This is a genomic window from Shewanella sp. NFH-SH190041 (assembly GCF_024363255.1).
Classification (GTDB): Bacteria; Pseudomonadota; Gammaproteobacteria; order Enterobacterales; family Shewanellaceae; genus Shewanella.
Genome location: NZ_AP026070.1, coordinates 2,649,662 through 2,880,347 on the forward strand (window position 1 = coordinate 2,649,662; position 230,686 = coordinate 2,880,347).

Here is a 230,686-nt window from a genome sequence, read left to right on the forward strand (position 1 = left end):
GTTGAAAGCTTATTTGCTACTTATGATACTATTTTTCGTTATTTCCATATTCCATGGATGAGTCATATCATCACCTCATGTATTGCTATTGGAGTTTTTGGACAAGTAACTGTTATCGTCGCTGGCCCTTCTACAGGACTCTTTGCTGTTGGCCAACAGGGGTATTTACCAACGTTACTACAGAAATTTAATAAACATAATGTGCAAATGCCGATTTTATATATACAAGGTATTATTGTTACCGTTTTATCTTTATTACTAATTATATTACCTTCAGTACAATCAACTTTTCAGATATTAGGTCAATTGGCAGCAATATTATATTTATCCATGTATATGCTTATGTTTTTATCTGTTATTTATCTTAGATATAAAGAACCAGAAACACCTAGACCATATAAAATCCCTGGTGGAAAATTTGGAATATGGGTTATAGCTGGAGTAGGTTTTATTGCCAGTTTATTAGCCTTCATTCTAAGCTTTATTCCACCATCACAAATTAATACCGGAAATAGCATTAATTACATTTTCATATTGTTCATATCTACTTTATTATTTATTTCAATTCCATTTGTCATTTTAAAATATAAGAAAAAGAGCTGGTTGAATAATTAGGAACTATTCTGAAACAAGGATGTTTATTTAATTTAGTTATATCAACGTTATCGCTAACATACTCCAACCTTCTGTAATGTGATAAAAATCACACTCGTTAAATAGGTTAAGTCAATAAATCAATTGACTCGCTAAGAAAAAATCAATACCGTAATGTCGAAACAGTACAAAGGTACAGCCATACAATCCGCCAAAAAATGTCAAGCATAGCTTGCTTTTGTGGATGTTAGCTTCTCAATGACAACAACACTCAATACTGATGATTACGCAATGATAAAAACACCTTATTACTATCTGCAGCCACAATGGCGTAGGTAGATTCTCTCCCATCGCCGTTGTGGCCTAAACCGTCCGGTTCAGGGCTTTTCGGCATGTCAATGACACCCTTGCTCTTAACCATCTTTCGCTTTCTATTGGGTTACAAGGGATCTGAAATGCAAAATAATCGATTTTTCGGCAGCTTACTGATTATCTCCGGTACTACCATCGGGGCTGGTATGCTGGCGCTGCCATTGGCCTCAGCAGGCCTTGGTTTTCCACTGGCGGCTCTGCTCATGGTGATTATCTGGGCGCTAATGAGTTATACCGCATTGTTAATGTTGGAACTGCATCAACATGCTCCAGCTGACGCCACACTGCATACCTTAGCCAAACAACATCTGGGCCGGAGCGGACAACTGATCGCCGGCTGCGCCATGTTATTTCTGTTCTACGCCCTGTGCGCGGCCTATATTGCCGGGGGGGCAGAGCAATTATCCGCTAAATTCACCTTTTTCAGCGATACTGGCATACCCCATTGGTTCAGCGCCCTGCTATTAACCGCCATTGTCGCGGGCCTTATCACGCTGGGAACCCGTTCCGTAGATATGATTAACCGGGGGCTGTTCAGTCTGAAAATAATCGCGTTGATCATGATGTTGGCGCTCCTCATGCCTAAAGTCACCCTGCCAAATCTTATCCAAGCACCCGCAGAACAAGGGTTAATTTGGGCCGCCTTACCTGTAGTATTTACCTCTTTTGGCTTTCACGGCTCCATTCCATCAGTGGTGAAATATGTGGGTCTAGATATCCGGGCATTAAAAAAAGTGCTGTTACTTGGTTCTGCCCTGCCGCTAGTTATTTACTGCCTCTGGCTCGGTGCCAGTCAGGGGACATTAGGACAAGCCACCTTGCTGGCTCATCCTGGTCTTAATGGGTTGATCACTGATCTTAGCCAACAAGTACACACCTCTTTTATGGGGAGTATTATCAGTGGCTTTGCCGACTTAGCACTCGCCACATCCTTTCTGGGCGTGGCGCTGGGATTATTTGACTTTATTGCCGATATGAGCAAAAAAAGCCGCCCAATGACTGCACTGCTAACCTTTGTGCCACCACTAGCCTTTGCGCTGTTTTACCCCAATGGCTTTATTACCGCCTTAGGCTACGCCGCCATCGCCTTAGTGGTATTAGCCATATTTTTACCGGTTGCCATGGTATGGCATCAGCGACGCTGCCAGACTGACACTCACGGTCAATATCGCGTATGGGGGGGAAAGCCGGCGCTAACCTGTGCTGTCTTGCTGGGCGTGATTATCATAGCGGCGCAGCTGAGTTAGTCATGATAAGGGAATTATCGGCGGGTAAATAAGCCCGTCAGTTAAACATAAAAAAGCGGGGCAAAGAGTATGCTTTGCCCCGCTCAATTGATAAACATGTTAGCTATTAACCAGATGGGATAACGCCATAGCATTGTCGCTATCACTTGTCAGGTTATGCCATGCGATGATGTTTCTGCCGATACATGGCTTCATCCGCTCGGCGCAACAAACTGTCCAGTCCGCTGAAACTATCTGGGGTAAAGGATGCCTCGCCAATACTGCATGCTAATTGCCAACGGTGACCGGCTGTTGCATTAAAGTTCGTCATCAGGTCTTGCAAACGCGCAATAACCCGCTGGGCAGCAGGCGCGCCGGTTTCATGGGTTAATAACACCACAAATTCGTCCCCGGCTAAACGCGCCACTAAATCAGACTCTCGCACCGCGCGGCTAAGCAGACCAGCAAAGCTCACTAACGCCTCATCCCCAGCGCTATGGCCAAAATTGTCATTGATGATTTTAAAACGGTCCAGATCCAGATAAAGCAAGGTGGCCGACCGACCAGCCCGACGGCATAAGGGCAAGAGGTGCTCAGTTAAATTGGTAAACCCCAATCGGTTATAGAGCCCGGTTAAACTATCAACGGTCGCTAGATGAATACTGGTGATTTCCGATTCAATCAATCGGCCAAAATCAGTCAGATAGCGTTGCTGTTGGCAGGAGAGTTTTCTGGGTCTATGGTCGATCAGGCACAGAGTACCTAAATTAAACCCATCGAATGATTGCAACGGATAGCCGGCATAAAAACGCACAAAAGGGCTACCTGTCACCAAAGGGTTATCGCAAAAACGGGGATCTTTCTTCGCATCAGGCACTACCATGACCTCTCGGCCAGCTATGGCATGGCCACAAAAAGAAATATCTCGGGGTGTCTGCTGACAGTCCGGCAATCCCGTATTGGATTTAAACCACTGTCGATCTTCATCCACTAGGCTCACCAAACAGATGGGTACATTAAAAAAATGCCGCGCCAAACGGGTGATACGGTCAAAACGCTCATCGCCAAAAGTATCCAGTAATCGGGTACTGCGTAAGCGGGCCAGACGCAGAGAATCTTCAATTAATGCCGGGGCGGGCTGCATAGTATTTCACTGATAATAAAGCAAACAGGTCAACAGAATACCACCAGCACCTTGACTCAAGTGATGGGTGTATCGCAAAGATACATTTTGATAAGGCTATCTTTGCACTGTTAAGTAACAGCACAGATAACACCTATGTTCAACATAGCAGAGTGTCTTGTTGCACTTACGATTTGAAGGGCAAACTGCCCACACGCCGCCATCACATATGGTATTTACAAAGTCGCGCTTACCATTTACGCCAATATATAATCCGAACGAATATGTCAGCCTAATTCAGATCAGAAAAATGTTAGCTAAAGATAACGAGTGAGTAGATAGAAAGGGTTAGCAGCTATCCTCTGCAATATATTATTCAGCAATGGCTAATGAAAATACCACAATAATTGTTGGCAATAATATTAATATATAAATCTCATTATAAGACGCAGAGATTTGACATAGATAATTTGCAGTTATATTTTAATGAAAAACAAATATGTCAAGTGGATTCAAGGCGAAAACTCGGTATCTTTAATAAAAACTTACCATCGCGAAATGATATCAATTTGGTATTCATCATTTTTTATATTTTATTTCATTCATCACCAAATCAGAGGTAAACATCGCACAGCAAGCAGATTTCAGCGTTTAACACTGCAATCAATGAAAATCCTGACCAATAACACCAATCAATCGCAAACAAAATATAAAACAAAATCCCGCCAAAATAGCCTAACATTGATAAGGAAATCAATAAAAAAACTATCAAGATGATAATATTTAAATAATAAGATCTTGATCATTTTTTCTAAATAAAAACCCCTTCATATTATTCCTGACCAGATTAAAAGATTACCGGTTGTGTGCGGCTTACCATTCAATTTTCTAGCTGAAAAACAATCTGATTTTATCTGAAAACCGGCAATTTAAATCATCACATTAAAAACATATTAAAAAGGGAATAAATCTATATGACCAGCGGTATCATTAAAAATTCAAGAAACACGGAGCAGGCACCGTTAAATGCAGCCTTCACCCAAACTGTCGCTTTCTCTCACTACAACAATATTTCGGCCCAGTTACCTGTTGATGCAACCAGCGGCAAATTAGTTGAAGGTGGCGTAAAGGTGCAAGCGGCTCAGTGTCTGGCCAATATCCAAGCGATTGTAGAAAGCATCGGTCACGGCCTGCACGATGTGGTACGGGTAAACGTTTATCTGCAAAATATCACTGATTTAGAAGCCGTTAACGAAGTTTATGCCAGCTTCTTTGCCAGCTATCAGCCTACCCGCACCGTTCTGGCGGTTGCTGCCCTACCACTGACTGGCGCGTTGGTACAAATGGATGCCGTTATCACCAATGGTGAAGGTTCAGGTACTCAGGCACCATGCGATCTGGTGAAAATTGTACGTAATGCCGCCGCAGTGCCTGCGAGCACACTGGCTAGCCACAGCGTTGCCTTCTCGCACTACAACCATATCTCAGCCCAGCTGCCGATTGATGCCAGAACCGGCAATATCGTCACCGGTGGCGCAAAAGAGCAAGCGACTCAGTGTCTGAAAAACATCAAAGCCATTATGGAAGGCATTGATGTGCCATTTGATGACATCGTTAAAATCAATATTCATCTGCGCGATCTGGCTGATCTGGATGCAGTTAACCAAGCCTATACCACTTTCTTCCCTGACAGCGGTATTGCAAGAACAGTTGGCTATATGCCGGCCCGTGCTGTCGTCGTGGCAAGTGGTCTGCCTATGGATGCACTGGTACAAATCGATGCGACCGTTTCCCACGGTGATGGCACACCACCACAAGCTGTTGAAGATCGCCACGGTATCGTGATCAAGCCAAACAACACTGAGCTGGCACCTCGCAGCCCAGTGTCAACTCAGACTGTTGCCTTCTCTCACTACAACAATATCTCTGCCCAACTGCCAATCGATCTGCAGACAGGTAATATCGTTGCAGGCGGTGTACATGAGCAGGCCAGACAGTGCTTAAGCCATATCAAAGCCATTGTTGAAAGCATCAACCATGTGATGGACGATATCGTTAAAATCAATATTCAGGTCAGCAATGTAGCCGATCTGGATGCCATCAATGATGTATATGCCACATTCTTCAGCGGTGATCTGCCAGCCAGAACCGTTATCGGTGTCGCAGCAATGCCCCATGGCGCACTGGTACAGATGGATGCCATCGTTTCTAACGGCGAAGGTACGCCTCCTGCGGTGAGATAATCCGGCTTTAGCCCGGCCGGTAGGTTATACCGGTAAGCAAAAGGCGGAAGCACTCGCTTCCGCCTTTTTTATATTCACGCTAAACCTAATTGGGATCAGCGTTTATTTTACTCAGCGAAATTAATCCACCTTAAGGGTTCCCAAGTACAACCACTCGTTATTACTGCGTTTGTTGGTGGGGAAATAACCATAGTTACCGTCCCGACGAAGCATAAAGAGCTCATCATCTCCGGTGTAGCGATTCTGATACAAGTACAGACTTCCCTGCTTTTTGTCACCCGCCTCACCGTCTTTCCAACGATTCAGGGCAATACTTTCCCAATCACTGTTACTGGTACCGGCTGTAGGCAATGCCGCCCGATAATCTCCGGCCAGACGGAACAGCTCAACTTTACCGGTATTGGCATTGTTATAGCGATAAATATCACCTGTGTTACCGGCCTGCCCGGGTGTCCTCATTCCCAGATACTCCCAGTAACGGTTAGAGCGAGCATTCGTTGGGTAATACCAATACCAAGACGTTTTTAGGCGAAAGAACTCAATTTTCTTGCTGTAAGGATTGGCATAAACATATAAATCACCAACCTGTCCCCGCTTAGAACCTGACCATGTTTTCACCGACAATTTGGCGACTTGATCATTACAGTCGTCACAGTCGCCACCTTTATTTGTGGCCAAAATATCGGCACGATTATTGGTACGGATAATATTATCGACTAGCTCACCACCGGGGAAATCCGCAACGACAACCCCCAAGTTACCGCCCAATTTGCCTTTGGCTATCCACTGGCTGGTTAGCTGATTCGTGCCAGCATAATAGACATAACAATACTGCCACCAGCAATGCCAACGGGGAAAGTCCGCCATATGGTTACGATTCCAAGTCAATACACCTGTCCACATTTGCCAGGCATTATTGCTGGTACCAGATTTACCACTGGCAACAAAAAAAGGCGCAGCACCACCATTGCCAGACAGATAATTCAGTGAAATGCGACCACTACTCACGGTGCGAAAATGTGCTTTAACGCTTTCCCACTTGCTATACAAGGCTCTGGGATTAGCAACCCGATACTTATCCTGAATATGCAGCGCCCCACGCTCAATGCCGATATGGTTGCCAAACACATTAAAATCGCGAATAAAAACAAACTTGCCACGCACATCCCCCAAAGTTGGGTTATTACCGGAAGGCACGGTATTATTGTGTCGATATTGATTCAGTACCGCATTGAAACGGCGGAAAAAATCATGCTGATATTCTGCTGCGCCACCTTCATTCTGCATGCGGATCAGTACCGTTTCAGTCGGGTAGGCATCAAGGAAGTTCGATACTGTTTGCAGGAAGTCCTCAAAGGTCTGATATTGAGGCACAAAGCCATGGTAAGCCTGTAATTTTCCGTTGCGGTACTTAAACCTGACGTCTAAATAACGAACCCCCATATCCAATTGATCAGCAACGCTCAAAGACTGGGTCTGGGCATACGTGCCACCATAGCGGGATAGGGAATTATGGGTACCGGGAATGGAGATATTGGCCAAGCGAACATTATCGCTAAGCGCCGACATCCAATCCTGATTGCGGTAACCTGCGGTGGAATCATGGTTATATGGCACCTTGTAACCGGGAGTCATGTCGCCATCCAAAGCAGCCATTGCCGGCAACGTCACTGCGCCGGTCAGGGAAACGATAGTACCATATAATAAATTCAGAACTTTTTTCTTTAAAATCATATTACTATTCTATCTCTCTGGTTGGTTTGACTTACGACGCTGCCTGGGTTGGCAGTATGTCCGGCGCCCCGATACCGGTAGAAACACCCGATTACAGCACATAAACCGTTCACATATTGATAACACAGCCAATTCAACCAACTCAACAGTCAAAATCAGTCAGTTAGATATAGTAAAAACAAAAATCTCCACAGAAAGTGCAGAGTTATGAAAGAAAACAGGGAATTGCGACCAGACCGGCTGAGGCTAACTTATGATCCGGCGCTTACTAGAACAAATCTGCATATTACTATCACAGATAGAACTTGACCTTATCAATCGACTTAAATCCTGCAGCTTTAAACCGCAAAATAACACCAGACAAGACGCCAGAGAACATAGCGTAAAACACGACTTGCCAACATTAACTTGCCCGCACTTATAGGCATGTGACAGCAACATTGACGCTGCTGTCACATGCTAAAACGTAACATTCACCGTTAACTGACCAGCAAACGGTTAAAACGCTGCAACAGGTTCAATGCTGTGGTATGACGGTATTGCGCCGTTGAGCGTTGATCATCAATCGGCCGGACCACCTGCCCATAGGCGTGCAGCAACTCCTGGCATAATCCCGTTTCTGGATGACTCAACTGCGAAACAGGCTGCCCAATAACCAATGCCTCGAGCGCCCTATCCCGCACCACAGTGGGTGCCACAGCACCAAACGCCACGCGCCAGTCAGTTACAATCCCCGCTTCAATTCGAGCCAGCCCGGCAAATGCAACTTTGGTCAAGGCATTGGCCGCCCGCGTACCCACCTTATGGTAATGGCACAAAGGCAACTCAGATGGTTGCGGCAGTTCGATATGAGTCAGCATTTCCCCTTGTGTCAGCGCCGTCTTGCCGGGGGAAAGAATAAACTCACTGATGGGCAGCGTGCGCTGCTCGCCAAGTTTTGCCAGCACCACACGGGCATCAAGCAGGTATAACGGCGGCAAGGTATCCGCAGCAGGCGAGGCATTACAAATATTCCCTGCCAAGGTGGCGCGATTACGTAGCGCTGGCGCAGCAATGCCACTTAAACTCTGCTTTAGCAAATTGGGCACCAGTGGACTGCGCAGCGCCTCAGCCATAGTCACCGCTGCCCCAATACGGACAAGGTTACCATCAGCCGACATAGCGGGTGAGATCTGCTTTAATTCCGCGACACGATCAGTAAACACCACATGGTGGTGAAACTCGGCAGGCACATTGGGACGCACCCGGCAACGCACCATCAGATCTGTGCCGCCGGCAAACAATATATGCTCACCGCTGGCCAAAGTATCAAGCGCCTGTGCCAGCGTGGTAGGATAGGATACAGCTACCATAATCCTGCTCCTTTTTCAGCGGCAATACGGGCAGCATCCACAATCATGCCGTAACCCGTACATCGACACAGGTTGCCAGAAATCGCCGTGCGGATCTCCGTCTCACTTGGGTGCGGATTTTCCACCAGCAAAGCATAAAGGGCCAATACCATTCCCGGCGTGCAGAAACCACACTGTACCCCTTTGGCTTTCAGCAGCGACTCAATCACCAACATACCTTTAGGATCTTTTTTCAGCCCTTCTAAGGTCATTAGCTTAGCCCCGGCCACCTGACTGATGGGGATCAAGCAGGCATTCACCAACTGATCGTTCATCAAAATGGAACAGGCCCCGCACTCGCCCTCATTGCAACCATCTTTGGCCGACACGGCACCTAACTGATGGCGCAGGGTATAGAGTAGTGATTGCATCGGCTCCGCTTTGACAGTCACCGACTCACCATTAAGCACAAATTTAATGTCCATATTTGCCTCCCCCATTGTGACTGACAGTTTCACCCTCACTGTGATACATGGCCGCAGAAATGCGCTCCGGCGTCACGGGCAAGGCGTTAAAGTGCAAACCACAGGCAGCTTCCACGGCAGACACAAAGGCCGGCGCGCCACCATTATGGGTCAATTCCCCGCCCCCTTTGGCCCCCTGTGGCCCATAGGGATATGGGTTTTCAACCAACTCAGAATGGATATAGGGCACATCCAGTGCCGTGGGGATCACATAGTCCGCCATACTCTGCTGCGCGAAAGTGCCATCGGCAGTCAACTCCAGTTTTTCCATGGCGCCAAAGCCCAAAGCCTGCACGGTACCGCCATCAATCTGGCCGCGGAAAATTTGGGCATCAATGGCATGACCCACATCAAAGGCACTCCATACCCCGGTGATACGGGCTTCGCAACTGGCGGTATCAAGGGAGACTTCCACCACATTGATGCCATAACTGGTGCTCTGATAAGCATTGCCCTGATAACAAGTTTGATCCCAGACATGGTATGAAGGCTTTTTGTAAACCTCTTCGACTTCCTGATGCTCCCGGGCGTGCCAGCGATCTTTCAGTTTTAACGCTGCCCGCTCCAGGATATACCCAACAATCACAATCGAGCGACTGGCCACAGTCGGCCCTGAGTCCGGAACCCAGTCAGTATCCGGCACGGCGATATGGACATTATCAATATCGGTTTTCAAGGTGGAGGCCACAATCTCACGAAACGTCAAAGACAACCCCTGACCAATATCGGTATTGGACACACAAATCGTGACCTGATCGTCACTGTCCTTGACCAGCTTAGCTCGCGCTTTTACCAAGGTATCTTCCAGATCTCCGGCAAAGCCGCAGCCATGCTGGAAAAAGGCCAACCCGATCCCCCGGCGTTTACCGTCAACTTCCCCTTCCTTGGCAAACTGAGCAGCCTTGGCATGGTAATCGGAAGCCTGTAACACCCGCGCGAGCATATTCTCTAGTACTAACTCACCGAAAATCGGCGCGCCGGTCAGGCTGACGGAGTCAGATTTCAACAGATGGGCCTGCTTGAAGGTCAGAGGATCTCGCCCCAACTGTTTTGCCACATGGCTCATATGGGTCTCAATGCAGAAGCAGGTCTGGGGCGAGCCAAAACCACGAAAAGCCCCTGTAGGCACAGTATTGGTCGCCCAGGCTTTGCCGCTGATGCGCACATTAGGAATGTCATAGACATTGGTGCCCGTGGTAATAGCGCGTTGCAACACAATGCCGGACAGGCTGAAATACGCCCCGGAATTTAAATCAAATTCGATATCCATGGCGATAATACGGCCATCGGCATCCACCCCGGTACGATAGCGAAACTCCACCGGATGGCGCTTAGAGCTGGCACAAATATCTTCCCGGCGCTCCAGCAATACCCTCACTGGTTGCTGCAGTTTTTCCACCGCCACGGCCAAGGGGCCGGCCAAAATGGACGGGTAATCCTCCTTACCGCCAAAACCACCGCCAGTAGGGCACTGGATCACCCGTACATTGTCATGTCCCAGCACGGTTCGGGCACAATGGTGCACATACCAAGGGCATTGCATTGAGCCCTCAATCACCACCTTGCCATCTTTGACATATCCCACGCAGCCTTGGGTCTCAATATACAGATGTTCCTGATATCCAGTGGTCAGGGTTTCTTCAATCACGTGATGGGCACGCTGCAACGCGGTATCCACATCTCCTTTGGTGACCACATGGTCATCATAAAGATTGGGTACACCATCGGCTTGGGGAGCAAAGGCATTGAAACTGATGGCGCCATCAAGGGCGGCTTTGGACTGGCTAAGTGTAAAGGCGGGGGTTAACGGGTGGTAATCAACGCTGATTTGGCTGAGCAACTGCTCAAGTAACACAGGATCTGGCCCCACCAGCAGCAAAATCACCTGGCCGATATAGCGCACCTCAGTATCGGCGAAGGCCGGCCAGTCACTGGTGACGATGGGCACCTGATTCTCCCCCGGCACATCGGCGGCAGAAAATACATGATAACCCTCTGGTAGCGGGGGAAGATGGACTGCCGTTATCTTGCCCCGGGCGCAGGATGAGCGATAAAAGCGCCCTTCAAGCAGACCGGGATACTGGCGGTCGGCAACATACTTCGCTTCCCCTGTGGCTTCCGGCCACTTGAATCGAGCATTAAGCCTTTCCATACGTACGTCTCCATACGAACTCTGTCTCTGGCATACCTGTTATGCCGCTTGCTGCCGGGGCAGCCGGGCGATACAGGCGGTAAAAACAGTGTGCAAAGCAGCACTGCATCAGATCAGCAAAGGGCAGAAACCTGCGTCCCTGCCCTGTCCGGTCAACCGGACTGCGCTTAGCTTGCATCGCCACTGACATAGCAGTGATATAACAAACTAATCTCAGCTGACCCTAGGGGATAACCCCATAGCCCGGACGACATCCCTGCCGACCGAGCCGCATCCTACTAGAGGGCGTCCATCGCTTTCCATACCCGCTGTGCCACTTTGGCCGCTTCGGCATAAATTGGCGCAATATCAAATGGGAAGGCGCGATCTTCATACACAAAGCGACCTTCAACCACCACACTGTTAACCAGGCCGGAGTTCATACCAAAGGCCATATGACCCGGCAGATTTTCCGCCACCAGCGGTGTTGGACTGGTGTAGTCAAGGATGGTCAGATCGGCCTTATATCCGGCTTCCAGTCGGCCAAATTGTGCGCCGAAGTTACGGGCCAGCACTTCATTGCCGTTATGCAACTGGGCAACAAAACTGTCCGGCCATAATGGGCCACCAGCATCACGGTGTTTAAAGAAGGCAAATTTAAGCTCTTCAAACATATCCGCGCCGATACCATCAGTGCCGAGTACCACATTTTTGAACCGGGTCAGCTGCTGGTTGTAGCCGACATTGTTGTTCATATTGGAGCGGGCATTGTGGGCCAGGAAACCATCACGGGTATTGAGGATCTCCACATCACTGTCAGACAGGAACAGACCATGAGCTAACAGGGTTTTTTCATTGATAAGCCCAAAGCTGTCCAGCCGCGCAACAATATCCTGACCATAGTGATGGTGGCTGAAGGCCACATCATACTTATCCTCAGCCACATGGATATGCACGCCGCGTCCCGTGGCTTTGACCGCCTCAGCCATCATCGACAGCCCTTCGTTAGTGACTGTAAATGGCGCGTGGGCACCGATATGCGCTTCCACCAAATAAGGCTCTTCCCCTTTGACTTTGGCCGCATCAATCAGCTTGGCGAACTCGATGTTCTCCTCAACCCCCAGCGCCATCTCCTTGTTGCCGCCGTTTCGGTCGGTAACTTCGTAACAGGTCATGCCCCGCAGCCCCGTCTCGATAAAGCCTTTTCTCAGGGTATTAAGCGAGCCCTTGATAAAGCTGGGAGATGCGTGGTGGTCAATCACAGCGCTGCAACCACTGCGAATGGCTTCCAACGAACAGATAAGGCCGGAGTAATAGGTCGCCTCTTCATCCAGCGCGCGGTCCATCCGCCACCAGAGGTTTTTCAATATGGAGATAAAGTCCGGGCTGGGGGCGATATTGGCAATCACCCCACGGGACAGGCCAGAGTAGAAGTGATTATGGGAACAAACGATCCCCGGCATTACCAATTTACCTGCCATATCCTTAACCTGAGCCTGAGGGTATTTCTGCGCCAAATTGGTGCCGACTTCCTTAATCAAGCTGCCGTCAATCAGGATATCTACCCCAGCTTTTACCATGGCCGGTGCGAATTGCACCGCGGTTGCGTTTTTCAGTAACAACATGCTGCAATTCCCCCGTTAGAGTTCCACTTTACCCAACAGATACTTATGGTTGGTGTAGACATAGCTGATGATCCGCCCTTGATCCGCCATGGTTTCTGGCAGTTCAATCTCGCCGTCATCGGCAATCATGGTGGTGAACACCTCACCTTGATGGCGCACTTGCACCTTGTGGCCGTCGACAAAGAAGCCAGGATTAGTGCTGGTGGCAAAGTCCTCTGCCAAGTTAAAGATGGTGAACTTGTCCTTGTAAGGCTTGGCATCCCATGGGCAGAACTGAGCACAGTTACCACATTCGTTACAGTAGGCATCCAGGTGCAGCGTTTGGTACTGATCGTGGAAGCCGGGAACGGGTAAAGAGATATTGGCGCGGTTCGGGCACACATCGACACACTTGCTGCAGACGTAGTTACATTGCAGACAACGTTTGACTTCCTGCTCAACGAACTCGCCGGTATTCGCTGCCTGACGCTGCTCAGCGGCAATCATGCGCACATCAATGTCGCCCTTACGGCCATAGACTTCTGCCGCTTTCACCTCACAACGCCTGTCTCCTACAAACTCAGCGATATCCGCTTCGGTAACGGCTTCACGGGCCAAAATGGCAGATGCTGCTTTGTGGCCACCATTGATGGCTGACACAATGGAAGACGGTCCGGTCTTGGCATCCCCCATCAGGAACACATTCTCAACACCCGTTTCACCAGTCTCAGCATTTACCTGTGGCCAGCCGTCTTCGCCCATCGGGATCCCCATGGCGCTCAGTACATCACGGTTGGTCTGCTCACCCACAGCCGTGACCATGGCATCAATCTTCAGCTCAAAGGTGGTATCGGTCGCCACTGGGCGGCGGCGACCTTTTTCATCTGGCTCACCCAAGGTCATTTCCCGGGCCACCAAGGTGCCATCGGCGTGGAAGGCTTCTGGATTTGTGAGGAAGCGGAACTGAACGCCATCTTTCAAGGCTTCATCGTACTCTTCTTTATAAGCTGGCATTTCAGCTACAGTGCGGCGATACAGCACAGTCACCTGCTCAACCCCAGGCACTTTCAACGCAGCGCGGGCACTGTCCATCGCCGTGTTACCGGCACCAATCACAGCCACATGTTTACCCAAAGAGCCGGGCTCAAACCCGCCGTCATTAAAGCGACGCAGGAACTCCAGTGATTTATGGATATTGCTGTTATCACCACTGATGGCAATCGGGTTGCCCTTATCAGCGCCGATACCCAAGCAAACATAGCCATAACCACTTTGTTTCAGCACCTCGATATTCAGATCAGCCTTGCAGCCATACTCAATATTCACCCCATGGGCGGTGACAAAGTCGATATCATGCTGAATGGTTTCAGCCGGAATACGGAAGCGAGGAATAATATTGTTTACCACGCCGCCAGCGCTTTGCTCTTTTTCAAAAATGGTCACAGGGTGGCCGGCGCGTGCAAGGAAGTAAGCGGCAGATAAGCCTGCAGGACCAGCACCTAATACGGCAACCGGCTGCTTATCCCCTTTGATGGTGGGCTGATGCCATTTCGCCTTATAGCCATCCCAGCCTTTTTCCAGCGCCACTTTCTTCATTTCACGAATGTTCAGCGCGCCTTCATAATCGCGGCGGGTACAGTTGTACTGACACTGGTGATCACAAATATGGCCGGTAATGGCAGGCAGCGCATTGCGGGCGTAGATGACCTCCAATGCTTCAGTGTATTTCTGCTCGCCCATCAAGCGCATATATTCAGGAATATCCTGGCTGATAGGGCAAGCCGCCACACAGGGCGCGACATAACAGTCGGTCAAGGGCACAGGTTGATTGACGGAGATCTCTTCTGGGCCACGCCAAGCTTTCTGGGTGTATTCCGCCACTAATGACTTGGCCGCCAGCGCTTCAAGCTTCACCAGATCAACCTGCTCCATACCCCACTGAGTGCTGTCATCCAGCACTTGGGCACACTGGCTCATGCGCAGGTAGCCACCGGGCTTAAGCAGATCAGTCGCCATGGTGATAGGACGAATACCGGTTTCAAAGATTTCCTGAATATTGAACTTAGAAGCACCACCAGAATAAGAGATTGGCAACTGGCCATTAAATTCCCGGCTCAGCTCCAGCGCCACATTGATAGACAGCGGGAACAGCGCGCGGCCAGACATGTACATCTCTTTATCTGGCAGGCGACCTTTGCCGTTTAATGTTCCCAGAGTATTGGTCAGCTTAACGCCAAACCCGACGCCCAATTGTTTCCCCAGATCCCGCAGGCGATGCAGCATGGCTTTGGCATCATTGATCTGCAGGTCATGGCTGAAAGACTCTTCACTGAGCTGCACATAATCAAACCCGGCACTGTCGAGGATTTCCCGCACCCGCTTAAAGCCCAGCAGTGTTGGATTCAACTTCACAAAGGTATTAATGCGCCGCTCTTCAATCATATAACGGCAGATGGCTTCAATTTCATTCGGCGGGCAACCGTGCATGGTTGACAGGGTTACACCGCGGGCAATTCTAGGGCAAATACTGTCCATCACCCGGTGCAATACATTTTTTGCCTGACCGGGGAACAGCTCGTTAATCATGGGGTTAGAATCGATAAAGGCTTTTGCCTGACCGATATAAGCGCTGAACTTGGCATGCTTGCTCGCATCGAGCATATTGTCGATATATTGCTGCATTGGGTCGGTTAAAATCCCGGCCAAATCATAACCAACACTCATATTGAAGATAAAACGGCGGGGTTTGACATCACCCTTGGCAGCATTGCCCTCTTCAGGGAAAATCTGCTCCAGCAGGTGCAGGGCAACCCAGGCTTTCAGATACTCATCATAGGCTTTCACCAAGGTAAATTCAGTCGACCACTCAGTGTTGAAGCATTCATCTTCCGCATCAATACAAGGCTTGGCGATTTCCAGAGTGTCGAGCTTCTGAACGGTTTTCAGCTCCATAAAGCGGCCACCGGCCAACCAGGAGGTGATGATATTCTGAGCCAGCTGGGTGTGTGGACCGGCTGCCGGGCCGATGGCGGTCTCGCAACGCTCATCCCACACTGACATGCCTTTGTTGTTGTCTTTACGGTAAAACTGTTTCGATGGGATCCCAAAAATAGACCGGCTTTCCTTAAACTCGCTAAACATACGGTTAAGCAACTCGCCGAATGGGACAGGACGCATGATGTCTCCCATGGTAAATCTCCTTTTACTGTATTTTGTTTTTATCTTCACAGTCAGAACAATTCATCTTGCAAATTCATAGTGCAATGAGATGGCCTTGCGGCCAGTAATAACCCTGAGATAAAAACCAAACAGCAACTCCCGCGCCAAGGATTAAGAGATTTAGATTATTAATGTTTTTTCGTGAGCCATATCAAGTTAATGAAAAAACCTGTGTACTAGCGCTTTAGATTATTCCTCCATTATATTGTCCCAAAATAAGACTAAATGAGTTTAATTCTTACTCCCAAATAGAAAACTATCAATTTAATATTGCACTATCACAACGATAGAAAAATGACTTATCAATTTAATTTTGTGACCCTCTCATCGCAGAATCTAAAAATCAAAATTGCGTATATCAAATAATAATGATGCATGAATGATAATCAGCAAATGATGCAGTTATCACAAATACTCTTAGGTATTACTCAGCTCTGCACTCCTATCATCCCGGTACAAATAATCCTGGTACATAATAAAATATCGTGGCTATGTTAATTGTTTTTATAAAGAAACAATTCGAAGAAAAACCGTGCCAGTTCCCCCTTTAATCGCGTAAGCCCTTTTCCATGGCTGTAGACTCATGCTGTAATCCAGATAATTGCTGCTGCACTGCGCTAAGTGCCTCCCAAGCGCATTCTGGCTGCCGCAACAGATATTGCCTTAACAGACGATAAGCGGCCGGGGTATCAACATCAAAATACAGTCCATCATCATTCAGTTGCAGCCAATGGGTCCGCAATGGTGCCAATAAAGGTTTAATGCGATGACCTGGAGCGGCGTTGATTACCGCTTGGCAGGCCATCGGGCTTAGCAGTACCGGATGACCGGCAACATGCGCCGTGGCATTGTCTGTTGTATTGCCTGTTGTATAAGGCATATCTCCGTTGTCAGAGATGGGGTGTACTCCGGCGATATTATTACGCAGCAGCGTATCAGACGGGCGCCCAGGGTTAGCAGTCAGCTGCGAACGGCCGGGAAACACCACCTCTGCGCCCTGTTTTATTGCCAGCATGGCCGCATTAAGCTGTCGGTAGATACGTTGCCCCACCAATGGCATATCGCCATGGGCTATCAAACACGCGCCCATAGGTTGGCTATGTTGTTGAGCAAGCAAGCTTAAATATGTCAGTCCAGCCTGCACCGACCCTGTCATCCCCTGCTGATATTGTGGATGGTACACCAGCGCCAACCGGGCAATGTTGCCATAACGACGGGCCAGTATTTGATGGCCGCGGCCAGTCACCAGCACCACCCGGGGGCAAGCCGATAATGCCTGCGCCAAGGCGACATCCAATAAGGTATATACAGGGCCAGCGCTGGCCATATGATTATCCGGCCAGGGAAACGGCAACATCATTTTCCACTGGCCCATTCGGCTAGATAAACCGGCGGCAGGGATCACACAATCGGGAAGTCGGCATGATTTATTCATAAATCTCTTTATATTCTCGTTATATTCGATAATTAAATCAGCATAAGGGGTTAAGGATGTTCCCCAGAATATTACTGCCAGGATACAAAGCCTGTCATGGAGATAATGACAAAAGCGCGAACAGTACCCCAAAGCCCAGTATGGTTATTTCTCTGATTGGTGCCGGTGGCAAAACGTCAACCTTATTTTGGCTCGCCAACCAATATCGTCAGCGGCAATTATCCGTACTGGTGACAACCACGACTAAAATGTATTTACCGTCATCACAACAGGCGGATTATATTATTTCTCTGTCCACATCACAGAATATTCCCCTCCCGCGGCGCAGTTCACAAATCGAATATTTAACTGGCCAACATCAGCTACACATTGCTCGGTCAGGTATCAGCTTTGCATATCAATCACTGATACCTGAACAGTGCAATACCAATAACAGCTTGGCGCAGGATGTTACGCCACTAAAAGTACAAGGGGTCGCGCCACAAGATATTGATGCGCTGGCTGCGATGGGACTCTTTGATGTGATTTTGGTGGAAGCTGATGGCGCTAAACATAGATGGGTTAAATGTCCTGACAGCCATGAACCCGCCCTGCCCCGGCACAGTGATATTGTCATTGCTGTCACCGGCGCTGAGGCTTTAGGCAAACCTGTCAGTGACAGACATATTCATCGTCTGGCGCGATTTAGCCGCATTACCGGTTGCAAGGCTGGCGAGAGACTGACACTGATGCATCTTGCTCGGCTTATTCGCCACCCCGACGGCATGTTTAAACAGGTGCCTACGGGCTGTCGTTGCATCTGGCTGCTAAATAAAGCCTGTCAGTGCAACTTATGGCAAGGCGAAGGATGCAGTGACAAAGCGCTGGCTCCCGCCCGGCTGCGGCAATTATTAAATAGCCACCGGCAACTGGATGCCATTTGGCTGGCAGATATGGATATACCCGCGCTGTATCAGGTGATCACCCCCTAATTTGCAGCAGGTTAAGGACTTACTATGAGCATTTTCGAACACGCGGCCCGTTTGGAGCAGGACAACCAGGCCTTTGCCCTCGCCAGCATTATCGAAACCCGAGGCTCTGCGCCGCGACATCAAGGCAAGATGATCGTCAAAGCCGATGGCAATATTATCGGTACGGTCGGTGGCGGTATGATTGAGCGCTACATTATTGATCAAGCAATAGAAGCTATTAAAGCAGGCGAATCCCGCACAGTAACCGGGCGAATGGCGCGCACAGGTCACAATGCCATGGATATGGATTGCGGTGGTGCCATGACGGTCTTTATTGAGGTGATAGGCAATAAACCGGCTCTGGTGCTGGTTGGTGCTGGTCATGTTAACCGGGCACTCGCGCAGGCCGCCCATGTATTGGGGTTTGCGATTACGGTTGCAGACTGTTATAGCGAAAGCTTAAAAGAGCAGCACTTTCCCAACGGCACACAGCGCATTCTCGGTGCCACCATGGAGCAGGCTATTGAGCAACTTACCATTACCCCTGAGAGCTTTGTGGTGATCGCCACCAACCATCAGGATCAAGACGCTATCAGTAAACTGGTAGATTGCGACTGCCGTTATATCGGGTTGATGGCCAGCCGCCGCAAAGTACAGGTGCTATTTTCCCATTTGCGCACCTTGGGTGTCAGTGAGCAGCGCATCAGCCAAATTCATTCCCCGGTGGGCTTTAATATCGGGGCCGAAACCCCAGAAGAGATCGCCATCAGTATTCTGGCCGAAATTCTTACGGTAAAACATCAAGCCAGCGGCGCCCAACTCAAGCAAGAAGTCGCCGGTATAGGGCATAAACGGGTGCTGATCCGGGGCGCAGGTGATATGGCCAGTGGTGTGGCAGTACGCCTGCACCGCGCCGGATTTGAAGTGATTATGACGGATATCCCACTGCCAACTCATATCCGCCGCACCGTGGCGTTTGCCCAGTGTCTTTATGATGGTGAAATGACGCTAGAAGGCATTACTGCCCGGCGCGCCGACAGCCTTGACTGTATCAATGATATTCTCAAACAAGGCGCCATCCCGGTTCTGGCCGATCCTGACTGTGAATTACTGCCTCAGTTAGCACCTCGCTATCTGGTGGATGCCATTTTAGCCAAGCGTAATCTGGGAACCCATATGGCCATGGCGCCTTTCACTATCGGCCTTGGCCCGGGCTTTAACGCCGGTAAAGATTGCCATTGTGTGGTGGAAACTAACCGTGGTCACCAGCTTGGTCGGTTAGTGTATCAGGGCGAAAGCAGCGCTAATACCGGTATACCCGGCGATATCTGCGGCTATACCCATGAGCGGGTGATGCGCGCGCCTCACGCAGGCACCTTCCACACAGTTGTAGCGCTGGGAGACATAGTCAATGAAGGGGATGTGGTGGCCTATATTGACGAAACGCCGGTAACCGCGCCCCTCAGTGGCATGGTGCGCGGGTTACTTAATAGTGAGTTACCTGTCGGCACCGGCTTTAAGATTGGTGATATTGACCCCAGAGGCGAGCTAGCCGACTGCACGACAGTATCAGACAAAGCCCGCGCCATTGGCGGCAGTGTGTTAGAAGCCATACTCAATTTTAATTTATCAAAAATATAGAAAAACAAGATTTTAAGTTACTGTAAATAAACTAAATAACCGCACCGATTTATATATACTTTCTAGAACAAATAAAATCGGTGCTCTACTAAAAAAAACAATTTAAATATAACCAATTCTTTTAGTTATCATATTGACAAAAATGTAAGACCTTGAGACCAATCATTATTAACGATTAAAACATGAATTTATTGCTATTTATCTTCTAACCGTTAATTTTATAAAGTTAAATAATAGAGTGTTGAAATATATACGTTTTTAAGAAACTTAAAACACGCCAAGTCTTATGCTTGCATTTGCTCCCCAAAAACATTACCGTGTCAATAATATTACAAATAATATACATTCCACGTCTCGTTAGAGGTAACTCATCATAATTTTTCCGATAAATAGGTCGGATGTAATGTAAAAATATATATTTATTACAACAATATGTACTAACAGCAGGATTAATTTAAAGAAATGGAGTAATGACCTATGATGAAGGCTAAAATTTTTATTTCTATGTCTCTGTTAGCCATTAGTACCTCGTCTTATGCGGTTGTTCACAAAAATATCACCTTCAAGCGGGAATGTGTATATCCTGAAATCAAATTTCCTGTTGCGGATGTCAAAGATAATATGAGCTTCTTCCGTCAAAATATGGGGCGGTGGCAAATCACAGAGTTAGCAGGTAATTATGTTATTATGGGTAGTGGTTATAACTATCAGATAAAAAAAGGCCGGGCGGGCTATACTTTTTGTGTTAGTGATGGCGTTATTACTCAACAATCTCAAATGAATGATATGTATAACAATCCACAATACTTCAAAAATTTACTATTAGAATACAATCCACTTACCGTTATTACCTCTGATGGGAATTGGTTAAGGCAGTTTACTTTACCTCAACTGGATAATAATAATAATAAAAACACCTTTGTCATTAACAGAAAATCCACATACCCGGTCAGAATAAATTTTTTATTTAATGATAAAGAACCATATATAGAAGTACCTAAAAATACCTCTTTATATTTTTATTTCAATGGTAATAATTGGTTACCTAGTCCCAAATGGAGTGCGCACAGACAACATCAATTAAATGAAATAAAAAATAACGTTCAAATATTCACTAATAACATCAATAAATATGGGGTTTATCAAGCTGCTACATCAGATGGAAACTGGGTAAATAATTTGACGCTTCCAGAGTCAGGCATCAACAATGGTCGAGTATTCATGTTTAATCGTAGAGCGACTTGGGCGACAACGATTAAATTTGATGGTAGGACTATAACACCCGGAAAAGATACTACAACTTATATAATAAGACTTAATGATAAATGGGCCATTTTAGGCGAAAAAGAAGTGATTAAGGCAAGATTATTTCAACATGGTTCTTATAAAGGTCAACAACTACCATTAACAGGAAATATCACTGATTTAGGAAGTTTCAATAAGCAAATGTCTGCAATTAAAGTTGAAGATGGCTGGCGAGCCATTATTTATTCAGGGCGTAATTATACAGGAGAGTCAAGAACGATTAGCGCACAGCATTTATCTTGGATAGGTAGTAATTGGAATGATCGAGTTCAATCAGTAAGGTTTGAGAAACGTAGCCACATTTGGTAAATATGTCTTATCTCTGTAAATAGTCATGACGCCTATTTTCAGAGCATTAGCTATTGATTTTTAATCATGTTTAACTATACATGTTTTAATTGAATAAGTTGACTGTTATATCCTATACGTAACAATGAACAGAACATAACAGTCAACAAATTATTAAGGTTATCTGGTTAAACATACAGCGCTAATATTAACTAATATCTTTTTGGAGAGATATCTCTATGAGGCAATTGAAAAAAATATTTCTTTTTAGCGTATCTATATTCTCTATAGGTATAAGCAATGCTAATGCTAAAGTTTATGACGATATTACCTTTCACTATGGTAATTGTCCCCAAGGGAGAGTTCTATTTCCAACAAAAGATGTTCCAGATAATATGAGTTATTTTAGAGGTCATATGGGGAAATGGCAGATTACTAAAATTTCTGATGGTAATGTGATTATGGGAAGGCGCTATGGCCATCAAGTAAAAAAAGGCTCAGCTAATAGCTCTTTTTGCATCACAGTCGAAGAACAGGGGATAAAATATAATCGGATCACTTACGAAAGACAGTGTTTGCCAGGCTCCAAACCTATTCCTTTGATCGATGTACCTGCTAATATGGATTTTTTCCGTAGCAATATGGGCAAGTGGCAAATAACCCAAATCGCTGATCGACATGTGATTATGGGGGCAGGCTATGGATTTGCCGTGAAATCCGGTACCGCTGGTTATTTTTACTGTGCCAATGATGGGATTATCAGAGATCAGGCAGATATGACCAGAATAGTTAATAGCCCTGATTTTTTCAAACAGTTAATTAACAAATACACCTCACTAGTTGTTATTACTTCTAATGGTAACTGGGAACCTAAATTTACCTTACCGGCCCCAGTTAAAGAAGGGCATAAATTTTCACTGGAACGAAATTCTGATGAAAATGTTCAAATCGAGTTTAAAAACATAGACTATGATTATTCCGGTAATATTGTTACAGATATACCTAAAGGGCTAAGATTACCATTTAGGTATAGTGGGGGAAACTGGTATTTTGTTCCGCTTTATTTTGCCACAACCCAGCTTAAATTACAGCTAGTGGAAAAACCTGATAAGCTTAATGCAATATTAAACCAATATAGAGCGATTTATGTACGTACTGATTTTATTAGAACACTCCCCAAATTAATCTTAAATAATGATGCACCTGATGGTTCTTCCATTGAATTCAGACGAGAAAATAAGGACAGTGCTACTGTGATTACCTACTCAGGTATCACAATTACCCCTGATAATAAAACCACGACGCGTTTTGTTAAACAAAATGGTACTTGGTATAGCGATCGACCGTCTGCAAAGATTGTTGATAATAATACTCTTATCAGACAAATGGGCAACGACCCCAGTATTCTTGCTGGCTTCCTTAAAGATTACCGTAGAGTCATAGTCAAAACTTGGAATGGTAATTGGACCAGAAGTCTGAAGCTACCCAACGCGGCAGATACAGGTGAAGGTCACTTATTCGAGTTGGATCGAAAATCAGGCTGGGGACTTTTACTCCAATTTCCAGGACATACAGTTGAACCACGTTTTGGTAGTAAAACCAAGTTCGCAGCTGTAAACAATAAATGGATAATGCAAGGGCAAAAGCTAATTAATTCCAGAGCTGAGATCCCCACTATTTCCACTGCAGACGGTATTAAAAATTTGCTGGATCAGTACGGAAATATCAGCATCCAAATGAGCGATGGTATTTACACCAGAAATGTCTATCTTCCAGATGATGCACGAAATGGTGAGTTTGTCAGTGTGAAACGCGATTCAAGCTGGGCTGTTACTGTGCGTTATTCAGGACAGCAAACTGTAATCGGACGCGGTGATGAAAAGCTATTCTATTTCTCAGGAAATAAATGGCATCTGATTGATATCAATTAATCTTCTTTGCTGTATATCTAAGCCTGACCTTTTCAATTGATAGTGGATAGGGTCAGGCTTAAGTTCTTATCAAAATAAACATTGCCTAAGATATTGTGATAGTATCAATGAGCTATTTCTTAAGATCTTATACAAAATAAAACAGCGTTATTAAATAATTATTCATTACCGAATAGACATACTAAGTCTTATAACCTTATTTAATCCATTAGCGTCCGCTAAGCCATTGCTTACTTTTTTATTACAGTCGCTTAGACTTATAGCAATACATGCTTATTTTAGGCAAGGAATACTAATGGCTGTAATTAATCAACTCCATTATGTCAAGTATCCATCTTTAATCTCATTCACAATCTCATAGCAAAAATATCCAAACGTCAACATCCAGCATTTAAATGGGAAATATAGCTCACTATGTCAAATATTAATCACTGCCACAACATTCGCTAATAACACACCGTAATTTTACGACTGTTATCAATATCAATACAGGGGGTTAAATCGTCATGTAATAAATCTGGCATAGGATAATCTTTAGGCAATTTCAGTTGAGTATGATACGGCACAGGTAACGTCAAATAACAAGACGCTTGACCACAACAACAGTGAGTAGGAGTACACCCTCGGTAAATTAGCTCACCGGTAACTAGGTTAAAATCGACATAATTATCATTATAACCACACTCTTGATGCTACTGAGTTACCCCAATCATGGGACAATCTTTACCATTGAAACGAAATCGCTCTATCTGGGAAAATGATCCAATCACTAAAGCTCCTCTGTGTCGGACGCGTATTCAACCCCGAAGTGCACCACTCGCTTCATTAAGCTGCTTTTCGTAATTCATCGAATACTACAGCAGGCTGTTTGAAACCAAGGCACTTTCTCGGACGTGAGTTAAGTGCTCGTTCGATGTCAGCAATTTGCTTATCCGTTACCGTGCGTAAATCAGTTCCCTTGCGGATATACTGCCGCAACAGACCATTGAAATTCTCATTCAACCCACGTTCCCATGATGAGTATGGGTTGGCGAAATAGATATCTACCTTCAGTGCTTGTGCAACCTTTTGATGGTCACAGAACTCGCTGCCATTGTCCGCTGTGATAGTGTGAACGTGACTGCGATACCGCCAAAGCATGCCTATCATGGCTCGGCTCACATCGGCTGCGCTTTTGGCGGGCACTTTACGGATTAGATACAGTTTGCTTTTGCGTTCAACCAAACTGACTATAGCGCCAGTGCCTTGTTTTCCCAACACCGTATCGGCTTCCCAATCACCTAATCGTGCTTTTTCGTCGACAACTGCCGGCCGGTGTTCAATACCTATGCGATTTGGAATGATAACCCGTTTCGCACGACAGCCTTTGCGGTATTTACGATGACCGCGTCTCAGCGCTTTATAGAGCTTTCCGCCACGCTGCTTGTCCTGCTGAACAAAGCCATAAATCCATGCATGACTGACAGGGTAACCGATAAGTTGACCTACGCCCGCGATTTGTTCTGGACTCCACTTTTGCTTCAGTCCGAACTCAACGAAAGTGACGGTCGTTACAGACACTCGATTTTTGGCAGCCTGGCAGCGGCGCTTAACTGTCTTGGCCTGTGCAACTTCAGGCAAATAATGATTGTCACGAATACGGTTACGACGAACCTCTCTACTCACCGTGCTGTGGCTCACTTTTAAGCGTTTGCCGATTGCTCGATAGCTGAAGCCCTCGCGTAGGTAGGCTTCGATCTGGTATCGTTGCCCTTCGATCAACTGCTTGTAACTCATGGTAATGACTTCTATTTGTTTGGCGACGATAGAGTACCACCTACAGGCAGTTGATCTCTTCTTACCGTTTAACCATGAGTGGTGCACTTATTATCTGAATTCAAGGATAACCAATGCACCGCGAACAATATTTATATCTTGAAACCAATCTCGACCACCATCACCGCTATCCATGATATGAAATGCTGATGACTGCCATAATTGCCATTGATGATGACGATATTGATAAATATGAATCTCCCGGTTGCCGTCAATATTTACCACCACAACCTGCTCAACATGACCATCACGATTTAAATCGCCCAATGCTTTTGTGATAATAGTCCCCCGAGCTTGTTTTGGCACAGTATTCAACGCTTGTGTGGGAATGCTTTCCTGTATATGAGTCTTTTCTAGCTGGCCCGCTACCGCTGATACAGGCCTTATCCACATTAACTAAATAAATATCCCAGTAACCTTTCTGCGCCACAATTTAAATTTGATCACAATTATTTCTCCATAAGAAGGAGTTCAGTAAAAATATTAAGCACTTTTAGATTGCTTTTCTATGCTCAAATAACAGGTAATTAAGTTATTATTATCAAGTTACATAAATACAACATAACTTAAGCATGTTCACTATTTATTCCTATATTTTATTAGTAATAATTTAGATTAATGTTTTATTCTGCGATACCAATTCTTAGCTGGAATATTATTCCAATCTAAAGAGTATTGTTTTCCGTTAAATCGTAGCACTGTCTGATAAGAGGTCGCTTTACCTTTATAAAAGTTGCCATTTTTAACCACCTCCTCTTGCCCATGGGTTAACAGTTTCAAATCGTATAACCCATGTGATACTGAGGGTAACACCTGTAATATTGCTTTAGCATTTTCGCTAATCGCACGCTCACTTCCACCACAAGCAACACCTTCACTCATAGACCAATAAGACATAGGCAATTTTTGAATTAAGGGCTGCAACTCACTCTGAACTATCTTATCGCTAAACAAAGTCAGATAAATATTCTGTCCAGCATCACCGCAATTATGGCTATTTGCAATGTCAAGTCGTACTCCAAATGCGCGATGTCCCGGCGCAATGATATAAGGTGCCGTATCTAACCAGATACTGTCATCTTCAATATCAACTGTGGCATCCTGTAAAATAAACTCCTTGTACTTGGCTACGATCCGCCAATTGTGAGTATCAATCAACATCACCATCCAGTGGTGATCATGCTCATCCTCATACAAGGGTGTATCTTCCGTATCAGCAAAAATGGCTGAAGCCAACAATATTCCGGGGCGATCCGGTAATACTTTACAAGCTGAAGCCTCTATCTGACCGACAGATGTTGTTAACTCTGCACGTCCCCCAGATGTTAATGTAGCCAAGGCCACATCACTACAATTTTGCTGCGCATATAGATAAGGAGATAGTAATAAGCCTACAAGCAATAGCCCTTGGCTATAAACAACCTTTTTATAATTCATAGCCTCTTCCAGTACCGAAGCACATTGCAACGGCAATATTTTAATTTTCAAACCAATTAATGTGATAAAAGTAATAAATAACTGTTACTCATTATTCTCATTAATGTGGTGCTCCATAACGAAGGTCGAATAAACAATAGGCGACGTAATATTGCTGGAAATAAAATATCCCAACACCTAAATATTATATTTTTAATTAGCATTCAACACAATATAGCTCATAAGCAAATCCACCTAAGTAAACTTGCATTTATACAATAAAAATATGCTATTTCTGGATATTCATTACATAACCATTAGCGCCAAATAAACCATATTCTTGAGCGACTTGAAAAGTTATCGTCCGTCCGGCCGATTATTTTTATCCCGCGCATTAACAAGATAACGGCATGATTTATGTAATATCTGCTGCAGCCTGACTCACGCTGGCGTCAGAAACAGAGACAGGGATCGTCATATGGAGTTTTCATTTACCCAAGAACAAATGTTAATCCGCGACATGGCCAGTACATTTCTGGCAGATATCAGCCCAATCAGCGCTGTGCGGGATGCCATGGCCAGTGAAAGCGGTATGCAGGCAGAGATTTGGCCGCAAATTTGCCAACAAATGGGCTGGCAGGCACTGGTGATCCCTGAATGTTACGGCGGCCTGGCACTGGGTTGGGTAGAGCTTGCCAGTGTGCTGGAGCAAATGGGTAAAACCCTGCTCTGTGCGCCGTTTTTTTCTACGGCAGTCCTCGCCACTAATGCGCTGCTACACTGCGCATCAGAGTCAGCCAAACAGCGCTATCTGCCGGCAATTGCGGCCGGGGAACTCACTGCAACACTGGGCTGGCTCAGCGCAGATGCACCGACTAACCGGCAATGGGATAACCATGTGGTGCAAGCGATCGCCACCCCAACCACTGATGGCTATAGCCTAAGCGGGAATTGGCAACAGGTGATTGATGGCGACAGCGCACAACTGCTGATACTGGCTGCTCGCGATCCCCAACACAAACTGCTCCTGTTTGCCTTACCGGGCGATACTCCGGGGTTGTCCCGCCGGTTTATCCCTGCTCTGGAACAGACCCGCCGCTCTGCCAACATTCACTGTGAGCAACTCCAGCTCACTCCTGATACCTTAATCTCTGTCGTCGACCAGCAAGCACTGCTAACGGGGTTTGATCGGGTTCTGGCACTGGCCGCCATTGCCCTTGCGGCGGAGCAGACCGGCGGCGCGCGGCAGATCATGCAAATGGCGGTGGATTACAGTCAAACCAGGCAACAATTTGGCCAGCCAATTGCTGCTTTTCAGGCCTTAAAGCACCGCGCCGCCGATATGATGTTAGAAGTCGAATCGGCAACCTCGGCGCTATATTATGCGGCCTGCTGCGCAGACGATGCCCTGCTGCAACCTGATAATGCGACACTGCACACCCAACTGACACAGGCCTCGGCGCTGGCTCAGGCCCAGTGCAGCCCTACCTTTTTCCATTGCGCTGCCGAGGCGCTGCAATTTCATGGCGGCGTTGGATTTACATGGGAATATGATGTTCACCTGTACTTTAAACGTGCCAAAGCCAGTCAATTATTGTTGGGAGATGCGCCGCTGCATTTGGAGCGTATAGCGCAGCAGCTACTTGATGACTCACCGGCACCCCCTTGCGCAGCGATGGCAAGCTCTGATACGTCACTGACAGCCACACCGCATACAGCACTAGATCCCGCCTCATCTGCCCTGCAAGACCACAGCGCAAGGAGTCAAAAATGAAGCTGCGTTTTACCCCAGAAGACGAAGCTTTTCGGCATGACATTGCCTGCTGGTTGGCCCGTAAATTATGTGGGCCATTTGCCCAACTGAAATACCGCGGAGGCCCGGGCGATGAGCACAGTTTTGTTGCTGAGCGCAAAGTCTGGGAGCAGCATATGGCGCGGGATAACTGGCTCTGTGTCGGCTGGCCGAAAGCCTGGGGGGGACGTGAACTGTCTATCAGTCAGCAGGTTATTTTCCATGAGGAATATGCTAAAGCCGGCGGGCCTGGGTTACTTGGTCATATTGGCGCTGGGCTGGCGGGGCCGACGCTTATCGCATTTGGCTCTGACAGCCAGAAACAGCGCTTTTTGCCTGGCATTTTAACTGGCGAACAATATTGGTGTCAGGGCTACTCTGAGCCAGGGGCTGGCTCAGATTTGGCTAATGTCCGCACCAAAGCAGAGCTGGACAACAAAAGTGGTCAATGGCGCATCAATGGTCAGAAAATCTGGACGTCCTTAGCCCATGAAGCCGACTGGTGTTTTATGCTGGTCCGTACAGAGCCGGGCAGCCGCGGGCACAAAGGGCTGTCCTTTTTACTGGTGCCGATGAAACAAGCGGGAGTCACCATCAGGCCTATCCAACAAATCACCGCCACCAGCGAATTTAATGAAGTTTTTTTTGATGACGCAGTGACTGACAGCAATAACCTTGTTGGTCAACCCGGCCAAGGTTGGCACATTGCCATGGTGCTGTTGGGGTTTGAACGCGGCGTCTCCACGCTGGGGCAACAGATGCAGTTTGCCAACGAACTCAAGGATATTATCGCCATTGCCAAAAGCAATGGTGCCGCCCAGGATGCCAGCATCCGCCAGCGTATCGCAAAAGCGTGGTCAGGCCTGACTATAATGCGTCATCATGCCCTGCGGCATGCTCAGCGGACCACAAGATGGTAGCCTGCCGCCAGAGGCGATGATCTACAAATTGCACTGGGCGAACTGGCAATGGATGTGTTGGGGCCAGAGGCGATGGCGCTGGCTGCTGCCCCCTATGAGCTAACTCGATTACAGTCACTGTTTCTGTTTTCCCGCAGCGACACCATTTATGGCGGCAGCAATGAAATTCAGCGCAATATTATTGCTGAGCGCGCATTAGGCATGCCCAAGGCGCCAAAACCGGGATAATCATAAGTAGCGAATGGCAGCATTGTTTTACCAAAGTAAGTGCCCACTGCAGGCGACAAGCAGCATGGTAAGGCGCAGAGCCCGCCACTAAAGCCCAATATGCCCACCGCGTAGCTGTTATCACTGCTGTGCTTTGGGTATCATAGCCAACTAAATTTGCTTATTCCCTGAGTCATGGAACATTTTACTATTCCGCCGATCAGCGTCCCTGATGGGCAAGAGCAGGTACTGCTGCACGCCTGCTGCGCCCCCTGCTCCACCGCCATTATTGAAGCTTGTGTGCACTCGGGTATCCGCCCGACCGTCTATTTTTATAACCCTAATATTTACCCCGAAACAGAGTACCTGCTGCGTAAAAACGAATGCGTTCGTTTCTGCGAGGCTATGGGGCTGGATTATATTGACGGCGACTATGACACCAAAGCGTGGAAAAAACATACTGCGGGTTATGAACAAGAGCCAGAACGCGGTAAACGTTGCCAACTGTGTTTTGATCTGCGCCTAGCCAGCAGTGCTAAAACTGCAGCGGAACATGGCTTTAGTCTGTTTGCCACCACACTGAGTAGCTCCCGTTGGAAAGATTTAGCACAGATCACCCGGGCAGGTGAGCAGGCGGCGGATAGCTACCCGGGCGTCAGCTACTGGCTACAGGACTGGCGTAAAAAAGGGCTGGCGGCCCGCAAGGATTTTCTGGTACGTCAATCTGACTTTTATCAGCAGGAATATTGTGGCTGCTTCTACAGCCTCCGCGACAGTAATCTTTGGCGGCAAAAAAATAATAAGCCACTGATCCAACGTTGAACATCTAGCGTTCTGGCGCGAACACTAAGGAGCCCAATGTAAACGTTATAGGCTGCTAATACAAATATTAAAGGCTTGGGCATAATTAGGTTAGATTATGCCCTATTTAGCAATATTTTCTGTTAATTTTTAACCATTAGCAGCTGAATTTATTATGGCGAAATTAGCTAAAACTACTTTTTTATCAATCAAATAATTAATATCAGAGAGGACTGTCACGCAATGATATAAACAGGTAGGCGGAGATCACAAATTGATACGAAATTGGTGGAGAAACAAACAGAAACACATAAGATACATGCCGATTAAGGAGGGATCTTATGTCAACGAAAATTGTCTCAAATACGCCTAAATTTGTGATATTTGACCTACAGAAGTTAACCGAAACCCAGCATCTGATTTTCGGCGCAGACTATGTGCTTATCAGGCCACATACACCTGGATGTACTCTGCATCTAACTAACTCCAGCTTTAAGCTCAGCAGCGGACAAATCGTGCTGCTGGCACCATTCAACCCATTCCGCCTGTCACTGGATAAAAAGCACCTGAGCCAAGGAAACGAGATCGACTGCGATGTACTGCATTTCCGTCTCAATGGTTTCGGGTTGACCTTTGTGAACAGCCAGCAGTTTGGTAACGTTCGCGCCATGCTCGACGAAGCCAAATTTGCTCTGCTGTATGAAGCAGAACACACCCAAGAAATCGGCAATATTCTGAGTACCATGGAGAACTCATTTGATTTTTGCCAAATTATTAACTTTTTAAATGTGCTGGATAATTTATCGCAGATAAGCCAAAAAACCTGTCTGTTAGAAAGCGTGCAAGAAATCAGTTGTACCAAAAAAGCGGAAGACAAATTAAAAACCAGCATCCAGTTTATCCAGAATCATTTAACCGAGCCGCTCACTGTTGCTTTGGTTGCCAGCCAAATCTATATGGCTGAAAGCACTTTTTCCCGTTTCTTCAATGCCAATATGGGGATCACGTTTTGGCAATATGTGATTGAGCAACGGGTCCGCAAAGCGACTCACTTATTGGTGGAGACGGATAACAGCATCTCTTATATCAGCGCCGAGGTAGGATTTTCATCAATATCCTGCTTTAACACCAAATTTAAAGAGCTGCTCAATGTAACCCCAAAGCAATACCGCAAAAATCATATCAATATGCGTGTTGATGTTACCCACACCAGTTAAGTGATGACCTCCGGATGACCGTGATCCGGAGTCGTTTTATGTCACTTACCCATATCGCCCACCCTTAAACGCAATTACGCAGCAAATTTACTGTGGAATATGCTCCTTAAATAATCGCCTTAATTCGTCAAGCGATTGCGCATATTTAGTGCCCCGCATAAGGTAAACCTTGTTATTTATCAGACTCTATACAAGATGATGCGTGAGCGGATAAGTGTGGTGCGGCGCAGTCCGACCCGGTTCTGGTTCATGTTTTAAGGCCGGACTGCCCCGAAGTTGAGAGCAAAACCCGCGCTCAAATGCGCTCAAATGCCAACATGCGTTTTTCCACCAGCGACATCATCAGCGTCAGCATCAGGTTCAGCCCCAAATACAGTAAACCGGCGCAGAAAAATACCAATAAGGTGTCATAGGTTTGCGCATTAACCCGCTGCGCCCACCCCATGATATCCATAATGGTGATAGTCGATGCTAAGGCAGATCCCTTAAGTAGTAGCACCACTTCATTGGAATAGGCCGGTAAGGCCCGTTTCAGGGCATACGGCAGCAACACTTTCAAGGTCTGCCAATGGTTCATCCCTAGCGCGGCACAAGCGCCCCACTGCCCCTTGCCGATACTCTGCAACGCGCCATAAAACAGCAATGTGGTGTACGCGGCGCAATTTAGCGACAGCGCTAATACCGCGCAAAAAAACGGATCCGAGAACAACAGCCATAAACTGCTGTCTTTGAGCCACTGGAACTGACCGGGGCCATAATAGATAAGAAAAATCTGCACCAGCAATGGCGTGCCAGTAAACAGCGTCAGGTAAGTTTTCACACTGTAGTACACCGCCCGGTTTTCCAGCGTCAGCGCTACTGTGTTAATCACTGCCAGCGCAGAGCCGATAATCAGGGCGATAAAGGTCAGCACCAGCGTCAGCAGCAAACCGTTACTCAGGGTACTTATGGTGGTTAGTAGTCCATCTAACATATCAGGCTTCTCCCCGTTCATGGCGGGTCACATACCAGTTCATCCGCTTCAGGCCGTACTGGCTAATCAAGGTGATCAGCAAATAAATCAACGCCGCACAGGAAAACCAGGTAAAAGGCTCCCAAGTGGAAGAGGCGATAATCTGGGTCTGTTTCATCAGGTCATTGACCCCAATCAGTGACACCAGCGCCGTATCTTTTAGCAATACCAGCCACTGGTTTCCCATAGCCGGTAAGGCATGACGCCATACCTGAGGCAGTAACAGACGAAAGAAAATTCCCAGTCGCCCCATCCCCAGCGCAAGTCCTGCCTCCCACTGTCCTTTGGGGATGGCCAGCAGGGCACCGCGCAAAATCTGCGACACATACACAGCAAAAATGCTGCTTAGGGCCAGCACGCCACAGAAAAAGGCACTGATCTCCACAAACTGCCCGGTTAGCAGAAACAACACATGGCTGGAGCCGAAATACACCAGCAGCACAATCAACAACTCCGGTAAGCCGCGCATGATGAGGATATATCCCCGGGTCAGCATACTTATCCAACGTACCGGGGTTGATTCCAGTAGCGCCAGCACAATGGCCATCACCAAGCCCACCAGCGCCGAGGTGACGGCCAACCCGATGGTCAGGGTCGAGGCCGACAGTAATAGCAGTAGAAAATCAGTCACATTCCCCTCCCCGCTATCCGTTTAACGAAACCAGCGCTGGTAAATACTATCGTAGGTGCCGTCTGCAACGACCTGCTCCAGCGCCTGGTTCAGATCATCCCGTAACTGCGGATTATGCAAATTTACGGCAATGCCATAGCCACGACCAAAGTAGGACACATCCTTCACCACCTCACCCACCGCGCCGTAAGCGGCAGCTTTGGTCAGCCAGGCATTGATCACCGCCGTGTCACCAAATACCGCATCCACCCGGCCGTTCTGTAAATCAATAAAAGCATGCTGCACACTGGTATAAGAAGCTGTCTGCTGGCGGGGGAATTTATCGTGGATGTATTTTTGGTGGGTGGAGCCGTTCTGAATGCCCACCTTCAGTCTGGCCAATTGGCTAATATCGCTAAAACGACCCTTTTTCGCCACAAAGACTGCGGCATTGTCATAATATGGCCGGGTAAATAGCACCTGTTTTTCCCGCTCTGCGGTAATGTCCATGCCGGAGATAACCGCATCAAACCGCCGGAACTTTAAGCTGGTGATCAAGCTGTCAAATGACTGGATATGGAAACTGCATTGCCGTTTAAGTACCTGACATAACGCATTGGCCAGATCCACATCAAACCCTATCACCTCATTTTTTTCATTGGTAAATTCAAACGGTGGGTAAGTAGCCTCCATGGCAAAGCGGATTTCTTTCGCCTGAGCGCTGACACAGTACAGCAGTGCTCCCAGGATGATAATCATGCATCCCCGATTCATAACCGGCTCCTTCATATTGCTTTTTTATTGGAATAAATAGTTCGATAAATCAGCAGTTTTCGGCTGAGATAAAATAGAAACGTCACCCTGTTCAACCACCCTACCGGCTTCAAGAAAGACCACGGTGTCGGCCACTTTACGGGCCAAAGCCACCTCATGGGTTACGATGATCTGGGTGATCCCTGTTGCACTGAGTTCCCTGACAATTTCGGCAAACTGCGCCGTCATTTGCGGATCTAACGCCGCAGTCGGCTCGTCATACAGCATCACTTTGGGGGACATCATCAGCGCCCGGGCAATTGCCACCCGTTGCTGCTGACCACCGGATAACTGCACCGGATAACGGTGCTCTAAATCATGCAGCCGCAAGCGCAGGATCAGTTCCATGGCTTTTTGCTCTGCCTGCTGCCGGTCCACCTTCAGCACCTTGCAAGGCGCCTCGATCAGATTCTCCAATACGGTAAAATGCGGCCATAAGTGATATTGCTGAAACACCATACCAACATCGGTACGCAGGCGGCGCACCGCATCGGCAGCGGGTTTTTGACTGAAATTAAACTGGTGTTCTCCCACTGTGTATTCCCCGTCTGCGGGCATTTCCATCAGATTAAACACCCGCAGCAGAGAACTTTTTCCAGCGCCACTGGCACCGAGCAGGGCGATCACTGCGCCGGCAGGTGCGCAGAAATCAATATCAAACAGGGACTGTGATATGCCGTAAAAACAATTGATTCCCTTCAGGTTAATCTCACTCATAACCGGCACTCTTCTCCATCAGTTTAGGAACGTCCTTAACACTATCAGGCTACCTTGATATCAACCGTTTTTTTATTCAGGTGTTTTCTCACGGCGCCCACCGCCATTTCACAGGTGCCGCCCACGATAATCAAAATACCGCCAATCACCTGCATGGCAGACAAAGGCTCGTGGAAAATCACTATGCCGATAATAGAGGCCACCACACACTCCCAGTAGGAAATGGTGGCAAATTCCACCGCCAGCAAATTCTTGGTGGCAATGGTGCATAAAGACAGGGCGCCAAAACCACATACAACACCAATACCTATCCACCATGCCCAATCACTGGCAGTCATTTGCGCAACAGTGGGCTTACTGAACATAAACATGATGCAAATGGCAATAAGGGCAAAAAAGAAGTTCCAGAATGAACGCACATCACCCGGCACATCCTGACGAAAACGGCCCAGAAACAGGAAAAGACCAAAACCCACACCGGACGCCAGCGCCAGCATATCCCCGGCAAAAGTGGCTTTATTAAAAGTAATACCGAAGGAAATACCACCGTCATTGAACTTAATCAATCCCACAATCAACAGCATACCCACAAAGACAATACCGATGGAAAACATGGTGATAGGCTTAAATGGCTCTTTTAAGAAAATAATAGCCAACAGAGTCGAAATAATGGGGCCCACATAGATAAAGAACACGGCATTGGCAATAGTGGTCATTTGGGTCGCTGCTATATAGGCTGAGAGGCAGGCTCCCATAAATAAACCACTGAACACCATAGCCGGGGACAGACGGTATTTCCTCAGATCTCGGATACGGCCAAGGCCCAACAAAATGAAAAAGAACAGCAAAGCACCACAAAACATACGGGAAAATGCAATTACATCTCCCTGAGCATTAATATGGCGGGCAAAAAAACCCACAAATCCCATCAGTGTTGCCGCGCCAAACGCAGCTAAAAATCCAATTGTTTTTGTCTTGTCCATCTCTACATCCTCAGCGAATACCAATTCCATTAATCACTTGTTTGAGTATCAAGCCAATGATTTAAGAGAAATGTTTATTATCGAAAGTAATAGAATTGGCATAATCTACAGAAAAAGATGCTAACCTGAGTCAGGTTAGCATCCGATCAAGGCTATGCTCCCAGAGTCGCGACCATCACAGCCTTGATGGTATGCATGCGGTTTTCTGCTTCGTCAAACACGATAGAGTGATGAGATTCAAACACTTCATCAGTAACTTCCAGACCCTTCATGCCGTAAGCTTCTTCAATTTCCTTACCCATGGTGGTGTTTTCGTCGTGGAATGCTGGCAGACAGTGCAGGAATTTCACCTGTGGGTTACCGGTTGCCTTGATAACATCCATGTTCACCTGATATGGCGTCATCACACGTACACGCTCAGCCCAAGCTTCTTTTGGCTCACCCATGGAGACCCATACATCGGTATAGATGAAATCAACCCCTTCAACACCAGACTTCACATCTTCAGTCAGGATGATCTTGGCACCGGTTGTTTCAGCGATATCCAGACACTGACGAACTAACTCTTCGTTAGGCCAGAAAGCCTTAGGTGCAACCAGACGGATTTCCATACCCATTTTCGCAGCGCCAACCATCAAAGAGTTACCCATATTGAAGCGGGCATCACCCATGTAAGCAAACTTCATCTTGTTTAATGGGACGCCTGGTAGGTGCTCCATCATGGTCATAAAGTCAGCCAGGATTTGAGTTGGGTGGAATTCATCAGTCAGACCGTTCCATACTGGTACGCCGGCATACTGACCCAGCTCTTCAACGATTTCCTGACCAAAACCACGGTATTCAATCCCATCATACATGCGGCCCAGTACGCGCGCTGTGTCTTTCATGGATTCTTTGTGACCAATTTGAGAGCCGCTGGGGCCGAGGTAAGTCACTAAAGCGCCTTGGTCAAATGCTGCAACTTCAAAAGCACAACGGGTACGGGTAGATGTTTTTTCAAAAATCAGCGCAATGTTCTTACCCACCAGTTTCTTCTGCTCAACACCGGCATATTTGGCCTTTTTCAGATCAATGGACAGATTCAGTAGGAAATTGATCTCAGCAGGGGTGAAGTCCAGTAGCTTGAGGAAGTTTCGATTTTTCAGATTGAAAGCCATGATATAAATCCTTTTTATATTAAGTAATTAACTAAGTAAGAAAAATGGGAAAGACAATTACATTTTCAGCTTATAAATGCTCTGAGTCTGAGACTTATCCATAATTAGGGTGCCACACTCCCCTTTTAAGATATCGGCGCCATCGGTCAGACAACCGATACCCACCTGCCCTTTAGTGGCATTAACGAATTCACAGGCAGCGGTGATTTTAGGGCCCATGGAACCCGCATCGAACTCCATTTCAGCCAGTGTTTCTGGGTGAGTAATGCGCAGCGCTTCTTGCTGCTCAGTGCCCCAGTTCAGGTATACAGCGTCAGCATCAGTCAGAATCAACAGGGCATCAGCGTTAATTTGCTTGGCCAGGAATGCTGCGGACAAATCTTTGTCGATAACCGCTTCAACACCGATCAGTTTCTCATCCTGACGCGTCACCGGAATACCACCGCCACCGGAACAGATCACCAGGTTGCCCTGATCAATCAGCTGACGAATGCTATCAGATTCAACAATGTTCAATGGCTTAGGTGACGGCACCACGCGACGGATGTATTTACCGTCATTCTTGAACTCCCAACCTTTGTCCAGCGCCAGCTGGTCTGCTTCGGCTTTGTCATACACAGGGCCGATATACTTGGTTGGCATCAAAAACGCAGGGTCTTTGCTGTCTACTTCCACCTGGGTCAGCATGGTCACAACAGGTGTGCCTGGCAGAATATTTTGTAACTCCTGCTGCAGCATGTAACCGATCATGCCCTGGGTTTCAGCCACGAGGATATCCAGTGGATAGGGCTTCACTTCTTTGAATGCTGAATTCTGCAGGGCCAGCAGACCAACCTGAGGGCCATTACCGTGCACCAATACTACGTTCCAATCCTGAGTCATTTTGGCGATAGCTTTGGCCGCACAGCAAACGTTAATACGCTGAACATCGGCTTCCAGAGGCTCACCGCGACACAGTAGTGCGTTACCGCCCAGTGCCACGACTACAGTAGGTTTAGTCATGATTTTTTCCTTAAAAATTAACTGAGTTAGATTCCATCTCGTTCGATTGGGCAGCTCATACAGCGGGCGCCGCCACGGCCGCGGCCTAATTGCTCACCGGCAAAGCTCAGTACTTCAATGCCTGCTTCGGTGTATTTCTCATTGGTTAAGGTGTTGCATTCGTAGCCGATAACCACACCTGGGCGGATAGTCAGTACGTTGTTAGCATCATTCCACTGCTCACGTTCCTGGCCGTAGATGTCACCGCCGGTGGTGATGATCTTGATGTCACTCAGTGACAGGGCAGACATAATGGCTTCGCGGTAATTACGCTCTTCTTTCACCTGCAGGCCGTCGCCAACGCCCGGAGTCAGCGTCCAGGCACGGGTGTTTTCATTAATAACCGCAGGGTAAACAGAGAACACATCCACATTCAGCTGGGTCAGTACCGTATCTAAGTGCATACAAGCGCGGTCTTTTGGCAGCTCCAGTACCACAACTTTTTCTGCCTGGCCGGTTCTGAACAAAGCACGGCTCAGCGCTTCAATACCTTCTGGCGATGTCCGCTCAGACAGACCGATTAATACCGCACCGCGACCGATAACTAACACGTCACCGCCTTCAATGGTGGAATTATCGTAATTAACGCTTTCATTACCGAGGTAATAATTAAACTCTTGGCTAGCAAATAATGGATGCCAACGGTAAATCGCTTTTAAATTGTTTGATTCACGACGACGAACCGCTTTTGCCATTGGGTTAATTGATACGCCGTTATATATCCAGCATGATGTATCGCGGGTAAATAAGTGATTAGGTAAAGGCTTTAAAATAAAGTGTTCCCAATCGTAAGAATCAAATAAAGGCTTGAAATACTGATCTGGAATTTCTTTAAATGCCAAGCCACCAATTAAATATTTTGCAATCACATCCTGAGGTAATTCATTTAGCCAGGATTTAATGCTTGATGCCAAACTAGCACCGAGGCGGAAGTCACTCAGCTGTTGGTTGAACAACCACTCACGCGCTTCAGGAATTGCCAGGGTATCGCCCAGCAACTGGTTCAGATACAGCACGTTAACGCCTTGCTGCTCGAGGATGCCAGCAAATTGCTGATGTTCTTCAGCCGCCTTGGTAACAGACAGCACATCATCAAATAATAACTCGTGGCAATTTGATGGTGTCAGGCGTTCAAACGCTAGACTGTCATAGTGTAATAACACACTTCTTAATTGGCCGACTTCCGAACCCACATAATGTTTAACCATGATCTATTCTCTTTCTTATATGATAAATTGAATATTTACAGGATTAACTCGTTGAGAATTAAGTTTTCACTGCTGACTCGTTCTACAACCTTTGACTCTATTTTGCCCAATATGGGGTTGGTTAATATCGAATTTACGCTTTCAACCTACGAATTTCTGCCAACAAATATTAAGTTTGAACTAGGTATTTTTAATAAAAAAGGCCTCTTGGAAAGAGGCCTTTAATATTATATCTCAAGGGTGTTAATGAACGCTTAGATTAATATTCCCAGTGTTCAACATTGTGAGTGCCGGCGAATTGATTGCTGAAGTAATCTTCACAAGTACCTTCACGGTGTACGTCAGCTGTTGCACAGTGCAGACCACCACCGAAGGCATAAGCGCCACGCAGATCCACAGGGATAACTTCAAAGCCCAGTCTGTCGAACTGTTCCATTTGCCCAGTTTCTGAAGCTTCAACACACACTGTTTTGTGGTCAAGGATCAGGGTGTTCATGGACAACCAAGTGCTTGAGTAGCACAGTGCTGGTGGCTCATCCCAAGCTGGATTAACAGCTTCAACGATTTGCCAATCGTTCTTCTCGAAGATTTCACGCTGACCTTCGAACAGAGGACGATGTGGGTTCAACAGCATCAAACCTGGACGCAGAGGACAGAAAGTAGCGTCGATGTGGATTGGATGGTTGTCTTTGAAGCTTAAGGTATGAACGCGGAAACCTTGTGGCTCATACTTACGCTTGATCCAGCGGATACCAGCCAGGTTAGTGGTCAGACCGTGCTGAACAAAGATATCTTTACCCAGACGCATTACGTCAGCAGCATCGAACAGGATATCAGTTTCTTTGGTTGAGTACTCTTTACGGCAAGAACGAGCCATAGTCTCTTCGTCAGACAGATACTCGTAAGCTGCTACATAGTCCATACGGAAGCTGTCATCAGACAGACGTGGGCGTGGAGCTTGTTCGATCATACACTCAGGGTCAGATTCGAAGTATTCACGCAGCAGGTCAACATACGCCAGATATTCGAAGTAGCGGCTACGGAAGCTCATAGGCGCCATCAGAATGCTCTTGCCCATAGTCAGTAAACAGTCACGAGGAGGCATTACACCGAAACCAGAGCTGATGGTGAAATCAGGAGTGGTGATACGTTGGTGCCAATCAACACCGCCTGGACGGTCAACGATAATGCCACGCTTTCTCAAAGTATCTGCAAAACCATTCAACAGCTCGTTGGCTTCATCGATACTTTCCTGAGTACGACGACCAGCTTTACCACCACGCATTGGAGAGTCAGCTGGGATTTTTTCATTACTGGCAGGACAGGCTTCTGGAATATGCTGGTTATCAGCAATACCAACGATAACGTGCTTCAGTGGATCGAAGTCGTTATAAGATTCAACTTTCAGCCCTGGGCGAACAAAAGGAACACCGGATTCTTTGCGTTGCAATGGCAAGGATGCATTAGGATATAAATCGTTAGATACACTCATTTAAAGCTCTCCAAACACGAAACATCATGACAAATTAATTGAGAGATATTTTTTATTATTTATTCCAGCTAAGAAATAAACATATTAATACAAGATAAAATATCTATTTATGTTGGACCAAATAATATTAAAATATGACAATATAAAATTGAAATGGTTTTATCGCTCCCTTTCAATGTCGACTATATTCCTCCCATTACCCTCAGGTTAATATCGAATTCTTGCCAGAAACTGTCGAAAACCTGCCAACGACATAAGTAACTGTTATTTAAAGAAAACACACCAAAAAATATGAACAAATCTCAGTTTTACTGCGCATTTTCGCTCAAATAAATTCTGACTTCACTTTTAAATTAGGGTTTTCTGCAGTGAATTTTCGAAAAACTGCCAGTAGCAAAACCATTATTTTTTATTAGTCATTAATTTTTAGACTAACAATATTCACTCGGCATTTAAATACCGAAAAACTTATTTATTAATAGCATTGATTTTGGCCTAAACTTAATCACTTATTGCATAGTTAAATAATATGCATATTTATAATTACCGGCAGATATTGGCTTGAATTCGCGGATTAAGCAAAGCGTAAATACCCTATTGCTCAGCGCACCCGACCCCACAACTACCCGCCAGACACCCAACATTGACCAGCATGGGTATGCTGTACTCTCAGCGCCCGCGTTTGAGCCGTCGAGTACAACCTAATATGCGTAATTATGCAGTTTCAGTGGGATATTCTCAGCGCAACAAGGTTTAAACCGCCCACAATGACACCGGAAAGCGGCCTGTAATCTAACTAGCTCACTCGTAAGTATTGGGAGCAGGTGACAAGCGTGATACTCACCCCCGTAACCACTTAGAGCATAAGAATTCTGGACAGACAAGGTTATTGGGCAACAGGGACAAACGGACAACTAGTGCGCCTAGCGATTAACTGCACGCTATTTTCCGCTTGTCATTTAACTGCTAATAGCCAAGCCTTTCGGGTCTGTTGACCTTTCAAGTTTGTTTTTACCCCGGTTTGTGGATGCTTCATACAAAACAGAGGCTTTGATAGATAGTTGCGCTACCTGATAAGCCGATAACGCCGTAGAAAGGAGACTTAAACGCTGCCAGACGGGTTCGGCTAAAAGCGTTTTACGCTTTGTTTAGCGGTTCTTGCTTAGATAACCAGGCGGCAAACCACTCGCTGCGATTTAAACGCTTTTATCTCGAACAAAATTTAATCACGAAAACAGACCCTGCTTCTGAGCAAAATTGCTGTTGTGTATGCTTGGATAACAATTTGCATAACAGCTTGGATTAAAGCTGACATAAACACTGGATTCATAGCTTATATTACAGCTTAAATAAGAGCTTAAATTAGCCCGTTAGTCGTTCTTTGGGTAACTGCCTGACCGAGTCATACTCAGCGACATCAGCTAAGCAGTTACCCATATGATTATTCTGCGCTGTCCTCTGGCTCAGTGGTAATATTTAAACGGCCACTGAGGGTCTTATGCACCGGACACAGATCTGCAATTTCCAACAGCCGCTGACGCTGTGCATCTGTTAAGTTACCAATCAGGCGGACTTTGCGGGCCAGAACTTCCACCCGGGAATCGGCTTGATCACAATCGCGGCAATCTTCGCCATGCTGGCGACTATGTTGTAGCGTCACAGTCACATCCTGCAAATCTAGCCCCTTACGATTAGCATACATTCGTAACGTCATAGAGGTGCAGGCCCCTAAGGATGCCAACAGCATCTCGTAAGGATCCGGCCCCAATTCATCCCCGCCAACTTTGCGCGGTTCATCGGCCAGCCACTGCTGATCATCCGTGACAATAGTGCGAGCAAACTTATGGTTATATTCATAAACGGCCACCTGCCCGGCGGCGGGTTTCACCAGGGGCGTGGTCGATTCAGCCATTTGTTTGAGCGGTAAATAACGGCTGGCCCAGGCAGCAATAACGCTCGCAACATAAATAGCATCATCTTTATTGGTCAAAAGATGGTTGGCATTATCCAGTGAGACAAAACTCTTGGGATGTTTAGCCCGCTGATAAATCTTTTCCGCTTGAGCAATCGACACTAAATTATCCACCGGAGAGTGCATCACCAACAGTGCCGCTTTGAGCTGCTCAATATCCCGGTTTTCCTGGCGGATATCATCCAAAAATTGCTTTTTAATGGTAAATGGCCGCCCCGCCAGAGACACATGCGCTTCCCCCTGTTGCTCAATTTCAGCCACATCGGCGGCAAACTGCTTACTGACATGGTCCGGATCTGCCGGGGCGCCTATGGTAACCACCGCCGTCACTTCAGGGATTTGTCCCGCAGCAGACAATACTGCCCGTCCCCCGAGGCTGTGCCCCACCAGTAGGGAGGGAGCCTGATATTCCTTACGCAGATAATCAGCCGCAGCGACTAAATCCGCCACATTGGAAGAAAAATTACTATTGGCAAAGTCCCCATCACTACTACCAAGCCCGGTAAAATCAAACCTTAGAACTGCAAAGCCTTTTTCCACCAAAGCCTTAGAAATGCGACTGGCTGCCACTGAACTTTTCCCACAGGTAAAACAATGGGCAAATAAGGCAACCCCCTGAGGTGGGGATGATGGCTGCTCCAGCAAACCTGACAGCATAAGTTCACCACTGGGAAATGAAACCTGCATGGAAAAACGCCTCCTGACGGATGGTATGACTGAAAGAAATCAGACCGTTGAGGATTACGCTATCTCACAATGCCAAGTGCTATTGCACCGCGAAACCATTAACAGTCCAGAATTGTCCAGCATGTTCCATCCTGAGCGGTACAACAAGCCATTATCTGCCCCTTATCTGTTAGCGATTGAAATAGCAAAAGAAATAGTTTCTAGGGCGTGTTGACCTTTCGAGTTTGTTTTTGCAGCGATTTGAGGCTTCTTTATACAAGGCAGAGGCTTTGATAGGTAGTTGCGCTACCTGATAAGCCGATAACGCAGTAGAAAGGAGCCTCAAACGCTGCCCGCAGGGTTCGGCTAAAAGCGTTTTACTCTTTGTTGAGCGGTTCTTGCTTAGAATAACTAGGCGACAAACCTCTCGCCGCGATTAAAACGCTTTTATCTCGAACAAAATTTAATCACGAACCGTCAACACGCCCTAGGGTCTGTTGACCTTTCATGCTTGTTTTTGCAGCGATTTGAAGGGGATTTATTCAAACCAGAGGCGTTGAGGTGACGTTGCGCTACCTGATAAGCCGATAATGCAGTAGCAAGACGCCTCAAACGCTGCCAGCTCAAAACGCCATGCTAAAACAAATACATTAACCTTCAGTGAGATTGCAGGCATAAAAAAGACAGCTCAGATGAGCTGCCTTTTCGTTAAATCCATTCAGGTATCGCGCGTGGCATACTGTTTATTACAGTTTCAGCCCATTACAACTGCTGTAAATAACGCTTACCCATATTGTCAGCGGTTAAGATGGCGTTATACACCTCAGTCACAGTCACACCGCCTAAGGTATTGTGAATGGTTTCACCTTCTTTACAGGCCGCTTCTGCCACTTTCATAATTTCAGCAGCATCAAACCGAGCTAAACCAATCTGTTCTAAATTGATTGGCAGCCCAACAGAGAGGCAGAAATCAATCACATCTTCAATTTCTTCAATCGGACTGTCTTCCAGGATTAATTGCACCAAAGTACCAAAGGCAACAATTTCGCCATGCATGGTTTTTTCACACGCTTCCAGCACAGTAAATCCGTTATAGATAGAGTGCGCAGCCGCCAGGCCACCATTTTCAGCCCCGACACCACTTAAATAAGTCGCCGCTTCCAGTACTTTTTCAAAGGCAGGCGTTACAACGCCCTGCTCTGCTGCCAATTTAGCTTTAAACCCGTAGTCTTTCAGGGTTTCATAACAAAGTTTGGACAGGGCAAAACCAGCCTGAGACACTGCGCCGCCAACGAGGTTAAGCGATTTAGAATTCAGACAGGTACGGGCTTCAAAATAAGTACCCAGTGCATCCCCCATACCAGCAACCAAGAAGCGTACAGGTGCTTTGGCAACCAAAGCAGAATCCACCAATACCAGATCCGGGTTTTTAGGGTAAAACAGGTATTCACTGAACGAACCATCATCATTGTACATAACTGATAATGCAGTACATGGCGCATCAGTTGCCGCAATGGTTGGCACAATAATGACTGGAATATTCGCAAAATACGCAACCGCTTTTACGGTATCAAAGGTCCGGCCACCGCCTACGCCTACAATGGCATCACAGCCGCTTTGCTCTAGCAGCTCTTGCAGACGGCGCACTTCTGACATGGTGCACTGGCCATTAAACTCTTCAAATCTGAGCTTATTTTGATCGCCCTGCATCCCCTGCAGTAATTTGTCCCGGGTCATATTCATTACAAACCCATCGGCAACCACGAAAAATTTTTGCCCCAGCGCCGCAGCATGAACATCCAGAGATAAAATGGCATCTACACCTTGAACATAGCGGGATGGCGCTCTCATTACTGTTAACATAATACGTTCCATATTCAGCTAATTTAATTGTCAATTAACTTACCTATATTTATCAGCTATCAATATGAAAGCGATCACAGAAATGGATTGTTGTTTGAATACTCACTAATTTAGTTTTAAGTTTATATATTTATTACTTATTCTTAATGAAAATAACTTAGCGACAAACTAAAATATGATGTTACTCACACTAAAATAATCGTGATTTATATTCATTTTATGATTATTTTCTCAGTTATGAAATTATTTATAATTTTATTTACCTCTTTGCTGTAATAGGAACTGTGACTTCTCTTTGTCATCAACCGGTGTCACTAATAGACTTGGCATCAATGACACCGGCGAATCAATCATAATTAGTGTTTATAAGTGTTACGTAGCCAACCCAAACCACCGAGGAGCAATATACTCCACAGACCTAAAGAGCCGCCGCTATCTTTAGATTTAGTCTGAGTATCTGACACAGCTTTCGGTAAATTGTAATTTAAATCAATAATGACGGGGTCATGGTCTGTCGATGAATAAGCATTCTCCGATTTATGTAACTGATTACCGTATTTATGCCCATATTCAAATTGATTTGATTCTGTCGAGTTGATATGCCAATCACTAACATTCACAACTTTTTTTATTAAACTCTCATTACCCAATGCATGGTCTAGACTACCTAGCGCATTAGCATAACTATAAGAAAATACCTTTTCATCCGGATGTAATGCTTTTACCTGAGGTAATTCACTTAAGTTGTGATATCCATAGCCCTTAGTTATGACGCTACCAGCGCTGGCTAGAGGCTTACCGTCAATAGTAGTATATGATGCAGTCTTCAATACCCGGTTATGTCCGTCTGCAATATAATCTGTCAATATCCAGATAGGATCTTCTTTCGCATAAGAGTTCATATCACCAATTAATAATACATCCCCTTTAATCGGCTCTAATGCTTCTGCAATTGTTTGAACCGCAGAAATTCTAAATTCAGCACAATGTCCCTGTAAATCCGCCGGGAGATTTTCTTTGCGTCCTTCAAAATTTTTCCAATCTTCAAAACAATCAGACCCCTTTGATTTGAGGTGATTCACGACAACCGTTAGAGGATGACCACCATTTTTCAAGGTAAAAGTTTGCCCCAAGCTCCACCGTTGATATGCGCCTTTGCTTGCAGGGTAGGCTTCCTGTTCATTGGTTTTCAGATTTAATCTCGTTTCAGTATTCGCAGGGACATGCTGTTCCGGTGTCTTAATCACTAATGCTGTTGAAGCTAACTCCACCATTGCAGGGCGATACAATAAACCAACGGTGATCGCATCTCGCCCAAAGAATCGGCTATCAACCATATCTTTATCTGCTATACGAACAAATTTATAAGCCTGTTGTGGATCTTTAAACTGAGCATTAATGGCATTAGTCAGATTATTAATCGCACTATCATCAGCAAAACCATTATTTTCCAACTCCATTAGACCAATAATATCAGCATCAATCTCAGTAATGGCATTTACAATTTTAGTTTGTTGTAATTTGAAATCATTAATCTCTTTTGCCCCTCGGTTTGTCCCTAAAGGATTTTTGGCGCCAGAATCAATTTCATTGAAATAATTTAAAACATTGAAACTCGCAATACGCAGATCTGAACTATCCTGTCGAGAAGGCGCAGTGACTCTATCTATGTTATGGACAATATCGGCTTTACTGATGGTATTAATAGGGATTAGACGGTATACACCATGATCATAAGATATAACCCCTTCCAAATTATTGAGATTATCACCTAAACGAAGATAGCCATCATCAGCATTAAAATCTGGGAAGTAAGGAATTTTACTGTGTTTTGATTTAGGTTCAGAGTCAACAACCAACCTATTCTCCTGATTAGTTTTAGCCAAGGCCATCGCTTCAGGCGTTAATGGATGATGTAATTGGGTTGGCTGCATCAATAAAGAGTGATGAGATAAAGTTAAATTAGGTCGAAAATCATCAAAATTAAAGCTGAAATTGCGGCTAAGTACCATATCGCTCTGAGGAATAAGCTTGACTTTCATTCCCTCATAACGCTCCATCGCTGCTGGTAAGGATTCATTATCTTCAATCATTAAATCTGTTGCTGGCGTGACACCATAATGCCCTAGTACATGATAATGCGCTGAGTTTGGGCTCATATCGATTTGGGTCATCCCGTAGTGTTCTTTCACTTTGCCAGACACGCAGAGTAAATCGCCTTCTTTAATACCAGCTAAGGACTTTTTACCTGTATAAACAAACAGGCCATCAGATGTATCACTCTGGCCATCACCTTCTTGTTCTTGGATAAAAAATCCTTTCCCTAATGAAGATAATTTAGCAGTAACAACCCCTTTGATTTGAATATCAGCTGCTGACTCATACTGTCCCTTCAATACAAAAGGACTGGAATAGCCACTCCCCTGTACTTGATAAATAGGAATCGCATCGCATTCTTCTAAAGCGTAAGCAGATAAAGATGTAGCCAATACGCCTAAACCGGTCAACATCAAATTTACATACTTCGTTCGTCTTATCATTCTCATACCATCCATATTATTAATTGTAGGCGAACGAATAATTACAGCAGATACATTTAGTTACATAGGGTCAAATCACAACTTTGAATAATTATAAATTTTTTATAATTGCCATTAGTATCATTAAATACATTAGCAGCTAAAAAAGTTATCTCTTATTTACAAATCTATTTAATTTTAATGGATGAAATAATTGAAAAATTGCATTATTTAATATTGATATCGACGAAATATTGTTTAATTCTTTATAAAAACATTTCATTATCCCGTAGTTTTAATATCAAGATGTAAATAAATTCGCTCTTATTGATGCCGTTGACTACGGAGTTTTGTCTAATCTGGTAACGAGCAAGGCGCCATCAAAAATAATGATAAAAGCATCATAAAAGTCAATTACAGCAAAGAAAACAAGGAATCTGCCACAGAGTTAGCGCCTATGCATCTTGTTAGAACACACGCCAGTTTCAACAACTGAACTGCGTAATATACTAACACAACAGCCAAACCATACTACCTCTATACCACGCCATTATAGAGGACTACAGAAATCTGTATTTACGCCAATAACGACTCCTAGACCAATCAAAAGTAAGAGGCTGATTACCGCAATCATTAAGTGAATAACCTCATTGATAATAAGAAATGTAAAAAAACTTACAGAACAGATATTTGTAACGTGATAACGTCTCGTTTTCCATTCATTGAAACAGGAAATAATTAACCTATTTAGTTAGGGCAACTGAAACGCTACCCCCCCCCAGAATCCTAAATAGCTATTCCTAAATGTAGGTCACTTACCTTAATGTCTATGAGTCCAGACTGTTTTGTATGGTTAAGTCTAAAGCTTGATGGTACTGTGTCGTAAGACGACATGGCTGCAACTTCAGCAATCATGTGGAGTCTTGCAATGTGTAGTACAATTAGGAACACTTATTTAGGTGATAGCATATCCCAAATCAATGTAAGAAACTGCCAGAAAGAAGTAACCAAGCTTTTCAGGTAAACCACCTTTCAAGGGCACACTATTCAAATGTTAGACTTCAGGAACTACGTAGCTTTAAATGAATCAAGATCAATTATATTCTCTCGTGCAACTAATTAGTGCGAAGTGTATTACTCCAGCTGAATACATTGCGTGGAGCGAAAGTAAAATATTAACTTCAGATAACCCAGAAGAATGGATTGTGGACCTTTGCTTAATACGACGTTATAACGAAGCGGCAAAAAGAGTGCGAACCCAGCTGTTGGAAATATCTGATATTGATTTAAGGATATTTGACTTCTGTAGTGCTCAGGTATGTTTTGACTTTATTCAATTTCAATTAGGACTTATAAGCTGGGATCTTTTCTTAGAAAAAGCCATAGCCTTAAGCAGTGTTCATCCATGTGGTTGGCCTAGTAATGATTTTAAAAAACTCCTTGATGCATTTCTTGAAAATGAGAAGCATGAGAGTATCGAAAAAGCCCAGTCAGAGTACTTTGAGGGCGCATTTGAAGAAGATTTACAACCCGTAAGATTTTATATCAGTCATTTAAATAGGCATATATGATGACCTCACTAACTACGAGGCCAAGGTCTACTTTTATTTGATTATGTATATGTCTTCGATAGCTCACCTTCCACAGTAAGGCATGATTGCTAATGGTTGGCGGTCTTGCGACATATCTCCGATATGTGAGCTTGGCTATGCGCTTTAATGAGATCCCAATTGACGTCTTACTCTTCTTAGCAGCCAAAAGACCTCTAAAATCTATGTCCCGTACAGGTTTTGAGTAAAACAAACCGTTTAACGCATTAATATCATTATCGCTATTGTGTTTTTATAATTTATCACACAAAAAAACCAATCAGTTATGCTGAGCGCATTGCCGCTGAACAAGCTTCTTGTATATCTAAATCCTGTTATTGGCTCATTACTGCCCACACCATATATGCCAATTTATTGACCAGTTCCCCGTCACTTTGCAAAGATGGATGCGCGCTTAAGTTGCTGTAATATCAGGCTAAAAAATAATCGTTCTTATCACACCAAGCCAATATGCTGCGAGCACCATGTATCACGACAAATAACTTATCAACGCCAAATTGAGCCTATGTGCCTACAACGAATAAATGGGTGAAGCATTAGCTGGCGTCAAAGCATTAAATAAAATCATCAGACTTGGTATGACTATTCGCCAGCTAATCTCGTAAAGCGGCTGAAAACCCCGGAACATTTGCATTTAAGCAAATGATTTGATTAACAGCCCCCCCCCAAGGCTGCCAATGCTCGCGAGCCTTATCCGCTGGAAATGATGTTGCGTATTCACTGCATACCGCAGTGATATACCCTAAGCGATGAGACCACGGAAGATGCCCTCCAGGAAATCGCCTCTATCCGCCAGTTTGCTCACCTATCCCGGGATAAGGCCATTCCGAACCGCACTACCATAATGAATTTCAAGCACTTGTTGGAACAACATGAGCTCGCACCCAAAATCTTCAGAACCATTAATCAATGGCTTGCAGAGAGTGGTGTACTGATGACTCAGGGGACATTGGTTAACGCCACTATCATTCAAGCCCCCTGTTCAATCAAAAACAAAGACAATACTCGCCATAAAGAAATGCATCAAACCAAGAAAGGTAACCAGTGGTATTTCGGCATGAAAGCGCACATAGGTATGGACGCCAAAAGCAGTCTAACCCACAGCCTAGTGACGACGGTGGCCAACGAGCACGACCTCAACCAAGTAGGACATTTATTACACGGAGAGGAGGAATTTATCTCGGCAGACGCGGGTTTCAGGGGCTAAAAACGTGAAGAACTGATCCATGTCCGCGCAAAATAGGTTATCGCCAAGTGCCCAAGTAAGGTGAATACACTGAAAAAACAAATTGGCTATCCATTATAAGTACCTAAAAGCCAGTATCAGAGCCAAGGTTGAACATCCATTTCGGAGCATCAAATGTCAGTTCGGCTTTGTCAAAGCTAGATACAATGGACTGGCTAAAAACGACAGTCAATTGGCGATGTTATTCACACTGACCAACTTGGTGCGGAACGACCAAATGATACGGGCACAGATAAGATCCTGGGAATTAGCCAGAAAAAGGGCCTAAATCAGCAGAATAAAGCCGATTTTTGGATGGAAATTGAAAAATTGAGTAACAGTATGTCGAAAAATTACTGTTGGGCATCAACTCTGAAAGTGGGGGCGACTTATATAGCGGCTTGCTTGTTCTATAAAAAATTGACCATCTTATTAATTCGATGTGATCTTATTCAAAAGCTTTAAGATACATAAAATTACATCGTTGTATGCATTTATATTGGCATGCTAGCTTGCTCATTTTTTACACGACATTGATATGAAGGGACTTAACGAATGAGGCAAGCTTTAACTAGATTTGGTATTACACACATCTGGCACTTTACTGATAGTGAAAACATACAGAATATCATCGCTCAGGGAGGGCTGCTTTCTTGGGTTTCTCTGAATCAACGGGGTATGCAAGTTAGGCCTGGAGGAAATGATTGGAGTCATGATGCAGATGAAATAGCGGGTGTTGATACATACGTACATCTTGCTTTTAATAAGGAGCACCCGATGCTGTATCGTGCTATAGAAGAAGGAAGAATCACTGAACCTAAATGGTTGAAAATCTGCGCTTCAATTCTAGACGATCCCGAAGTTATGTATACTGCTGATGTTTCAAATAAGGCTGGAGTGGAGTTACTGACAAATGAGCAAGCGAAAAACACTCTTGATTTAGAGATCTTGTTTACACGCACGGATTGGAGAGCCCCAGAGATTCAACACCGGCTAAGGAATGCTAGAAAAAGTGAGATTCTTGTTCCCAACTTCATTCCTATTAACAGAATTCTAAAGGTAATTTGATGGCTAAACGCCCAGTTTTTTCCCCACTAGCAAAGCGTGAACATCTGGTTCAGGAAACTCTAGTAGATTTTCCTTGGTCTCCCGGTTTTGCAGCGTCTCAGAAGAAAAAAAATGTAATGGCACTTCATGAGGCGGCAGGGGCATCGGGGCTGTTTCCATTACTTGAGGTTTCATCAAAATCTGAGTTCGAGATGGGGCGTCGCCTGAGTGCATTCAGTTTAATGGTTCCAACTGAACTTGGTGATATATCTGTAGAAAGTGCATTTCAAGGTAGTAAGATCTTTGAAGATGATGGGCCGTTTACTGATATCTATATGATGGATTCTCTATCTGCAAAAAGAGATGAAAGATTAAAAAAATCAGGCAACTTGATCGGTTTCGAGTTCTTTGGAGTTAAATGGCCTTTGGAGCCAAAAACTGCTTTTTATGATTGGCTGTACTTGACTTCACTAAGGCCTCACAAGGAATACTTGAAAGAAAAACTCTCTGTTTTTAATGGATTTACAGATATAGAATTTAACCCTGAACGATCAATCAACTGTCAAGCTCGTACTTGTGCGTTGCTTATCTCTCTGATTAAACTTGATTTATTTGAGCAGGCATTGAGATCTCAGGAAGACTTTATTGGTATTGTAAGTGCTGACTCTTTTAAGCAATCACATTCGGATGACTTAAAACAGGGAAACCTTATTTAATTTTGAAATACATCTCAAAGAATAAACATAACAACCAATCCTTTGAAGCGATATCGCTAACCAAAGCCGCCTTCGAAGAAGGCGGCTTATTTACAACTTATCAGCGCTGCTGATTAATGCGCCAACTTACCAGCCTCGTTATCAACAATCGGTAACTCGACAAAAGGCGCGACCTTCACCGGGCTGCGGCGGGCCATTTCTTCATACAGTTCCCATTTACTGCGCGCCACCTGTTGCGCATGGGCAGTAATTTCCGCAGCAACGACTGGCTGGCTACGTTGCAGAATTTGGTAACGGGCCTCATTACTGCGGTACTGAGCCAGTGGCACAGTGGGGCGCAGGGTATCGAGGGAGAAAGGATTTTCCCCGGCGTCACGCAAATCAGGATTGTAACGGAACAGCGGCCAGTGGCCGGATTTCACCGCCAGTTGCTGCTGCTTTAAGCCATCTTCCATATTGATGCCATGGGCAATACAGTGGCTGTAGGCAATCACAATGGATGGTCCCCGGTATGCTTCGGCCTCACGCATCGCCAGTAGCACCTGCTGTGGATCAGCACCCAAAGCCACCCGCGCCACATAGACGTTGTTATAGGCAATGGCCTGCATCGCCAGGTCTTTTTTGGTGGAACGCTTACCGGCAGTGGCAAACTTGGCAACCGCCCCCAGAGGGGTCGATTTTGACATCTGACCGCCGGTATTGGAGTACACCTCGGTATCCATCACCAACACATTGACATCCGCGCCGCTGGCCAATACATGATCCAGCCCGCTGGAGCCAATATCGTATGCCCAGCCATCACCGCCCACAATCCAGATTGAGCGGCGAATTAGCTGATCGGCCACCGAAATCAGGTTAAGGGCGGCCTCATTACCTATCTCGGCCAATTTGGCTTTCAGGGTATCAACCCGGCGGATCTGCGCCTGAATTTCAGTCTCAGTTAACTGTTCAGCATGCAGCAGTTGATCCACCAGCGCAGGCTCCAATCGATCAGCCAATGTTTTCAACAGTTGCTCAGCCATTTCATGCTGTTTTACTGCGGCTAGGCGGAAGCCAAAACCAAACTCGGCATTATCCTCAAACAAGGAGTTCGCCCAGGCTGGCCCCCTGCCCTCAGCATTTTTTGCCCACGGCGTAGTCGGTAAGTTACCACCATAGATGGATGAACAACCGGTGGCATTGGCGATCATCAGGCGATCACCAAACAGCTGAGACATCAATTTCAAATAAGGCGTTTCACCACAGCCGGCGCAAGCCCCGGAGAATTCAAACAGGGGTTGCAGGAACTGAGCGCCGCGCACATGGGAGAAGTCCACCCGCGCCCGCTCGTTATATGGCAAGGTTTCAAAGAAGGCCAGATTCGCTTTTTCCCGAGCCAGATGCGGTGTTTTCAACTCCATATTGATGGCCTTGCGGTGCGGCGCATCCGGAGTATCCCCCACAATGTCCCCATTCTGTACAACCATAGGGCAGGCATCCACACACAAACTGCAACCTGTGCAATCTTCCGGATACAGTTGCAGGGTATAGCGGGTATCAGGGAAGCCACGGGCAGTAATCCCGGCAGACTTAAAGCCATCAGGCGCATCAGCCAATTTCGAGACGTCGTAGAACTTGGCGCGAATCGCCGCATGAGGGCAAACCATCACACAGTTACCACACTGGATACAGTCATCATTGGCCCAAATGGGCAGTTTCTGGGCAATATTGCGCTTTTCGTACTGAGTGGTGCCACTGGGGTAAGTGCCATCCACCGGCAGCATGGATACCGGGATCAAATCCCCTTTACCGGCCATCATTTGCGCAGTGACTTGTTTAACAAAATCCGGCGCATGCTCGGCCACTACAGGTTTGGCTTCCTGCTGCTGGCACACATCACCTAATTGAATTTCATACAGGTGCGCCAAGGTATGATCGACTGCCGCAAAGTTTTTCTGCACGATTTCTGGCCCTTTACGGGCATAGGTTTTCTCAATGGCATGTTTAATTTTGGCAATGGCTAAATCCTTATCCATTACCCCGGACAAGGCAAAGAAGCAGGTCTGCATAATGGTATTAATGCGACTGCCCATGCCGGTTTCCCGCGCCACTTTATAGGCATCAATGGCATAGAGCTTCATATGGCGATTCACCATAATCTGCTGCATAGCGGCAGGTAAGCGCTGCCAGATCTCATCCTGAGGGGCTGAGGAATTAAGCAGGAATACCGCGCCATCGGCAGCCTTATCCAACATATCCACCGCGCCCACAAACGTCGACTGGTGACAGGCTATAAAATTGGCAGACTGCAACAGGTAAGGGCTGTTAATCGGTTGGCGGCCAAAGCGCAGGTGGGATTCTGTGCGGGAGCCGGACTTTTTCGAGTCATACACAAAATAACCCTGAGCAAAATACTGCGGATCATCACCGATGATCTTAATGGTATTTTTATTCGCCCCGACAGTGCCATCGGCGCCCAGACCATAGAACATGGCCCGCACCACCTTATGGGACTCAATATCAAAGTCCGGGTCATAGGCCAGATGTGACTGGCTGACATCATCAATAATACCAAGGGTAAAGTGGTGTCTTGGCGTATCAGCGGCGGCATTATCAAATACCGCTTTGGCCATGGCCGGGGTAAATTCTTTAGAAGATAAACCATAACGCCCGGCAATCAGACGTGGCATTGGCAAGTTCAGTTTCTGGGCTAACTCGGGCTGTTTGTCCATCAAGGCCGTCAATACATCTTGGTACAGAGGATCTGCCCCCGCCCCCGGCTCTTTGGTGCGATCCAGCACTGTAATCGTACGCACGGTACTTGGCAGAGCCGCCAGCAGATGAGTGGCTGATAATGGTCGATACAAACGTACCTGTAACACACCGGTTTTACCGCCATGCTGATTCAGCCAACTGACAGTCTCTTTTACGGTTTCCACCCCAGAGCCCATGGCAATAGCCACATGCTCGGCATCGTCACAGCCAAAATACTCAATCAGTTTATACTGCCGGCCAGTCAAGCTTGCCAGCTTGTCCATCTGCGCCTGCACAATATCCGGCACGGCGGCATAGAAAGGATTAACGGTTTCCCGCCCCTGGAAATACACATCCGGGTTCTGGGCTGTCCCCCGGATAAAGGGGGTATCTGGGCTTAAACCACGTTCACGGTGTTGACGTACCAGCTCGTCACTGATCATTTCCCGCACGCAAGCATCAGGGATCAAGGCGATTTTATTCACTTCGTGTGAGGTACGGAAACCATCAAAGAAGTGCATAAAGGGTATGCGGGATTCCAGCGTGGCAGCATGGGCTACCATCGCCATATCATGGGCTTCTTGCACCCCGGATGATGCCAGCAGCGCAAAACCTGTGCCTCTGGCCGCCATCACGTCTTGATGATCACCGAAAATCGACAATCCCTGTGCCGCCAACGAGCGGGCAGCCACATGAAACACCGCCGAGGTCAGTTCACCGGCAATCTTATACATATTGGGCAACATCAACATCAAGCCCTGGGAGGCGGTAAACGTGGTGGTCAAGGCGCCACTTTGCAGCGCTCCATGAACCGTACCGGCCGCGCCGCCTTCACTTTGCATCTCAGCAATTAACGGCACATTGCCCCAGATATTGCGCTTGTCTTCTGCCGCCCACTGATCGGCAAATTCTGCCATGGTGGATGAAGGGGTGATGGGGTAGATGGCGCAGACTTCGCTGACCCGGTAAGCAATATGGGCCGCCGCTTCGTTGCCGTCACAGGTGTGCATGTGCACTTTGGTGTTATTTTCCATATCCATATTACTCCTGATGAGCCGGCTCATCGGCCGCCAGCGACTTAACTACGTCGTTATTTTCCAGCGAAATCATCTCCAGCGCATGGCAAGGACATTGAGACGCGCAAGCTTCACAACCGGTGCATTTTTCATAATCCACCCGGTAACCTTTACCCGGACCAAGGCGGGTAATCGCACCTTGAGGGCAAGCGCCATAACAGCCATTACACTCAAAACAGTTGCCGCAGGAATAACAGCGCTGGGCTTCATACTGCGCCTGCTGAGCCGTCAGGCCACCGACCACTTCATCAAATGTCCGCGCCCGGCGCTCCACTGGAATGGCTGGTTGCGCACTTTGATCCGCATCGGTTTTGTACCACAGGTGCAATTTATCGTATTGGATCAGCGGCTTTTTGCTGATCTTGGTAAATTTGCGCCCTTTCAGGAAGGCATCAATGTGGGCCGCAGCTTTCTTACCATGGCCCACGGCAATGGTCACAGTACGGTCACTGGGCACCATATCGCCACCCGCGAACAGACCGCGGTAGCCCGTCATCATCTGCTCACTGACGATAACAGTGCCGTCAGCTTTATGTTCAACACCCGGAATACCGCGGGTCAGCTTGGTATCAATATTCTGCCCCAGTGCCAAAATTAATGAATCGGCTTCCAGCGTTTCAGTCTGCCCGGTGGGCTGTGGCCGGCCATTGTCATCAATCGCCATTTTTTCTAAGGTGAAGCTAGTACCATCAATGCTTTGGATGGTGCGCAACCAATGGAACGTCACCCCCTCCTCCATGGCTTCTACACACTCAAAATCATGGGCAGGCATATGGTCACGGTCACGGCGATAGATCACCATCACCTCACTGCCAAAGCGCCGTGCGGTGCGGGCAGCATCCATTGCGGTATTACCACCGCCATACACGGCAACTCGCTTGCCCAGTGCCGGGGCCGTCCCCAGCTCGACATCGCGTAAATAAGTCACGGCATCACAGACTTTTTCCGGGTTATCGTTAGGAATATCGACCCCACGGCCAACATGGGCGCCAATGGCAAGGAATACCGCATCAAAGCGGCCTTTGACTTTCTCTGCCAGCAAATCATCAACTTTGTGGTTCAGCACAATCTTGATGCCCATATTCTCAATACGCTGAATTTCTTTATCGAGAATTTCCCGCGGCAAACGATATGCCGGAATACCAAAGTGCATCATCCCGCCGGCCATGGGCGCCGCTTCGCGAATTTCCACCTCATGGCCTTTAAGTTTTAGATGATAGGCGGTGGCTAACCCGGAAGGGCCTGCGCCAACAATCAGTACCCGCTTACCACTTGGCTCGGCATTGAAGCGAACTTGCCAGTTTTGCGCCAGGGCTTCATCCCCTAAGAATCGCTCTACCGCATGGATACTGACCGACTCATCCACATTGGCACGGTTACAGGCAGATTCACAAGGGTGGTAACAGACCCGACCATGGATGGCGGGCATAGGGTTATTTTTAATCAGCGCCTGAAAAGCCGGTTCAAATTCACCGGACTGGGCGAGGGAAAGCCATTCCTGAATATTACTGCCAGTAGGGCAAGCATGGTTACAGGGAGGCAGGGAATTACAGTATACGGGAACTTTGCTGCGCACCGGGCCTGAGCCTTTTTTGGCTTTGAGATCGGGTGGCAAGGTCATATCAGCAAAAGGTGTTGTCATTTTGATTTTCCTGTCCGTTGACAGGCCGGGACAGGGCCTTGACCCTGGGTCCCCGGCCGGGATGGGGCGGCATCCGCTGACGCCCCGGGCACAGCTACATCAGCAATAAACGGCTGGCTGATGTTTCAACACACAGCACAGCAGTTACTGCACATTCACCACACAGGTACCGGCCTGGCCGCCAAGGACATCCAGTCCCTGCTCCAGTGCGCCGATGTAGGCTTGGCCGCCGAATTTCGCAAAGTCAATCACAGCCTCAACTTTGGGTCCCATAGAACCGGCTGGGAAGTTGTACTGACTCAGCTCTGCTGGTGTAGTCTGATGAATGGCACGCTGCTTTTCTGTGCCCCAGTCCAGATAAACGGCATCTGCATCGGTGAGGATCAACAGCTTGTCAGCTTGTAATTGTTTAGCCAGCAAGGCGGCTGATAAATCCTTATCAATCACCCCTTCTACCCCCTGATATCCCATCTGGGTATGACAGACAGGGATCCCACCGCCACCACAGCAGATAACAATGTGGCCAGCTTCCAGCAGGGTATCGATAGAAGTTTTATCCAGAATATTCATCGGGCGTGGTGATGGCACCACCCGGCGCAGGTACTCGCCGTCGGGCTTCATGGTCCAGTTATGGGCCTCGGCCAGAATGGTTGCTTCTTCACGGTCATAAACAGGGCCAACAAACTTGGTGGGGTCCTGCATTGATGGATCATGGGGATCGACCTCAATACGGGTCAACAGACTGCTGACCTGGGTCTCGGGCATCAGATTTTGCAGTTCCTGGGCCAGCATGTAACCAATCATGCCTTCACTTTCAGCGCCCAGTACATCTAACGGATAAGGAGATACCTGTTTGTAGGCCAGATTCTGCAGTGCCAGCAAGCCAACCTGAGGGCCGTTTCCATGCACAATGGCAACTCGGTATTCTTTGGCAATTTCCGCAATGGCTTTAGCGGCAATTTTGATATTGGCCAGCTGATTAGCAAACGTCAGTGCGTCCCCACGACGCAGTAGCGCGTTGCCACCTAGGGCGATTACAGCAGTCGGTTTCATACTCACTCCATGTTACTTCAAATCCTTGCAGTAGCTGTCCGGCCGATACCGGGCCACAGTGTAGGATGTATTGTTATTAAAATGCGTTCATTCTTTTGCTTGCCCTAATTCCCGATAACATGCCGGCGTCTGAAGACGGGCTCAGGGCTTGACCAACCGTTAGCTCAAAGCAGGCTGTGCCGGTGCTTTAAATGGCTGGCGGTAAATAAAGCGGCCATAACCCGCTTCGCCGGTAAATTGTCCCTGCTCAGCCACTATCCGGCCCCGGCAAATGGTCATCACTGGCCAGCCGGTTACCGGGATATTTTCAAACGGGGAATAATCGGTATTGTCATTCAGTTCACTGTGGTGCACAGCGCGCTCACAACTGGGGTCAAACAGCACCAAGTCAGCATCGGCTCCAACCGCTAAGCAGCCCTTTTGTGGGTACAGGCCAAATAACTTCGCTGGCAGGGTACTGGTGAGCTCCACAAAGCGGCTGGCACTGATACGGCCTTTGGCCACCCCTTCGGAAAACATCAGTGGCATGCGGGTTTCCACCCCGGGCAAGCCATTGGGGCAGGCTTTAAAATCATCCCGCCCGGCCTGTTTCTGCTCACCATAGGTAAAAGCACAGTGATCGGTGGCTAGGGTATCGATACTGCCATCCATCAGCCCCTGCCATAATTTGCCCTGCTCTGCTCTGGGCCGCAGTGGCGGGCTTAGGGTGTATTTCAGCGCATCTTCCTGCTCATAACAGCTGTCATCTAATAGCAGGTACTGGGGACAAGTTTCAGCCCATACAGGCTGACCGGCGCGGCGGGCTAAGCGGATATAATCCAGCCCTAACCCATTGGATAAGTGCACAATGTATAAGGGTGCATTGCCGGCCAGTTTGGCCAGATTGATCATGCGGGCAATGGCTTCAGCTTCACATTCCAGTGGCCGACTGACACCAAGATAACGGGGCGTGATTTTACCTTCTGCCTCCAAGGTGTGGCGGATATTCACAATCGCCGCATCATTTTCCGGATGCACTGTGGTCAGAGCCCCCACTTCCGCTAGGCGGGAAACAGCTTTAAATACCGCGTCATCATCGAGCTTGTAGCCATAGGTGAGATACAACTTAAACGAGCTGATCCCCTCTTCGCGAACCATGGCTTGCATCTCAGCCAAAATGTCATCATTAATATGCTGTACCACGCCGTGGAAACTGTAATCAATCACCGCCCGGTCCCGGGCATGGGCTTTATATACCCCTAGCTGGTGATGCAAATTGCAGCCTCGGGGGCCAAACCCCATATGATCAACCACACAGGTGGTGCCACCACAGGCAGCACTGCGGGTGCCGGTAAAAAAGTCATCCACACTCTGGGCGATGCCCACATTAATATTGAAATGGGTATGGACATCAATGCCACCTGGCATCACCAGTAATCCGGCGGCATCAACCACTTGTGCAGTAGGCCAGTCACTGGCACTGATGGCTGGGGCAATTTGCTCAATGCGGCCCTCCCGGATCAGGATATCGCTCAGATACTGGCTTTTATCATCCACCAGCGTGCCATTTTTAATAATCATATCCATAACTTGTATCCATGATGCCCGCAGGCTCATCAACTTGGGGTAGGTATTGCCTGAACGTTCAACTCCATTAAACGGTCAGGTAATGCCTACAGTCTGGGGAGACTGTCTGCCGACTGGCAGTTGGGGTATCTGGCAGGAAAAATATCCCGGGGGAGAGATGCATGAACAACTCCGAGGCTAATGCCAATACGGGCGGTCTAGATCTGAGCCGGTGACTGATAAACCGGTTACTGCGCTGCCTGTCCGTGTCAGCGGGAAGAGTTGAAACTCCCCCGGGATAAAACTTTCCCTTGCGGGTGGCGCAGGGGTTAACTGCACTGGATAACCTCAACGCGGGGGTGTGTGCCGCTATTGTCCGTAAATGATGTGGTTATCCGGAATATTCCCCGGGGCAGTGGCTTACCCCAGGAAAAGTCTGCTCTCAAGAGTGATGAGCGGATAAGAACAGACTCAGCCACTGCCCTGGGCCGGGGAATAAATTTGGGTTACTTCTCCAGTTTTTGCAGGTAAACCTGTGGGATAACTGCGTACATAGCGGCACAGGTCACCAGATGATCTTTCCACGTCTTCTCATTAGGCGCGTGGGCTTCAGGCTCTTTACCTGGGCCAAAACCAATCACAGGGATACCGTAGCGGCCCATAATGGAAACGCCATTGGTTGAGAAGGTCCACTTGTCCACGGTTGGCTTCTTGTCGAACAGTAATTCGTAAGAGGCTTCCAGTGTCTTGGTGGCAACGTGCTCAGAGTCAATCTTCCAGGTTGGGAAGTAACATTCAGTGGGGTAAACCAGTCCGGTGTAAGCTGGACGGCTGTATTCATACATGGAGACCACAGCGCCGGTTTCCTGCACTGCTGGCAGGGCGCGGATTTCTTCCAGGGCCCCTTCCCATGTTTCGCCCCAAGTCAAACGGCGGTCGATAGAGATGGCGCAGCTGTCGGCAACTGCGCAGCGGCTTGGCGAGGTGAAGAAAATTTCTGACACAGTCAAAGTGCCTTTGCCGAGGAACTCATCATCACCCAAGTTGTGAGACAGTTCTTCCAGTTGGCCCAGTACGCGACCCATTTTGAAAATGGCGTTATCACCGCGCTCAGGGGCTGAGCCGTGGCAGCTAACACCGGCCATATCAACACGGATTTCCATGCGGCCACGCTGGCCACGATAGATTTGACAATCAGTTGGCTCAGTAGAAACTACAAACTCAGGGCGGATTTTGCTTTCTTCAATAATGTACTGCCAGCACAGACCGTCACAGTCTTCTTCTTGCACAGTACCGGTCACCAGCAGGGTAAACTCGCCTTCCAGGCCCAGGTCTTTGATGATTTTGCCGGCATACACCATAGATGCCATGCCGCCTTCCTGATCAGATGCGCCGCGGCCACCAATCACTTCATCATCTTCCATGCCTTCATAGGGATCGAAGGTCCAGTTATCCATGTTACCCACGCCCACGGTATCAATGTGAGCATCCATCGCAATCAGGTGCGGGCCATGGCCAATCCAACCCAGTACGTTACCCATAGGGTCGATTTCAACTTTGTCAAAACCGACTTTTTCCATCTCTTCCTTGATACGCAATACCACTTTTTCTTCGTCACAGCTTTCGCTGGGGATGGCGATCATATCGCGCAGGAACTTTGTCATATCTGCTTTGTATTCCTGGGCTTTTGCCAACACATCAGTAAATGGAACCTTCATGATATTTCTCCTTCACCGCCCGGAGGTCACCGCAGGCGGTGTGATACAGGGTGCTAAGGTTACGGGGCTTGGGGATGACATTGGCCGCCGTAACAGATTTTTATGCGTTAAGGTGTTACTTAAATTCGGTCAGCTCTTTTACGCTGTGGTGGGGTGTTTGCCTTCCCAGACCACTTCACGGTAATGCTTGACGTCTGTATCCCCTTCAGTGCTGATCACCAGCACGACTGAGTCTTTATCCAGTTTGAGTTGCTGCATCAATGCCGCTTTTTCAGGGTGGAAATGCACGGCAGCCAGCAATCCTGTGCCCACAGCACCTGACTCACCGGAAATCACCCGAGGATCTGTGCCTAATGGATTACCCAGCACCCGCATACCCAGCGCAGCGACGCTGTCTTGGCAAGAAATAAACTGGGTGGTGCAATCACGCAGCAGCGGCCAACCGATAGGGTTTGGTTCACCGCAGGCCAGCCCCACCATGATGGTGGCCATATCGCCGTCGACATTGACCATCTCGCCCTTGGCATCGATACCAGAGCGATAAATACAGTCAGCCAGTTCTGGCTCAACAATGGCGGTATGAATATTGTCGGCCCCATACAGGTCAACAAAGTAGCCCAGCATGCCGCCCGCCATGGCCCCCACACCGGCTTGCAGGAAGATATGAGTCGGCTTGTCGATGCCAAGCTGTTTCATCTGCTCAACCGCTTCCACACCCATGGTGGCGTAACCTTGCATAATCCAGGTGGGGATCTGTTCATAGCCTTCCCAAGCAGTGTCCTGCACCACTTTCCAGCCGTTTTCTTCTGCGTTTTTAATCGCCAGACGTACCGCATCGTCATAGTTCAGATCAGTGACGATACATTCAGCGCCCAGCGCACGGATATTCTCTACCCGTTCAGCCGCGGCGCCCTTAGGCATATACACCACAGCGTTTTGCCCCAGCTGGTGGGCCGCCCAGGCCACCCCGCGGCCGTGGTTGCCGTCCGTAGCGGTGGCGAAAGTCATTTTTTCTTTGATGTCATTTTTCAATGTGTCGAAGTTGAAGCTGTTGATATCCAGCCCATATTCTTCACACAACAAGCGAGCGATGGCGTATGCGCCGCCCAACATCTTGAAGGCATTGAGGTCGAAGCGGAAAGATTCATCCTTGACCAGGATTTTACCTATGCCGATTTCTGCTGCTAGGCAGTCCAGTGACTGCAGCGGAGTAGGTTGATAACCGGCAATTTTGGAATGAAACGCATGGGCTTTATGGGCCTCTGCAACTGTAAAGAGTGAAGATGGCTGACCGTTATAGTGGCGGTTATCGGCTATCTCCATTTTAAGAGAGAATGTAGACACGGCAGACCTCGTTGATTCGAAGAGGGTAAGGGAGGGGGATGAAGGGAGCATTCCCCCTCGCCTTGTGGCCCCGCGCCAGCGGGGCATTTTTTGTCAAACCTATTGCATATTGGCTACCCCAGAGACGGAATAGCCGGGTTGGGTTATTTCACCCGCTTGGCGCCTTCATCCAGCAGTTGCTGCAGGACTTCACCTGGGTTTTGATACTTACGGTTCAGGATCATCGCGGCAATGATGTATGGCTTCCAGCTGGCTTCTTTGTAAGTGGCGATGCGGTATTTCTCAAATACTGAGTCTTCCACTTCCCCTTCCTTACAAGACACGCCGGTGATATCGGCTGGCAGGCAGTGCATATACAGCGCTTCGCCGCCTTTGGTCAGCTTCATCATCTCTTCAGTACAGTGCCAATCTTTGTGGTTTGCGTTTTGTGCCAGGCAAGCTTGCTCCAACGCTTTCAGCCCTTCGTGGTCATTGGCGCGCAGCAGCTCAGTACGCTTGCCCATAACCTGATAAGGTGCCCAAGACTTTGGATAAACAATGTCTGCATCTTTAAAGGCTTCAGCCATGCTGGCTACTTGAGTGAAGCTACCGCCAGAGGCCTCGGCATTCGCTTTTGCGGTTTCAACCACTTCAGGGATCAGGTCATACCCTTCAGGGTGAGCCAGGGTGACATCCATACCAAAGCGGGTCATCAGACCGATAATGCCCTGAGGCACAGACAGTGGCTTACCATAGCTAGGGGAATAAGCCCAAGTCATCGCAATCTTTTTACCTTTGAGGTTTTCCAAGCCACCGAAGTGCTCTTCCAACCAAGCCAGATCAGCCATAGACTGAGTTGGGTGATCGATATCACATTGCAGGTTGATCAGTGCTGGGCGGTGTGGCAGTACGCCTTCTTTTACGCCTTCATCCAGCGCTTCACCCACTTCACGCATGTAAGCGTTACCCGCACCTAGGTACATATCGTCACGGATACCGATAGCATCGGCGCAGAAGGAGATCATGTTAGCGGTTTCACGCACGGTTTCACCGTGGGCGATTTGCGATTTGCCTTCGTCCAGATCCTGTTGTGCCAGACCTAACATGTTGATAGCAGAAGCATAAGAGAAACGGGTACGGGTAGAATTGTCACGGAACAGGGAGATACCCAGACCATTATTGAATACGTTGGTGGCGATATTTTCATTGCGCATGGACTTGAGGGCAGCGGCGGTTTTCAGTACCCGCTCCAACTCTTCCGGTGTCTGTTCCCAGGTCAACAGAAAGTCTTTATCATGCAACTTTGATTCTAATGCATTGATTTCCTCGATAAGTGTATTGATGCTTTTCATTGGTCGTCCCTAATTCGTCAAGGTGTATAATTTTTCCGGGGATTGGCGGGATTTACCGCCATCTGACCTAGATAATCCACAAACCGTGCCAACCCGAAAAAATGGCCGTAAATGACATGAATTCAGGTAATTAAAGTTAATTAGCCTGCAATATGGCGATAAATTGCGAGCAGGATCACTGTTAGCTTTTTGGTGCTTGGCGGCCAAAGTGATAGTCCTAGCGTGGGAATTATCATTCTGATAACCCGCTTATTCAGAATTGATAGCCATGATTGCTATCTGATAGTCAGCGAGAAATAAACTGACTGGACAGTAGAAAATACCGTTGAATTGAAAAATGAAAAAAGCGCCCTTAAGGCGCTTTTATTAGTAGCAATATGCTGGTTTATTCAGGCTGAGGCAGCCTTTATTCTGTCTGCCACTGTCAGTAAAACCGATTAACCGTACGGTTAAAGCTGATACTTTTTAATTTTACGGTACAGGGTAGCAATACCAATACCCAACTCCTGCGCCACAAGATTACGATTTTTCAGCCGCCCCAGACATTCTTCAATTTTCAACCGCTCCATTTCTTCCAGGCTCATATTACCGGTATCCAGAACTGACGGCGTCTCAGCTTTAGTTTGCACCTCCACCTTAGTGAAATAAGGCGGGAGTAAATCTTCATCAATCATGTCCCCTTCTGGCACGATATTGACCAGATACTCAATCAGGTTGGACAGTTCTCGAATATTTCCCGGCCAATGGTAGGCTTTTAATCTGGACATCACTGTCTCTGTCATGCCGGGATACGGCACGCCAATACGCCGTGTATGCAGCTCTAAAAAATGCTGAATAAATAATTCCACATCCCCATGACGGTCTTTTAGTGCCGGAAGGTGAATTGGAATAACATTCAGGCGATAATACAAATCTTCGCGAAATTCATTACTAGCGATAAGTTCGGGGAAGTTTTTATTGGTGGCGGAAATAACCCGAATATCCACATAGGTACTTTTATTGGAGCCAATGGACATTACCCGACGCTCTTCAAGCACGCGCAGTAATTTTGCTTGCAGCTTAAGCGGCATATCCCCGATTTCATCCAAAAACAGCGTGCCTTTATTCGCTGCTTGGATCAGACCCTTATTCCCCTTCGCTGAGGCGCCGGTAAATGCACCCTTTTCATAACCAAACAGCTCACTTTCCAGCAATTGCTCCGGAATAGCGGCGCAGTTAATGGCAATAAAAGGATGCTCAGCTCTGTCACTGAGATCATGAATGGCATGGGCAATCACATCTTTACCCGTACCACTCTCGCCACTTATCAACACACTGGAAGGACTTTTTGAAATGCGTGACAACAGCACCTTCAATTGGCGCATTTTCTCTGATTCACCAATGACCTTATCCACCCGGCTTTGCAGATGACCACTGATGGTTGTGGTGCTTTTATTTTGATGAAAGGCCATTAAAAATAGCTGGTTATTATTAGCCTCATGGAACTGCCCTACCAGCAGTTTTTCCTCTTTGCCAAAGGCAATAATATGCTGCTGATACCCTTTTAAGTTGTTATCCAAATATATTGGGCGGATATCAACTTGGCTATGCTCCAATTCATCTTCGGTAATTTCCAGATGTTTCAGCGCCGGTTTATTACCAAATTTCACCCGGTTTTGTTTATCCAGCACCAATACGCCCTGATCCATATTTTCAATCAGATTGACCAGAACCGTATCCACCGGGGATTTTGCGTGGCGACTGTCGGCAATTTTGGCTACGAAGATTTGTGAGATATGGCGAATATAATCAGAAAAGAGTGCGACATTTTCTTTGATTCGAGTACGAGAGGCTTCATCAAACGCCACTATGCTGATCACACCGATACAGCGCTCAGCCACCATAATGGGCACACCGAGAAAGGCGGTTTCCTGACAATCCGATTTATTGGGGCAATCAGCACAGACGGGGTCCTGCGCCGCTGAATCAACCACTTTTTCCTGATGGGTTTCCAGAATATGCTGAAAAATTCCTGAGCCCGTATGGGGCTTTTCCCCTAAACAGCGGCTGTAACGCCCGGTGCCTGCGACCCGGACCAGATTTTCATCGACAACTTCGGCATCTAACTTGAGCACAGATGCCAACATTTGGGTGAACTTTAAAATCGTAGGTTGGAGCTTCATTAGCTCAGAACTATCAGAACAACTCAACATAGGTAACCAGTTCTCCGACTGTCTTCTTCCTTAAGCGTCCTACGGAGTTGATACCATAGGCAAATAATTCCCTACAATATTCAGATGCATCACTGTTACCTTCCTGGAAACAGGCAAAACCGGGAACGATGCCATCCATCCAATTCCGTTCAGACAAATCCCATTCATATTGCATGGCTTTAGTTGGTTAAAGGTTGATACAGGTCTAGTTCTGCGCGATTGTTTATTTTTATACCAATTTTTGTGAAATCGATACGTCCCTGCCACGCTATGCCACAAAAATAAAGCTCAGAAATAAGGTTGGGCAATAACGCCTGTTCGCGGACACAAATAATCTGCTATGGCAGAAATACCTATATCGCCTACTTGGCGGGGATTAAACCTTAGTGAGAAATCATCTCGATGGGCAATATTAAAAACAGTGAAAGGACGACATCAATCCAGCGATCATCACCACACTCGAAGCTAATGAGGGCAACATCACCACCTGTTAGCAATTAACCCCACAAATTTAGCGAGATCAGTCAATTGATTTAAACAGTTGTCGTAAGAGAAATACTGGCGCAATCACCATATAGATAATAAAGACAGGAATTAAGCCATCCCGCTAAGGTCGAATAATGGGGCCGAATAATGGCCGCATTGAAATAATGATGAATTCTTTAACTAGAGCGGGTAGCGCGAGGACTGAAAACAAAAAAGCCCGCTTTAATAAGCGGGCTTTTCCGTAAAATATGGCGGAGGAGCAGGGATTTGAACCCTGGATGGGCTATTAACCCATGCCGGTTTTCAAGACCGGTGCATTCAACCACTCTGCCACCCCTCCGGAACGAGGCGAATAATATTCTTCACTCTACCGATTGTAAAGCAAAAACTCTGCTTAAACATATCATTTGATCACATAAGCACCTAATGGCGTTAAAAACAAGCAATCTCATTCTATGCCCTACTTCTAAAAAATTTTTATATGTATCCCAGATAAAATAAATCCGTCTGTAACAAGTATCACAGTTTCACTTTTAAGTTACATAGGTAACAACTTGTGTAATATCTCACGTTATCTCTTGTTTATATCGCTTTATATTCTAAACACCATAGCTGCCGCCTAGATCTTCCAGCTTGACTGTATACCCAACAAATACTGTTCTGGGACCAAGTCATCATGCGGCATCACCAAGAGAGATAACATAATGAATAAGCTTGATGAAACCTATCGCCGTCTACGCTGGCAGATCATTATCACCACCTTTCTCACTTACACAGTGATGTACATATCTCGCAAAGCCTATGCAGCCGCAGCACCACTGTTAATGGAAGATTTAGGGATGACCGCAGTGCAATTCGGCACCGCATCTTCTATCTATTATATTCTCTATGGCCTATCAAAATTTAGCTCTGGATTGCTGGCCGATAGGATCAACCCAAGACTATTTCTTGTACCGGTACTATTTTTAATTGCAGTGATCAACGTTGGCATTGGTATGGCTGACAGTGTCAATATGCTGCTAGGACTATATTGTTTAACTGCAATAGCTCAGGGCTGTGGCTTCCCCCCTATTGCAAAGGCTATCAGTGAATGGTATTCCAAATCCGAACGGGGGGGCTGGTATTCCCTATGGAACACATCTCACAATGTCGGGGGCGCACTGGCTCCTTTGATCGCATCAGCAGTTATCGCGACCACTCACAACTGGCGTTACGCATTTTATGTACCAGCCGCCATTACGGCTATTCAAGCTCTGATTGCTGCCGTATATATGCGAGGTAAGCCTGAAAAATATGGCCTACCAAATGTCGGTGAATGGAAAAAAGACAAGCAACAACTGGATATCAACAAACGTTCGGCCTCAGGGTTAACGCTATGGCAAATGTTTCGCAGTTATATCTTAAATAATCCGATTATCTGGTTAGCTATCAGCGGTGATCTCTGTATTTATATTATCCGAACTGTAACCAACGACTGGGTTAGTGTGTATTTTTTCAAAGAGCTACACTGGGATCTAATACAGTCTAACTCTCTCGTTGCTTGGTTTGAGGCCGGGGGGATTATCGGTGGGCTGACTTCTGGCATTATTTCAGACAAACTATTCAATGCCGACCGTTGGAAAACCATTTTTATTTATTGCTTTGTCCTAATTGCGGGTATGGCTGGCGTGGCTATGACTGTACACATTAGCTATCTCTTAGTTGCATTGTGCTTCTTTATTATTGGAGCTGGGATCTATGCGCCACAAATGCTGTTCGCACTCGGGATTATTGAAGCATCTCATGCTGATGGTGCAGGTGCAGCAACTGGGCTGAAAGGTGGGATAACCTATCTTGGGGCTGCACTGGCAGGCGCCCCTATAGCACTAGTACAAAAAGCCTACTCTTGGAGTGGTGTATTTACTTTACTAGGTTCCATCGCCATTATTCTGCTACTGCTAACGATGTTAATTATCAAAGTAGACAGCAGAAAACGTAAGATTTAGATAGCAAAACGCCCACAGCATCTGCTGTGGGCGTTTCTCAAATATGGCGGAGGAGCAGGGATTTGAACCCTGGATGGGCTATTAACCCATGCCGGTTTTCAAGACCGGTGCATTCAACCACTCTGCCACCCCTCCGAACGAGACGCATAATAGTGTTAGCGACTGAAAGTGTAAAGCAAAATTTTAAAGCCATTGTTTTATTTGCTGCTTTTGTCTACACCATGATTAACATAACGACAAAACGCTGTATTTATCAGCACGGCAACTCTGATAAAGGCACTGATACAGACGTTTATATAAGCGCAAATACTGGTGGATATTATTTCCTAGCCAGCTCTTAAGATAAAAAATATCTAAGATTCAGCACAACTATCATTCACCGGAGCTTCTTATATCGTTTGTCTCGGTCTTAAACAGCATAAAGAAGAGGAACATGATGGCGCGCTGAAAACAATGAAATGCTATTGGACTAGCATGGTATAAAAGAAAATCATCGCCTCAAGTTAAAGTCGTATCCATCTGAATGACCTATTACCTAGTGCCTAGTGCCTAGTGCCTAGTGCCTAGTGCCGTTAAATCAGTTTTATGGCAACTGACATACTGTCCTAGCAAAGCGACAAGTGAACTAACGTAATAAAAGAAGGATTTAAGTGCAAAAACAAAGATGGTTAAGGGGCAAACCAATGCGTGACACCAGCAAATATGTGATACCCGCAAACTTGCTAATAATTATGCAGGTGATAGACAAACAAAAAAGCCCGCTTTAATAAGCGGGCTTTTCCGTAAAATATGGCGGAGGAGCAGGGATTTGAACCCTGGATGGGCTATTAACCCATGCCGGTTTTCAAGACCGGTGCATTCGACCACTCTGCCACCCCTCCGAACGCGGCGAATATTACTGAGGGTGACGAAGTTTGTAAAGCCTATTTTGTTCTCCAAAGGCACAAGTGAACAATTAAGCGGCACATATACTGATTTATGAGCTAAAAATCGATTTAAGATTACTATTTGTTCAGGCAGTCACTTGTAACCAACAATGATTAAGTCCCCCTATGCTGCATTATGGTAATATCAATTAACTTTTCGAGCGCTATCGATTCGAATCACTTATAAAACGACACCAAGCCATGATCCCATCCCGCATTCCTGTGTCTCAATTGGCACCGCGTTTTACCCTTTCTCAAGCGATCCCCCACAGTGCACCGATAACCAGTTTACTGCTCGGTCAACAGCGACTGCTCAGTGCGATTCGCATGGCAGCAAAACTGCCGCAGCAACGCCTGTATATTGCTGACTTTCCCGGCATCAACCGTTCACTGCTGTTGCAAGCGCTCGTCGCCGAGCAACAGGTGCAACACTGGCAATATCTTTCAGGCCAACTCACTCGTCAGCAACTGATTGGCCAACGGGATAAGCTGGGGCAATGGCAAAATGGTGCGCTAGCCAAACCTCAATGGCTATTTATTTGTGCTGAATCATTAATGCGACGCGAAAATCTGTGGGAATTATTACTGCATTGTCTGGAACAGGGTGCCATTGAGCTGTCTGATGGCAGTCGTATTCCGATACAAGCCAAACTGGTGCTGATCGGCGGGGCAGAAATCTATGCGGGATTAAAATATCAGGAAGGCAGATTCAATCAGTTCTTCCCTCTGTTGGGTGAATTAGCCCAGGAAGTTGATATCAATCAGCATCCCGTAGAAGACTACTGCAATTTTCTGGTGGCATTGGCCAATGCGCAGCAATTAACCTTAAACAAAGATGCCATTGCCCCACTGTTGGCCTTTAGCGCTAAATTAACTGAACACCAACAGCGCCTGTCGTTAATGACAGATGAGCTGGTACAAGTGTTAGCCCAGGCAGCTAGCTTCTGTGAACAGCAGAGCCTTAGCGCAGAGCAGATTGAGCAAGCTTTAGCTGCAAAAATTTTTCGCCATAACACCTCTGAGCAGTTTTCTGCCCAGAGTTTTGATGATGCCTTTATTAACCTGCCAACCGAAGGGGAAGCCATCGGGCAGATCAATGGCCTGACTGTCATTGATTCCGTTGACTTTAGCTATGGTGAGCCCGCACGTATCACGGCATCAGTGCATTATGGTGATGGTGAGGTGGCCGACATTGAACGTAAATCTGAATTAGGCGGGAATATTCACGCCAAAGGCATGATGATTTTGTCCGCCTGCCTCTACCGAATTTTTGGTCGAGATGCCCCACTCCACCTCAGTGCCAATATTGTGTTCGAACAGTCCTATCAAGAAATTGATGGCGACAGTGCTTCACTGGCTGAATACTGCTGCTTAATGTCAGCTATCGCAGAAAAACCTATTTTACAATCATTTGCCGTAACCGGTGCATTGGATCAGCAAGGTAATGTACAGGCCATTGGTGGGGTAAATGAAAAAATCGAAGGTTTCTTTAATCTGTGCCAGCGCCGTGGCTTGACCGGCAGCCAAGGGGTATTGTTACCCAGAGCGAACCTGTTACAGTTGAACCTGCCTAAACGGATTATTGATGCCGTAGCGGATGGTAAGTTCCACCTATTCCAAATCTCCCATATGGATGAAGCCGTTGAGCTCTTAATGCAATTACCAGCAGGTAAGGCAGATGCTGAAAATGACTTCCCCCCAGAGACATTATATGGTCTGGTGCAACAGCGGCTGGATAAGTTAGCTGGTAATGATGACGAGATGCCATTGAGCTTTTGGCAGCGGATTGGTGCAAAACTTGGATTTTTAAGCTGGTAGGAGTTGTTTAGCGTACACCTGTTCGCTAACCTGTCGTCACGAATCTCAGGAGTACGTAAAACAATGACTAAAGCAAACAGTTTCAGCAAAGAAGAGCTTATCGCTTGCGGCCACGGAGAATTGCTTGGTAAGAACTCTCCCCGCCTGCCTATCGACAATATGTTGATGATCGATCGCGTCGTCACGATTAACGATGACGGTGGCACTTTTGGCAAGGGCGAAATTGTTGCGGAACTGGATATCAATCCGGATTTATGGTTTTTTGGCTGTCATTTTGCTGATGACCCTGTGATGCCGGGCTGTCTGGGACTGGATGCCATGTGGCAACTGGTTGGTTTCTATTTGGCATGGGAAGGCGCAGAAGGTAAAGGCCGTGCACTGGGCGTAGGTGAAGTTAAATTTACCGGTCAAGTACTGCCAGGGGCAAAGAAAGTCACTTATCGCCTCAATATCAAGCGTACCATTCATCGCAAGCTGATCATGGGTATTGCTGATGCAACATTAGAAGTGGATGGCCGTGAAATTTACAGTGCCACCGATTTGAAAGTCGGCGTGTTTGCAGACACTTCAACATTCTAATGTGCGCTAAACTAAAATTGCCCTCAATATTGAGGGCAATAAGTTACTGCAAACCATGAAAGTTACTTATTAAACAACCCGTTAAGTCGGCCTTCTACCCCTTCTCGCCAACCACCAAGCCATTGCGACTTGGAATCTAGACTAGAATATGGACAATTTTCTTTGGAACGTCCGCCGACGCCCGCCTGAAACCCTTTCGAAAAAGCCCTGTCCAACTTATCTCGTTTTTGTCTTTTCATGTAAGCATCCTCTGTTCTACACAAAAGGAAAACCGTGAAACCACGGCCTCAAGACTAGAAATAGAACGTTTCAGTCATAAGATCAATGGCCAAAAAGATGTATTTTTCAGTCAAAAATTTAACTCGTTGAGAGGACAATAAAAAGCCAGTCAGGCTGTGACTGGCTTAATTAGTATTTTTTGTCCTAAGCCTTAGCTTACGCTAGCTCACGCTTAACAGCTCTACGGCGTAACATTGCCAATGGTGTCAGTAATAAAAGCCCCCATCCCCACGCGCCCCCTTGACGCTCATAAGGTGGCTCAGGCTCCACATAATCACATACCGCTTGGTTACTCTGTTTCAGCAGCACCGCTGTTGGCACAAAGCCAGTTAGCGGCTGACCATCGGCATTCAAGACAAACATCGGCCGGCCATTGTCGCCAATCACCATGTTATTACTGCCATCTAACTCAAACAGCGGATAGTTCACCAAAGCTGTACCGGCAATATACATACCGTCATCTGTGATGCTCTTGGCTTCAATCAGCTTGATCACCCGCTCATACTCATAGGTTTTACCACTGCCATCTACCGCGCTGATGCGTTGTCGCTGCCACTGATTTTCGCCGTGAGGCACCAAGCCTTTTGACTCACAAGTCAGCACAGTATTGAGATCGATAAACGCCTCTGTGCCAGAATGGCTGCCGGTATCATACAAAAATGCCGCCCGCTCGCGACTATTGAATTGATCATGGCTGATTTCAACCGAGCCAACGACCAGCCCCTGATTGTTAATATCACTTGGGCTACTGCTCAAATCTGAGGTGTAATCATAAAAATCATTCGGCGTAATGGCGACCTCACCACTTTTAGTATCAAAGACAAAGAATTTAGTGGGGAAATAACCACTGATATTGGTGCGATAACTGCCCACCAACAAACCATTATCGTTGATGTCATTTGCCATTGAACTGTATTCCGTCTGACTACCAAATGGCACGGCATGGAAGCCATAGTCTGATGCGGGATCGGCAGGATCCGTTAACTGCCAATAGGCCGCGTGTAAGTCGGTGCGGTCTTCAATATGGCTGTGGCCAGCAACACTGCCTTCACTGTTGATGCCAAACCCTTGAGCTAAATAGGTTGTGGTACTGTCTTCTGGCGGCACTAGCCCTAAGGGTAATGTTTTTGCCTCAAGTGGTTGAGCATTATTGGTGTTCCACACCATCGCCCTAACCTGATAGCCATCTTCACCATTAAACTGCTTAATCTGCACGCACAATGGCAAGGGGAGCGTTTGTCCCTCGGCAAAGCAGCTATTTATCGCAGCCTCACCATTAGTATTCATCGCGGTCGTGCCGTAACCGGCAACTAACCCCGCAGCGTTAATAGCCGCAGCTACTGAGCGCCCACCAAGATTAACGGGGATCGGGGCTTTTGCTGTATCTTTAGGCTGATAAATATAGGTGGTGAACGGTGGTGGCAGCTCCACTTCTCCCGTTGGCAGGGTAACAATGCCACGCTGCTCAAAATCCCGGTAATAACCGGTTTTCTGCTCAGGCTTTTCCTCTGTGCCGCCAGTGTATTCCATGCTCTTTTGTGCGCTGGAGACTTCACCCACTTTAATGCCCGCAGCATTGATGCCATATACCACAGCTTGAATACTGTTTGCCGGGGTTGCATCCGGGGCAACTGAGCCCCCCAGTGAATCAAATTCAACCCCATTTCCCCCTGCAGGCTCTGCATTTAATTTACTGGTAAAGTTATTGGCAACTAAAGGCGTGCTGATTGAAGGTGCAACAGCAAGTTCAGGGGCAATACCACCTGTGACATCCACCACAGGATCAGTATCCTCCCGAGGGGGTAACGCAGGACGACCTTGGGACAGGCCAATCATCTGACCGGTAGCATTGACGCCCATACCGTAAGCCCGTTGCGTACCTTTCAGGGTGCCTTTAACCTCAGCGTCTTCTAAATTGATAATTTCGTAGGCCTGCTCCTGAATCGTCGCATTGGCCGGCAGGGTACCGAGCGCACCCAATACACTGATAGAAACCAGTGACAGGGTCTTGTCCAGTGTTAACTTCATTCAGATTGTTCCTGTTTATTTTTATGATGACCAATTCCATTAGTGCTATATCTGATATTGCCGCAGCATAATTCATCGGCAATGTACTGTGGCAGGGTGACCCCCAAGCCACAGTAACCGATGAGTGTTGAACACATCATCGGCTGCAGCAGACTGCCCTCTGTAGGGATAAGGCAGTCTGACCGCGGTTAACGCTCAATTACTGATTGGAATTGGCATTACTTCATTGATTCCAGTTCTTCCCAACGCTCGAAGTACTGTTCCAGCAGTTGTTCCTTTTCGGCCAGCTCACTCAAGCGACTGTTAACCTGATCGCTAGGTTGACTGTAAAAATCCGGTTCACTGACAGCTTGTTGCAAAGATTCAATTTCCGTTTCCAGCGTTTCCATTAACTGGGGTAATGAATCTAATTCACGCTGTAATTTATAAGACAGCTTTTTAGCTTGCTTAACAACTACTTCTGGCTTTTTCTCTACCTGTGCTTTCACTTCGACCGCTTTTTCGGCTTCAGGTTCCTCACGGTAAAAACGTGCGCCCTGATCGACAGCATCCTGATAGCCCCCAAGGAATTCACTCCAGTGACCATTGCCGGCATACCACCAACTGCTGGTCGCGGTGTTGTCAATAAATGCCCGGTCATGGCTAACGATAATCAGGGTGCCCTGATACTCAGCCAACATGGACTCTAGCAATTCCAGTGTCTCAATATCAAGATCATTGGTCGGTTCGTCGAGGATGATCAAATTTGCTGGGCGCAATAGCAGTCTGGCCAGCAGCAAACGGTTCTTTTCCCCACCGGATAATGCCTTCACTGGTGTACGGGCTCGGGCAGGAGAAAACAGGAAATCCTGCAGATAACTGAGGATATGCCGGTCTTTACCGTTAACCGTGACCGTCTGCTTGCCTTCACCGACGTTTTCTTCCACGGTTTGCTCTGGATCCAACGCTTCGCGATATTGGTCAAAATACGCGACCTGCAACTTGGTACCGCAACGGACATTACCTGACTGAGGCTGAATTTTATCCAACAGCAGCTTAATCAGGGTCGATTTACCACACCCGTTCGGGCCGATAATGGCAATCCGATCACCGCGCATCACCGCCGTGTTGAAGTTTTTCACCAGATTTAAGTCTGGCAAGTTGTAATTTAAGTCGGTTACCTCGAACACCAGCTTACCGCTGCGTTCAGATTCAGACACCGCCATATTGACATTACCCTGCCGGTTGATGCGCTCTTTACGCTCCATCCGCAGGGCTTTTAATGCCCTCACCCGACCTTCGTTACGGGTACGACGCGCCTTGATACCCTGACGGATCCAAGCTTCTTCTTCTGCCAGTTTCTTATCAAAGCTGGCATTGTGTTCTTCTTGAACCCGCAACCATTCCGCTTTACCGTCAAGGTAAGCCTGATAATTGCCAGGCCAAGAAGTCACGACTCCTCGGTCAAGATCGACAATTCGAGTTGCCATCCGGCTAATAAAGCCCCGGTCGTGACTGATAAAGACAATGGCGCCTTTATAAGCCAGCAAATATTGCTCCAGCCATTCAATGGTGTCGATATCCAGGTGGTTAGTTGGCTCATCCAACAACAGAAGATCTGGCTCGCTCACTAGCGCCCGGGCTAATGCAACTTTACGTTGCCAGCCACCGGACAGCTCAGACAGCGGCGTGGCCGGATCCAGCCCTAACCGTTTACAGTGACCATTAATCCGGGTATCGAGCAGCCAACCATCAAGATGATCCAATTCATTTTGCAGTCGCTCCATCTGCTTAAGCATCCGCTCCATCTCAGCAGGCTCTGCTTGGCCGATAGTAGCGGAGAGCTGATGGTAACGCTCCAGGGTTTCCCCCACCTGCTGCAAACCACCGGCAATATAGGCATACACGGTACCGGTTTCCTGCTTAGGCGGATCTTGCTGCAAACGACTGACCTTCACGTCAGTGGCAATATTAAACTCACCATCATCCAGCAACACATCGCCAGACAACACTTTTAATAGGCTAGATTTACCCGCGCCATTACGGCCAACAATACAAACCCGCTCACCGGGCTCAATGGTAAAATCAGCATTTTGCAACAAAGGGATATAGCCATAGGCCAGTGATCCTTTGTTAATTCGAACCAAACTCAAAGTTATCTCCCAAAAATTTCTTCACGGCCTGTTGATCAAACGGCCAATTCAGCTCTCGGCCATCGGCCTGTCTGAGTACGGGAATACGGGTGCCATAACGCACAGCCAATGTCTCATCATCACAGATATCCACCCGTGCTACGGAGAGGCCAAGCGGCAACAGCAGCTCAAACGCCAGCTCACACAAGTGGCAACCATCGGTGTGGTACAGCACCAAAGACTCAGGCATGGGTGATCAGCCAGACATTATGGATCTGAGCATTGCGCTTGTAATCCATCGGCAACAACTGAGCATCGATATTTTTTGCACTCAACCCCGCATTGGCGAGCTGTTCCATATCCATTTTGAACTTGCGCTTGTTGTTGGAGAAAATAATCTCACCACCGGGTCTGAGCAGTTTTTTCAGATCAATCAGCACTTGAGCGTGATCCCGCTGCACATCCCAAGAATCTTCCATTCGCTTGGAGTTAGAGAAGGTTGGCGGATCGATAAAGATAAGATCAAACTGTTGCTCGCAATCACGCACCCACTGCAGACAATCGGCTTGGATAAACTGATACTGGCGTCCCATCAGCTTATTGAGCATAAAGTTATCTTTAGCCCAGTTAAGATAGGTATTAGACATATCCACTGTGGTAACAGACTTAGCACCACCTTTTGCCGCATGCACAGAGGCCGAGCCGGTATAAGAAAACAGGTTCAGTACATCACGACCTTTAGATTTTTCGCCAACCAACTTACGGGTCAGACGATGATCTAAAAATAGGCCAGTATCCAGATAGTCAGTCAGGTTAACGCGGAACTGACACCCATATTCAGTGGTAATAAGCTCCAGTTTTTCTTTATCCAGCTTCTGATACTGACTGGTGCCTTTTTGCCGCTCGCGGGTTTTGAGTACAATTTTTTCTGGATCCACGCCTGCTGCCGCAGGCAGTGCCAACAGCATATCTGTCATGCGACGCTTAGTGACATTTTCAGGAATTTTAGCTGGCGCAGCATATTCCTGAACCACCACATAATCCTGATAACGGTCAACAGCAACATTGTATTCTGGAATATCAGCATCATAAATGCGGTAGCAGTCTAATCCTTCTTTCTTGGCCCACTTATCCAGCTGCTTAATATTCTTTTTCAAACGGTTAGCAAACGGCTCGGCAACCTTAGTGATATCAACACCTTCTGCTGACGGCATTTCCCGGCGGGTTGATTTTGCATGCAAGGTATAAAGATTAAAACCACATTCCAGCGCACCGTTAAACATCTTCATCTGTTTATCGGCTTTAAGCTTAATGGCTGACATCAGCTCAATATCGGAACACAGCATGGCCACTTTCCAGCCGCCAAATTCTCGCTTCAGTTTGTCACCCAACTGGTAATACAACTGCAGCAACTCAGACATATTGCCCAGTCGCTCACCATAAGGAGGGTTAGTCACCAGATAGCCAGTGTCGGCTGCCGGAGTCACATTCAGCGCATTGCTTACTTTAAAATCAATCAGATGCGCGACACCAGCCAATTGGGCATTGCGCTTAGCCAGTGCAACCACCCGGGAGTCAATGTCTGACGCATAAAAGTGGATATCGCACTGCTGCAACCCGCGATTAGCACGGACATCTGCCTCTGTTTTGATTTCCAGCCACATCTCTTCTTTATGACGGCGCCAGTGCTCAAAACCAAATTTACGCCGCTTTAATGCTGGCGCCACATCGGCTGCAATCAATGCCGCTTCGATCACCACGGTACCACTGCCGCAGAAAGGGTCCATCAAGGTCTGCATTGACTGCGCCCAGCCACTGCGGACCAACATGTTAGCCGCTAAGTTTTCTTTCAACGGCGCTTCACCGGTACGATCACGGTAGCCACGCTGATGTAAGGCAGGACCGGAAAAGTTCAACCCGATAGTGATCTGATTATTGCGGTAATGGGCATCAATGCGGATATCAGCATCAGTGCGGCTGACGTCAGGACGACGATCAAAATCATCACGGAAACGGTCAACTACCGCATCCTTAATTTTTAATGCCCCGAACTGAGAGTTATTGATAAAGCCGCCAGTACCATGAAAATCAATGGCAAAACTGCAACGGTAATCAAAATGGCTGGGCCAATCGATACAGTAGGCCGCATCATACAATTGCTGGGCAGACTCACAGGCACCTTTATAGATAATCAGTACCACCCGGCTGGCCAAACGGCTCCACAGGGTAATACGGTAGGCCTGCTCCAGTGTGGCAGAGAAATACACCCCGGCTACACTCTCTTTAATTTCGCTGGCGCCCAGAGCGGCCAGTTCACCCGCCAGGGCATATTCAAAGCCCTTCGGGGCTGCGGCAAAAAATGAAAACATGTATCAATCGTTACGCTAGCTTATAAAATTGGCAGCCATTATACCCTTTGGCCGCCACAAAAGATAAACAGATCTGCGCCCCACTGATATTCAGCTAAATGGGCAAATATCACTCACCCGTTAATGCCGTAATCGTAAGGTACGAATACAGATTTACCTTGCGAAAGGTATCTAGCGAAGCGTACCTGTCGCAGAACAGCTATCGCGCCTCCTCCCACACTTTCCCCTCAGCCAGCCATGCCCGGTGTAACTTGTGACTGAATCGCTTAAAAGCTACATGATGCTACAACCCGAAAATCAATGTGCCGTAATCAGGTACTACCCCATATGGACTGGCCGGTAATGATGAAAAAGTAAGCAAACTGGCATATTGCTAGACGCCTTTTTTCTTTAACCATTTTAAAAGTAGGGATTAAGCCACAGGATCGGCTAGCCATTATGAGCGCTATGTGACAATAGGGATAAATTGAGATAGAAAAGAGAACAAAATCTAAAAATTGGATGGTGACAATATCACGATTTCAGAATATAACATTTTGAGGCAGGAAATTACTCTTAGAATATGGTGCAGACAAGCGCAAAGAGATAGAGAAGGTAAAGAAAATAAAGTAAGAAATAAGACTAGATAAACTAACAATCGTCGACATTTGATAAGAAATCGTGTCGAATTGCATTTATCAGTTTGACTTCATAATAAAGGAGGTTGTTGCTAATACTGGATTTGAACCAATAACCTTCGACGCTTTATAAGAAATAGGAGCCAGACAGGCTACCTTGTTGCATTATACTGCTGTCAAATTGTAGTTATCAGTTTAACTTCATAATAAAGGAAGTTGTTGCTGAAACTGGATTTGAACCAACAACCTTCGACGCTTTATAAGAAATAAGAGCCCGACAGGCTACCTTGTTGCATTATACTGCTGTCAAATTGTAGTTATCAGTTTAACTTCATAATAAAGGAAGTGGTTGCGGGAGCTGGATTTGAACCAACGACCTTCGGGTTATGAGCCCGACGAGCTACCATGCTGCTCCATCCCGCGTCCGATTTGTTTTTATCAGTTTAACTTCATAATAAAGGAAGTGGTTGCGGGAGCTGGATTTGAACCAACGACCTTCGGGTTATGAGCCCGACGAGCTACCATGCTGCTCCATCCCGCGTCCGAATTGTATTTATCAGTTTGACTTCGTAATAAAGGAAGTGGTTGCGGGAGCTGGATTTGAACCAACGACCTTCGGGTTATGAGCCCGACGAGCTACCATGCTGCTCCATCCCGCGTCCGATTTGTTTTTATCAGTTTGACTTCATAATAAAGGAAGTGGTTGCGGGAGCTGGATTTGAACCAACGACCTTCGGGTTATGAGCCCGACGAGCTACCATGCTGCTCCATCCCGCGTCCGATTTGTTTTTATCAGTTTGACTTCATAATAAAGGAAGTGGTTGCGGGAGCTGGATTTGAACCAACGACCTTCGGGTTATGAGCCCGACGAGCTACCATGCTGCTCCATCCCGCGTCCGATTTGTTTTTATCAGTTTGACTTCATAATAAAGGAAGTGGTTGCGGGAGCTGGATTTGAACCAACGACCTTCGGGTTATGAGCCCGACGAGCTACCATGCTGCTCCATCCCGCGTCCGATTTGTTTTTATCAGTTTGACTTCATAATAAAGGAAGTGGTTGCGGGAGCTGGATTTGAACCAACGACCTTCGGGTTATGAGCCCGACGAGCTACCATGCTGCTCCATCCCGCGTCCGATTTTCGTCTGTAACACTGTGTGTCCGTCGAAAGCGGGGCGAACTATATCGATGGCAATCATACTTGGCAAGTGATATTTCAAAATAGTGATTTAATTGCTGCAATATCCAACAAATGTGTCTAATTTTCAGCAAATTGACTGAGTTGTTAATACTGAAATCATAAATTCTTAGTAAAAAGCAGCAATACCCTCGCGCTATACTTAATCAGATATTTTGTTCACAAAACAATCTCCATACAGCCTCAATACATTTAAATGCTATATACAGCACAGTTTACCAACATGAGATTATCTGACCGGATTTTTACGTGACACCCGTCACCGGGATCAGGCAAAATTAGCTTCTTTTGGCTGTTTTCCGGTGTACTCATGATTTTCCCTTTCCGCTCTAAACGTACCCTCAGTGCCCTACTCTTTTCTCTGACACTGTCAGCTGCGCTGCCAGTAATGGCTGCCCAATCAGGCAAAGATATGTCGATCTGGTTTGATGTTGGCGGCCCCGTTGGCGGACCTTATGCCCGAGTCGTGCAGACGGGAGCCCAGCAAGCGGCAGAAGATTTGGGGGTGGATTTGCGAGTCATGTACTCAGATTGGCAGCCACAGAAAATGATTGAAAACTTCAAACAAGCATTGGCCGCTGATCCATCTGGCATTGTGGTTATGGGTCATCCGGGAGATGCCGCTTATCAACCACTGATTGATGAAGCATTGAATAAAGGCATTCAGGTAACTTCTGTCGATACCGCCTTGCCACAAACACTAGCAGCTGATCAGGCTCGCGGCTTTGGTTATGTTGGCGTCAGCAATGCAGACCGTGGCATTGCACTGGCAACTCAGGCATTGCGCCGCAGCCACCTTAAAGCTGGTGACAAAGCGTTAGTTTGGGGGATTAAAGATATTGCCGAGCGCAGTGATTCGACTCGCGGCTTAATTTCTACCCTGAAAAAAGCCGGGATCAAGGTGGATTTTCTGCAAATTTCACCAGAAACCGATAAAGATCCAAGCCTAGGTACCAGTGCCATTACGGCGTATCTAGCCCGCACCCCTGATGTAAAGATGATCTTGGTCGATCACGGCGCGTTAACCGCCCAGATGGGTAACTTTTTACGTAATGCCGGCGTGCGCCCAGGTGAGATTTATGTTGCAGGCTTCAGCCTGTCACCGGCCACAGCGGACGCAATCAAAACCGGTTATGTTCAGCTGGTTGCAGACAGCCAACCTTACTTGATGGGATATCTCTCCGTGGTGCAGTTGGTTCTGAGCAAACGTTATGGTTTCTCCGGGCTGGATATTAATACTGGTGCCGGATTTGTCAGTAAAGAGAATATCAATCTGATCGCTCCACTGGCTGCTAAAGGGATCCGTTAATGACCCAAGCAGTTCTGAACATTCAAGGCCTAAACAAATGGTTTGGGCCTGTTCATGCCCTGCGTGACATCAACTTCAGCCTGAAAAGTGGTGAAGTTTGTGCCCTGCTGGGGGATAACGGTGCTGGCAAGTCGACCTTGATTAAACTTATCGCTGGGGCTGAAAGCCTAGATGAAGGGGATATGTATATTGATGGTCATCGGGTGGATATCCGGCGTTACGGGGTCAATCAAGCCAGAAAGTTGGGCATTGAAACCGTGTATCAGTCCGGCTCTTTGGGCGAGCAACAGCCACTATGGCGCAACTTATTTCTTGGTCGCCACCTGACTACCCGGCTGGGGTTTATTGATCATAAAGCGGAGTGGGCTCAGGCAGAAGCGTTATTACGTAAACTGGCGTTTCATGGTGTAGGTGCCAATATCGATGCCTGTGTTAGTCAACTGTCTGGCGGTGAACGCCAAGGTCTGGCGATCGGCCGGGCGATGCTATTTGATGCCAAAGTCGTGATCTTAGATGAGCCTACCACAGCGCTCTCTTTGGGTGAGGTAGAAAAAGTGCTGTGCTTTATTGAAACCCTCAAAGCTCAGGGGCGCGCCTGTTTGCTAATCACCCACAATATGAATGATGCGTTTCGGGTGGCGGACCGCTTTGTGATGATGGACCGCGGTCATATTGTGGCCCAATATCAAAAATCTGACATGACCGAAACCGAACTGCAACGCGCCCTGCTCAATGCAATCGGCCGCGGCGCTGCCTGATCTAACCATTGGCTTGTATCCATGACCCGTTTTTTCCGTGATCATAAAATTCCGACCCTGACAGGGGTAATATTACTGCTGCTCTGGGGGCTATTTGTGCTTACCAGTCCACAGACATTTCTGCATCCGCGTATCTATACCTCGCTGATGTCGACCATTCCATTTACTGCCATGCTGGCATTTGCCATGACGCTGCTGGTCATCGCCCGGGAAATTGATATGAGTTTTCCCGCTGTGGTCGCACTGGGGGGCTATGCCTTTGCCGCTGTCTTTAGTGCAACCCAATCACCATTATTAGCGCTTCTGGCGGCGTTACTGGCCGGCTCCCTATGTGGACTACTCAATGGTGTATTAGTCGTTTGTTTTAATATTCCTTCAATTATTGCCACCATAGGCACACAGTTTTTCCTTGGCGGCCTGACAACTGTCATTGCTGACGGTATTGCTCTGAGTATTCCCCAAGTACGAGAAACCTGGCTACATACTCTGCTGGTCGGACGCATTGATGGCTGGATCCCGGCACAAATGCTCTGGGCGCTAGCTATGCTGGCACTGCTATGGTGGCTGCTGGCACGCCATGTACTGGGCGATAATATTAATTTTATCGGCGATAACCCCGCAGCGGCCCGCATGATGGGGGTCAATGTTGGCGCCAACCGTATCTGGCTATTTATCCTCATGGGGCTGATTGCGGCCTTTGTCGGGGTCTTTGTCAGCCTAGAGATGAGCAGTTGGTGGCCGAACCAAGGCCAAGGTTATATGCTGCTGGTCTTTGCATCCGTATTTATCGGCGGCACCTCTGTGCTGGGGGGGAAAGGCACATTACTGGGCACCCTGTTTGGGGCCTGTATTATCGGTATTTTGGAAGCCGGTATTATTTCCGCCGGACTGGCCGGGTTTTGGACTCGGTTAATCTACGGCATCATTATTCTGCTAGCGCTGATTGTCCATAGCCTGCTGCTAAAACAGCATAAGGGCACCTGGCGGACACTGTTTAATTTAGGTTAAGACTTATGCACCACGCTCCCAATATCACCATCATAGGTGCCGGTTCTATTATGTTTACCCGGCAAATTATCTCTGCATTGTTGGCCTATCCGGCCATGAATGGCATGCAGATCACCCTCATGGATATTAATCCAGCTATGCTGGGCCGCTGCCAGACCTTGATAGAAAAAATGGTGCAACAATCCGGCATGCAGGTGCAGGTTCACGCTACCACTGATAGGCAAGCGGCGCTACGGGGTGCCAACTTTGTCATTAGCACCATTCAGGTGGGTGGGCTGAAACCGTGGCAACTGGATATGGACATTCCAGCAAAATACGGCGTGATCCAAGAAGTGGGTGATACCATGGGGCCGGGCGGTATTTTCCGCGCGCTGCGTCATATTCCCCCTATGCTGGCGATTTTACGGGATATGGAAACCCTCTGCCCGGATGCCCTGTTTATCAACTATGCCAATCCACTGGCCCCACTGACCTGGGCGGCTAAGGATTTTAGCGATATCAAATCCATTGGGTTGTGCTATGGCGTTCGTTACACCGTTGCCCAGTTATGCGGCTATCTTGGCGTTGGCCCTTGGGTCGATCACCCCTATACCCCCGAGCTATGGCAGGCACTGATGTACCATGATGTGCCGGCCGATGTGGATTATGAATTTGCCGGCATTAACCATATGACTTGGATCACCAAGCTCAGTGCGGGCGGAACGGATTTACTGCCCCGGTTACAAGCGATGGCTAAAGATGACAAGGTTTATGCTGCCGATGGTGTGCGCTGTGAAGTGCTGAAATTCTTCGGCCATTGGTGCACAGAAAACCACTGGCATTGCAGTGATTATCTGCCTTATTTCCGTAAAAATGAGGCGATGATCAATGCCTTTTTACCACAGCGTTGGAACCTGCTGGCACTGGAAGAACAGGTGCGCGCTGCTGGGGAAGCCGAAATTACTGCTCAGCTAGCGGGTGAGCAGGATTTTGTGATCCGAGAGAATATGCTCAATGCCCCTAAGCTTATCCATGCCATGGTCAGCAATGAGCGCACCCGCATCAATGGCAACCAAGCCAATGCCCAGCCAACCGGACTACTGATTGATAATCTGCCGCAAAACTGTGTAGTGGAAGTGCCTATTTGGGTCGACGGTAATGGGCTGCACCCTCAAGCGATGGGCACACTGCCGACACAATGTGCCAGTCTGATCAAAACCAATACCGCAGTGCAAGAGCTCATTGTGCAGGCAGCGCTGACAAATGATCTGGACGCTGCCCGTTATGCCCTGTCTCTGGATCCGGTAACGGCCACCAATTGTACCCTAAGCCAAATTCAAGCCATGTTTGATGAGCTGTATCAGGCGCAGAAAATCTGGCTGCCACAATTTGCTGACTAAGCTAGTTTGCCCTATGCCGAGATCCTTATTTCGGCATGGGGATAATTTTCAACATAACTTCGATCGTTCTTTCATCAGTAGAACGTTGCCATTCCTGAAATATACCTAATGCTAAATCAGCGTTATCTTTACCAAGCGTTTTAGAGAATTTTTCAATAAACAATTGCGCCAAATTAGCGCTGCAACCAGCTAGAAGAAGTTGTGTATATAAATAGTCCCACGCTCCGCCTTGTGAGCAGTAACTTCTAATTAATTGTTCGATATTCACACGCACCACCAACACAAAAAATTTTAGGCTGGAGACTAATTGCACACCTACTACATGTAAATACCTTATTTCGGCATGGGGCCTACAACTGTGGCCGGGTCTAGCCGCATCTGAAACCAATTAATCCGCCAGTCTAGATGAGGCCCGGTTGAGCGGCCACTGGAGCCAACATTCGCCACAATTTGACCTTGCTTGACCTTGTCCCCCACCTTCGCCCGTAATTGGCTTAAATGTAGGAAGCTGGAGCTGACACCATAACCATGATCAATAATCATGGTGCCGCCAGAATAGAACATATCCGCAACGGCTAAGGTCACCACGCCATCGGCCGGAGCATTAACGCCAGTGCCCCGCGGCGCAGCAATATCTATCCCATAATGTGGTCGTCCAGGCTCGCCGTTATAAACCCGCTGACTACCATAAACACCGCTAATGCGGCCAGTCACAGGCCAAATAAATGTCTGGGCGAAACCATCACCATTAGACACTTCATTACGCGCGGCGCGCACTTGTGCGGCATCTTGTTTAGCCCGGGTAATACTTGCCTTCGAAGGCTGCATGATCTGCTTAGCAATACCAGTGACATGCTGAATACGGTAGTGCTGCGGCGTAATGGCCAATTCCAGCTGCTGCTGGCGGCCATCAGGATAGTGAATACTGAGTGTTTGTTTTGCTGCCGCTTCTCGCTCAAAGCCAAATGCCAATAAGCCGCTAGGACTGACCTTAAGTGGTTGCCCATTAAGCTGCACCTCACTGCCGGGGGTAACACTGGCACGAATAAGCGCCCCTTGACGTAACGTGCCATGCAGTACAATGGTATCTCCGCGCTTAGCTGCAACGGCCTGCAGTTCATCATCCGCCGCCATTATCTGTGCAGGGAAAATCGGGGCGATATGCTTAGATGAAGCGTCAACAGTGCCTTGGCCTAGGGATAAGTCAGCTAACGATGAAGAGGAGGATATCAGCTCTGGTAGTGCTTGCGTTAAAAAGGGCACCGATATGGGCTGAGCATTCACTGTCGCAGATAAAGCCATACTGAGCCACAGTGCTACAGTCAGACTGTGGCTAGCAGCTCGGTAATTTCCCGCCTTCACCACGTCTTTTTGTCTTGCGGCTACACTATCTTGCCAACTCATGATTTCTCCCTGAAAAAAGCTATGACTAGACTCTGTTGACTTTCCACGATTATATTTTGTGCAAGATAAAAGCGTTTTAATCGCAAAGTGAGGATTTCTACCCAGTCATGCTAAGCAAAACCTATCAACAAAGTGTAAAACGCTGTTAACCGAACCCCACTAACAGCGTTTGAGATTACTTTTTACTGCATTTTGCATTATTGGCTTATCTGCTAGTGCGACTCAATATCAAGCTGCTGCCTTGTATATCAAACGCTCAAACTGTTGTCTAAACAGGCCTGAAGGTCAACCGCCGCTAAAAAGGTAACAGCCTGACAGTCAATGATTATGCCTTTGGTGCAGTTGCTTGATTGCCCGGTTCACAAACAATGGCGCCCTTACCTACTCCTTCATAAGCAATGACGCGAAATTCACTCTCTGGTATTTCAGCTTGCAATTCACGGGCAATAAATTGCGCCAATAATTCGACCGTGGTGTCGTGAGGAATTAACTCACAACGTGCCTTAGGCATGGCTAACTGAAAATGTCCCTGCGGCGCAGTATAAGCAAAACCATAATGGCTATTATCATCTACCTGAGCTTGCGGAGATAAAGCCAATGTTGCTACCGAGGCTAAATCCTCTTCGCCACCTAAGTAAATATCCTGCCAACGCTCTGCCCAACGCTGCTCCAGAGCTGGTTCTGCCTGGCCATCACGGAAAATACTGATAGGGCTGCGATGGCCGTGAGCAATGCGCTGACAATTACCGTCATGTTTTTTCAACCCGTGGCTGTAGTGGTAATAAGCCCCTTCCAGTAACTGATGGCGCAGGATCAGGCTGATATGGGCAACATTCTGTGGCAGCACATGTTGCAGAGCCTGAATCAGGAAGCGGTTAACACTTTCAAAATCAATGATATCAGTTTCAATCCGGGCAAAAGCTTGCTCTGGGCAAGCCAAATGGATAGGCCCCATCGCACTGGCAAAATCCAACATCACCTGTTCCCCCTGTTGTAACCAGCGCACAGCATCATTGGCAACAGGAACTAATAATCTGTGATCACAGACATTATCAATGGTCTGTTTGATACTGCGTTTTACCTTGGCAAAATCCAGCACCATATTCTGCTCATCGAGCCCACCATCGAGTACTACATCCACTATCCAGCTTTCCCCGACCATGCCGCGCACCGGGCACAGGTAAGAAAAGTCGATAACAGTCAGATCATTGACGAATAATTGCATTTTTACTCCAGTGCAGAGAAACAGTCTGCAGTTTGCTATTTCACTCCGGCTAACCCGGCGAAAGTCATTAAGTTGCGGCTATTCTAATGGATACTTGCGGCGGCTGCGAGAGAAGATCATGCCTCAACAAACCTTAAGCTGTAAGCTCAGTCTTTCACGTTTCAGTTATCGGGATAACAATAGGTAGCGTAGTTAACACTAACCACGCTTTAATATTATTCAGGCATTAATTCAAAAACCGCATATTGTATATATATCAAACAATCCACTTACAATAATCATTTTTACAAGCCTAATAACACACTAGGTATTGCTAACAATGTGTAAAAATGCTTGTTAAGCATCCATTTATAGGTAGGTAAATTTATAATTTTCAACGTAAAAATATATTTTTGTGACATTAATCATGTTTTAATTTACCTCTGCTTAAGATAATAAATATAACTCTTTGTTATAAAAGCAATCAAAGTCGTCATTTTGATTACATCCAATCTGACACTTAAAAAATACAAAGAGCAATGTTCACCAAATAATCAAAAACATTTTGTGTGTTAATTTAAAACTAATGTCTTCTAGTTCAATTTTCCTACTTATTGTTTGCGATTCCATTATTTCTACCAAGCAATATCCATCACATTAAATTTTGCTTGTTTTATAAGGTTATTTATGCGTTTCAGACATTTGTCCATCAGCAAAAAACTGGCGATAATATTTTCGATATGTGGCATAGCGTTAGTCTTTCTTGGCCTCTCCTCTCTTTTCTTATTTAATAGAATGAATGACACGCTACAGGAAATTACAACTAAAAATATTCCTATAACGGATACTATCAGTCAGATCCGTTATGATATTACTGATTTCAGGCGTTATCAGTTAGGATATTTATTATCTGAAAATGATGACAAACTAAAAAATGAATACACAGAATCTCTTCAAATAGACAGAGAGAGATTAAATTCAAGACTCGAAAGTTACAAATCTCTGGTAGTAGACCAAAATGAACTACAAGTTATCAACAGGATAGCTCAAGGTTGGCAGCAATATGCCCACACACATGATAATATAATGTTGTTATTAGCGAATGGAGAAACAAATCAAGCTAAAAATATTCTCTTAAATGATAGCTATGAAAAATTCAGAGATATTTTGCTCGATGTTGAAAGTCTGGTAAAAATTTCCCGTAAATTTAATGCACAAAACCGTGACCTTGCAGAAAATAGTTATTTTTCAGCTAAAGTAAGCATCATAGTAATTACTATTTTAGATATATTGTTCCTCATCGTATTTTCTACATTATTAACACGTCAAATCTGTCATCCGCTAAAGATGCTGGTTGAACAAGCAATGGCCATTGCAAAAGGTAATCTGGGGCGAGGAGTGCTATGCGAATGGATAGAACAAGACCGTATCAATCATGATGAAACAGGCCAATTAGCTGTCGCTATTCGGGACATGAAAGATAGCCTCAATGCGTTAGTTACAGATATTACCACTTCAGTGGGCCAGTTAAGTACTGCGGCTAAAGACATGAGTACTATCTCAGAGCAATCAGCCGATGGAATGTCTCAACAGTTGAATGAAATCAATCAAGTTGCAACAGCAATGAATCAAATGCAATCAACATTGCAAGAAGTTGCCAGTAATACCACGGCAGCTGCCGAAGCTGCAAACCATGCTTTATCCGCATCAAAAGAGGGAACTGACATTGTCCAAAATACTGTGCTGAGTATTGATGGCGTTGCGAAACAATTAACCTCAGCATCTGACGTGGTACAACAATTAGAGCAAGACAGTAAAAATATCAGTATCGTACTGGATGTTATCCGAGGAATTGCAGAGCAAACCAATCTGTTAGCCTTAAATGCCGCTATTGAAGCTGCGCGGGCGGGTGAACAAGGACGGGGATTTGCTGTTGTCGCAGATGAAGTGCGAACATTAGCTCAACGCACCCAAAAATCGACTGAAGAAATTAGCCATACCATTGAAATGCTACAAAACCGCACTGCGCAAGCGGATCAAGCCATGCAATTAAGTCAAGAGCAAATGAAAAGCTCACTAACGTTAGCTGAAGATGCCGGAAAAAGTATTCTCAGCATTAATCATGCCGTGAATATTATTACCGATATGAATAATCAAATTGCTAGCGCGACAGAAGAGCAAAACGTTGTCGCCAATGAGCTCAACCGAAACATCACTATTATTCAATCTTATGCAGATGATAATACACAGGGAACCCAGAAAACAGCATCGACTTGCCAAGACTTAAATAGATTGGCAACTGATTTAATCGGTTCAATTAGAAGTTTTGATTTGATTTAAATAAAACGTTATAACCGCATATTAATCAAGGCGGTTAAACCGCCTTGATCGCCCCTAATATGTCCTGATATAAAATGCAGCATTAACAAAATGGATAGTACTATCTACTTCAACTAAACACTATCTGAGCTAGTCAAAACTCTTGCTATTAAGTGTGTGATTCATAGAGATCGTTTCAATCTTCTCAGCTCCAATTCAAGCCTGTAGTTTTGTTCTTGAAGGGGTTCTTTTGCTGGTTCATAAAGCTCCTGAACCTCTTCAGAATAAGGCGTTTGCTCAGCCATTTCGAAGTATCGCTCCATGGGTGTTTTCCCATGGTGTGCGCTATGAGGCCTCTCCCAGTTGTAGTAATGCTGCCACTCAGCAAGCAGGTTATCTAAATCGTCTGATGCTAACTCTACCGTTGCATAAAACTCAGCTTTATCCGTTTTCTGCGAGCGCTCTACTTTGCCATTTAGGTGAGGTGAAGCAGGTTTATTTGGTCTGAATTTGATTCCATGGATCTTCAATTTCTCTTGGACTTTAAAGGCAAAGAACTCGCGGCCACGATCTGTTTGAATACGCTGAATTGGAAATGGCATTTCATCAATAACGCAATCAATGAAATCCAGTGTGTTAGCAGCAGTTCTGCGGCTATACAGCCTTAAAACCCTATAGCGGGTGCAATCGTCAATCGAGGTGTATTGATAGAGATTCGGCCCTATCTTGCAGGTATCCATTTGTATTCTATCGCCAGGAACTGGGCGAACATACCTGATGTAATCTGGTTTCTTACGATAGGTAACAACAGGCTTTACCTCATTCCGCGTCAAAATCTTATGAATAGTTGCAATTCCAAGAGAGAGCCCATGTAGGCGGCCAAGTTCACTTTGAATACGCCTAGCTCCAAGGTTTCGAGAGCATCGCAAAGATAAAATTAACTGCTCTTCTGTCTCACCAACCTTGGTTGAAGGTGAACTCTTAGGACGTCTGCTTTGACTGACCAGACCATCTACACTGTCTTTCTGATAACGCTGCCACCATTTTCTTAAGGTAGGTCTGGATATGCCACAACGACGACAGACCAAGCCCGCATCACGGGTCTCTTCGTATAGCTTAATCCACTGTAAACGCTGTTGTATTTCTCTGTTCATAGACACTCATTATATTGAAATGATGTCTATGAATCACACATATTAAGCGTAATAAAAAAATCCCGCCGAAAGGCGGGATTTTTACAGTGACATTTACTCAGTCATCTTAATATCACAATATATTATTTACCGTAAGTCACAGTTGCAACAGCAACAGGTGTCTCATGGGTATTTTGGAAGTTAGACTGATTAGCCCCCCCAAGTCCCATCACCCCTTTGGCAATATCCATCACATTGGCATTGATCTTACGATGTTGATCCACGCCCTGAATATCCTGCTGTTGTACAGAAGCAGACTTAATCTGACCGGCTTGAGCATTCACTTGTGCGCCGGTTACCTGCATAGCGCCCGCAACATTCAGATCAGCATTGCCGGCCTGAATAGCGGACGATGTAGCAACTTTATCACTGTAAGTGCGTTCATAAGCGCCGGAAACATCAGTATCTTTGAACTTTTTAGCAAAATCCATCGCCTGATCTTTCAGACTTGGCTTAGGCTCATCAGCTTTCGCTTGAGCTCCGGCCTTTTTCGCTTCAGCCGCTTCCACTGAATTCACATTGCTGCTGATCTTCGGCACAGACAATTTACCGCTAACACTGGTGCTGTCAGTCAAATCTTTTTGTGACGCAAGGGTCAAATTACCACCGATCTGGCCAGACAACTTGTCAGCTTTAACTGTACCGCCCGCAATAGCGACATCCCCTTTCGTTTGGATGGTCAGATTATCAGCCTGAATCCCTGCCAGTGTGTGGCTACGGTTATTATGCTGACCATAGTCAAACTCCACCCCACCTTGGCCTTCGCGGCTATGATCCACACCTTTAAACGGATCATCATTTAGGGTATGGCTGCTTTCTGTGTCCACAGAGCCGGCCACATTCCAGCTATTCCCCTGCTGAGTGCTTACACCAGCATGAATATCCACCCCACCATTGGCAGCATTGATATTGGCCTGCTGGGCTTGCAATTGACCGCCTTCAATACGGATAGCATCATTTCCCTGACCGGCAGCGCTTAATGCCATGTTACCTTTCGCGGTTAGCTGACCACCAGTGACCGTTGTACTGCTGTCAGTGGTATGACCTAATTCCAATCCGCCACCGATGCTGCCACCATATTCATTGGTTTTGCTGTTACGGTTTTTACCGGCATGAATATCTGCACCATAATGCTGAGATGATTCACTGTGGCTGGCAGTCGCACCATCCAACTGCAGTTTGCCACCAGCCTGCATCGCCAAATTATCAGCTTGAACATTAACACCTTGAGCACGGATATCTGCACCGGATTGAATATGGACATTACTACCGCTCAAGGAGCCTGTAACCGCTTCACTGTCATGGCTAGCAGAGTCTTTATAATGGCCGCCTAACTCACCGCCCATATCCCGGGTGTCACCCGTGGTTGTGACATCAAAGCCGACATTAGCGGTCACATCCATGCTGCTCTTAGCATGGGTACTGTTAGCCTGCTCCATTGCAACGCCTTGCTTGGCGGCAATGCTCACGCTGTCAGAGCCATTAACGGCTGTTCCTTGCAGCATGGCAGTGTTCGCCGCATCAATGCTAATCTGTTTGCCTTTCAGGCTGCCTGCAGTGGCCAGGTTATCTGTGGTATTTGCCTGTTCATAGTGCACATCAGCTTTACCATGCAGTCCAACATCCACCCCGGTTTTAGTACCAACGGCACCGCTAACGGTCACATCCACTTTATTGTGGTAGGTGTCATTATGTGCGTTAGCAGCTTCATTACGGTAAGTGTCACTGTGGATCGCAACTGTGTCTTGCGCATCATAAGCAGTGGCCTGATCCCGCACCTGCCCCTTAGCATTGATCATCACATTACCGGCATGGATCTCACTGGCTGAGACAGTGCTCTGTACACCGCCATTGCTCTCATGTTGGGTATTCACCGCGGCACCAACCTGAACCTCGGTTAAGTCCAGCTTGGTTTCTTTTGCTGTATCAATTGCGCCTTTTACATCACCGTGGATCAATTTCTCGGCGCCATCGATCAGTGGGCGGGTTGTCGCACTATAATCGGCACCCAGTGTCACTTTCACACCAACAGTCGTTTTATTACCGTCTTGACGCTGCTCATGTTGACCGGCTGTGGTTGTAACCTGCTCAGCATTAACCTGATAATCACCACCAACCTGATGGTTAACACCAGTCTGAGATAAGCTGTTTTCAGCATTAATGGTCAGATTGCCCCCGATTTGGGTACGGCTGCCTTGATCGTCAGACTTTACCATCACATCATGACTATGAGTCACGCTGCCACCGGCACTGATTTCGCCTTTATCGGCCCCACCTGTAACATCAATGCCCAACTTGACACTGTTATCTGTGGTGTCCTGATGCAGGGTATCTTTTACCGCGCCAAAACTGACGTTAGTGGCATTGATGTTGGCATCTTTGCTCGCAGTCATACTGGAGCCATTAATCGCAACTGTCTGGCCGGCATTGATGGCAACAGTTCCGCCATTCAGGCTGGCACCTTTGTGTTCAACCTGCTGACTTTCCTGATGATGATGGGTCTGTTCAATGCCAACACCCGCGGCATATTGTTTATCACTGACTTTCTCAGCATGAGCTGTGCCGTGCAGTGAAGTGGTATCATTCACCTTATCCGTGGTGTGCTGACCTGAGGTGACAGTGATATTGCCGTTAGACTCCAGTCCCAGCTGTTGTTTGGCTGAGATATCAGAGCCACTGATATGAATATTTTTTTCACCATTCAATACCAAATTGGTATCTGACACCACGTGGCTACCACTGACTTGATGTTCACTGGCGGCATCATAAGCTGAATGACCGGTGATATTGAACGCACCACCACTGCGGGTATACAGGGTATCGGATGAGGTATCGGTCGCATTATCTACACTGACCTGACCTTCACGGGCCTGTACATAACCGCCCTGTTTAGCATGTAATTGGCTGCCTTTAATATTGACACCGTGATCAGCTGACACTACCAGTTTGCCATCAGCAGCAATGTCAGTCGCCACACTGTGGGTTGCATCGTGCTGTTTTTTGTCATCAGCACCACCACCAATGCCGCCCCACGCGGTATAGTGATTTTCATTTAATTGATGATTTGTCAGTGCGCCGGTACCAATATTCACAGTACGCTCGCCACTTATATTCAGATCGCTACCTGCATGCACCTGAGCACCGGCAGTATGAATATCACGACCCGCAGTTAAATTAACGCCTTGGGCGGCATTCAAATAAGCAGCAACATAGGTTTGCTGTTTATCATTTTGCTCTAGATGGCCACTGAGCAGAGCACTGGTCTCATTTTTGCGCGTCATGGTATGGCTTTGCAGCGCCTGATTCACAGCGGCGCCCAGATGCACATCCTGTTTAGCATTAATGTTCATTTGGCCAGCACTGAGGTTTGCCGCTTCCAAATTCACATCTTTACTATCAGCAGAGATAGTCAGCCCTTGTTTAGCCTTAACCTCGGTTTGTACCTGACGGGTCTGCTCATTATGCTTGCTATCGTTATGGAACCAAGAATAAAACCAGCGATTATTCCGCTCAGATTCAGCATTTTTCAGTTGTTGCGCATCTAAAGTGACATTACCGCCACGCACAGTCACATCATCGCCCTGAATATCTGCCGCAGTAATATGGTTATCACCATAACCTACTAAGGTAATATTTTTACCCGCAAGTTTGGTTTGTTCTAAACGTTCAGTGTGAGTTGTTTTCTCATGATCAATCGCACCACGATAATTGTGGTAATTCTCAGGATCCTGCCACTGATTCTCGGTGGCAATAACCTTGCCATGAATATTCAAATCACCGCCGGCAATATTAATATCGCCACCATGAATATCTGCACCTTCAACCTGAACTTGACCTTTACCATCAACTGACAATTTATTGGCAGCGTCAATATTCCCTTTCAGGTTAATACCACTACCCATATCAGTGTTAACCAAATTAATGGTATCGGATTTCATACTGCCCAGATAATAACTGTCCAAATTCCCCACTGGATTTGGATTAGTCGCAATAATATTGCCGTTGTAGTCAACCTTATTTTGGCCTGCAATAGCTTGTATTGCTTGCCCAGCGGCAACAGGGCCACGTACATCAATACGAGGGGCAATTAAATTTAAAGCGGTATTGGTTACCAAACCTTTATTACCAACGTATAAGCCCTGTTTATTAGCCATGGTATTAAACCCAGCTAAATTGCCATCTTTCAGCATAGGGTTACCGACTACCAGTGAGTTTTTACTGGTATTGATAAAACCACAGCCATTACAGGTAATACCATTGGGGTTAGCCAATACATAATCTGCAACCATACCAAATACTTCCTGCTTACCCAGCAGCAGAGAAGGATTTCGGCTAATGACTTCATTCAAAATAATTTTAGCATTATGCCCATGCAGGTTGCTGTTAGCCCCTAAATGCCCAGCCAATTGGGAATTACCAGCCTTAAGACTGTTATTCAATACAGCACCGGGCTGATTAACATCATAATTATTATAGGTGTTATGGGATAATCCCCGCTGATTCGGGGTGACAATATTAACGACTTGGGCACCATTGCCCGCTGTGGAAATCGTTGCCTGGTGAGCACTGTCGCCCCCAGCTACAATGCCACCTGCATATACGGGATAAGAAAGGGCAAGGGATACCAGAACGGTAAGTTTGCCGGCCTCGGAAAGTTTGAACTTATTACTCATAGTCATATACTCCAAAGCTGTCAGCAGTTCATATTTATTCTGACAACTTATCGCTATAAACGTATCACATTCTATATAATGGACATCCTGTGTATAGATTCCCTATTAATGTTATATGTCAAATAATAGATGCATCATTTATTGTATGTTTAATAACGATGCGGGTGATAATGTATTTCATACCTCTTAACATATGTAACATTAATGCCATTGTGCTACAGCTTTATATTTAGGTAAAGCTAACACAAGTGAACTTGTGAGATATGTATCAAATGTATCATATGTTTTTATTGATATTTAAGAAATGAAAATATGCTGTCGAATAGTTTAATAATTAAGCACATTGCAAAATGTTTATAAAATATCGCCATTATGGATATTGTGCTCAAGAAAGATAAATAAAAAACAAATCAAATTGTATAAATAAAAGGCGGACTATTATTGTCCGCCTTTTAGTACTCAATGCAATTTACATAACGAAATACGTAACCCACGAGATAAAACTAACATCCAAAATAAATTTTAAATATTATCTGTCTCGCAATAACTCATCCAGTACGCGCTTAAAGTGCCACACTGACTTGCACCAAACATTGCCAGGTCTCTGGTAAATAACGACTAGGCCCTAATGGCAGTGCTCTGTTTAGCATAATATCGGCAGCTATCTGCCGGTAGCTATAGCTCACCCCGGCACTCAATCCTAATGCCGCTTGGTTAGCTGGATGACTACCGGGAAAGTAGACTTGGCCGATATCAATCCCGATTCTTGGGGTAAAGCCACCCAAGGCTGAATCAAAATAACGACTCAGGGTATTTTGCCAATATAAACCACTGCTCGCTGACATACTGTTAATGTGCAATCCGCGGATCGCACTGGGATCGGCTAAGTCTAACGACTCTCCGCCCCACAACGGCTGAGCACTGTACTGCCCATAAACGCTGCTGTTAAACAGATAATTAGCTTGTCCTAGTAATAACCAACGACTGAAATTAACCCCACCAGTAAATTTCCAAAAATCAGACAATCGTGCCACCGCATCCCGCCCGCTGTGATGAAACTGCCAGTCTGGCAGCCCTTTCTCCAATGCAAGATTGGCCCCCACACTGCCATAACGCATTTGACGGGTATAACTGCCACCCAATTCTAAGGTTGAATAGTTAAAGCTACTGATGGCCAATTTGTCATGATCAAAATAATTGTTGGACTGTTTTTGGCTTATCTGGAAATAACTGCGATAAATCTGGTTTTGATCGCGAAACATCACATAATCCAGTTTGGCACCGAACTCTTGGCTGTCACCACTGAGGCGCACCGAGCTATATGCCAGCTGCTGATTAATGCCATATTCTGACGCGCTATAAAAACCGCTTAGGGTAAAAAAGCCATAAGGAATACTATAAAGCAGATTATAGCTGCGGCTTAATCCCCGAGATGGTGCCCGTAACGATTGCGTAAGCGCCACATTAAGGTAATCATCGATACCCAGTAAATCATCCCAGCCTAACCCCAAGGTCAAACGTTGGATACCGGTATTAGCCTGACCATAATTGTCTATCACCGCAGAAGCATGCCAATGGGAGAGCGGATTATTTTTCAATTGAATAATACTGCCGCCAAACTGATCACCTGGCACAATTTCCATCGTCAGATGGTTAGAGCTGAGCCGATTCGCCTGATCAATCCCCTGCTCCAGTTGACGCAGGTTTAACGGTTTACCCACAGTATGGGGAAATAACAGTGCAATATGGGTAGCATCATCCCCGGTAATTTTCTCAATATGTCCTTCAACGACATTCAGTAACAACTGTCCATGAGGATCCACACCCCCAACTAATACCCTTGCGGTGATATAACCTTTCAGCAAATACAACCGGGTGATCTCATCAATCAAACGGTTAACGGCTGCGGCAGTAATACAGTGATTATCCAGTGGTGTTAATTGCTGTAAATCTGCCGGGGTTAACAGGCTAATCCCGCGAATGGCGACATCATTTAGCGCTAAGCACTGCGCCGATTTAGGTAATGGATTCGCATCCTTTTTTGGCGTCGCTATCGCGCTATCGCGTAACTCAGCCCGTTGATTTTGCTGCATCCAATGGTGAATTTGTTGCTGATTTTGCTGAAAATGATGTGATGAAGCTTGGTCAACTACCTTATCGACCTGCGCAGGGAAATCCCGGCCACAGACATTACCAGCTCCCAATAACACCAAACAGGCCAGCAGACGTAATTTATCTGACCGCATGACAGAGATTTATACTCAAAAAACGAAGCGGCTATGTTACTTGATCGCATCCTAGATTGATACAAGTTGTATCAAGGCAACTTTTACCCCATAGAGAGTAAATACTGCGTGATTAAGTACAAAGATAAGCACCGGAAAAGACTCCACAATTATCCTGTAATTAAGGTAAGATAAGATTCCGGAAAGAAAGGCTTTCTCCGTTTGGAGTCAGCAAAGGGGTGGAGTCCCCGCGCACTGTCACAGGACTGACAGTTCCGGTCACATCCTTTCGCCTGCTCCAGACCAACGTCAATAACAATGGTAAACAGGTATCCTATGAAAACCCTTATTTGTAATGCTCATCTGGTTAATGAAGGCAAAATTACCCAGGGAGATCTGCTGATTGAACATGGCCGGATCAGCCAAATTGCTGCCGGGATCACCCCGCCAACAGGCGCTAAGGTTATTGATGCCAACGGCCAGTACCTGTTACCCGGTATGATTGATGATCAGGTTCATTTCCGCGAGCCGGGTTTTCCGAATAAAGGCACCATTGCCAGTGAATCTCGCGCAGCGGTAGCGGGCGGTATCACCAGCTTTATGGAGATGCCTAACGTCAATCCCCAAACCACTAACCTGCAAGCGCTGAAAGATAAATATCAGCGCGCCTCACAATGCTCATTGGCAAACTTTAGTTTTTACCTCGGGGCGACCAATGACAATCTGGACCAAATTAAACAACTCGATCCCCACGCGGCTTGTGGGGTAAAAGTCTTTATGGGCGCCTCTACCGGTAATATGTTGGTTGATAATCGCGATACTCTGGATGGCATTTTTGCCAACGCCCCCACTGTTATTGCCACACACTGCGAAGACAGCCCAACCATTGCGATTAATGAAGCCCAAGCCAAAGCACAATATGGTGATGCCGTGCCAATGGCTTTGCATGGTGAAATCCGCTCCCGAGAGGCTTGCCTAAAATCATCCCAATTGGCCACTGAGCTGGCCATTAAGCATGGTGCCCGCCTGCATGTACTGCATCTGACCACAGCCGATGAGTTATACCTGTTTAAAAAGGGCAAAACCTTGGTAGAATTAGCGGGTGCCAATATCACCGCAGAAGTGTGTGTTCACCACCTGTTTTTCAATGATACGGATTATGCCCGGCTTGGCAGCCAGATAAAATGTAATCCCGCAGTGAAAACGCAAGCGGATCAGCTGGCATTAATTCAAGCGGTCAAAGACAATGTAATTGATATTATTGCCACCGATCATGCCCCGCACACCTGGGAAGAAAAGCAGGCGGCCAGTTACTTCAGCAATCCATCTGGTGTGCCACTGGTTCAGCACGCTTTGCTCAGTTTGTTAGATATGCACCACAGAGGTATTTTCAGCTTGGAACAAATCGTTCAGAAAACAAGCCATGCCGTTGCGGAGCGTTTCCAACTGAAAGAACGCGGTTATTTGCGCGAAGGCTATATGGCTGACTTGGTGATGGTCGATCTTAACCGTCCCTTCACAGTAGCAGATAACAATATCCGTTATCACTGTGGTTGGAGTCCATTTAAAGGCCACACCTTCCCGGCCACCATTGCTGGCACCTGGGTCAATGGTCAGCACTTGTTTGATGGTGAAAAATTTATCGATAACACCTTAGGCCAACGTCTCAGATTTAACCGTTAAACTAATATCATCATGATGCTCAATCGGTTACGGTAAAGCGCAACACTGCAGCGTGGCGCAAACCACGCTGCGATTATTTCCCCACAGTCATCGTGCTATTGGCCGCCAGCGATTACTCACCCCAAGACCAATATTCGTCTCTCAACGTCATGTACTTTTACTAAGAATCACCATCGGTAATCATCAGTTTACTTTCCAATTTCAATCATCAGACAGTAACCAAGTCACATGTCAGGAACGGCTATTAATAGCGCCAGCATATCTTTAAATGCGTTATCAATGATGAGCACCCACCTACATGCCATCAGCGCGAAGTATTTTAACTATGCGCTAACGGTCGGTTACTATCTCTGACTATTGCGATATACCGCAACATCCGGCAATAACACGGTTTGTCACTACAATGACTAATCCGTTATGCTATCAGCAATTTTTTACACTCAGCGGAGTTCTGTGTGCCTACACCATTTAAAGCCGAACCCCGGCACTGGATCCTGATCCTGGCACTGTGTGTCGCAGCTTATGCCTGTTATCTGCTAATTGCCCCTTATCTGGGGTCAATCGTACTGGGATTTATTGTGTCATTGCTGTTTTTGCCGGTACACAGCCGGATTAACCATGCCATGCCCCGTAGCCCTAATCTGGCATCATTTTTATCCTGTACCTTACTCACGGTTATTGTATTGATCCCTCTGCTGGTCGTGGCTATTGCTATTGTCGATCAAGGTATTACTTTTTTTAGCTCCAGCTATCACTGGCTGACTGATGGGGGAGCCAAAGAGCTACTCAATCACCCTTGGGTACAAACCGGGTTCCACTTTGTCAATAAGTGGCTGCCCTTTGATACGATAAAACCAGAAGAATTTATACAAAAAGCCGCAACAATGGCGACCAACATCAGCACCGAGTTAGTCGGGGCCAGCACCAAAATTCTCGGGGATATAACCGGAGTATTAGTAGACTTTTCCCTGATGCTATTTGTCCTATTTTTCTTTTTGCGCGATAACGACAAGCTTATCGATGCTCTGCGCCACGTAGTACCGCTGTCCCGCAGTCAGGAAGATCAGATTTTTACTGAAGTGGAACAAGTGGCTAAATCGGCAGTATTAGGATCATTTCTCACCGCAATTGCCCAAGGTATTGCCGGCGGGGTCGCCATGGCATTGGCCGGATTCCCCGGATTATTCTGGGGCTCAATTATGGCCTTTGCTTCCTTTATTCCTTTTGTTGGCACTGCACTTATCTGGTTACCCGCAGCCCTCTACCTCGCGCTTACCGGTGACTGGAACTGGGCAATCTTCTTGGTGGCTTGGGGAGTATTAGTGGTGGGCTCAATTGATAACTTCTTGCGGCCACTATTGATGCAGGGCGATTCGGGCATGAATACCCTAATGCTGTTTTTCTCCCTGCTGGGCGGATTGCAATTATTTGGGTTAATTGGCCTGATTTATGGTCCGATCATTTTTGCTGTGACGCTGGTACTGTTCCGCTTATATGAAGCTGAATTCAAAGATTTCCTACAACAACAGGATAATCAGTAATCACCTAGCACTCGTCACTGATATCATATCGTCATCGATGTACTGACTCAGTATCCGGGTCAGTACATCGACGCTAAACCGGCATACTGTAAATTACCTGTTCATCCTCAAATAATGGATCACTGACAATATCCCGGCGTAAAAAACGCATGCCTAACTTGGCCATTACCCGCATGGAAGGCAAGTTATCCTCTTGGGCAATCGCACACAGGCTTGTTACCTCCGGCATCGCAGCCAATCGCAGAGCAACCGCTTGCGCCGCTTCTGTTGCAAAACCTTTTCCCCAGCAGTGACGTTTAAAGCGCCATCCCATCTCCAGATTGTGATGTTCAGGAGTAGCGGTAAAAAACGCCCAAGGGCGGACTAAAATCCAGCCGTAATATTCTCCACTGGTTTTGTCTGAGACTTTCCAAATACCCCACCCCAATGCCGGGTTACGATATTGCCGCATCCGGGGGATCAATTTGGTTTCCAGCATTTGCATGCTGGTGACTTTGCCACCCGTCACATAACGCATAACTTCCGGGTCTTGATCCAACTCGAATAATACTTGTTTATGTTGTGGGTTTGCCTCAGCATCCATCAGCTCAAAACACAATCTCGCCGAAGCCGGAATATGCACTGTCGTGGGTTCAACTGCCATGTTGCCTCCTATCCTTTCTCTATTCCCCAAATCTATCTGCAGATAATGATGATATCCCTTCAGGCCTTACACTCTGATCAAGTAGGATTGTGATTAATCGCCATATTCAAGCAAGCATTATATTTAACCAATAAGTTCGATAGCTACTGCCAATAAAACACCAAGCTTATAGTTATCAAACACAAGGTAATGAGTTATGTCGCGTAACCTAACGCTGTACGCAGGGGCTGTAATGGCTATGGACTTCATCCTGCTTATTCAATTTCAGCCTTATTTGAATCATCGCTATGGCGGTTACTGGCCGAGAGATATTTCCCCCGCAAAGCCCATGACACAAATGATGGAGACACCTTGTGAACGACTCGGTTTAGACCTTTCAGTTACTTGCTATTTTGAGCATAAAAAAACCGCTGAGAACAGCGGCTTTTGTCTGATAACCGGGTTATTCCCCTTTCAGACGACGATCTAACTGTTCTTTCAAATTAGCTGGCACCTTTTTAATCAATAAGGTATCTGAGACAGGGTCATAAATCACCCGTTCCCCCAAATGTACCCCATCAAAACTGATACTCACCCCGCCACCAGTACCAGAGAATTTTTTCAACTGACGCAATGTGGTTTTATCCGCTGGAAACTCTTCATCCAGCTCATATTCACCACCCTTGGCAAAATCATAAAAGGAATCCATACCGGAATCAGCCAGTTCATCGGCCAGATCTTTTAGCTGAATATCATTGCCACTATCAAATTTATCAGCACAGAAGGTAAAGACTTTTTCCCGACATTCTTGCCGTTCTTCTTTTGTTAATTCACTGCCAGCAACAAAGTCTTCTACCGCATTCATCAGCTTTTTATTCTGCGCTTTAGGATCAACCCCTGTCACACACCCCATAAAATCAAGGAAGAAATCAGCCACTTTGCGGCCAGCCCGCCCGCGGATAAAAGAGATATATTTGTGTGAGTCAGCGTCCATCTGCCATTCGGTTAGATCGATTCTTGCTGCTAACTGCATATTAGACAGATCCAGCGAATTGACTTGCGTCAGTTCCATATCGTCTAACACTGTCATAGAGGATTTGGCATTGAGCAACGCAACAAACAGATAATCACTGGCTAATGCGGTGTAACTCGCCATCAGCAAAAAGCCACCATGACTAAAGTCATATTTTGCTAATTCATCTTGCAGCAAACGGCCCGCTTGAGCTGAAAAATCAACAAACCCCGTCGCATTACTGCGATACTGCGCTAATGCATCAGCAAATGCAGTATTCGCTTCGCCATCACCTTCTGGCACGCCAAAATAGCCAAAACCTTTCCCACTTTTACTGGTGTAAGTACTGTGTAATTCCTCCAGCATGGCTTCAACGGCGGGGCCGTTTAACAATGGCTGGGGACGCAGGCGGCAGGTCAGCTGTCCATCGCTGTTTTGGGCGATCTCGTGGATAATCGCTTGTTCGATCTGAATACTCATAAGCCCTGATAGTGATACGGTTGGAAATCCGTTATTATATGCCGCTAATCCTTTCCTATGTGAATCATTTTTTATTTATGGCTATCCAATCAAAATACACCAACGCACAAGTTGAATCCCTTATCGCCGAGCTGCTGATGGTACTGGAAAAACACCAGTCGCCAACGGATCTGAGCCTGATGGTATTGGGTAACTGTGTGTCTCATCTGCTGCAAACCAAGGTCGGTGAACAGTCCCGCGCCCAAGTTGCCCAGCAGTTTGCTAAGGCACTGGAACAATCCGTTAAGCAGTAATTGCCTGTAAACCAGTAATTTACTGGTAATAAATAAAGCAATAAACATAAGATACACAGGTTCTTCGGGAAACAGCGCAATATTATGGTAGAGCGACAGAAACAGATGAGCCGGGATAAAATTTCCCGCCTGGTGAATTGGGGTCACTGGTTTGCGTTTTTTAACGGCATACTGGCGATGATTATCGGCAGCCGTTATATCGAGAGTATTGGTTATCCCGATACTTGGTTAAGCTGGGGCTATTTGGCCATCAGCACCATAGGCCAATTCAGTTTTCTGGCCTTTATGGTGTACTTGGTATTCCTGTTTCCCATCAGTACCCTGATGCCGTATTCAAAAATACTACGGGGTTATGGCGCCACTGTGGCAACAGTCGCGCTGTGTATCTTACTGTATGACACCATTGTCTATGATGACTATGGTATGCATTTAAGCCCGTTCGCCTTTGATTTAGCATGGGCAGATCTTAGCGCTTTATTACATGGCACATCTTACATTATCACCCCCATCGCAATTTTAGCGCTGGAGCTCACTGCCGCAAACTTTCTTTGGAAGCGGATTGAGAAAATCCAGCGGCGTAATGTTGGGCCTAAAGTCGTGGTGTTTGTTGGCCTGTGTTTTGTCGCCAGCCATGTGATCCATATTTGGGCTGATGCGAATGACGTCACCCAGATCACCCGCTTTGATGACAGTTACCCGTTGTCTTACCCCGCTACAGCTAAAACCTTTATGGAAACCCATGGGCTGGAAAGTCACCTCCGTCATCAGCCCAAAGAGGATATAGCGACCCTGCACTATCCCAAAAACCCGCTGCAGTGCCATGCCAACAGTAAACCCAATGTACTGCTCATTACCATTGATAGCTTACGTTATGACATGGTCAACCGGGATACCATGCCATTTTTGACCCGGTATGCCGGGCAGAATCAGAATTTCACTCACCATCTCAGTGGCGGGAATCACTATGCATCAGGGCTGTTTTCGCTACTGTATGGTTTGCAGGGTAATTACAAAGAAGCGGTGGATTTTAACTTCACACCACCCTTGCTGACGCAAACGTTCAAACGGGAAGGTTATCAACTAAGACTGTTTATCAGCCGCTCTGATATGGACAAAATGAAACCTGCTGCCATGGTGGCTAACTTTGTGCCTGTGGTTGCGAATGATAAACACAGTAATGCGGCAGCAGATATTCAACTTGCGCAAGCCTTTGACCAGTGGCAACAAAAGCAAACTGCCCCTTGGTTTGCTATGTTAGATTTAAAATCACCCGAAAATTATGACACGCCAGTGGGATTCCTTGGCGTCGAAACAATCAAGGCGCCGGATAACTTTATGCCGGCACAACGGGTATTATTCAACCAATATCGTCAGTCACTGAATTTTATTGATCACCTTTTGGCTCAGACGTTAAAACAGGTGCCAGATAATACTGTCATCATTATTACTGGCATTAAAGGCAAAGCATTTACCAGCAATAATGTAGAAGCGAGACAGGATCTGTCTCCTGGTAATGTCAAAGTCCCCATGATTATCCATTGGCCCCATGGTAAACCACAGCAAATCAGCTACCGTACCAGTCATTATGGCTTAGTACCTACCCTGATGAACCAAGTATTAGGCTGTAGTAATGCCGCCACCGACTACAGTGCAGGGCGATATCTGTTACAACCCAATAAGCAAAATTGGACCTATATCGGTGATAACAAGGTATTTGCTATCTATCAGCCCAAAGAGATCACTGTGATTAACCGTCATGGGCAATATTACATCTACGATCGCAAATATCAGCACCGGCTGAAGAAAAAGCTCAGTGCACCGGAATTAATCCAGGTGATGCGTGAAAGCCGCAGACTGTACAAAGAGTGACCTGCAACCAGATAGAGCTAACCGGCCGATTATAAACTAATCAAACGGTTAACTTTATCTGCTAAGAGGCTTGCACTCATCTGACGCTCTTGTTAAAGTTCGCCACATCGGAACGGCACAATAAATGAGCCGATCGGTTTGTCTCGGTATGTAGCGCAGCCCGGTAGCGCACTGTCATGGGGTGTCAGGGGTCGGAGGTTCGAATCCTCTCATACCGACCAAATTCAAATCGAAAAAGCCTGCAATATTAATGTATTGCAGGCTTTTTTGTTTGGGTCGTATTTTTGAGCGGGATGAAACTTGGGGAAAATGCTTATCTGATTAATCCTCTTGCGTGGGGAATAAACAAAGCTAGTCAGTTATCAAGACGCTCCCAATAGCTTACAAATCACCCATATACCGCCATTTCACCTTAGATATACCCTGATAAGCCCAAGTAATTAAAAGGTATACAATTAGTGGGAGGCAATCCTCTCGCTATTAACTCAAGCTCACCCCTCGCTATAACTGGATTATTCATCAACAATAAACGTAGGCCACAAAGAATTTCCAATAAATAAATTTATAAATCAATGTGATGACTTCAATGCACATTGTTCTTTATGACATAAAAAAGCGCCCATGACTGAGCGCTTGAAATATATGGCTATGCTATCAATTTAAGCTGACTATCTGCCACTTATTATTGTCAAAATAAAACAGCGTATCTAACCCTAAACTAAGCTGATGTTGTTTACCGGAATAACGCACCTTGACAGGTTTAACCGTTCGACGAGTGATATTAATCATTTCACCATTCGTTGCATTATCAGGTAGGTTGATTTCTGATAAATAAGCGCCGTCAGTTAGGCTGATATTAAGATTACCATAACGATCCAATAGCGACTTTATACTGCTACTCTGCGCGGCAAGTTGTACATCAGCATTCGAATCCAATGATCTTTGTGCCTGCAAACTCCAGTCATCGAACGCAATAAATTGCATCGTTGATCCTTTCCGGGGTCTTAAGGTCACCCCAGGGAATTTCAACCCTACCCACCAACTGGAGTAACGGATCAATATAATATTACGGATATTGCCAATGTCAGTCGCTTTGGGAATGGTGAAATTACGTGTCCAGTTACCATCAGATGTCTGCAATTTCAATGTACTGTAATCATTAATAAAACGCTTCAATAAAGCGGGCTCTCCACCTAATTTTCTCAATGTTGCATTATCCCTTACTGATTTATCACTAATTACAAACCAACTTCCCCCACGCTTAATAAAAACCGTTTTAGTTCCTTTAGGGGGTACTATTGTCGTAGATGAATAATTAAACTTTACGCTATACGTTGAGTTACGAACAAAGCTCACCATGGTTCCATCAGGTGCATCTCGTGAAAGTTCAATCACAGGAGTCCATTCTCCATCTTGAGTTTTAATTTCTACAGCACGGTGCTCTGTCAATAATTGGTTTAATACGCCACTATCTTTACCTATGCGGGATAACTCTGTTTGACTGGAAACCATTTTTGCTGGCTTCATAAGCCACTGGTAACCATCAAATTTAAATGTCACAGTCTTCCCTTTAGGAATAACAGTATCAAACCCATAGGGAAAGCTGACCGTTCGTTTACCAAATTTAATTTTAATCGCTGCATCGGCCTGACGTTCAACAACAAATTCCTGTCCAGCTGATGATTTAGGTGGCATAGTCAATTCAGCAATACTATTGCCATTCGAAGTGATCATGGTCAATGGGTTGTACTTGGACAACAGTTCTTCAAACAATGCTGGATCACGAGCAATCGCATCCATGGTTTTCTGATCACGAATAACCGTATCATGGGCACAGAAGAAATGACCCGCCGTGCCTTTTTTCACTTGGAAACCATAACCAGAGCCAGTAATAACATGTTTATTACCAATTTCAGTAATCTGCCAACGCCCCATATTGTTTTTAAAGAAATTTAGATTGGCTGGCACATCTTCAGGTGGTACAGGAAATGAGAGCGGCGGACATTCACGATTAAATGTAATTTTATCATAAGTCACTGGTGCCTGAGATTTTGGCACACAAAATATACCAAAAGCCCTACCTGGTTTTACTGTAAAATTATAACCATAACCCATAATGACATGATTATTACCAATCTGAGATATTTGCCATTTACTTAAATTGTAACGGAAGAAATCCATATTATCAGCAATATCTGAAGGTAATATTGGTACCATCTCATCAGGACACTCTCTCGAATATGCATATTTAATTTCATCATAAACAACAGCCTTGGCTGAACCTGTCGCCAATATCAATAAAGCTAAGCAAAGTTTTGGGTTAATCATTTTGTGTCAACTCCGTACAGTTTTATTTTAGCCCGATAGAACATGAGCAGCGTTGACGCAGCAGGTGATATCTGCAGCATATACCTACATTACCGAAACAAATTATTTTGCTCCAATACCATATTTTTATAGCTAATTATTTCTTATAACCGAGTAATTGATGGATAAATTATATTTAAATGATAAAAATATTATTAACACTCAAAAACAACCAATTGATATTAAATAAATTGACTTATAGACAGCCAATTTAAAACAAAAGCGCCTCGAAAATCGAGGCGCTTTTTATATCACAACTTAACGATTGATTTAGTTCAGTGTAATAATCTTCCACTTATTATTTTCAAAGTAAAATAATAGTGGCTCAACTAACCCTGTGGTAATTGTCTGTCCTGAGTAATGTACCTTTAATGATTTACGATACGTGCTACGGGTAATCTCAACCAATTCACCATTAGTCGCATTATCCGGTAAATAAATGACAGGCACATACGCATCATCAGAGATATTAATTGACAGGCTGGCATATTTATCCAACATTTGCTTCACGCCTGCGGCAGTGGCAATAGCCTGCACATCATCATTTCTGAAGATAGACTTACGCCCTTGCATATCCCATTTATCAAAAGCAATAAAGCGAGTGATACTACCGCGACGCGGATAAATGGTCACCCCTGGGAATTTTAACCCTACTCGCCAACTTGAATAACGCTTAAGGGTAATATTACGAATATCTCCAATTGAGGTTGCCTTAGGTACTTCAAACGAACGGGTCCAATTACCATCTGATGTCTGTAACGTCAGTGAGCTATAATCATTAATCATTTGACGAACTAAATTAGGCTTACTTCCCAACATCCGCAGCGTACGGTTATCACGCACTAGCTTGTCACTCAGAACAAACCATGATCCACCACTCTTGATAAAGACGGTTTTTGTTCCCCGAGGCGGCACAATGCTGGTTGAAGAATAATTTAATCTCACACTATAAGTCGAGTTACGAATGAAAGTAACCATAGTACCGTGGGGGGCGTGACGTGACAGATTAATTGTCGGCGTCCATCCACCGTCAAAAGTACGAATCTCAACTGACCTGTGTTGCTCCAATAACTTATTGAGCTCACCTTCATTTTTACCAATTTTACTCAGATCTTTTTGTGTCTTAACAATATAGCCAGGTTTCATTTCCCAGAAATTGCCATTGTAACGGAAGGTCAGCTTTTTACCTTTAGCCACGTCCGTATCAGTACCATAAGTAAAACCTATGGCTCTTCTGGCGTAATTCACCTTTATATCGGCCGCGGCCTGACGTTCAATAATAAACTCCTGACCTTTGGCAACCCCTAATGGCAGCGTCACTTTCGGAATAGTATTGCCATCAGAAGTAATCATTGTTAGTGGATTGTATCTAGATAACAGATCTTTAAATAGCTGAGGGTCACCGGCAATGCCATCCATCGTTTTTTGGTCACGAATAACTGAGCTATGGGCACAGTAGAAATAACCGGCTGTACCTTTTTTTACTTGAAAGCCATAGCCAGAACCCGTAATGACATGTTTATTACCAATCTGGGTAATCTGCCAACGGCCCATATTATTTTTGAAAAAATTCAAATTGGCCGGCACATCTTCAGGTGGTACAGGAAATGACAGTGGTGGACACTCTCTATTTAACGTAATGCGATCATATTTAACCGCAACATGTGGTTCAACAGGTTTAGGTACACAATACACACTACCTGCATGACCCCGCTTTACAGCAAAGCCATAACCAGATCCCATGATTACATGGTTATTAGCGATTCGAGTAATTTGCCAGCGCCCCATATTATTGCGGAAAAAATTCATATTATCCGCCACATCTGCAGTTGGCATTGGCATCATAGTATTCGGGCATTCCTTTGCGAACTTGATTTCATCATATACAACCGCATTGGCAGAACCAGCGGTCAACATTAGCAGTGATAAGCAAAGTCTTGTGTTTTTCATAGTCAACTCCGTGCAGTTTCTTTAAGCCCGATAGAACATGAGCAGCGTTGACGCTACAGCCCCTATGACTTGCAGCATGATTGGTACATTATATTAACAAATGCACCATTACAAGATTTTATTCTTATTTTCGCAAAGATTTAGGTATTTATTCTTAATATCCGATATAAACAACTGATTTTTTTTCAAATTAATTATTTATATTTATGAACAGTATTCACTGCTTCAAGCTAAATCTTCAGCATAAAAACTGGTATTATCAGAGTCTTTTTGCTGTTATCTCTAAATAATGATAAACATCAAAAATTCACACTAATGACATATTCAAGCTATTGTTAATAATGGAAATAAAGTTCTTCTTTCCAAATTTATTATTACCAAATATCAATAGGCCATCCAAATACCAATATGGTACGGCTGTGAAATGAAATAATCAGAAATAAGAAATTTAGCGATTAACTAGAAAAGGAGCACAGCTAAAGTCACACAGCAGAACAATACGGGAAGCTACAGCCCCGCCATGATAGGCAGGGCAGAAAGGACAATTAATCGTAAATAGTAGGAATAGCACGGCGTTTGTGCTGTGTTTGCTGATAAATCCGGATCAGTTTGGCTTCGATTTCTGCAGCCACCTCACGACCTTCAAGAAAGTCATCAATTTGCTGATAAGTCATGCCTAAGGCTTGTTCATCAGCTAGTTGTGGCTGATCTTCTTCCAAATCTGCCGTAGGGGCTTTATGCACCAAAATATCAGGCGCACCAAGGTAAGCGGCTAATTGCCGAACTTGACGCTTGTTCAAACCAAATAATGGGGCTAAATCGCAGGCGCCATCACCCCACTTGGTATAAAAACCCGTGATATTTTCTGCACTATGATCTGTGCCAACAACCAGCCCCCCGGTCAGACCGGCAATTTCATATTGCGCAATCATGCGCATTCTGGCTTTCACATTACCTTTTACAAAATCCACATTAGTGTGTTGTGCTAATGTGGCTCCAGCCTCAGCCAGAGCGGATAATGTTTGTGAATGAACCCCGTCTACACCGTCACGGACATTTACCGTCACTTGCCGAGTTGGTTGAATAAAGCGACAAGCCAACTGCGCCTCATCTTCATCCTGCTGCACATCGTAGGGTAAGCGTACAGCAATAAACTGGTAAGGATTATCAGTCAAATCAGCATTAAGTCCATCCACGGCCAGTTGACATAACCGCCCTGCCAATGAGGAATCCACTCCGCCACTGATCCCCAGCACCAAACTGTGACAGTGTGCTTGCTGCAATTTGGTTTGAATAAACGCGACTCGACGTGCTATTTCAAACTCCGGTTCAATCTCAGCCAGCACTCTCATTTCTTTCAGAATATGTCCTTTCACGGGCACAACCCCACACTCACATGCAAACGGTAATTGCGGTCATTATGTGATAAAAGTCAGATAAATATAAGTGTTTTCTCATTTGTGACGCCATAAGCGATTACACCGGTTTTTATCGCCGTGCTGACCCAAATATCATCAGACTCTGCTCTCAACCCGTCAGTTAAAATTTCGTCACTAATTCATGTTTTACTAAAGTTTGGTGCCGATATGTGAAACCGATTAACGTTCAATCAGTTAAAGTTCGCTATGCTGAGTGCCATCACTTTTCCAGGTCGTTATATCATGTGGTGGCGATTGATTTGGGTAGCGTTTGTTTACCTGTTATTAGGGGCGCACTTTTTGCGCAGTGGTAATCCCGTACTTTGCGCTGTATTTTCATTACTGCCCAACTTGCTGTTTTTCAGAAAAATGTGGATTAACAGGCTATTACAACTGATTTTATTAGGCTCTGTGTTTGCCGTTTGGGGCGTATGCAGCTACCACTATGTTCAAACCCGGGTGATGTTTGGTGCTCCCTGGGGCCGACTGGCTATCATTATGACCACAGTCAGTCTTCTCACCATCGCCGCGGCTTGGTGTATTGAAGAAATTAATCTGCGAACCATCAAGCATTGTCATCCAGACGATAATAAACTGAGCGATTAAACGCTAGCTGTATCGAGAACCCGCTGCCGAGGAGTTTTCTCGGTAGCCATTTTCAGTTACTTTATTCGAACCATACTTTCCTGATATTGCAATGTGAACTCCCTGCCTTTTCTTAATCCTGCTAACACACTTTTTCCGCCCCCTGAGCAGGCGTTAACAGATCCCAACGGCCTACTTGCTATCGGTGGCGATCTCAGTGCCCCCAGATTATTGTCTGCCTATTACAATGGTATCTTCCCCTGGTTTAATGACGATGATCCCATTTTATGGTGGTCACCCGACCCTAGAGCCGTTTTTTCACCCCAAGCAATACATATCAGTCATAGTCTGAAAAAAACACTGAAAAAACAGCCTTGGCGTTTTACCATCAACCATGCATTTACTGAGGTGATCACCGCTTGTGCCGCTCCCAGAGCCAAGCAAGCTGGAACCTGGATTACCGATACGATTCAAACGGCCTACCAAGCATTACATCAGCTAAAGCGGGCCCACTCATTGGAAGTGTGGCAGGACAATGAACTTATTGGCGGCTTATATGGTATTAATGTTGGTGGCGTTTTTTGTGGTGAGTCCATGTTTCACCGCCGCAACAATGCTTCCAAAGCAGCCATGGCTGCGTTAGGACATCATCTGCACCAATATCAATATCAGTTGATTGACGCTCAGTTGATGAATCCTTATCTGGTCTCTTTAGGGGCAAAGCCTTTATCCCGGCGAGATTTTTTACATAGATTGCATCAACTAAGGGATCTCAAGCTTGATACACAATGTTGGCAGCCACAGGAGATCAACATTGACTTGCACAAATAAATCTCTACGGGTGGGTCTTACGCCCCCCAGCCAATGCCCTTATCTCCCCCAGCAGCAAGAGCAACTTTTGGTGATCCAAGATGAACTGGATGCTGAGAGTTATGCACAACTACTGGCTCAGGGATTTCGCCGTAGCGGCGATATCGTATATCGCCCTCATTGCCGTGACTGTCAGGCCTGTATGCCGCTGCGGATCCCAATAATGAGCTTTACAGCCTCAAGTCAGCAGCGCCGCACCCTGAATAAAAATCGGTCTTTACACTGGCAAGTCACTAATCAGCAGCAAGCGCAGCATTATGCGCTGTATGAAAAATATATCTGTCAGCGCCATGCTGATGGCGATATGTATCCCCCCAGCCCGGCACAGTTTGAACAATTTCTATCCTGCTGCTGGCACCAGCCACACTTTTTGGAACTCTACCGCGATACAACCCTTATTGCGGTTGCTGTCACAGATGTACTACCGGATAGCTTATCTGCGGTATATACCTATTTTGATCCTGATGAAGAAAAGCGCTCACTGGGTACACTGATGGTGCTACTCCAGCAACAAGTGGCAAAACAGCAACATAAAGCTTATCTTTATCTAGGTTTTCAAATTGATGACAACCATAAAATGTCATATAAGCGTCGGTTTCGCCCTTATCAGATATTGACAAACTCAGGGTGGCATACTGGTACTAACATTAAGCCGGCAAAAAATTAGCATATTTAGCATCAGAGATATTGTTAAAAAATGACGGCTCAAGTAGATGTTTGCTTAGTGCTTTATCTAGCATGCTAACCGATTAGATTTAGCACAAAAAATAATCGTGATTGTATCACTGTCACAGGGGGTTTCCCTTTACAGCGCCGCCGATTTGCGGCATGATACGCCCGTTTTATATTCGAAGGCTAATGGGATTATTTATTAATGGCGAAAGAAGACAACATTGAGATGCAAGGCACCATTCTGGAAACCTTGCCTAACACAATGTTCCGTGTAGAGCTGGAAAATGGGCACGTTGTGATTGCTCACATCTCCGGCAAAATGCGTAAAAACTACATCCGTATTCTGACCGGTGACAAAGTAACCGTTCAGTTGACTCCTTACGACTTGAGCAAAGGTCGTATCGTCTTCCGCGCGCGTTAATCTTGCCTTCCAGAAAGAACCCGGTATAGAGACCGGGTTTTTTAGTTGGAATACGGAAAAAATGGCTGCCAAAGCAGCCATTTTTTATTACCGGATTAAGCTAAGGTTGATTCAGCCAAGGTCGTGATAACGATTTCACCTTTTGCGACATCTACCTTGGCGGTACCACCGGACTCAAGCTCGCCAAACAGGATTTCATCTGCCAACGGCCGCTTGATTAAATCTGTGACCACACGCGCCATCGGGCGGGCACCCATCGCTTTATCATATCCTTTCTCTGCTAGCAGGGTACGGGCTTCATCGGTCACGTCTAGCGTGACACCTTTACTGTCTAACTGGGCTTGAAGTTCAACCAAGAACTTATCCACGACCTTAGCAATCACAGTCATATCCAAGTGATTGAACCAGATAATAGAATCTAAGCGGTTGCGGAACTCAGGCGAGAATACCCGGTTAATTTCCGACATCGCATCTTCACTGTGATCCTGTTGTTGGAAACCGATGGATTTTCGCACCGTTTCCTGCACACCCGCATTGGTTGTCATAACCAAAGTGACATTGCGAAAATCCGCTTTGCGGCCGTTATTATCCGTTAAAGTGCCGTGATCCATTACCTGCAATAACAGGTTATAAACATCTGGATGAGCCTTTTCGATCTCATCTAGCAGCACTATGCAGTGTGGATGTTTAATCACCGCATCGGTCAGTAATCCGCCCTGATCGTAACCAACATATCCTGGTGGCGCACCAATCAAGCGAGAAACCGTATGACTTTCCATATATTCGGACATATCAAACCGAATAAGCTTCATCCCCATACAGGCAGCCAATTGATTAGTCACCTCAGTTTTACCAACCCCGGTTGGGCCTGCAAACAGGAAGCTACCAACTGGCTTGTGTTCAATTCCAAGGCCACTGCGCGACAGGCAAATTGCAGCGCTGAGTGCTTCAATGGCTCTATCCTGGCCAAACACCACCATCTTCAGGTTACGTTCCAGATTTTTCAGTGTGTCTTTTTCTGTTGCTGAGACACTTTTCTCTGGAATACGGGCAATACGGGCAATAATGGCTTCGATTTCATTCTGACCTATGGTCTTTTTACGACGGCTGGCCGGCTGCATGGCCATTCTGGCTCCCGCTTCATCGATAACATCAATAGCTTTATCCGGTAGCTGACGGTCATTAATGTGTTTGGCGGATAAACTGGCGGCACTGGACAGCGCAGCTAAGGTATAGCGAACACCGTGGAAATCTTCGTATTTGCTCTTTAATCCCTGCAGGATCTTGGTGGTTTCTGCCACGCTGGGCTCATTAATATCCACTTTCTGGAAACGACGAGCCAGCGCGCGGTCTTTTTCAAAAATACTTTGATATTCCTGAAAAGTGGTCGACCCCATACAACGTAGTTTACCGCTGGATAACAGTGGCTTAAGCAAATTAGATGCATCCATCACCCCACCAGACGCCGCACCAGCACCTATGATGGTATGAATTTCATCGATAAACAGGATACTGTGCTCATCCTCTGCCAGTTCCTTAAGTAAACTCTTAAACCGCTTCTCAAAATCGCCACGGTATTTAGTGCCCGCCAGTAACGAGCCCATATCAAGAGAATAAACCGTGGTCTCTGCCATCACATCAGGCACTTGTTCATTGACGATGCGATAAGCTAGTCCTTCTGCAATAGCGGTTTTACCTACCCCAGCTTCACCCACCAGCAGCGGGTTATTTTTCCGGCGCCGGCAGAGAATTTGAATTGCCCGTTCGACTTCTTCATCACGGCCAATTAGGGGATCAATATTGCCCAATACCACCTGTTCATTTAAATTGGCTGCAAACTGCGACAGCATGCTGCGCTCTTCAACCAACTCGGCAGTCTCTTCTTCCCGTTCCTGCTCAATAGGCGGATTTTCGTCTTCAGCCTTGCTGAAGCCATGGGAGATATAATTGACCACATCCAGGCGGGTAATGTCACAACGGCGCAACAGGTAAACCGCTTGGGATTCCTGCTCACTGAAAATCGCCACCAGCACATTGGCACCAGACACCTCCTGACGACCAGAAGACTGTACGTGGAACACTGCGCGCTGTAATACCCGCTGAAAACCTAACGTAGGCTGGGTTTCGCGGCCATCTTCCTGTTCAGGCAAAATGGGGGTTGTCTGGTGAATGAAACTGGCAACGTCGTCCCGCAACCGATCTAAATCGGCCCCACAGGCGACCAATGCATCCTGCGCCGCCGGGTTATCAATCAATGCCAATAACAGATGTTCTACCGTCATATACTCATGGCGGGCGTCCCTGGCCTGCTGAAAAGCCAGGTTCAAGGTGACTTCAAGATCTTTGTTCAGCATAGGCACCCCTCTTTATAATCCGCGTGTAATGAATCACGCTTTCTCCAATGAACACAGTAATGGATGTTGGTTTTCCCTTGCAAATTGATTTACCTGTATCACTTTGGTTTCTGCTATCCCAAACGGGAATACGCCACAAACAGCTTTACCCTGATGATGTATGGTCAGCATAATTTCTGTTGCCTGCTGCTCATCCATCCTGAAGAACATCTGTAAAACATCAACCACAAAATCCATCGGGGTATAGTCATCATTATTAAGTATGACTTTATACATAGGCGGCGGCATTAATTCTGCTTCAACCCGCGCTCTAACCCGTTCAATATTTCCTGTTTTACCCATGTGACAATTTTAGCCTCTTCATTGGCATCCACCAATTGATATACGGAAATTAACCAAATGTTGTATATATGTTAATTTCACCTTGACAACCGATATAGCAGCTTTCATTCTGTTGAAAGAGCGGATATTAGGGACCCGCTCTTAAGGTTTTACTATCTTACTGGGAAGTAGACAATAGAAGGAAGTGGAAGTATGGCAAGCGGAACTGTTAAATGGTTCAACAACGCCAAAGGATTCGGGTTTATCTGCCCTGATGAAGGTGGTGAGGATGTCTTTGCGCACTATTCTACAATTGAAATGGAAGGCTATCGAACTCTTAAAGCAGGCCAACCAGTGCAATTTGAAGTGGAACAAGGGCCCAAGGGCATGCATGCATCAGCAATCTCTCCGGTCAAATAACCCTTGAGTATTTTTGCAGCGGAAGATTGAAAAAGCAGGACAGTGTCCTGCTTTTTTATTATCCGGCAACCCAACCCGTCTCTCGCATTCGCAGTTATATCACGTCTATTTTTCTTGATAACAAACTAAACCTCTGCCAAATGATCAGAAGTAACTTAGGCTTAAATTGCAACAGCGATGCCAAAATCATACCAGTCACCGGTTGTACAGAAAAACCAGCATCCTGCATTGATTGTCATCAGCAATCCTTGTTTACCCTTTCTGTTACCTCGTTAATTCCCTTATTGCTCGCAAAAATAGTCAATACATCAAATAGCGGAATAACGAAGAGGTTATAGCCGCAGCAAATCCCAAAGGGTAAGTTTCTTAACTGCTGTTTGCGCCAAGAAGAGCTCTGCTGTCGCCAGCGCATCGAGTGTTGCCTGATGAGGAGGATAATCTGGCAAACCATACTGTTGCCGACAATAGGATAACTGACCATTTATCGGCCCTTCAGGCGCGCGCTGCAATTGCCAGCGATGTTCCGGCAACCAGGTATCCAGCATAGGCAGGAATACCTGAGATATGCCCAATTGCAGGCAGGCTGATTGCAAAAAACGTTGCTCAATTCCGCTATGATGAGCCAATAATATATGACCATGGGCTAAATGGAATAACCGCGATAATGCCATAGCGAGCGGCATCCCTTGTTGGCGGTGTCTATCATGAATACCGTGAATACAAGCACTTTGTTTTACAGTCCTTTTTGTATGAATCAGCATGTGTCCGGCCTTGGCTAATTCTATCTGTCCATTTTGTATTGGCTGATACCCGATACTGACAATTTCATCATATCGCGGTTTAAGTCCAGTCAACTCAAAATCGATCGCCAGCAATGGCACCTCATGATGCTCAACTTGAAGCAAAGGTAACAGGGATTGAAAATATCCTTTTAGCCAAGGTGGAAGACGGTGCTTTAAATTGCAATGAATGCGATAACGGGCGAAATATAGCGCCGCTTGATACTGATACCGCTTCACAATATTCATCTTCGCACTATCCCATTAAGAAGGATTTGGGTAAGTGGATCTAATGACCATATGATTTCAGTCCTTGACGGCCACTTCCATACAGTATCATTAACGTTAATGATGGGGACACCCTCAAAAACGGCGTAAAAATTTAAGCCTTAAACTGTCTTGAGCATAATCTATCACTCGAAATGCAGCCTTTAATTGTGTTTGTCGCAAAGAGGATAACTTGGAAGGTAGCAAATATGCCCCTGATAATGGGTCATTATTCGCCTGCGCCTGCATCTGACTGTGTTGCCTCAGTTCTGTAATAAAATCCAGCGCATCCAGTAATGACTGCATATCTGATTTCGCCATCAAGCCCTGCGCCACTAAGACTGTGCACTCTGACAATATCATTTATTATCATGCTGCCTCTGTGTTTCAAATCAATACCTTGGCTCTGAGCACCATCATGCTCCAACACCCACTGGCGGAAAAAGCCTAAAGGCGTGTGTTGCAGTAAACAGTTATGCGCCAATGCGGCCAAAAAAATATCATTAGTCCCCGCCAAACTGATTGTCTGTTTCAGTGCAGCATAAAGCCCAGCATCACCACTGATGCAACGCATATCAAAAAAAATGCTACTACTGAGCAGCGCTTCAGGAGATGGCTGCTCAATCCAGTGAGTAAAACACTGCTGCCAAGCTGGCAGCGATAAACAATGCTGGGCGGATTGCGCCATGATATTCCCCGGACAATAGGGATAACCACACAAAGCCAAACCATCGCACACCCACTTTCCTAAGCGGATAAAATAATCGGCCTGCTCAACATCAGGCTCCTCTGCCAATAACAAACCATTATCCTGATCAGAGCCTAATACCATCTCCCCCCTAGCCTGAGAGCCAAACGCCAACCAACAAAATACCATCGGTGGCGGCCCTAATACCTGCTGGGCTAACACTAATAGGCGTCGGGTAATGGCATCGGCCAATAAGGTTAACCACCGGCTCACCTGCGCTGCAGGTGTTTTCTGCACTAATAGTTGCTCAACCAGATGGGGAATTTGTTCAGCGCAGCGTACTAATCCGGATAACGGCTGGCGGTCAATCTTGGCCAATAAAGCTAATGGCGTATATCCCTGCAACCGCAACAGATCCGTGTCTGTCACCATCCCTACGGGAATACCATGTTCCATTACCGGTAAATGATGGAGATTGTGCTGTCCCATTAATAACAGCGCTTCATACACAGGTGCAGAGGCAGAAATAGTGTGCACTTGCTGACTCATAATATCCCGAGCAGGAATAGCCCCTAACCTATTACGGGCCAATACCCGCCGTCGCAAATCTCTGTCAGTGACGATACCACTAAGCACATGCGAAACTGTCTTTGATAGGCAGGGCGGGGACTCCTTTGCGGAATAAAGCACAACAGCGGAAATATTCTGTTGCGTCATAAATTGGCTAATCTCAGTCACGCTCTGGCTTTCGGGTTGCATCTGTAGTGGCGTGCTCATCACGTCTTTGATCGGTACAGACAAATGATCATGACTTTTTATTCCCGCCAAGACACCACTATCAGCTCGTTTTACATGATCAGTTTCTGGCTGAAAGAGAGTCCGGCAGAGCGTTGAACTATGGCACAGTTGTTCAATCACCTCACTGGGCACGATGTAAATCAATGCATCTTCCAATACGGTCAAACTGATCGTTAAGCTGGATGCAATTTTGGGGGCATATTGGGGAGCGTTGTGGCCGCCATCAACATAGACGGCCTTGGATGGCTCTGAAAAAGGTGATGCTATGCTAGGCCATGTTGGTTCTGCCTTTTTCAGGGTAGAAACCGCAATATCAACAGCATCGGAGGGCGCTTGCACAAGGCTTGCAGGATACCAATAATCACCACGCCCCAAACGATCCAATAACGTGCCACTTGAAGTACTTAATTCAATGGCTCCCGTTCTTACTAGATATAACTGCTTATCATCACGACTGACATGAAGAATATCGCCATCTGCAGCAAGATAACGGATTGTCATCTTGCTAGCACAGTATTCTTGTTGCTCCACCGTTAAGTGACAAAACGGTGCCACTTGAGCGAGAAATGCAACTATCGGCTGAAGTGACATAGCATCCATTGCTTGCATTTTGCTTCCTTTGCATTGTTATCCGAGATGAGTGACGAGCACGACTATCGCCAACATTAAATGTCATCCTTACACATACTGTTTAATATGGTATTCCGGCGCAGTGGTACTGCGCCGGAAGCTGGGCGTGATGTCTTATTATCAGCTACACAGGTTTATCTAGGGTCTGTTGATGTTTCAAGTTTGTTTTTGCAGCGATTTGAGGATTCTTTATACAAGGCAGAGGCTTTGATAGATAGTTGCGTTACCTGATAAGCCGATAACGCAGTAGAAAGGAGCCTCAAACGCTGCCCGCAGGGTTCGGCTAAAAGCGTTTTACGCTTTGTTGAGCGGTTCTTGCTTAGAATAACTAGGCAACAAACCACTCGCCGCGATTAAAACGCTTTTGTCTCGAACAAAATTTAATCACGAAACGTCAACAGACCCTAGGGTCTGTTGACCTTTCGAGTTTGTTTTTGCAGCGATTTGAGGGTGCTTTATACAAGGCAGAGGCTTTGATTGGTAGTTGCGCTACCTGATAAGCCGATAACGCAGTAGAAAGGAGCCTCAAACGCTGCCCGCAGGGTTCGGCTAAAAGCGTTTTACGCTTTGTTGAGCGGTTCTTGCTTAGAACAACTAGGCAACAAACCACTCGCCGCGATTAAAACGCTTTTATCTCGAACAAAATTTAACATGCCTATGCACCTCGGTCAGTTTGGGCGTAATATAGAACCATAAATCGCTTCTTGTGGAGGGTTTTATGATGAACATGTCAGAAATGAGCTTTATAGATTGGCAACGTCAATTTCATTCAGAAAATGCCTGTCTTGATTACCTGAAAATGCAGCGATGGCCGGATGGATTTATCTGCCCTAAATGTGGTCATCGTCAAGCCTATCAAATCCATACCCGTGAGCTTTATGAATGCTGTCAGTGCCATAAGCAAACATCCGTGACATCTGACACGCTGTTTCACGGCACGCATATCCCGCTGTCTAAATGGTTTACGGCCATTTATTTTATAGGGTCAGACAAAGGCGGAATATCAGCATTACGGCTCAAAAAGCTCATTGAAGTTAACTGGCGAACGGCAAGGTTGATACTGAAAAAATTGCGTATCGCAATGGGGCACAGAGACAGACTGTATTGGTTATCTGGCAACATAGAATTGGATGATTGCTTGGTTGGCGGCAAACAAAAAGGTAAACGTGGTCGAGGCGCGGCAGGGAAAACACCGATAATTGTGGCCGTTGAAACCCAAGGTGAACGAGCCGGCTATATTGCCATGCAGGCTGTTAACCGTATCAGCCACCAAAGTGTCGAGCAATTTGTGCAAGCGCATATTCTCCCCAATCAATATGTTCGCTCAGATGGGCTACGTGCATTGACTATCATTGATAAAACCCAGCATCACGAAGCCAGAGTGACGCCGAAAGAATTGGTTGATGAGTGGCTCCCGTGGGTACATATCGCCATTAGCAACCTGAAAACATTTATTCAGGGCACATTCCACGGAATATCCAAAAAATATGTACAGGAATACCTCAATGAGTTCATTTATCGTTTTAATCGCAGAAGAATAGAAAAACAAATTCCTATGCGGCTGTTAAATATAGCTATTTTTCATTCACCTATGAACTCATGCTGAGCAAAGTGCATAGGCATGAAATTTAATCACGAAACATCAACAGACCCTAGTGCTCATGGGCATCGCCAGCGCCTTTTGGAAAACGAATGGCTTCTACCATCGCCACTACCGGCTCAGGCACTGCAGTAGTTATACGGCTGACACTGACCGCCACGGCAAAATTAATCAACATACCTATCATGCCAATGCCTTCAGGGGAAATCCCAAACCACCAATTCTCGGCACTGTTTGCGGCAGGATTGATAAACTTGAAGTACACAATATACCCAGCAGTAAAGAGTAAACCTGTCACCATGCCGGCAATCGCCCCCTCCTTATTCATACTGCGGGAAAAAATGCCCATCACAATGGCAGGGAATAGACTAGAAGCCGCTAACCCAAAAGCAAAGGCCACCACTGCAGCCACAAACCCAGGTGGATTAATACCAAAATAGCCCGCCACAACGATGCCCACGGCCGCGGCAATACGGGCAAAGGTCAACTCCCGTCGATCTGAAATACCCGGCATCAAGTTTTTCTTCAATAGATCATGGGATACCGATGTGGAGATCACCAGCAACAACCCCGCAGAAGTAGACAATGCTGCGGCAAGTCCACCGGCAGCAACGAGGGCAATCACCCAGGCTGGCAGATTGGCAATTTCCGGGGTGGCCAACACCATAATATCCCGGTCAATATTCATTTCATTGTTACTGCCTTTGGCATAAAACATCCGACCATCGCCATTTTTATCATCCCACTTAATCAGACCCGTTTTCTCCCAATTTTTTACCCATTGGGGCGCAGACTCATAGGCTACACCTTGAGATTCTGGGCCATTGATGGTTTCCACCATATTGACCCGAGAAAAGGCCGCCAATGCCGGCACTGTGGTATACATAATGGCAATAAAGACTAGTGCCCAACCCGCGCTGGAGCGGGCATCCTTCACCTTAGGAACGGTAAAAAAACGCACGATCACATGGGGTAATCCTGCGGTACCAACCATCAGAGCAGCGGTAATGGCAAACACATCAATCGTTGATTTAGCGCCCTCGGTATATTGGGAAAAACCTAATTCGCTCGATAGCCCATCAAGCTTATCCAACAAATAGGTACCAGTATTATTTCCTGCAGCATCCACCAAGGTTGACCCAAACCCTATCTGGGGGATCACATGACCTGTCATCATCACGGAGATAAAAATCGCAGGAACCATAAAGGCAAAAATCAATACACAATACTGTGCTACTTGGGTATAGGTGATGCCTTTCATCCCGCCCAATACGGCATAGAAAAATACCACCGCCATACCGATATAAACGCCGGTATCAACATCCACCTCCAAGAAACGGGAAAACACCACGCCGACGCCACGCATCTGACCTGCTATATAGGTAAAACAGATAAAAATGGCGCAGACAACTGCCACGGTTCTTGCAGCCTGAGAGTAGTAACGCTCGCCAATAAAATCCGGCACAGTATATTTGCCGAACTTACGCAGGTAAGGGGCCATACATAAGGCCAGTAGCACATAACCACCTGTCCAGCCCATCAAATAAACTGAACCATCATAACCAACAAAAGAGACAATACCTGCCAAAGAGATAAACGAAGCCGCAGACATCCAATCCGCTGCTGTCGCCATACCATTCATTACGGGCGGCACACCGCCACCAGCCACATAAAAATCTTTAGTTGAACCCGCTCGAGACCAAATAGCTATCGCGATATAAAGCGCAAATGTCAGCCCGACAATAATATAGGTTAATGTTTGAACATCCATTTCGGCACTCCTCAGTCTTCATGTACGTTATATTTTTTATCCAATGCATTAGCTCTGGTTGCATAAATAAAAATCAGTGCAACAAATACATACATGGCCCCTTGTTGGGCAAACCAAAAACCGAGCTTAAAACCCATAAAATGAAACTGATTCAACTCATCAACAAATACTATGCCGCATAGATAAGAGACGACAAACCATACAGCTAACAGCACCAACACGAGACGCAAATTTTCCCGCCAATAGCCCTTAGCCTTATCTTTATTTTCAAAAGCCATTTTGACTCTCCCATTATTTAACTATTTCATTACCCTCCCCAACCTAACAAGTGAATTGCGTTTCGCCATCAAGACTTTGGTCTAATGCGTTATATCCACCAAGAGCATAACACAATTAAAATTATTATTTTTCATACAGTTAAAAACATAACACCTAAATATTCAGTAGGATTAGACTAAGGTCTATTATTTTTAACAATCATTTCATTATGATTTTAATATAGCGAAATATGATCTTATTAAATTGCATCTGATAGGGTTATGATTTTACATATCGAGAGATAGCTGACACAAATCTCTAATAATCTATTTATTTTTAGATTGATCGACAATATAAATAGATGAAATGTACCAAGCCACAATAAATATAAATAAAACACGATTTAACGTGTCATTAGGCAATAACGTACGGATATAATAGTATGAGCCTAGATTCATCCGTTGGCTTAATTCATGTAAAAAACTTATACAGGACAGCATATAAATCACTATGGCTCAATCTGCTATGCGATAAAGTTCTACGTGATAATCTGCTCTACGATAAATTAATAAACAAAATAGTTGTCACTGAGACTTTCACTTCTCAAGTCACAAGTCACAAGTCACAAGTCACAAGTCACAAGTCACAAGTCACGCCAAGAGAATGCCGCCGAAAGCCGACAATAATAAATCAACCGCGCGATCAATGTCTCAGTAGTACTGATTTAAGTATTTTTATTACTATTCCAGTTGCTGCCAACTCAATATAATCGAATGATATGATTAACCTATTTCACTGGCTTAATTCACTGTCTCATATGGCTAATTCATATCACTCGCTTATATCACTTGTCATATTATTCGCTCATATCACTCAATACGACCATGCAATATGACCACCAGACAAGCGCTTAACATTGGGCCAGCATTTGTGCCAATGTTGGCACGCGATATACATACCCTAGCTCATGGCAAATCCGATCGCCGCTAACCCGTTTATCCCCAATAACACTGTTATCAATTTGGAACTCTGGTGCTGGCAGTTGTAGAGACTGCGCCGCCTGGGTATAAAATGCCTGCTTGGTGGCGTGCTCAGGCGCGCAAAGATTATAAATCGCGCTCGGCTGCGGGACTTTTAGCACGGTAACGGTCGCGCCAATACAATCATTTAAATGCACTAGATTGACGTGATGCCGCGCGCCAGTCAGATTTGTCCGCCCGGCAAGAAAACGCCCCGGATGTCGGCCAGGCCCGATTAATCCGGCAAAACGTAATATCACCGCGCCCCCTTCAGGTGCCAGCAAAAGGGGATCTTTGGCCAGTAAATATTCGGCCTGTAACAATAATGATTCAGATGTTTGCTGTGGTAATACTTCGGTTTCAAGGCAATCACTACCGGGGGGATACACTCCGGTCGAGGAAATAAAAATAAGCCGCTGTAAGCGCCTGGGTAACATCATCTGTTTGAGCCGCTTAAGCCGCTCGAGATAATCTGTCTTCCCTGAACGCAACGCCGGTGGAATATTGATCACCATCGCATCGGCATCCAACAAAGGCGTTAGCGTCTCTTTCGCTGTACCGACAACCTCAGATTCGGATAAGTCCAAAGCTACGCAGTCTATCCCTTCGCGAGTCAGTTTTTGCGCCTCATCAGCATGGCGTTTACTGCCGATAACTTGATAGCCCTCATTTTGCAGCGCCCGCGCTAAAGGCAAACCAAACCAACCACACCCCACCACCGCAATCTTCTTTATCATCTATGCCTTTCCCCAAAAACAAAATCAAACAGGGTTATGAGTTACCTGTTAAATATTAGCGTTACGGTAGCATATCTAGGTTATTGTGGCGTAAAAACAGATAGAAAAAGCCCGGCAAAACCGGGCCTTGTATTATTACTGGTTAAATAATCAGGCTTATCCCTAGGTGACAACAAAATCTAGTTGCCACCCCTAGGGTCTGTTGACCTTTCAAGTTTGTTTTGCAGCGATTTGAGGATGCTTTATACAAGGCAGAGGCTTTGATAGGTAGTTGCGCTACCTGATAGGCCGATAACGCAGTAGACAGGAGCCTCAAACGCTGCCCGCAGGGTTCGGCTAAAAGCGTTTTACTCTTTGTTGAGCAGTTCTTGCTTAGAATCACTAGGCGACAAACCACTCGCCGCGATTAAAACGCTTTTATCTCGAACAAAATTTAATCATGAAACGTCAACAGACCCTAGGGTCTGTTGACCTTTCGAGTTTGTTTTTGCAGCGATTTGAGGATGCTTTATACAAGGCAGCGGCTTTGATAGGTAGTTGCGCTACCTGATAAGCCGATAACGCAGTAGAAAGGCGCCTCAAATGCTGCCCGACGGGTTCGGCTAAAAGCGTTTTACGCTTTGTTGAGCGGTTCTTGCTTAGAATAACTAGGCGGCAAACCACTCGCCGCGATTAAAACGCTTTTATCTCGAACAAAATTTAACCACGAAAGGTCAACAGACCATAGGGTCTGTTGACGTTTGCTGTTCATTTCTCACTCAGCAATACATCGGTAGCCACATAAGCATGAATGCCAGCGATACCATACTGGCATAATTCCGTTCCAACTTATCATAACGGCTTGAAATAGCACGATAATGCTTAATCCTAGCAAAGGCATTTTCCACCAAATGACGATACCTATATAAGCACCAATCCATTGTATCCTTACCAATATCTTGCCCGTAATTACGCCTAGCTATCACAGTTTTTCCTCCTTTGCGTTGAACAAAAACGCGGAAAGATTCACTGTCATATCCTTTATCGCATACAATAGTATCTATCTCCCCCAGTTGTTCTACGAGACTTTCTGCAAGAACAATGTCATTTCGCTGACCTTCTGATAAATCAAAACAAATGGGCAAACCTCCGCTATCGACAGCTAAGTGGATTTTTGTTGTATTCCCACCTCTGCTTTTACCTATTTGCTCAGAGAAATTTGTAGCAGCGCCTGTGCTGTGCTGATGTGCACGAATAATTGAGCCATCGAGGAACACCCATTCGAAGTCTGCCATTTTTGCTAACTGACTGAAAAGATGATTTAAAATACCTTTTTTAGACCAAAGGTTAAATCGTCTATATACTGAGCTCCATTCACCAAATCCCGGAGGTAAATCTCGCCAAGGGATCCCCGTTCTCATACGGAAAAGTATCCCTTCAAAGGTCATTCTATGTTCAGATTTATTGTAGATACGACCAGTACTTTTCATTATCTGTAGTAGCAGTTCCCATCTTATGTCAGTTAATATTGTTCTCGGCATGCTTTGGGGTTGTGGTTTGTTTTTGGCGAAAGAGATTATAACCCCTCTGCATGTTGCTCAAAAATCATCCTCGAAACGTCAACACGCCCTAGCAATATGCGCTAAAGCATCAGTATTAAGCCAGCTGCCAATCACGAAAATAGGCTTTTAAATGTTTCGATTTCAGCAGATAAAGTACACACCAAAATGAAGCTAACGCATCTAGGGCAAAGCCCCAATGAAACAGAAATTCAGCATGCAACAAGCGTTGCCATAACATCACGATTTCAGCCAATACCACCAGCCACAAAATTGCGTAAGACTTGGCAAATAAAGGCGCTAACCAATCTAACTTTCGTTTTCTCTCCGCCAACACCAAGGCGAAAATCAATACCGCACCCAGCCCCACAATTAAGGCCTGTATAAAATCACTCTGTTGTGGATAGAGCAAGCGTACTAAACCGGCCCGATCATTATGCTGCGTCAGGGACATCACCCACACCACCCAGCCACGTGCCAAAAATGCCAGCATCAGATACAGATAAAGCGGAGGTTTAACATGGCCATTATCGTCAAGCCAATACACATGGTTCAGGTTCAAAACGTTATCCAAGAATAATTATGTTTAGTAAAACAGATATGGCTACTTTAATGGCAAATTCAACCCGGGCAACAAAAATGAAACAGCTTTAATCCATCGATGCGCCGCAACGTTGAACAATCAGGGCTTGGCATCAACGTAGTATGACCAACAGCGATGCCAATATTGCACAGGCCCAGACTATCGCATCAAACTTTAATTACAGTTACAAAGCGTTAGCCAGTCAGCTTATCGATAGCTGACTTGTCTTGCCCTCAGATAATGGCACTTATTCTGGGCAAACTTACTCAGGCGACAGGTTAAGTAAAAATTATCCGCTCAAACTGAGCCAATTTTTATCTTGTTCAAGTCTTGCGCTGGCCGTTCTACATAAGCCCAATCGTTAGTCCCATAAATACCCATTGCCCTTAAGCAACTCACCGCTAATGGACAGGACGCCGAGGCATAAAAAAGCCGGCAACTACGCCGGCTATGATGTCTGCAGTATCACCTCTCAAGGTAATACTGCAGTACGCTCAATCAAACCACATATTACTGATCAAGCAGGGTCAACAATTGATCTTCATCCCACACCTCAATACCCAATTCCTGTGCCTTCACTAATTTCGAGCCAGCGGCTTCACCGGCCACCACACAGTGGGTATTTTTCGACACACTACCAGCCACTTTCGCGCCCAGCGCCTGCAAACCCGCTTTAGCATCATTTCGCGTCAGCCGAGTCAGCGTACCGGTCAAGACCCATGTCTGGCCTTTTAATGGCTGAGCATCCTCAGCTGGCGCGCTGATCTCCGGCCAATTAATGCCTTGCGCCAGTAATTGTTCAATTACATCAATATTGTGGGGTTGGGCAAAAAATGCATGTACATGCTGAGCAACCACAGTCCCTACATCTTCCACCTCAATCAACTGCTCAACACTGGCCTGACGCAGTCCATCTAGGGTTTTAAAATGGTTAGCCAAGTTCGCTGCGGTGGCCTCACCCACCTCGCGGATCCCCAGCGCATACAAAAAGCGGGGTAAAGTGGTTTGTTTACTGGCACTTAATGCTGACACCAGATTATTCGCCGACTTGATCCCCATACGCTCCAGCATGGTCAGGGCTGATGCGGTCAGTTTAAATAAATCCGCCGGACTTGCGACCAGCTCTTTATCAATTAACTGCTCAACGACCTTATCCCCCATACCATCAATATCCAGCGCCTTGCGGGATGCAAAATGTTTAATCGCTTCTTTACGCTGTGCCTCACAAAACAGGCCACCGGAGCAACGTGCTACCGCTTCGCCTTCTACCCGTTCAACTTCTGAACCGCACACAGGACAAGCTGATGGGAAGACAATATCAAGGGCATCGGCAGGTCGTTTTTCCTGCACAACCGCCACAATTTGTGGGATCACATCACCGGCGCGGCGGACAATTACGGTATCGTGAATTTTCACGCCAAGGCGGGCAATCTCATCGGCATTATGCAAGGTGGCGTTTGATACGGTCACCCCACCAACAAATACGGGCTTTAATCGCGCAACAGGCGTTACCGCGCCAGTTCGGCCCACCTGAAAATCCACCCCTTCAAGCAAGGTCATCTCTTCTTGCGCCGGGAATTTATAAGCAATTGCCCAACGAGGCGCTTTGGCAACAAAGCCTAGGGTCTGCTGCTGCGCAATGGCGTTAACTTTAAACACTACGCCATCAATCTCATAGGCCAGTTCACTGCGGCGCGTCAGAATATCGGCGTAATAGGCAAATACGCCGGCGAGATCATCAACCACTTTAACTTCACTACTGACGGGGAATCCCCAGGTTTTCAGTTGCATCAGCTGCTCAAAATGGCCATCCGCCATCGGCTGCTGCTCACCTTCAACCACCCCAAGGGCGTAGGCATAAAATGCCAGAGCGCGAGAAGCAGTAATTTTGCTATCTAACTGACGCAAACTTCCGGCGGCGGCATTTCGAGGGTTAACAAAGGTTTTTTCCCCTTTTTTGATCGCCCGTTCGTTCAATGCCTCAAATGCCGCTTTTGGCATAAAGACTTCACCACGGACCTCCAATAGCGCCGGATACCCTTCACCACGCAACCGCAATGGAATAGAACGGATAGTGCGCACATTGTCGGTAATCTCTTCTCCTGTGGTGCCATCACCTCGGGTGGCGGCACGCTCCAGTACACCATTACGGTACAACAGACTCACCGCCAAACCATCTAGCTTAGGTTCACAACAAAATGCGACCTGCCCGGCCCGCTCAGTAATACGACGGTTAAAACCATTGAAGTCCTCTTCACTGAAGGCGTTGTCCAAACTCAGCATGGGTTTTAGATGTGTCACCTGATTAAATTTGACCAGTGCCATACCACCAACCCGTTGGGTCGGGGAGTCCGGTAACATCAATTCAGGGTGAGCTGATTCCAATGCTTTAAGCTGTGCCATCAGCCGGTCATATTCAGCATCAGGGATCGTTGGATTATCATCTACATAGTAATGGATATTGTGCTGGTTCAGCTCCTGGGTCAGGGCCTGGATCTGCTCTTTAATCGCTTGCATATTGGATTCCGGAAATAAGCAAGGCCGCATCGCGGCCTTGGAAATGGAACTGGATAAAACGGGAAATTTATTCTGCTGCCTTGCGGATCCGGCCAAGGTACGCCTGTTTCAGTTCAGCACTCCAGGGACGTCGCTCCCCATCCAGCACTTCGGCGCCCAAATCATCAGCCAGTTGACAGGCAGAGTTCAGCATAATGGAGAAGTTCATCACCGGATCACCATAGCATGGTAAGGTCATAAACATCACCACTCCAGGGGTATTGAATTGCTCCATATTATCGGGGTCAAATACCCCGGGCTTGACCATGTTTGCCATAGAAAATAGTACCTTACCAGTACCGGCATTATCTTCATGACGATGGAAAATATGCATTTCCCCAAATTTGAAATTCAGTGTCAGTAAGCAAGGCAGTAGTTCTGCGCCCTGCAATACCTCACCTGGCTTAGCACAGACATGCAATACCAGTACATCTTTTGGCTCAGGTAACTCATCGGTTGCAGCAAGCGTATCATGGGGTTCTTCAACCGGTTCTGCTTGCATCTCGGGCTCTTGCTCTGCATATAGGCTTACGGTAGGTTCTACCACCTCATCCCGAGCCGCTGTTATCACCGGCTCTTGGCGATCAGACGCATGTTCAACAGGGGCATCAGCATCGACTTTAGGCTCAATACGGGGCTGATGGCTACCCGCTTTAACCACCTGCCTATCGGTTAGCCCGTGGTTCACATCATGATGACCACTGTTAACCTCAGATGCATGTTCAGTAGAGGCATTACGGTACAAGTCCGCCACCCCGCCGCCCTTAGCGGTTTTAGGGTGCTGCTTTCTAATGGACCAAAAACCATGAACCAGCACGGCGATAATGGCTATCGCACCCAACACAAACAATACCAGTTGCAAATTTTCCATCGGTTACCCTATTCAATTCCGGTTAGCCGGCATCGGCCATAGCCACCGCTTCCTCTAAATCTACTGCGACTATGCGTGAAACCCCCGGCTCATGCATAGTAACCCCTATCAACTGATCAGCCATTTCCATTGTGATTTTGTTGTGACTGATATAGATAAACTGCACGGTCTGCGACATCTCTTTTAACAGTCGGCAAAAACGCTCAACATTGGCATCATCCAATGGTGCATCCACCTCATCCAACATACAGAAAGGTGCTGGATTCAAACGGAAAATTGCAAATACTAATGATAAAGCGGTCAGCGCTTTTTCACCACCGGAAAGCAGCTGAATCGTACTGTTTTTCTTTCCTGGTGGCCGCGCCATAATACTGACCCCGGTTTCCAGCAGATCATCATCAGTCAATGCCAGATAGGCGCTACCGCCGCCGAACACCTTCGGGAACAGATTGCCTAAATCGGTATTAATCTGATCGAACGTCGCTTTAAAGCGGCTGCGGGTTTCCCGATCAATCTTACGAATGGCCTCTTCTAGGCTCTGCAGTGCCTTATTAAGATCTTCATCCTGACTGTCCAGGTAGCTTTTCCGCTCGCTCTGCTGTTCATACTCTTCAATAGCGGCCAGATTGATAGCGCCTAACCTGCTGATTTTACCGCGTAAAGTATCAAGATTTTTCTGCCACAGATCACTGTTTGCTCCGGCTGCTAAACCCGCAGCGACCTCGGTCAGCTTAATCCCGGCTTCAGTAAGCAGCTGCATCTGGCTGTCAGCTTGCCCCTTAATCCCTTCCCGTTGCAGTTTCAGCGTACCAATTGCTTGCACAACTGTCTCTATCTTGCCAACTTCTTGTTTTTGCTTCAATAGTGTTGATTCAAGCTCGGCCTGTAACTGGGTTTGCTCAGCCCGAAGTTGGCTTAACTGATGCTGCTGCTCTCCCTGCCGGGTCAGCAATGCGGCCAATTGTTGCTCCAGTTGAGCCAGGCCGACTGCAGCGGCGGGATCTTCGCCGGCCGGCTGACGATTAAGTTCTGATTCACTACGAGCCAATTCCGCGAGGCGCTCTTTTAACTGCGCCTGTTGCTGACGGGCCAACATGGATTGCGTGTCAATTTCAGCGAGGCGGCGGGTTAGTTCATTACTGCGTCGCAACTGCTCAGCTTGCTGGCTTTTCACCTCTTTTAGCAAGCTCACCTGCTGCTGTTGCTGCAAGTCCAACGCAGCATTATCTTCCTGACTGTGACAAAGTTGCTCATCAAGCTGGGCCGTTTTTTCCTGCTGAAGCTCAAGCTCAGTCGCTAAAACGGATAATTCATCCATTAACTGCTGTTGGCGCTGCTGATCATCTGTATTTCGCAGACAAGCTTCATCTAAGCGTTGTTGCTCCCCACTCAGATGCTGCTCGGCCTTAGCCAAGGCCAAGGTGGCATTATCCAGCTGTTGCCGGACAGAACTAAGCTGCTGTTCCTGCTCAGTTAATAGCTGCTGTAATGCAGACAATTGTGACGCTAAGCCCTGGTGTTTATCCTGCAGCGCGGCAGTCAGTTCCTGCAGTGTCTGTAATTCATGCTGCAAACTCACCACAGCTGTATCTGAGCCTTGTTTTTGCAGCACAAAACCCCGGCCAATCAGATAGCCATCGGCAGTAATAATCCGCTCGTCATCGGCCAATGATGCTTGGCGTGCTAAACCTTCCGCTTTCGTCTGCGCCAGCTGCACCCGCTCGAGCCACGGCGCCAGATTCACCGGTGCGCTGAGCATACTATGTTGGGTAGCCATACCACAGGGATAAAATCCGCTGAGGCTATCATTGGCCACCACAGGCATATTCAGTAACCCATCAAGTAACAGCTCTGTGGCCGCTTCCCACCCTGGGGTTACGGTGATCTGCTGCCACAATTTTGGGGTGTTTTCATCCCCAGCGGCCTTATCCAGCCAATGGCTGATCAGCTCTTGCCGAGAATAATTCGCTGCTAAGTCATTATCTAGTGTGGCCAGTTCAGTACTAAGCTGCTGCTTTTGCTGTCGAAGCTCGTCGGTGTGGCGCTCACATTGTTGATATTGTGCCTGAGCCGTCTGCTGATTGTTCTGGCATTGCACCAAAGCAGATTGCGCTGCATCGAGCCGCTCTGTCGATACTGCGTTGAGCGCGGCCTGCTGCAATTGAGCTAACGCCTTCTGTTGCAGTTGGCGTCGTTCAGTAAGATGCTGCTGTTGACTTTGCGCCAGTGCCTGCTGCAATTTCAGTTCAGTCATTTGCTGTTTGCTGTTCTGGCAGCGTTCATCAAGCAGCTGTTTTTCTGCTTCGAGTTGCTCTAATTTGAGTGTCAGCTCATCTTGTATTTCCGCCAATCCCTCCGCTTCTGTTGCCAGCTGTGACTGCTCTGCCTGCAGCTGTATCAAGCGTTCGCTTAACTGATTTAGCTCGCTGACTATCGAGTCTCGTTGGCTATTGAGGCGAATAAGTGCCTTTTGGGTGTTAGCATCTTTTTGCTGTTCATGGCTCAGCTGTTGCTCTAATCTGGCAATCTCGGTACCGGTCTGGTAATACACCTGCACCAGCTGCTGCTCTTGTCGCTCCAGCGCTTCTAATCTGACCTGCTGCGCAGTCTGCTGGCTACCGACTTCTTCTTTGGCCGCTTGCACTTTAGCCAGCTGCAATGACTGTTCATCCAGTTGCTGGTTCAGGGTATCGGCCTGCTGCATCAACTCCTGATAACGCATCACCAGTAATTCGGCTTGGGTTTGGCGCTCTTGCTGTTTAAATTCCCGATATCGTTTGGCTGATTTGGCCTGTTCGGATAGCTTATCAAGCTGTTTACCCAGCTCCAGGCGGATATCACCCAGGCGCTCGAGATTTTCCCGTGTATGGCGAATACGGTTTTCAGTGTCCCGCCGCCGCTCTTTGTAGCGGGAAATACCCGCGGCCTCTTCAATAAAAACCCGTAATTCGTGGGGTTTAGAATCAATTAGTCGGGAAATCGTCCCCTGTTCAATAATGGCATAACTGCGCGGTCCAAGGCCGGTACCCATAAACAGATCCGTAATATCTTTTCGGCGGCATTTTTGACCATTAAGAAAATAACTGGATTCTGCATCCCGGTTAACTTGACGTTTGACCGAGATTTCATTGTAAGCTGCATATTGACCGCTAAGACGGCCATCAAGGTTTTCAAAAACCAATTCAACCGAAGCCACAGACACAGGTCTACGGGCGGTTGAGCCATTAAAAATAACATCCGTCATGGCATCACCACGCAGATGTTTGGCACTGCTTTCACCCAATACCCAGCGTACGGCATCAATGGTATTAGATTTGCCGCAGCCGTTAGGGCCGATAATCGCGGTTAAAGGTTTTAGGAACGGAATTTTCGTTGCATCGACGAACGACTTAAATCCAGCAAGTTTTATCTGTTTCAGTCTCATGGCGCTATGGGGAGGTTCCGGATAAGCCGTTAAAGTAAAATCTGATCTATGGAGCCATAGAATTTTCGCGGGCAACTTTAACAAAGCAGGCAGCATTTTGTAACGCTTTTTATTGCCCCTGACCGGCCTAATGCTTGTGTTCCAGCCGCTTGTTGCTCACAATCAGGGCAATTTTCGGTTAACCGTCACAAAAAACATGACAAATTCCCCTTCACGCCCTAAAAGCGGCGTTAATTATTTTATGGATGGATTTGAGCTGATCCGCCGCCCTGGCCTACGAACTTTTGTACTGATCCCGCTATTGATCAATATCCTGCTCTTTGCCATTGGGTTTTACTTTGCCGTAGGTCAACTTGAACAGCTATTTGGCTGGTTAAATAGCCAATTACCTGAATACCTTAGCTGGCTAAAATTTTTGTTGTGGCCGTTGGCACTATTGGCCATTGTCGTGGTTATGGCGTTTGTCTTTTCTTCTGTTATGAACTGGTTAGCGGCCCCATTTAATGGGTTACTGGCAGAAAAGGTGGAATTGATGCTGACCGGCAAGCCTCTTAATACCGGTGGCACCATGGATACAGTAAAAGATATTCCTAGAATGCTCGGACGAGAATGGACCAAACTCAAGTACTACCTGCCCAGAGCCATTGTTTTTTTGCTGCTATTTTGGGTTCCAGTTATCGGCCAAACCGCTGCGCCGGTATTATGGTTTCTGTTTACCGCGTGGATGATGGCTGTTCAGTATTGTGATTACCCCTTCGATAACCACAAAGTGTCTTTCAATGAGATGAAATTTGCATTACGCCAAACCCGAGGGAGCAGCTTTAGTTTCGGCGCCACGGTAACGCTGTTTTCCATGATCCCGATTGTGAACTTTATTGTCATGCCAGTCGCTATCTGCGGCGCAACCGCCATGTGGGTGGATAAATATCGCGAGGCATATCGCAATACGACTATCGTGCCGGAATAAGTTATTTTGCCCATATTCATGACCAAGCATATTGGCCTCGACAAATAAGCGAGAATGTATTTGCGTGAATCGATTTGGGCGACCATGACAATTTAATATACTTCATCGCAAAAACACATTGATGCAATGGACCTGAAATTGGGATGATTGCATCAATGTGCATAGTTAAAAAGCTATAACGTCCCATATCACAGCATTGATTGCAGTCACCGTTACTAAGCTACGGTTTACTGTCACGCAATATGGATCATATGCACTCATTGGCATTGGATATGGTCGCGGTTATATGAACGGGCTCCAAACTTACGCTCGCGAACTTAAGCCGGCTGAGATTCACCCCACAGCGCTTTATCTTCCTGCATTTGATACAGGCTCTGGGCTCTTGAAATCAATAACTGTGCAAACTTCTGTTGCGTTGGATCTGATGCGGCTGATGAATTAAGGATATTTTCCGCCTTTAATTGCCAAGTCAAAGAAAAGTGTTTGATTGCTTCCCGGGCATTGCCAGCAACATCCGCGGCAACATAGTCGGTAGGCAAATCACCAGAAATAACCCAATATTGCTTTTTACGTGGCTGACTGGCCTCCATTTTCCACACAGCAATATAAGGCACCAAATAACGGCTTTGATCTGTCAGCACTTTCCCGGGGATAACCCCTTTTTCTGCCAGAAATTTATTGGCTTTTTGAAACTGCTGTTGCACCCATTGCTGCTGTATAGCTTCAGCTTGCTCCGGGGTGATATTTTGTGGAGAAGATACTGTATCTGTTTGATTCTGCTCAGCCATTTTCTGTCCTATTTATTATGATTATTTCCGTCTATGGGCACAGACAAGACAATGTAAGATGTTGTTAATTATTAAGTTACCCCAAAAAGATTACGTTAACGTAAAGTGGAAAGCAAAATTGCCACACGCTTTACAATCATTCTACATTTGACCTTTGAGTGAGCTTATCCCGAAATGCTATGTTTCCGCAAACAATATCCCGATACCGCAGGACAGGTATCCCTATTGCGGAGAGAAGCCAGTGTCAGTTTTTAGCCATGCCTCTTTTGATAATCACGAACAGGTCGTGTTCTGTCATGACCCCAAAACCAATATCAGAGCCATTATTGCCGTCCACGACACCACGTTAGGCCCCGCCGTCGGTGGTTGCCGAATGTGGCAATATGATTCAGATGAAGCTGCGCTCAATGATGTATTGCGGCTCTCCCGTGGTATGACATACAAAAATGCTTTAGCCGGACTGCAAATGGGAGGCGGTAAGTCTGTGATTTTGGCCGATCCCGCCCGGACCGACAGAGAAGCTGTTTTCAGCGCCTTTGGTCGCTTCGTGCACCAATTAAGCGGTAAATATTATTCGGCAGAAGATGTTGGCGTATCCACCTCAGATATTATGATTGCTCACCGCCAGACTCCGTATATGGCAGGACTGGAAGGCAAAAGCGGCGACCCATCTCCTTTTACCGCATTAGGCACCTATTTAGGGATCAAAGCGGCAGTCAAACACCAATTGGATAAAGATTCATTAGCTGGATTACGTATCTCAGTGCAAGGGGTCGGTCACGTCGGTTATTATCTCTGCCGCCATTTATATGAAGCTGGCGCCGAACTGGTAGTCACAGATATCAATCAAGCGGCACTACAACGGGTCAGCCATGAATTTGGCGCCCGTGTTGTCGCCCCGGATGAGATTTACCAGCAACAAACCGACATTTATGCCCCCTGCGCCTTAGGTGCCACACTCAATGATGACACTCTGCCGCAACTGAAAGCCCGTATTGTTGCTGGTTGTGCCAATAATCAGCTGGCAGAAAAACGCCATGGGCAAGCACTGAAACAAATGGGGATTCTCTATGCCCCAGATTATGTAATCAATGCCGGTGGTATCATTAATGTCTCATTTGACAACCACTACGACCGGCAGCAATCCACAGCTAAAGTTGAGCGAATTTATCAAACCTTGATGCGTATTTTTGCCGAAGCAGAGAAAGGGGATAAGACTACAGCTGAAATTGCCGACAGCATGGCCAGGGATATCATTGCCCAAGCGCAACAGTCTGAAAAAAAATAGAATTCACTACATTAAACGCAGGAAGCATGCTCTGCTCCTGCGTTATCTTAACTTGGTCTAAACAAAATATTCCTCTCGCTCAATCAGATAGTTTTTCACCATGATTTTATCTCGAGATCCCTGTGGCAAACCTGTAGATCCTTTGCTTAATTTAAACACTCCTCACCAGCAAAAAGGCCAGTCATGATTAGTTTTCAGTACCAGTTGAAGGATCACACAATCGAATTACAGGCCAGTAATTGGGCAGGATGGGAGAAGGTACTGCTCGACGGACAGCTGGTATCGCGTAAATTTAATATGGCCGCCAACAGTGAGCACAACATCCAAGTAAGCAATGCTGTGGGCTATAAATTAAAAACCATGATTGAACCGGATAGTCAGCTATTGATTTGCCGACTCTATCGCGAGGATAACAACACCAGCCAGTATGTCAGCAGCTTGAAACAAGGGGTTAACCACCAGCGTAATCAACAAAGAAAACTCTACCAAGCAATCTCTACTGGTGTCGGGGTCGTTTGCTTGGTATTGGCCGCCAATAGTTACTAAATGAAGTTACTAAATGACATTCTGTTAAAATCATATCCCCGCCTAAATGCGGGGATAAAGATACGGTATTTCTGCAGTAATGATACGAAACGAGTAAAGGCTACAGATAAAAATACCGATAACTCATAAATCAGAGATACATCAGCGACTTATATATCAACAATTACTTCTTTATCACAAAAAAACCAACAGCATTGCCTCTGGCTTGGTAGCTATAATCAAAAGACAATTCTAAAGCTAACCTTCTAAGCGATTTATTTTATTAAGTAATTTCATAAACTCGGCTCGCTCTTCTGCATTGAGTACCGAGAAAAATTTCTCATTAATTCGTTCAGCCTCACGCACCACATCTTGCTCTAACGCCTTGGCATGATCGGTTAGAAAAATTTTAAATGCCCGGCGATTGTCTGCTTCCTGAAAACGGGTGATCAACTGTTGACTCTGCATTTGATCCAACAAACGGGTCATGGTGTAACTGGCGACATCACAGCGTTTAGACAGTTCCGTTTGCGTAATCCCCTCTTCCTGCCAAAGACTAAATAGCACGGGCCAGACCTTAATATCCAGATCATAACGGCGCAGCCGCTCATTGAGTTCGTTTTGCAACGACACATTTAAATGACTGACAAGATATCCCAAGCTCTCTGACCTTTCCAAACCAACCTCCGCTGTGGCGCTATCCCGGATACTTCGCAGGAAACCCTGAATTAATAGTATCACTTCATCTTTATTTCTCTAGCCGTATCATGCGATATTTCCTAACCCCATAATCATGCAGTAAAAACCATTACCGCCTCCCCTTAGCAGGCAGACCTAAGCCAGAACAAAGTCGTTGATAAATCGGTAATAACAGGCACGATTTAATTTACCAGATAACCCCCTAGGTAAATGAAATACAATTCGGTCTTCCTGGCACACCACCGCCTTTTTCGGCACAGTAAATTCTGTCTCTAATGATGTTGTAACAGTAAATGCTTCATCATTAAAACGGTAATCCACCAGCAATAACGGCACTTCGGCAACACTAACTCGTACCCGCTCCGCTGGCGTAATTAGTTGGTACTCCCCGTCTAAGCAATAAAGTACCCCACTGAACATACGGGCAAATTTCATTGGCAATGTATCTTGCTGATACAGCCAACTGCCATCAGCCTCAATGTGAAACCAAGGCTTTTCATCACACCACTGAGGCAAGGTTGTTATGGCAAAATCACCCAAGGGATCAGCATCAAGCCCTATGGTTGATGAGTCTTTCTGCGTCGCTGACAGCAGATTAGCTAATGTACCTCCGGTCAAGTCAGTCTTGGCTTTTGCTGTGCGATCCCTTGTCATATCAATGCTCCCGACGTTCTGCAAAATTGTTGGGCTAACTAAATCCTATTGTGAGCCATGTTTAGTCAACATGGCAGAGCTCAAACCTAGAGGGCAAGACGTCATTCACTAAGTAATGTCAATATCGCTTCCAAGGGGTGTTTGGGCCGAAAACGAGATAACCGCTTAACCTGACTGCGACAGGAGTAACCTGACACCAAAATTTCTGCTCGAGGTAATGCCGCAATCTGATCAGCCCATGACATCTTGTACAGTGCTTTAGAGCGGGCTAGGTTTTCCGCCTCATGACCATAGGTGCCCGCCATACCACAGCATCCCAGCTGCGCAGTATTGAGGCTGGCGCCTAGGTGAGTAAAAATTTTCTGCCACTGCGTTCCTGTGGTGGGATTGGCACTGGACTCTGTGCAATGACTAAACCAAGTATATTGACGCCCCCTTGCAGGCCGGGCGGGGACATCCACTAACTGCTCCAGCAGCCACTCATTCACAAGCTTAATATCAAAGCACTGCGCGGATGCTGGCAGGACATGGCGATACTCATCACGATAGACCAGCACAAGAGCCGGATCGACGCCCACCATGGGGATCCCTAATTGTTGCAGTTGACAGAAAAATGCGGCGCTATCTTTTGCCTGCCTCGCAAATTTAGCCAAAAAGCCTTTAATATGCGCAGGTTTACCATTGGGCTTAAATGGTAACAGTACCGGCTTTAGCCCTAAGGTTTCGATCAGGCGAATAAAATTAGCCACCAGATTGGCATCATAAAAGCTGTTAAATGGATCCTGAACCACCAGTACATATTGCTGCCGAGCCTGAGGCGCAATTTGCTGTAAATCTGTCAGTTCATATCCAAGACAAGAATGGTTAGCTAATTGTTGTTTTAGCGTTGGCACAGATAACAGCGGGGCATCCACATAACCCAACAACCGCTTCATTCCCCAACGAACCAGCGTGCTGTCGGTCAGTAAGTTAGTGAGCCTTGGGGTAGCGGCCATTAAAGGCAGGCTTTCTTCTAACCCGGCCACCAAATAATCCTTCATCGGACGCAGATAACGCTGATAATAAGCCTGATAAAACTGCGCCCTAAATCTAGGCACATCAACTTTAACGGGGCACTGACCAGAGCAGGCTTTACAGGCTAAACATCCCTGTAAAGATGCCATCACTTCATGGGAAAAATCATACTCTTTATCAGCCCGGTAACTGTTTCTTAGCCGGGTCATCCACGACACAGGAGACGCCTGTTGCAATGCTAATGGTTCAATCTGCTGTCGGGCCAGCAACCGAAGCCATTCTCGCATCAGCCCGGCTCGACCTTTTGGTGAATGGATTCGATCTCCGGTCACCTTAAAAGAAGGGCACATAGGAGAATACTGGCTGTAATTGAAGCACAGACCGTTACCATTACAGTTCATCGCATCAGGGAAATCCTCTCTAACAGTCACAGGGATCTGGCGATCAAACCCCCCACGTTTTTGACTATCAACGTCATAACATAACTGCTGATCTCGAGGCGCCACCAATTTACCCGGATTCAGTTTATTGTGTGGATCAAACCAGGTTTTAATATCTCGCAATAAGCCATAAAGGGTCTCACCAAATACAGCAGGAGCATATTCTCCGCGTACGCCCTTACCATGCTCGCCCCACATCAAACCACCATATTTGGCTGTCAGTGCCGCTACTTCATCGGAGAGTTGTCGCAGTAATTGTTCATCAGCCGGATCGCACATATCTAACGCAGGACGTACATGTAATACGCCAGCATCCACATGCCCAAACATGCCATAACGTAACTGTTTACTGTCCAACAGTTGACGAAAGTCCATAATAAAATCGGCTAACTGCTCAGGCGGTACCGCCGTATCTTCGGCAAAGGCTAAGGGTTTACGCCGCCCTTTAGTGGCACCGAGCAACCCAACGGCTTTTTTACGCATAGCGTAAATACGGCTGATACTGACTGCATCATCGGTGATCTGATAGCCCAACACGCCACAATACTGCTGGGTAATATCGTGATTAAGACGCTGCTCAAGTGCCTGCAATCGCTGCGAAACCTCACCAACGTCACCAGCAAACTCCACCATATTCAGCCCCATAATAGGCTGGCCTGCAACGTCACTGATAAGCGGCGCTACCGAATGCCAAATAATGTCTTCTCGGGCTAAATTTAATACGGTGGAATCGATGGTTTCCACCACAGTAGCCTTGGCCTCAACTAATGCTGGAGCATGACGCAGCGCAGATTCAAATGAATCATATTTGATATTGACCATGATCCGGCTAGCTGGCAACGGCGTTAAATTCAGCTTTGCTCGGCAAATAACAGCCAATGTGCCTTCAGAGCCAGTCAAAATGCGAGATAAATCAAAGGTTGTCAGTTGACCATCCCAAACATGTTTAAGGTCATAACCGGTCAAAAATCGGTTTAATGGAGGAAACCGAGCTTCAATCTCATCTCGCTGCGCCAACGTTGCGGTGGCGATATTATGTAGTATTTGTGACTCGCTCAACGCTGAATGTTCATTATCGCCCGTTGCCACATGCGCCAGTTCAGCCTTCACAGAGGCCAATGCTTGCTTGCCTAATGGTGCAGTATTCAGCAATGTACCATCAGCCAAGACACTGCTTAGCTCAAGCACATGATCCGATGTTTTACCATAAACCAAAGACCCAGCGCCGGAAGCATCCGTGTTAATCATGCCCCCTAAGGTCGCACGATTTGAGGTAGACAAATCCGGGCTGAAAAAATAGCCATGGGGGCGGAGCGCATCATTAAGTTGATCTTTAACCACGCCCGCCTCAACGAGTGCCCAGCCCTGCTCTACATTCACCTCAATAATACGGTTCATATAACGAGACAAGTCAAGGATAATCCCATGGGTTAATGACTGCCCGTTAGTGCCGGTACCGCCCCCCCGGGCAGAAAACACCACAGACAAAAATGCCTCTTGACTAGCCAAAGACAATGCCAGCTGAATATCCTCAATATCCTTGGGGTACAACACCGCCTGCGGCAAGAACTGATAAACTGAGTTGTCTGTCGCCTGCACTAACCGAGCGGCATAGCTGGCATCAATATCACCGCGAAATGCAGCGGCTTTTAATGCATCAAGGTAGGCGAGATACTGAGGTTCCAAGGTCTGTTCATGGGTAATACGCGGTAACATAGGGTTATCAGGCTCAAGGCTAATTTATTGTAATAATGTTGAATATCATACCAGCTTTGCCTCTGGATTGATCACATGATTTCAACATAAGCCAAGCCATTTTTTGCCATAAAAAAACCGCCCTAAGGCGGTTTTCGATACGAGAAATCAGTCGCTTATTGATTTGCTTCCGCCAGATACAACCAAGTGTCAATCACGGTATCTGGGTTCAGAGAAACAGTATCAATGCCCTGCTCCACCAACCAAGCGGCAAAATCTGGGTGATCCGATGGTCCCTGACCACAGATGCCAACATAAGCCCCTTTCGCCTTGGCCGCTTTAATGGCCATGGCCAGCAAGGCCTTAACGGCATCATTGCGCTCATCAAACAGGTGGCTGATGATTCCAGAGTCACGATCCAACCCCAGTGTCAACTGAGTCAAATCATTGGAACCAATAGAGAAACCATCAAAGTGTTCAAGGAACTGATCGGCCAACAAGGCATTGGAAGGCAATTCACACATCATAATCACCCGCAGCCCATCCACACCACGCTCAAGTCCACGCTCGCGCAGCAGTTCAATCACTTGTTCCGCTTCGGACAGAGTGCGAACAAACGGGATCATAATTTCCACATTCTTCAGCCCCATCTCGTTGCGAACCCGCTTAATGGCTTCACATTCAAGCGCAAAGCAGTCACGGAAGGATTCTGAGATATAACGGCTGGCACCGCGGAAGCCCAGCATCGGGTTTTCTTCTTCCGGCTCATAGCGATCACCACCGACCAGATTAGCGTATTCGTTTGACTTGAAGTCAGACATACGCACAATCACCTTCTTCGGATGAAATGCCGCCGCAATAGATGCAATGCCTTCCACCAGCCGGGCAACATAGTATTCCACTGGGGAATCATAACCGGCGATCATCTCGATGATCTCTTCTTGCAATGCTGGTGTCTGGGTATCAAATTCCAGCAACGCTTTCGGGTGAATACCGATCATACGGTTAATGATGAATTCCAGACGCGCCAAGCCAACACCTTCGTTAGGCAGACGGGCAAAATCAAAAGCCCGGTCCGGGTTACCCACGTTCATCATAATTTTCATCGGCAGATCAGGCATGGCATCGACACGACTAGAGACCACATCAAATGCCAATTTACCTTGGTAGATATAACCGGTATCGCCTTCAGCACAAGACACTGTCACTTCCTGGCCATTTTCAATCCGCGCAGTCACATCACCACAACCTACAACAGCTGGCACTCCCAGTTCACGGGCAATAATTGCCGCGTGACAGGTACGGCCACCTCGGTTGGTAACAATGGCACTGGCCCGCTTCATGATAGGTTCCCAATCAGGATCCGTCATATCGGTGACCAGTACATCACCTGGTTGGATCTTGTCCATTTCATCGATTGACTTCAATACCTTAGCAACGCCGCTACCGATTTTGTGGCCAATCGCCCGACCTTCAGCAATCACGTCGGCACGATGCTGCAGATGATAGCGCTCAATTAACTGCACATCTTCACGGGAGCGGACAGTTTCAGGACGTGCTTGCACGATATACAAACGACCATCATTGCCATCTTTGGCCCATTCGATATCCATTGGCCGACCATAGTGCTGTTCAATGGTCATGGCCTGCTTGGCCAGCTCCATCACTTCTGCATCACTGATAGAGAAGGTGCGACGCTGCTCTGCGGCCACATCTTCAATTTTCACCTGCTTACCGTGGGAAGCATCATCCGAGTACACCATCTGGATAAGCTTGCTACCGATATTACGGCGCACAACAGCTTTGTGACCGGCAGTCAGGGTTGGTTTGTGTACATAAAACTCATCCGGGTTCACTGCACCCTGTACAACCATTTCCCCTAAACCGAAAGAAGAGGTAATAAAGACCACATCATCATTACCCGATTCAGTATCAATGGTGAACATCACCCCGGAAGCAGCTTTGTCAGAACGCACCATACGTTGAATACCGGCAGATAAGGCAACACCGCGATGATCATAGCCCTGATGCACTCGGTAAGAGATGGCACGGTCATTAAAGAGGGAAGCAAAAACATGCTTGATAGCAACGAGAACGGCATCATAGCCTTTCACGTTAAGGAAAGTTTCCTGCTGACCCGCGAAGGAAGCATCGGGCATATCCTCAGCAGTAGCAGATGAACGAACAGCGAAAGAAGCGTCGAGGGTCTCAGCGGCCAGTTGGTCGTAGGCTTCATGAATGGCCTTTTCTAATGCTGGCTGGAATGGGGTATCAATTACCCACTGTCTGATCTGTGCGCCAGCTTTGGCGAGTGCATTCACATCGTCCACATCCAGGCTGTCGAGGGTTTCATAGATCTTTTGGTTAAGCCCACTTTGTTCAAGAAATTCATTGAACGCGTGGGAAGTTGTCGCAAAGCCACCAGGTACTTGAACACCGGCATTGGAAAGATTACTGATCATCTCCCCAAGAGAAGCGTTTTTGCCACCAACGATGTTGACGTCGCCCATGCCTAATTCCTGGTACCAGAGTACATATTGCTGCACAGTTCTATCTCCGCATGTTTATTTCAGTGGCCCCTTCACACGAGGGCAGCGGCATTTTACACTCCACCAAAGTAAGCGTAAATGTATAATTTTATTTGTAATTTTATTACTACAAGAGGCACAAATGGCTCGTAAAGTGTTTTATATTTCCGACGGCACCGCCATTACAGCAGAGATTTTTGGCCATGCGGTTTTATCGCAGTTTTCACTGGACTTTGAGTCACTTACTATTCCGTTTGTCGAAAATATTGAAAAAGCTCACGCGGTAAAAAAGCAAATCGATGATTGTTTTATTACCACAGGTGAACGACCTTTGGTGTTTCATTCCATCGTCAAAGCCGATATTCGAGACATTATTTACTCCAGCGAAGGATTGGACTACGACTTTCTTAACACTTTTGTTGCACCATTAGAACAACAATTAGGAGTCAAAGCCTCACCGGTACAACACCGTACCCATGGCATGGCAAATGCCGGGTATGAATCCCGAATCAACGCCATTAACTTTGCGATGGAAAATGATGACGGTCAGACCATGAAGCATATGGATAATGCTGACATTATTCTGGTGGGGGTCTCCCGCTGCGGTAAAACCCCTTCCAGCCTGTACCTGTCAATGCAATTTGGTATCAAAGCGGCCAATTATCCCTTTACCGAAGATGATATGGATAATCTGCGCCTACCCGAAGCGCTCAAACGCAATAAACATAAACTGTTTGGCTTGACCATTGACCCTGCCCGGCTGCATGAAATTCGGCAAAGCCGCATGGAAAACAGCCGATACTCATCCATGCGTCAGTGCCGTATTGAAGTCAAAGAAGTGGAGATGCTCTACCGTAAAGAGCGCATTCCCTTTATTGATACCTCCAACCACAGTGTGGAGGAAATTGCGGCCAAAATTATTGATAAAGCGGGTCTGAAGCGACATATGTTCTAAACAGTTAGCACTAATCTGTAATATTAGGAGAGCCTGCTATAACGGCAAGCTCTCTTTCTTTTTATAGCACTGTGTGGTGGTTGATTATCAGGCGCTATTTCACCCAATGTAGTGATTCCAGCAATAGCAGGCTAACTTCAGCGTACCAGCGCTGTGAATTATATTGGTCAGGATTTTTCTCTGAAAGCCAGCAACGACCCGACGGGTCAATACTATTACGGCTACGGCACAATTTAGTAACCCAGTTGCCGATTATTCCTGCAACAGACACTGTGTTAGTAACAGGGATTGGTTATAATCCATGTCAAATCTGGCGAGCTATCGCCCTGAATGTATACCCGGTATATTGAATGACCATTAAAACAGATGAATTACGTACATCTTTACTCTGTAAAGTGATCTCCCCGGCCCAGTTGGCGGCGGAATATCCTTTGACGCAGGAGGCTGCCGATTACCTGGTGCAGCAGCGCCGGGAGGTTGAAGCTATCTTAACCGGGCAGGATCAACGCCTGCTGGCCATTGTTGGTCCCTGCTCCATCCATGACACCCAAGCCGCGCTGGATTACGCCAAACATTTAGCTGAGCTACATCAGGAGTTGAAAGACGACTTATGCATCCTGATGCGGGTTTATTTTGAAAAACCCCGTACGACTGTTGGTTGGAAAGGCCTGATTTCAGATCCCGATCTGGACGGTTCATTCAGTCCCAATAAGGGGCTGCGTCTCGCTCGCCACCTATTGCAGCAAATCTCTGAGCTAAAATTGCCTATAGCTACTGAATTTCTTGATATGGTCAATGGCCAATACATTGCGGATTTGATCACCTGGGGCGCTATCGGTGCCCGTACCACAGAGAGCCAAATTCACCGAGAAATGGCATCGGCCTTGTCTTGTCCCGTGGGATTTAAGAACGGTACTGATGGCAATATTAATATTGCGGTTGATGCCGTGCGCGCAGCTCAAGCTCCCCATATCTTTTACTCTCCAGATAAAGACGGCGCTATGGCGGTATATCGCACCCATGGCAACCCATATGGCCATATTATTCTTCGTGGCGGGAAACAACCCAATTACAGCGCGGAAGATGTAGCTCATACCCGTGATCATTTGGTCAACGTCGGTCTAACACCTCGAATTGTGATTGATTTCAGTCACGGTAACAGCCAAAAGCAACATAAACGCCAATTGGATGTCGCCGACAGTGTGATGGCACAAATGCGCAGCGGTGACACCACCATCGCCGGTATTATGGCTGAAAGTTTTATCAAAGAAGGCAACCAGAAAGTCTGCCCGGGTACTGAACTTGAGTATGGTAAAAGCATTACCGATGCTTGCCTTAATTGGGATGACTCAGAGTCCTTACTGCGGGCTCTGGCACAAGCATCTCGCGAGCGCATGACTAAACTGCAAACTGCGGCATCAGAATAAATAACTTTCCGTAAAATATGCCGCTACCATAAACTGGTGTAAAAAATAACAATAAAAAAACCGCCCTACTTGGCGGTTTTTTTATTCTCTGTCATGTTTAATCCGTTAATTTAAACCATTAACGCTATTGCTCTGCGCCGCGCTTAACTGGCAACATCGGAACGATGAGCACTGCCCATCTTAAAATAACCTATCCCGTTCTTTGTTTGATTCTGTCTATTGCCGCACATCACTTAAGCAATTGGGCCGACTGGCATACAGATAAACTTTTCTGTTACATTGACCTTACCTTCACGCGCCACAAAAAATCAATTACTAAGCCATGAAGCTGGAAAACCTACATATTATTATCGCGGATGATCATCCGCTCTTTCGTCAAGCGCTACAGTTAGCCTTAAATCAGGGATTCAACCACACCCATTGGTATGAAGCTGAAAGTACTGACGCATTGCAAATACTGCTGGGACAGAAGCAAGATTATGATCTGGTGTTACTGGATCTACAGATGCCAGGAGCCCATGGGTATTCCACGCTAATTCACCTTCGAGCCAGCTACCCTGAATTGCCTGTTGTGATGATCTCGGCCTATGAAGATGCGCAAACCATCAGTCATGCACTACACCATGGCTGTGCTGGTTTTATTCCCAAATCGGCTGATATGACCACCTTAACCCAAGCATTAGAAGCCATTCTATATGGCGATATCTGGTATCCCCCGGAGATCACATTACTTGATGTAACGGATACGCCGACAGCAGATAAATTAGCAGAGTTGACGCCACAGCAATATCGGGTGCTACAGATGTTTGCGGCAGGACTGCTGAATAAGCAAATCGCTTATGAGTTAGCCGTATCTGAGGCAACAGTGAAAGCCCATGCTACAGCAATTTTCCGTAAACTGGGGGTGCGCAGCCGCACCCAAGCCGTTATTGCCCTGCAGCAGCTAGAACTGGGTAATAATACGTCACAATAAAGGCGGTAAGTTAATCCGTCTCTTGGTGGCAAGATCCCGCTAAATGCCCAGAAAAACTATTGCACCAGTAAGATGTGACTTAAAGATAAAGACTGTGAAATTTAAGTTGGCGGGCAATGAAACTGGCAGTAAAACCTGTCCCCGGCGCATATCCCGGCATGCGAATAAGTTCAAATGGATAGCCTTTGACCTCTGCCACTCGCCGACATTGTTGCTGCTCCCGTGCAGCAATATCCCCATAACTACTGCCACTTTGATACAGCAGTATCGGTAATTGAGACAAAGAGAGATTCAATAACTCTGTCACATCATATTGTTGCCAACTACTCGAATTATCTCCCAACAGTACTGACAATAAATCACATAATGCTGGGTATTGTGCAGGCTTAAAGATAGGATCAAACCCAGATACGGCGCAGTAGCGTTGTGGGTTGCTTAGCCCCAGAACCAATGCCCCATGAGCCCCGACGCCAAATCCCCCCACGGATCGCCGATCATTTACCGGGAAATGGGTCTCAATCAGTTGTGGCAATTCATACTGCAGGTAATCAAACAAACGAAAATGCTTTGCCCATGGATTTTGGGTCGCATTGACATAACATAACTGAGGCTGCATTAGCCCAAGCTGAGCTGATAACGCCACTAACCGAGGAACACTACCAGGAGCAACGCCCACCAATGCCACCCCCAATTTTGCCGCATGCTGCTGGGCAGTGTAAGTCGCAAACAACGCCCGATCATCCTCCCCACTGTCACACAGCCAATAAAGCACAGGTACAGGATGCAGTTTTGCCTGAGGAGGCAGGTAAATACTGAAGCAAACTTCGGCGTTCAATATGACCGAGCTATGACGAAACCGTTTCTGCCAACCATCGAAACAACGCTCAGCGGTAAGCTCAGCAGTAATCATCTCACTGCCTCAAGGCTGATTTGAGTGCCCGAAAAAACAACTCGGTTGCGCCCCTGTCGCTTAGCCTGCACCAAGGCCGTATCAATTTTATTAAACCAATGTTCCCATTCAGCAGATAATTGCTGCCCAGTCAGTACCGGAGATGCGCCGACTGAAACGGTAACAGGCAAACAGCCCCCTTTGCGCGCAAAGGGTTCCAAGGCGACTAGGTCTTTTAAACGCTCTAACACCCGTTCGGCGGCATCTGGCTCACCAATAGCCAGTAAGAGCAAAAACTCCTCCCCACTCCAGCGCACCAAGAGATCTGATGAGCGCAGCGCCGCATCCACACGGTTACTGAACTCAACGAGTACATCGTCTCCGGCATCAAAACCATAAGTGTCATTAATCTGTTTAAAATCATCCAAATTAATCAAGGCCACCACATATTGCCCTTGGCGACGACTCACTGCGAGCTCAGCCAACTGCTGTTCAAACTGTCCTCGACTACATAACCCGGTTAGCTCATCACAGCGGCGCTGATGGCATCGGTTGTCACTGTCATCTCGGCGCAAGCGAAAATGAAATAAGCGCAAATAACGTCCTAATGCCAATATCGTCAGCACGGCAATAAGCAACAGAGTTAACAGCAGCACATCCTGTTGCAAAGCACTGACCTGCTCTCGAGTTGCAGCCAGCTCAGCCGCTAATGCCTGCTTTTCTTCCTGGGCAGAGACAGTAGGCAAAGTTAATGATGTTCCCCCGCTTCCCCCTAAGTTTTCAAGTCCATTTCCAGCAGTGATTAACTGAGGAGAAAGCACCTTAGCCATAAGATGAACATTGCAGCAAAAAAACAGCAAAAACACTCTCAATACAAAGTGAAAACCTTTCAACCCAGCCCCCGAAATCATCACGCAGTCAAAAAAAAGCAGGCCAAAATGCCTGCTTTTGAGTATAGACAGCCATACAGCATTACGATGTCAATAAACGGGAAATCAATGCTCGTAATGCTGCAGGCCGGATCATTTTAGCCATATAGTGATAGCCGCGATGTTGCATATCTTCGATCAGAGCCTTATTGGTGTTAGCCGTCAATAATATACCTGGGATCTGCTGACCGTAACGCGATCTAATGGCATCCATGGCATCTACTCCGTTTTTCCCCAGATCTAAGTGGTAATCCGCCAGCATAATATCCGGCGACATCCCCTTAAGCCCTAGCTGGATCATGGCCTCATCCAAATCCCGAGCACAAACCACCTGACATTGCCAACGGTTAAGTAAACTGCCCAAGCCAGCCAAAATAGCATCTTCATTATCAATACATAGCACTTTCACACCTGCTAAGGATTGAGGTGACACCAGCGCCGATTTGCTTGACTGCAACTGAGGTTGCAAGCCTAAAGGCACTTTCACCGAAAATACCGAGCCCCGGCCTAATACAGAGGCGACATCAATTGGATGCTGCAATACCCGGCAGATACGGTCAGCAATGGCAAGCCCTAACCCTAAGCCCCCAGAAGCTTTTACCTGTGGCGTATCAAGACGGTGAAACTCCTGAAAGATCTCGGCCATTTTTTCCGGTGCAATGCCGCAGCCAGAATCCAGTACCTGAATTTCCAGCACACCGCTGCGGCGACGACAGCCTAGTAACACGCGGCCGCCCCGAGCATAACGGTAGGCATTAGTCAGAAAATTCTGCAACACTCGTCGCAAGAGCGCCGGATCGGTCTGCAAATAACCACTGGCAGGCACATAAGAAAATTCAATGCCATGACCTCCAGCCATCGCCGCAAATTCCACCGCTAAACCATCAAGCAACTCAGTGACCGCGACTTGGCGTAAATTCACTTCCACATTGCCCGAGTCCAAACGGGAGATATCCAGCAGATCGCTTAGCAATTCACCAGCCGTTTTTAAAGCACTATTAACATGTTGCAATGTTGTATTTGCCTCTTGGTCAAGCCCGGGATATTGCGCTAACGAGGCGGTAAATAGCCGGGCTGCATTAAGAGGCTGCATCAAATCATGCCCCACCGCAGCGAGGAAACGACTTTTAGACGCATTAGCCATCTCCTCCTGAGCCTTAGCTTCCAGCAGTTCACGATTTAGCCTAGCCAATTGTGTAGTACGGGCATTAACGCGACTTTCCAGAGTCTCATTGATTTCCCGCAAGGCCTGTTCCTGCTGCCGATATTGGGTAATATCACTGAAGGTCATAACAAAGCCGCCACCGGGCATGGGATTCCCCTGAATTTTAATCACCCGCCCGTCGCGTCTGTGCCGCTCTGAAGTATGAGCTGAGCCTCGCCGCATATGAGCAAGGCGCCGCTCAACCTGCTCAGCAACGTCTCCTGCGCCACAAAATCCACGCTCAGCATTAAAGCGGATCACATCAGCAATGGGCATTCCCGGCCGTAAAAATGTTATCGGATAACGGTACAACTCTGCATAACGGTTGTTCCATGCCACTAAGTTTAAATCGCCGTCAACCACACTCATACCATCACTGGCATGCTCAATGGCACCGCGTAACATATCTTGACTGAGCATAACTTTTGCAGAAGCCTCATCCACCAAAGAGAAGACTTCATCTAATGCCAAATCACGTCCCTGCAGCACAGAGTCTAATACCAGCGCCGCACTGGATGCCCCAAGCACACTGGCAAGCAGATATTCGGTATGGGCGATTAAAGCGGGGTCTGCCGGACGGTGCTGATTATCACTGTCGACAGCTTCGGGCAAAAATTGACTGAAACTCTGATAGGCCCGGCCGGGGGAAACAAAACGGCTGGCTAAAATCAGTAAATCCTGCTGGGTAACAGAGCCACTTCGGCGACCGGTTTTTAGCGCCCCGGGTGTGACAAAACTACTGGCTTGGATCCGCTCCAGCACGCCCGCCCGCAGCCCAAGTGAGCCGCCAATATAACAGATGATATTCACGCACAGCGCCAATAAGGCATCCAATACCGTCGGATTAATCCCGCTAGGTTGTCCTGCACCCAGCGCTGTCACATCAGATATCAGCAATAATGCCCACAGTCCAAAACCAGCCCCTAATCCAAGCAACACTCCGGCCCGATTACCCTGCTGCCAGATCAGGCCACCAATCAATGCCGGTGACAGTTGCGCAAATGCTCCAAATGACAGCATGCCCAGTCCCGAGAGCGAATCACTGCTAGCAAACAGCAGGTAACTGGCATACCCCAGCAGCAAAATGGCAATAATGGCTAAACGACGGCTATTGAGCAGCAAACGAGAAAACTGGCGAAAATTTTTCTCGCGGATAATGCCAAGGCGCAACAGCAGCGGCAGCAACCACTCATTACTGATCATAATGCTGATAGTCACCACAGCGACAATTACCATTCCGGTGGCTGCCGATAATGTGCCCAGCAACGCAACTATCGCCACTGTCGGCATATCCAGCGCCAAGGGTAGATTGATAACATAGGTGTCTGCCGCCACACTGCGACCCAGTAATACCTTACCCGCCAGCGCCAACGGCGCAACAAACAGCGCAAAGAGTAAAAGATAAAGCGGCAATACCCAGCGGGCACGGCGTAATACCGCCTCACCCGCGCACTCCACCACGGTGACATGAAACTGCCTTGGCATACAGATAAAGGCCGCCATCCCCAATAGCAACTCCGGCAGCAGCCCAGTGATGTTTAACCTAGCCGCCGGTAATAATTGTCGCTCTGTTGCCTGCTGAAAAATCTGTAGGGGAGAATCAAATACCCCAAAACATATCACCAGACCCACCAATAAAAATGCTGCCAGTTTAACCAAGGATTCAAAGGCAATGGCGAGCATCATCCCGGGATTATGTTCAGTAGCATCAAGTTTGCGGGTGCCGAATAAAATGGCAAACAATGCCAAAATCAGCGTGATCAGCAGTGGCAGCATCGCATTGCTTTCCAACGCCACGCTGGGCTGAAATAATCCCAACGCAAAAACCATGGCTTTAAGTTGTAGCGCAATATAGGGCATGATCCCTAACAAGGCGATCAAGGTCACCAATGCCGCCAATAATTGGGATTTACCATAGCGGGCCGCAATAAAATCAGCCACTGAGGTAATATTTTGCGCTTTAGCAACCAGCACCATTTTGCGCAGCAAACCAAAACACAGCGTAAAAATCAGTATCGGCCCGAGAAAAATCGGCACAAAAGACCAAAGATCCTCCGCCGACTGCCCCACAGTACCGAGAAAACTCCAAGAAGAGCAGTATACCGCCAGAGACAGACCATAAATGGCGACCTGTCCACCAGGCGCAATGCGATGAACAAATCGCTCAGCCCCCCAAGCCAGTAAAAACAGCAGGGCGCCGTAACATAACGCAATTAATGCCACAAACAGGGTCAGATCCATCTTCTTTTTATCCTGATAACCTTGGCAGATATCGCCAAATTGACAGCAGTTATTGTGCGTTAAAACCGTAAAGCGCACCAGATTGCTTAATGCTTTCCCCTCAAGCGAATTCAAGGTATCACTCTGAAAAACAACACACTATACCAAGGTCTAATGGTGCGTTACCCCTCGCCAGCGGCATACTCTGATCCCAAGGTGCAGTATCGCCTACTTCGCAGCACAAAGGCGGCCTCAACACAATTATTACCGCCGGCATCGACTGCATATGGCCTATATTTACTGCCAGTCATTCGCGCACATTTACAGCAAAGGAAGCCCCTATGAGCACGCCGTCCCGCTATCCAATTTTGGATACCATTGCCGCCAACGCCCATATTAATCAGGAACAATACCAGCGTATGTACCAGGAATCAGTGGTAAATCCTGATGGTTTCTGGCGCCAGCACGGGCAGCGGATAGACTGGATCACCCCGTTTACCCAAGTTAAGGCCACCTCGTTTGATGACCATAACCTTTCCATCAAATGGTTTTATGACGGTACATTGAATGCTGCCGCTAACTGTCTCGATCGACATTTAGCTGATAACGGAGATACAACGGCAATTATCTGGGAAGGTGATAATGCCGATGAGCAACGTCGTCTGACTTACCGGGAATTACACGAAGCGGTATGCCGCTTTGCCAATGCATTAAAAGGCCAAGGGGTACGCCGCGGGGATGTCGTCACCCTGTATATGCCCATGGTACCGGAAGCAGCAATCGCTATGCTGGCCTGTGCTCGGATAGGCGCAGTGCACTCAGTTATTTTTGGCGGTTTTTCCCCCGATGCGATTGCCTCGCGCATTATTGATGGCAAATCTAAAGTGGTGGTCACAGCGGATGAAGGCTTGCGAGCCGGACGTACCATTCCCCTTAAAGCCAATATTGATCAAGCATTAACTCGAGCCGATGTGGATACGGTTGAGCGGGTGATTGTGCTACAGCGCACCGGTGGAGACATCAACTGGCAAGATGGCCGAGATATCTGGTGGCATGATGTCTGTACCCATGCATCCAGCCATTGTGAAGTCGAGGAAATGAATGCAGAAGATCCGCTATTTCTACTCTATACCTCAGGCTCAACCGGCAATCCTAAAGGCGTGCTACACACCACAGGTGGCTATTTAGTGTATGCCGCGATGACCCATGAATATGTGTTTGACTACCGCCCGGGGGAGATTTATTGGTGCACCGCGGATGTTGGTTGGATCACCGGTCACAGTTATATGGTCTATGGCCCGCTGGCCAATGCCGCAACGATTCTTATCCATGAAGGCGTGCCCAATTACCCCGGCCCATCCCGACTGGCAGAGATGATTGACCGCCATCAGGTCAACATTCTCTACACCGCTCCAACGCTCATTCGCGCTTTAATGGCAGAAGGGGAAGCCCCATTTAACCAGCTTGATGGCCGCTCGCTACGCATTATGGGCAGTGTTGGTGAACCGATAAACCCGGAAGCTTGGCGCTGGTATCACGAAGTGATTGGCCATGAACACTGCCCAATTGTTGATACCTGGTGGCAGACTGAAACCGGCGGCATTTTGATCAGCCCATTACCCGGGGCAACAGAAACCAAGCCCGGGTCAGCAACCAGACCCTTTTTTGGCGTGCAGCCAGCCTTAGTTGATAACAGCGGCACCATTTTAGAGGGCGAAGCTGAAGGCAACTTAGTACTGCTTGACTCTTGGCCCGGGCAAATGCGCACCGTATATGGCGATCACGACAGATTTGCGCTGACTTATTTTAAAACATTCCGGGGTATGTACTTTACTGGTGATGGCGCACGACGGGATGAAGATGGCTATTACTGGATTACCGGGCGGGTAGATGATGTGATTAATGTTTCCGGACACCGCTTGGGTACTGCAGAAGTGGAAAGTGCCCTCGTTGCCCATGAAATGGTGGCTGAGGCAGCCGTGGTTGGCTATCCCCATGATATCAAGGGGCAGGGGATCTATGCCTATGTCACCCTAACCAAAGATGCCGAGCAATCAGAAGCTTTGCGCGCAGAACTCCGCCAATGGGTACGCAAAGAAATCGGCGCGTTGGCAACGCCGGATCTTATCCAATTTGCTGGCGGACTCCCCAAAACCCGCTCGGGGAAGATTATGCGCCGTTTCCTACGCAAAATCGCTGCGAATGAGATAACCAATCTTGGGGATTCTTCTACCCTAGCCGATCCTGCAGTCATAGAACTATTGATTGCCAGCCGGCTCAACCGACCTGGTTAATTGTTCCCAACTGGGGAGTCGAGTTACCCGCAGGCTCCCCTTTTTTCTCTTATCTATGCCATCGCTATATCTGCCAGTTTACACATCCCAGCGCAATACATGCTTGCTAACGCCCCTCCAAATGATTGCGGCTCACTTATCCTTGTGGAAAATTTCAGGAAAAGCGCGCTCAATACAATGTCATTAGCAGGTAATTTTACTGCACAGTCAATGACTCCCGGCTGTGGTACACTGAGCCAATAGGCAATCTATACCCCACATCAATTCACCTTCAAGTAGCAGAAGTAACCCGTGGCTAATATTATTCTTCGAGACTATCAGCAGCAGGCCGTCGATGCCACGTTGCAGCATTTTCGTCACTCGACAGCATCTGCCGTGTTAGTACTCCCCACCGGCGCGGGGAAGAGTCTGGTTATTGCTGAACTGGCCAGAATCGCTAAAGGCCGGGTGTTAGTTTTAACCCATGTTAAAGAGTTAGTGGCACAAAATGCTGAAAAGGTTGGGTTAATGACAGATGCCGCGGGTATTTATTCCGCGGGTTTGGGACAGAAGTCCACTGACGATAAAACGCTAGTCGCCAGCATTCAATCTGCCGCTCGAGCACGAGAAAAGTTCACCACACCATTTTCCTTGGTGATTATTGATGAATGTCATCGGGTCAGTCTGGAAAAAGACAGCCAATACCAACAATTGCTGCAACATCTCAAACAAATCAATACCAATATTCGCATTTTAGGGCTTACCGCCACGCCATATCGTCTGGGGCTGGGCTGGATTTACCGTTATCACTACCATGGTAAAGTAGGCACCCCGGATAAAGCAGTATTTGAAAAATGTATTTTTGAACTGCCGCTGCGGCCACTTATCAAGCAAGGCTATCTTACTCCACCAACCCTATATGATGGCTTAGAAGCACAATATGATTTCAGCCTGCTCCAAGCCGGTGAACATGGTCAGTACAGCGAGCAACAGATTGATTCACTACTGAGCCATTCAGGTCGGGCAACTAAAGCGATTGTCGGTCAAATACGTCTATTGGCACAGCAGCGCCGCGGCGTCATTATCTTTGCGGCCACAGTGCGTCATGCAGAAGAGATTATGACACTGCTGCATGGAGAGTCATCCGCGTTAATCACCGCACAAACAGACAATGATGAACGGGATCGTTTAATCAATGCCTTCAAAGCTCAAGAGATCAAATTTCTAGTCAACGTGGCCGTACTCACCACGGGGTTTGATGCGCCCCATGTTGATTTTATTGCGATTTTACGACCGACAGAGTCAGTGAGTTTATTTCAGCAGATGGTTGGTCGAGGTCTGCGACTGGCACCAAACAAACATGATTGTCTGGTGATTGACTATGCCGCTAATGGTTTTGATCTCTACTTTCCTGAAGTTGGACAAGCTAAACCAGATAGCAAGTCTGTGCCAGTACAAGTGCCTTGCCCTGCATGCCAATTTGCTAATATTTTCTGGGGGTTGGTTGATGATGATGGCGATATTATCGAGCATTTCGGCCGCCGCTGTCAGGGATTAGATGAACACAATCAGCAGTGTAGTTATCGATTTCGTTGTCGTATTTGTCCAGATTGCGGAGCTGAAAATGATATTGCGGCGCGAGTATGTAATAGCTGCCAGTCGACCTTGGTGGACCCCGACACCCACCTTAAACAGGTACTGGGAAAACAGCATCATCATTTGTTCCGCTGTCAGGATATGTTGCTGACAGCAGAAGCACAGACATTAGTAATCACTTACCTCGATATTGAAGGGAATGATTATATTCGTAAATTTAAGATGGAAACACCGGCGCAGATCAGAGCCTTATATGCGCTGTTTCTTCATAGCCACAATAAAACGCCAGGGATAAAACTGCCAAAATTGCAGCAACCTACCGATGTGATTGCAATTGCGGATCATTTCCGACATCCCGACCTAATTTTGCTAAAAAAAGGGAAAAAAGGCTGGGATTGGCTACAGGCATTTTTTGACTATCAGGGCCGTTACCAAATCGATAAACGTCAGTATGCAACCTCTTGACGGTATGGTATAACTTCGCCTTAGCAAGGGTGACGGGGATCAAAAACCCGGCCTACACAAAGGAGCTTTTATGCACGTAGTTATTTTCGGCCGTCCCGGCTGCCCATATTGTGTCCGCGCAGTACAACTGTCTGAACAACTGGCAGAAAAACGCGATGACTTCACCTTTAAATATGTTGATATTCACGCAGAAGGGATCAGCAAAGCCGATTTAGAAAAAACAGTAGGCAAACCTGTTGAAACCGTACCGCAGATTTTTGTCGATAAAGAACATATCGGTGGCTGCACTGACTTTGAACAGTATGTTCGTGAGCAACATCTGCTGGACTGAGATAAATTAAAAAAGGAGGCTCAAAGCCTCCTTTGTTACCTAGATCGCTAACTTAAAGTACGTACTTGGCCGAAAAAATAATTCTGTCTAACTCGCCATCAAAACCATTTTGCCGTTCGTTCACAGCATGCATAAACTCAATACCAAGCGTCAAAGGTTTTACAGGAGAATACAATAAGTTAATATTGCCTGAAAAAGCAGTTTCATTAACGTCATTACCCGTTAAAGCCACATCATTATCAGCCTTAAAACCAGAGAACGTGACGCTAGAGCGCCATTTAGCATTCCACCAGTGTCGGTAAGAAACAAAGCCCGCATAAGAGCGTATTCCCTCCAACTCTCCTTTAGCATCCAACACTGCACTATTTACATAATTCAGCGCTAGATATCGCCCTAACCCATCGCCATAGGTTGCTGTAAATTTAATATCATCTTTTCCTACAGGAACCACTCCCGAAAAACTTACCCCATATCCTAAGGTACTGTTGTTATCCCCGTTTTGATCCAATTTTAGCTGCCGGGCTATCGCTGCCAAGGCAAATTTTCCACCTGCCATCGATTTAAAGTTATATCGGGCAACAGCATCAGGTACCCAACCACTACCACTGACAATACGTTTACCGCCACCGTAGGGAGTAATGGTTGTTTCTGGGTTTTCAAGCGCAAACTGCCAATTACCACTGGTATAACGAATTTGCCCTTGGCGGGCGAAAGGAGTACCGTCTGCAGCACCCACAAAATCTAAATTTTCCGGTAGCGCTGCCGGATTTTGGAATGTGGTCCAAGTTTGACCAAACAGCCAGTTATCATAACTGACATAAGCATGACGGATCCGAGGTGAATAACTGTTTGATACCCGCTCATTTCCATCACTATGGATGAAAAAATCCAACTCAATAAATGACGTTAGTTTGTGCCCATTAATATTAGAGACGGTTTTAAAATTAAAACGTGTTTCTCTGGCCTGAAAATCAACAACCTGTTTGCCATTTTTGGCATCACCGTAAATGGTGCCCGGAATATAAAATTGCCTGGAAATCTGCCCTGAATCCGGTGCGCCGTTGCTGTAATCACTGAACATCACATCAGCTTTAATATAACCGCCAAATGTCACATCAGTATCCCAATCAGCAGCATAAGCTGTTGAAGCACAAAACATTGATGTAAATAAAAACCCTAGCTTGAACTGTTTCATCCTTATCACTCCCCTGTTTTATTGAAGTAATATGACCAAACCCTACTGCTTTTATATATTAGCAATAAGTCTATAAGGTGAAACTACAGTAACAATCAGGACACAATTCACCAAGCGTAAACTGCATAAAAATATGGCTAAAACAGAATTTAAAAGCACGAAAGTGATGAAAAACGTGGTTTAATAGATGAAAATATTAAGTTTTTTGCTTTAACTGAGAAAGGTATGAGGGGAAAAATAAGAAGAGTAATAGTGGTGGGTCGTGAAGGATTCGAACCTTCGACCAATTGGTTAAAAGCCAACTGCTCTACCGACTGAGCTAACGACCCATATTGTATCTTGCAAACCCCTTCCCGAAGAAAAGAGTGGTGGGTCGTGAAGGATTCGAACCTTCGACCAATTGGTTAAAAGCCAACTGCTCTACCGACTGAGCTAACGACCCATATTGTATCTTGCAAAACTCCTTCCCGAAGAAAAGAGTGGTGGGTCGTGAAGGATTCGAACCTTCGACCAATTGGTTAAAAGCCAACTGCTCTACCGACTGAGCTAACGACCCATATTGTATCTTGCAAACCCTTTCCCGAAGAAAAGAGTGGTGGGTCGTGAAGGATTCGAACCTTCGACCAATTGGTTAAAAGCCAACTGCTCTACCGACTGAGCTAACGACCCATATTGTATCTTGCAAACCCTTTCCCGAAGAAAAGAGTGGTGGGTCGTGAAGGATTCGAACCTTCGACCAATTGGTTAAAAGCCAACTGCTCTACCGACTGAGCTAACGACCCATATTGTATCTTGCAAAACTCCTTCCCGAAGAAAAGAGTGGTGGGTCGTGAAGGATTCGAACCTTCGACCAATTGGTTAAAAGCCAACTGCTCTACCGACTGAGCTAACGACCCATATTGTATCTTGCAAACCCCTTCCCGAAGAAAAGAGTGGTGGGTCGTGAAGGATTCGAACCTTCGACCAATTGGTTAAAAGCCAACTGCTCTACCGACTGAGCTAACGACCCATATTGTATCTTGCAAACCCTTTCCCGAAGAAAAGAGTGGTGGGTCGTGAAGGATTCGAACCTTCGACCAATTGGTTAAAAGCCAACTGCTCTACCGACTGAGCTAACGACCCATATTGTATCTTGCAAAACTCCTTCCCGAAGAAAAGAGTGGTGGGTCGTGAAGGATTCGAACCTTCGACCAATTGGTTAAAAGCCAACTGCTCTACCGACTGAGCTAACGACCCATATTGTATCTTGCAAACCCCTTCCCGAAGAAAAGAGTGGTGGGTCGTGAAGGATTCGAACCTTCGACCAATTGGTTAAAAGCCAACTGCTCTACCGACTGAGCTAACGACCCATATTGTATCTTGCAAACCCTTTCCCGAAGAAAAGAGTGGTGGGTCGTGAAGGATTCGAACCTTCGACCAATTGGTTAAAAGCCAACTGCTCTACCGACTGAGCTAACGACCCATATTGTATCTTGCAAACCCTTTCCCGAAGAAAAGAGTGGTGGGTCGTGAAGGATTCGAACCTTCGACCAATTGGTTAAAAGCCAACTGCTCTACCGACTGAGCTAACGACCCATATTGTATCTTGCAAACCCTTTCCCGAAGAAAAGAGTGGTGGGTCGTGAAGGATTCGAACCTTCGACCAATTGGTTAAAAGCCAACTGCTCTACCGACTGAGCTAACGACCCACTAGTTTTGCCTCGTTGCGGCCTGTGCCGCTCCGAGGGCGCCTATAATACCGTTTTCGAATTTGCTTGCAAGCGCAAATTCCTTATTTTGTATCACTTGCCTGAAAAACAGGCTAAGCGCATATTTTTTAGTTAATCAGGCTTTTAAGCCTGTTAATTGTTGACCAGCAATCCGGGCTGCTGAGCTATTAGCGTACTCCTTGAGTACCTGCTTATAGAACTTTTTCGCGTTGAGTTGATCACCTGATTTCTCAGCAATTAACCCCAACTTCAACATGCAATCAGCTCGCTTGCTGGATTTAGGATAATTATTCACCACAACTGCAAAAGATTTCTGCGCAGCCGCATAATCTTTCTTCTTATACAGTAATTGCCCCAACCAATAATTAGCATTCGGGATCAAGGTCGAATGAGGATATTGCTCAATAAAATTCTGGAATGCTGGGATAGCTTCATCATAGAGGCGATCTTTACGCACTAAATTCAGTGCATATTCATAACTGGCTGTTTCATCCAAGGATGAATCTGCAGCTACTGCAGGTTGAGAGTTAATAACATCCGCAGACGCAGCGGGAGCAGCTGGCTTTGACGTCGACAATTGAGCAATCTCATCATACAACTGGCGCTGACGCTCTAACATCTGATTAAGCTGGTAGGTTTGTTGTTCAACCAAACCCCGAAGGTTTTGTACATCTTGCTGCAGAGTATCGACTTGATTCTGCATGGCAAAGTCCGCCTGTTGCTTCGCTTTAATCACGCGCTCCAAACGGGAAATACGATCGGCATCACTGTTGCCAGCCAGATCATCAACTGGCGCAGGGGCTGCCATTGCAGCCCCTGCGCCCATGAAAATGATGGTGGCCAATAAGGCTCGTTTCATTCTCTCTTATCCTATATAACTATCAATATACCAATACCGCACGACGGTTCTTCGCAAACCCTTCATTTGTACGTGACAAATCTAGCGGTTTTTCTTCCCCATAGCTGACAATGGTCATTTGACTTGGCATCACACCCATGCTCTGCAAATATTTTGCAACCGCTTTCGCCCGGCGCTCACCCAAAGCAATATTATATTCAGGCGTGCCACGTTCATCAGCATGTCCCTCGATCAACACCTTTACATTAGGATGTTCAATCAGATAATTACCATGGGCCTGGATCACTTCCGCAAACTGAGGCTGAACTTCACTACGGTCGAAATCAAAATAGATAATGTGCTCTTTACGCAGTTCCTGTTCTTTTAACCGCTGTTGTTCTTCCGGGGTTAAAATTTGTGCTGCACTGCCAGTTTGCACTCCCGCATTATTCACGTCTGTGCTAGACCCAGCGGTATTACCGATATTACTACTGGTATCCGTTTCAGATTGGGAAGTTGAGCTACATGCGCCCAACGCCAACAGGGGCACGGCAACAACCATAGCTTTAAACAACTTATTCAGTTCCATTTTTTATCCTTCATCTTGTCATTGCTATTAGAGAAACGGAGACCAAGCGGGTGATTTTACTTCACCCTGGCCAGCGGGTAATCTCGCCTTAAAGCGCCCATCCATCGAAACGGCGGCCAACACCTGACGATCACCATAAGTCGTACCATAGATCACCATAGTACCATTCGGTGCCACACTGGGTGACTCATCCAAACGAGTAGACGTCAGTACCTGCATAAAACGGTTTTGCAGATCCATTTTGGCAATGTTGAACTTACCATTGGTACGGTTAACAAATACCATATTTCTACCATCGGGCGTAATTGAACCACCCATATTCCACTCACCATCAAAGGTCATTCGGGTGATCTTACCTGTTCTCAAATCTACCTTATAGATTTGTGGTCGACCGCCACGTTCAGAAGTGAACAGTAGTGACTTGCCATCAGGGAACCAAGAAGGCTCTGTATCAATGGCATAATGATTAGTGATCCGCTGTAGGGCCCCGGTCGCAATATCCACCACGTAAATTTCTGGCTGACCATCTTTAGACAGGGTTACCGCTAGCTTTTTGCCATCAGGAGAAAATGACGGCGCACCATTAATCCCCGGATAACTCGTCACTTTACGACGCTGCTGGTTATAAATATCCTGAATAAAGATTTCCGCCTTTTGATTTTCAAAGCTGACATAAGCTAACTCACGACCATTTGGCGACCAAGCTGGTGACATCAATGGTTCAGGAGAGCTCAGTAGCATCTGTTCATTATGCCCATCATAATCGGCAATCATCAGCTGATACGGATTCTTCTTCGTATGGTCCACCACCACATAAGCGATACGGGTTAAAAAAGCGCCCCTGATCCCGGTCAACTTTTCATAGACAACATCACTGATCCTGTGGCCATACTGACGGAACTGCGCGGCACTAATCACGGTATCGCGACTATCCATCTGCAGGGCACTATTATCCGTTTTCCCTTGAGCGACTTGCATATGTGCTTTCACCAAGTCAACCAGCTCAAAGTGCACCAGATACTTGTCAGCACCATAGGGCTTCACAGACCCCATAACCAGGGCTTCAGCCCCAACACCAGCCCAATCTTTAGCATCAAACTGTGCCAAGGTACTAATTCCCTGCTGCGGCAGCCCCATAGGCTCAAGTGTTTTAAATGTGCCGCTACGGGTCAAATCCGACATCACAACATCAGCAATCTGAGCAGGTGCGGGACCAGTTCCCTGCCAAGCAAATGGCAATACCGCGATAGGACGCGCTGTATCGACCCCTTCTGTGATGACAATATCTAGCGCGGCCCGTGCCGGTACGCTCAGGATCAACAACAGCAGGGCAAAATATTTCCCCAAGGTTTTCATGAGACTCCCTTAATTAAACTCAGGTTGTACAGTTAAATTGATTTCTTTGAGCTTGTTATAGACATCTGGCTCAGACGATACCGGCAAACGGCCTGCTTTATTAATGGCTGCCTCTGCCGCACGACAAACTAATGGATTACCATTCAGAGTACGGGTTGCAGTCACAAAACCATCCCGAGCTAAACGAATATACACCCGGCATGACTGGCCACGCATTGACTCATTCACTACTAGGTTACGTTCAATTGTCGCCTTAATCATCGCAGTATAACGCTGCACTTCAGACACGACTTGCTGATTACGTCGAGCTGAAATTGCCGCTTGCTCAGCGGCCAGTTGCTCCTGCATCTGACGTTCCTGCTCTTTACGTGCATTTTCTTCAGCTTGACGTTTACGCTCAGCTTCTTCACGACGCTTGCGCTCTTGGGCAGCCTTTTTCGCTGCAGCTTCCTCAGCCTGACGCTTCGCCTCAGCTTGCTTAGCCGCTTCTTCAGCCGCTTGTCGTTCTGCTTCTTTCTGTTTGCGATCAGCTTCCGCTGCAGCCGCTTTTTGCTTTTCCTGTTGCTCTTTTAACTTTGCCACTTTAGCCGCATCTGTCGCCCGTTGCGCCGCAACTTCCTGCTGCTTTCGCTCAACTTCGAGCTGTTTGATCCTAGCCTGCTCTTTTTCTCGAGCCTGACGCGCTTCCTTCGCCTTACGGTCTAATTCTGCTTGACGAGCTTGTTCCTTACGCTGCTCATTCAAACGCTGCTGCTTTAATCGTTCAACTTGGGCCGTAACCTGCTTTTGATCCACCACAACCGCCTGCACCGGAGGCTGCTTGACCTGCGGCACTTTCGGCGGGGTAGAAGTAAAATCTACCCCCAAAATCAGTACCGCAATCACGCCAAGGTGTAACCCGGCGGAAATCAACGTTGGCACAGTGAGATCCTGTTTAGCCAATTATTTATCCTCCGGTGATTCAGTCATCAACCCAACAGATGGCACACCCGCTTTTTGCAATGTCACCATCAATTGGATCACCCTTTCGTAAGGAATGGCGCGATCTGCTTTAACCACCACAGGACGATCGGGTTCTAATTGCGTTATTGCAGCAACCCGAACGGCGATATCATTTAAATCCAATGGTGCGCGACTAGAGCTACTCCCCACATCCAAGTAATAGTCCCCTTGACTATCAATCGATGCGACTACGGGAGGCTTACTCTGAGCAGGCAACGGCTCGGCTTGTCCCTGGGGCAAATCAACCTTTACCCCCTGAGTGACAATCGGCGCGGTCACCATAAAGATAATCAACAGTACCAGCATGACATCGATGTAAGGCACCACATTGATTTCAGCGACCGGCCGCCGGCGCTTGCGCTGATACATTGGCATCATTGGGCAGCTTCCTTCTCACTGTATGCCTGGCGATGCAGGATGCCGGAGAATTCTTCCATAAAATTGGCATAAGCCATTTCCAATTTTTCAACACGGGTAGAAAAACGGTTATAGGCGATTACGGCAGGAATCGCGGCAAATAAGCCCATGGCCGTAGCGATCAAGGCCTCTGCAATGCCGGGGGCAACCATCGCCAACGTGGCATTCTCCACTGAGCCCAAGGCAATAAATGCGGTCATAATGCCCCATACCGTACCAAATAGACCGATATAAGGACTGGTTGAGCCAATCGTTGCCAATAGCGGTAAATTATCTTCCAATGACTCTAATTCTCGGTTTAACGCCACCCGCATTGCACGGTAACTCCCCTCGACCAGTGCCCCCGGCGTCCGGCTACTGAGCTTATTCAAGCGGGTATATTCCTTAAACCCAGCCACAAACATGGCTTCAGTGCCGCTATTTTTATCACCACGCGCAGATAACTCCTGATACAGGCGGTTTAAGTCAACGCCGGACCAAAATTTATCTTCAAAGCGTTTTAGCCGAAAATCAGCTAAACGATATAATTTACGCCGTTGGATAATCACGGCCCATGATAAAATGGACAGCCCCAATAACGTCAGCATCACCAACTTGACCAGCAAACTGGCCTGCATAAACAGTCCGATAAAAGAAATATCAGCTGACACGAATAAACTCCTGCACAATAAATAGAGGGATCGCATGGGGTTTCATGCGAGATAGCTGCACACAGGCAATGGAAATCACGCCTTCGCAGTAACATTGCCCCTCAGCATCCACCAACTGCTGGTGAAACACTAAAGAAGCCCGCTTGACTGACTGAATACGGCTTATAACGGTCAATTCCTGTTCAAATCGGGCTGCTCGACGAAATTGAATATCAGCATGACGGACCACAAATGCAATATCCTGTGCCAATAACGCTGTCTGACTTATTCCCATTGATTTAAGCCATTGGGTTCTTGCTCGCTCGAAAAAATTTAGGTAGTTAGAATGATAAACAACACCACCGGCGTCGGTATCTTCGTAATACACTGTTATAGGCCAATGAAACATTTTTGATGTATTGCAAATTCAAGTCAGTCAAATTAGCCACAACTATACCTGCCATCAGGGTTGTTGTGAATGCCACTATGCGATAAGTCATTATTAAAAGGCGCAAAAAAAGGGAGCCTTTGCCCCCTTTTTATATTCAAAACCGCTAAAACAATGCTAAAGCTTCATTGGCAGTGATAAACCGAAGTTATGCCATAAAAAGGTATAAATATCTGCAAATTCATCAATTTTCATTGCAGTCGGCTTACCGGCACCATGTCCAGCCTTAGACTCAATCCGCATAATTACAGGCGCATTCCCCTGCTGAGCCGGCTGTAATCTAGCCGCAAATTTAAAACTGTGTGCCGGCACCACTCGATCATCATGATCCGCTGTCATCACCATGGTGGCGGGGTATGCTCTTGGTTCAATATTATGATAAGGCGAATAGGCCAATAGTGTTTTGAACTGCTCAGGGTCTTCTGCACTACCGTATTCACTGGCCCAAGCCCAACCTATGGTAAATTTGTGAAAACGCAACATATCCAATACGCCAACTGCGGGCAATACAGCGGCAAACAATTCGGGTCGTTGAGTCAGCGCCGCGCCCATTAATAAACCGCCATTACTGCGGCCATAAGCGCCCAATTTTGTGGTATTGGTGTAGCCTTGATCAATCAGATACTCAGCTGCAGCATAGTAGTCATCAAATACATTCTGCTTTTTATCTAACATACCGGCCTGATGCCAAGCCTCACCGTACTCTGCCCCACCGCGTAGGTTCGGTACCGCATACACTCCGCCCATATCAAGCCATGCAATGGTTGCAGGACTGAACCTTGGCGTTAACGAAATTGAAAAACCGCCATAGGCATAGAGCAAGGTTGGGTTCTTACCATTACGCTGCATTCCTTTGCGATAAGAAATGATCATCGGAACCCGAGTACCGTCCTTACTGTAATAAAACACCTGCTCAGACACATAGTTGGTTGGATCAAATGCCGTTTGTGGCTTGGCATAAACACTGGATTTACCGCTTCTAAAATCGTAACGATAAATGGTGGTCGGTTGAATATAACTACTGAAGCTGTAATAAAAGTAATCATTACTCCGCTTGCCATAAGGGCCACCGACACTGCCTTTACCAGGCAAAATAACATCCTGACGTTTCACGCCGCCCATGCTGTAAACCGATAGTTGCCCAACAACATCATGCAGATAGCTCACCACTAAATGATCATTAATCAATGACACGGCACTGAGGGTGTCATCTGATTCAGGGATAATCACATCCCAATGTCGTTTGGCCGGTTTATTGATATCAATAGCAATCACCTGACCTTTGGGAGCTTGCCAATCTGTTTTAAAATAAAATAATGGGCCATCATTGCCGATAAACTGGAACTCAGCTTCCAGTTGGCTGATTAACTCAACCACTTTCGCATTATCATGCTGTAAAGATTGATAGAAAAAACGGTTACGAGAGTCTGTTCCTTGAGACACATTGATCAGTAGATAATCGCCTTTCTCGGAAACTGTGCTCCAAAAGCCCCAATCTTTATTTTGTGGCCGCTGGTAAATCAACTTATCCTGAGACTGATCAGTTCCCAACCTGTGGTAATAGACCTTCTGGTTAAAATTCACATCAGCCAAGACATCCCCGCCAGCTGGTGCATCATAACGGGAGTAATAAACGCCCTGATTGTCATGATCCCACTGAGCATTGGAGAACTTAATCCAATCAAGTTTATCTGACAGTAATTTGCCACTGGCAACATCCATAAAATACCAGCTTTGCCAATCAGAGCCTGACTGTGATACGCCATAGGCTAACGTTTTACCATCATTACTCACCGAAACGCCGGACAGTGCCACCGTGCCATCAGCAGAAAGGCTATTAGGATCTAGCAGTACTCGACTTTTCCCGCCTTTGGGGGTCACATAGAGAATAGACTGAGCCTGCAAACCATCGTTACGGTACACAAACTGATTACGACCATACTCAAATGGCGCGGACACTTTTTCGTAATTCCACAGTTCAGTAATGCGAGCTACGACAGCCGCTTTACCGGGAATTGTAGCCAAATACTGATGACCAAATACCTGTTGCTGTTTTACCCAATCAGCGGTTTCCGCATCGTTAACCTCTAAATGCCGGAAAGGGTCAGGTACAGGCACACCATGAATAGTTTCGACCAATGGCTCGGCTGCAGTTGCCGGGTAAACAATCTTTTTGGTATCAGCTTCATTCACCACCGGAGCACTGGTATGACAGGCGCCCAATACACTTCCTAGCACGAGTGCCATCGCACTGCGCTTCAATCCTGTGATCTTTGTCATTATTTATCCTGATTATTATTGTGATGACGACGGGGAAAATATGCTTGATTGAGCACCATTTTCAACCGATATCCCGCTACTATACAAAGAATTGTTTACAAAGCAATATTGCGACAAGCTACACAAAATGCCGATGGTAAAAGCAGTGATTTAACAAGTTATTAGCAAGCGTTCGGCGCCACATCTGCGTTTTTATGCGGTAAAAATGACTATTTCATGGGGTGATAATTGAAAAACTGATTTGCGTGATCAGTATCACTGAGTTTCGGATGAATTTAACTAATGAATCAATGTAATTTTTCTCGTTTGTTCCCCATCCCTCACCGGCTCTAAAATGAGCGCGTTTTCAGGAAGTGTCTGCCAGGTGCAGATATTGAAAACCAAGAACTTAATAGCTGATGTGAACCCATCACGTCAGTTTATCCCTGGTTCTTATGCTTGACTTCCTTCCTTCAATTTGTTGATTGCAATGCTTTATTTGCGGCCCGCTTTCCCTAAAAGTGGGCTTTTTTTTACCTATTGACTGATCCGTACCACTACACGACGATTCAATGCTCGAGACTGAGCCGTATCATTTGGACCAATCAGCCTATTCTCACCATGTCCAGAAGTTAAAATCCGCTCCTGATTAATGCCCTGCGCGACAAAAAAATCTTTGACGGCACTGGTACGACGCAATGACACTTGTTTATTTGCACTGCGACTACCGTAACTGTCGGTATAACCATCCAGCAAAATCAATTCAATCTGTGGTGCGTAGCGAAGGTACTCTTGCACCCGAGCCAACTGCTGTTTGGAAAAATCTGTCAACTCAGTGCCACCGGCCTTAAAGTTCAACACAGTAAAAGCTATATCGTCAAAACTGTAGGGCAACAGATTGGCCAGGCAGGTTTTAAATTGCCGATACTGACTCGCAAAATTAGCAGCCGATAATCCCACCGCGACCTGACGACTCGCGTCATACCAGTCCTGATAATAAAAGGTAGGTTCTCTTCCCCGCCCTAATTCATTTAACATGATCCATGCTGAACGCTTAGGCAGCTCAGCATGGAAATACTCCTGATATTGCAGCCGGGCAATTTCACGTCCGCCATAACCAGGCTGCCACAAAGGCGCCTGGCTGATTAATACCGCATCTGTCACAGCATCCGGTTTCAGCCACATATCCAGAGTAAAACGCATATTAAGCCGCTTACCGGCATAACTGGCAAACACGGCTCGACCATAGGCCGGAATATCATGGGCAAGCTGACAAGCAATTTTCGGCTGCTGGGTTAATTGCCAACGTGATTGTGACGCCGATGCCACATAATGATCTTGTACGGCATGGGTGATACCGGACCACGGACAGAGCAGTACACTGGCAAACAGTATTTTTCTCCACATCATTGACCGGCTCCGCATAATTCCTACAGCTAGGCTATCGGCGTTTTTTTTCGATTCTTTAGCCGGAAATTCCAGCAAAGCGGCATGACAGCACAGGGGCTTTTTAGCATAATAACCGCTTGTTTATCCTGCCTGAGTATTTTATGAGCGATATTTGCGACGCGAACAAATTGAAACACCGTTTTCGCGGTTATTTCCCTGTGGTGATTGATGTGGAAACGGCAGGTTTCAATGCCCAGACCGATGCGTTGCTGGAAATTGCTGTGACCATGCTGAAAATGAATCAGGAAGGTGAACTGGAGATCGATCAAACGCTGCATTACCACATTGAGCCGTTTGAAGGTGCCAACCTTGAGCCGGAAGCACTGGCATTCAATGGTATTGATCCCACCAATCCACTGCGTGGCGCGGTTAATGAAAAAGATGCGTTTCTGGAAATCTTTAAAAAAGTGAAAAAAGCCCAGAAAGCCGCAGACTGCCATCGCTGTATTATTGTTGCTCACAATGCGGCATTCGATCACGGTTTTGTCAGTAAAGCCATTGAGCGCAACGATTTAAAACGCTCCCCGTTCCACCCATTTGCCACCTTTGATACCGCCACATTGGCGGGACTCGCCATAGGTCATACCGTACTGGCTAAAGCTTGCATGATGGCTGGCATTCCGTTTGATAACAAACAAGCTCACTCGGCGATTTATGATACCGAACGTACTGCTGAGCTATTTTGCTATATCGTCAACCGTTGGAAAGCATTGGGCGGTTGGCCTATTCCAGCGCTAGAAGCAAAACCGCAGGATGATGCGGCAAGCGAAGCTCCTTCCCTTGAGTCATAATCGCGGCTAGCAGTGGGTACATAAATCATCTTGCCTGCGCTTTTGCATTACTTGACACAATATTAAAAAAGCTGCCTTAGGCAGCTTTTTTCTTCGCTAGTGCGCAACCTTTACGGTTTACAGCTCATCGGCATTTTCTGACAGATACGAAGCAACCCCATCAGGATTGGCTGACATGCCTTTTTTACCTTTTTCCCAACCAGCCGGACAGACATCACCATGCTCTTCATGGAATTGCAAGGCATCAATCATGCGCAGCATTTCGTCGACATTCCGCCCCAGAGGCAAATCATTCACCACCTGGTGACGTACCATCCCCTCTTTATCAATCAGGAATGAGCCGCGGAAAGCAACACCCGCTTCTGGATGCTCAACATCATAAGCTTTACAGATGTCATGCTTAACATCAGCAACCAAGGTGTATTGCACCTGACCAATCCCGCCCTTGTCTACCGGTGTATTACGCCAAGCGTTATGGGTAAACTGGGAATCAATGGAAACACCGATAACTTCCACACCGCGTTTTTTAAATTCTTCCATGCGGTGATCAAAGGCAATCAGCTCGGACGGACAGACAAAGGTAAAATCCAAAGGATAGAAAAAGACTACCGCAGGTTTTCCTTTCACCGCAGCGGTAAGATTAAAGTTTTCAACAATCTCACCATTACCCAGCACAGCTGCAGCAGTAAAGTCCGGCGCCGGACGGCCAACTAATACGCTCATGTTATACCTCCATCTATGGAATTGAGCTTAGGGATATTTCCTTTTAAAACATTACGCATTATAAGAAGTCACTGCATTCTGACAACCTATTTAAGATACTGGATACAAATTTAATTTTTCAGCAATATAAGGCACTGTAAAAGGCCAAATATCCGCCAATGACAGTAGGAAATAACATTTTTTTTAACGTTTAAAGCCCATATGGCTGGACATTGAAAGCAAACACTGTCAAAACTATCCGCTTTGCCATTACTAATTAAAAGAAACACGATATGAATGCAGTCGTCATCGCCGTTTGCCTGATGCTGGCCCTGAGTATAATGCGGGTCAATGTTGTCATCGCCCTGACTATCAGTTCTCTGGTAGCAGGCCTAATGGGCGGATTGGATCTGCATCATACTATTGGTGCATTCAATACTGGTTTAGGCGGTGGAGCTAAAATCGCGCTAAGTTATGCGCTACTGGGTGCCTTTGCTGTCGCCCTTAGCCACTCAGGTCTGACAACCTTGTTGTCACGTAGTATTATCCGCTTATTAGGAAAAGATCCCAATAATGCCAATGTTAAACTGGTTCGCTGGGGCATGTTACTGGCACTATTGGCCATGGCCATCGCCTCTCAAAACCTGATCCCAATCCACATTGCTTTTATTCCCATCATGGTACCGCCACTACTGCACGTGATGTCTAAACTGAAATTAGACCGCCGCTTAGTCGCCTGTGTCCTAACGTTTGGTTTAGTGACCACCTATATGATCCTCCCTATTGGCTTTGGGGGCATTTTCCTAAATGATATTTTGCTGGCCAATTTGAAAAATAATGGTTTAGCGGCCACTTCAGCCATGGTTCCTCAAGCCATGATGCTACCGGCTCTGGGAATGGTATTAGGACTACTGACAGCCGTATTTATCAGCTACCGTAAACCCCGCGAATATGTTGAGCAAAAAATTCTTGCCGCAGAGCCAGAAGAAGCCCTGAATAAGCGCAATATCATCATTGCCTGTCTGGCTATCGCTGCCACATTAACGGTACAGCTCTATACCGATTCCATGATTTTTGGCGCACTTATTGGTTTTATGGTGTTTAACTTCTCTGGCGCACTAAAGCATGTCGCAGACCAAGATATCTTTAACCAAGGCGTACGGATGATGGCCAATATCGGCTTTATTATGATCGCAGCGGCAGGTTTTGCCGCCGTCATTAAAGCCACCGGCGAAGTGGGCACTTTAGTTAATTCAATTGAGCATATGATTGGCGATAACCGGGCATTGGCGGCCTTTTTAATGTTAACCGTTGGCCTGCTGATTACGCTGGGGATTGGCTCTTCTTTCTCTACTATTCCAATTATTGCCACTATCTATGTGCCTTTGGCGCTCAGTTTCGGTTTTTCAGTACCTGCCACAATAGCGTTAGTCGGTACAGCTGCCGCTCTTGGTGATGCTGGCTCGCCCGCATCCGACTCAACCCTAGGCCCTACCGCTGGCCTTAATGCCGATGGTCAACATGATCATATGCGCGATAGCGTGATCCCAACTTTTATTCACTACAATATCCCACTACTGATTTTTGGTTGGATTGCCGCCATGGTGCTCTAAGCACAGATAGGTAATCATTGAAATCAATCGCGTAATCGCGCGATTACGCTATAAAACATAAGCCGTAAAAAACGCCCATTCAGGGCGTTTTTTACGGCTGCACGTTATTATTTAAATCTAATAAAGCTGATCGGTAACACGATACTGGTATCAACAAAAAAGGAGCCATTAGGCTCCTTTTACGATTAAACACTCAGGTGTTTATTTGGTACCAAAAATCTTATCTCCGGCATCACCCAAACCTGGCAGAATATAGCCATGTTCGTTCAGACAGCGGTCGATAGCAGCTGTATACAGCTCAACATCTGGATGCGCCTTTTCCAGAGCAGCAATGCCTTCAGGAGCAGCAACCAATACCAGCGCCTTAATAGAGGTACAGCCACGCTTTTTCAGCAAATCGATAGTCGCAATCATTGAACCACCGGTTGCCAGCATAGGGTCAACAACCAGAGCGATACGCTCATCTACATTACTGGCCAGCTTTTCGAAATAAGGCACTGGCTCAAGTGTTTCTTCATCACGGTACATACCAACAACAGAGATACGTGCGCTTGGCATATGTTCCAATACGCCGTCCATCATCCCAAGGCCTGCACGCAAAATGGGTACTACTGTAACTTTTTTGCCTTTGATTTGATCAATTTCTACCGGGCCGTTCCAGCCTTCAATGGTGACAGTCTCAGTTTCAAAGTCCGCAGTGGCTTCATAAGTTAACAGGCTACCCACTTCGGCGGCCAATTCACGAAAACGTTTGGTGCTGATATCTCCTTCGCGCATTAAACCAATCTTATGACGAACCAGAGGGTGCTTAACCTCAACGACTTTCATTGCTGTCTCCTGTTTTTGCGTGTGTAAAAAGCAAATTTTTTCGATTCTAGTGTATTTGTTCTTACATTAAAACATAAAGTTTTATTAATGAATCAAATCGTGATACAAGTCGCTACCAATAACGAGATATAAAGCGAAAAACCCATCCCAATATTCGCTATAAATTCATCGCTATCGCTTGCTAGCACAGGGATTGCAGTTTCGATATATCATCACGTAACAGAGAAAAATAAAGCGTGGCTCTGGCGCGAATAACTCGCCATATCAACGCTTTTTTATCGCCATCAGGTGGAAAAACTTGCCTTTCGGGGTTTTGGTCAAACTGATAGAATGAGCGGCATAAAAAATCCAATAACGATGTACCCGAGAGGACCTCTGTGAGCACGCCAACCCCACTGAGCTACAAAGACGCCGGTGTCGATATTGACGCAGGCAATCAATTGGTCAACAACATCAAATCTGCAGTTAAACGTACGCATCGACCGGAAGTCATGGGCAATCTAGGCGGCTTTGGCGCCTTATGTGAGTTGCCAACGAAATATCAGCATCCTGTGCTGGTTTCTGGTACTGACGGTGTCGGCACCAAACTGCGCCTGGCGATAGATCATCACAAACATGACACGGTCGGCATCGATCTGGTGGCCATGTGCGTGAACGATCTATTAGTTCAGGGCGCAGAGCCTCTGTTTTTCCTCGATTATTTTGCAACAGGTAAATTAGATGTCACTACGGCGACCTCAGTCGTAGAGGGAATTGCTGAAGGCTGCCATCAAGCAGGTTGTGCGTTAATCGGCGGTGAAACAGCTGAAATGCCTGGCATGTATGAAGGCGAAGATTATGATTTGGCTGGTTTCTGTGTCGGCGTAGTGGAAAAGGCCGATATCATTGATGGTAGTAAGGTCAGTGCCGGAGATGCTCTGATTGCGCTAAGTTCCAGTGGTCCGCACTCTAATGGCTACTCACTGATCCGCAAAGTGCTTGAAGTGAGTCAAGCCGATCCCCAGCAGTTATTGGCCGAGCGGCCATTGATTGATCATCTGCTGGAACCGACCAAAATTTATGTTAAATCATTGCTGAAACTGGTTGAACAAATGGATATCCATGCTATGGCGCACATCACTGGCGGCGGATTCTGGGAAAATATCCCCCGAGTGCTCCCGCAAGACTGTAAAGCCATTATTGATGGACAATCCTGGCAATGGCCACCGGTTTTTGACTGGCTGATGCAACACGGTAATATTCCAGAATACGAAATGTATCGCACGTTTAACTGCGGTGTAGGAATGTTAGTCGCCCTACCTCAAGACAGTGTTGAATCTGCACTGACTCTGTTGCGAGATCAAGGGGAATCAGCCTGGCTTATCGGTCATATTGCCTCCCGCTCAGACAATGAAGAGCAAGTGGAGATCCGCTAATGGAATCATGCTGTCGCATTCTGGTGCTTATTTCCGGCAATGGCAGTAATCTGCAAGCCATTATTGATGGCTGCGATGAGAACTTACATGCCGAAGTTGTCGGGGTAATCAGTGATAATCCCGAAGCCTATGGCTTAACCCGGGCCCACCGCCATGAGATAGATACCAGCTGTGTGATTGCCCATCAGGGTGAAAACAGAGCTGATTATGATAATCGCCTTAACGCAGCAATTGAGCGCTACCAACCTGATCTGATTGTGTTGGCTGGCTTTATGCGCATTTTGGGTGAAGAACTCGTCACCAAATATCAAGGCCGGATGCTGAATATCCACCCTTCACTCTTGCCCTGTTATCCTGGGCTGAACACCCATGAACGGGTATTGGCAGCCAAAGACACTGAACATGGAGCGAGTGTCCATTTTGTTATTCCAGCATTGGATGCCGGCCCGGTAATCCTGCAGGCTAAAGTCCCGGTTTATGAAGGCGATACAGTCGAAATACTGGCTGAGCGCGTACATGAACAGGAACATGCTATCTATCCGCTAGTGGTGAAATGGTTCAGTCAGGGACGGCTTAAAATGCACGATGGCAAAGCATGGCTCGATAATGAGGTTATTGGTGTTAGCGGCTATGCTCCTGACTGAATAACGGTCAAGCGCTGACAGCACAGCGCAAGATAAAAACATCTATATTATCAACTGTTTTTATCTTGCGCTTGATTGATATTTTACTCAGACGGTAGGCTTTACTAACGTGTTGACAACTAATAAATTACTTTTATAAATTAGATCTCATAAAATTTATAGTTCAAGCTCTATTAATTGAAACTCGTTAATACAAACAAAATTTTCAAGTTCTTCTTGAGAGCAGGTATTAATATCTTCAATTTCAACATTAATATAGGCAGAATTATATTTATCTTCCCGTCCATGATCTATGAACAAATTCAATACATATGCTGCACCAGCTTGCTCTGCCCAGTTATAAGCCGCATAAATATCATTTGCCATGACCAAAAAAAATTCATTATCAACATCACCGTATCGTAAACCTTCAGGTGTCATGAATGAGAGTGAAAAAAGATATTTATTCATGGCTGGTTAATATTTGCACGGCATCATTTTGGAATTTAAATTACCCTAATTCTGATATTTTTACCATCATTCCTGTACTGATTAATTAAAGAAGGTAAAACCATGACCAGAGAAATTAAAACCTTACTGCTCAATACCTTTGTTTGCCCAGGCAGTGGCCATTTGTGGCTAGGGAAAAAATGGGCAGGGTGGAGCATGATTATTATCACCATTATCAGTTTGTTATTTATTCTATCTGATGTTATCAGCCTATCCCAACAAGTCTCACAACAACTGCTAAACGGCACCATACCGCTGGATTTTATGGCTATCTTGGCTGAAATCGAAAATAAAACACTTTCACTGAATGGGCTCAAATTATCGCTTTTGCTGTTAATATCTGCATGGACTGTGTCAATATTGGATAGCATCAGAATGTTGATGATAAAAACCAAATAATTAACCCGTCAAATTGTAAAAACAATATCAAAAAACATCAGCTCTTCCCCGAGGCACCTGCTGTATCACGGTTTAATGAACAAATCTTTAATTGGAGGCAAGGATATTTGGCAGTAGATTGAACTAAGAGATCTTTAATGGAATAGGCTTATGAAAAGTATTATCTGTGATATTGATGGCGTGTTGTTACACGATAACAAACTCATTCCAGGCAGCGACCGCTTTATTCATCGTATCCTTGAGCAAGGTAACCCCCTTGTTATTCTGACTAATTATCCGGTACAGACAGGGAAAGATCTGCAAAACCGGTTAAGTGCTGCAGGCATTCAAGTCCCTGAAACCTGCTTTTATACTTCCGCGATGGCCACTGCCGATTTTCTAGCACACCAAGAAGGTAATAAAGCCTATGTGATTGGTGAAGGTGCTCTCACCCATGAGCTTTATAAAGCCGGCTTTACACTGACGGATATCGATCCTGACTTCGTTATTGTGGGTGAGACCCGCTCTTATAACTGGGATATGATACGTAAAGCCTCCCGTTTTATTATTGAAGGTGCCCGCTTTATTGCCACTAACCCCGATACCCATGGGCCAGCTTATAGCCCTGCCTGCGGTGCTTTATGTGCTCCTATTGAGCGCATCACAGGTAAAAAACCATTTTATGTTGGTAAACCTTCAGCTTGGATTATCCGCTCTGCGCTCAATAGCATTAATGCGCATTCTGAAAACACTGTCATTATCGGCGACAATATCAATACGGATATCTTGGCAGGTTTCCAAGCAGGCTTAGAAACCATCTTGGTCACCAGTGGCGTCAGTCAGGTAAGTGATATCGATAAACAGCCCTTCCGCCCTAACCATATTTTTGCCTGTGCCGGTGATATTGATGTGGTTTGACCCCAAACAATCTGATGTAAAGATTTACCACGAGCCTGCTATTGCGGGCTTTTTTGTTTAGATTTGCAGCAAAAACCAGATTATCTCCTAAAAATTATGATTTTATTGCGATTTACCAGAAGCAGTAGAGAATCAATAAATCCATCTACGCCAACCCAAATAAAAATAGACAATTCATAATAAATCTGCATCTTTTGTGAATTAAATTTAAAATAACACCCCAAAAAGCCATGCTAAATCCACTAAAAAGCACCAAAAAACGCATAAAACATCAATAATAGATTTGGCAAATTATTCCAAAGCTGGCAAAGTTAATCCCGTTCCCGTTTACTTTGGAGTTAGTTGTTATGTGTTCTATTTTCGCCATCTTAGATATTCAGTCCGATGCAAAAGCATTGAGACCAGTTGCACTGGAAATGTCCAAACTGATGCGTCACCGTGGGCCTGACTGGTCAGGAATCTATGCCGATGAGAAAGCTATTTTGGTCCATGAGCGTCTGGCGATTGTCGATGTTGACCATGGGGCACAACCCCTGTTGAGCGAAGATGAATCCTTAGTACTGGCAGTAAACGGCGAAATTTACAACCATAAGGAACTGAAAGCCCAATTAGGCGATAAATATCAGTACCGTACTAACTCCGACTGTGAAGTGATTCTGGCGTTATACCAAGAATATGGCACTGAATTTTTGGATATGCTGAACGGGATCTTTGCATTCGTACTTTATGATAAAGCCCGTGACATCTACCTGATTGGTCGTGATCACATGGGAATTATTCCACTGTATACCGGGTACGATGCAGAAGGAAACTTCTATGTGGCATCAGAAATGAAATCTCTTATGCCAGTATGTAAGACTGTCAGCACTTTCCAACCAGGACACTACCTCTATGGCAAAGATGCCGAAATGGTACATTACTATCAGCGTGATTGGATGAGTTATGATGCTGTTAAAGACAATGCAGCAGATAAAGCCGAGTTACGCCAAGCATTGGAAAGTGCTGTTAAGCGTCAGCTGATGTCTGACGTACCTTATGGTGTACTACTGTCTGGTGGTCTGGATTCATCTATTATTTCAGCCATTACCCAAACATTCGCCAAACGCCGTATTGAAGATGATGGCGCAACCGATGCTTGGTGGCCACAATTGCACTCTTTTGCCGTAGGGTTAAAAGGTGCGCCCGATCTGGCGGCGGCACAAAAAGTGGCAGATGCTATTGGTACTATCCACCATGAGATCCACTTTACCTTTCAAGAAGGTCTAGATGCTATCCGGGATGTGATTTACCACTTAGAAACCTATGATGTCACTACCATTCGAGCGGCAACACCAATGTATTTGATGGCGCGTAAGATTAAAGCCATGGGAATTAAGATGGTACTGTCCGGAGAAGGCGCCGATGAACTGTTTGGTGGCTATCTGTATTTCCACAAGGCCCCCAATGCTCAAGCTTTCCATGAAGAGCTGGTACGTAAACTGGACAAATTGCATCTGTATGATTGCCTGCGCGCCAACAAAGCCATGGCATCATGGGGGCTAGAAGCCCGAGTGCCTTTCCTAGATAAAGAATTTATGGATGTGGCGATGCGTATCAACCCACAGGCAAAAATGTCAGTTGATGGCCGTATCGAAAAACAGATCTTGCGTGAAGCCTTTGAAGATATTCTGCCCCATGAAGTCGCATGGCGTCAGAAAGAACAATTCAGTGATGGTGTAGGCTACTCTTGGATTGATGGTCTGAAAGAACAGGCCGCAGCACAGGTTGGCGATCGTGAACTCGAAAACGCTCACTTCCGCTTCCCGTACAACACTCCGGACACAAAGGAAGGCTACTTCTACCGGGCTATTTTTGAAGAACACTTCCCACTGGCCAGTGCAGCAGAAACTGTGCCAGGTGGTAAATCAGTAGCCTGTTCAACACCAGAGGCGCTGGCATGGGATGCTAGCTTAAGTGGGGTGATTGACCCATCTGGCCGCGCAGTGCGCTCTGTTCACGCTGATAGCTACTAAGCAAATAAGTAGTTAAAGCACGATAAAAAAGGACTGAATTGATATTCAGTCCTTTTTTCATGCTCAACCAATAACCATTCCTTGGCGAAATAATGCCAGTAATTATTTATTGCCCCCAGTATTTACCGCATAATGATCATATGGTTATCTAATGATTGACAGTATGATTTCAACGCGATTACTTCAATTTTACTGTGTGGTGTTCTGGCTGGTAATGATATGGTCAGCCATCGCACCCTTGGATCGTTTTACTTGGCTACTGGAAGTTCTGCCTGCGCTAATCGGATTTGCCTTATTGGCTCTCACCGTCAAACGCTTTCCATTAACGCCTATGCTCTATACCTTGATCTTGCTGCACTGCATTGTGCTTATGGTTGGTGGTCATTACACCTACGCTGAAGTGCCACTTTTTGACTGGTTTAGCGAGCTAAGCGGCGCAGAGCGAAACAATTACGATAAGCTCGGCCATTTTATGCAAGGCTTCGTGCCAGTAATGATTGCCAGGGAGATTTGTCAACGACAGCAGGTATTTCGTACTCACGGCTGGCAGAATTTCTTTATTGTCTGCTTTGCTCTGGCACTCAGTGCATTTTATGAATTACTGGAATGGTGGGTTGCCCTTGCCAGTGGCGAGAGTGCAGAAGCATTTCTTGGCACCCAGGGATATGAATGGGATACCCAAAGTGATATGGCTTTTGCCCTCACAGGTGCCCTCATCGCATTACTACTGCTTAGCCGTTTTCATGACCGACAATTACGGACATTAGAAAACGCATTAAAATAAAAGCCATAACTGGCCCTCAATACCTCTAGTCACTGGGCCAGTCTGCTGCAGTGGCATAGCGCACCTTGAGTCAGCAAGAAATCACAGCATATTGGCTCATAGCTATATGCCCGAGGACTGACTCCGGGTTACCCCTCAGCGTTCTCAGCTTGGGGAGCATGTCCCCATACAGCATATTCATTGCCATTTGGATCAAGAAAATGAAACCGGCGACCACCGGGAAAACTGAAAATGGGCTTGCTAATCTCGCCTCCGGCAGCCACAACTTGGTCCTGAGTTTGCGCTAAATCTAAACTGAAGAGTACGACCAGTGGTGACCCTTTGGCCAAATTAAAGGTTCTGGCTTCCTGATAAAAACCACCAGCAATCCCGGCATCCGTAAAACAACTATAATGAGCACCATAATCCTCAAACTGCCAGCCAAACACCCGGGTAAAAAACGCCTTAGTTACCGCTAAATCCCTGACGGGCAATTCCAGATAGTTAATGCGATGATGCCTTTCCATGCTGTAATAATCCTTATTTTATCTATTGTTACTGTCGCTATCCAGGCTCTCTTTCTATACCGTATTTATCTCTACAGCGTCTATTTACATACCCTTTGCCGTTGCAGAATTTACTTGGATGCGTCATCCAATATAGTAGTCAGCTACAGCATCATGACTATCACCGCCAGAGCTGATATTAATAGCCGCAACCACGCCCGGTGCATTACGGCTATGTTAACAACGACACCTAGAGGTTATAACTAGGGTCTGTTGACCTTTCAAGTTTGTTTTTGCAGCGATTTGAGGATGCTTTATACAAGGCAGAGGCTTTGATTGGTAGTGGTGCTACCTAATAAGCCGATAACGCAGTAGAAAGGAGCCTCAAACGCTGCCCGCAGGGTTCGGCTAAAAGCGTTTTACTCTTTGTTGAGCGGTTCTTGCTTAGAATAACTAGGCGACAAACCACTCGCCGCGATTAAAACGCTTTTATCTCGAACAAAATTTAATCACGAAACGTCAACAGACCCTAGGAAATTATTGCTGTAACAGCGCAGCAGCTAAACCGATAAGTGCCCCAAAAACGCCGCCCCAAACCACCAGCCAGCCGAGATGCTCTTTGATCATCTGCTGAACCATCTGTTTGACCATCTGTGGCGTCAGTTCTTCTAAACGCTGATCAACAATTTTCTGGATTTTATCCTGCATTCCCACTAACAGATCTGACTGTTCCAGTTCTTCTTTAAGCAAGGTATGGAATTGCTCACTGTCAGCTAACTCCGTCAGGGATGCTTTCATCTTGTCGATAAACGGCTGTTTCATCGGCTCCAAAGCGTCAGTGCCACCAAACATGGCCAGCATGCCACCAAAAGATGAATTGGCCACTGTATCAACTAAGGCATTAAAAGCCGGTTCCAGATCAACTTTATTAATTACTGGGGTTAAATTTAAACGGTCAACGGCGGAGCCAGATTGACTAAGAAATCGTTCAATATTTTCCCGGGTAAAAAACTGCTCCATCATAAGTTTTGCAATGGCAGCTTTAAACTGTTCAAATCGTGCGGGGATCACCCCAGAGCCATATAAACCCGGTACTTTTTCAAACAGCATATGGACAGCCAACCAGTTGGTTACTGCGCCAGACAGAGCAAATAGCCCGATAGTCTGTAACATGGCATTGGGCCAGAAATATCCCACCGCGACACAGATAGCCGCCAGCAAATTGGTTGCAACACTCTTGTCCAATTTGTTCCTCTCTTGTTCTTGATTTGCACGAAAAACGGCATTTTATACCATAGTGCTATTCCGGGTCAGTCCGGGATTTAAATCAAATACAGAGAAAATCACTTAAAGCCAATTTCTGGCATGTTTACGTAGCTCGCGGTAATCAAAAGACAAAACATGAATGCGCTCTATCGGCACTCCACCAAGAAATGCCCGCTCTTGCCCTCGCAGTACCATCTTTGGCTCACCACAAAGAAAAACCCGATGATATCGATCATAGTGATGACGACCAGCCACCAGCTCCAAGGGATCGGCCCAACGCACCCGCTTGCCATCAATATCATCTTTTTCCGCTTCAGAGCTGATACAAGCCTGATAAAAAAAGTTTCTATGCATCAGCATCAGTTTCAACATGGCTTTATGCTGATACAGATCAGCCAAATTTCGGCCACTGTGGTACAAATAAATATTGCCTTTATGCTCTCGCGCTAAAGCCTCCATAGCTATACCCGCAGCGGCGCCTAATCCGGTGCCACTGCCAATTAACACTAAGGTATCTTCCGGTAAACCAGAGAAATAATGACAATGTCCCCATGGTCCCTGCATATCCAGCGGCTCCCCCGGAATCGCATCATGAAACAACCACTGGCTAAACAGACCATTACGCTTACGCCGAATATGAATAACAACCTGTTCCTCATTGGGAACAGCAGCAATTGCATAGCTGCGACTGATACCATCTTTACGGCGCAGATTGACACACTGCCCGGCTTGAAAACGCTTGGCAGGATCACATGACAAGGTTAAAGCTGCGATAGAGTCGGTTAAATATTCCACCTGCTGCACTGATGATTGAAAATAGAGCTCTCCAGCATCAGGGGTCGCCAACGCCAAACCGGGCGCGGGTAAACATTGGCAGGCAAATAACAAACCAGCACTTTTTTGCTCTGGCTCCAGCCCTCTTTGGGCGATGAGAGCTAATTCCCCATCAAGATGCTGCAATAAGCAGCTGCGGCAACGCCCTTTCTTGCAGGAATAATTTACCGGATAACCATACCTTAATAAGGTATCGAGCACAGTCTCGCCAGCCAATGCCGTAAACTCTTTATTATTCACGTAAAAAACTGTCATTTTCGCTCTAGATCCCAAAATTACTGCGCCGGTAACAGCCGATACAACAACAGCTTGCGCTATTCTCTGGCACACACATGTTTTTAGTCAGCATTAAGTCTAGTCAAGCGCATTTAAATCGGCAGGTTTCAACTGATAAAAACTAAAGCATATATTCACACCGAAACCGAAAAATGCAGTGAATAAAGTGCAGAAATGACACCTAATAAGAATTTTCTCTCAAAACTAAACTCTCAGTAGTCCCCACTAAGAAGGCAAATACCGAAGAAAGCTGCTTGCCTACGTCGTTATCCACTTCACATCGCATTTAGCGATACCGCTGCAACAACCTTGGATAAGCATCACGCAAAATGGCACACAACCAAGCAAGACTCCCACCCCATGTAAAAAGCCGTTATCATTGGCAAAATAATTATTTTATGGTCCCTTATGTCCCGTTTTTCTTTATCCCGCCATGTCTGGGCACCCTGCCAAATCCAATCCAACAGGCAACAGGCATCTTTTGCCGCTAAATATCAGCGCTATCGCTGTCACACAGGTCTAATCACACTACTACTCGGAATGGTGACATTAAGTGGCTGTACCAGTCATCATCTCCAGTCCCATGCAAGTCTTCGCGACAGTATCTCAACCAACATTCAGCATAACGGTCTGAAGCTTTTTCGTTATAAATTGACCCGTGTGACTCCTGAAGCCAACACTAGCGGTGCATATGTTCGGCCGCGAAATAACAAGGAAGCAAAACAACTCGCCAAATATAAGCAGATAGGACGGGATAATATGGAAGCACAGGCAGAGCTTGGATTGGCCAATACAATGGCCAAACTGCAATATTGCCGGGATGGATATATTGAATTAAGCCGCCTGATAGAAACTGACCGGGCGGAGATCCGAGGAGAATGTAAAGAGGGCGCCAATGCGGAAGACCGACGCCGTTTCCCGACATTTTAATCTCTTATTTGCTTAGCTATCACCTGATACTAATCACTTATCGCCAGAAGATACTGATATGGAAAAAGCTGTTAGCTGCTCGCAATCTCCATATCTACCGCTCAACCTCAACAAAAAGTAAGTCAGAGACTAAATCAAAACAAACCTGAGGGTTTGCTGAAAAACCAAGCCGGCAGTTAGATCAGGCGGAAACTGATCTTATAGAGCTCAGTAATGCCGGGATAAATTTGCTGAATCACCTGCTGCAATTGGCTAAGCGTCATATTTTCCTGTGCGGCCTCTAATTCTGTCAGCGCGCTAAACGCGATTGGCGTTATCGCTAGGACTTCAATATTGCAAAAATGCCGCTGCTGCTCAAAAGTGGCAACCGGCAACACCTGACCGGGATACACCCCAGATTCACTTTTATCTCTTAACGTGATGGTTTTTACGCCATGCAAAATATCCGCTTCAAACCGTTCAAAAAATGTAATTTCAGTTAATGGCTGGCACATACTTTCACTGTCTTTATCTCTATATGACTCGATTATACCCAGGGCACGGTTCATTTCTCTTGCCGGTATCACTATTACCCACCGTTGTCGGTCATATCGGCACACTCAGGTTAACCCATAACAGTCTTACGCAGAATCGGGTCACGCTTGCCAATAGCGCCAATCGTTAACATCTGCGACAGGCTTATGCTAATGTGAAAAGAATGAATAGTAGGCTTAGCAAGCATACCGCTGCGCGACATATTAGAAATACGCCATGCTTTCAGGTAGAATGCGCGCCCTGATTTGATGCCCGCCGATACAGGTTAATGTGCCAGATGATACCGGGCTTACGGAGTGTTCCATGAACAAAAAACAGAAAGTACTGAAACAGATGGCTAAACGGGCCAAAGCCAAAGAAAACAAAAAAGAAAAGCCAAATCCAAGCAAAAAGGCCAAGCCAAGATACATCTCTAAAGCAGAGCGCGCCAAACTGGAGCAGCAAGCGGCACAGGACAATCAGACTGAGCAAAGTCAAACTGCCCTGCCAGAGCAAACAGCAGATAGCCAAGCGTAAATCTATCGACACTGCGGATGCCTGTCCGCAGGTGCACGTTACTTCCCGGCAAGCTACGCCGGGATATTTCCAGCTAAATGCTAAATGCTAAATGGTTAATAGCCGGCCAGAATAGCCAATATAACGAGTCCAGTTATCACACAGATAGCATTGCCTTTATAATGGCCATAGCCATTGCATGGCCACGGCTATGACTGAAGGTTAGTTATTCGTATATAACTGGGCCTGCTTACGCCGCTCAGCCGCTTCACAATCACTGAGATCTTGCTCTTCTGCCAATTGTGCCATCTGGGCACAGGATGAAGATAATGGACTGGCCGCAACCGGTGATAACTCCTCGAAATCCGCCTCGTCCTCTAAAGGATCCTTTCCTGATACTGCCACACGTCCAACCGGAATGCTTGTAGCCTCATCGACCTGAAATTGATGTTGCATACGCACTTTCTCCACCAGCCGATATGCCACCATCACGCCAGCACCCCCAAAAACCACAGAACCTAACGCCTGACCCACCAATACACCATGGGCGCCACCTAACAGGCCACCGACATACACAAAAGGAATGGTGCCTAGCAATGCCTTACCAACATTGAAAAAAGTAGAATATTTTGCCTTACCCAAATTATTAAATGACGCATTGGCGACAAATAAAATGCCGTTAAAAATAAATGACACAGCAATAAACGTCAGAAAGAAGTGGGCAATATCCGCACTCTTACCAGAAAGGTCAAACGCAGCGACTAGTGGTTGACGGCACATTAACAACAGCAGGGAGACCAAAAGTACATAGCCAATACAAAATTGAATCGCTCGGGTCAACGTTTCCCGCACCCGACCAAATTCGCGGGCACCAAAGTTTTGACCGATAATCGGGCCGATGGCCCCAGACAGCGCGAAAATCATACCAAAAGCCACCGGGATCACCCGACCAACCACGGCCCAACCCGCCACATAAGCATCACCAAATTCAGCAATCGCGCGGGTCACCACACCATTACCGATAGGCGTGGCAATATTGGTCAACATAGCAGGCACGGCAATCGCCAACACAGGGCGTAAATCGGCTTTAAACCCCGGCCAGTCCAATCGCCCTAGCAATCGATGCTTGATAATAACCCCGCGACCGGCCACCAACATAACGGCCAAACGCGCTAACACGGATGCAACCGCCGCCCCTTCAATGCCCATGGCCAATAGGAAAATAAAGATGGGATCCAATACCGCATTAACGCCACCACCGGCTAAGGTCGATAACATGGATAATCTTGCATCACCCACCGCCCGCAACGCTGCCCCCAGCGCCATAGCCAAGCAGATAAAAGGCAGTGATGGCACCAAAATATACAGGTACTTTGCCGCTAAGGTTTTGGTCTCACCACTGGCTCCGACCCAATCCAGTAAGGTTGGAATATTCAGCGTCACGATGACAGACACCAATATCGCCACAACCACAGTCACCACCGCAGCGCTCATCAGCAAACGCTTGGCCGCCGCCATATCCCGCTGCCCAATGGCTCGAGATACAACTGCGCCCAGGGCTATCGAAAGCCCGATGCCAATCGAAGTGGTAAAAAATGAAATCGTTCCGGCATAGCCAACCGCCGCCGCCAATTCCTGGTGCCCTAGCAGGCTGAGAAAAAACATATCCAGCAAATCCACCACAAACAGGGCTGAAATCCCCACCGCAGAGGTGGAGCTCATCACCCATATATGGCGCATAATACTGCCGGTTACAAACTTGGCTTGTGCCATAACACTCCCGTTTCGATCGGTTAAATATCTTCCGGCAACTCACTGCCACAACGATTACAGTAATGCGCCTCGGGATCGTGACCCGTTTTCAAACAATTAGGACAACGACGCAGATCCCGGCGGTGACCTATTTGCTGAGAGATTTCCGCCGTCACAATCCCACTAGGGATGGCAATAATGGAATAACCCAATAACATGGTAAAGGATGCTATCCCCTGGCCTAATGCGGTTTTCGGGGTAATATCGCCATAGCCGACGGTCGTAATCGTGACAATCGTCCAGTAAATGGATTTCGGGATAGAACTAAAGCCATTAGCCGGTCCTTCAACAGCGTACATAATGGCGCTCAGTACCATAATCAACAGACTGATAGAGAAAAAGAACACAAAAATTTTACGACTGCTTAGCATCATTGCTCGCAGTAACATATTGCCTTCGCTGAGATAACGGATAAGTTTCAGCACGCGGAAAATTCTGAATAGCCGCAACACCCGGATCACCATGGTCATATTGGCACCAGGGAACAACAATTCGAGATAACTAGGCAAAATAGATAACAGATCCACCACGCCATAAAAGCTGAGCATATATTTCAGCGGCCGAGCGGAACAGTAAAGCCGCAGGATATATTCCACAGTAAATAGAATGGTAAAGCCCCATTCCAGCTTTAACATCAGGGTGCCATACTGCGCTTGCATGCTGTCAACAGTCTGCAGCAAAATCAGAGCAACACTCATAATAATGCTGATAATCAGCACCATATCGAAATATCTGCCAGCCGGGGTATCGGTACCAAAAATAACACTTCGAAGTTTGGCGCGCAGCGCGGAATCGCGGGCGGGGTCGGGACGCATAATATCTTCCTGCCAGGCTCAGGCTTACAGCAATTACCGCCTGAGGTGAAAATTGCGCATACTCTTGCATTGACAGCAAAAAATCTCAAGCATTGCGCATAGTTTTACACAAAGCCGATATTGTGCTGTAACCATGGCGGGACGACATCATACAAATCGGGTATGATTTATCCTTTGATTCATTCAGTTATATTGCTAGGGGCTGTTGACCTTTCAAGTTTGTTTTTGCAGTAATTTTGGGGTTCTTTATACAAGGCAGAGGCTTTGCTGAGTCATTGCGCTAGCTGATAAAAAGAAGCATCAAACGCAGCCCGAAGGGGTCGGCCAAAAGCGCTTTACGCTTTGTTGAGTGGTTAAAACGCTTTTATCCCGAATAAAATTCAACCATAAAAGATCAACAGACCTTAGGAGCCCACCGCTTTTGCCATTTGTTCTGCTTGTATTGCTTACATTATTCAGTCTTAACTCTGCTGCCATGGCTGATTTAGTGGTAGTCGATAAGTCTGCTCGCACCATGACGCTGTATCAACAAAATACCGTGCTGGCCAGCTACCAAATAGCCTTAGGGGATACCCCTGTCGGCCATAAGCTGCAAGAAGGGGATCAGCGTACCCCACAAGGGCGTTATCTGCTTGATTATAAAAAACTGGACAGCGCCTACTACCGCGCCATTCATATCTCTTATCCAAATCAAGCTGACAGGCTGCGAGCTCAGGCACTTGGCGTATCCCCTGGGGGACAGATTATGATCCACGGGCAAAATCCCAATTCATCTCTCCCCCCCAAGGAGCAACAACAATATAACTGGACCAATGGCTGCATTGCCGTTACCAATGCAGAAATGGATGAAATCTGGCCACTTATTTCCCCAGGTACACCAATTGAAATTTGGCCCTAAGCTATCCCCAGATATGACCTAATAGGATCCCCGATGGATTATCACACTTTGATGCAAAGCTGGGCGGATTTTTCCGCTCAAATACAAACAATGATCAGCGAGCTGGGACTGACTGAGCTGCATTGTGATCACGCTGCTTTACGGGTTAATGACCTGGCACAAGCCGAAGCCCTTAAACAGGCATTCAGCCAGCAGGGACAACTGATCTCCGATAACCAAATTAACGGACGTAGTATCTGCATTTTCAAACTTGACCAGCCACTACCACTCGGCACGCTAAGGGTAAATTGTATTGAATTACCTTTTCCCTCAGACAAGCACTACCCGACACCTGGCTGGGAACATATTGAGCTGGTCGTCCCCACCCGAGCTAACATGCCTACCGCCTTGAACTGTGAGGCATTGCTTGAACAGATAAAGGAACAATTTCCGCAGTTGATCCCTGTTTTAGCTGGTGAAACTGGTTATAAAATCAAACTCAGCTCCCCTGCTAGCGAGCATGAACGTCTTGCTAACCCCACTGTGGCACTGAAAAAAGATGGGCTGTGCATCAAACTTCATCCCCATGGGATTGAAGCGGTAATCGCCAGTGAACGCTCTTAAGCATCATTAGGACAATAATCAGTCCACCCCATGTCAGACGATTACAAATACAAGGTCATTCGCCATGACATCAACCCCTGACATTCAACGTGGCAATCACGCAGTCGAGCAAGCAGTTCAACTGCCATTTTCACAGGCCTGTGAAAATAACAAAATGCCGATTTGGCAACAGCTTGCCCCGTTATTTAAGTCCAGAAAACAGATCTTAGAAATCGGCAGTGGTAGCGGTCAGCATGCCACCTTTTTTGCCCCACAATTACCTCATTGCCAGTGGCAATGCACTGAGCGTCCACAGTTCTTAAATGGACTACAGGCAAGGCTAGAACAGGAAGATGTGGCGAATATCCCCGACGCCGTGCCGCTGGATGTACTGACGCCGCCACTATGTCCACCTTGTCAATGTGATGCTATTTTTACCGCCAACACCCTGCATATTATGTCTCCTGCCGCCGTTAAAGCTTGTTTTGCACTAGCGGGGAAATGGCTGCCTCTGGGTGGTTTGATGGTTATTTATGGCCCGGTTAATCGCCAAGGACGCTTTACCTCGGCATCGAATAAAGCCTTTGATCAACGGATCCGAGCCAGAGATAGCCAAAGCGGGATCCGCGATATCGCTTGGTTGACAGCACTGGCTGGCGAGGTTGGATTAACGCTGCAGCAAGACCTGACAATGCCTGCTAATAACTGTTTGCTGGTCATGGAAAAAACCTCTGCTTAACAGGCGCGACACCCAAAGGAAAAACCGCTATGCTGACGGCCTATTTCAGGGACTTTTTCTAAGGCACTACCATGGCTTATGTTACGACTCACAAGCACCCTAACGGTCTGGATTATGTTGATATCGACACCCCTTTGTGTCACGCCAGGATTTTTTTACAGGGCGCACAAATCGTTGAGTTTCAACCCAAGGGGCAACCACCACTGCTATGGTGCTCAACTGAAAATGACTACCAACCGGGCCAAGGGATCCGTGGCGGCGTGCCCATCTGCTGGCCTTGGTTCGGTCAAAGTGAACAAGCTGATTTTCCCCAACATGGTTTTGCCCGTAATCGGATCTGGCAATTAGACAGTGTGGATGTAGATAGTGAATTAGTGCGGTTACGGTTTAGCTTGCCCCGCTCTGAGCATGACAATAAATTCTGGCCCCACCACAGCAGCCTAAGTGTCGAGTTTACACTGGGGCAAAGTCTAAAAATTGATCTTATCAATGAAAACTTATCTGATAACAGCATTAAGCTGACCCAGGCATTGCACACTTATCTGCCTATTGGTGATATTCATCGCCTGAAAGCCACTGGCTTTGCGGCATCGCAATATATTGAATTTGGTGAGGGACCTGTTAAACAGCAGGAAGATGCGGTCAGTTTTACCCAAGAAACCGACCGAGTTTATACCCGCTTAAGCCCTGTGCAACAATTACATACTCCTGACGGTATCATTTGTGTCAGTCGGCAACATAGCCGCTCTGCTGTGTTGTGGAATCCCTGGATCGACAAATCCAAGCGTTTGAGCTGTTTCCACGATGAGGATTACCTCACCATGGTCTGCCTAGAAGCTGCCAACGTACTGGAAGATAGAGTCATTTTACCTGCTGGCGCCAGTCACACCCTGAGCACAGAAATCAGTTGGGCCGATTAAACTGCTTTTCACCCTGGCCAGACACTCTGCTCTGCGCCACCATCTAACTCTAACACCTTGCCGGTGATCCAGTTTCCTGACTCTCCGGCAAGATATAACACCGCACTGGCAATATCATCGGTATTCCCCAACCGAGCCAAAGGGGTATTTCGTGCCATCGTCTCAAGTAGCCCCTCTGGTGCGGCTCGTTTCAACGCATCAGTCATCACAGGTCCTGGTGCCACGGCATTGACTCTAATATGAGGAGCCAACTCCGCTGCCAGTAATTTAGTCAGTTGCGTTAAAGCCGCTTTGGCTGTTCCATAAGCCGTAAAACCTGGCTGACTGTAACGCGCAGCAGCTGAAGTGATATTAATAATCACCCCATTTCGCATATGGGGCGCGCATAACTGAATCAATGCGTAAGCCGAGGTGACATTAAACTCAAAGATCCGAGTAAATGCCTCTGCAGATAAGGTCATCGCATTATTAGGCCCGCCACCACCGGCATTATTCACCAACACATCTAATCGCCCGAAATGGGTCAAAGTCCGATCCAGTAACACCTGCCGTGCTTGACTGTCCATTACATCACAACTTACAGCCAATGCCTGATAGCCAGATTGTCGCATTTCTGCAACCATGGCATCCAATGGTTCACTTTGCCTTGCCGCACAAACGACTCGATAGCCAGTAGCGGCTAACTTCAAGGCAATCGCCCGCCCAATACCTTTGCTGGCGCCTGTCACAATCGCAACAGCTTGAGTTTCTGCAGACATAGATGTGCTCCTTACAGCTTGACTCCAGTTACTGTAAACATGGGTAAAGTGAGCTTGCGAGACAACCTGCAAAAAGACTACCTTTAACCATCAATTACATTGCCAATCAGATAGAAAAAAAGAGGCCATTTAGGCCTCTTTTTATTTCGCACAAATATTGTCAGCGTTTATACATCAGTAATATTGTCACTCTGCTCTACTGAGCACATGCTTTCACCACGCCAGCATCTTTCACCATCACGGTCGCCTGGCCAGCTGCTGCAGAGCTAGAGAAATAACTGACCTCAAACTGCATCTCAGCTGTCGCTTTGAGCTCATCGGCTGTCGGCTGCCCCCCACTGATACTGGGGCTAACAATGGAACTATGGTGTCCTTTAGTAAAACGCACCGCTCCAGAGCCAACCTTAGTGCCATCAACACATCCCAGCCCCAACGCTGAAATTAAAGGCTCAGTGCCCGATAGCGGGAACCCTGCCACTTGGTTAGGCAACACCTGATCAGGCTTGTTAGTATCAGTACCATCACCAACTACCTCAATCAAATGCACTGGGGTCTGAGTGGCTGTTAACATACTGGCTTGATTGATAGGATCGGCACTATCAATCGCCGTTTGTACTGCAAAAGCAAATCCAGGCACAAAAGCTTGATACACAGTCTGAACCAAAGCGGCATACTCAGGAGTTCCGGGTTCTAACCCCGCCGTATTGGCATTATCCACCAAGAGCTGGAATTCTGGCGTAGCAACAATGGTATCAAACAACACAGGGCCAAAAGTTGCGGAGCCAGCAAATGCCCCCGCTAACCCCCCCGCAGGTGCAACCAATGAGGCGGCCTGAGTTGCATAAGCATTGGGGAGCGGCGAGCCATCAGCTGGATTTTTCAGCCCAGTGTTGGCATATGTCGCTAAGCTGGTATTCACGATGGCGCCAAGACTCAAGCCTTGAGAGCTGATTTTAGTGACATCAATAATCTGCGGCTGACCGGCCTGAGCCAATTGCATCGCTAACCCGGTAAAAGTCAGACGCACCGCTAAATGATCAGAAATCGCCTGACGGAAATTATCTCGTACCGTCAAGGTTGAAGCGACATTTACAAAGACTAAAGGATCACCATTTTTAAAGGCATTGGGTTGGCCGATAACGGCACCATATTCAGGTGATGTTGCCGTCACTTCGTACTCACCATCCGCATTTAAATCAAATGACCGACTACCGTGCAGTGGCATATCCATAGCAATAGTCGCGACCCCTTGCGCGGCATAGGCACCAATATAAGACAATGCCATTTCCTTACCGCCCCCTAAACCATGCAGTGCCATCACCGCTGGCCAGCCATTGGTGGGTGCCACAAACTCTTTGCCTTGGGCTTCAACAAATGTTTTTAATCGTGCGGCATTAGGCAGTGCCACCAGCACATCGACAGTCTCATAGTTCTTAATCTTTACAATAGGATTAAATTTCGTCAGATGCTTAGTTGGATCAGCGGGTTGGCCATTATCCAACACCCAGCTAAAGCCAGCCATTTTAGCCGGATTTGCTAACGCTTCGGTGGGGTTAAGCCCATGGGCAACTGCCTGCTCAGCAAATTTAGTTTGGCTCAAGGTGCCAGCGCTTAGCGCCAGCAGTACAGATACCGGACTGTCACCCAGTGCCTGCCAATGACCATTAACGAGCGGAATTGGCTTACCATCAACCAAAACCAAATTTCCTTGCTCATCACGCTGGAAACAGGCCGTGCTGCTGCAATCACCATAAACAGGCAATTTAATTTTAGCGATATGCATATCCGCCAAACTAGCCACAACATAGGCATCACCATGGGTTTCAGGCGTCATCCCGGCCATCTGCGCAGCAGTAATACCCAGCGGCTGTAATGGCAGTCCACCTGCACTTGGAATAAGCTGCGGAGCATAAGGATTCATCGGCTTACTGTTATCTACCATCAACAGCTTGTTGGTTTCATATACATCCGGAATTGACTGCGTGGTGAAAATCGCGGAATAGCTGATGGACTCTTTATCCACCCCATGGGCAGAAGCCACCCCTTTTTCATAGCTGTTCACCAGTGTCTGCAGTGCCAGCTGATCTGGGGTTTCTAACGGATGAGTCGTAATATCCAGTTTAAGCAGTGCGTAAGTGGATGACGGGGATATGGCTCGGCCTTCTGAGTCCTGAATTAGATTGGTGGTTAGATAGATATAGGACTGATTCTGCTTAAGCGGTTTCAAGGGCACAATCACAATATTGTTACCCGAAGCCTGGCTGATAAAGTCCACGCCGTAGGTTAACTCAGCACCAACCTTACACGCTGATACAGAGGCCTTATCAGCACAGGTAGGATCTGTAGAAAGAGCACCACCGACCGTGGCCTCAAACATTCGCACGGCACCTGGTTGGGCAACGGAGGCCGCGCTGAGTGTTAGCGCCCCGCCTTCGTGATAATTCGCCGGTTCCATCTCTATGCTAATAGGCGATGTGGTCGACCAACCATCAAGCGCACCAAGCGCGAGTGAAGGATTGGTATAATCCCCAGACTCCTCACCGGGGATATTCAAGGTACCATCTGTAGTACCACTAAATAGCAGATCATTGGGCAACGGCATTTTGCCGTTGGCCGGGTCAAAAACGATATGGGACTCGGGGATTAGCGGGACGGTATCTTCTTTGATCTCGTCATATGTATCTCCGCCACATCCTGTCAGCCCAATTGCAGAGGCGATGGCTACACCCAGAAAGAGTCGTTTCATGGTTTTACCCCAAATCCTGTTGTAATAATTTTGTTTTCCCCAAGAAATTGGTCACAATGGCATCCAAGTGTGACCAAATAGAGCCGTATTAAGCCCGTGGTTAACATCAAAGTTAACGTAAAAATATACGCTTAGCTACATTTTTATTACATACCAGTAAAGCATATTTAATGGCCATTTGTTCATCTGTTTAAAACACGTCTACCGCTGTGTAAAAGATGCTTGATATCAAGGCATTTTCATTAAAAGGAAGTTGTTACCTATGTTGGAATACCAAATTGCACCTGATGCCCTGCAGCACAAGACCATACTGATCACCGGTGCAGGTGATGGAATTGGCCGAGTTGCCGCGCTAAGTTACGCCGCGCATGGCGCAACCGTGATATTACTGGGTAAAACCGTGAAAAAACTGGAAGCGGTATATGATGAAATTATTGCTCTTGGCGGCCCACAACCGGCAATTGTGCCACTGGATTTAATGGGCGCCAGCGAGCAGCACTACCAAGATATGGCTGAAACAATTGCTGAACAATTTGGGGCGTTAGATGGCTTGCTGCACAATGCGGGATTACTCGGGGTATTAGGACCAATTGAACATACCGACTTAAAAAGTTTTCAGGATGTTATGCAAGTCAATGTCACAGCTCAGCTAATGATGACCAAGGCACTATTACCCATCCTGCGCCAAGCAAAACATGCTTCTGTCCTCTTTACTTCAAGTGGTGTAGGCCGTCAGGGGCGGGCTTATTGGGGAGGGTATGCTATTTCAAAATTTGCGACTGAAGGACTGATGCAGGTTTTAGCCCATGAATGTGAAGGCAGCAGTGTCAGGGTTAACAGTATCAACCCCGGCCCGACTAGAACAGCCATGCGTGCAAGTGCTTATCCAGCTGAAAATCCAGCAACCTTGCTAACGGCGGAGCAAATTATGCCCACGTATCTTTACCTGATGAGCGATCAATCCATCGCTGAAAACGGTAACGCTTTCAGCGCCCAGTGATAAGGACACGGCCACAAAACTGAAATCCGTCATATTGGCGGATTTTTTTCATCACTGACAAAGAAAATCTGATTTGGACTGAAATTACCGCTACAATACTCGCCTTGAAATTATTAGACAGGTGTAACATGCGAGTTTGTGGTGTTGAATTGAAAGGCGGCGAAGCCGTAATTTGTTTGCTCAGTCAGGAAGGCGATACCTTTAATATCCCGGATTGCCGCAAGCAATCTTTTCAGGTATCCCATTCAGCGGCCACCGAGTCCATAGTGGACTTTCACTTTGCATTTAAAAAGCTGCTGGAAGACTACAAAGTTGACGAAGTAGCCATTATTGAACGGGAGCAGAAAGGTAAATTTGCTGGCAGTGCGACCAGCTTCAAACTGGAAGCGGCCATTCAGCTGTGCGGTCTGCCTGTCACACTGATCCAGCCTCAGGACATCAAAGCCCAACTAAAACGTAATCCGCCACAAGTTGATTTTGTTGGTCTAGAGCTGAAAAAATTCCAGGAAAATGCATTTGAAGTGGCCTATGCATTTCAAATGATGAAGCAGTTCAATAAAGTCTGGTAAGTTTTTAGGGTCTGTAAGCCAATTACAGACCCTGTTATTTGTCATATGTAGACAAAAATGGTTACGACAGCATCAAAGTAGCCTGCGGTCGGCATTCCTCTTAGCAACGTGGCACAATTCTTATCCCCGCGTTTTTACAACCACAGCCAACATTGTCAATAAGTAGCAAGTCAGTATCATGCAGTATTTACAGGGTTATAGTCAGGATATCCGCGATAAAGTCAGTACTTTGATACAAGCTGGCAAACTTGGTCAGGTGCTTAAGCAGCGATACCCGCAATCCGAGCATAATATTCGCAATGATAAGGCGCTGTACCAATTGGCCATGTCACTGAAACAACGCTACCTGAAAAAGTCCGCGCCGCTTGCCAAAGTTGTCTTTGATGACAAGATCAGTTTGCAGCACCAAGCACTCGGATTACACACTTATATCAGCCGCAAACAGGGCAATAAACTCAAAGCTAAAAATGAGATACGTATTGCGGCAAAATTAAAACAGCTACCTGAGCCACTACTCACTATGGTTGTCGTCCACGAGTTGGCCCACCTAAAAGAAAAAGATCACAACAAAGCATTTTACCAACTCTGTACCTATATGGAGCCGGATTATTTTCAGCTAGAATTTGATTTGCGCCTCTATCTGACTTGGCTTGAAGTTGAGAGTAACTGAAAAACAATCTATTTTTTAATACCTTAAAAACAAACCGTGCTATTTCAGCCGTTAATACAGTTTTATAGTCTTAAACAGTTAAAACACTATTTATACCATCCCACTTACATAAACAAGTCAAGCTCTGCGCATTATCCAGACGCACCGCTATCTTAGCGTGATAAAGCCCCATCTTTCATTGCCAACATCGAGGCAATTCAACCTGCGCTTCACTTTTATCCGAGCTCATTCTCAGTTATCAAAATATTTGCGAGATAGGGTAAATAATGAAGAAATATTATTCATTCAATAGATAATTACGCCTATCTGAATATTGATTGATAACCATTTTCATTTATAATCGCAAAAGTATCTGACTTTATGTAAGGTAATATCCATGGGGATAGCAGTGATATCCAGCCGTCAGGCCAATCGGTTAGCCCGGCACCACCATAGCTCATCTGCATCGTCATGTTTCCGCCCCGGTATGACAGATATCTCCTCGGTAGCCTCTCAAACCATTATGCCCTCAATTGATGGCTACACAGTGCTGAAATGCAAAAGCAAATATCAAGCTAAAAATAAAGCCAATAACCGAAGCGAACAGAAACATAAGCACTGCTCCATGTCGGTTGGAGAACCCTTGGTAAAAAAGGATAAAAAGCGTCAGTACAAAGAGCTAAAAAAACTCGGCAAAAAAAAGCTGAAAAAAGGCCTTAAAACACTGTTATGGCAAGATGATAGCGCTCAATTACCAGCATCAGAGTTTCAGTCGTTAAAAAAACGGCTAAAATCCGGTATCACCACGCTGTTGCAGCCTGCAACTTCTGACATACCTCTGGATCGCAAGGAAGATACCGGCCCTCGTTGGCACAGGTCTGCAACTGGTCACGGCAAGACTATTTTCTCCAGCACAATCGATATCAATCACAGCAATAGCCAGGCACAATGCCAACAACGACCTGTAGTGAACAACCAGCAACAGTTGAACTTAGCAGCACGCGCATCTGTTGCCGCTAATTGTGATACTCAACGCTGTGGTAACACACAGCTTTGTCCCATCAACTGTCTAAAACCATTAAAAGTAACACCCTGCCGACGCTGCCCAGCACTCAATGGCAAACCTTGTCACTGCGCAGTCAAATTACAGCAAAAACAATTGGCTGCAGGCATATTTCCACCTCAGCATGATACAACTTTACCTACTAACGAACACAAAAAAGCCGGCTGAGCCGGCTTTTTTGTGTGAAATACATTAACTGATGCCCATTTGCATTTTTCGTTTGCGGACTAATGCCGCAAAATGATGGCGCTGGCGTTTAGTCAAACTGTGTGCCATAGGGATTTTAGCCGTTAGGGCATTCACTGGCCGGCCATTAATCATAAATTCATAGTGCAAGTGTGGTCCGGTAGTACGACCGGTATTACCCGACAACGCAATAACCTGTCCACGAGAGACCCGATCGCCCCGTTTTACCAATGCCTTAGATAAATGCAAATAGCGGGTTCGATATTTTCCACCATGATCAATCACAATATACTTACCGGCATATCTATGATTCGTGACTAGAACAACAACACCATCACCAGGTGCTAAAACTTTAGTCCCCACAGGTACGGCAAAGTCAGTGCCATTATGTGGTGCAATACGACCGGTAATAGGATGGCGTCGATGCGGATTAAAACTAGAGCTCACCCGATACATATGCGCCAATGGCAAACGTTGAAATGCGCGCTGTAAACTATGACCATGTTCATCGTAAAACTGACCACTGCTATCTTGGAATGTATTTAATTCATGTCCAGCCGTTTCCAAGCTCACACCGAGAATATTACTATCACCGGTAGCATCGCCATCAACATACTGCTCACTGAGCAACACGGAAAATTTATCTCCGGCGCGAAAATCCCGGCCAAAATTAATTTTATCTTTGTAGAGGTTCTCAATACGCTGAATATCAGCTGCACTCAATCCCTGCCGCTTAGCAGAAAGATAAAATGAACCATGGATAACCCCAGTGATGGTTCTGTCCTGCCAAATTCCTTGCCGTTTAATATCATCGTACTTAAAGCCACCATCATCATAACGGCTAAATACAACCTGATGACCAGCATTGAAATACAGCTCCAGCTTAGTCAGTTGCTCCTGATCATCTAAATAAAATAATACCTGGTTTCCTGGCTGCAGCGTATCGAGTGCTAACACATTTAAGTCAGCTTCTAACACCTGATACATGGTCTGTTGATCGACTCCAGCACGCTGAAACAGCTCACTGAGTGTGTCACCTTTTTTAACCACAAAATCAAAATTGGGTTTGTCAGCCACTGCCGCCACAATAGCGGGCGTATCTGTGATCAGATGATCCAATTTCAGTGGGACGGTAATACGTTCGGGAACGGTTGGTTGGCTGGACGGCCACAATACTGCAGCCCCAACAACAAGGCCGGTCGCCAGCAAAATACGCTTGTGAGAGGTTTGTAACCTTTGCAAACGAGTGCGCGACACAATCAACCAGGAATCTTTACTCTTTTGCAATCTGTTATTCACCATTCGTCACTGTGTGGGTAATTTGCCTGTAAAAACGGGCGCGGGCACGTTTTATACCAAAATTTTTCCATTCGACCAAAAAAATTCCACTAGGTTCCCCTAAGTGGAATTTTTTGTTTATATTTCGAACGCCAGACTATTGTCAGAAACAAGCATCGCAACAACAAAAAAACGTATATTTTATTGACGCAAGCGCATCGCTTTTCGACTTACGCTAGTGATGAGTAGTAAGGTAACATTTTGTTTTTCAACAATACCCTTATTTCCAGCGATTATATTTATCTATGTATCTTGATCCAACGCCGCTATTTTTCCTTTACTTATTTTCAGGCCTAAACTGATATTCCCGCTCCAAACAGCTGTATCCTAGCCCATTCATTTTTTTGACTTTAATTTGCACACTGATGCGCTCTTTCATAGCTTCAACATGACTGATCACCCCAATCATTTTGCCGCTGGCATTCAAATTATCTAATGCATCTAATGCCATATCCAAGGTTTCGGCATCTAAAGTGCCAAAGCCTTCATCCAAAAATAGCGAATCAATACTGGTTTTATGGCTGACCAAGTCAGACAGCGCCAACGCCAGCGCTAAGCTGACTAAAAAACTCTCGCCGCCAGATAAGGTACGGGTGTCACGGGCCGCATCCCCTTGCCAGGTATCCAGCACCTCCAGCTCCAACACCCCTGTGGTTCTACGTTGCAACAGGTAACGGCCATGCAATCGCGCTAATTGCCGATTAGCTAGTGCGACCAAATGATCCAGCGTCAACCCTTGGGCAAATACCCGAAATTTTTTCCCATCCCGCGAGCCTATCAAGCCACTTAGGGCATCCCAGTCTTCATATTCAACCCGAGCTTGTGCAATCTCACTAAACAGCTGTTGTTGACCCTGTCGACGCTTAGCATCTTCTGACAACACAGCATTGATTTCACCCAATTGCATACGGCTATGATCCCGTTGCGCCTTGAGTGTATCTAGCTTATCACTCAAAGCTTGTAGCCGGATGGCGTTAACGTCCTCTTCCGAGAGTTCGAAGGGATGCTGAACTGCGTCAGAACCATCTATTTCAAGATCCGCAACATCATATTCACGCCCCTTTTGTATGTGGGCTGTTCGCTCTGCATCAATCAGCTTAAGGGCAACATCAGCCCGGGCAATGTCGCTATCGAGCTGTCTGGCTAAATCATGTAAACGCTCAGATTCATCCTCATCCAACAGTGCAGCCAGAAACTGTGCTTCATCCTCAAACATGCTGTGACTAAGCTGCATCTGCCAATCTGGGGTAAGCTGCGCCAGTGTCTTATCCAATTCCGCCAGAGCATCATTCACGCGCTGTAATTGACCGGCTAGGCCAGCCAGAGACTGATGCAATTGCTCGCCTTGCTGACGACTCTCTTCTCGCGCAATAATGGCTTGTTCCAGCAATGTCTGCTTACTTGCAAGCAGCTCTGCCACTTGGCTATCGCCCACCAACTGGCGCCGCTGCTGACGGTTCGTCTCCATTGCATCATCTAATAAGGTAAGCTCGGCAGCAATTTGCTCTACGCTGTGCTCAAGCTGCGCACTATGTTGCTCCAGCATAGGTAGTTTTTCCGCTAACCCAAGCTGTAATCTGTCATTTTCTTGCAATTGCTGGGTCAGTTGTTTCCATTGACTTTGGCTTGCCCTGACTTCATTCGCCCACAACTCAATATCGTGTTGCGCGGGCAATGTGAGGCCAATCTCAGATAAGGTGCTCGTCAAGTGCTGAGTTTGCTGCTGATAGTCTTGCTGCAACTGGGTGATTTGTGCCTCTAGCTCATTGATCACCTGTTGTTGATATGCCTGCTCTTGGCCAAGGCTGCCTTGTCTGTGCTCAGCATCTTGCAGTTGTTGATGCAGTTTATTGACAGCTTGCTCCTGCTGCCTCAGCAAGTCCTGGTGCTGTCGATAATTCCGTAAGCGGGCATTTAATGGCATCAACTGTTCATCAAGTGCAATAAGCGTCTTATCCAGTTGCACCGGATTATCAATCGTCAGGCTCTGATTGTCGGCTGGCAGCTGCTTCAACAGTGCATCAAAATCGCTCTGAACCCGCGCAATCACAGTGTGCAATTGTGCAAGTTGTGCCAGCTCCTTGCTATCTTGCTCAACACTTTGCTCAATCTGGCTGGCAAGCTTAATGCCCTGGGCTTTGATCTCATCCACCTGTTGTTGCAGTACTTGATGCCTTTGCTCGGTTTCACTGACAAAGGGCTGATCATCTGACTGATGATAATCCGTCACCACTGGATGCGTTTTTGAACCACACACAGGACAGGGCTTATCCTGCTGTAACGATTGCCGCAATGCCGTGAGATTGGCAATGGTTTGTTCCTGCTCAATAAGCTTGACTAAATCCTGCAAGTGGGTGGATAGCTGTTGATATTCCTGTCTTAGGGCCTGTCGCTGTTGCTGCCAACACTCAACGTCTGCTTGCCTGGCTTTTAGACCGGCTTCAAGCCGTACTCGCTCCTGCTGCAAATTCTGGTATTGGCTGACCGGTGATTGCATTTTTAAGAGTAATGGCTGACGCACCTGCAACTGCTCAATCACGCAAAGCAGACCAGTTTCATCATATTGCCCAAGCGCCACCCGCTGCTGTTCAAGCAATGGTGCCACGGCCTGCTCAGCCGTTGCCAATTGCGCAGTCAACTGCGCAATTTCTGTATTCAATAGCTTAAATTGCTGGGGAAATGCCTGTAATTGACTCTGTTTATGGCGCTGTTGCTGCTGTTGCTGCAGAAACTGCTGTTGAGTTACCGATAATTGACTCAACTGTTGTTCCCAGGCAGAGATATTGGCTTCAATCAACTCTGCATGGGGATATTGCGCCAGTGCTTGCTGTAACTGACGGCCCTGCACTGTTAAGCTCTTAGCCCGTTCATGCTCAGTACTGAGTTGCGTTTTAGCAACATTCAATGCCTGTTGCTGAGTTTGCAACTCGGCACTCAGTTGGCGCTGATGCTGTTGCTGCGCAGAAAAGTCGTTATCCAGCGGCTGTATCTGCTCATCAACCAAGGCTCGCATCTGCGTCATCGCAGCCTGAGCCTGCTGTTGCGCCTCACTTAAACGGGCTATGTCCTGTTTATGGGTGTCACAGCGCTGTTGCAGCGCACCTTGTTGTAATTCAAGCTCGGTGCGGCGAGCTTCTTCAAGGGTACGTTGTTGCTGATTTGCCATCAGGGGGGCATAAACACGGTTAAGTTGAGCCGCAGGCTTACTCAGTGCCAATTTCGCCAGCGCCGGCTGATGAGACGCTTGCGCCGTTTTCGCTTGCAATAACGTTTGTTCCGCGTCTTTAGCCTTGGCCAACAGTGCTATGGACTGAGCCTGCCATTGATGAGCCGCTTGGGTGCACTGAATCTGCGTCTCTAACTCAGTGACCGCTAAAGAGATTTGATCTTGATGCTCCCGCAGTGCCGTCAATTCAGGCTCAGATTTAAGCTCCACGCCTTGGGCTTTGGCTTGCAGATTTTCTAGACGCTGACGGCTTTGACTAAAACTGTCATATACCTGCTCAGAAATACGACCATAAATCTCGGTGCCGGTCAGCTCCTCTAACAACTCAGCCCGATCACTGGCATCAGCATTTAAAAAAGCGGCAAATTGCCCTTGGGATAGCATCATGGATTTAGTAAAGCGGGCAAAATTCAACCCAGTAATGCTGTCCAGCAGTTCATTTTTACGCTTAATTTGTGACGCCAGAATGGCATCACCATCGGCTTTAAGCTGTACCAACTCAACTTGAGCATCCTGCAGCTTACCGTCGGCCTTGCCACGGCTGCGGCGCTGGCTCCAAAATGCGCGGTAAGCCACCCCTTTAACCTCAAACTCCACCTCTGCTAAAGATTCAGCCGTGCCCCGGGTCATCAATTCATTGGTGGTTTTGGAAATCCCGCCCAAGCGCGGCGTCTGGTGATATAACGCAAGACAAATAGCATCCAGAATACTGGTCTTGCCAGCTCCCGTTGGGCCAGTAATCGCAAATAAGCCGTTGTCACAAAAAGGGGGCTGGGTAAAATCAATCTTCCACTCCCCCTTAAGGGAGTTAATATTTTTAAACCTTAAACTGAGGATTTTCACAGACTGCGCTCTCCATCATGCTCAACGGCCTCTTGCTGCCTTGGCGTCTCATCTTGCTGCTGCACCTGCGCCACCACTGCTTGATACATCTGTTTCATCCTTTCTAGCCGCAGTTGCTCAGCTGGCGAATCAAATTGCGCCAGCGCCACCCGGCGGGCAAAAACATCTTCGACACTGAGTTCACTTAAGGTTTCCTGCGCGGTTGCTGTCATCATTTGCGACTGTTGGCGAAGCCGTTTAAGTTGCAGCACCTCAAATGGTCGCCCCTCAACTAACGCCTGAACACGGGACTGCAGATCCGACAGATACTCTTGACTTTCAACCGTTACCGACAACCATACCGTGCCGTTATCCGGGAGAGGGATAGCATCAATCTGCGTGGCAATTGTCTCTAAATCACCGTTAAGAGACACCAGTGGCTGGAATGTGGGTACCGCAAGCTCAGTGACTTGTGTCAAACCATGGGGATCAAATTCAGCTATCAAGACTTGTTTGGGACTGCTTAGCTCATCAAAGCTCAAGCAAATAGGGGAGCCGGAATAACGAATATGTTCCGATTTAGCCACTTTCTGAGCGCGGTGAATATGGCCCAACGCGATATAATCGGCTTGAGGAAAGGCGTGAGCATTAAAGGCATCGAGTGTACCAATGTAAATATCTCGCACGGATTCACTGCTGCTGGCACCCACAGTCGTCAAGTGCCCTGTGAGGATCACCGGCACTGGCGCATCAGTTAGCGCGCGAGCTGCTGCAAAAATTGCCTCATAATGCGCTTTGATGGCTTCACCTAACTTTCGCTGTTTGCGGCTGCCATCTTCACCCGCTTCACTGGTAATCAGCTCACGCGGCCGCAAATAAGGTACCGCGCCCAACACAGCCCCTATCTGCCCATCAGCGTCATACAAGGCAAACACCTGTTTACTGATATCAGTCTGCACCGATGGCACAACCTGAGTACCAATGCAGGCCAGCAGTTCTTGGGACTCACTGAGCATCGCAACTGAATCATGATTGCCCCCCAACACAAAGAGCTGGCAATGATATTGCTGCATATTAACCACAAAATGGTTATACAACTCGCGGGCATAACTTGGCGGTGCACTGGTATCAAAAATATCGCCTGCCACAATCACAGCATCGATCTGTTGCAAAGGGATTTGCTCCAGCAGCCAATTTAAAAATGCTCTGTGTTCAGGTGCACGGCTTTTACCATAAAAAGACTGACCCAGATGCCAGTCCGAGGTGTGGAGAATGCGCATATTTTACTCGGTATTCAGGAACAAGCGGCAGGTAACCGCCCCGCGGCCGGATTTAAATGCCCCTAGTATGAAGTGAAATATGGCAAAACAAAATGCTGTTTTGGTTGGTTAAAAACCAAGTATGCTGTGGTATTGACTGTACAGCAGGTGCAAACTCATCAGCAATGACATGGTTACCACCAAGGGCTTAATAATCTGACTACCGCGCCGCACCACCATACGTGACCCCAGCGTTGCCCCCAGTGCTTGTCCCACCAGCATAATGGCACCCAAGATCCAAATGACCTGCCCGCCTAAAGCAAAAAAAAGCAGTGAAGCAATGTTGGTGGAAAAATTCAGTAACTTGGCGTGGGCGGTTGCTTTGGCTAAGCCAAATCCAGCCAAGGTAACAAAGGCTAAAGCAAAAAAACTGCCTGTTCCCGGGCCGAAAAAGCCATCATAAAAACCTATTCCTAATGCTGCTGTAAACGAAAACACAGCAGGAGTCAGTAAACGATGCCGATCATCATCGGTCACCTTAGGTGAAAACAAAAAATAAGCGCCAATGGCCAGAATTAAAAACGGCAGCAATACATCCAAAATCCCCGCATCAATCTGCTGCACAGCAATCGTACCTAGCGCAGAACCAGCAAAAGCGCAGGCCAACGGTAATTTCAGCTCAGATAGCCGCACAAAGCCCTTACGCACAAAATACAAACTGGCAAAAAAACTCCCGCCACAGGCCTGCAGCTTATTGGTTGCCAATGCCGCGGTCGGCGGTACGCCGGCCCACATCAGTGCCGGAATAGTTAACAAGCCACCGCCGCCTGCAATCGCATCAATAAACCCTGCCACGATCGCGGTTGCAAAAAGCAGAGTAACAATCTGTAAGGTCAGTTCAAATTCCATCATTTTTCTTACGTTAGCCGTCAATAATCGGCTATTAGAGTAGATTGCCAACCAAATGACAATAAAGAAATTTTTGCCAAAATATACCTGCTTCCAGCTCTATCTCATCAAACTAACCACCAGCAAGTAAAGCCAGGATAATGCACGCATTCTATATGGACCTGATAGGCGCTTTTTAACCGGTTCGAGCTTTACCACGAGCTAATTGCTGCAAAGCCTGCCACACCTGCTCACCGGCGGGGTGGAGCCGGGCTTGGTAACGATAGGCATAATAGGCGATGGGTAGTCGTAGATGTGATGCTCCGATAATGGCTACCTGCCCACGTTTTAGCTCTTCCTTAATGGCATAATCTGGCAACCAAGCCACTCCAGCCCCTTGTAATACTAACTTTTTGAGTAAGTCCGTCATGGATGAGACAAAAACAGCGTGTAAGTTAACCTGCGCCCGAACCGCCTCGACTTGTCGGCCCATATAAGAGCCCGGGCTATATGCCAGCCAAGGTACAGGATCATCGCCCTGTAGCTGAAATTGTGGTCGTCCATGGGCATCACATACACACACTGGCGACAATTCCGCTTGGCCAATACACAAAGATTGATAAGGTGGCAAACGCAACAGTGCATCATCAAATGCCAGTAAGAGATCACAACCGCCTTCACGCAGCTCTTCTATCGCATCATCCACATCAATCGCTTCCATGCTTAATAAAGGATGATTTCTCCCCACCGGTAACGCGCTCTGAATCGCTAACACCAAACTACTGGCCAATGAATGCGCCGCCGCAACACGAACGACATTACCGCCTAATTTGGAGAGATCTGATAACTGACTGATCCCATCCATCATCTGATTTATCAAAGTTCGCGCCGTGATCCGAAACAAACGTCCGCTTGGCGTTAAGGCGACGGGGGTTTGACTTCGGTCGATTAACTCAGCACCAACCATATGCTCTAAAGCTCTAATTCGGCGACTAAATGCCGGTTGAGTCACATTACGCCGTTCCGCGGCTAAGGAAAAATTTCGCACTTCGGCCAATAGCAGAAAATCTTCCAGCCATTTACTTTCAAGATTCATAGTCAATGCAAAGAAAAACATCAGCATATCACTGGTATTTGTATCGTCTCAGCCAGTTCAAGAGACTCAGTTCACATTTTTATGCTTTACCTATACCGATTTGGCATCACCCCTTCAGCAACGGCATTTCTCAATATGCACCCATCCGCCTAGAGTGAACACAAATAAAAAATAGCTTTAGGAACAATAATATGACAAAGAAACTCGGCATCCTTGGCGGGATGGGCCCCCTTGCTACTGTGGAGTTTATGCAGCAGATTATTGCTCGTACGCCGGCACATAATGACCAGCAGCATATCCCTATGCTGGTCAGTAATAATCCCCAGATCCCTGATCGGACTGCATTTCTAATCAGTAACGGCGAAGATCCATACCCGGCACTGCAACAAGGAATGAAAGCGTTAGAACAAGCTGGGGCAGATTGCATTGTCATCCCCTGTAACACCGCCCACTACTGGTACCCGCGTTTGAGTCGACAATGCAAGGTGCACATGATCAGTATTATTGACAGTGTGGTACAAGAAGCCGTGAATCGAGGCTATCAGCGTGTTGGCATCATGGCGACAACGGCAACAATGCAAGCGCAGATGTATAAAACAAAATTGGCTCAACAACAGATTGGTGTTATTGAGCCAACCCATGAGCAACAAGCCGATGTGATGGAAGGTATTTATGCCGTTAAAGCTGGTCATGTCGCGCACGGGAAACGCCTGCTATTACCTGTGTTTGACTCTTTGTTGGCCCAAGGAGCACAAGCTGTCATTCTCGGCTGTACCGAGATCCCGGTAGCATTAGCAGAACAAGCCGAACACCGACCCAAGTTGTGTTTAGATTCTCTTGTTATTCTTGCCGAACAATGTATTCAATGGGCCACTGCTGATGCCGTTGAACTGGTCGCATAATAAACTCATGTACTGACACAGTCCGCCAAACCATCAATACGCTTGTGTCAGTGCTGTGCTGTGATGTGATGTATCCAGTTCAAACCTGATCGTGCGCGGTTTCCAAAGCAGATATGTTCATTTGTCATCAGCAAGTAAGCCTGCGTTCCACACAGTGAAGCAGGCCCACAGCACCGCGAGATAACCCATTAAGTTGCGTTTGACCCCAAATGATTTATTTCATTTGTTCCATCACTGCTATCTAAGCCAAACTGCTCACTGTAAGGCACCCCAGCTTCAGGCTGGAATTCAAAATTCAATACCTTGGCACAAGTTTGATACAAGGTCTCCCCTAACCAAGCCGGATCAAATGCCGCCAAAGCCGCAGCCATTGCCTCAGGATTTTTATCACCACTGATATGGGCCGGGGTCAGTACATCAATAAAACTGGCCACTAAACCATACAAATCTTTCAGCTCATCGCTCTCTTCCTGCCAAATTAAGGGATCGGCATATTGGCTGGCGTAATGGGCCGCAGCAATATCTAACCCAACGCCAAAATTCACCAAATAAGCACGCTTGGGGCTGCAAACAATATTTTTCGGGCAGATAGCCCCGTGAAAAATATCCAGTTGATGCAGGTAATACAGGGCGTTAAGTAGCTGAGTAAACCAACTGGCTAATTGCGCAGGTGAAAACTCGCTCACGACATCCAATGCATCCCCATCTTCCCACGCGCGGACAATAAATAAGCTATCTCCGTCAGACAATTGCCCAAACGCTAATACTTTTTCGATATTGGGGTGAAATACTTTAGACAACGAGCGATACAGCGCACTTAACCTAGGCCAGCTATTATCCACTTGATGATAAATCCCAACCCCAACAGGATAGCGTCCCTGCAGATGTTGCCCCTGCCATAACTGGCTATCTGGCGTTGCCGCAATAAAGCGGGTCAAACGGTAATGATTATCCAGCACGGCGCCGGTTTCTATGGTGACAGTGGATGTTTGTGGATCACAGATCCCCAGCTCAATCAGCGCGCTTAAATCACAGCGCAAAGCATCTAAATCGACTGTTCCGCCCCGGGCAGCCAACTGATACCACTGGTAAATCCGTGGCTGACCCGTTTGCTCAGCCAGCGCGCAGAAACGCTCTGCATAAGCCTGAATATCCTCATCCACAGTGACATTGTTACGGATATCGATATATTCCACATCCGCGCCATCAGAGATAAAGACACAATTTTCCGCCCAACCACCCACGGTATAACCGCGCCGCTGAATTTGCTGCAAGCCGGTGACAGAGCGGCGCAATATTTCCAGCAATTGATAAGTTGTCAGCTCATCAGTTTCGAGCACATTTAAAGGCACCCCCCGAGGCATGCGAATTGGCAGCACCAATTGCTCTCCATCTTGAATAAGCGGCGCACAATAAGGCACACCGCAACAGCCAGATAATGCCTGCAGCCGCTGGAACTCCTCGCGCAGTTGTTGCTCATGCCGCTCAGCTTCTGCCGCATCATCAAATTGGACCGGCAACAAAATTTTCAATAGCCAAGGGGCACTCCAGCCTCCGGGGTTATATTCTGCTTGCCAGATTTCTAAGCCATTTTGCAAAAACAAACATTTAAGCTTAATAAAGTCCTGGATGCGATTATTGCGACTTTCCACCACCGCCACTTGGCCTATGGTATCCAGCACCATTTCCCTTTGCCGTTCAGTCACCTGATGCGCCTTAGGCGCAGTCAGCGCCCACTCGCCAGTCAGCGCCGCGATAATCTGCCGGGGGGTATAGATACTTAAAGCGCCATCATCTTTTTCCAGCTCAATTTCTTCGCCTTTGCGGCCGGTCACAAACACCATACCTTGGCACCAAGGAGCATATACCCCAACCGGAATTTTATGTTTGAGCTTGCCCGCCAATACCCGGGCAACATAATTGGCTTTAGACAGACTGTTATCCACATCTCGACCATCGAGGGACCAAGCATGCATGCCCGCATTTAGCCTGCCGATATACCCTTTCACATCGACCACATATACTCCCCACTGGCCAACGACTAATGCATCTACCTCCATTGCCTGACCGCTCTTGGTGGGGATCTCCACATTGGTCAGCAGCAGATAGTCTTGCGGTAGTTCATCGGCCAGCAAACTGAACGCCCAGCGCTCGGCATCATTGACTGGTGTACCAAAACTGATGTGTTTTGCCATAGTTAACTCCCTGTAATAATTGGCTTAGTTTATGCCCAAGCGCGGAAGTTAAATAGCGGTTTAATTGTGATATGAAAGGCAAATTTAATGATTTTCTACACTGTTTATCCAAACTTTTTGCGCAATCACCCGCGGCATTATCGGCTAAATTCACTCGGTATCATTTCCCGCCACAGCTATGGGATACAGCCATTAAGCACAGCGCTAGAAGCAAACATGCAATACGAAAACAACGCAAAACGGGCGAGAAAAGGGCAAAGCGCACAAAGATATCTGTGCTGAGGTGTGGTGTGGTGTGGTGTGGTGTGGTGTGACAACAAAATAACGGCAAAAAGCAGATAATAAAAAACAGGCCAATTGGCCTGTTTTGCATTTCCCCATATCAGCTATGTTTCTATCTCTGATACAGGGAAAGCTTTAGTCATATTGGTTACACACGGCTATTAGTGATATAGCCCGTGCTGGTAGGCATAAGAGCCCCACAACGCAATCCCCAATGCCTGCTGTTTCAGCGCATCTGATGCTGGATGTGGTGTCAACTTGCCTGCGTTATCTACGGCAAACCCACTCGGGGCTTTTCCTGGCTGCAGCACAACCAGCTCATTACCCTGCATATAACCGAAGTTTTTGTCATATTGCATCATGGCACGTCCCGGCCAGTTGGCTGGCATACGGGTCAAGTCCCGACCAATCATGGGGTACTTATCAGAAATGCCCATCAATGACAGCATAGTCGGCGCCATATCCAGTTGACTAACGATGCGGGTATCCTGTTTAGGCGTAATATCCTTGCCGATGATCAATCCTGGAATGCGGAAACGTGGTACAGGGATTAAATCAGCCCCCACCACACGACTGTCATGGTCAGCCACAATTAAGAATAAAGTATCGTCCCAGTAGGATGATTTTTTAGCCAGCTTAAAGAACTCACCAATAGCATAATCAGCATATTTAGCCGCATTATTACGGGTATTTTTCGGCTGTTCATACAGCGAAATGCGGTTATCTGGGAATTCGAACGGATCATGGTTACTGGAGCTAAATACCAAGCTGAAAAATGGCTTACCCGCAGCATGCAGCGATTCAAACTCCTGATTAGCCCGGCGCATCAGATCTTCATCAGAGACGCCCCAGGAGCCCTGGAAAACAGGATTGTCGTAGCTGCCTTCATCAACAATATCTTCAAAACCATTGCCAAGGAAGAAGCTGCGCATATTGTCAAAATGGCTTTCACCGCCATAAATAAACTGGGTGTGATAACCGTGCTGTTTAAGTAATCCGGCCAAGGTGAAGAAACCCGTCTGGCTCTTGCCTAGCTTTACAACAGAGCGCGCTGGGGTTGGGGTGAAACCGGTTACCACAGCTTCAATTCCTCGTACAGAGCGGGTACCTGTGGCGTACATTTGGTTGAAATACCAACCTTCCTGTCCCAGTTTATCCAGATTGGGCGTTAATGGCAGGCCACCTAGACTCCCAACAAACTGTGCACCTAGACTTTCCTGTAATAGAATCACCAGGTTTTTAGGTTTGCCATGATAACTGGCAGGATTGAATGTCAGACTAGGGCGCGCTGGATCAATAAAATCATGACGGCCACTTTCACGCTGCATCATGGCAATCATGTCATCTTTTGCCATGGCACCATAAATTTTAGCGGCATCAGCTTCATCTCCCATCTGCTTAATGGCAAACAGCAAAGAATAAGCCGAGTTCAAGGTGAGTGAGTTGACCAAAGGATCGGTGGAAAATGCCACCATCGCTGGATTAAGCGGTCTGTGTTCCAATGATGAGCGGCCACCCAATAAAGTAACCAGCAGGATCACTACCCCGGCCAATATCCGCCAATACCAAGCCAGGCGCATATTATCGCGGCGCACCCAACGACCACTGAGCCACCAAAGTCCTGCAGCAAACAGAGTACCCAATACGACGGTCAGCACCATTTCAAAACGGTGGCTGGCCCACAGCATAGAAAAGACTTCTTTGGGATAGATCAGATACTCAACATACAGTCGGTTCGGACGCAGACCATATTCGGCAATAAATGACGGGGTCGTAATCTCCATCACCGCTAATACCCAAACACCGGCTACCAGCCACAAGCGCACCAACCAATACCAAATGCGGCCAATGATAGGCACTCCACCCAGCATCACAGTACCAAATGCTGCAATACCAAACAGCCAGCACAGGGTGGAAAAATCAACCCGGATCCCTTGCGCGATAACCGGTAGCCAACCATTCACAGCGGTTACCCGGCCAGCCTGCCACAGACACAATCCTAATCGGCTAAGGGTTAACATAACCAATGCCAGCAGACCAAATTTCAGCACAGCATTAAGCTGCCCGAGACGATATTTATTCTCTGTCACAATAAAACTTTTTTAATATTGACGCCATGTCTGCTTTAAGACGACCCAATTGCCTTATTGCTGAAATATAACCCTGACTTTTATTATCTCTGCGGACTGATAGGTTAAGTTCATGCCATCTCGGCAAATGTACTGTGTTATTAGAAGCCCACTGACTATACAGCAGCCTAAGTCAAAGACGGCTAAACCATCTTCAAGCGACTGTTCAAAAGGGAGATATGTTTGAAGGGGAAAACAATTGTTGATGAGAACACATCATCAAATAACAAACTAACAGGCAGTCAAATTAGATCGTTTTGACTGCCTGTTTCTGGGTTCCATCGCTATTTTTCAGGATGGGAACCGAAGAGGAATTAAATCACTGTATTACACGGTGAACTTACGGGTCATCTCTTTAAGGTTATCTACCAGTGTACCCAGTGTTCTACCTGCACTTTCTGCCTGCTGAGAATCATCAGCTAAGCCATCAGAAATATCTTTGATATTAATGATGTTGCGATTGAGTTCTTCTGCCACAGCAGATTGTTCTTCTGTCGCACTGGCAATTTGGGTATTACGATCAGCAATACTTTCAATCGCCTGAGCAATTTCAGTGATATGGCTTTCTGCTGTCTTAGCGCCTTCAACACAAGACGCCATCTGTTCACAACTGTGTACAATCGCAATACCGGCATCTTTGGAGCGAGTTTGCAGTTGAGAAATAATATCATTAATTTCCACAGTGGAATTCTGAGTCCGTTGAGCCAACGTTCTCACCTCATCGGCTACGACTGCAAAACCACGACCATTTTCGCCTGCTCGAGCAGCTTCAATGGCCGCATTCAAAGCCAATAAATTGGTTTGATCTGCAATATTGCGGATCACATCTAATACCAAAGAAATCCCAACACAGTCCTGCTCCAGTTTTTGGATCACTTCTTCAGTATTTTCAAGTTCGGTTGACACTGATTGAATATTGCCCACTGTGGTATGAACGATATCCTTACCTGAAGCACTCAGTTCAGTCGCCTGAATGGTATTATCAGAAGTACTAGCAGTATTAGCCGCCACTTCGTGCAAAGTACACTGCATCTCATTCATGGCTGTCGCCAGCTGATTCAGCTCACGCTTCTGAACATCCATTCCCTCATTTGTTTTGTCAGTAATGGAACTGATCACATCCGCAGAGCTGACCAAATTTTCTGTCGCGGCAATAATATCTGAAACCATGCGATGCAGATTCTGTTTCATCATACGAATCGCATTTGCTACTTCACCAATTTCATCAGCAGCAAATTTATTACTATCAATCGAATCGCATAACTCATCCCGCACCAGTGAACCCTTTAAAATTCCATTAGCGCTCTTGGTAATGATAGAAAGTTTATGACGAATATCTTTTAAAAATCCGTAGCCTACAACAATAGAAATAATAATCGAGATTAATACTGCAAGAATAATAATGATAATGGCATCGTTCAGGTTTTTCGCAGAAGCCTTGGCACCATTATCCGTCCAAACGGCATTAATATTTGATAATTCATCTAAGCGCTTCTGGATTTCATCATAATTATCTCGTTGTTCAATTAATAAAGCTCTTGCCTCACCGAACTTTTTAATATTTACTAAATCAACGAGTTGTAAGTTTTTCTGTTTATAAGCATCCCAATTATCTTCCAGTTCACGAAATACTTCTTTTTCATGATCTGACACTAAAAAGTGTTGATAGCTGGCTAAGTTATCGCCAATTTCTTTCGCTTTTCCCACTAAATCATCGGGAGAGCGTTGGCTTGAGGCTTTTATCGTGGCATTGGTATCTGATGCCAATACATATTGATAACGACGATAATCAGCAATCGCGGTTGTTACATTACTTAAAATCGTCAGACAAGGAACAACGGATTTAGAAAAAAATACGGTGTTTTTGTTTAGTTTTAACATTTGGTTATAACTAAACAAACCAACCGCACCCAATAGGATACAAAGCGTCAAAAAGCTTAACGCCACCTTCATTTTAAGTGTGAGCTGTTTCATTTCAAATTAATTTTATAAACGCTAAATCAGTGGGGGCGAATAAATCATAAAACCAGGATAAGTTTCTTTGATAAGAGTCAAATAGCTTATAGGGATCGATAATATTTAATCGATTTATAATAATATTAACCAATATTAATTAATCAACCATTATTAAATAATATGTTACTCATTTTTATATACATATCTCACTCAATACATCGATGCTTTAAATAATTCTCCAAAGCTATGGAATACGTTAAAATAATCGGATTACAATATCTCAATAAAAACATTATTTATCATAGTCTTGACTGTATACAGACCATATAAAATTTAACTTTCGTAAGATCAAAATAGCAGTCAATTCATTAAACTTATCTAGGGCGTATTAAAGCTTATTTTTAATGACCTATGCCACTAGGCATTATCTTCCCCCGCGGAATAACCGTTTTATTTATCTCATTATTAAAAACAATCAATACCTTAAGCATTTCCTGAATTTGAAACAATATCAATACTATCAAAACATTATTACCATGCAGTAATAATATTGCATTGATGCTGCAAAAACCTTTAACGGCTAATTAATTATTCAATTATTACCCACTGGCAATGACTGACAGTAATCTATTATGAAACATTAAGTTAGCTGTAAAAACGCTTCTTAACTTATAAAAAACCCTTACCAATCACTTTGATAAGGGCTGTTCACTTATCCACACTCAACAATACTCGATGTGCTTCTCACCGTTATTGCATTAATGACAACAATGCTCACCGCACTCGTGATCGTCATCAGCAAACTCATCATCACCATCTTGATGTTGCATCACGCCCCAACCATCAGTCATACCATCATATTCGGAGGCAAAATCATTCAGTGCCACTTCTTTAGCCACAATGGCGTCATATTCAGGCAACATATGCAGGGTAACAATCAGCTCCCACTTTTCCAACTCTTCATTAAAGTTAAGCTCAAGCTCACCGTTGTTATCGCTTCCAGCCAAATCTTCTAGGGCTGATTCAGCATCACGCTTATCATCAAACACTAGGAAGAAATCTACATTCAGCGCTTTGCTCAGGTCAATGCCAGACTCCGCCATTGCGGCCAACATTTTGCCATTATCATCATCAGGAAATTGCATATTCAGCTCCAATTTTTTCACTGTTACTCAGCAGTAATTTCCAGGATTGTGCCCTGAAACTCTACTCGATCACCCACTACCAGTTTTTTGCGTTTGCGAGTGTCTACTTCACCATTAACGGTCACCTGGCCTTCGCCAATCACATGCTTGGCTTCGCCACCACCTTCAACCAATCCTTCGGCTTTCAGTAATTTGTACAGTTCAATAAATTCATCCCCCGCGCGCAGGGAAAAGCGGATTACCTGATTACTCACTTGTATTGGCCTTTCTGATCAAAAATCTGCGGCAGTATACCCTATCCACGTTTAGAAACGCAGCCGGAAATCATACCAAGTTACGACTCACGCTCTGCAGCCAACAGCCCCATCACCAGCTCATCCAACCAAGATGCCCCAACCTTATGATGACTGCGCAGATATCCCTCCTGCTGAAAACCACACTTTTCTAACACGCGGACCGAGGCCTGATTATCGCAGGCGCAATGGGCCACAAATTTATGCACATTAAACTGTAAACTGGCCCAGTCAATCACCGCTTGTAGACTCTCTGTCGCATAGCCCTGCCCCTGTTGTTCTGGCAACAGCATATAACCCACCTCAGCGCGTTGACTCAACAGATCCTGGCAATACAGTCCTGTTAAACCAACAAATTCCCCACTAAGGGTTTCGATTGCCAGACTCAGCCAGTCACCACTTTCATAACGCCATGAGCGAGTGCGGCAATTAAACTTGGCAATCACTTCAGCCTCAGAGCCAACCTCACGTACATAACACCCCACTTCCGGATCAAGATGCAGTGCGCGAAAATAGGGCCAGTGCTGCTCTGCCAGCGGCTTAATAATGAGTCTGTCACTGTATAGTGCAATATCTGTCATCGAAAACTACCACATCTAAAACCAAATAATTTTTGCAAAAAAAACGGCACCGCTCAGAAATGGGTGCCGTTTCAATATTAATTCTGCCGGGGATCAGCCGCGGCTAGTAACTTCGAGCAAGTGGTAACCGAAAGCGGTTTTCACTGGGCCCTGCACTTCATTCAGTGGCGCTGAAAAAACCACTTTATCAAATTCAGGAACCATCATGCCTGGACCAAAACTGCCTAGATCGCCACCCTGTGCACCGGACGGGCAAGAAGAATGAGCCTTTGCCAGCTGCGCAAAATCAGCACCGTTTTCAATCTGTTGTTTCAGCTCAAGACATTTTTCTTCGCTGTCCACCAACAGGTGGCGTGCGGTTGCCTGTACCATAAATTCACTCCTTTATTGCCTTTGGGCATCACAGACCCGACAGCGCTATTGCTGTATGCTTCATCCCCGCATCACAAAATGCCAAGGGGCTGAATATCACGGGTTAAAACCCCTGTGAGTATATCGTCAGGCAAAGGCAAAACCAATCCTCATAATACGGCCTTAGACAGATTAATCTGATACTCGCCATGACCATCATGATGCTCAACCCAGCGTCTGGTAGTCTGATATCCCGGTGCAGAAACCTCAACATCATAATGGCTGATGGGTAATTTCATGCCAGGTTGATAGCGCTGTTTGATATTCATAATCCGTATCCGATTATTAGCGGCGTTAGTTGTTATGGTAAAAGGCAGTAACTTGAGCATCCCGTTGTCATCAACCAACGCAGTTTTGCTACCCTGAATGGTATCATTATGCCCAGCTGTAATACCTAGCAAAATCGGCATCAGCCAATTATCTAATTGACCAACAGGCTGCTCCAACAAATGTTTAAATCCTGTCGTAATGCCCAGCACACCATCCACACCAGCGCCCAGAGGCTGCACCATGGGTTGAGTATGGATCACCCAGCGCAATGTCAGTGCGACAATAGGAGAACTGCGCTGCTCTACTTGATGGAAAAAATATCCTGCAGTTGAGCCTGCTGCAGTAAATTTTGAGCCCAGCGCCAATAAAGGCACAGCAAATACCATCAGCATTAACAGCACACTGATCGCCATATCTCGCTTTTTATGCGAACTTGCCTGAGGGCTGATCAATTGCCAAGCTTTCACTGGTAACTTCAGTGCCGTCAGGAGCACCAGTAATAACGACAAACTCATGGATATCGGCGGCACCAACACCGAACGTAAAGCCGACTTCCCTTGCTTCGCGAGGGGGGCACCATCAGCAAACTGACTAACCGAGGCATTAATAAAACCAACCCAATGTTGGGTCTCCCGCTTAATATTCGGCAAAATCGCTAAGCGGTAAAACTCTGTATTATTCCAGTCAGCTAACATAGGAGAAACATAATATCGCTCTCCCATATTGGCTTTAATTCGTTGCTGTATATCATTACTTCGCTGAAACTGCGCCCAACTCAGCCCAGGCGCCATCTGCCAGCCATGGCGGTGCACTTCCCGCTGCCACTGCCGTGTGGCCTCCCGCTGCACTCGCTCAGTGACAGCCTGCTGAAACTGGGTTATCTGATTAATATGCCAACCACGCGGTAATTTGATCCCCTCTATAACGAGACGCTGACGAATTTTTTCCCCGGTAACAGCGCTACTGCGGAATGCTTTCAAGCTATCAATATCCATTGGATAACCGGTTTCAGCTTTAAATTTATCCTGCCATAGAAGCAGAATTTTGGGTGTGTAATCCGCAACTTCCCTACTGTACACCCATTTTACATCCGGTTTACCGCCGTCACCGGTTAGCTGTTCAAGTCCTGCTAATACTGCAGATAACCCCAATGTCATCACCGTCTCTTTCAGGCTGGTCTCACCTTTAATTCGGCGCTGCTCCCGAATAAGCCAAAAATCCATTGGCTTAAAACTAAGCCGATACTTTTTCAGCACGCGCTCATAATCTTCTTCCACCCCAGCAATACAGCGATTTAAACGCTCATTATCACGCCGACGTTCGTTATAACGCTCAATACATTCATTTTTCTCATCAAATAACTCAGCTATTTTAGGCGCTAATTCCTGTCCTCTGGCTTCGGCACGAGCGGTATAGGCTTGGCGAGCCTGCTGATAACGCTGCCAACCTGAAGTAACTTCAGTTTCCACCTGCTCCCATGCCTTATCAGCTCGCTGGGGAGCAGAATCAATCGCAGCACGATAGCGTGTCATCCCCTGCTGATACTGCTGCCACCCCTGATTAATTTGCTGACGTAATTGCTGATAACGCCCATAGTAAACATCAAACTCAGCGGCGGCCCGGTTGGTAATATAACGTTCAACAATCGCCTGTTTCTGACTGGCAACATGGGTCATAAAATCCGGATTGGCGTATACCAAACCACCCATCAATGCCAGAAAAGTCATTTCTTCAGGTAACGCTGCGTGATTTGCGTTATAGGGCAAACCGGTAATTTTTACCGCATTGGTCGCAAGACCAGAACGCAAAATGGAGGCAAAAAATGCTTCCTGTCGCTGTGAAGCACTACTTGGATCAACCAGTAATTTATCAATCAATAATTTCTGGCCAAAAAATACTGTGGGCCATACCAGCGCTAATATCACGACAAACGCAGTAATTGCCCGAGGTAACGTACGAACCAAAGCCCCTTTGAGTAAAAGATCGGCCAGTAATAAGCTCACCCCAATACCTGAGATAGTACGGCCAAACAACTCAACTAAATGCAATTGCTGGTGATCCATACTGCCGCCACCAGCAACGGTGACCAATTGGGCATTAAATACAGCTTCTGGTAGCAGATATAATGCCGATAGCACAAACAGTGTAATGGCAAGCCAGCGGGGGCGATTTTCTTTTATCGCGTGTAAAGCGCCCTGATGGGACATCTTAGCTGTTTCAGCTGTCATTCTTTGTTTTCCTGTGGCGGTAAACTAATTTCAACCGGTGCCAGCTGAATATTTAGCTTAACGGCATCGTGGATGATCTTGGGACCATCATGCCCATGGAGGGACTGATGAGCCGAAGCCGCTTTAGCCGTACGAGATTGAAACAACATCCGCACTTTGCCTGCCAGCGTTAGATAAAAACCTGTCTTAACATAATCATTTTGTTGCTCAAGCCGAGAAAAATCAGCATCTGCCGGTAACAGTAAAATCAATGTCGGCAGCGATAACGTCTGACCAATAACCGCTTGTTTCGGCAGCGATATCACTGCTGGCTTAATCAAGCGAGGAAATAACTGGCCATAAAGATGGTATTTATCCATATCTGCAATTGCTTCATATGGCAGCCCACGATGTTGATGTTGCAACTTTTGTAATTGTCGAATAAAAAATGCATCACCATTAACGGTATACACGGCCAGATGCCGAAGGCCTGCCTGTTTTACCCGCTTAGCCATACTGGGATATTTCACCAAACTGCGGATATCCACATGTAACCCCGCATTACGCCCCAATTTGTTAGCAATATCCGCGGCTGATAATTTATTTGAATGTCTCGCGCGATAGCGGCTTTCATAGCGTGATGCGCGCATTAGTGCTGCTTGGTAGTCTTGGTAAGCCGCATCAGAATGGGCGGCGCGGCGAAAATCCTGCTTAAGTTTGGAGATAGATTCATCGTCTGGCTCCCAGATATACCCCAAGTATATTGCGGGATTAATCTCACGCAGTTTCTCGAGTACATCGATTTCCATAGAAGAATAGAAATAAGTACCTTCTCCGAGTCGCTGTCTGGCCATGGCGTCCAACTTATATAAATCGGACTGACTGGCCTCTGCCTTCACTTCAATATTAAGTTGCCGACCATGCCCAGTTGCTATCGCCCAAGAACGGAACACATCGGTGGCAAATGGTGCACGTAATTGCGTTAACTCGCCGTCTTTATCCCGCATTTGTAGTCGATTCCAGTCAGCCGATGACATACGGGAAACCCGATACCGTTTGCCATCCCAACTAGATACTGAGCGGCCGGTGACCGGATCATGATGTACTACCCACTGATGATCTTGAGTAAGCATCACATCAATTTCTGCGCCGTTAAAGTCTCCGCCCGCTGACATCATTACCGCATCGGGTGAATTCTCCGGCCAAGTGTAATGCCCTCGGTGAGCAACAACTCTCATGGTATTTTTAGGCACAGCTATCACACTGAGATTGCCAGCACTCGTACGATATAAATTGCGCTGTGTCAAGGATTTTTGCTCCGCAATAAGCTCTTGTAATGCCGCTTTATCGTAGGCAAATGTCCTCGCATTTTCCGGTAAATAAGCTAGCTCAGGAGCAAAAATGGGGTCTGAAGATAACGCTTTTTTTTCAGGTAGTGATTGGCAAGCTGAAAGTAATAACAGCAAACACAAAACAGAGACTATTCGCATCCTGCGGGCACCAATATAAAAAATATCCATGAAAGGGGAATAACCTTACCAATATCGTACAGCGTCACACGCCAAAATAATGGCGCACACAATAAGCAATCCCCAGCGCCTAATCAATCACACTAATTGCATAATTAGAGATGAATCTGATTAATCCCCTCCCTGTTCTGAATCAGTGAGGGAATCAATAATGCCGTTATCTAGGGTCTGTTGACGTTTCGTGATAAAAAGTAGATTACGCTGGCCCAACGGCAGCAATCCAGCGGCGGATTTTTTGCTCCATCACCGCCATTGGCAAAGAGCCTGAGGTAAGGATTTGGTCATGAAAGGCACGTAAATCAAACTTATCGCCCAGCTGCTGTTGGGCTTCATCGCGTAATTTCAATATGGTCAACTGCCCCACTTTATAGGATAACGCCTGTCCCGGGATCGCCATATAACGCTCAACTTCCGCAATAATATCGCTTTTAGCCATGGGTGAATTATCCTGCATATAGGCAATGGCTTGTTCCCGACTCCACCCTTTAGCATGCAAGCCGGTATCCACCACTAAGCGCATGGCGCGCAGCATCTCATCCGATAATTTACCGAAATATTGGTAAGGATCAGTGAAAAGCCCCATCTCGATACCAAGATATTCGGCATAAAGTGCCCAGCCCTCTTCAAAAGCGGTATAGCCACTGAAACGCTGAAATTCCGGCACGCCATCCAGTTCTTGTTTAATCGCAATTTGGAAATGATGCCCGGGAGCGGCTTCATGCAGTGACAATGTCATCATGCCCCACTTGGGCTGAGCCTTAAGGTTATAGGTATTGATATAGAACACACCCGGGCGACTGCCATCCACCGCCGGTGCCTGGTAAGATGCCCCGGCAGCGCTACGCTCGCGAAACGCCTCCACGGGTTTCACCACATAATCCGCTTTAGGCATTACATTAAAGTAATCAGGCAATACCGTATTAATCTGGCTTTTCAATGCCATGTACCCATCAACTAACTCTGCTGGTTGGGTGAAAAAGTACTGTGGTTCACTTGAGAGCGAGGCAAAAAAGGCACTGAGATCGCCCTGAAACTTGACCTGCTGTCGTACCTTATCCATTTCATCCAAAATACGGGCAACTTCACTGAGCCCTACCTGATGGATCTCATCCACCGACATCTGGGTTGTCGTGTGATAGTTGGCAAGGTGCTGATACCATAGCCGCCCATTGGGCAGATCCCACCAGCCATCGGTACCTCGGGCATTCGCCAAATAAGTGTTACCTAAATACTGCCGCAGTAATGAAAGCGCCGGGAGTAATTGCTCACTGATTTTTTGCTCATAAGCTGCTGTCAGTTCAGCGCGCTGTGCTGGGGTAAAATCATCCGGCATGGATTTGATTGGATTATAAAAAATACTCTGATTAGCCTTTGCCACCAACTGGGCATCAAGCTGAGGTAATATCCGTTCCACTAATACCCGAGGTAAAACAACTTTGCTGGCAATGCCCTCATCCATACGCGCCTGTGCCAAAGCTAACCAAGCAATAAAACCATCAACACGCGCCAACCAATTACGGTAATCTTCAACCGTGTTAAATGGCTGCGCACTCTCACCACTGCCCAACTGGATCATGGTAATTACAGTGCTATAAAACTGATTGATGGGCAAAAAGCGCTCAGGAAAGGTTTCAGCAACCAGCGCCATATTGCGATCATAAGCGAACAGATCATAACTAAGTTGTAAAGCACTCGGCAACGCCGTGCGATCTATCTGTTCCAATGCCGCAAGGTAGCGACTGTTCAATTCATGACGGCGCTGCAGATATGCATCTGACAACATGTCGCCAAATCTGTCGTTGTAGCCATGCTCACCAACAAATGTGGCTGAAATCGGGTTTAGCTCAAGCTCATCTTGAAAGTAATCATCCACTAACTTCAAATAAGCTGTCTGAGCATTAAGCGGTTTTTCTAAAAGATTATCCGCTGTTTCTGTTTGCTTAGCAGCGGGGGAGAATTGTGCGCCCGTGGGTGCAGATTGCTGCTCACAACCTGCTAGCCCCAATAATGCCAGTAGTACTGGGGCAGTTATTAACGTGTGGGGGAACTTTCCTGTTATCTTGTTTGCCATATTATCTTCCTTTTTAGTGGCTAAACATCTGTTTTATCCCAGTCATCAGTCAACAAGGGGATAAAAAAGGCCACCTGGGCGGTGGCCTTAATAATATCGACGGCAGGTTAGAGTGTTACTTTATGGATACGCGCTTTCTCTTTGATATAAGAGATATAGCTCTTAGCACTGCGAGCCGTCTTTTTATCTTTCACTGCACGGTTAGCATAGGTATAAGCGGACTTGTACTGCTTAAGGCTTAAATAAGCCAGTGCCAGTTCAAAATCGGCTTCACCAGGGTTTTTCAACCCAGCATCTAACGCCTTTTTAAAGGCGGAAATCGCCGGCTTATATTGCTGATCCACTGCCAACAGGCGACCTTGCTTGAGGTATAACTCACCATCATTGTCCATGGCTGCCGCCTGACCATAATAGTCAGCCGCTTTTTGCAACTCTTTAGACTGATGGTAGAAGCCTGCTAATTGCTGCAAGTTCTTCTTCGATTTCTCAATCAGGCCGGTTTTCATATGCTTGGCAAAGATAGTCGCTCCCTGATAAGGCGCACCTTTTTGTGCCAATAGTTGGCACAAACGGGTAATGTTACCACCGGTTTCAAGGAAACCATTGCGGTAAGCCAAATCATAGGTTGCCAAAGACTTATCATAGTCTTCTACCAGAAGGTAGAACTGTGCCAACTGAACCCAAAGCCGTTTATCATCAGGGAACAGCGGAACCATGATTTCCAGCACACCAATGGCATTTTTATACTGCTTTTTATTATAAAAAGCCGTCAACTTCATCTGGTATAAACCCTTGTCAGGTTTATCAGATAAAGCAATGCCTTTATCAGCCACTTCAAGTACTTTATCCCACTGCTTTTGCTCAGAATAGGCAATACCAATGCGGCGATACACTTGGGCATCTTCCTTACAGGTAAAGCTCATCCAGTCATAATACAGGGGAATCGACTCTTTAAAGCGCCGCTCACCAATCATAATGTCTGCCAATAAACGCAGGGTTTGAGCATGGTCTGCCCCGCCCAACACATTGGCATTGACGGCTTCAGTCAGATACTTAATCGCCGTATCCATCTGACCTTTTTCGGCATAGAAGTTACCCAACATCCGCGCCACATAGGCTTGATCGAATTTTTGCTTTGGGTTGGCTTCCAGCAAAATGGTGATCGCTTCATCCAAACTACCATCTTGGTACGCTTTAAATGAACGCTGTACTTTTTTGGCACTACTCTGCCCGACTGCCTGGGATTTGCGATTATCAATCGGACAATCACTTTTAGCGGCCATTGCAGCCGGTGCAACCATTATGCCGCCGCATAAAGAGAGCAGTAATGCAGCTGCGAGATTATTTATCTTCGGCATCCTTATTTCCCTTTATCCAGTTTAAAGTCCAGCTGTACGGTTTGACCTGTTTGCTTCATAGCCTTGCCGTCAACGATTTTTGGCTTATATTTCCACTTACGCAGCGCACGAATGGCCTCACGGTCAAACAGCCTGCGGGGTTCAGCCTTAATTACTTTAACGTCTTCGACACCACCGATTTCATTGATAGTAAAACTCAGCTGTACCCAGCCTTCTTTACCATCTCGCAGTGCTGAAATGGGCCACTGTGGCTCAATTCGCACAATCGGAGTGGCATCACCATCGCGGGTCATCATGTTCCCCAGCTTAAAGCCGGTACTGGCAGACCCTGCATCTACGCCCCCCATGTTAAATGACATGCTGGTATCCAGATCCGATGATGTATCGGGCGGGGTCGTGTCCGGCTTAGGTGGCTGCTCCGGTGGTGGTGGTGGCTTAGGTACTACCCTGGGTTTCTTCTGCGCCGTTGCATCCTGCTTATCCATGGTTAACTGAATAACAGGGCTCTCTTCGCCGACTTCGGCGCGCTGAGCGCCGCCGCCGATCAAGAACGCCATAAATACAAACAGAGCAAATGTAATCGCAGCACCAATAATGATTGATACGATTGCTCTAATCATATTATTCGTTCCCCGCTGATACCGAGATCTTACTGATACCCGCCGCCTTCACCTGATCCATGATTTTCACCACCAGACCATGTTGGGCTTCTTTATCTGCCTGGATAAGAACCGCCGCTTCCGGCGCCTCTGCCAGCATACGCTCAACGTTTGCTGTTACCCGCTCCACATCAACCTGACGGTTTTCCATCATGATGATGCCGGTCTTACTCACACCGATGAAGATGTTTGCAGACGGTTTTTTCGTCGCTGTGCTGGCTTCCGGCTTGTTGTAATCCAAACCTGATGGCTTCACAAAGGACGTAGTAACAATGAAGAAGATCAACATGATGAACACGATGTCGAGCATCGGGGTCATATCGATTTGTGCTTCCTCATCCATGCTGGAATGCTTTTTACGTGCCATATTAATTCTCTCTCTAATGATGCGGCATGCTGTCTTTCAGCTTCTCAAGACTGATTTTCATCTTGGCGTCCAGACGGGCACTGAAAAATACCCCGGAAAGCGCCGCGACCATCCCAGCCATCGTGGGCATAGTGGCCATTGAAATACCAGCCGCCATCATACGAGCGTTACTCGTACCATGAACCGCCATTACATCGAACACCGAAATCATCCCCGTTACTGTTCCCAACAGTCCAATCATGGGACAAATGGCAACTAAGGTTTTGATCAACAGCATTCGTGCAGTTAAGTCTTGCTTCGCCTGGGATACCCAGGCTTCACGGATGCGGTGGGCATACCAGGATTCACTCTCTTCCCTGGCTTCCCATGCAGCGATAATTGCTTTGTGCTGTTTTGGCGACACCCATGTCAGGTACCAGAACCGCTCAAGCATTAACACCCACATGAAAAACAGCACTGCCGCAACCAGCCAGAGGACGTCGCCTCCGGAGGCCATGAAGCCCCTGACGGAATCCCAAATGTCCATCAGGAATAGCATCATCAGTCAGCCCTCTTCTCAGCGTGCTCAGCTACAATACCGGCGCTCTGCTCTTCCAGGATCTGTACCACAGACTTGGAACGTGCCACGACAATAGCGTGCAGTAACATCAGCGGCAGTGCAGCAATCAGACCCTGTACCGTCGTCACCAACGCCATGGAGATACCGCCTGCCATCAGCTTAGGATCACCAGTACCGAACAGCTGGATACTTTGGAAGGTTGCGATCATACCGGTTACCGTACCCAGCAGACCCATCATAGGAGCGATAGCAGCAAACACCTTGATAATGGAGATGCGAGTTTCCAGTGCTGGTGTTTCTTTTAAGATGGCTTCATCCAGCTTCAGCTCCAGTGTTTCCACATCAACGTTTTTGTTCTCCTGGTATACCTTCAGTACGCGACCTAATGGGTTGTTACCTGGGTTATCAGGATTCTTGCGCTGGGCTTTCACCTTCGCTGCGACAATTGACAGTGTGATCAGACGCTCAAGGGCAATCAGAGCACCCAATGCCAACAGACCGATAATGATGTAACCAATAGGTCCACCGGCTTCGATACGATCTTCAATGGAAGCTTTCTGAGTAAAGATATTCAGCAGCACACCACGGTTAGGATCGATATACAGCTTTTCAGCACTTCCCGCGACAGCAGACTCAAACGGGGCAACAGTGCTAACCACATAACCATCAGGCTGTTGCGACAACTGTTGAATCAGTTCCAGCTCAGGGTTGTAAACCACATATTGACCATCGGCTAGCAGGTTAAAGCTACCGACTCGGGTAATGGTGGTGTCTTTCACGTTACCGTCGATACCCGTGACTTGGCCTTGGAATTTGACCACTTTGCCACTTTCAACCATTTCCAGCAGTTGCTCTTCCCAGAACTTTTCCAGCTCTTCAATTTTTGGCAGTTGCTTGCGAGCACCCAGCTCAGCAATAAAGGTATCGCGCCCAGGATACTGAGCAGAAATATTAGAGCCCACCAGTTTACCGGCGAAATCACCGGCTTCACCTTTAACGACCCCGAACATTTCACCTAAGTCGCCCTGTGCAGTTTTCAGATCTTCTTCCAACTGAGCAATCTTGCGCTCATTGTCCAAAAATGCTTGGTTCAAATCCTTACCGCGCTGACGCTCAGCGGCCAAAGCCCGCTTTTCTTTTTTCAGTAATGCCGCTTTATCACCACGCTCAGCCCGAAACTCAGCCTCACGCTTAGCATTATTTTTTGATTGCGCGGCGCGATCAGATTTGACCTGCTGCAGCAGTTGTTCGATAGACTGTGGCGCATCGGCCGCCACGGCCATGCCGGATGTCAGGGCAAAGGTTGCCGCAATGACAGCAGTAGAAATAAACTTCTTCATTATTGTGCAGCCTCCGCAGCTGGAATTGGTAAGGAGAAGAGATCAGGCGCACCCTGTTTACGAGCCATACGGATGCCTTTGGTCAATTCACGCAGATAGGTGTCGTCCAGTTTTTCCCAAGACTTAGTCTGCTTGTTGTACATCCAAGCGGACTTTTGATCTAAGCTTTGGGCATACACGGCTACACGACCAAGACCAAGAAAATCAACTAGAATTTCTTTACCATCTACGTTCAACTTACCGGTTTCAATGCTAAGGAAGTTGCCATATTCACGCTCAATGCTGTACGCATCCAAAATCAGACGGTATTTTTCAGCTAAGGTGACTTCAGCAGTGTTTAACAGATTTTTCAGGTTCTGTACCCGCTCTTGACGGGTTTCTGTGTTAAATGGCAGATCCAGAGCAACGAACTGCTCCAGTGCATCAACCATCTTAAACATTAACGGCACCACGCCCTGACGCAGGCGATCAACACCATTAATGTCATCCTGAATGGATTGCATGGTGGCTTCCTGATCTGCGACCAAGCCAGCCAAGTAATCATTGTAGGCTTTCAGTGATTCGCGCTCATCGGCGACGGTACCATACTCGAACAGCATGTCTTGAGCTTGATCAAAATACTTATCGACCTTTTTCTGAGACGAGGCTGCATCAGCATGAATCTTACTATCCGCTTTTTGCACGTCGGTAAGGGGATCAGCAACAACTAAGTTGCTGCTGGCTAGGGCCAGCGCACCAACCAGTGCAGTAGCTATTTTTGTTCTATTACTTACCTTGGACATAGTTCCCAACCAATTTGAAGTGAATAAAAAGGTTAAACTTATTGGCAGTGCGCAGGTTCTCGTAGGGGGGAACGGGCAGAACTTACCGCTAAGTATGTCTTTATGTTTTAATTTTATATTTTATGTTTCCATCTCTGCCCCTCCCGGAGGCAGACCCGCAGGCATCATTTCACAAATTATTGACCTGTGTCAACAATCCGGTAGCAGCAAAACATCAACAAAACAAGGTGACAACAGTTATTCATTGCACTGTGTGATTTTTTGAATATTAAGCAATTTAAAATGCCGAACTCGCAGAAAATTTCCTTTATATACAATCAATAAAGAAATCACCCTCAAAATCAAAAAACAAACAAACAAAAAAACAATCACTAACAAACCAAATGTTAACTAGTACATTTCTTATCTTAAAAACTGTGTAAAGGAGTATCAAGTCACACATATCGCAACAAATGATAAAAACATAAACAAAACAGTTAAACCGGTGATCAATTTGTTGCAAGAGATACGAAAACGTAAATGTGCTTTAGTTTTAATAATGTGTCATTCAGATACTCTGAATGATCACAGCCTTCGCAGACATTAGATTTTTTGACTTAATAGAGCCTTAATTTCCCAATATTCATATGTTGCTATTGATTAGTTTGCACTCGCTAAGCTTACATGCTTATTTTTGCAGCACATTATGGATTCTTTATGCAAGAAAGAGATTTTGAAATGTCATTGCGCTATCTGATAACCGATAACGCTGTAGAGTGGTCAACGGGCCGGTAGTCCTCCCTTTTTTAACCGCCATTAAAAGTAGAGATTAAGCAGCCATCAGTGGTGGCCTGCCGTTATTGGCTTTGTGTGGTCGTTCATGATTGTAAAACCATAGCCACTTTGTCGCATAGTCTTGTACCTCCTCAATTGAATCGAATAGATGCTTGCTCACCCAACTGTATCGAATCGTTTTGTTGTGTCGCTCGATATAGGCGTTCTGCTGAGGTTTACCTGGCTGAATATATTCAATCCGAATGTTATGTTGCTTGGCCCAATTAACAAACTCACCGCTAATGAATTCAGGCCCATTATCACAACGGATAATGGAAGGTTTAGGGCGTTGTTCCAAGAGTTGATTAAGAGTTCGGATAACCCTTAGTGCTGGCAGTGACAGTCCCGCTTCAATCGCCAAGCCTTCACGATGATAATCATCAATCACATTAAATAAACGGTAGCTGCGACCATCAGCCAACTGGTCATGCATGAAATCGACGGACCATACTTGATTCGGCCGCACGGGTTCTTTTAACGGCTCTGGAGCATGGCGTTTTAGCCGTCGTTTAGGACGAATACGCAGGTTTAACGCTAGCTCGCAATAAATACGATACACACGTTTGTGGTTCCATGTTTTGTCCTTCACATTGCGCAGGTAATCAAAGCACAGACCAAAGCCCCAGTCATTTTCATCTGTCGTCAGCTGAATAAGCCAATTGGCAATGTCTGCATTTTCGTCTCGCAGGACTGATTGGTAGCGGTAGCAAGTCTCACTGACGCTGAAAATGCGACATGCCATTCGAATACTGATGTCTGAAGCCGCCACAGACTGCTGAGCAAGCACGCGTCGCTCACTGGGCTTCACCACTTTTTTGCCATGGCTTCCTGAATAATTTCGGCTTTGAGACGTTCTTCAGCATACATTTTCTTGAGCCGTCGGTTTTCGTCTTCAAGTTCTTTCATACGCGCCATGAGTGACGCATCCATCCCACTGTATTTTGCCCGCCATTTGTAAA

General features: G+C 46.5%; 172 protein-coding genes, 24 tRNA genes and 3 pseudogenes (2 of these 199 cut by a window edge). 66 read left to right on the forward strand and 133 right to left on the reverse strand.

What is annotated here, in order from left to right:
* A protein-coding gene (gene gadC, locus NFHSH190041_RS11795; protein ID WP_261922034.1) for a putative glutamine/gamma-aminobutyrate antiporter GadC crosses the window boundary here: on the forward strand, window positions 1-615 show its 3' end. The gene continues 798 nt to the left of window position 1, outside the view; only the last 615 of its 1,413 coding nucleotides appear in the window; its start codon lies off the left edge, out of view; its stop codon occupies window positions 613-615.
* Between the two features lie 434 nt (window positions 616-1,049).
* Window positions 1,050-2,213, forward strand: a complete 1,164-nt coding sequence (locus NFHSH190041_RS11800; RefSeq protein WP_261922035.1) for an aromatic amino acid transport family protein — start codon at window positions 1,050-1,052, stop codon at window positions 2,211-2,213.
* 154 nt (window positions 2,214-2,367) lie between these two features.
* Here NFHSH190041_RS11800 and NFHSH190041_RS19670 read toward each other — a convergent pair whose 3' ends face one another.
* Window positions 2,368-3,336 carry a sensor domain-containing diguanylate cyclase gene (locus NFHSH190041_RS19670; RefSeq protein WP_315972940.1) on the reverse strand — a complete coding sequence of 323 codons (969 nt, stop codon included), beginning with the start codon at window positions 3,334-3,336 and terminating at the stop codon, window positions 2,368-2,370.
* 953 nt (window positions 3,337-4,289) lie between these two features.
* On the opposite strand from NFHSH190041_RS19670, the gene NFHSH190041_RS11815 reads away from it, so the two are divergent.
* On the forward strand, window positions 4,290-5,558 hold the full coding sequence (locus NFHSH190041_RS11815) for a RidA family protein (RefSeq protein WP_261922036.1): 1,269 nt from the start codon (window positions 4,290-4,292) through the stop codon (window positions 5,556-5,558).
* A 120-nt stretch (window positions 5,559-5,678) separates the two neighbouring features.
* Here NFHSH190041_RS11815 and NFHSH190041_RS11820 read toward each other — a convergent pair whose 3' ends face one another.
* From NFHSH190041_RS11820 to NFHSH190041_RS11850, 7 genes are all read right to left on the reverse strand, one after another.
* The gene (locus NFHSH190041_RS11820; RefSeq protein WP_261922037.1) at window positions 5,679-7,292 is read right to left on the reverse strand and encodes a phosphatidylinositol-specific phospholipase C; all 1,614 of its coding nucleotides are present in this window, start codon (window positions 7,290-7,292) and stop codon (window positions 5,679-5,681) included.
* A gap of 479 nt (window positions 7,293-7,771) precedes the next feature.
* A complete protein-coding gene (locus NFHSH190041_RS11825; RefSeq protein WP_261922038.1) occupies window positions 7,772-8,644 on the reverse strand; it encodes an FAD binding domain-containing protein in 873 nt (290 codons plus the stop codon).
* Window positions 8,638-9,108: a (2Fe-2S)-binding protein gene (locus tag NFHSH190041_RS11830; RefSeq protein ID WP_261922039.1), complete on the reverse strand. Its 471-nt coding sequence runs from the start codon at window positions 9,106-9,108 to the stop codon at window positions 8,638-8,640. Before NFHSH190041_RS11830 ends, NFHSH190041_RS11825 begins: the two co-directional genes overlap by 7 nt.
* The gene (locus tag NFHSH190041_RS11835) at window positions 9,098-11,299 is read right to left on the reverse strand and encodes a xanthine dehydrogenase family protein molybdopterin-binding subunit (RefSeq protein WP_261922040.1); all 2,202 of its coding nucleotides are present in this window, start codon (window positions 11,297-11,299) and stop codon (window positions 9,098-9,100) included. Before NFHSH190041_RS11835 ends, NFHSH190041_RS11830 begins: the two co-directional genes overlap by 11 nt.
* A 278-nt stretch (window positions 11,300-11,577) precedes the next feature.
* Window positions 11,578-12,903, reverse strand: a complete 1,326-nt coding sequence (ssnA, locus tag NFHSH190041_RS11840) for a putative aminohydrolase SsnA (RefSeq protein ID WP_261922041.1) — start codon at window positions 12,901-12,903, stop codon at window positions 11,578-11,580.
* Window positions 12,904-12,918: 15 nt separating this feature from the next.
* Complete coding sequence (gene ygfK, locus NFHSH190041_RS11845) at window positions 12,919-16,071, reverse strand: putative selenate reductase subunit YgfK (protein ID WP_261922042.1); 3,153 nt, start codon at window positions 16,069-16,071, stop codon at window positions 12,919-12,921.
* A gap of 577 nt (window positions 16,072-16,648) precedes the next feature.
* On the reverse strand, window positions 16,649-17,536 hold the full coding sequence (locus NFHSH190041_RS11850) for an NTP transferase domain-containing protein (RefSeq protein WP_261922043.1): 888 nt from the start codon (window positions 17,534-17,536) through the stop codon (window positions 16,649-16,651).
* 56 nt (window positions 17,537-17,592) lie between these two features.
* Here NFHSH190041_RS11850 and yqeC point away from each other — a divergent pair, with 56 nt between their 5' ends.
* The 4 genes from yqeC to NFHSH190041_RS11870 all read left to right on the forward strand — a co-directional run bounded on the left by yqeC (window position 17,593) and on the right by NFHSH190041_RS11870 (window position 23,651).
* The gene (gene yqeC / locus NFHSH190041_RS11855) at window positions 17,593-18,507 is read left to right on the forward strand and encodes a selenium cofactor biosynthesis protein YqeC (RefSeq protein WP_261922044.1); all 915 of its coding nucleotides are present in this window, start codon (window positions 17,593-17,595) and stop codon (window positions 18,505-18,507) included.
* A gap of 24 nt (window positions 18,508-18,531) precedes the next feature.
* Complete coding sequence (gene yqeB / locus NFHSH190041_RS11860) at window positions 18,532-20,127, forward strand: selenium-dependent molybdenum cofactor biosynthesis protein YqeB (RefSeq protein ID WP_261922045.1); 1,596 nt, start codon at window positions 18,532-18,534, stop codon at window positions 20,125-20,127.
* Between the two features lie 477 nt (window positions 20,128-20,604).
* A complete protein-coding gene (locus NFHSH190041_RS11865) occupies window positions 20,605-21,741 on the forward strand; it encodes a hypothetical protein (protein WP_315972941.1) in 1,137 nt (378 codons plus the stop codon).
* Window positions 21,742-21,959: 218 nt separating this feature from the next.
* Window positions 21,960-23,651: a hypothetical protein gene (locus NFHSH190041_RS11870; protein WP_261925181.1), complete on the forward strand. Its 1,692-nt coding sequence runs from the start codon at window positions 21,960-21,962 to the stop codon at window positions 23,649-23,651.
* A gap of 825 nt (window positions 23,652-24,476) precedes the next feature.
* On the opposite strand, the gene NFHSH190041_RS11875 is transcribed toward NFHSH190041_RS11870, so the two are convergent.
* From NFHSH190041_RS11875 to NFHSH190041_RS11885, 3 genes are all read right to left on the reverse strand, one after another.
* Window positions 24,477-25,427: an IS30 family transposase gene (locus tag NFHSH190041_RS11875; protein WP_261921717.1), complete on the reverse strand. Its 951-nt coding sequence runs from the start codon at window positions 25,425-25,427 to the stop codon at window positions 24,477-24,479.
* Between the two features lie 90 nt (window positions 25,428-25,517).
* Complete coding sequence (locus tag NFHSH190041_RS11880) at window positions 25,518-25,772, reverse strand: hypothetical protein (RefSeq protein WP_261922046.1); 255 nt, start codon at window positions 25,770-25,772, stop codon at window positions 25,518-25,520.
* Window positions 25,773-26,081: 309 nt separating this feature from the next.
* Entirely contained in the window at window positions 26,082-26,903 is an 822-nt protein-coding gene (locus NFHSH190041_RS11885; protein ID WP_261922047.1) for a hypothetical protein, read from the reverse strand.
* Between the two features lie 457 nt (window positions 26,904-27,360).
* On the opposite strand from NFHSH190041_RS11885, the gene NFHSH190041_RS11890 reads away from it, so the two are divergent.
* From NFHSH190041_RS11890 to NFHSH190041_RS11910, 5 genes are all read left to right on the forward strand, one after another.
* On the forward strand, window positions 27,361-28,656 hold the full coding sequence (locus tag NFHSH190041_RS11890; protein ID WP_261922048.1) for an acyl-CoA dehydrogenase family protein: 1,296 nt from the start codon (window positions 27,361-27,363) through the stop codon (window positions 28,654-28,656).
* On the forward strand, window positions 28,653-29,594 hold the full coding sequence (locus NFHSH190041_RS11895) for an acyl-CoA dehydrogenase family protein (protein WP_261922049.1): 942 nt from the start codon (window positions 28,653-28,655) through the stop codon (window positions 29,592-29,594). Before NFHSH190041_RS11890 ends, NFHSH190041_RS11895 begins: the two co-directional genes overlap by 4 nt.
* A gap of 42 nt (window positions 29,595-29,636) precedes the next feature.
* A complete protein-coding gene (locus tag NFHSH190041_RS11900; protein WP_261925112.1) occupies window positions 29,637-29,822 on the forward strand; it encodes an acyl-CoA dehydrogenase family protein in 186 nt (61 codons plus the stop codon).
* A 174-nt stretch (window positions 29,823-29,996) separates the two neighbouring features.
* The gene (locus NFHSH190041_RS11905) at window positions 29,997-30,623 is read left to right on the forward strand and encodes an epoxyqueuosine reductase QueH (RefSeq protein WP_261922050.1); all 627 of its coding nucleotides are present in this window, start codon (window positions 29,997-29,999) and stop codon (window positions 30,621-30,623) included.
* Between the two features lie 320 nt (window positions 30,624-30,943).
* Complete coding sequence (locus NFHSH190041_RS11910; protein WP_261922051.1) at window positions 30,944-31,819, forward strand: helix-turn-helix domain-containing protein; 876 nt, start codon at window positions 30,944-30,946, stop codon at window positions 31,817-31,819.
* A 295-nt stretch (window positions 31,820-32,114) separates the two neighbouring features.
* Here the strand turns inward: NFHSH190041_RS11910 and artM are convergent, their stop codons facing one another.
* The 10 genes from artM to NFHSH190041_RS11960 form a co-directional block, all read right to left on the reverse strand.
* On the reverse strand, window positions 32,115-32,792 hold the full coding sequence (gene artM / locus NFHSH190041_RS11915) for an arginine ABC transporter permease ArtM (protein WP_261922052.1): 678 nt from the start codon (window positions 32,790-32,792) through the stop codon (window positions 32,115-32,117).
* Window position 32,793: 1 nt separating this feature from the next.
* Window positions 32,794-33,462 carry an arginine ABC transporter permease ArtQ gene (gene artQ / locus NFHSH190041_RS11920; RefSeq protein ID WP_261922053.1) on the reverse strand — a complete coding sequence of 223 codons (669 nt, stop codon included), beginning with the start codon at window positions 33,460-33,462 and terminating at the stop codon, window positions 32,794-32,796.
* Between the two features lie 21 nt (window positions 33,463-33,483).
* Complete coding sequence (locus tag NFHSH190041_RS11925; RefSeq protein ID WP_261922054.1) at window positions 33,484-34,215, reverse strand: transporter substrate-binding domain-containing protein; 732 nt, start codon at window positions 34,213-34,215, stop codon at window positions 33,484-33,486.
* Between the two features lie 24 nt (window positions 34,216-34,239).
* Window positions 34,240-34,971 carry an arginine ABC transporter ATP-binding protein ArtP gene (gene artP, locus NFHSH190041_RS11930; protein WP_261922055.1) on the reverse strand — a complete coding sequence of 244 codons (732 nt, stop codon included), beginning with the start codon at window positions 34,969-34,971 and terminating at the stop codon, window positions 34,240-34,242.
* Between the two features lie 44 nt (window positions 34,972-35,015).
* Window positions 35,016-35,954 (reverse strand): DMT family transporter, encoded by a 939-nt coding sequence (locus NFHSH190041_RS11935; RefSeq protein WP_261922056.1) that lies wholly within the window; start codon window positions 35,952-35,954, stop codon window positions 35,016-35,018.
* A gap of 152 nt (window positions 35,955-36,106) precedes the next feature.
* Window positions 36,107-37,111 carry an ornithine carbamoyltransferase gene (gene argF, locus NFHSH190041_RS11940; protein WP_261922057.1) on the reverse strand — a complete coding sequence of 335 codons (1,005 nt, stop codon included), beginning with the start codon at window positions 37,109-37,111 and terminating at the stop codon, window positions 36,107-36,109.
* Window positions 37,112-37,168: 57 nt separating this feature from the next.
* Window positions 37,169-38,113 (reverse strand): carbamate kinase, encoded by a 945-nt coding sequence (gene arcC, locus NFHSH190041_RS11945; protein WP_261922058.1) that lies wholly within the window; start codon window positions 38,111-38,113, stop codon window positions 37,169-37,171.
* Window positions 38,114-38,139: 26 nt separating this feature from the next.
* Window positions 38,140-39,360 (reverse strand): arginine deiminase, encoded by a 1,221-nt coding sequence (locus NFHSH190041_RS11950; protein WP_261922059.1) that lies wholly within the window; start codon window positions 39,358-39,360, stop codon window positions 38,140-38,142.
* A 259-nt stretch (window positions 39,361-39,619) separates the two neighbouring features.
* Entirely contained in the window at window positions 39,620-40,852 is a 1,233-nt protein-coding gene (locus tag NFHSH190041_RS11955) for a serine/threonine protein kinase (protein ID WP_261922060.1), read from the reverse strand.
* Window positions 40,853-42,293: 1,441 nt separating this feature from the next.
* The gene (locus NFHSH190041_RS11960; RefSeq protein WP_261922061.1) at window positions 42,294-43,511 is read right to left on the reverse strand and encodes a bifunctional alpha/beta hydrolase/OsmC family protein; all 1,218 of its coding nucleotides are present in this window, start codon (window positions 43,509-43,511) and stop codon (window positions 42,294-42,296) included.
* Between NFHSH190041_RS11960 and NFHSH190041_RS11965 the strand changes: the two genes are divergently transcribed.
* Complete coding sequence (locus tag NFHSH190041_RS11965; protein ID WP_261922062.1) at window positions 43,510-43,725, forward strand: hypothetical protein; 216 nt, start codon at window positions 43,510-43,512, stop codon at window positions 43,723-43,725. The genes NFHSH190041_RS11960 and NFHSH190041_RS11965 overlap by 2 nt on opposite strands.
* Window positions 43,726-44,252: 527 nt before the next feature.
* On the opposite strand, the gene NFHSH190041_RS11975 is transcribed toward NFHSH190041_RS11965, so the two are convergent.
* Window positions 44,253-45,353 carry a glycerol dehydrogenase gene (locus tag NFHSH190041_RS11975; RefSeq protein WP_261922063.1) on the reverse strand — a complete coding sequence of 367 codons (1,101 nt, stop codon included), beginning with the start codon at window positions 45,351-45,353 and terminating at the stop codon, window positions 44,253-44,255.
* Window positions 45,354-45,709: 356 nt separating this feature from the next.
* The gene (locus NFHSH190041_RS11980; protein ID WP_261922064.1) at window positions 45,710-47,893 is read right to left on the reverse strand and encodes an ExeM/NucH family extracellular endonuclease; all 2,184 of its coding nucleotides are present in this window, start codon (window positions 47,891-47,893) and stop codon (window positions 45,710-45,712) included.
* Window positions 47,894-48,954: 1,061 nt separating this feature from the next.
* Here NFHSH190041_RS11980 and NFHSH190041_RS11985 point away from each other — a divergent pair.
* The 5 genes and pseudogenes from NFHSH190041_RS11985 (at window position 48,955) to NFHSH190041_RS12000 (ending at window position 52,470) form a co-directional block, all read left to right on the forward strand.
* Window positions 48,955-49,443: a hypothetical protein gene (locus tag NFHSH190041_RS11985; RefSeq protein ID WP_261922065.1), complete on the forward strand. Its 489-nt coding sequence runs from the start codon at window positions 48,955-48,957 to the stop codon at window positions 49,441-49,443.
* Window positions 49,444-49,964: 521 nt separating this feature from the next.
* Window positions 49,965-50,087, forward strand: a pseudogene (locus NFHSH190041_RS19760) (IS5/IS1182 family transposase); the annotation flags it as partial.
* Between the two features lie 59 nt (window positions 50,088-50,146).
* Window positions 50,147-50,996: pseudogene (locus NFHSH190041_RS11990) on the forward strand (IS5 family transposase); the annotation flags it as partial.
* 266 nt (window positions 50,997-51,262) lie between these two features.
* A complete protein-coding gene (locus tag NFHSH190041_RS11995; RefSeq protein WP_261922066.1) occupies window positions 51,263-51,775 on the forward strand; it encodes a DUF4433 domain-containing protein in 513 nt (170 codons plus the stop codon).
* The gene (locus NFHSH190041_RS12000; RefSeq protein ID WP_261922067.1) at window positions 51,775-52,470 is read left to right on the forward strand and encodes a DUF6977 family protein; all 696 of its coding nucleotides are present in this window, start codon (window positions 51,775-51,777) and stop codon (window positions 52,468-52,470) included. The genes NFHSH190041_RS11995 and NFHSH190041_RS12000 overlap by 1 nt, the downstream gene beginning before the upstream one ends.
* A gap of 113 nt (window positions 52,471-52,583) precedes the next feature.
* On the opposite strand, the gene nifJ is transcribed toward NFHSH190041_RS12000, so the two are convergent.
* From nifJ to hydA, 4 genes are all read right to left on the reverse strand, one after another.
* Window positions 52,584-56,237: a pyruvate:ferredoxin (flavodoxin) oxidoreductase gene (gene nifJ / locus NFHSH190041_RS12005; RefSeq protein ID WP_261922068.1), complete on the reverse strand. Its 3,654-nt coding sequence runs from the start codon at window positions 56,235-56,237 to the stop codon at window positions 52,584-52,586.
* A 7-nt stretch (window positions 56,238-56,244) separates the two neighbouring features.
* The gene (locus tag NFHSH190041_RS12010; protein ID WP_315972990.1) at window positions 56,245-57,984 is read right to left on the reverse strand and encodes an NAD(P)-binding protein; all 1,740 of its coding nucleotides are present in this window, start codon (window positions 57,982-57,984) and stop codon (window positions 56,245-56,247) included.
* 81 nt (window positions 57,985-58,065) lie between these two features.
* Window positions 58,066-58,974: a carbamate kinase gene (locus NFHSH190041_RS12015; RefSeq protein ID WP_261922069.1), complete on the reverse strand. Its 909-nt coding sequence runs from the start codon at window positions 58,972-58,974 to the stop codon at window positions 58,066-58,068.
* 159 nt (window positions 58,975-59,133) lie between these two features.
* Window positions 59,134-60,540: a dihydropyrimidinase gene (gene hydA / locus NFHSH190041_RS12020; RefSeq protein ID WP_261922070.1), complete on the reverse strand. Its 1,407-nt coding sequence runs from the start codon at window positions 60,538-60,540 to the stop codon at window positions 59,134-59,136.
* A gap of 46 nt (window positions 60,541-60,586) precedes the next feature.
* Between hydA and NFHSH190041_RS12025 the strand changes: the two genes are divergently transcribed.
* The gene (locus NFHSH190041_RS12025) at window positions 60,587-60,721 is read left to right on the forward strand and encodes a hypothetical protein (protein ID WP_261922071.1); all 135 of its coding nucleotides are present in this window, start codon (window positions 60,587-60,589) and stop codon (window positions 60,719-60,721) included.
* A gap of 304 nt (window positions 60,722-61,025) precedes the next feature.
* Here the strand turns inward: NFHSH190041_RS12025 and NFHSH190041_RS12030 are convergent, their stop codons facing one another.
* From NFHSH190041_RS12030 to NFHSH190041_RS12050, 5 genes are all read right to left on the reverse strand, one after another.
* The gene (locus NFHSH190041_RS12030; protein ID WP_261922072.1) at window positions 61,026-62,237 is read right to left on the reverse strand and encodes a YgeY family selenium metabolism-linked hydrolase; all 1,212 of its coding nucleotides are present in this window, start codon (window positions 62,235-62,237) and stop codon (window positions 61,026-61,028) included.
* Between the two features lie 138 nt (window positions 62,238-62,375).
* Complete coding sequence (gene dpaL, locus NFHSH190041_RS12035; RefSeq protein ID WP_261922073.1) at window positions 62,376-63,581, reverse strand: diaminopropionate ammonia-lyase; 1,206 nt, start codon at window positions 63,579-63,581, stop codon at window positions 62,376-62,378.
* Between the two features lie 143 nt (window positions 63,582-63,724).
* Complete coding sequence (gene ygeW, locus NFHSH190041_RS12040; RefSeq protein WP_261922074.1) at window positions 63,725-64,912, reverse strand: knotted carbamoyltransferase YgeW; 1,188 nt, start codon at window positions 64,910-64,912, stop codon at window positions 63,725-63,727.
* 449 nt (window positions 64,913-65,361) lie between these two features.
* The gene (locus NFHSH190041_RS12045) at window positions 65,362-67,038 is read right to left on the reverse strand and encodes a sigma 54-interacting transcriptional regulator (protein ID WP_261922075.1); all 1,677 of its coding nucleotides are present in this window, start codon (window positions 67,036-67,038) and stop codon (window positions 65,362-65,364) included.
* Window positions 67,039-67,839: 801 nt separating this feature from the next.
* Window positions 67,840-67,930, reverse strand: a tRNA-Ser gene (locus tag NFHSH190041_RS12050).
* A 364-nt stretch (window positions 67,931-68,294) separates the two neighbouring features.
* Between NFHSH190041_RS12050 and NFHSH190041_RS12055 the strand changes: the two genes are divergently transcribed.
* The gene (locus NFHSH190041_RS12055) at window positions 68,295-69,575 is read left to right on the forward strand and encodes an MFS transporter (RefSeq protein ID WP_261922076.1); all 1,281 of its coding nucleotides are present in this window, start codon (window positions 68,295-68,297) and stop codon (window positions 69,573-69,575) included.
* A gap of 44 nt (window positions 69,576-69,619) precedes the next feature.
* On the opposite strand, the gene NFHSH190041_RS12060 is transcribed toward NFHSH190041_RS12055, so the two are convergent.
* Window positions 69,620-69,710: transfer RNA gene (locus NFHSH190041_RS12060), tRNA-Ser, on the reverse strand.
* A gap of 655 nt (window positions 69,711-70,365) precedes the next feature.
* A tRNA-Ser gene (locus tag NFHSH190041_RS12065) sits at window positions 70,366-70,456 on the reverse strand.
* A 246-nt stretch (window positions 70,457-70,702) separates the two neighbouring features.
* Between NFHSH190041_RS12065 and NFHSH190041_RS12070 the strand changes: the two genes are divergently transcribed.
* Both NFHSH190041_RS12070 and fabA read left to right on the forward strand, forming a co-directional pair.
* Window positions 70,703-72,319 carry a Lon-insertion domain-containing protein gene (locus NFHSH190041_RS12070; RefSeq protein ID WP_261922077.1) on the forward strand — a complete coding sequence of 539 codons (1,617 nt, stop codon included), beginning with the start codon at window positions 70,703-70,705 and terminating at the stop codon, window positions 72,317-72,319.
* Window positions 72,320-72,382: 63 nt separating this feature from the next.
* Window positions 72,383-72,898 (forward strand): bifunctional 3-hydroxydecanoyl-ACP dehydratase/trans-2-decenoyl-ACP isomerase, encoded by a 516-nt coding sequence (gene fabA / locus NFHSH190041_RS12075; RefSeq protein ID WP_261922078.1) that lies wholly within the window; start codon window positions 72,383-72,385, stop codon window positions 72,896-72,898.
* A gap of 62 nt (window positions 72,899-72,960) precedes the next feature.
* Here fabA and rmf read toward each other — a convergent pair whose 3' ends face one another.
* The 12 genes from rmf to NFHSH190041_RS12135 all read right to left on the reverse strand — a co-directional run bounded on the left by rmf (window position 72,961) and on the right by NFHSH190041_RS12135 (window position 81,433).
* The gene (gene rmf / locus NFHSH190041_RS12080; RefSeq protein ID WP_261922079.1) at window positions 72,961-73,137 is read right to left on the reverse strand and encodes a ribosome modulation factor; all 177 of its coding nucleotides are present in this window, start codon (window positions 73,135-73,137) and stop codon (window positions 72,961-72,963) included.
* 196 nt (window positions 73,138-73,333) lie between these two features.
* Entirely contained in the window at window positions 73,334-75,205 is a 1,872-nt protein-coding gene (locus NFHSH190041_RS12085) for a DUF3466 family protein (RefSeq protein ID WP_261922080.1), read from the reverse strand.
* 218 nt (window positions 75,206-75,423) lie between these two features.
* A complete protein-coding gene (locus tag NFHSH190041_RS12090) occupies window positions 75,424-77,337 on the reverse strand; it encodes an ABC transporter ATP-binding protein (RefSeq protein WP_261922081.1) in 1,914 nt (637 codons plus the stop codon).
* Window positions 77,318-77,566 carry a glutaredoxin family protein gene (locus NFHSH190041_RS12095; protein ID WP_261922082.1) on the reverse strand — a complete coding sequence of 83 codons (249 nt, stop codon included), beginning with the start codon at window positions 77,564-77,566 and terminating at the stop codon, window positions 77,318-77,320. The genes NFHSH190041_RS12090 and NFHSH190041_RS12095 overlap by 20 nt, the downstream gene beginning before the upstream one ends.
* Window positions 77,559-79,685, reverse strand: coding sequence for a bifunctional 23S rRNA (guanine(2069)-N(7))-methyltransferase RlmK/23S rRNA (guanine(2445)-N(2))-methyltransferase RlmL (rlmKL, locus tag NFHSH190041_RS12100; protein WP_261922083.1), 2,127 nt, complete (start codon window positions 79,683-79,685; stop codon window positions 77,559-77,561). The genes NFHSH190041_RS12095 and rlmKL overlap by 8 nt, the downstream gene beginning before the upstream one ends.
* Window positions 79,686-80,648: 963 nt before the next feature.
* A tRNA-Met gene (locus NFHSH190041_RS12105) sits at window positions 80,649-80,725 on the reverse strand.
* 41 nt (window positions 80,726-80,766) lie between these two features.
* Window positions 80,767-80,843, reverse strand: a tRNA-Met gene (locus tag NFHSH190041_RS12110).
* A 41-nt stretch (window positions 80,844-80,884) separates the two neighbouring features.
* Window positions 80,885-80,961: transfer RNA gene (locus NFHSH190041_RS12115), tRNA-Met, on the reverse strand.
* A 41-nt stretch (window positions 80,962-81,002) separates the two neighbouring features.
* Window positions 81,003-81,079: transfer RNA gene (locus tag NFHSH190041_RS12120), tRNA-Met, on the reverse strand.
* A gap of 41 nt (window positions 81,080-81,120) precedes the next feature.
* Window positions 81,121-81,197, reverse strand: a tRNA-Met gene (locus NFHSH190041_RS12125).
* Window positions 81,198-81,238: 41 nt separating this feature from the next.
* A tRNA-Met gene (locus NFHSH190041_RS12130) sits at window positions 81,239-81,315 on the reverse strand.
* A gap of 41 nt (window positions 81,316-81,356) precedes the next feature.
* A tRNA-Met gene (locus NFHSH190041_RS12135) sits at window positions 81,357-81,433 on the reverse strand.
* Between the two features lie 375 nt (window positions 81,434-81,808).
* Between NFHSH190041_RS12135 and NFHSH190041_RS12140 the strand changes: the two genes are divergently transcribed.
* From NFHSH190041_RS12140 to melA, 4 genes are read left to right on the forward strand one after another with little or no spacing between them, the layout of a single operon-like run.
* Window positions 81,809-82,807, forward strand: coding sequence for a substrate-binding domain-containing protein (locus tag NFHSH190041_RS12140; RefSeq protein WP_261922084.1), 999 nt, complete (start codon window positions 81,809-81,811; stop codon window positions 82,805-82,807).
* Window positions 82,807-83,565, forward strand: coding sequence for an ATP-binding cassette domain-containing protein (locus tag NFHSH190041_RS12145; RefSeq protein ID WP_261922085.1), 759 nt, complete (start codon window positions 82,807-82,809; stop codon window positions 83,563-83,565). The genes NFHSH190041_RS12140 and NFHSH190041_RS12145 overlap by 1 nt, the downstream gene beginning before the upstream one ends.
* Before the next feature lie 21 nt (window positions 83,566-83,586).
* A complete protein-coding gene (locus NFHSH190041_RS12150; protein ID WP_261922086.1) occupies window positions 83,587-84,573 on the forward strand; it encodes an ABC transporter permease in 987 nt (328 codons plus the stop codon).
* Window positions 84,574-84,578: 5 nt separating this feature from the next.
* Window positions 84,579-85,952, forward strand: a complete 1,374-nt coding sequence (melA, locus tag NFHSH190041_RS12155) for an alpha-galactosidase (RefSeq protein ID WP_261922087.1) — start codon at window positions 84,579-84,581, stop codon at window positions 85,950-85,952.
* 25 nt (window positions 85,953-85,977) lie between these two features.
* Here the strand turns inward: melA and NFHSH190041_RS12160 are convergent, their stop codons facing one another.
* From NFHSH190041_RS12160 to NFHSH190041_RS12170, 3 genes are all read right to left on the reverse strand, one after another.
* Complete coding sequence (locus tag NFHSH190041_RS12160) at window positions 85,978-86,220, reverse strand: hypothetical protein (protein ID WP_261922088.1); 243 nt, start codon at window positions 86,218-86,220, stop codon at window positions 85,978-85,980.
* Window positions 86,221-86,285: 65 nt separating this feature from the next.
* The gene (locus NFHSH190041_RS12165; RefSeq protein ID WP_410010830.1) at window positions 86,286-87,356 is read right to left on the reverse strand and encodes a M23 family metallopeptidase; all 1,071 of its coding nucleotides are present in this window, start codon (window positions 87,354-87,356) and stop codon (window positions 86,286-86,288) included.
* A gap of 325 nt (window positions 87,357-87,681) precedes the next feature.
* Window positions 87,682-88,581, reverse strand: a complete 900-nt coding sequence (locus tag NFHSH190041_RS12170; protein WP_261922089.1) for a 6-carboxytetrahydropterin synthase — start codon at window positions 88,579-88,581, stop codon at window positions 87,682-87,684.
* A 666-nt stretch (window positions 88,582-89,247) separates the two neighbouring features.
* On the opposite strand from NFHSH190041_RS12170, the gene NFHSH190041_RS12175 reads away from it, so the two are divergent.
* Window positions 89,248-90,900 (forward strand): methyl-accepting chemotaxis protein, encoded by a 1,653-nt coding sequence (locus tag NFHSH190041_RS12175; protein ID WP_261922090.1) that lies wholly within the window; start codon window positions 89,248-89,250, stop codon window positions 90,898-90,900.
* A 161-nt stretch (window positions 90,901-91,061) separates the two neighbouring features.
* Here NFHSH190041_RS12175 and NFHSH190041_RS12180 read toward each other — a convergent pair whose 3' ends face one another.
* From NFHSH190041_RS12180 to NFHSH190041_RS12190, 3 genes are all read right to left on the reverse strand, one after another.
* On the reverse strand, window positions 91,062-92,033 hold the full coding sequence (locus NFHSH190041_RS12180; RefSeq protein WP_261921918.1) for an IS481 family transposase: 972 nt from the start codon (window positions 92,031-92,033) through the stop codon (window positions 91,062-91,064).
* 122 nt (window positions 92,034-92,155) lie between these two features.
* A complete protein-coding gene (locus NFHSH190041_RS12185) occupies window positions 92,156-96,745 on the reverse strand; it encodes a hemagglutinin repeat-containing protein (RefSeq protein WP_261922091.1) in 4,590 nt (1,529 codons plus the stop codon).
* A gap of 563 nt (window positions 96,746-97,308) precedes the next feature.
* The gene (locus tag NFHSH190041_RS12190) at window positions 97,309-98,991 is read right to left on the reverse strand and encodes a ShlB/FhaC/HecB family hemolysin secretion/activation protein (protein WP_261922092.1); all 1,683 of its coding nucleotides are present in this window, start codon (window positions 98,989-98,991) and stop codon (window positions 97,309-97,311) included.
* A gap of 315 nt (window positions 98,992-99,306) precedes the next feature.
* Here NFHSH190041_RS12190 and NFHSH190041_RS12195 point away from each other — a divergent pair, with 315 nt between their 5' ends.
* Window positions 99,307-100,653: a dihydroorotase gene (locus tag NFHSH190041_RS12195; protein WP_261922093.1), complete on the forward strand. Its 1,347-nt coding sequence runs from the start codon at window positions 99,307-99,309 to the stop codon at window positions 100,651-100,653.
* A gap of 455 nt (window positions 100,654-101,108) precedes the next feature.
* The gene (locus tag NFHSH190041_RS12200) at window positions 101,109-102,194 is read left to right on the forward strand and encodes an AI-2E family transporter (RefSeq protein WP_261922094.1); all 1,086 of its coding nucleotides are present in this window, start codon (window positions 101,109-101,111) and stop codon (window positions 102,192-102,194) included.
* A 73-nt stretch (window positions 102,195-102,267) separates the two neighbouring features.
* Here the strand turns inward: NFHSH190041_RS12200 and NFHSH190041_RS12205 are convergent, their stop codons facing one another.
* Entirely contained in the window at window positions 102,268-102,837 is a 570-nt protein-coding gene (locus tag NFHSH190041_RS12205) for a GNAT family N-acetyltransferase (RefSeq protein ID WP_261922095.1), read from the reverse strand.
* Window positions 102,838-103,279: 442 nt separating this feature from the next.
* A complete protein-coding gene (gene yejK / locus NFHSH190041_RS12210) occupies window positions 103,280-104,308 on the reverse strand; it encodes a nucleoid-associated protein YejK (protein ID WP_261922096.1) in 1,029 nt (342 codons plus the stop codon).
* 77 nt (window positions 104,309-104,385) lie between these two features.
* Here yejK and NFHSH190041_RS12215 point away from each other — a divergent pair, with 77 nt between their 5' ends.
* The 3 genes from NFHSH190041_RS12215 (at window position 104,386) to NFHSH190041_RS12225 (ending at window position 106,691) form a co-directional block, all read left to right on the forward strand.
* The gene (locus NFHSH190041_RS12215; protein ID WP_261922097.1) at window positions 104,386-104,601 is read left to right on the forward strand and encodes a YejL family protein; all 216 of its coding nucleotides are present in this window, start codon (window positions 104,386-104,388) and stop codon (window positions 104,599-104,601) included.
* A gap of 84 nt (window positions 104,602-104,685) precedes the next feature.
* The gene (locus tag NFHSH190041_RS12220) at window positions 104,686-106,470 is read left to right on the forward strand and encodes a DUF3413 domain-containing protein (RefSeq protein WP_261922098.1); all 1,785 of its coding nucleotides are present in this window, start codon (window positions 104,686-104,688) and stop codon (window positions 106,468-106,470) included.
* A 144-nt stretch (window positions 106,471-106,614) separates the two neighbouring features.
* Window positions 106,615-106,691, forward strand: a tRNA-Pro gene (locus NFHSH190041_RS12225).
* A 433-nt stretch (window positions 106,692-107,124) separates the two neighbouring features.
* On the opposite strand, the gene NFHSH190041_RS12230 is transcribed toward NFHSH190041_RS12225, so the two are convergent.
* From NFHSH190041_RS12230 to nadE, 3 genes are all read right to left on the reverse strand, one after another.
* Entirely contained in the window at window positions 107,125-108,798 is a 1,674-nt protein-coding gene (locus tag NFHSH190041_RS12230; RefSeq protein WP_261922099.1) for a hypothetical protein, read from the reverse strand.
* Window positions 108,799-109,107: 309 nt separating this feature from the next.
* Entirely contained in the window at window positions 109,108-110,787 is a 1,680-nt protein-coding gene (locus NFHSH190041_RS12235) for a hypothetical protein (RefSeq protein WP_261922100.1), read from the reverse strand.
* 545 nt (window positions 110,788-111,332) lie between these two features.
* Window positions 111,333-112,163, reverse strand: coding sequence for an ammonia-dependent NAD(+) synthetase (nadE, locus tag NFHSH190041_RS12240; RefSeq protein WP_261922101.1), 831 nt, complete (start codon window positions 112,161-112,163; stop codon window positions 111,333-111,335).
* A 249-nt stretch (window positions 112,164-112,412) separates the two neighbouring features.
* Between nadE and NFHSH190041_RS12245 the strand changes: the two genes are divergently transcribed.
* The 4 genes from NFHSH190041_RS12245 (at window position 112,413) to infA (ending at window position 114,753) form a co-directional block, all read left to right on the forward strand.
* The gene (locus NFHSH190041_RS12245) at window positions 112,413-112,811 is read left to right on the forward strand and encodes a hypothetical protein (RefSeq protein WP_261922102.1); all 399 of its coding nucleotides are present in this window, start codon (window positions 112,413-112,415) and stop codon (window positions 112,809-112,811) included.
* Window positions 112,812-112,904: 93 nt separating this feature from the next.
* Window positions 112,905-113,621 (forward strand): leucyl/phenylalanyl-tRNA--protein transferase, encoded by a 717-nt coding sequence (aat, locus tag NFHSH190041_RS12250; protein ID WP_261922103.1) that lies wholly within the window; start codon window positions 112,905-112,907, stop codon window positions 113,619-113,621.
* On the forward strand, window positions 113,605-114,327 hold the full coding sequence (locus NFHSH190041_RS12255; RefSeq protein WP_261922104.1) for an arginyltransferase: 723 nt from the start codon (window positions 113,605-113,607) through the stop codon (window positions 114,325-114,327). Before aat ends, NFHSH190041_RS12255 begins: the two co-directional genes overlap by 17 nt.
* 207 nt (window positions 114,328-114,534) lie before the next feature.
* Complete coding sequence (gene infA / locus NFHSH190041_RS12260) at window positions 114,535-114,753, forward strand: translation initiation factor IF-1 (RefSeq protein WP_011496276.1); 219 nt, start codon at window positions 114,535-114,537, stop codon at window positions 114,751-114,753.
* Window positions 114,754-114,848: 95 nt separating this feature from the next.
* On the opposite strand, the gene clpA is transcribed toward infA, so the two are convergent.
* Complete coding sequence (clpA, locus tag NFHSH190041_RS12265) at window positions 114,849-117,107, reverse strand: ATP-dependent Clp protease ATP-binding subunit ClpA (protein ID WP_261922105.1); 2,259 nt, start codon at window positions 117,105-117,107, stop codon at window positions 114,849-114,851.
* 33 nt (window positions 117,108-117,140) lie between these two features.
* Window positions 117,141-117,449: an ATP-dependent Clp protease adapter ClpS gene (clpS, locus tag NFHSH190041_RS12270; RefSeq protein ID WP_261922106.1), complete on the reverse strand. Its 309-nt coding sequence runs from the start codon at window positions 117,447-117,449 to the stop codon at window positions 117,141-117,143.
* A 192-nt stretch (window positions 117,450-117,641) separates the two neighbouring features.
* Between clpS and cspD the strand changes: the two genes are divergently transcribed.
* On the forward strand, window positions 117,642-117,848 hold the full coding sequence (cspD, locus tag NFHSH190041_RS12275) for a cold shock domain-containing protein CspD (RefSeq protein ID WP_261922107.1): 207 nt from the start codon (window positions 117,642-117,644) through the stop codon (window positions 117,846-117,848).
* A 332-nt stretch (window positions 117,849-118,180) separates the two neighbouring features.
* On the opposite strand, the gene NFHSH190041_RS12280 is transcribed toward cspD, so the two are convergent.
* Window positions 118,181-118,876: a 3'-5' exonuclease gene (locus NFHSH190041_RS12280; protein WP_261922108.1), complete on the reverse strand. Its 696-nt coding sequence runs from the start codon at window positions 118,874-118,876 to the stop codon at window positions 118,181-118,183.
* A gap of 114 nt (window positions 118,877-118,990) precedes the next feature.
* Window positions 118,991-120,989 (reverse strand): annotated as a pseudogene (locus NFHSH190041_RS12285) (DUF294 nucleotidyltransferase-like domain-containing protein).
* A 742-nt stretch (window positions 120,990-121,731) separates the two neighbouring features.
* On the opposite strand from NFHSH190041_RS12285, the gene NFHSH190041_RS12300 reads away from it, so the two are divergent.
* The gene (locus NFHSH190041_RS12300) at window positions 121,732-122,616 is read left to right on the forward strand and encodes an IS1595 family transposase (RefSeq protein ID WP_261925010.1); all 885 of its coding nucleotides are present in this window, start codon (window positions 121,732-121,734) and stop codon (window positions 122,614-122,616) included.
* A 46-nt stretch (window positions 122,617-122,662) separates the two neighbouring features.
* Here the strand turns inward: NFHSH190041_RS12300 and NFHSH190041_RS12305 are convergent, their stop codons facing one another.
* From NFHSH190041_RS12305 to NFHSH190041_RS12345, 8 genes are all read right to left on the reverse strand, one after another.
* Window positions 122,663-124,381: a sodium:solute symporter family protein gene (locus tag NFHSH190041_RS12305; protein WP_261922112.1), complete on the reverse strand. Its 1,719-nt coding sequence runs from the start codon at window positions 124,379-124,381 to the stop codon at window positions 122,663-122,665.
* Between the two features lie 11 nt (window positions 124,382-124,392).
* Window positions 124,393-124,659: a DUF4212 domain-containing protein gene (locus NFHSH190041_RS12310; protein ID WP_261922113.1), complete on the reverse strand. Its 267-nt coding sequence runs from the start codon at window positions 124,657-124,659 to the stop codon at window positions 124,393-124,395.
* An 890-nt stretch (window positions 124,660-125,549) separates the two neighbouring features.
* A complete protein-coding gene (locus NFHSH190041_RS12315) occupies window positions 125,550-126,395 on the reverse strand; it encodes an SDR family oxidoreductase (RefSeq protein ID WP_261922114.1) in 846 nt (281 codons plus the stop codon).
* Window positions 126,396-127,153: 758 nt separating this feature from the next.
* Window positions 127,154-127,915, reverse strand: a complete 762-nt coding sequence (locus NFHSH190041_RS12325; protein WP_261922116.1) for an IS5 family transposase — start codon at window positions 127,913-127,915, stop codon at window positions 127,154-127,156.
* Between the two features lie 115 nt (window positions 127,916-128,030).
* On the reverse strand, window positions 128,031-128,495 hold the full coding sequence (locus NFHSH190041_RS12330) for a DUF2919 domain-containing protein (RefSeq protein ID WP_261922117.1): 465 nt from the start codon (window positions 128,493-128,495) through the stop codon (window positions 128,031-128,033).
* Between the two features lie 531 nt (window positions 128,496-129,026).
* On the reverse strand, window positions 129,027-131,033 hold the full coding sequence (gene ligA, locus NFHSH190041_RS12335; protein WP_261922118.1) for an NAD-dependent DNA ligase LigA: 2,007 nt from the start codon (window positions 131,031-131,033) through the stop codon (window positions 129,027-129,029).
* A 67-nt stretch (window positions 131,034-131,100) separates the two neighbouring features.
* Window positions 131,101-131,943 (reverse strand): cell division protein ZipA, encoded by an 843-nt coding sequence (gene zipA, locus NFHSH190041_RS12340; protein WP_261922119.1) that lies wholly within the window; start codon window positions 131,941-131,943, stop codon window positions 131,101-131,103.
* Window positions 131,944-131,965: 22 nt separating this feature from the next.
* A complete protein-coding gene (locus tag NFHSH190041_RS12345; protein WP_261922120.1) occupies window positions 131,966-135,367 on the reverse strand; it encodes a chromosome segregation protein SMC in 3,402 nt (1,133 codons plus the stop codon).
* A 196-nt stretch (window positions 135,368-135,563) separates the two neighbouring features.
* On the opposite strand from NFHSH190041_RS12345, the gene cysZ reads away from it, so the two are divergent.
* Window positions 135,564-136,334: a sulfate transporter CysZ gene (gene cysZ, locus NFHSH190041_RS12350; protein WP_261922121.1), complete on the forward strand. Its 771-nt coding sequence runs from the start codon at window positions 135,564-135,566 to the stop codon at window positions 136,332-136,334.
* Between the two features lie 317 nt (window positions 136,335-136,651).
* Here cysZ and NFHSH190041_RS12355 read toward each other — a convergent pair whose 3' ends face one another.
* Window positions 136,652-137,122 carry a DUF4826 family protein gene (locus tag NFHSH190041_RS12355; RefSeq protein WP_261922122.1) on the reverse strand — a complete coding sequence of 157 codons (471 nt, stop codon included), beginning with the start codon at window positions 137,120-137,122 and terminating at the stop codon, window positions 136,652-136,654.
* 241 nt (window positions 137,123-137,363) lie between these two features.
* Between NFHSH190041_RS12355 and NFHSH190041_RS12360 the strand changes: the two genes are divergently transcribed.
* Together NFHSH190041_RS12360 and NFHSH190041_RS12365 are read left to right on the forward strand one after the other, a co-directional pair.
* Window positions 137,364-138,410, forward strand: coding sequence for a Glu/Leu/Phe/Val dehydrogenase dimerization domain-containing protein (locus NFHSH190041_RS12360; protein ID WP_261922123.1), 1,047 nt, complete (start codon window positions 137,364-137,366; stop codon window positions 138,408-138,410).
* Between the two features lie 183 nt (window positions 138,411-138,593).
* Window positions 138,594-138,956, forward strand: a complete 363-nt coding sequence (locus NFHSH190041_RS12365) for a hypothetical protein (RefSeq protein WP_261922124.1) — start codon at window positions 138,594-138,596, stop codon at window positions 138,954-138,956.
* Between the two features lie 237 nt (window positions 138,957-139,193).
* On the opposite strand, the gene NFHSH190041_RS12370 is transcribed toward NFHSH190041_RS12365, so the two are convergent.
* The 4 genes from NFHSH190041_RS12370 to ppsA all read right to left on the reverse strand — a co-directional run bounded on the left by NFHSH190041_RS12370 (window position 139,194) and on the right by ppsA (window position 145,983).
* A complete protein-coding gene (locus tag NFHSH190041_RS12370) occupies window positions 139,194-139,613 on the reverse strand; it encodes a MarR family winged helix-turn-helix transcriptional regulator (RefSeq protein WP_261922125.1) in 420 nt (139 codons plus the stop codon).
* A gap of 156 nt (window positions 139,614-139,769) precedes the next feature.
* Window positions 139,770-140,288 (reverse strand): DUF1285 domain-containing protein, encoded by a 519-nt coding sequence (locus NFHSH190041_RS12375; protein ID WP_261922126.1) that lies wholly within the window; start codon window positions 140,286-140,288, stop codon window positions 139,770-139,772.
* A gap of 101 nt (window positions 140,289-140,389) precedes the next feature.
* On the reverse strand, window positions 140,390-143,458 hold the full coding sequence (locus NFHSH190041_RS12380) for an FAD-binding and (Fe-S)-binding domain-containing protein (RefSeq protein ID WP_261922127.1): 3,069 nt from the start codon (window positions 143,456-143,458) through the stop codon (window positions 140,390-140,392).
* Between the two features lie 155 nt (window positions 143,459-143,613).
* A complete protein-coding gene (ppsA, locus tag NFHSH190041_RS12385; protein WP_261922128.1) occupies window positions 143,614-145,983 on the reverse strand; it encodes a phosphoenolpyruvate synthase in 2,370 nt (789 codons plus the stop codon).
* Window positions 145,984-146,107: 124 nt separating this feature from the next.
* Here ppsA and NFHSH190041_RS12390 point away from each other — a divergent pair, with 124 nt between their 5' ends.
* The 3 genes from NFHSH190041_RS12390 (at window position 146,108) to NFHSH190041_RS12400 (ending at window position 149,320) form a co-directional block, all read left to right on the forward strand.
* On the forward strand, window positions 146,108-146,920 hold the full coding sequence (locus NFHSH190041_RS12390; protein WP_261922129.1) for a pyruvate, water dikinase regulatory protein: 813 nt from the start codon (window positions 146,108-146,110) through the stop codon (window positions 146,918-146,920).
* A gap of 350 nt (window positions 146,921-147,270) precedes the next feature.
* Window positions 147,271-148,347, forward strand: a complete 1,077-nt coding sequence (locus tag NFHSH190041_RS12395; RefSeq protein ID WP_261922130.1) for a 3-deoxy-7-phosphoheptulonate synthase — start codon at window positions 147,271-147,273, stop codon at window positions 148,345-148,347.
* Between the two features lie 322 nt (window positions 148,348-148,669).
* Window positions 148,670-149,320, forward strand: coding sequence for a response regulator transcription factor (locus NFHSH190041_RS12400; protein ID WP_261922131.1), 651 nt, complete (start codon window positions 148,670-148,672; stop codon window positions 149,318-149,320).
* Window positions 149,321-149,399: 79 nt separating this feature from the next.
* Here the strand turns inward: NFHSH190041_RS12400 and NFHSH190041_RS12405 are convergent, their stop codons facing one another.
* From NFHSH190041_RS12405 to NFHSH190041_RS12415, 3 genes are all read right to left on the reverse strand, one after another.
* The gene (locus NFHSH190041_RS12405) at window positions 149,400-150,230 is read right to left on the reverse strand and encodes an alpha/beta hydrolase-fold protein (protein ID WP_261922132.1); all 831 of its coding nucleotides are present in this window, start codon (window positions 150,228-150,230) and stop codon (window positions 149,400-149,402) included.
* Window positions 150,227-151,039: a GGDEF domain-containing protein gene (locus tag NFHSH190041_RS12410; protein ID WP_261922133.1), complete on the reverse strand. Its 813-nt coding sequence runs from the start codon at window positions 151,037-151,039 to the stop codon at window positions 150,227-150,229. Before NFHSH190041_RS12410 ends, NFHSH190041_RS12405 begins: the two co-directional genes overlap by 4 nt.
* Before the next feature lie 142 nt (window positions 151,040-151,181).
* Entirely contained in the window at window positions 151,182-154,583 is a 3,402-nt protein-coding gene (locus NFHSH190041_RS12415) for a NahK/ErcS family hybrid sensor histidine kinase/response regulator (RefSeq protein WP_261925116.1), read from the reverse strand.
* 320 nt (window positions 154,584-154,903) lie between these two features.
* Here NFHSH190041_RS12415 and acs point away from each other — a divergent pair, with 320 nt between their 5' ends.
* The 3 genes from acs (at window position 154,904) to NFHSH190041_RS12430 (ending at window position 159,227) form a co-directional block, all read left to right on the forward strand.
* Window positions 154,904-156,856, forward strand: coding sequence for an acetate--CoA ligase (acs, locus tag NFHSH190041_RS12420; protein ID WP_261922134.1), 1,953 nt, complete (start codon window positions 154,904-154,906; stop codon window positions 156,854-156,856).
* Between the two features lie 291 nt (window positions 156,857-157,147).
* Window positions 157,148-158,896, forward strand: coding sequence for a DEAD/DEAH box helicase (locus NFHSH190041_RS12425; RefSeq protein WP_261922135.1), 1,749 nt, complete (start codon window positions 157,148-157,150; stop codon window positions 158,894-158,896).
* A 70-nt stretch (window positions 158,897-158,966) separates the two neighbouring features.
* Window positions 158,967-159,227 (forward strand): GrxA family glutaredoxin, encoded by a 261-nt coding sequence (locus tag NFHSH190041_RS12430; RefSeq protein WP_261922136.1) that lies wholly within the window; start codon window positions 158,967-158,969, stop codon window positions 159,225-159,227.
* A 52-nt stretch (window positions 159,228-159,279) separates the two neighbouring features.
* On the opposite strand, the gene NFHSH190041_RS12435 is transcribed toward NFHSH190041_RS12430, so the two are convergent.
* The 23 genes from NFHSH190041_RS12435 to NFHSH190041_RS12545 form a co-directional block, all read right to left on the reverse strand.
* Window positions 159,280-160,422: a DcaP family trimeric outer membrane transporter gene (locus tag NFHSH190041_RS12435; RefSeq protein ID WP_261922137.1), complete on the reverse strand. Its 1,143-nt coding sequence runs from the start codon at window positions 160,420-160,422 to the stop codon at window positions 159,280-159,282.
* Between the two features lie 253 nt (window positions 160,423-160,675).
* A tRNA-Lys gene (locus tag NFHSH190041_RS12440) sits at window positions 160,676-160,751 on the reverse strand.
* Window positions 160,752-160,788: 37 nt separating this feature from the next.
* Window positions 160,789-160,864: transfer RNA gene (locus NFHSH190041_RS12445), tRNA-Lys, on the reverse strand.
* Between the two features lie 38 nt (window positions 160,865-160,902).
* Window positions 160,903-160,978 (reverse strand) — tRNA-Lys (locus NFHSH190041_RS12450).
* 37 nt (window positions 160,979-161,015) lie between these two features.
* Window positions 161,016-161,091 (reverse strand) — tRNA-Lys (locus NFHSH190041_RS12455).
* Between the two features lie 37 nt (window positions 161,092-161,128).
* Window positions 161,129-161,204, reverse strand: a tRNA-Lys gene (locus NFHSH190041_RS12460).
* Between the two features lie 38 nt (window positions 161,205-161,242).
* Window positions 161,243-161,318 (reverse strand) — tRNA-Lys (locus NFHSH190041_RS12465).
* A 37-nt stretch (window positions 161,319-161,355) separates the two neighbouring features.
* Window positions 161,356-161,431, reverse strand: a tRNA-Lys gene (locus tag NFHSH190041_RS12470).
* A 37-nt stretch (window positions 161,432-161,468) separates the two neighbouring features.
* Window positions 161,469-161,544 (reverse strand) — tRNA-Lys (locus tag NFHSH190041_RS12475).
* 38 nt (window positions 161,545-161,582) lie between these two features.
* A tRNA-Lys gene (locus NFHSH190041_RS12480) sits at window positions 161,583-161,658 on the reverse strand.
* Window positions 161,659-161,695: 37 nt separating this feature from the next.
* Window positions 161,696-161,771 (reverse strand) — tRNA-Lys (locus tag NFHSH190041_RS12485).
* A gap of 37 nt (window positions 161,772-161,808) precedes the next feature.
* Window positions 161,809-161,884: transfer RNA gene (locus tag NFHSH190041_RS12490), tRNA-Lys, on the reverse strand.
* Between the two features lie 37 nt (window positions 161,885-161,921).
* Window positions 161,922-161,997: transfer RNA gene (locus NFHSH190041_RS12495), tRNA-Lys, on the reverse strand.
* A gap of 37 nt (window positions 161,998-162,034) precedes the next feature.
* A tRNA-Lys gene (locus tag NFHSH190041_RS12500) sits at window positions 162,035-162,110 on the reverse strand.
* A 136-nt stretch (window positions 162,111-162,246) separates the two neighbouring features.
* A complete protein-coding gene (gene ybgF / locus NFHSH190041_RS12505; RefSeq protein ID WP_261922138.1) occupies window positions 162,247-162,990 on the reverse strand; it encodes a tol-pal system protein YbgF in 744 nt (247 codons plus the stop codon).
* Between the two features lie 22 nt (window positions 162,991-163,012).
* Window positions 163,013-163,558: a peptidoglycan-associated lipoprotein Pal gene (gene pal, locus NFHSH190041_RS12510; protein ID WP_261922139.1), complete on the reverse strand. Its 546-nt coding sequence runs from the start codon at window positions 163,556-163,558 to the stop codon at window positions 163,013-163,015.
* Window positions 163,559-163,585: 27 nt separating this feature from the next.
* Window positions 163,586-164,914 (reverse strand): Tol-Pal system beta propeller repeat protein TolB, encoded by a 1,329-nt coding sequence (gene tolB / locus NFHSH190041_RS12515; RefSeq protein ID WP_261922140.1) that lies wholly within the window; start codon window positions 164,912-164,914, stop codon window positions 163,586-163,588.
* Between the two features lie 9 nt (window positions 164,915-164,923).
* Entirely contained in the window at window positions 164,924-165,856 is a 933-nt protein-coding gene (gene tolA / locus NFHSH190041_RS12520; protein ID WP_261922141.1) for a cell envelope integrity protein TolA, read from the reverse strand.
* Window positions 165,857-166,294: a protein TolR gene (gene tolR / locus NFHSH190041_RS12525; protein WP_261922142.1), complete on the reverse strand. Its 438-nt coding sequence runs from the start codon at window positions 166,292-166,294 to the stop codon at window positions 165,857-165,859. It abuts the gene before it with no gap.
* The gene (gene tolQ, locus NFHSH190041_RS12530) at window positions 166,291-166,983 is read right to left on the reverse strand and encodes a protein TolQ (protein ID WP_261922143.1); all 693 of its coding nucleotides are present in this window, start codon (window positions 166,981-166,983) and stop codon (window positions 166,291-166,293) included. Before tolQ ends, tolR begins: the two co-directional genes overlap by 4 nt.
* Window positions 166,973-167,371: a tol-pal system-associated acyl-CoA thioesterase gene (gene ybgC, locus NFHSH190041_RS12535; RefSeq protein WP_261922144.1), complete on the reverse strand. Its 399-nt coding sequence runs from the start codon at window positions 167,369-167,371 to the stop codon at window positions 166,973-166,975. The genes tolQ and ybgC overlap by 11 nt, the downstream gene beginning before the upstream one ends.
* A gap of 156 nt (window positions 167,372-167,527) precedes the next feature.
* A complete protein-coding gene (locus NFHSH190041_RS12540; protein ID WP_261922145.1) occupies window positions 167,528-169,690 on the reverse strand; it encodes a prolyl oligopeptidase family serine peptidase in 2,163 nt (720 codons plus the stop codon).
* Between the two features lie 516 nt (window positions 169,691-170,206).
* Window positions 170,207-171,076: a flagellar protein MotY gene (locus NFHSH190041_RS12545; RefSeq protein WP_261925117.1), complete on the reverse strand. Its 870-nt coding sequence runs from the start codon at window positions 171,074-171,076 to the stop codon at window positions 170,207-170,209.
* A gap of 143 nt (window positions 171,077-171,219) precedes the next feature.
* Between NFHSH190041_RS12545 and rnt the strand changes: the two genes are divergently transcribed.
* Window positions 171,220-171,909, forward strand: coding sequence for a ribonuclease T (rnt, locus tag NFHSH190041_RS12550; RefSeq protein ID WP_261922146.1), 690 nt, complete (start codon window positions 171,220-171,222; stop codon window positions 171,907-171,909).
* Window positions 171,910-172,026: 117 nt separating this feature from the next.
* On the opposite strand, the gene NFHSH190041_RS12555 is transcribed toward rnt, so the two are convergent.
* Window positions 172,027-172,632 carry a peroxiredoxin gene (locus tag NFHSH190041_RS12555; RefSeq protein WP_261922147.1) on the reverse strand — a complete coding sequence of 202 codons (606 nt, stop codon included), beginning with the start codon at window positions 172,630-172,632 and terminating at the stop codon, window positions 172,027-172,029.
* A gap of 272 nt (window positions 172,633-172,904) precedes the next feature.
* Here NFHSH190041_RS12555 and NFHSH190041_RS12560 point away from each other — a divergent pair, with 272 nt between their 5' ends.
* Window positions 172,905-174,224, forward strand: a complete 1,320-nt coding sequence (locus NFHSH190041_RS12560) for a Na+/H+ antiporter family protein (RefSeq protein WP_261922148.1) — start codon at window positions 172,905-172,907, stop codon at window positions 174,222-174,224.
* A 201-nt stretch (window positions 174,225-174,425) separates the two neighbouring features.
* On the opposite strand, the gene upp is transcribed toward NFHSH190041_RS12560, so the two are convergent.
* Window positions 174,426-175,052 (reverse strand): uracil phosphoribosyltransferase, encoded by a 627-nt coding sequence (gene upp / locus NFHSH190041_RS12565; protein ID WP_261922149.1) that lies wholly within the window; start codon window positions 175,050-175,052, stop codon window positions 174,426-174,428.
* Window positions 175,053-175,429: 377 nt separating this feature from the next.
* On the opposite strand from upp, the gene purM reads away from it, so the two are divergent.
* Together purM and purN are read left to right on the forward strand one after the other, a co-directional pair.
* Window positions 175,430-176,467, forward strand: a complete 1,038-nt coding sequence (purM, locus tag NFHSH190041_RS12570) for a phosphoribosylformylglycinamidine cyclo-ligase (protein ID WP_261922150.1) — start codon at window positions 175,430-175,432, stop codon at window positions 176,465-176,467.
* Window positions 176,467-177,111, forward strand: a complete 645-nt coding sequence (gene purN / locus NFHSH190041_RS12575; RefSeq protein ID WP_261922151.1) for a phosphoribosylglycinamide formyltransferase — start codon at window positions 176,467-176,469, stop codon at window positions 177,109-177,111. The genes purM and purN overlap by 1 nt, the downstream gene beginning before the upstream one ends.
* 156 nt (window positions 177,112-177,267) lie before the next feature.
* On the opposite strand, the gene NFHSH190041_RS12580 is transcribed toward purN, so the two are convergent.
* Window positions 177,268-177,561 (reverse strand): hypothetical protein, encoded by a 294-nt coding sequence (locus NFHSH190041_RS12580; protein ID WP_261922152.1) that lies wholly within the window; start codon window positions 177,559-177,561, stop codon window positions 177,268-177,270.
* Window positions 177,562-177,663: 102 nt separating this feature from the next.
* Here NFHSH190041_RS12580 and NFHSH190041_RS12585 point away from each other — a divergent pair, with 102 nt between their 5' ends.
* The 4 genes from NFHSH190041_RS12585 to NFHSH190041_RS12600 all read left to right on the forward strand — a co-directional run bounded on the left by NFHSH190041_RS12585 (window position 177,664) and on the right by NFHSH190041_RS12600 (window position 181,692).
* Window positions 177,664-177,999 (forward strand): hypothetical protein, encoded by a 336-nt coding sequence (locus NFHSH190041_RS12585; protein ID WP_261922153.1) that lies wholly within the window; start codon window positions 177,664-177,666, stop codon window positions 177,997-177,999.
* Window positions 178,000-178,149: 150 nt separating this feature from the next.
* Entirely contained in the window at window positions 178,150-178,896 is a 747-nt protein-coding gene (locus NFHSH190041_RS12590; protein ID WP_261922154.1) for an HAD-IIA family hydrolase, read from the forward strand.
* A gap of 347 nt (window positions 178,897-179,243) precedes the next feature.
* The gene (gene asnB / locus NFHSH190041_RS12595; protein WP_261922155.1) at window positions 179,244-180,908 is read left to right on the forward strand and encodes an asparagine synthase B; all 1,665 of its coding nucleotides are present in this window, start codon (window positions 179,244-179,246) and stop codon (window positions 180,906-180,908) included.
* Window positions 180,909-181,059: 151 nt separating this feature from the next.
* Window positions 181,060-181,692 carry a DUF2238 domain-containing protein gene (locus tag NFHSH190041_RS12600; protein WP_261922156.1) on the forward strand — a complete coding sequence of 211 codons (633 nt, stop codon included), beginning with the start codon at window positions 181,060-181,062 and terminating at the stop codon, window positions 181,690-181,692.
* A 128-nt stretch (window positions 181,693-181,820) separates the two neighbouring features.
* Here the strand turns inward: NFHSH190041_RS12600 and NFHSH190041_RS12605 are convergent, their stop codons facing one another.
* The 3 genes from NFHSH190041_RS12605 to NFHSH190041_RS12620 form a co-directional block, all read right to left on the reverse strand.
* Window positions 181,821-182,198 (reverse strand): VOC family protein, encoded by a 378-nt coding sequence (locus NFHSH190041_RS12605; protein ID WP_261922157.1) that lies wholly within the window; start codon window positions 182,196-182,198, stop codon window positions 181,821-181,823.
* 516 nt (window positions 182,199-182,714) lie between these two features.
* Window positions 182,715-183,422 (reverse strand): DUF445 domain-containing protein, encoded by a 708-nt coding sequence (locus tag NFHSH190041_RS12615; RefSeq protein WP_261922158.1) that lies wholly within the window; start codon window positions 183,420-183,422, stop codon window positions 182,715-182,717.
* A gap of 102 nt (window positions 183,423-183,524) precedes the next feature.
* Window positions 183,525-184,532: a 2Fe-2S iron-sulfur cluster-binding protein gene (locus NFHSH190041_RS12620; RefSeq protein ID WP_261922159.1), complete on the reverse strand. Its 1,008-nt coding sequence runs from the start codon at window positions 184,530-184,532 to the stop codon at window positions 183,525-183,527.
* Window positions 184,533-184,961: 429 nt separating this feature from the next.
* Here NFHSH190041_RS12620 and NFHSH190041_RS12625 point away from each other — a divergent pair, with 429 nt between their 5' ends.
* A complete protein-coding gene (locus tag NFHSH190041_RS12625; protein WP_261922160.1) occupies window positions 184,962-185,483 on the forward strand; it encodes a hypothetical protein in 522 nt (173 codons plus the stop codon).
* Between the two features lie 176 nt (window positions 185,484-185,659).
* On the opposite strand, the gene yqfB is transcribed toward NFHSH190041_RS12625, so the two are convergent.
* On the reverse strand, window positions 185,660-185,977 hold the full coding sequence (gene yqfB / locus NFHSH190041_RS12630; RefSeq protein WP_261925118.1) for a N(4)-acetylcytidine aminohydrolase: 318 nt from the start codon (window positions 185,975-185,977) through the stop codon (window positions 185,660-185,662).
* Window positions 185,978-186,320: 343 nt separating this feature from the next.
* Here yqfB and NFHSH190041_RS12635 point away from each other — a divergent pair, with 343 nt between their 5' ends.
* Window positions 186,321-186,533 carry a DUF2986 domain-containing protein gene (locus NFHSH190041_RS12635; protein WP_261922161.1) on the forward strand — a complete coding sequence of 71 codons (213 nt, stop codon included), beginning with the start codon at window positions 186,321-186,323 and terminating at the stop codon, window positions 186,531-186,533.
* Window positions 186,534-186,734: 201 nt separating this feature from the next.
* Here the strand turns inward: NFHSH190041_RS12635 and NFHSH190041_RS12640 are convergent, their stop codons facing one another.
* On the reverse strand, window positions 186,735-188,285 hold the full coding sequence (locus NFHSH190041_RS12640; protein ID WP_261922162.1) for an MATE family efflux transporter: 1,551 nt from the start codon (window positions 188,283-188,285) through the stop codon (window positions 186,735-186,737).
* A 20-nt stretch (window positions 188,286-188,305) separates the two neighbouring features.
* Window positions 188,306-189,139, reverse strand: a complete 834-nt coding sequence (locus NFHSH190041_RS12645; RefSeq protein WP_261922163.1) for an ion transporter — start codon at window positions 189,137-189,139, stop codon at window positions 188,306-188,308.
* A 475-nt stretch (window positions 189,140-189,614) separates the two neighbouring features.
* Between NFHSH190041_RS12645 and NFHSH190041_RS12650 the strand changes: the two genes are divergently transcribed.
* The 4 genes from NFHSH190041_RS12650 to NFHSH190041_RS12665 all read left to right on the forward strand — a co-directional run bounded on the left by NFHSH190041_RS12650 (window position 189,615) and on the right by NFHSH190041_RS12665 (window position 192,278).
* Window positions 189,615-190,037, forward strand: coding sequence for a murein L,D-transpeptidase family protein (locus NFHSH190041_RS12650; RefSeq protein WP_261925119.1), 423 nt, complete (start codon window positions 189,615-189,617; stop codon window positions 190,035-190,037).
* A 33-nt stretch (window positions 190,038-190,070) separates the two neighbouring features.
* Complete coding sequence (locus tag NFHSH190041_RS12655) at window positions 190,071-190,640, forward strand: VOC family protein (RefSeq protein WP_261922164.1); 570 nt, start codon at window positions 190,071-190,073, stop codon at window positions 190,638-190,640.
* A 64-nt stretch (window positions 190,641-190,704) separates the two neighbouring features.
* Window positions 190,705-191,358, forward strand: coding sequence for a class I SAM-dependent methyltransferase (locus NFHSH190041_RS12660; RefSeq protein WP_261922165.1), 654 nt, complete (start codon window positions 190,705-190,707; stop codon window positions 191,356-191,358).
* A gap of 71 nt (window positions 191,359-191,429) precedes the next feature.
* A complete protein-coding gene (locus NFHSH190041_RS12665) occupies window positions 191,430-192,278 on the forward strand; it encodes a D-hexose-6-phosphate mutarotase (protein WP_261922166.1) in 849 nt (282 codons plus the stop codon).
* A gap of 8 nt (window positions 192,279-192,286) precedes the next feature.
* Here the strand turns inward: NFHSH190041_RS12665 and NFHSH190041_RS12670 are convergent, their stop codons facing one another.
* Together NFHSH190041_RS12670 and NFHSH190041_RS12675 are read right to left on the reverse strand one after the other, a co-directional pair.
* Window positions 192,287-193,036 carry an SDR family NAD(P)-dependent oxidoreductase gene (locus tag NFHSH190041_RS12670; protein ID WP_261922167.1) on the reverse strand — a complete coding sequence of 250 codons (750 nt, stop codon included), beginning with the start codon at window positions 193,034-193,036 and terminating at the stop codon, window positions 192,287-192,289.
* Window positions 193,037-193,232: 196 nt separating this feature from the next.
* On the reverse strand, window positions 193,233-195,782 hold the full coding sequence (locus NFHSH190041_RS12675) for a VolA/Pla-1 family phospholipase (RefSeq protein WP_261922168.1): 2,550 nt from the start codon (window positions 195,780-195,782) through the stop codon (window positions 193,233-193,235).
* A 262-nt stretch (window positions 195,783-196,044) separates the two neighbouring features.
* Here NFHSH190041_RS12675 and NFHSH190041_RS12680 point away from each other — a divergent pair, with 262 nt between their 5' ends.
* The 4 genes from NFHSH190041_RS12680 (at window position 196,045) to NFHSH190041_RS12695 (ending at window position 199,231) form a co-directional block, all read left to right on the forward strand.
* On the forward strand, window positions 196,045-196,782 hold the full coding sequence (locus NFHSH190041_RS12680; RefSeq protein ID WP_261922169.1) for a YciK family oxidoreductase: 738 nt from the start codon (window positions 196,045-196,047) through the stop codon (window positions 196,780-196,782).
* A gap of 128 nt (window positions 196,783-196,910) precedes the next feature.
* On the forward strand, window positions 196,911-197,351 hold the full coding sequence (locus NFHSH190041_RS12685) for a DUF3010 family protein (protein ID WP_261922170.1): 441 nt from the start codon (window positions 196,911-196,913) through the stop codon (window positions 197,349-197,351).
* A 178-nt stretch (window positions 197,352-197,529) separates the two neighbouring features.
* The gene (locus NFHSH190041_RS12690; RefSeq protein WP_261922171.1) at window positions 197,530-198,021 is read left to right on the forward strand and encodes a M48 family metallopeptidase; all 492 of its coding nucleotides are present in this window, start codon (window positions 197,530-197,532) and stop codon (window positions 198,019-198,021) included.
* A gap of 376 nt (window positions 198,022-198,397) precedes the next feature.
* Window positions 198,398-199,231 (forward strand): hypothetical protein, encoded by an 834-nt coding sequence (locus NFHSH190041_RS12695; RefSeq protein ID WP_261922172.1) that lies wholly within the window; start codon window positions 198,398-198,400, stop codon window positions 199,229-199,231.
* Window positions 199,232-199,255: 24 nt separating this feature from the next.
* Here the strand turns inward: NFHSH190041_RS12695 and NFHSH190041_RS12700 are convergent, their stop codons facing one another.
* The 5 genes from NFHSH190041_RS12700 to NFHSH190041_RS12720 all read right to left on the reverse strand — a co-directional run bounded on the left by NFHSH190041_RS12700 (window position 199,256) and on the right by NFHSH190041_RS12720 (window position 207,878).
* Window positions 199,256-200,536, reverse strand: coding sequence for a peptidoglycan DD-metalloendopeptidase family protein (locus NFHSH190041_RS12700; RefSeq protein ID WP_410010877.1), 1,281 nt, complete (start codon window positions 200,534-200,536; stop codon window positions 199,256-199,258).
* Window positions 200,537-200,864: 328 nt separating this feature from the next.
* Window positions 200,865-204,656 (reverse strand): SbcC/MukB-like Walker B domain-containing protein, encoded by a 3,792-nt coding sequence (locus NFHSH190041_RS12705; protein WP_261922174.1) that lies wholly within the window; start codon window positions 204,654-204,656, stop codon window positions 200,865-200,867.
* Complete coding sequence (gene sbcD, locus NFHSH190041_RS12710) at window positions 204,653-205,915, reverse strand: exonuclease subunit SbcD (RefSeq protein ID WP_261922175.1); 1,263 nt, start codon at window positions 205,913-205,915, stop codon at window positions 204,653-204,655. Before sbcD ends, NFHSH190041_RS12705 begins: the two co-directional genes overlap by 4 nt.
* Before the next feature lie 108 nt (window positions 205,916-206,023).
* Entirely contained in the window at window positions 206,024-206,803 is a 780-nt protein-coding gene (locus tag NFHSH190041_RS12715; RefSeq protein WP_261925120.1) for a TSUP family transporter, read from the reverse strand.
* 175 nt (window positions 206,804-206,978) lie between these two features.
* The gene (locus NFHSH190041_RS12720) at window positions 206,979-207,878 is read right to left on the reverse strand and encodes a LysR substrate-binding domain-containing protein (RefSeq protein ID WP_261922176.1); all 900 of its coding nucleotides are present in this window, start codon (window positions 207,876-207,878) and stop codon (window positions 206,979-206,981) included.
* Window positions 207,879-208,069: 191 nt separating this feature from the next.
* On the opposite strand from NFHSH190041_RS12720, the gene NFHSH190041_RS12725 reads away from it, so the two are divergent.
* Window positions 208,070-208,780: an aspartate/glutamate racemase family protein gene (locus NFHSH190041_RS12725; protein ID WP_261922177.1), complete on the forward strand. Its 711-nt coding sequence runs from the start codon at window positions 208,070-208,072 to the stop codon at window positions 208,778-208,780.
* 188 nt (window positions 208,781-208,968) lie between these two features.
* On the opposite strand, the gene NFHSH190041_RS12730 is transcribed toward NFHSH190041_RS12725, so the two are convergent.
* The 17 genes from NFHSH190041_RS12730 to NFHSH190041_RS12810 all read right to left on the reverse strand — a co-directional run.
* Window positions 208,969-210,975: an NERD domain-containing protein kinase family protein gene (locus NFHSH190041_RS12730; RefSeq protein WP_261922178.1), complete on the reverse strand. Its 2,007-nt coding sequence runs from the start codon at window positions 210,973-210,975 to the stop codon at window positions 208,969-208,971.
* Between the two features lie 443 nt (window positions 210,976-211,418).
* Window positions 211,419-213,347: an LTA synthase family protein gene (locus NFHSH190041_RS12735; RefSeq protein ID WP_261922179.1), complete on the reverse strand. Its 1,929-nt coding sequence runs from the start codon at window positions 213,345-213,347 to the stop codon at window positions 211,419-211,421.
* Window positions 213,348-213,713: 366 nt separating this feature from the next.
* The gene (locus NFHSH190041_RS12740) at window positions 213,714-215,360 is read right to left on the reverse strand and encodes a methyl-accepting chemotaxis protein (protein WP_261922180.1); all 1,647 of its coding nucleotides are present in this window, start codon (window positions 215,358-215,360) and stop codon (window positions 213,714-213,716) included.
* Between the two features lie 740 nt (window positions 215,361-216,100).
* On the reverse strand, window positions 216,101-216,487 hold the full coding sequence (locus NFHSH190041_RS12745) for a ribonuclease E inhibitor RraB (protein WP_261922181.1): 387 nt from the start codon (window positions 216,485-216,487) through the stop codon (window positions 216,101-216,103).
* Window positions 216,488-216,510: 23 nt separating this feature from the next.
* Window positions 216,511-216,741 carry an RNA-binding S4 domain-containing protein gene (locus tag NFHSH190041_RS12750; RefSeq protein WP_261922182.1) on the reverse strand — a complete coding sequence of 77 codons (231 nt, stop codon included), beginning with the start codon at window positions 216,739-216,741 and terminating at the stop codon, window positions 216,511-216,513.
* 80 nt (window positions 216,742-216,821) lie between these two features.
* Complete coding sequence (locus NFHSH190041_RS12755) at window positions 216,822-217,361, reverse strand: GNAT family N-acetyltransferase (protein ID WP_261922183.1); 540 nt, start codon at window positions 217,359-217,361, stop codon at window positions 216,822-216,824.
* A gap of 93 nt (window positions 217,362-217,454) precedes the next feature.
* Entirely contained in the window at window positions 217,455-217,733 is a 279-nt protein-coding gene (locus tag NFHSH190041_RS12760) for a peptidylprolyl isomerase (protein WP_261922184.1), read from the reverse strand.
* Between the two features lie 149 nt (window positions 217,734-217,882).
* On the reverse strand, window positions 217,883-220,270 hold the full coding sequence (locus NFHSH190041_RS12765) for a hypothetical protein (protein ID WP_261922185.1): 2,388 nt from the start codon (window positions 220,268-220,270) through the stop codon (window positions 217,883-217,885).
* Window positions 220,267-221,769 (reverse strand): glycerophosphodiester phosphodiesterase, encoded by a 1,503-nt coding sequence (locus NFHSH190041_RS12770; RefSeq protein WP_261922186.1) that lies wholly within the window; start codon window positions 221,767-221,769, stop codon window positions 220,267-220,269. Before NFHSH190041_RS12770 ends, NFHSH190041_RS12765 begins: the two co-directional genes overlap by 4 nt.
* A 205-nt stretch (window positions 221,770-221,974) precedes the next feature.
* Entirely contained in the window at window positions 221,975-223,849 is a 1,875-nt protein-coding gene (locus NFHSH190041_RS12775) for a DUF885 domain-containing protein (protein ID WP_261922187.1), read from the reverse strand.
* A gap of 107 nt (window positions 223,850-223,956) precedes the next feature.
* Window positions 223,957-225,207 (reverse strand): tetratricopeptide repeat protein, encoded by a 1,251-nt coding sequence (locus NFHSH190041_RS12780; protein WP_261922188.1) that lies wholly within the window; start codon window positions 225,205-225,207, stop codon window positions 223,957-223,959.
* A 2-nt stretch (window positions 225,208-225,209) separates the two neighbouring features.
* Entirely contained in the window at window positions 225,210-225,827 is a 618-nt protein-coding gene (locus tag NFHSH190041_RS12785) for an energy transducer TonB (RefSeq protein ID WP_261922189.1), read from the reverse strand.
* Between the two features lies 1 nt (window position 225,828).
* Entirely contained in the window at window positions 225,829-226,233 is a 405-nt protein-coding gene (locus NFHSH190041_RS12790; RefSeq protein ID WP_261922190.1) for an ExbD/TolR family protein, read from the reverse strand.
* Window positions 226,234-226,246: 13 nt separating this feature from the next.
* On the reverse strand, window positions 226,247-226,774 hold the full coding sequence (locus NFHSH190041_RS12795) for a MotA/TolQ/ExbB proton channel family protein (RefSeq protein ID WP_261922191.1): 528 nt from the start codon (window positions 226,772-226,774) through the stop codon (window positions 226,247-226,249).
* The gene (locus NFHSH190041_RS12800) at window positions 226,774-228,132 is read right to left on the reverse strand and encodes a MotA/TolQ/ExbB proton channel family protein (protein WP_261922192.1); all 1,359 of its coding nucleotides are present in this window, start codon (window positions 228,130-228,132) and stop codon (window positions 226,774-226,776) included. The genes NFHSH190041_RS12795 and NFHSH190041_RS12800 overlap by 1 nt, the downstream gene beginning before the upstream one ends.
* Complete coding sequence (locus tag NFHSH190041_RS12805) at window positions 228,132-228,914, reverse strand: DUF3450 domain-containing protein (RefSeq protein WP_261922193.1); 783 nt, start codon at window positions 228,912-228,914, stop codon at window positions 228,132-228,134. Before NFHSH190041_RS12805 ends, NFHSH190041_RS12800 begins: the two co-directional genes overlap by 1 nt.
* 808 nt (window positions 228,915-229,722) lie before the next feature.
* Window positions 229,723-230,686, reverse strand: a protein-coding gene (locus NFHSH190041_RS12810; RefSeq protein WP_261921823.1) for an IS3 family transposase whose coding sequence is annotated in 2 segments (ribosomal slippage) — window positions 229,723-230,546 and window positions 230,546-230,686 — 1,077 coding nt in all (it continues 112 nt past the right edge of the window). Because the reading frame shifts where the segments join, the coding sequence is not laid out codon by codon here.

Coding starts and splice junctions, on each gene's coding strand:
- NFHSH190041_RS11800 (WP_261922035.1), top strand. CDS start 1,050: ATGCAAAATAATCGATTTTTCGGCAGCTTACTGATTATCTCCGGTACT.
- NFHSH190041_RS19670 (WP_315972940.1), bottom strand. CDS start 3,336: ATGCAGCCCGCCCCGGCATTAATTGAAGATTCTCTGCGTCTGGCCCGC.
- NFHSH190041_RS11815 (WP_261922036.1), top strand. CDS start 4,290: ATGACCAGCGGTATCATTAAAAATTCAAGAAACACGGAGCAGGCACCG.
- NFHSH190041_RS11820 (WP_261922037.1), bottom strand. CDS start 7,292: ATGATTTTAAAGAAAAAAGTTCTGAATTTATTATATGGTACTATCGTT.
- NFHSH190041_RS11825 (WP_261922038.1), bottom strand. CDS start 8,644: ATGGTAGCTGTATCCTATCCTACCACGCTGGCACAGGCGCTTGATACT.
- NFHSH190041_RS11830 (WP_261922039.1), bottom strand. CDS start 9,108: ATGGACATTAAATTTGTGCTTAATGGTGAGTCGGTGACTGTCAAAGCG.
- NFHSH190041_RS11835 (WP_261922040.1), bottom strand. CDS start 11,299: ATGGAAAGGCTTAATGCTCGATTCAAGTGGCCGGAAGCCACAGGGGAA.
- ssnA (WP_261922041.1), bottom strand. CDS start 12,903: ATGTTGTTACTGAAAAACGCAACCGCGGTGCAATTCGCACCGGCCATG.
- ygfK (WP_261922042.1), bottom strand. CDS start 16,071: ATGGGAGACATCATGCGTCCTGTCCCATTCGGCGAGTTGCTTAACCGT.
- NFHSH190041_RS11850 (WP_261922043.1), bottom strand. CDS start 17,536: ATGAATAAATCATGCCGACTTCCCGATTGTGTGATCCCTGCCGCCGGT.
- yqeC (WP_261922044.1), top strand. CDS start 17,593: ATGTTCCCCAGAATATTACTGCCAGGATACAAAGCCTGTCATGGAGAT.
- yqeB (WP_261922045.1), top strand. CDS start 18,532: ATGAGCATTTTCGAACACGCGGCCCGTTTGGAGCAGGACAACCAGGCC.
- NFHSH190041_RS11865 (WP_315972941.1), top strand. CDS start 20,605: ATGATGAAGGCTAAAATTTTTATTTCTATGTCTCTGTTAGCCATTAGT.
- NFHSH190041_RS11870 (WP_261925181.1), top strand. CDS start 21,960: ATGAGGCAATTGAAAAAAATATTTCTTTTTAGCGTATCTATATTCTCT.
- NFHSH190041_RS11875 (WP_261921717.1), bottom strand. CDS start 25,427: ATGAGTTACAAGCAGTTGATCGAAGGGCAACGATACCAGATCGAAGCC.
- NFHSH190041_RS11885 (WP_261922047.1), bottom strand. CDS start 26,903: ATGAATTATAAAAAGGTTGTTTATAGCCAAGGGCTATTGCTTGTAGGC.
- NFHSH190041_RS11890 (WP_261922048.1), top strand. CDS start 27,361: ATGGAGTTTTCATTTACCCAAGAACAAATGTTAATCCGCGACATGGCC.
- NFHSH190041_RS11895 (WP_261922049.1), top strand. CDS start 28,653: ATGAAGCTGCGTTTTACCCCAGAAGACGAAGCTTTTCGGCATGACATT.
- NFHSH190041_RS11905 (WP_261922050.1), top strand. CDS start 29,997: ATGGAACATTTTACTATTCCGCCGATCAGCGTCCCTGATGGGCAAGAG.
- NFHSH190041_RS11910 (WP_261922051.1), top strand. CDS start 30,944: ATGTCAACGAAAATTGTCTCAAATACGCCTAAATTTGTGATATTTGAC.
- artM (WP_261922052.1), bottom strand. CDS start 32,792: ATGTTAGATGGACTACTAACCACCATAAGTACCCTGAGTAACGGTTTG.
- NFHSH190041_RS11925 (WP_261922054.1), bottom strand. CDS start 34,215: ATGAATCGGGGATGCATGATTATCATCCTGGGAGCACTGCTGTACTGT.
- artP (WP_261922055.1), bottom strand. CDS start 34,971: ATGAGTGAGATTAACCTGAAGGGAATCAATTGTTTTTACGGCATATCA.
- NFHSH190041_RS11935 (WP_261922056.1), bottom strand. CDS start 35,954: ATGGACAAGACAAAAACAATTGGATTTTTAGCTGCGTTTGGCGCGGCA.
- argF (WP_261922057.1), bottom strand. CDS start 37,111: ATGGCTTTCAATCTGAAAAATCGAAACTTCCTCAAGCTACTGGACTTC.
- arcC (WP_261922058.1), bottom strand. CDS start 38,113: ATGACTAAACCTACTGTAGTCGTGGCACTGGGCGGTAACGCACTACTG.
- NFHSH190041_RS11950 (WP_261922059.1), bottom strand. CDS start 39,360: ATGGTTAAACATTATGTGGGTTCGGAAGTCGGCCAATTAAGAAGTGTG.
- NFHSH190041_RS11955 (WP_261922060.1), bottom strand. CDS start 40,852: ATGAGTGTATCTAACGATTTATATCCTAATGCATCCTTGCCATTGCAA.
- NFHSH190041_RS11965 (WP_261922062.1), top strand. CDS start 43,510: ATGGAAAAACGCCTCCTGACGGATGGTATGACTGAAAGAAATCAGACC.
- NFHSH190041_RS11960 (WP_261922061.1), bottom strand. CDS start 43,511: ATGCAGGTTTCATTTCCCAGTGGTGAACTTATGCTGTCAGGTTTGCTG.
- NFHSH190041_RS11975 (WP_261922063.1), bottom strand. CDS start 45,353: ATGTTAACAGTAATGAGAGCGCCATCCCGCTATGTTCAAGGTGTAGAT.
- NFHSH190041_RS11980 (WP_261922064.1), bottom strand. CDS start 47,893: ATGATAAGACGAACGAAGTATGTAAATTTGATGTTGACCGGTTTAGGC.
- NFHSH190041_RS11985 (WP_261922065.1), top strand. CDS start 48,955: ATGAATCAAGATCAATTATATTCTCTCGTGCAACTAATTAGTGCGAAG.
- NFHSH190041_RS11995 (WP_261922066.1), top strand. CDS start 51,263: ATGAGGCAAGCTTTAACTAGATTTGGTATTACACACATCTGGCACTTT.
- NFHSH190041_RS12000 (WP_261922067.1), top strand. CDS start 51,775: ATGGCTAAACGCCCAGTTTTTTCCCCACTAGCAAAGCGTGAACATCTG.
- nifJ (WP_261922068.1), bottom strand. CDS start 56,237: ATGGAAAATAACACCAAAGTGCACATGCACACCTGTGACGGCAACGAA.
- NFHSH190041_RS12015 (WP_261922069.1), bottom strand. CDS start 58,974: ATGAAACCGACTGCTGTAATCGCCCTAGGTGGCAACGCGCTACTGCGT.
- hydA (WP_261922070.1), bottom strand. CDS start 60,540: ATGGATATGATTATTAAAAATGGCACGCTGGTGGATGATAAAAGCCAG.
- NFHSH190041_RS12030 (WP_261922072.1), bottom strand. CDS start 62,237: ATGAAGGTTCCATTTACTGATGTGTTGGCAAAAGCCCAGGAATACAAA.
- ygeW (WP_261922074.1), bottom strand. CDS start 64,912: ATGAAAAGCATCAATACACTTATCGAGGAAATCAATGCATTAGAATCA.
- NFHSH190041_RS12045 (WP_261922075.1), bottom strand. CDS start 67,038: ATGTTGGCATCTGTGCTCAAGTTAGATGCCGAAGTTGTCGATGAAAAT.
- NFHSH190041_RS12055 (WP_261922076.1), top strand. CDS start 68,295: ATGAATAAGCTTGATGAAACCTATCGCCGTCTACGCTGGCAGATCATT.
- NFHSH190041_RS12070 (WP_261922077.1), top strand. CDS start 70,703: ATGATCCCATCCCGCATTCCTGTGTCTCAATTGGCACCGCGTTTTACC.
- fabA (WP_261922078.1), top strand. CDS start 72,383: ATGACTAAAGCAAACAGTTTCAGCAAAGAAGAGCTTATCGCTTGCGGC.
- rmf (WP_261922079.1), bottom strand. CDS start 73,137: ATGAAAAGACAAAAACGAGATAAGTTGGACAGGGCTTTTTCGAAAGGG.
- NFHSH190041_RS12085 (WP_261922080.1), bottom strand. CDS start 75,205: ATGAAGTTAACACTGGACAAGACCCTGTCACTGGTTTCTATCAGTGTA.
- NFHSH190041_RS12095 (WP_261922082.1), bottom strand. CDS start 77,566: ATGCCTGAGTCTTTGGTGCTGTACCACACCGATGGTTGCCACTTGTGT.
- rlmKL (WP_261922083.1), bottom strand. CDS start 79,685: ATGTTTTCATTTTTTGCCGCAGCCCCGAAGGGCTTTGAATATGCCCTG.
- NFHSH190041_RS12140 (WP_261922084.1), top strand. CDS start 81,809: ATGATTTTCCCTTTCCGCTCTAAACGTACCCTCAGTGCCCTACTCTTT.
- NFHSH190041_RS12145 (WP_261922085.1), top strand. CDS start 82,807: ATGACCCAAGCAGTTCTGAACATTCAAGGCCTAAACAAATGGTTTGGG.
- NFHSH190041_RS12150 (WP_261922086.1), top strand. CDS start 83,587: ATGACCCGTTTTTTCCGTGATCATAAAATTCCGACCCTGACAGGGGTA.
- melA (WP_261922087.1), top strand. CDS start 84,579: ATGCACCACGCTCCCAATATCACCATCATAGGTGCCGGTTCTATTATG.
- NFHSH190041_RS12165 (WP_410010830.1), bottom strand. CDS start 87,356: ATGAGTTGGCAAGATAGTGTAGCCGCAAGACAAAAAGACGTGGTGAAG.
- NFHSH190041_RS12170 (WP_261922089.1), bottom strand. CDS start 88,581: ATGCAATTATTCGTCAATGATCTGACTGTTATCGACTTTTCTTACCTG.
- NFHSH190041_RS12175 (WP_261922090.1), top strand. CDS start 89,248: ATGCGTTTCAGACATTTGTCCATCAGCAAAAAACTGGCGATAATATTT.
- NFHSH190041_RS12180 (WP_261921918.1), bottom strand. CDS start 92,033: ATGAACAGAGAAATACAACAGCGTTTACAGTGGATTAAGCTATACGAA.
- NFHSH190041_RS12185 (WP_261922091.1), bottom strand. CDS start 96,745: ATGAGTAATAAGTTCAAACTTTCCGAGGCCGGCAAACTTACCGTTCTG.
- NFHSH190041_RS12190 (WP_261922092.1), bottom strand. CDS start 98,991: ATGCGGTCAGATAAATTACGTCTGCTGGCCTGTTTGGTGTTATTGGGA.
- NFHSH190041_RS12195 (WP_261922093.1), top strand. CDS start 99,307: ATGAAAACCCTTATTTGTAATGCTCATCTGGTTAATGAAGGCAAAATT.
- NFHSH190041_RS12205 (WP_261922095.1), bottom strand. CDS start 102,837: ATGGCAGTTGAACCCACGACAGTGCATATTCCGGCTTCGGCGAGATTG.
- yejK (WP_261922096.1), bottom strand. CDS start 104,308: ATGAGTATTCAGATCGAACAAGCGATTATCCACGAGATCGCCCAAAAC.
- NFHSH190041_RS12215 (WP_261922097.1), top strand. CDS start 104,386: ATGGCTATCCAATCAAAATACACCAACGCACAAGTTGAATCCCTTATC.
- NFHSH190041_RS12220 (WP_261922098.1), top strand. CDS start 104,686: ATGGTAGAGCGACAGAAACAGATGAGCCGGGATAAAATTTCCCGCCTG.
- NFHSH190041_RS12230 (WP_261922099.1), bottom strand. CDS start 108,798: ATGATTAACCCAAAACTTTGCTTAGCTTTATTGATATTGGCGACAGGT.
- NFHSH190041_RS12235 (WP_261922100.1), bottom strand. CDS start 110,787: ATGAAAAACACAAGACTTTGCTTATCACTGCTAATGTTGACCGCTGGT.
- NFHSH190041_RS12245 (WP_261922102.1), top strand. CDS start 112,413: ATGCTGAGTGCCATCACTTTTCCAGGTCGTTATATCATGTGGTGGCGA.
- infA (WP_011496276.1), top strand. CDS start 114,535: ATGGCGAAAGAAGACAACATTGAGATGCAAGGCACCATTCTGGAAACC.
- clpA (WP_261922105.1), bottom strand. CDS start 117,107: ATGCTGAACAAAGATCTTGAAGTCACCTTGAACCTGGCTTTTCAGCAG.
- clpS (WP_261922106.1), bottom strand. CDS start 117,449: ATGGGTAAAACAGGAAATATTGAACGGGTTAGAGCGCGGGTTGAAGCA.
- cspD (WP_261922107.1), top strand. CDS start 117,642: ATGGCAAGCGGAACTGTTAAATGGTTCAACAACGCCAAAGGATTCGGG.
- NFHSH190041_RS12280 (WP_261922108.1), bottom strand. CDS start 118,876: ATGAATATTGTGAAGCGGTATCAGTATCAAGCGGCGCTATATTTCGCC.
- NFHSH190041_RS12300 (WP_261925010.1), top strand. CDS start 121,732: ATGAACATGTCAGAAATGAGCTTTATAGATTGGCAACGTCAATTTCAT.
- NFHSH190041_RS12305 (WP_261922112.1), bottom strand. CDS start 124,381: ATGGATGTTCAAACATTAACCTATATTATTGTCGGGCTGACATTTGCG.
- NFHSH190041_RS12310 (WP_261922113.1), bottom strand. CDS start 124,659: ATGGCTTTTGAAAATAAAGATAAGGCTAAGGGCTATTGGCGGGAAAAT.
- NFHSH190041_RS12315 (WP_261922114.1), bottom strand. CDS start 126,395: ATGATAAAGAAGATTGCGGTGGTGGGGTGTGGTTGGTTTGGTTTGCCT.
- NFHSH190041_RS12325 (WP_261922116.1), bottom strand. CDS start 127,915: ATGCCGAGAACAATATTAACTGACATAAGATGGGAACTGCTACTACAG.
- ligA (WP_261922118.1), bottom strand. CDS start 131,033: ATGCAAGCGATTAAAGAGCAGATCCAGGCCCTGACCCAGGAGCTGAAC.
- zipA (WP_261922119.1), bottom strand. CDS start 131,943: ATGGAAAATTTGCAACTGGTATTGTTTGTGTTGGGTGCGATAGCCATT.
- NFHSH190041_RS12345 (WP_261922120.1), bottom strand. CDS start 135,367: ATGAGACTGAAACAGATAAAACTTGCTGGATTTAAGTCGTTCGTCGAT.
- cysZ (WP_261922121.1), top strand. CDS start 135,564: ATGACAAATTCCCCTTCACGCCCTAAAAGCGGCGTTAATTATTTTATG.
- NFHSH190041_RS12355 (WP_261922122.1), bottom strand. CDS start 137,122: ATGGCTGAGCAGAATCAAACAGATACAGTATCTTCTCCACAAAATATC.
- NFHSH190041_RS12365 (WP_261922124.1), top strand. CDS start 138,594: ATGATTAGTTTTCAGTACCAGTTGAAGGATCACACAATCGAATTACAG.
- NFHSH190041_RS12375 (WP_261922126.1), bottom strand. CDS start 140,288: ATGACAAGGGATCGCACAGCAAAAGCCAAGACTGACTTGACCGGAGGT.
- NFHSH190041_RS12380 (WP_261922127.1), bottom strand. CDS start 143,458: ATGTTACCGCGTATTACCCATGAACAGACCTTGGAACCTCAGTATCTC.
- NFHSH190041_RS12390 (WP_261922129.1), top strand. CDS start 146,108: ATGGCTCGTAAAGTGTTTTATATTTCCGACGGCACCGCCATTACAGCA.
- NFHSH190041_RS12395 (WP_261922130.1), top strand. CDS start 147,271: ATGACCATTAAAACAGATGAATTACGTACATCTTTACTCTGTAAAGTG.
- NFHSH190041_RS12400 (WP_261922131.1), top strand. CDS start 148,670: ATGAAGCTGGAAAACCTACATATTATTATCGCGGATGATCATCCGCTC.
- NFHSH190041_RS12405 (WP_261922132.1), bottom strand. CDS start 150,230: ATGATTACTGCTGAGCTTACCGCTGAGCGTTGTTTCGATGGTTGGCAG.
- NFHSH190041_RS12410 (WP_261922133.1), bottom strand. CDS start 151,039: ATGGCTAAGGTGCTTTCTCCTCAGTTAATCACTGCTGGAAATGGACTT.
- NFHSH190041_RS12415 (WP_261925116.1), bottom strand. CDS start 154,583: ATGGATCTGACCCTGTTTGTGGCATTAATTGCGTTATGTTACGGCGCC.
- acs (WP_261922134.1), top strand. CDS start 154,904: ATGAGCACGCCGTCCCGCTATCCAATTTTGGATACCATTGCCGCCAAC.
- NFHSH190041_RS12430 (WP_261922136.1), top strand. CDS start 158,967: ATGCACGTAGTTATTTTCGGCCGTCCCGGCTGCCCATATTGTGTCCGC.
- NFHSH190041_RS12435 (WP_261922137.1), bottom strand. CDS start 160,422: ATGAAACAGTTCAAGCTAGGGTTTTTATTTACATCAATGTTTTGTGCT.
- ybgF (WP_261922138.1), bottom strand. CDS start 162,990: ATGAAACGAGCCTTATTGGCCACCATCATTTTCATGGGCGCAGGGGCT.
- pal (WP_261922139.1), bottom strand. CDS start 163,558: ATGGAACTGAATAAGTTGTTTAAAGCTATGGTTGTTGCCGTGCCCCTG.
- tolB (WP_261922140.1), bottom strand. CDS start 164,914: ATGAAAACCTTGGGGAAATATTTTGCCCTGCTGTTGTTGATCCTGAGC.
- tolR (WP_261922142.1), bottom strand. CDS start 166,294: ATGATGCCAATGTATCAGCGCAAGCGCCGGCGGCCGGTCGCTGAAATC.
- ybgC (WP_261922144.1), bottom strand. CDS start 167,371: ATGTTTCATTGGCCTATAACAGTGTATTACGAAGATACCGACGCCGGT.
- NFHSH190041_RS12540 (WP_261922145.1), bottom strand. CDS start 169,690: ATGACAAAGATCACAGGATTGAAGCGCAGTGCGATGGCACTCGTGCTA.
- NFHSH190041_RS12545 (WP_261925117.1), bottom strand. CDS start 171,076: ATGTGGAGAAAAATACTGTTTGCCAGTGTACTGCTCTGTCCGTGGTCC.
- rnt (WP_261922146.1), top strand. CDS start 171,220: ATGAGCGATATTTGCGACGCGAACAAATTGAAACACCGTTTTCGCGGT.
- NFHSH190041_RS12555 (WP_261922147.1), bottom strand. CDS start 172,632: ATGAGCGTATTAGTTGGCCGTCCGGCGCCGGACTTTACTGCTGCAGCT.
- NFHSH190041_RS12560 (WP_261922148.1), top strand. CDS start 172,905: ATGAATGCAGTCGTCATCGCCGTTTGCCTGATGCTGGCCCTGAGTATA.
- upp (WP_261922149.1), bottom strand. CDS start 175,052: ATGAAAGTCGTTGAGGTTAAGCACCCTCTGGTTCGTCATAAGATTGGT.
- purN (WP_261922151.1), top strand. CDS start 176,467: ATGGAATCATGCTGTCGCATTCTGGTGCTTATTTCCGGCAATGGCAGT.
- NFHSH190041_RS12580 (WP_261922152.1), bottom strand. CDS start 177,561: ATGAATAAATATCTTTTTTCACTCTCATTCATGACACCTGAAGGTTTA.
- NFHSH190041_RS12585 (WP_261922153.1), top strand. CDS start 177,664: ATGACCAGAGAAATTAAAACCTTACTGCTCAATACCTTTGTTTGCCCA.
- NFHSH190041_RS12590 (WP_261922154.1), top strand. CDS start 178,150: ATGAAAAGTATTATCTGTGATATTGATGGCGTGTTGTTACACGATAAC.
- asnB (WP_261922155.1), top strand. CDS start 179,244: ATGTGTTCTATTTTCGCCATCTTAGATATTCAGTCCGATGCAAAAGCA.
- NFHSH190041_RS12600 (WP_261922156.1), top strand. CDS start 181,060: ATGATTGACAGTATGATTTCAACGCGATTACTTCAATTTTACTGTGTG.
- NFHSH190041_RS12605 (WP_261922157.1), bottom strand. CDS start 182,198: ATGGAAAGGCATCATCGCATTAACTATCTGGAATTGCCCGTCAGGGAT.
- NFHSH190041_RS12620 (WP_261922159.1), bottom strand. CDS start 184,532: ATGACAGTTTTTTACGTGAATAATAAAGAGTTTACGGCATTGGCTGGC.
- NFHSH190041_RS12625 (WP_261922160.1), top strand. CDS start 184,962: ATGTCCCGTTTTTCTTTATCCCGCCATGTCTGGGCACCCTGCCAAATC.
- yqfB (WP_261925118.1), bottom strand. CDS start 185,977: ATGTGCCAGCCATTAACTGAAATTACATTTTTTGAACGGTTTGAAGCG.
- NFHSH190041_RS12635 (WP_261922161.1), top strand. CDS start 186,321: ATGAACAAAAAACAGAAAGTACTGAAACAGATGGCTAAACGGGCCAAA.
- NFHSH190041_RS12640 (WP_261922162.1), bottom strand. CDS start 188,285: ATGGCACAAGCCAAGTTTGTAACCGGCAGTATTATGCGCCATATATGG.
- NFHSH190041_RS12645 (WP_261922163.1), bottom strand. CDS start 189,139: ATGCGTCCCGACCCCGCCCGCGATTCCGCGCTGCGCGCCAAACTTCGA.
- NFHSH190041_RS12650 (WP_261925119.1), top strand. CDS start 189,615: ATGGCTGATTTAGTGGTAGTCGATAAGTCTGCTCGCACCATGACGCTG.
- NFHSH190041_RS12655 (WP_261922164.1), top strand. CDS start 190,071: ATGGATTATCACACTTTGATGCAAAGCTGGGCGGATTTTTCCGCTCAA.
- NFHSH190041_RS12660 (WP_261922165.1), top strand. CDS start 190,705: ATGACATCAACCCCTGACATTCAACGTGGCAATCACGCAGTCGAGCAA.
- NFHSH190041_RS12665 (WP_261922166.1), top strand. CDS start 191,430: ATGGCTTATGTTACGACTCACAAGCACCCTAACGGTCTGGATTATGTT.
- NFHSH190041_RS12670 (WP_261922167.1), bottom strand. CDS start 193,036: ATGTCTGCAGAAACTCAAGCTGTTGCGATTGTGACAGGCGCCAGCAAA.
- NFHSH190041_RS12675 (WP_261922168.1), bottom strand. CDS start 195,782: ATGAAACGACTCTTTCTGGGTGTAGCCATCGCCTCTGCAATTGGGCTG.
- NFHSH190041_RS12680 (WP_261922169.1), top strand. CDS start 196,045: ATGTTGGAATACCAAATTGCACCTGATGCCCTGCAGCACAAGACCATA.
- NFHSH190041_RS12685 (WP_261922170.1), top strand. CDS start 196,911: ATGCGAGTTTGTGGTGTTGAATTGAAAGGCGGCGAAGCCGTAATTTGT.
- NFHSH190041_RS12690 (WP_261922171.1), top strand. CDS start 197,530: ATGCAGTATTTACAGGGTTATAGTCAGGATATCCGCGATAAAGTCAGT.
- NFHSH190041_RS12695 (WP_261922172.1), top strand. CDS start 198,398: ATGGGGATAGCAGTGATATCCAGCCGTCAGGCCAATCGGTTAGCCCGG.
- sbcD (WP_261922175.1), bottom strand. CDS start 205,915: ATGCGCATTCTCCACACCTCGGACTGGCATCTGGGTCAGTCTTTTTAT.
- NFHSH190041_RS12715 (WP_261925120.1), bottom strand. CDS start 206,803: ATGGAATTTGAACTGACCTTACAGATTGTTACTCTGCTTTTTGCAACC.
- NFHSH190041_RS12720 (WP_261922176.1), bottom strand. CDS start 207,878: ATGAATCTTGAAAGTAAATGGCTGGAAGATTTTCTGCTATTGGCCGAA.
- NFHSH190041_RS12725 (WP_261922177.1), top strand. CDS start 208,070: ATGACAAAGAAACTCGGCATCCTTGGCGGGATGGGCCCCCTTGCTACT.
- NFHSH190041_RS12730 (WP_261922178.1), bottom strand. CDS start 210,975: ATGGCAAAACACATCAGTTTTGGTACACCAGTCAATGATGCCGAGCGC.
- NFHSH190041_RS12740 (WP_261922180.1), bottom strand. CDS start 215,360: ATGAAACAGCTCACACTTAAAATGAAGGTGGCGTTAAGCTTTTTGACG.
- NFHSH190041_RS12745 (WP_261922181.1), bottom strand. CDS start 216,487: ATGCAATTTCCTGATGATGATAATGGCAAAATGTTGGCCGCAATGGCG.
- NFHSH190041_RS12755 (WP_261922183.1), bottom strand. CDS start 217,361: ATGACAGATATTGCACTATACAGTGACAGACTCATTATTAAGCCGCTG.
- NFHSH190041_RS12760 (WP_261922184.1), bottom strand. CDS start 217,733: ATGGTACAGGCAACCGCACGCCACCTGTTGGTGGACAGCGAAGAAAAA.
- NFHSH190041_RS12765 (WP_261922185.1), bottom strand. CDS start 220,270: ATGACAGCTGAAACAGCTAAGATGTCCCATCAGGGCGCTTTACACGCG.
- NFHSH190041_RS12770 (WP_261922186.1), bottom strand. CDS start 221,769: ATGGATATTTTTTATATTGGTGCCCGCAGGATGCGAATAGTCTCTGTT.
- NFHSH190041_RS12775 (WP_261922187.1), bottom strand. CDS start 223,849: ATGGCAAACAAGATAACAGGAAAGTTCCCCCACACGTTAATAACTGCC.
- NFHSH190041_RS12780 (WP_261922188.1), bottom strand. CDS start 225,207: ATGCCGAAGATAAATAATCTCGCAGCTGCATTACTGCTCTCTTTATGC.
- NFHSH190041_RS12785 (WP_261922189.1), bottom strand. CDS start 225,827: ATGATTAGAGCAATCGTATCAATCATTATTGGTGCTGCGATTACATTT.
- NFHSH190041_RS12790 (WP_261922190.1), bottom strand. CDS start 226,233: ATGGCACGTAAAAAGCATTCCAGCATGGATGAGGAAGCACAAATCGAT.
- NFHSH190041_RS12795 (WP_261922191.1), bottom strand. CDS start 226,774: ATGATGCTATTCCTGATGGACATTTGGGATTCCGTCAGGGGCTTCATG.
- NFHSH190041_RS12800 (WP_261922192.1), bottom strand. CDS start 228,132: ATGAAGAAGTTTATTTCTACTGCTGTCATTGCGGCAACCTTTGCCCTG.
- NFHSH190041_RS12805 (WP_261922193.1), bottom strand. CDS start 228,914: ATGTCCAAGGTAAGTAATAGAACAAAAATAGCTACTGCACTGGTTGGT.